The organism is Bradyrhizobium sp. CCBAU 51753 (genome assembly GCF_015291565.1).
In the GTDB taxonomy this organism is placed as follows: domain Bacteria; phylum Pseudomonadota; class Alphaproteobacteria; order Rhizobiales; family Xanthobacteraceae; genus Bradyrhizobium; species Bradyrhizobium ivorense.
This window is the reverse complement of the sequence record NZ_CP030037.1, coordinates 5,183,610-5,410,861: the sequence shown is the minus strand read 5'-3', so window position 1 is coordinate 5,410,861 and position 227,252 is coordinate 5,183,610. Positions and strand designations below refer to the sequence as shown.

Sequence of the window (227,252 nt, the reverse complement as noted above, 5' to 3'; positions counted from 1 at the left end):
CCTGGTGATGCTGCCGGCAACCGCTTGCGAGATCGAAATCACGACGAACGCGACAAACAGCACCGGCTGAAACACGGCGCGTTGCACGTCCTTGGGCCAGCCGCGCCATTGGCACGAGATGGTCGAGATCACGCCGCCGAGCCCCGTCAGCCCGCCGAGCATGCCGTTGGATATGCCGATCGCGATGTCGGCACCGGTTCCGATCTTCATTGGCGCGAAGACAGGCTTGGTGAGCCCGTAGATCGTATACAGCACGAGCAGGACGCCCACGCCGAACCGCAAGTAGGTCGGATCGAGATATGCGAGAACACTGACGCCGATCGGAATGCCGATGATGGTGCCGAGCGCGAGCGGCCAGGCTTTCCGCAAGTCGAGCGCATGTCGCAGCTTGAAGATGCCGTAGCCTTGGGTGAGCAGACCATAACCCGCAATCAGCGTCGCGGTTTGCATCGGCGTAATGATGTGGAGCCACACGCCCGACACGACGAGCCCCATGGCAAAGCCGGAAAAGCCGCTGACGAAGCCGCCGAGCAGGGCGGCAAGAGCAAAGAAGGTAAAGACAACTCCATCCATAGGTCGCACTCCCTCCGAACGAGATGACGAGCGCTTGGATGGACATCCATCTGATGGGGAGGCTGCAGATCCCCAAAGTTGGTCGAGCGGCGTGCTCCGGTCGAAACGAGAGTCTGGCGTTAGGCTACCTTTGCCGTGCGAGAGCAGGGATCATCGGGTCGGCGCGCGAGCTTGCTGTCCGGCGGTCTCGTCGGCCAGTGTTGGAATGAGTGCGTCGATCCGCCGGACGATCTGGTCGCGGGTCGCTTCGTAATCGTCGATGCCCAAGGGGATGCCGGACCAGTAGGCGACGCCGGCCGGGCCTCGGCGCTCCGCCGGGACTTGGTCGAACGCCACCACCAGGCTCGCCGCGGCCGCGTCGTCCACGGTCAGTTGTTGCGGCGTGTTGGCTGGCGCGAGACCATCGAGCGCAAGGCCATCCTGGATCCGGACCGGGACCGACCGGAACAGATCGATGCCGCGCGAGACGGCCGTATATGGCAGCCCGCGCTCCTGCGCGGCCCTGTTGAAATAGGCTGCGGCCATCTGGCTGTTCACCACGCCGTGCAGGCAGACAAAGACGATCGTCTTTCCCTCGTTCGCCGTTGCCGGGACAGACGTCATCAGGATCGCGAGGACGGCGGCGGCAAGCTGCGGCCATGTTCGAACGACCTTGCGCAGTATTCGGGTTGTCAGCATGTGCCTTCTGTCGATCACTGCTGCGCGTCCCCGTAGGTGATTTGGTCGAACAGCGTCACACTGTCGGCCTTGGTCCACAGCCCGATTTTGCCGGCGTCGGCAAAGGTGGAATCCTCGACCTCGAACAGTTGCTTGCCGTTGAACGACACGCGGAAGCGCGAGCCACTGAAATCGACGCGCAGGCTGTGCCAGACGTCGGACGGAACCTTGACGTCGGTGCCATAGCCTCCCTTGCGGCCGACAATGTCGAGCGGGCTGCGGACGCCGTTGACGGTCTTGTAGAGAACAACGTTGTCCTCGAGCGCGTTGGCCCGGGTGACATAATAGTTGTTGGCGTCCTTCGCCCGCCAGACGATGCCGGCGGCGCGATCCTGCGATCCCGCGATGGCCTTGAACTTGATCTCGACAAAACCGTCCTTGATGCTGCTGTCGCTCTTCAGCAGCAGCGGGTAGGTCGCTCGGCCGGATTGCTTGAGCACCTTGGATTTCGACGGCGCGGTCTCGTCGCTTTCGACCGTCCATTTTGGATCGCCCGAACCCGTGAGGGTGGAGGTCCAGCCCTCGGGCGCGGCGCCGGTCTGCGGGCTCTCGAAACTGATCGCATGGTTCGACATGGCACTTGCTCCGGTGAAGAAAAGCGCGGCTGCAATGATGGCCGCGCGCCGTTGTGGATGAGACATCGGCAGACTCCTGTTTACTCAAGGAGCCGCACTGGCCATCGCCTTCCGGGCATCGCCCGTGGCTTCGAGGGATTGCTTCGGCCAGGCTCCGGCGGCGGATCGATATCCGGGCGGCTTCCGCTCGGATGCGGACCTCAAGAGAAAAACGCTGAGAGGAGGTGGGGGATCGCTTTGGTCCATGTGTGCAAATTCCTCGACACGTCGAGCGATGCACAGTTCTTGGACCGAGGTCTCAAGGGGAGACTGCAGTTCCCCTACGGCCGTGATAATCCACGGGAGCGGTAAAAGCAATACGGCCACGACGCTGCGTTAGGTTTCGCATCGCCCGCCAAATAACCGGTGTCATCACCCGCGCATGCGGGTGATCCAGTATTCCAGAGACGGCAGTGATTGAACCGAGAGGCCGCAGCGTACTGGATCGCCCGGTCCCGTCTACGCCAAGGCTTCGACGAGGCTTGCGATCTTGGGCACGCCGTAGCTTTAGCGGAGGCGGCGAGCCGGGCAATGACGGCGGTGGTGGAGACAGTACCGCGCCGCGAGCTCTCGCATGCGGCACCAAAGCAAGGCTAGACTTCGAGCCACTCCTTGCGGATACGGCCGTTGTCGGCGAGTGCCGCCGGGGTGCCCTCGAACACGATGCGGCCGTGGCCCATGACGTAGAGACGTCGGGAAATCCGCAGCGCAATGGTGAGCTTCTGTTCCACCAGCAGGATCGCGGTGCCGCGGCGCGCGATTTCGTCGAGCAGCGTGCCGACCTGTTCGACCAGTTTTGGGGCGAGACCCTCGGTCGGCTCGTCGATGATGATGAGATCCGGGTCACCCATCAAGGTCCGGCACATCGTCAGCATCTGCTGCTCGCCGCCCGACAGCACGCCGGCCGGATTGTCCTGCCGCTCGGCCAGATTGGGAAACAGCGAAAATACGTCCTCGAAAGTCCAGCTTCCGGTCACGCCCGCGCGCTTCAGGCCGAGCTCGAGGTTTTGCTTCACGGTGAGGCCCGGAAACACCTGGCGGTCTTCCGGCACGTAGCCGATGCCGACATGGGCGATCTGATCGGGCCGGAGGCCTGCAATCGAGCGGCCCTTGAAGTCGATCCGGCCGACCGGCGGCACCAGCCCGATGATGGTCTTGCAAACCGTCGAGCGGCCGACGCCGTTGCGGCCGAGCAGGCTGACGATTTCGCCTTCGGCGACCGAGAGATCGACGCCTTGCAGGATATGACTCTTGCCATAGAAAGCGTGCAGATCGCGGACCTCGAGCATCATGCCGCCACCGTGCCGAGATAGGCTTCCTGGACCGCCGCGTTGCCGCGGATCGCGGCCGGTGCGTCCGAGGCGATCACCTCGCCATAGACCAGCACCGTGATGCGGTCGGCGAGGCCGAACACCACGCTCATGTCGTGCTCGACCATGATCAGCGTCTTGCCTTCGGATACGGCGCGGATCAGCGCCACCGCGCTCTCGGTCTCGCTGTGGCTCATGCCGGCGGTCGGCTCGTCGAGCAGGATGATCTCGGCACCGCCGGCAATCGTGATGCCGATCTCGAGTGCGCGCTGTTCGGCATAGGACAACAGCCCGGCCTGCACGTTGCGGCGGTCCGACAGCTTCAGCCGTTCCAGCAACCTGTCGGCCGCCTCGTTCAGTTGCTTCTGCTGCCCGAGCAGCCGCCAGAACGAATAGCGGTAGCCGTGCGACCACAACAGGCCGCAGCGGATGTTCTCGAACACGCTCATGCGGGGGAAGATCGACGTGATCTGAAAGCTGCGCGACAGGCCGAGCCGGTTGATTTCCTGCGGCGCCAGATCGGCGGTCGACTGCCCGTTGACCGTGATCGAGCCCGAGCTGATCGCAAAGCGGCCGGAGATCAGGTTGAACAGCGTGGTCTTGCCGGCGCCGTTGGGGCCGATGATGGCGTGACGCTCGCCGCGGGGAATGGCGAGGTTGACGCCGCGGATGATCTCGGTCGGGCCGAAATTCTTGCGCACCTCGCGCAGTTCGACGGCGGGCGTGGCGGCGACATCAGTGCTCACGACACCGCCTCCTGCGTCTTGACGATGGTGATGCCGGCGTCGATCTGCCGCTTGATGCTGTCGGCCTTGGCGCCTTCCATCAACGCGTCCCAGCGTTCGCGGAAACTGCGTGCCTCGCGCCGCAGCCACAGTCCGCCCAGCATGAGTGCGGCGAGCGCGATCACCCAGGGCATCGGCGCCATGGTGTCGATGGTGTTGCCCGCGATCGTGAACGTCTTGCCCTGGGCCGCGCCGATCGTGGTGAAGGAGGCCAGTTCGACCAGCAGCACGAAGCCGAGCAGGACCAAGAGGGCCGGTGGAAACGCGCGCGCATAGGGCAGCGCCAGCTCGCGCAGGCGTCCGGCGCGCCAGATCGGCGCGTGCATGAAGATCAGCCCGATCAATCCTCCCGGCGCGTACATCACCATGACGATGAAGAGCACGCCGACATAGAGCAGCCAGGCGTTGCTGAGCAGGCTGACCCCGCTTTGCAGCAGCACCACCACGACGGTGCCGAGGATCGGACCGAAGAAGCCGCCGGCGCCGCCGATATAGACCGCGAGCAGCGCGTTGGCCGACTTCGCCGCAGACACCGTGTCGAAGGTGACGATCTCGTAGATCAGCACGTACAGGCCGCCGGCGATGCCGGCGAAGAAGCCCGCCAGCGTGAACTGGTAGAGCCGCACCATGCGGGGATCGTAGCCGACGAACTGGGCGCGCTCGAAATTGTCGCGGGTGGCATTGGCCATGCTGCCGAGCGGCGTCTGGGTCTGCAACCGCATCAGCGCCGCGGCGATGAAGGCCCAGACCAGCACGAGGCAGTAGACCTGCCAGGGCGAGCTGTATCTGACGCCGAGCACGCTGGTATCCATCACACGGTCGATCGGGATGCCGCCTTCGCCGCCGAAGAAGCCCATGAACATCAGCGCCGCCGCCGAGACCAGTTCGCCAAGTCCCATCGTGATCATGGCAAACGCGGTGGCGCGCTGCTTGGTCACCAGCCAGCCGAACACATAGCCGAAGAACAGCCCGCCCAGTCCGCCCGCGAGCGGTACCAGTTCGGTCGGCAGCCAGAACGCGCCGGCCTTGACGAGCAGCACGACATGCGCCGCGCAATAGGCGCCCATGCCGAGCAGCACGGCATGCCCGAACGACAGCAGGCCGGACTGGCCCATCAGCATGTTGTAGGAGAGCGCGAAGATCGCCATCACGCCGATCTCGCTCATCAGCGTCAGCACGAACCCGGAATGACGGCCCTTGCTCCAGTCGTAGAACAGGAACGGTATCGCCAGCAGGACGACGAAGGCGAGCAACCACGGCCAATGGCGGCGCAGCATGTTCATGTGTCACGCGTCCCCATCAGCCCGCGCGGCCGGAACACCAGGATCAGCACCAGCAGCAGAAACGGCAGCAGGGCGCCGACCCGCGGCAGCGTCACGTTGAGAACTTCTGCAAACGGCGTGCTCGAGGTCACCACGAAGCCGAACTTGGCCAGCAGATCGGCCAGCGAAACGTCGAACACGACGGCGAAGGTCTGGATCAATCCCATCAGGATCGAGGCGATGAAGCAGCCGGTCAGCGATCCCAAACCGCCGAACACCACGACGACGAACACGATGGGTCCCATGGTGAACGCCATTGCCGGCTCGGTGACCTGGTAGTTGCCGCCGATCACGCCGGCCAGCCCCGCCAGCGCAGTGCCGGCGGCAAACACCAGCGTGAAGATCCGCGGCACGTTATGGCCGAGCGCCGAGGCCATATCGGGATGGGTCAGCGCGGCCTGGATCACGAGGCCGACGCGCGTCCGCGTCAGGCCGAGCCAGATCGCTCCGAACATCAGTGCCGAGATCGCCAGCATGAAGGCGCGATAGGCCGGAAATTGCGTGCCGTAGATCCGGAACAGCGGGAAATCCAGCAGCTCCGGCACCCGATAGGGCACCGGCAGCAGGCCCCAGGTCATCTGCACGACCTTCTCGATGATCAAAGCAAGGCCGAAGGTGAACAGCAGTTCGGCGATGTGACCGTTGCGATGAACCCGCCGCAATCCCCACATCTCGATGGCGGCGCCGATCAGCCCGCACAGCAGCGGTGCAATCACCAGCGCCGGCCAGAAGCCGATGTGAACGCTGATCGTATAGGCGAAATAGGCGCCCAACATGTAGGCGCTGGCATGGGCGAAATTCAGCACGCCCATCATGCTGAGGATCAGCGTGAGCCCGCTCGCCAGCATGAACAACAACATGCCGTAGACGAGGCCGTTCAGGAGCGAGACGACGAAGACTTCCATGGCACCGGCCCCACCGCAAGGTATGACGCCTGCTTTCCTGTCGACGGGAAGCAGGCGACTGTTGTGCCGGTCAGGCGCCCGGGCGCTTCATCTTGCAGGTGTTGGGTTGGTCGATGTCCTTGGCGAGGATCGTCGCCGAGGTGGCCCAGCCGAGGCCGGTGCCTTCGGCGTCATACTTGACGCCCTTCTTGAAGGTGCCGACGAAATATTCGCTGATGATCTGGTGGTCTTCCTTGCGCATCTTGGTGTCGAAGCCGAGGAAGTCCTTGACGGTGAGGTCCTCCATCGCGGTGGCGACCTTGGCCGGCTCGACCGAACCCGCCTTGTTCACCGCGGCCTGCAGATACTCGAAGATGGTGCGGAAGCCGGCAGCGGAGAAGTCGAACTTGTGCTTCTCGCGGAAGCCGTTGGTGAAGGCTTCGGCTTCCTTGTTGCCGATCTCCGGCGCGACGTTCTCGCCGTAAGACATCACGGCCAGCACGCGGTTGTCGCCGCCGGCGCCGATCGCGGTCGGTCCGCCGGCGAGATGAGCGTAGAAGGTGTAGTAGCGCAGATCGGCGCCGGCATCGATGCCTGCCTTGATCAGCAGGTTCATGTCCGGCCCCCAATTGCCGGTCAGCAGGGCCTGGGCGCCTGACGCCTTGATCTTGGTGATGTAGGGCGAGAAATCCTTGATCTTGCCGAGCGGAATCAACTCGTCGCCGACCACCTGAATGTCGGGCCGCAGCTTGCCGAGATAGTTCTTCACCTCGCGCTGCACCGACTGGCCGAACAGGTAATCCTGGTTGATCAGATAGACCTTTGTGGTTTCCTTCGGCAGCGCGCGCACCATCACCTCGGCCTTCATGCCGGCATGCAGGTCGAAGCGGAAGTGCCAGAAGCTGCACTGCTCGTTGGTCAGCTCCGGCGCCACCGCCCCGCAGTTGAGATAGATGATGCGGTTGTCCGGGTTGCGGTCGTTGTGCTTGTTGACGCCGTCGATCAGCGCGGCGGCGATGTTCGAGCCGCTGCACTGCATGATGAAGGGCATGTTCTGGTCAGTGGCGCTCTTGAGCGCGATCAGCGCGTCCGACGGCTGCGATTTGTTGTCGAACGGCACCAGTTCGAACTTCTTGCCGAGCGCGCCGCCCTTGGAATTGATGTAGTCGATGATGTACTGCATCTGCTTCAGGTTGGCGTCGCCGATCTGCGCGAATGGCCCTGAAAGCGGATCGGTGTAAGCAACCTTGATGGTGCCTTGTGCCAGCGCTTGACCGCCACCGGCGATCGCGAGCATGAGTCCGAAGAACGCCGTCAACCACTTGCCTCGCAGCATGGTGCAGTCCTCCCCTATGTGTCCGCTTTTTTGTTTTTGCGGCGCTGAAGCAAAATCGTAACACGGACCCGGCGCCCGCCGCCACTGGGAATATTCCGCGAGGTGCCTCGTCATTCAGCAGCGGATGTGCGGCGCATCCGCATCGTCCACATTCCACCATGCGGGATTCGAGGGCGCCGTTCTTGTACGGCTGGCCGCAGGATCAGCGCGCCCGGCCGCTCGTCGGCGCCGACGCCCATTGCCGGAACGCCTCGCGGGTCGCGTCGTTCATCGGGAAGAAGCTCTCGATGCGCAGCTCCTGCAAGGTGATGTCCTGCGGCGTGCCGAGAGTGGCGAGCGTCGTGAACAGCTCGAGCGTGACCGCGCCTTTGGCAAATCGCATCGGCAGCACGGGGCCGCTGGCGGTCTCGGCGGAAGGCGCGGCGAGGCTTGCTTGCACGCCGGCGTAGCCGCGCAAGCGGTCGCGCAGCGCCGCGGTCTCCGCCGTTCCGTCGGCGGCGGCATCGGCCTCGACGCTGCGCACGAAATAGGCGACGACCTCAGGCCAGTTGGTGAGGTGAGGCCGCAGCACGTCGGGCGCCACCAGCGCATCGGCGAGATTGACCGCTGCGCCCGGGTCGAGCGGGCCGACCAGAAATTCCACCATGGCAACGGCGCCGTTGTTGGCTTGCAGCAGATTCCAGCGGCGGTCGACCACTACGGCCGGATATGGCTCCTGCTGCGCCAGCATGAAGTCGAGCGCCTGTCTGATCGGCGCCAGCGCTTCGGCGCCATAGGGCGTCTCCGACCAGGTCGGCGCAAAGCCCGCGGCCAGCAGCAGATCGTTCGCCTGCCGCAGCGACAGCGCGAGCGCCACCGACAGCCGCTGCACCATCTCGCGGCTCGGCCGGGTGCGGCCGAGTTCGAGGAAGCTGATATGGCGCTGCGAGCAATCCGCAATCGACGCCAGCTGCAGCTGCGACAGGCCGCGCCGCTTGCGCGCGTCGACCAGCCGCGATGGAAAGCTCGATAGCATGGTCATGACTACCTGGCACGTAGTTGATTGCCGACAGACGCGCGGCGATAGTGCCGAGCAAGAAGTTGCACGACAAGTGCCGTCGACAAAGAGGATCGAACAGATGAAGGCTGTGTTCGCCGGATCGTTTGCGGTCCGTCTGGTCGAGCCGGTGCGGCGGCACCTGACCATGCCTTGCGAGATCGTCGCGGGCGACGAAGCTGCTGTCGTCGATCAGCTCGGCGATGCGGATGTTCTGGTTTCGATGGCGTTCACGAAACAATTTGCCTCTGCGGGCGCGAAGCTGCGCCTCGTGCAGGTGCCGGGCGCGGGCCTCGACCGCATCGACCGGTCGCAACTTCGCGCCGGACTGGCGCTCGCCAATGCCTACGGCCACGAGGCGGGGATCGCCGAATACGTCATCGGCGCCATGATCGCGCTGACGCGAAATTTTCAGCGCATCGACCAGAAGCTCAGGGCCGGCCAATGGGAGAGCCAGTGGTCGGTCGATACGCCGGCGCCGCCGCTGTGGCCGGAGCTTGCCGGCAAGACGCTCGGAATTTTGGGATTCGGCCATATCGGCGAAGCGCTGGCGCGGCGCGCGCATGCGTTCGACATGAAAGTCTGCGCCGTCAGACGGCAGGCGCAGGCCGATGTGCCGCGCGAGCTGATGTTCGTCGGCGGACCGGAACGGCTCGACGAGCTGCTCGGCCTCTCCGACTATCTCGCCATCACGCTGTCGCTCTCGCCGGAGACGCGCGATCTGCTCGACGCCGACAGGCTCGCCCTGATGAAGCCGCAAGCCTACCTCATCAACGTGGCGCGAGCGGAAATCGTCAACGAGCAGGCGCTGCATGACGCGCTTGCTGCACGGCGTTTGGCCGGCGCTGCGCTCGACGTCTGGTACCGCTACCCGACCGCTGCAGGCGTCACGCCGCCATCCACGGCGCCGTTCCATACCCTGGGCAATGTGATCATGACGCCGCATGTCTCGGGCTGGACCGAGGGCATGCTCGAATCGCGCGCCGGCCTCATCGCTGAAAATATCGAGCGGACGGCGCGCGGCGAACCGCCGCTCAACGCGGTCGCGGCGGCGAATTGATCATGCCGGCGGAGCAGGGTGCAAAGCATTGGCAGGCGCGGCTGCCGTTCTATTACGGCTGGCTGATCGTCGCGATCGCCTTCGTGACCATGGCGATCGGCGTGACCGGGCGCACCGCGTTCTCGCTGCTGCTGCCGCCGCTGATCGACGAGTTCAAATGGGACCGCGGCCTTGCGGCAGGCGCGTTCTCGTTCGGCTTCCTCGTCTCGGCCGTGCTGTCGCCGATCGTCGGCCGGGTGATGGATGCGCGCGGTCCCCGCATCGTCATCCTCAGCGGTGTCGCGCTGATGTCGGCCGGCCTGTTGCTGGCGCCATGGATCGCAAGCCCGTGGCAGCTCTATGCGACGCTCGGGGTCGCGGTCGGCGGCGGCGCCAACATGATGACCTATACCGCGCACTCGCAATTCCTGCCGAACTGGTTCGTGCGCCGGCGCGGGCTCGCGATCAGCATTGCGTTCGCGGGGGCAGGGGTCGGCGCCGTGCTGCTGCTGCCCTGGCTGCAAAGCATCATTCTGACCGAGGGCTGGCGCGCGTCCTGCGTTGCGATGGGATGGCTGGTGCTGTTCGGCATCGCGCCGCTGGCGCTGCTGGTGCGGAAGGGGCCGGCCGATGTCGGGCAAAACCCGGATGGCGACAAGACGCCGATCGACAAGGCAGCGGGCAGGGGCGCCGCCGCGATCGTCGATCCCGCGTGGGCGGCGACCGAATGGACGCTTCAGCGCGCGCTGCGCACGTTTCGATTCTGGTGCATCGCGCTCGGTTACTTCCTGGCGCTGATCGCCTGGTACGCGGTGCAGGTGCACCAGACCAAATATCTCGTCGAGATCGGCTTCTCGCCGCTGGTCGCGGCGTGGGCGCTCGGCGCGGTCAGCGTCATCGCCATTCCCGGCCAGATCTTGCTCGGCGGCTTGTCCGACCGGATCGGCCGCGAGTGGATCTGGACCGCGGGCTGCCTCGGCTTCGTGATCTCCTACGCGGCGCTGCTCGCGCTGGAGCTTTGGCCGTCGCACGCGCTGCTCTACGCCATGGTGTTCGCGCAGGGCTTCTTTGGCTACGCGCTGACCTCGGTGATGGGACCGATCGTTGCCGAGATCTTCGAGGGACCGCATTACGGCGCGATCTTCGGCACCATCACCATTGCGCTGATCGGCGGCGGCGCCGCCGGCCCCTGGATGGCCGGCGTCATCCATGATGCGACCGGAAGCTACCGGCTCGCCTTCGTGTTGATCATCGCCTTCTGTCTGATGTCCGCGGTGGCGATCTGGATTGTGGGGCCGCGACACGTCCGCCTCGTGCCGGGACGCGTGCCGCACTGACGGCGCAGGCCGGACTCTGCCTATCTGCTCACCAGCGATCTGCTCAAAGACAAGGCATTTACGTCGATAAATGTAGTAATATCAATATGTTGTCAAAAAGTGTATGCAGAATGCAAAATGTGCTTGTCGTTTCACCGTCATTCGAACAGACTTCACGGCGGGCAGGGCAAGGCGACATGACCGTCAATGGCGACGGTCACGCGACGGGGAAACATCAATCTGCCGACAGTGGAGGAAGCCATGAGCGAACAGGTGTCCACCATCGCGATGACGGACGCGGCGAAGCCAACCGGCGTGCGCTGGAAGATTTTTCTGCTGATGCTGTTCCTGATCTCGATCAACTACATCGACCGCGCCTCGCTGTCGGTCGCGATGCCGCTGATCGCCAAGGAGTTCAACATCGATCCGGCGATGCAGGGCCTGATCCTGAGCTCGTTCTTCTGGACCTACGCCTTCATGCAGGTGCCGGGCGGCATGCTCGCCGATCGCTACAAGCCGCGGATCGTGATCGCGGCGGCGACATTCTTCTGGGGTGCGTTCCAGGCGCTCGCCGCGCTCTCGACCAGCTGGTTCCTGCTACTCTTGACCCGGCTCGGCCTCGGCGCCTCGGAGGCGCCGATCTATCCGGCCGGCGGCAAGCTCAACGCGATCTGGATGACGCAGACCGAACGCGGCCGCGGCGCTACCCTGCTGGACGGCGGCGCGCCGCTCGGGGCAGCACTCGGCGCGATCGTGATCGCATGGCTGATCGCGGCCTTCGATTCCTGGCGCATGGCCTTCGTCATCGCCGGCGTCGGCACCATGCTGTGCGGCATCTGGGCCTGGCAGTACATCCGCAACGCGCCGCGCGAGCATCCCGGCGTCAACGAGGCGGAAGCGCGCTATCTCGAGGAGGCGCATGCGATCGAGGACGCGGCGACGCCGGCCGCGTCGGGTGCGGGCTGGGCAGCCTATTTCCGCTTCCGCTCGGTCTGGTGCATGTGCCTGGGGTGGATGTTCTTCAACACCACCTTCTACGGGCTTTTGACCTGGATGCCGAACTACCTGTTCAAGGTGCACGGCTTCGACATCAAGGCGCTCGGCGGCGCGTCCTTCATCATCTTCTTCGCCGGCTTCGTCGGCGAGCTGGTCGGCGGCTGGATCGGCGACAGCTGGCGGGAGCGGGGCGGCTCGCCGAACATGGTGTTCCGCACCCTGTTCGGCATCGCGGCGGTGATGGCGACGGTCTCGATCTTCCTGGTCGCCTACGTCACCAATCCGGTCGCGGTCGTGGTGCTGCTGTCGACCACGCTGTTCTTCCTGCGCTGGTGCGGCATGTACTGGGCGATCCCCTCGGCGCTGGCCGGCCGCGGCAAGTCGGGCTTCCTCGGCGGCTGCATGAATCTCGGCGGCAACATCGCCGGCATCACCACGCCGTTGATCGTCGGCTTCATCGTGCAGGCCACCGGCTCGTACTTCCTGGCGCTGATGTACTTTGCCGCCGCCGGCATCGCGCTGTTGATCTGCTCGACGCTGATCGATTACAGCCGCAAGCTGCCGGTGTAAGCATGCTAGGATTGGATCGAGCACCAACCGCGAAGAAGCTGCGCTCCCTCTCCCGCTTGCGGGGGAGGGTTGGGGTGGGGGTGTCGCCACGAGCGGCACCCTTTGTGTGGAGAGAGCCCCCACCCGTATCGCATCTAACGATGCGATACGACCTCCCCCGCAAGCGGGAGAGGTGCAACGAGTCCGCCGGCGCACCGATTGATGAGGCTCGCGAATGACACGTCCGGTCCGCCTCGGCATGCTGACGCCGTCCTCGAACACCGCGCTCGAGCCGATCACCTATGCGATGCTGGCCGGTATCGGCGACGTCTCGGTGCATTTCTCGCGCTTCAAGGTGACCGAGATCGCGCTCTCCGATTCGGCGCTGCGCCAGTTCGATGCCAGCGAGATCCTGCGCGCAGCCGAATTGCTTGCGCATGCCAAGGTCGACGTCATCGCCTGGAACGGCACCTCGGCGAGCTGGCTCGGCTTCGATCGCGACGAAAGGCTCTGCGAGCAGATCACGGCATCGACCGGGATCAAGGCGTGCACCACGGTGCTGGCCTATCGCGACCTGCTGCGGCGGATCGGCGCCAGGCGCATCGGGCTGGTGACGCCGTACCGCAAGGACGTGCAAGACCGGATCATCGCCAACTGGAATTCGGAAGGGCTCCATTGCTTTGCCGAGCGGCATCTGTCGCTGCAGGACAATTTCTCCTTTGCCGAGGTGCGCGAGGCCGAGGTCGCGACGCTGATCGAGGAGGTCGTGCGCGAGGGCTGCGATGCCGCCGTCGTGCTTTGCACCAACATGCGGGGCGCCGGCGCCGCCGCGCGGCTGGAGCGGGAATTTGGCCTTCCCGTACTGGATTCGATCGCCGTGACGCTGTGGGCGTGCCTGCGTGCCACCGGCCGCGATCCGTCGCGCATTTCGGGGTGGGGTAGCCTGTTCACGAATCCCGATTTGCGCGCCAATGTGGCGATCGAGGGCAATATCGAAATGAAGGCGAACCGTGACTGAAATCAGAACGAGCCGGCGCAACAAGGATCCCAAGCGGCCGCAGCCGGTGACGGCGCTGCAGCGGCGCCGCTTGCGGGTGCCGCGCGTCGGCCTGCACGAGCAGGCGGCGGCACGGCTGCGCACCATGATCGTCCGCGGCGAGCTGTCGCCCGGACAGTCGCTGGGCGAGGCCGACCTGTCCGACGCGCTCGGCATCTCGCGCACCCCGTTGCGCGAGGCGCTGAAGCAGCTCGCGAGCGAAGGCCTGGTCGAGCTGCGGCTCAACCACAGCGCGGTGGTGGCGCCGTTCCGCCGCGGCGAGCTGACCGAGCTGTTCGAGGCCGTCAGCGGCATCGAGCGCTGCGCCGCCGAGCTCGCCGCCGTGCGCATGGAGCCGTCCGATTTCGAGCGGCTCGACGCGCTGCAGGACAAGATCGAGTGGCATCACGGCCGCGGCGAGCTGCGCGAGTATTTTCAGACCAACCAGCAGATCCATTCCGCCATCGTCGGCTTTGCCCGCAACGCCGTGCTGAAGGCGACGCACGAGGCGCTGCTGGCGCGGGCGGAGCGCGCGCGCTTCTTCGCACTGTCGGTGCTCGGCCGCTGGGATGAATCGGTGCGCGAGCACCAGGAGATCCTGGCGGCGCTCAGGGATCGCGATGCCGCGCGCGCCGGGCAGGTGCTGGCCCACCATGTGCGCCGCACCGGCGAGATCGTCGCCGAAACGCTGGATGATAACGCGGCCGCCGCTGCGGTGTCCGAGCCGCTCGCCAAGCCGCCGATCAAGCCGCGCGGCCGCAAGACGAGGAAGACCGAACGATGAAGATCCTGCTGCTCAATCCCAATACGACGGCGGCGGTGACCGACTTGCTGCACGCCGCCGGCAGCAAGGTGGTCTCGGCAGGGACCGAGCTTGTGCCGGTCACCGCGTCGCGCGGCGTGCCCTATATTGCGACCCGCGCCGAGGCCCAGATCGGCGGGGCGATCGCGCTCGAAATGCTGGCCGAAGCTGGCCCTGACATCGACGCCGCCATCATCGCCGCGTTCGGCGATCCCGGCCTGTTCGGCGCGCGCGAGCTGTTTTCGTTTCCGGTCGTCGGGCTGGCGGAAGCCGCGATGCTTACCGCCTGCATGGTCGGGCGGCGGTTTGCCATCGTGACCTTCGCGGGCGTGCTGACGCCCTGGTACGAGGAATGCGTCGCCATGCACGGGCTCACCGCGCGCTGCGCCGGCGTCCGCGCGCTCGACGGCGCGTTCCAGTCGATCTCCGAGGTGCAGGCCGAGAAGGAAGAGCTGCTGGTGGCGCTGGCCAAGCAAGCCGTGGAGCAGGATCACGCCGACGTCGTCATTCTCTCCGGTGCGCCGCTCGCCGGGCTCGCGGCAAAAGTCCGCGATCGAATTCCCGTGCCGGTGATCGATCCGGTCGCCGCCGCGGTGCGCCAGGCGGAGACGCTCGCCGTGCTCAGGCCGCGCAAGGCGGTCGCCGGCACCTTCCGCCGGCCCGATCCCAAGCCGACGCGCGGGCTGGCGGAGCCGCTGGCCGCCGTCATCGAACACCGTTCACCGAAACAAGGAGCCCGCTGATGGCCTTCGACACCATCATTCGCGGTGGCACCGTGGTCACCGCCGCCGATACCTTTGGCTGCGACGTCGGCATCCGTGACGGCAAGATCGCGGCGCTCGGCCATGATCTCGGTGCGGCGGCTGAGATCATCGACGCGACGGATCGACTCGTGCTGCCCGGCGGCATCGACAGCCACGTCCACTTCGCGCAGCCGTCGGGTGACGGCATCGTGATGGCCGACGGCTTTGCCACCGGCACGCGCTCGGCGGCGTTCGGCGGCAACACCACCGTGCTGCCGTTCTGCCTGCAGGAGAAGGGCCAGACGCTGCGCGAGGCGCTCAAGAGCTATCACGCGCTGGCGGAAGGCGAATGCCATGTCGACGTCGCCTTCCATCTGATCGTCACCGATCCGACCGATCATGTGCTGGGGCAGGAGCTGCCGGCGCTGGTCGAGGACGGCTACACCTCGCTCAAGGTGTTCATGACCTATGAGGGGCTGGCGCTGTCGGATCGCGAATTGCTCGAGACCATGTCGGTGGCGCGCGAGACCGGTGCGATGCTGATGGTGCATGCGGAAAATTTTGACGCGATCCGCTTTCTCACCGACCGGCTGGAGCGCGCCGGCAATACCGCGCCGCGCTTTCACGCCACCTCGCGGCCGATCCCGGTCGAGCGCGAGGCCACCCATCGCGCGATCTCGCTGTCCGAATTGGTCGATGTCCCCATCATGATCGTGCATGTCTCGAACCGCGGGGCGATGGAGGAAATCCGCCGCGCGCAGCAGCGCGGTCTGCGGGTGATGGGTGAGACCTGTCCGCAATATCTCATGCTGACCGAGAAGGATCTCGATCAGTTCAACATGGAAGGCGCAAAATACGTCTGCTCGCCGCCGCCGCGCGATGTGGAGAGCCAGCAGGCGTGCTGGGAAGGCCTGCAGCAGAAGGTGTTCTCGGTGTTCTCGTCGGACCATTGCCCGTTCCGCTACGACGATCCGGAAGGCAAGCTGGCGCCGAAGGGGCGCACCAGCTTCCGCTGGGTGCCGAACGGCATCCCCGGCGTGGCGACGCGGCTGCCGATCCTGTTCTCGGAAGGCGTGGTCAAGGGCCGCATCGACCTCAACAGCTTTGTCGCCTTCAGCGCCACCAACCATGCCAAGATCTACGGCCTCTATCCGCGCAAGGGCACGATCGCGGTCGGCTCGGATGCCGACATCGCGCTGTGGGACCCGAAGCGCAAGACGACGATCCGTCACGAGCTGATCCATGACGGCTCGGACTACACACCCTATGAAGGACTCGAGATCACCGGCTGGCCGGTGCTGACCATGGTGCGCGGCAAGGTCGTGGTCGACGACGGCAAGCTGGTCGGCAGCAAGGGCCAGGGCGCTTACCTGCTGCGTGCCAAGCCGCCGGCCGCAGCAACCATTCGGTAACACGCGAAAAGAAGGCAGGAGAACACCATGCCCTACGCGACAGCAGATGACGGAGTTCGACTCTATTTCGAGGAGACCGGATCGGGCCATCCGGTGATCCTGGTCCATGAATTCGCCGGCGACCTGCGCAGCTACGAGCCGCAGATGCGGCATTTCGGCAAGCGCTATCGCATCATCGCCTACAATGCGCGCGGCTTTCCGCCGTCGGACGTGCCGGAGCAGGTCGCGTCCTATTCACAGGCGCGTGCCGCCGATGACATCCTGGCGGTGCTCGATCACATCGGCGCGGACAAGGCGCACATCGTCGGCCTGTCGATGGGCGGCTTTGCCACGCTGCATTTCGGGCTTCGTCACCATGCGCGTGCGCGCTCGCTGTGCATCGGCGGCTGCGGCTATGGCGCCGAGCTCGACAAGCGCGAGACGTTTCGCGCCGAGGCCGACGTGATCGCGAATACGATCCGCAAGGACGGCATGCCGGCCTTCGCCGAGCGCTACGCCTATGGCCCGACCCGCGTGCAGTACGAGAACAAGGATCCGCGCGGCCACGCCGAGTTCAAGGCGATGCTGGCCGAGCACTCGGCGGTCGGATCGGCCAACACCCAGCAGGGCGTGCAGAAGGAGCGCCCGTCGCTGTACACGCTGACCGAGGAGATGAAGCGCATCACGGTGCCGACGCTGATCATCACCGGCGACGAGGACTGGCCGTGCCTGTTGCCCGGCATCCTGATGAAGCAGAACATCCCGTCCGCCGCGCTCGCGGTGATGCCGAATTGCGGCCACGCCATCAACATCGAGGAGCCCGACGAATACAACCGGATCGTCGGCGACTTCCTCGCGCAGGTCGAGAGCGGCCGCTGGCCGATGCGCGATCCGAGGGCGATGAGCACGTCGATCACCGGGATGAAGGATTGATCGTCGGCTTCCCGCTCTTCGTCCCGTCACCCTGAGAGGGTGTGAAGCTTTGTCCTCACCCACCGCTGTCATCGCCCGGCTTGACCGGGCGATCCAGTACGCCGCGGCCTCTCGCTTCTATCACCGGCGTCTCTGGAATACTGGATCACCCGGTCAAGCCGGGCGATGACACCGAGCAAGCTGAGCAAACCAAACCGTCATCCTGAGGTGCGAGCCCTTGCGAGCCTCGAAGGGTCGACGGCCCGGCTGGTGGCCGATTCATCCTTCGAGGCTCGCTTAGCAGCGCAATTGCGCTGCTAAGCTCGCACCTCAGGATGACGGGGTTACGTAGCGGCGCAACTCAGTGTCGTCCCGGCGAAGGCCGGGACGACATTGAATGTTCGGTGCCACTCATGCGTCGTGCAACGGCGCATTGCATCACAGACAGTCGCTATCGTCGCGCATCGTGCAACCGATGCTAGAAGCTCGGCGCACCTAATCGTCTTCGCGCAACTTTTGTCGATTGCACAAGACTGACACGGACCTGTCATTCGCTGCGGCTAATGATCCGGGTGCTAATGTGTCGCAGGTCAAAGTCACAAATCTGTAAAGAACAGGGGCGCTACGGTGAAAACCAAGTTTCTCTCAACGGTCGGAATCTGTCTGGTTGCTGGCGCGGTCGCGTGCAGCACATGGGTGTTTGCCGCCCAGGATGATCAAGGCAATCAGGGTAACCGGAGCCAAGGCAACGGTCAGGGCAACGGTCATCATCCGCACGAGCTGCACACGGCGACGCCGATCAAGCATCTCGTGGTCATCTTCAATGAGAACCGCTCGTTCGATCATTATTTCGCGACTTACCCCAATGCGGCGAACCCGTCGGGCTCGATCGCCTTCGTTGCCAAGCCGCATACGCCGAAGGTCAACAACCTCGCCAACGCCGACCTGTTGACCAATAACCCGAACCTCAATCCGGCCAACGGCACCGGCGCGACCAATCCGTTCCGCCTCGACCGCACCCAGGCCAACACCAAATCGCAGAACCATGCCTATACGCCCGAACAGCAGGCGGTCGACAACGGCAAGGAAGATCTGTTTCCGAAATTCACTGGTCGCGGCACCGCCGGCGGCGTCGGCGCCTTCGGCACCAACGGGCAGGTGATGGGCTATTTCGACGGCAACACCGTCACCGCGTTCTGGAACTACGCCCAGAACTTCGCGATGAGCGACAATCACTGGACCGACACCTTTGGTCCGTCGACGCAAGGCGCGCTCGCGGTGATCTCCGGCCAGACCAATGGCGCGCAGAACATCGTCGGCAGCTCGTCCTCGATCGCCGACGGTCAGGGCGGCCTGACCCTGATCGGCGACACCGATCCCGGCTTCGACCAGTGCTCGAGCAAGACGAGCACGGTGCTGATGACCGGCAAGAACATCGGTGACCTGCTCAACGACGAGCGCATCAGCTGGGGCAGCTTCATGGGCGGTTTCGATCTCACGCTCAAGAACGCCAACGGCACCACCGGCTGCGCGCGCAGCACCTTCTCCAGCAACGTGGCCAGCACCGTCACGGACTACATCCCGCACCACGCCTGGTTCCAGTACTACACGTCGACCGCCAACCCGACCCATGCGCGGCCGAGCTCGGTGCAGGCGGTCGGCCACACCTACGCGGCTGACGGCAAGACGGTCGATCCGGCCAATCACGGCTACGATCTCGAGGATTTCTACGCCGCGGTGAAGGCCGGCAATTTCCCGGCCGTCTCCTACATCAAGATGCCGGCCTATCAGGACGGTCATCCCGGCAACTCCGATCCGCTCGACGAGCAGGCCGGCAATGTCGAGCTGATCAACTTCCTGCAGAAGCAGAAGGAGTGGGGCGAGACCGCTGTTATCATCACCTATGACGACTCCGACGGTTGGTACGACCACCAGTACCTTGCGCCAATCAGCGCCTCGTATGATCCGACCGCCGATCAGGTCAACGGTCCCGGCCAGTGCGGCCGCGGCGTCAACAAGCAGAAGCAGCCGAACGGTCTCAACGGCCGGCCGGTCAACGGCCGCTGCGGTCCCGGCACCCGCGTGCCGTTCATCGTGATCTCGCCCTTCGCCAAGCGGAATTTCGTCAGCCACACGCGCATCTCGCAGGCGTCGGTGGTGCGCTTCATCGAGGACAACTGGCTGCACGGCAAGCGCATTGGCGGCGGCTCGTTCGACGACGACGTCGGATCGATCAACGACCTGTTCGACTTCGATCGCGGCCACGGCCAGGATCACGAGTACCGGCAGGACACGCTGTTCCTCGATCCGACCGCCGGCACGGTCATCGTCAGCCCGCCTGACGATCACCACCATCACTAAAGCGTTGCCCGTCCGATGAACGGCCGCACGTCGTGGCTCCTTGGCGCCGGCCTGCTCTGCATGGCCGGCGCCGTCGCAGCCGTCGAGACGCAAACGCTGCCGGGGACCAACCCGAACCCGGTGCAGCTCAGGCGGGCGCCGGTCGCCCCGCTGTCCGCGATGGCGCAACTTGGCCAAAGGATCTTCTTCGACGCTTCGCTGTCCTCGTCGGGCGCGCGCTCATGCGCGTCCTGTCACAGCCCGGACCACGCCTACGGCCCGCCCAATGATGGGCCGGTCGTGCTCGGCGGGCCGGCGCTGAACCGGCAAGGCGCGCGCGCCGTGCCGGGACTGACCTATCTCTATCGCCTGCCGAGCTTCAGCATCGGGCCCGAGAAGGACGACGACGACAATGTCGTCAGCCTCGCGCAGATGGCCGCGATCGGCCAGCAGGCGGCGCGCGCCAGGAAGGTCGCCACTGCGACCGCGGCGTCGGCGGTCAACATCGTGCCGCAGGGCGGGCTGTTCTGGGACGGCCGCGCCGATACGCTGCAGGACCAGGCGATCTTCCCGCTGCTCGATCCCAACGAGATGGACGGCCGCAGCATCGATGTGGTGGCGGAGAAGCTGCAGCGGGCGCCCTATGCGCAGCGCTTCGCCGAGCTGTTCGGTGCCGGCATCTTCCAGAACCGGGGACTGCTGGTCGCGGAGGCGATGTTCGCCGTCGCGCGCTACCAGGTCGAGGAGCCGAGCTTCCATCCCTACACCAGCAAGTACGACTACTGGCTGGAAGGCAAGGCGCGGCTGAGCGAGGCCGAACTGCGCGGCCTGCAATTGTTCAACGATCCGGAGAAAGCCAATTGCGGCGGCTGCCATACTTCGGCGCCGAGCCGCGACGGCCTGCCGCCGCTGTTCACCGACCATCAATACGAAGCGCTCGGCGCGCCACGCAACGCCGCGCTCGAACGCAACCGCGATCGCGATTATTTCGATCTCGGGGTCTGCGGCCCGCATCGCACCGATATCGCCGAGCAGACGCAGTATTGCGGCATGTTCGCAACGCCGACCTTGCGCAACACCGCGACCCGCCACGCGTTCTTCCACAACGGCGTGTTTCACAGCCTCGAGCAGGTGCTGGATTTCTACAATTTCCGCGACACCAATCCGGACAAGGTTTTTCCGCGTGCCGCCGACGGAACGGTTCGGAAATACGACGACCTGCCGGAAAAGTACCACGCCAATATCGACGTCAGCGATCCGCCGTTCGAGCGCCACCTCGGCGACACCCCCGCGATGACGGCGCAGGACGAAGCCGACATCATCGCCTTCCTGAAGACGCTGACCGACGGCTACCAGGTGGAACCCTGAGGCGGGCAGGCGAACCCACATCCGCGTGAGTTGGCAGGTGCAATTCATGCGCGCATAATGGGTGCATGAACCTCGTCGAAGGCAACGGCGCCAGAATCCCCGCGATCGGGCTCGGCACCTGGGAATTGCGCGGGCGGACCTGTGCGCGGATCGTCGAGCAGGCGCTGCGGCTCGGCTACCGCCATCTCGACACCGCCCAGATGTACGACAATGAGCGCGAGGTGGGCGAGGGGCTGCGCGCCTCCGGCGTCAAGCGCGACGACGTCTTCATCACGACCAAGGTCTGGACCACGCATTTCTGGCCGAACGATCTCGAGCGCTCGGCCAAGGAGAGCCTGGTGAAGCTGCGGCTGACCGAGGTCGACCTGCTGCTGCTGCACTGGCCCAATCCGCAGGTGCCGCTCGCCGAGACGCTGGGCGCGCTGGCCAAGGTCAAGCAGGCCGGGCTGGCGCGCCATATCGGCGTCTCCAACTTTGGCGTGGCGCTGATCGAGGAGGCGGTGGCGGCCTGTCCCGAGCCGCTCGCCTGCGACCAGGTCGAGTACCATCCCTATCGCGACCAAAGCAGCGTGATCGAGGCCTGCGCCCGCCAGGAGATGGTGTTCGTCGCCTACAGCCCGATCGCCAAGGGCCGCGTCAAGAACGACCGCGCGCTGGCGCGGATCGGCGACCGCTATCGCAAGACCGCCGCCCAGGTCTGTCTGCGCTGGCTGGTGCAGCAAAATGTCTCGGCGATCCCGCGCACCTCGAAGCTCGAGCGGCTGCAGGAGAATATCAACATCTTTGATTTCGAGCTCTCCGACGAGGATATGCAGGAGATTTTCGCGATGGGCGGCGCCAAGGAGCATTGATTCGCAGCGTTGATTTCCGGCGCTGACCCGCCGCCGGCCGCTCCGTCTTCGCTCCACAGCTTTCCGGATCGTGCTAATGGCCGCCTGACCGGTTTCGGGTTTGGGCCGAAACGGGATTGAGGCAGGCAGGCCCCGACCGCTATTGTAGCCGGCGGGGAGACATCACGACGTGATCGAGTGGGATGAAGTTTCGGCCAAACGCGGACATGATGGCGTCGGTGCTCGTGCACCTGCTGCTGCTCGCGCTAATTTTCCTCTATTCGGAAGTCCATCAGTTCGACCCGGTCGCCGCTGACACGGTGCCGGTCGAGGTGGTGACGCCGCAGGAGGTCGCCGAGATCAAGCCCGATCCGACGCCGAGCCCGTCGCCGACCCCGGAATTCCAGCTGCCGTCGCTCGACAAGCAGGCCGAGGCCGCCAAGCCGGAGCCGGCCGCGCAGCCGACTGCGCCGCAACCCCAGCAGCCCGAGCAGAAGCAGGCGACGCCGCCTCCGGCACCAAAGCCCAGCCCGACGCCGCAGCGGTCAGCCGCGGCCGAGCCGCCTCCCGCGCCGCCACAACCCCAGACGCCGCCAGCAGCCCAGCCTCAGCAACCGCCGCCGCCGTCACCGCCGGCCTACAAGCCGCCGGAGCCGGACCTCTCGGTCAAATACCATGTCATGCTCGGCCTGCCGCCCGATCTCTCGGTGCCGAAACCTTCCGCCGCGGCGCCGTCGAACAATGACGGCGGCAAGGATAGTTTCGATGCGCCGGCCACCGAGAAGGCCGATATAGGCTCCAGCGTGGTCGCCGAATTCCGCCGCCATCTGAAGAGCTGCATGAAGCTGCCGCCGCAGCTCACGACCGGCGACGACGTCAGGGTCAAGCTCAGGGTGTTCATGAAGCCGGACGGCAAGCTCGCCGCCGCCCCGCAGTTGATCGAAGCCTCGGCGTCGGCCAAGGGCCCGTTGCTGCTGCAGAGCGCCACCAATGCGCTGCAGGCCTGCCAGCCCTATGCCATGCTGCCGAAGGATCGCTACGGCGAATGGAAGGTGCTCGACCTCGATTTCGCCCCGCGCGACTTTGCCTCGTAAGCAGAAGGCTCGGCTTCGCCTCTCCCCGCCTGCGGGGAGAGGCCGGATCGCATCGAAGATGCGATCCGGGTGAGGGGGAGTCTCCGCGTATCCGTCTGTCACCGCTGATGCCGAGGCAGCCCCTCACCCCAACCCTCTCCCCGTGAAGAACGGGGAGAGGGAGGTTTGGCGTCGTCTCGCTCGCATCGAAGGGAGATGGAGCCACTGCCGTCTGAGACTTAGACAAATTAGACAGTTGAGCTTTTCTGCGAGCGTTCTTGCCCGGAGCAAAAGATAGTGCTCGCATTCGGTCAAATCCGGGCGCACAGTCCCGGCATCACCGAGCGGCCCGTGGCGATCATCGGTGACCGAGAGACCAATTGCGCTCCCGCCAATGCGACAGGGAGAGCATCCATGATCCACCAGCCCTACCTCGAGCCCTATTCGGTCCCGGCGCGCATCTGTCTTGGCGTCGCCGTCCTTAGTGCGGCGGTCCTCGTCGCAGTGGTGAGCGCCTGCGTCTTGGCCTAAGCCCGCGTGAGGCCCCCCATCATGGCAGAACTGCTCTATCGGGCCAGTCTCGTGGCGCTCTGTCTGTCGCCTGTCGCAATCGCCGTCATTGTTTTTTTCATGTAGCTGGCGACGCCCCTCAACTGCCCATCGCCTGCCAGGCGTTCGAGGCAAACTGCCGCCGCCAGATCACGATCACGACCGCGGCTGTCGTGACGAACAGCACCCAGGGGCTGATGAACCAGCCGAGATAGCCGAGCGCGAAGAAGAACGCGCGCTGGCCGCGGTTGAAGTGCTGGCCGGCGCTCTCGAACAGCCGGCTGGTGCGGATCACATGCGCCTCCGCCGCCGCCGTGTCGCGCTCGGTCGCCGGCGGCATCGCGCCGAACAGGATTGCGACATAGTTGAACAGACGGTAGGCCCAGGCGAACTTGAAGAAGGTGTAGATGAAGATCAGCACCAGCCCGAGGCACTTGATCTCCCACAGCGCCGGCGAGGGGTTGAGGCTGATCGGCAGCGTGCCGAGCACCGCGATCGCGTCGTTGGTGGCGCGCAGCAACGTCAGCGCGCCGCCGATCGCGAGCAGGCTGGTGGAGGCGAAGAACGCGGTGCCGTTCTGCAGGCTCGCCATGATCTGCATGTCGACCATCCGTGCGTCACGGTTGAGCAGGTTGCGCACCCAGATCTCGCGATAGACATGCATGCGCGCCGACAGGCTGTCGCGTCCGTAGGCGGTGTGCTCCAGCGTGATGGCATAGACCAGCCATTCCAGCGCGAAGAAGCCGACTGCGGCGATATCGACCCAATAGCCAGTCATGGTGCTGAACCTCTCACGCGTGCTGCCGCGCCGTTTCGCGCCATGTACAAATTGGACGCGTGCGGTGCACTATGGCAAGCTGCAACTCACAACAGGATTCTTTCGGCATGCTCAAGCTCGTCATCGGCAACAAGAACTATTCGTCATGGTCGATGCGGCCCTGGCTCGCGCTGCGCGCCAACGACATCCCGTTCTCGGAAATCTTCATTCCGCTCTACACCAACGACCAGGCCGACAAGGACCGCATCCTGAGCGTCAGCGCGTCGGGCAAGGTGCCGGCGCTGATCGACGGCGACGTCACGGTGTGGGATTCGCTGGCGATCATCGAATATCTCGCCGAGAAATTTCCGGAAACCAAGCTCTGGCCGGCCGACCGCGCCGCGCGCGCCCATGCCCGATCGATCTCGGCCGAGATGCATTCCGGCTTCGTGCCGCTGCGCAGCGAGTGCGGCATGAACCTGCACCGGCCGATCCGCGCTGTGGCGCTGTCCGACGATGCCAAGGCCAATGTCGCGCGCATCCAGGAGATCTGGGCCGATTGCCATGCGCGTTACGGCAGGCAGGGGCCGTTCCTGTTCGGCGCGTTCTCCGGCGCCGACGCGATGTACGCGCCGGTGGTGCACCGCTTCCGCACCTATGCGATCCCGGTCGAGGGTGATGCACGGCACTATTACGATGCCATGCAGGCGCATCCGGCATTTCAGGAGTGGACCCGCGACGGGCTCGCCGAGACGCTGCTGATCGATAAGTTCGAGGACGCCTGAGACGGCGCGCTCATTCAGGATTGTGAACGGTGGCCGCGACAATCGCGGCTTGACGCCGTGACGGCAACGGGTCTGAATCCAGAACCAGTCTTTGCAATCAGTGCGAAAGGGTCTGCGCATGGGCATTCTGGATTCCTTGGAGAACTCGCCGGAGCTGAAGGGGATGCTTGGCCAGCTTGGCGCGGCGGTGATCCCGGCGGTGTTGGGCGAGGTGCTCGGCAATGGCGGGCAGGGCGGGCTGTCGGCGATCGTCGCCAGGCTCGAGCAGGCTGGCCTCGGCGAGCAGGTCAAATCCTGGATCGGTACCGGCCAGAACCTGCCGATCACCGCCGACCAGCTGCAGCAGGTGCTCGGCAGCGACACCGCCAAGCAGCTGGCGGCCAAGTTCGGCATCCCGATCGACCAGCTCTCCCAGGTGCTGGCCCAGCAGCTTCCCGCCGCCGTCGATCACGCCAGCCCGGACGGCAAACTGCCGCGCAGCGCCTGATTGGCGATGGAACCTGGCCCGGGCGACGCGCACCGGGCCGATTCCCGTCTGGCACGCAAATTGCTGCCTATCGCCCTGAAAAACCTGCAAAAACTGCACAATCGCCATGTCCCGATCTTGCTGGATTTTGGGCGTCGCGATGTGCTAGTTTGCCGCGGGGTTCTCAAGAAGCTGGCTTCCAGCCACCGGGACTGTGCGCTCGGCCAGCGATCTCTAAAAAAATGGAGAGGGCGTTGAAGCATAAGTACTCGATTGGCGAGACTGTCTATTTCACTGCCAGCAACGTGGCGCGCCCCGCCGCGAGCGGGACCTACCAGGTGATCCGCCTGTTGCCGACCGACGGCGATGACTGCCAGTATCGCATCAAGAGCTCGACCGAAGCTTTCGAACGGGTGGCCAAGGAGAGTCAGCTCGCGCTGTCCTGACGGACCTTTGCGCAAGCCTGAGGCTGGGGCTAATCCGCCCCGCCGCCGTGAAAAGGCCCTGTTCGCAGACATTCTGCTGAGGGTTGAGCGCCGGGGTGGCGGCGTTCGCCGTCACCGTTTGTGCTCACGCTGCGTTGAGGGACACCGCGCATGAATTGGTCTTGGGCTTCCTCGCTGGATCAGATCTGGCGCTCGCCGACCTTCCCGATGTGGCTGACGCTGGCCGCTGCAGGGTTTTTCGGAATTGTCGTTCTGGTCACGCTGTTGCGCGCGGAAAAGTCCGTCGCCAACGGCGCGCTGACCGTGATCACGCTGCTGTCGATCGCGGTCGCGGTCGCAGCCACGATCCGCGGCTTCGCGCCGGGCGGACCGGCGGCGCAGACCGAGGCGCGTAGCGGGCCGGCGACCGGTCAGACGGTGGCGGCGCTGGCTTGCGTCGACGACCTTGCCGGCGACGCCGTCCTCAATGCCTGCGAGAAGGTGCTGTTCGGCTCGGCCGATAACGCCGCGGCGGCGGTCAGCTATGCCGCCGCCCAGCTCTCGCGCCTGATCTCGTTCGGCGACCTCGCCGCGGCCGAGCGCAATGCGAATACCGAGGTGCAGGCGCTACGCCGCGCGATCGAGCACGACCGCTATGGCCTGATGGCCTACGTGCTGATGACGCGCGACCGCTGCACGCCGACCGCGTGCCCCGCGTTCCGTTCGCTCGGCGACAACCACCAGGTCATCGCCAACATGAACGAGCGGACCTACGAAAACCTGATCACCCGCTACACCGCATCATGGAACGCGCCGCCCGCCCAGGCGGCCGCCGCGGGCCTGGTCGCGGCGCTGCCGCCGTCAATGCCGACCGGCAGGCCGACCAATGCCGAGTTTCCGAGCGCGGCCTCGACGCCGCCGGTCAGCATCATGTCGCCCGAGCCGGGCAGCAAGCCGCCGGCCGCGGCGCCGCCACCGGCCGCGCGCGCACCTGCCGCACCCGCGCCGGTCGCCGCCGCGAAGCGGCCACCAGCGCCGAAGCGCCCGGTCCAGATCACGCCGCAGCAGGCTGCGCCGGCACCAGCCGCACCGGCGGCCGCCGCACCGGCCGCTGCGAGCGAGGAATAGCCGCGACGCCGGTCTGATCGCCTCGGCGCGCGATTTTCGCGCACAAGTCCCGATATCCACTGTTGTGGATTGCGCTCCCTTTTCAAAGCCGGCGCCGGTCGCTAAATCCGGCGCATGCCGCTTCATCTCATCAAGCTCGCCGTCGGTTGCGACTCGGTCAAGGAACTCAAGGGCTGGGTCGCCGAACGGATGGCGACCGCGAAGAAAAAGGGCCTGCCGCTCCGTCACGTCCACGTCACCCGCATGACGCCGAAGCGCGACGAGGAGCTCCTCGCCGGCGGCTCGCTCTATTGGGTGATCCGCGGCGAGATCGCCGCCCGCGAAAAGATCATCGCGATCGAGCCGTTCCGCGACAAGGACGGCATCGGACGCTGCCGCATCGTCATGCAGCCCAAGGTGATCGCGGTCTCGCCGCGGCCGATGCGGCCGTTCCAGGGCTGGCGCTATCTGACCGCAGACTCCGCGCCGGCCGATCTCACCAAGTCGAGCGCCGCCAGCGTCGCCTCGATGCCCGAGCCGATGCGCCGCGAGCTGCGCGACCTCGGATTGCTCTAGCGATCGATCACAGCGAGATGTCGGTGATGATCCGGAATCGAAGCCACTGGGACGACGGGATTCGGATCCATTGCCCCGAATTTCCCCCAAGGTCGAGCAACTGGGGATCGACACCCATGTCGCTCAGATACTTGTGATGTTTCTCGCTGAAGATGGTCCCCAGGCTCTTGCGCTGTTCCTCGGAGACGTTGGGCGCGAAGCGGTTGTAGATCCGCAGGCTGCCGTTCACGGCAACCTTGGTCTCGGGCGGCAGATTGCGATGAACGCCGCCGGCGAGGATGAAGATGCAGGCAAGATCGCACGTCGCGCGCGACGTTACGATCTTGGCTTCGAGTGACTCGCCCTTGCGCTTGAGGTCGAGACATTCTTCCCTGGATTTGCCATTGCAGGCTGCTGCTTCAGTCGGTCCTGCCGTCGTGTCGATGCCACGGTCGCGCAGAATTCGCCCAAGGCTGGCCGCGACGTTGACGTCGGCGAAACCCCAGGCGTTGATGACGAGCGGCAGCTTGCGGCGGCCCTGGCGGTCGAGGATCGCGATCAGCCGCTTGTAGGTATCCCATTGCACGCTGCCTTCGGCGGCAATCCATTCCGCGCAGGTTGGGCCGCACGCGCCCGTCGGACCGTGCGCGACATAAAAGATCATCGGGGCGGGGGCCGCGCTGGTGCCGTCTGCCGATTCCGCCTCACCCGGCGAACCGGGCCCGCCACCAACCGGCGGACGTTGCGGCGACTGCGCGTGTGCCAGACCCGCCATCGCCAAGATCAGATTGCCGAGAACAATTGCTCGCTTGAAACGCCCGCTCATCGCATCAACTCCACCCCGCGACGATTAATCACGGGCGGGTGGGACGATGCAAGCGCAACCGCAGGCTTCAGTTCTACACCGCGATATTGTCGATCAGGCGCGTCGAGCCGAGCCTTGCCGCCACCAGCATCCGCATCGGGCCATCCTTGAGTGAGCCGATCGGCGCCAGCGTGGCGGCGTGGCGGACCTCGAGGTAGTCGAGCACGAAACCGGCCTCGGTGATCGACGCGGCGCCGGCGGCCATCGCGGCAGCGGGGTCTTCCCCGGCGCGCAGCCGTGCCGCGGTGTCCTTCATCACCCGGTGCAGCGTGGGCGCCGCCTGCCGCTGCTCGGGCGAGAGGTAGACGTTGCGCGAAGACATCGCGAGCCCATCCCGCTCGCGCACCGTCTTCGACCCGATTACCTTGACGCCGAGGTCGAGATCGGCGGCCATCTGGGTCACGACGCGGAGCTGCTGAAAGTCCTTCTCGCCGAAGATCGCAACATCGGGCCGGCATTGCGTGAACAGCTTGCCGACCACGGTGGCGACGCCGCCGAAGAAATGCGGCCGGAAGCGATCCTCCAGCCCGGCGGTGGCCGGCCCTTCCGGCACGATCCGGGTCGCAAAGCCGTCCGGGTACATCGCCTTCACCTCGGGGTGCCAGATCAGGTCGACGTCCTCGGCGGCGAGCTTGGCGACGTCTTCCTTCCAGGTGCGTGGATACGAACCGAAGTCCTCGGTGGGCGCAAACTGCGTCGGGTTCACGAAGATCGAGACAATGACGCGCTTTGCGCGGCGCTTCGCCAGCCGCACCAGCGACACATGGCCGTCATGGAGGGCCCCCATGGTTGGCACAAGCGCGATGGTCGCCTTCCTGGCGCGCAAGGCGTCGACAGCGCGACGAAGGGCAGGGACGGTGCGGACGACGGTGGGGTTTCTCGGCATCGGATCTCGACTCGCGGGGCAAGGCTGGGTGGGGAGACTTGGTGAGGGACTTCTTGAGGCGCTTGGCGTTCGGCACGCCGGCGGAGTTTACCAAGACTGAAGCGCTGCCGGCAAACCGCCTTCGTCGCGACAGCAATACCCGATGTCGGAGCTGCAGGGATCGCCGCGTGATGCCGCCGATCGACGCACTGGCTTGCGCGATTCATCATTAAGCGCGACGGCGATTGATTTCGTGCTGCCGCGATGCATTTCACTTGACCGTAGCCGTGCGCGATTTGAAGATATTGCCGGGGATTGAATCATGTTAGTGCAGGCCAGTCAGGGTCGGTCCGGCTCCGCACATGTCGTGGTGCTGGGCAACGAGAAGGGTGGTTCAGGCAAGTCGACCACCGCCCTGCATATCGCTGTCGCACTGATGAAGGCCGGACAGCGCGTCGCCAGCATCGATCTCGACTGCCGCCAGCAAAGCTTTACCCGCTACATCGACAACCGCCGGGCATCGGCGCGGCGGACCGGGCTCGATCTCGAGCTTCCGGTCCACACCTGCATCAAATACGGCGAGACGATGCAGATCGAGGAGAACGAGCACGCCGAGTTCCAGCAATTCATGGAAGCGGTGAGCGCGGTGGAGCGGGTCTATGATTTCATCGTCATCGATACGCCGGGCTCGGACAGCTACCTGATGCGGCTGGCGCATTCGATGGCCGACACGCTGGTGACGCCGATCAACGACAGCTTTCTCGATTTCGACGTGCTCGGCACAATCGATCCCGCCACCTATGCGGTGACCGGCGAGAGCCACTATGCGGAGATGGTGCGCGACGTCAGGCGCAAGCGCCGCCAGCTCGACGGTTCGAGCACCGACTGGATCGTAGTCCGCAACCGCCTGTCGATGCTCGGCTCGCGCAACAAGCAACTGGTCGCCGATGGACTGAAGCAGCTGTCGCTGCGGCTCGGGTTCCGCTCGGTCGACGGCTTTGCCGAGCGCGTGGTCTATCGCGAGTTCTTTCCGCGCGGGCTGACCGCGCTCGACGACATCGACGAATTGACGCTCGGCACCCGCCCGAGCATGGGCCACGTCACCGCGCGCGAGGAGGTGATGAATCTGCTGCGCCAGCTCAAGCTGCCGCTCGACGAGCGCGGCCGCCGCCGCGCCGCCAACCGGGCCGAATGGTTCAGCCAGGTCGACAAGCCGCTCGATGTGCACGACATCTTCGGCAGCTAGGGCAGTGCAGCCTTTGTTGCGAGCGACGTAACCGCGGGCGCGCGCCCCACAAAAAAAGGCGGCCACTCGGGCCGCCTTTCCTCGTGCTGTCAGAGGAGACTACTGGCAGGGATGTTGCGCGCCGTCCGGACCCTTGAAAGTCGTGCCGGGCGTGCAGGCAAGGTTGTTGCGTTTGGCATAAGTCTGCCAGTCGCGGCCGCCATGGCCGTAGCCATAGTAGTTGTTATAGCTGTTGTCGGCCGCCTGGAACGGGGCAGTTGCGATCGCCCCGGCGGTGGCGACGGCACCGCCCACGACAGCGCCCGCCACCTCGCCGGGCCCCGCAGGCCTGCGATACATGGGCTCCCTCGGCAGTGCCGCGTTGGCACCACGGATCCGTTGGCTGCGGTAGCTCGCGTGACGCTGGCCTTTGGCGAGCGTTTGGGCCTGAGTGTGCTTCGCACCCTTGGCCATTGTACCCTTGGCCATTGTACCCTTGACCATTGTTTCCTTGGCCATTGTTCCCTTGGCCTTTGCACCCTCGGCCATCGCCGGGCTCGCGAGCACGGAGCCGACGATGGCTGCGGTGCCGAGGACGGCAAGACTTACGGTCTTCAGTCTCATCATTGAACGCTCCCTTTTTCGTGATTTGTGAACAAGGGCAAGAAGCATGGAAGACCGGCGGATGTTCCTCGCCGCTTCTCAAACCGATGTGATCGGGCGTTCGAGTTCCGCGTTCAAGTTCCTTGGGCCTGAGAAAATCCGCAACAACCGTTGCAACATCGGCGCGTGCACTTGCTGAGTTAGCGCCTCAGAGTCGCCAACGTCGCCGCCAGGGCAGACCCCATCGTCGTTGTGGAAATGCCCCGCTCAGCAGCCGGATGATCAGCAGGAGCACAACGGCGCCGATCGTGGCGACAATGATGGTGTTGACGAAGCCACTGCCGATGTGAATGCCCAAGCGGAGGAGCAGCCAACTGCCGATGAAGGCACCGACGATGCCGACGGCAATGTCACCGATCAAGCCAAAGCCTCCGCCCGCAACGATCTTTCCCGCCAACCAACCCGCGATCAGGCCAGCCAGCAGGATCACGACGAGACTTTCACCTGAAATGTACATCCTGGCCTCCTTCGGTCGAAAAGGGTCGGCCGACTGATGTGCAAAAACAAACCGCAAGAAGTCTTCGGAGTTCCTGGTGCCCGCCTTCCGTCAGCGCTGCCCAATTCCGTTTGGACGCACGGCGACAAGCCGTGCCCGCGTTCCGGGACTTGCTGGCTCGGCTTCCGGTAACGGCCCGAGTTTGGGAACTCACCGTGGGAGCCACATGCGATAGCCGTCGCAGGCGCGCACCGCCAAAATGCCGAAAAACAACCCCATGCAAAGTAGCCATCCGCAGCGGCGAACTCGGGCCGGAGGGTGTTATTTCACCTCCAAGCGCGGGCTGGCTGAGCTTCGCAGGTACGAGCTACCGATCCGGGAAACACACCATTTCCCCGGAAAACGCTTGAAAATCCGTGGTTTTGCGGTGATTTTGGCCACAGGGCGGTCGAAAAGCCGGAACAAAGCTGCCGATATCCGGTTTCCCTAGACTTCGATCCAAGGCTCGAACGGAACCTTTGGAACTGGCGTCTGATAAAGGAGAAGCACGAGCCGTCGTAGGTTGTCTTGTGCATGTGCACAAATTATAGGTGCGCCGCACAACGTTAGGGCTGCCAAGCCACAACTTTTAGACTTCCTGTCACGGCACTGTGACATATATTCTAAGAAGGAGGCCGAAGAGTCTCCGGTCAAAATCTGCCCCTGAAAAGGCGGGCGCGTCGAGGACGTCATGAAACGTGGAATTGCCGTTCTGCTTTCGCTCACCGTGGTGGTCACGGCGGCCTACTTCTCTGCGAGCAAGTGGGCCATCCGTCATGAAACCATCATGTTCAAGGATCCGACGCGCGACGACCGTCCAGTCGCGGTTGACGTTGCGGTGCGCTTCGACCGGGAGATGCAGGCCAATGCCGGCATGGTGAAGCTGCCGGTGGCGATCCTCAATCACGGCAACACCGTCAAGTTCACCGAATACTCGTTCCTCGCGAACGCGTTTGCGGCGCGCGGCTACCTCACGGTCAGCATTCAGAACGACCTGCCGTCGGACGGGCCGATGGTGACCAAGGTCGGCGAGCTCTATGTCGGCCGGCTGCCGCAGTATCAGCGCGGCATCACCAACATCAAATTCGCCATCGAGCAGATGAAGAAGCTGCACCCGAACGCGGACTACAGCAAGCTGACCATGGTCGGCCATTCCAACGGCGGCGACATCGCGATGTATTTCGCCAAGCAGTATCCCGACGAGATCAAGAAGGTCGTGACGCTCGACAATCTGCGCGTGCCGTTCCTCACCGACGGCAAGTTCAAGATCCTCTCGTTCCGTTCGCATGACTCGCAGTTCAAGCCCGACCCTGGCGTCGTGCCGGACGCGGATGAGTGCGAGAAGGCCGGCATCACGGTCGTGAACACCAACTTCCAGCACAACGACATGCGCGACACCGGTCCGGATGCCGCCAAGAACTCGATCCAGGCGATGCTCGATAAATTCCTGGCCGACAACGACAGCGCCGTCGCGCCGGTCGACACCCGGAGCGCGCCGCCGAAGATCCTGGAACCGGGACCGGTCTCGATGTACGTGCCGGTCGAAAAGCAGAGCCTGGCCGACAAGTTCAGGAAGGCCCTGACCCTGACGAAGACCGAGAAGAAGGATCCGTCGGTCGCCAATTGATTGCCGGCGGCCCGGCGCGAGATCCGGGCGGGCAGGCGCCTCACATTGACGGGGCAGACGTCGCCGCCCACATCATGCTAGCTGCAAGAGGCGAGCGTTGATGGCCGGCGAGCCCACCAAACCACCATCTGGACAGGACACACGTCCGGCGACTTCGCCTGACGCGCGCAAGTCCGGTTCCGTGCCCGATGCCCGGACATCGACCTCGGACGACATTGCCGCGTTCGTGGCGCAGGCGCGGGCGATGTCGCCGCATCGTGCCGGCGCGCGCGGCCGCCTGGTGTTCGCGCTCGACGCCACCATGAGCCGGCAACCGACCTGGGACATGGCGTGCGCGCTGCAGGCCGACATGTTCCGCGAGACGGCGGCGCTCGGCAGCCTCGACATCCGCCTGGTCTACTACCGCGGCTTCAATGAATGCCGCGCCACGGGCTGGATCTCCGACAGTGCGCAGCTGGCGCGGCTGATGAGCAAGATCGATTGCCGCGGCGGCGATACCCAGATCGGCCGGGTGCTGGCGGAGACGCGGCGCGAAGCGGTTGCCTCCGGGGTGCGCGCGCTGGTGTTCGTCGGCGATGCGATGGAGGAGCGGATCGACGCGCTCTGTGCGACGGCGGGTGAGCTCGGCCTGCTCAAGGTGCCCGCCTTCATGTTCCAGGAAGGCGAGGATGCCACGGCGGAGAAGGCGTTTCGCGAGATCGCGCGGCTGACCGGCGGCGCCTGGTGCCGGTTCGATCCGGGCGCGGCGGCCCAGCTCCGCGAGCTGCTGCGCGCCGCCGCGGCCTACGCCGCCGGCGGCCGCGATGCGCTGCTGCAGCTTGCCAAGACCACGAGCGGCGCGGCGAGGCTGATCGGCCAGATGAAATGAACGTCACGCCGTAGCCGACGTCACCGCCTTGGCCATCGCGCCCAGCGCCGCCGCGAGATTGGCGGACACCGTTCTGGTCTGCTCCGCAACGCCGTGCCGCTCCGCAAGCCACGCCGGATCGTTGTAGGACAGCCAGGTGTCGCCGGCGGCGTCCTGCCAGACCAGCGCCTTCAGCGGCAGGTCGATGCCAATCGTCTGCGCCGCCTGCATCAGCGGCGTACCGCCTTTGGCATGGCCGAAGATCAGCACGGCGGTGGGGCGGAGCGCGAGGCCGACATCCGCCGCGCCCGCCGCGTGATCGATCGCTGCGAACAGGGTCAGCCCGCGTGCCTGCAGTTCGGCCTTGAGCCGTTCCACGGTTTGCTCGGGTCCGAAATTGCTGCGAAAACTGACCAGTCCATCAACCGCCATCATGCTGCTCCGGCTGCAATCCCGGGGAGATCGCCGAAGCGGCCGCGCCGCAACGTCCCGGGTGAGGCGAAGCTTCGCATGCTTTTTGTCGGCGGGCCGCCTATATTCCGCGCATGCCTACTTTGATCGCCGGCATTATCGCCGTTGTCGTGCTCTATTCCGCGCTGCAGATGTTTCGCGCGGCCAATCCAGCTGTGCTTGCGCGCGCGATCAAGATCGGGGGCGGCGTGCTGGCGCTCGCGGTGGCGGCGTTCACCGGCGTCAGGGGCGAACTGGCGGTCGCGATTCCGCTCGGCATCTTCGGCGCCGGACTGCTCGGCTGGTCGCCGTTCGGCAACACCGGGTTTCCCGGTTTCGGCGGCAGGCAGACCGCGGGGCAAAGCTCGCGGGTGCGATCGCAATATCTCGACATGACGCTCGACCATAACAGCGGCGTGCTCAAGGGCCGGATCGTCGAGGGGCCGCATGCCGGCCGCATGCTCGACGAGTTCGACCTGTCGGAGCTGCTGGCGATGGTGCCGAGCTTCGACGCCGAGAGCGTCGCGCTACTTGAAAGCTATCTGGACCGCCGGTTTCCCGCCTGGCGTCAGGACGCACAGGGCCACCGGGCAGGGGGGCACGGCCGCACGGCGGCGACCGGCAAAATGACCGAGGAGGAGGCCTACCAGATCCTTGGCCTGCAGCCGGGAGCGACGCGCGACGACATCAGCCGGGCCCATCGCACCCTGATGAAGAAACTGCATCCCGACCAGGGGGGCTCGACGTATCTCGCTGCCCGTGTCAACGAGGCCAAGGATACTCTGCTTCGCACGCATCTCTAACTCCGGCAACGCAACTGACGCCACAAGCCGAGTGCTGCTTCCGTCGATCTGATTGATGCCCCGTGCCGCTTTGCGCGACCGTTCCTTCTTTGGTGAAAACTTAACCGTAAATTCTTGACGAGAAGTTTTCGCGAGAATTTTCCCGAGCCGCCGATGCGATCAGCCGTCTCGACTGTGCGCCAAAAGCAACAAGGCCGGCGCTTGCGGCGCCGGCCTTGTGAGTGTCCTTGCGAACTTCAGACGATGTGATCGATCAGTTGCGAACGGTGATGCAGGAGATATCGGCGCGCTTCAGAGTCCGGCACACCGCTTCGGCCTGGTCGCGCTCGAGGCCGGCGAAGCGGGCCCGATAGAGCTTGCGATTGTCCTTGGCGACCACCTCGGTGAACGGATCGGCCTTGCTGAGCATGCCGCGGGCCGAATTGCGGGCGAGGTCGATGCGCTGCTTGGCTTCGCTCTCGGACTCCAGCGCGCCGACCTGGATGATCCAGCCGGTATGCGCGACGGCCGCGACAGGCTTGACCGCGTTGTTCTGCGGGGCGGGCTGGCTGCGGGCGGGTTCGATCGCGGCCATGGTCTGCGGCGCGGCCGGTGCAGGCGCCTGCACGTGCGAGGCCGGCAGCACGCCGAGGATGCCGTTGCCGGTGCCGAAATTCGCCGGCTGCGGCGGCATCTCGGGCCGTGAGGTCTCGGCGGCCCGCGCCATCACCGCGGTCGAGGTTTCAGCGACTTCGGCGCGCGCCTGAACCGTGCTGGTGACCGGCGGCGCCGACTGTGCCGGGCCGGCGGCGGCGAGCTTGATCTGGCCGGCCTTGACCTGCACCGTCTTCACCTTCACCGGCTTCATCGGTTCAGCCGAACCCGGGATCGCGGCAATCGGCTGGGTCTGGATCACGCCTGAGGTCAGCGGCGCCGGCTCGGGCTTGGCTTCGTTCTTGGCTTCGAACTTGGCTTCGAATTTGGCCTGCGGCTCGGGCTTGGCAGGGAGCGGCGGCAGGGCTGCGGCCGCGGCGGCCATCAGCGACGGCTTGGCCGGGCGCTGCGGCTGCACGGCGGCGGCCGCTGCAGGCTCGGAGGCCGCGGTCACGCTCTCGGCCGCGCGCGGGCTATCGTCATCGGCGACCTCGACCTTGGCGTCGGCCGGATTGCGCTCGGTGATCGCGGCGACGGTGCGGGTGGTCGCGCCCTTGCCGACGTTCTCGGCGAGCAGGTTGCGCATGATGGCGTCGCGGGAGCCGCCGCTGCGGCCGCCCAGCACCACGCCGACCAGGAAGCGATTGCCCCGGTGCATCGAGGTCACGAGGTTGAAGCCGGAGGCGCGGGTGTAGCCGGTCTTGATGCCGTCGACGCCCTCGACGCTGCCGAGCAGGCGATTGTGACCGGTGATGGTGCGGCCGCGGAAATTGAACGCCGTGGTCGAGAAGTAGCGATAGTAGCGCGGGAAGCGATCCTGGATCGCGCGGCCGAGCACCGACTGGTCGCGCGCCGTCGTGATCTGCTCGTCGTTCGGCAGGCCGGAAGCGTTGCGATAGACCGTCCGGCTCATGCCGAGCGCGCGCGCCTTGCGGGTCATCATGCGGGCGAAGTCTTCCTCGCTGCCGCCGATCGCCTCGGCGATCACGACCGCGGCGTCGTTGGCCGAGCGCGTCACGAGGCCCTTGATGGCGTCCTCGACGCGGATGGTCTGGCCGGGCCGCAAGCCGAGCTTGGTCGGGTCCTGATCGGAGGCGTGCTCGGACACCGGCATCTCGGTGTCGAGCTTCATCTTGCCGGAGTCGAGACGCTCGAACAGCAGATAGAGCGTCATGATCTTGGTCAGGGAGGCGGGGTGGCGCAGGCCGTCGGGGCTCGTCGCCGTCAGCACCGAGCCGGAATTGCCGTCGACGATGATCGAGGCGAACCGCGGGTTCTCGGTTTCGCGCGCGACCTGGGTGTGATGGTGCCGGGCATAGTGACGGTGCCGGCGGCGCGCCTCGGCGCTGTCGCTGGTGATCAGGATCGCCGTCGTGATGGTCACGAGCCCCAGAACGCCAACTCGCAGCGCCCGCGAGGAAGCCAAGGTTGTACGAAGCATCTACTTCCCCGTCCCAATTTCTATCTAGATCACCGGTCCGTGAGGCGAAATTGTGCCCGGCGGCCGCCGATCCTTGCCTGCGCAACAATCCCTCTTGGGCGGAACCTTTGGCCCCGGTGGCAGCGCAGGTCGCCGTTCTAGCTAAGGTATTGTTCACAAACAGCTTTTCATGGCTGCCCGTCGGAAGGCGAACAAAGTCCGGGAATCAGGTTAGGCGGGCCGAGTTTCCAAAAGATTAAGCAACCGTTGCGTAGTCCCCCGGGGTTTATCGCAAATGCGAAGGATTCGGCCAACTGATTGTGCGTCGCACAATATTTCTTGACCTCATTGTGCGATGCGATATCTTGATTGTGTTTGGGGGGCCGGGAGCTTCCCGGCAATGGGAGTTGCATTTTCGAGTCTGGGAACAAGGAACCCCTAAACATGGTCAAAATCGAAGACATTCAGAACTACGGCAAAGAGCATCTGGAATCGGTTGCGGCGTCCACCAGCAACCTGCAGAGCGGCGTTCAGGCGATTGCCGCCGCCTATGGCGACTACGCCAAGAAGTCCTACGAGGACACCAAGTCGTTCGTCGAGAAGCTGTCGGGCGTGAAGTCGTTGGACAAGGCGGTCGAGGCGCAGACCGAGTACCTGCGCGCCGCCTACGAGACCTTCGTTGCGGAATCGCAGAAGATCGCCGGCCTCTACAGCGACTGCGCCAAGCAGACCTTCAAGCCCTATGAGGGCCTGGTCGCCAAGATCGTGCCGGCGACGACCTCGCACTAAATCATCGACGCCACACGCGCCGATCGCAAAACAAAAGCCCGGCCTGACGGCCGGGCTTTTTTCGTGCGCCGCTTGCGCGGGGCTTATTTCGAAACGCGTAGCTGGGTCAGCTGGGTGCCGATGGTGGTGAACACCGAGGCCACCTGGTTGGACGCCGTGACCAGGAAAAACTTGTCGGACGAACTCGCGCAGTATTGCAGCACTTCCGAGGTCGGGTCGCCCGGCGAGCCGGTGTTCACCTGGATGGTATAGATCGTATAGGCCGACTTGCCGGTCCTGGGGTCGATCACCGCCTTGATGTTGTCGCACAACAGCTTCTGCCGCGCATCGATCTGGCCGGCAAACTGGGTCTGGCCGTCGCCATAGGCCGGCCAGCGGTCCTGGGTGTTGAGGCCGTCGGACAGCAGAATAATGGCCCTCGTATAGGTGTAGTTGGAGTCCTCGGCCGGCGCGTTCAGCGGCGCACCAGTCTGTAGCGACTGCCAGGCCCAGGCGAGCCCGATCGGCTGGTTGGTGCCGCCGGTGGGCTGCATCGCATTGATCATGGTCTTGATCGACGTCCAGTCATTGCTCAGCGCCTTGATCGGCTGCAGCAGGGGAACGTTGCCGGGTTTGCAGTAGTATTCGCTGTTCGAATAGTACTCTTCGGCCGGGAACAGCGTCGCGACGTTGGTCGCCACCGGGGTCGTGCTCTGGGCGTCGTAGGGCTGGGTACGGTCGGTGACGCAACCGGTCCATTTCGAATGGTCGGGCGTCCAGGTCTTGCCGTTGCTCTCGCAGCGGCTCTTTTTCGTGTAGCTGGAATCGCTGCAGGTGCCATAGGTGTTGCCCGGGCTGGTGTTCTCCCAGTCGGTCCAGTCGATCCAGCTCTGACTGTAGTTGCTGGCGCCGACGTTGACGTCCTTGGCGAAGGGGACGACCGAGATGTAGACGTCGCCGGAGTTCTTGTTGAGCGCGCTGAGCTGATCGACCAGGTTCGAGGCTGCGGTCCGCAGCGCGGCGATCTTGCCGTCGGAAGCCATCGATCCGGTGTTGTCGAGCGCCATCGCGACCCGCATCTTGTTGATGCCCCAGGTCGAGGTCGAACTGGTGCCGAAATTGACGCTCGGGTAGCCCGCGAGCTTCAGGAAATCGGTGTTGACGTTGCCGGAACCGTTGACCTTAATCGTCGCCGCGTTGGGGCCGGTGGCTGCGGTATAGACCGCGTTGACGCTGACCGATTTGGCGTCGGTGTTGGTGTAGAGCGCGTTGAAATAGGCCTGCGCCTTGGTGTTGATGTCCGCGACCGCGATGACGCCGCTGCTGAGGTCCTTGGCGACCATCAGCGCGGTGGAATCCAGCGCCGCCTGCATCGAGGAGCGGGCGCTGTTGGCGCGGGAATAGTCGATCGCGACGCCGATGAAGCTGATCAGCGGCACGGCGGTCAGCGCGAAAATCACCGCGACATTTCCGTTACGGGCAGCGGAAAACCGGCGGGCGGCCCGGCGTGTCCGACTGAAAATGGCTGAACCAAGCATTGGTGTGCTCTCATCAAATTTTCGCTGGTGCGCCATATCGGCGCGAGCGGCTAAACAGATGATGAATCCGGTCGGGGAAACCCCGTCCGCGGGGTCCCGCATGTGTCGGAAAGCGTGCAAATGTCAGCATTATCCTCAACGCGGGTTAAACCCGGCGCCCCGACTCCTTTGTCAAACCGGCCAGAAATGATTAACCTTAGGCCGATTGCCGCGACGGAGTCGGCGGGCCGGAAGCCGGGGCGAGGGGTGCTTTCCCCGCTTGCGACGGGCCGCCGTCGCCTCCATATTGAGGAAGCCGACCCAGCCGCTGGGTCGGGACCGGGAGCGGCAATCTGGAAAGCGTTGCTGGAAGTTCCGTGATGGCCGGCTGACGGCAAATCGCGAAGCCGCCCGATACGCTATCCGGTTTCCCACTGGAATTCGAACGCTTGAGCCATGTTGCGATCCACGTCCATAGTCCCTTCGTCGTCGGCGCCGCCCGCGGCGTCCGCCGCCAGAATGAGCAATGACGAACCCCGCAATGGCGGGACCGGCGGTCCCTCGACCTCCGTCATCACCAAGGTCAAGCCGAAGACCAAGCGCCCGAACCTGTATCGCGTCCTGATCCTGAACGACGACTACACGCCGATGGAGTTCGTCGTTCACGTGCTGGAGAAATTCTTCAACAAGGACGCCGAGGCGGCGACCAAGATCATGCTCCATGTCCACCACCACGGCATCGGTGAGTGCGGGGTGTTCACCTACGAGATCGCCGAGACCAAGGTGACCCAGGTGATGGATTTTGCGCGCAAGCACCAGCATCCGCTGCAATGCGTGATGGAAAAGAAATAGTTCGCAGGTAGCTTTTACGGGTTACCTGGACGCGGGTAACCGTCGATCCGCCGCCGGGGAGGCGGAACGGGTCTTGCATCGTGATTTGTGACATCGCGAGCGGCGTTCCGTATCAGCACGGAGTGTGGTTGCACGACACCGTGGCGCCGGAATTTTAGAGGAAAACCAACGCGTCAGGACCGGGCTTTTGCCACGATCCATCGTAACTATATCACAGGGGATCACGAACGTTGCTGTTGCCTGACCCGGCAATGGCGATCATGATGGCCGGGGGCCATAGAGGACGCGAATGCCTACTTTTTCCCAAAGCCTGGAACAATCCCTGCATCGCGCATTGGCGATCGCAAACGAGCGTCATCATCAATACGCGACGCTCGAGCATCTTCTGCTCTCGCTGATCGATGACTCGGATGCGGCGGCGGTGATGCGGGCCTGCAGCGTCGATCTCGACAAGCTGAGAACCAGCCTCGTCAACTATCTCGAGACCGAATTCGAAAACCTGGTGACCGACGGCGCCGACGACGCCAAGCCGACCGCCGGGTTCCAGCGCGTGATCCAGCGCGCGGTGATCCATGTCCAGTCGTCCGGTCGCGAGGAAGTGACCGGCGCCAACGTGCTGATCGCGATCTTCGCCGAGCGCGAGAGCCATGCCGCGTATTTCCTGCAGGAGCAGGACATGACGCGCTACGACGCGGTCAACTACATCAGCCATGGCATCGCCAAGCGGCCCGGCGTCTCCGAGGCGCGGCCGGTGCGCGGCGTCGACGAGGAGACCGAGACCAAGGGCAACGAGGACGCCAAGAAGAAGGGCGAGGCGCTCGAGACCTATTGCGTCAACCTCAACAAGAAGGCGCGCGACGGCAAGATCGACCCGGTGATCGGCCGCAACGCCGAGATCAACCGCGCGATCCAGGTGCTGTGCCGCCGCCAGAAGAACAACCCGCTGTTCGTCGGCGAAGCTGGCGTCGGCAAGACCGCGATCGCCGAAGGCCTCGCCAAGCGCATCGTCGACAGCGACGTGCCGGAAGTGCTGGCGGCCGCCACCGTGTTCTCGCTCGACATGGGCACGCTGCTGGCGGGCACCCGCTACCGCGGCGATTTCGAGGAGCGGTTGAAGCAGGTGCTGAAGGAGCTGGAGGCGCATCCGAACGCCATCCTGTTCATCGACGAGATCCACACCGTCATCGGCGCCGGCGCCACCTCCGGCGGCGCGATGGACGCGTCCAATTTGCTGAAGCCGGCGCTGGCTTCGGGCACGATCCGCTGCATGGGCTCGACGACCTACAAGGAATACCGTCAGCACTTCGAGAAGGACCGCGCGCTGGTGCGGCGCTTCCAGAAGATCGACGTCAACGAGCCGACGGTGGAAGACGCCATCGCGATCCTCAAGGGCCTCAAGCCGTATTTCGAGGATTATCATCGGCTGAAATACACCAATGAGGCGATCGAGGCTGCGGTGCAGCTGTCCTCGCGCTACATCCACGACCGCAAGCTGCCCGACAAGGCGATCGACGTGATCGACGAATCCGGCGCGGCGCAGATGCTGGTCGCCGAGAACAAGCGCAAGAAGACGATCGGCATCAAGGAGATCGAGACCACGATCGCGACCATGGCGCGGATCCCGCCGAAGAGCGTGTCGAAGGACGACGCCGAGGTGCTCAAGCATCTCGAGCAGACCCTGAAGCGCACGGTGTTCGGTCAGGACAAGGCAATCGAGGCGCTGGCTGCGTCGATCAAGCTGTCGCGGGCCGGCCTGCGCGAGCCGGAAAAGCCGATCGGCTCGTATCTGTTCTCGGGCCCCACCGGCGTCGGCAAGACCGAGGTCGCAAAGCAGCTGGCAGCCTCGCTTGGCGTCGAGCTGTTGCGCTTCGACATGTCCGAATACATGGAGCGGCACACCGTGTCGCGTCTGATCGGCGCGCCTCCCGGCTATGTTGGCTTCGACCAGGGCGGCCTGCTCACCGATGGCGTGGACCAGCATCCGCATTGCGTGGTGCTGCTCGACGAAATCGAGAAGGCGCATCCGGATCTCTACAACGTGCTGCTGCAGATCATGGATCATGGCCGGCTCACCGACCACAATGGCAAGCAGGTCAACTTCCGCAACGTGATCCTGATCATGACCACGAATGCGGGCGCCGCCGACCTCGCGCGGCAGGCCTTCGGCTTCACCCGCGCGAAGCGGGAAGGCGACGATCACGAGGCGATCAACCGGCAGTTCGCGCCGGAATTCCGCAACCGGCTGGATGCGATCGTCTCCTTCGCGCACCTCAATGCCGACGTGATCGGCATGGTGGTCGAGAAGTTCGTGCTGCAGCTCGAGGCGCAACTCGCCGATCGCGACGTCACGATCGAGCTGTCCGAGCCGGCCAAGGCCTGGCTGATCGAGCACGGCTACGACGAGCAGATGGGCGCGCGTCCGATGGCGCGCATCATCCAGGAGCACATCAAGAAGCCGCTGGCGGACGAGGTGCTGTTTGGCCAGCTCAAGGGCGGCGGCCATGTCCGGGTCATCCTGGTCAAGGACGAGGCCACCGCGAGGGACAAGATCGGCTTCGAGTACGTCGAGGGGCCGGTCACGCCGAAGCAGGAAAGCCTGCCGCCGCGCAAGCGCAAGCCGCCGAAGTCGGGCGGCGGCGGTGGCGGCACCAAGGCGCCGCCGTCGCGCGGGCCGCTGGTCAAGGTCTGAGCGTTTAGCGAACCATCAAGTGAGAAGGCCGGCTCAACAGCCGGCCTTTTTGTTTGTGGCAGGAGGCCTGTGCGATGCGGATCGAGGTTCTCACTCGCCCTTCAGCCGCTGGCTCTCATGAACCCGGACCTGCTCGGCGCCGCGGCTGCCGGCCGATGACAGCCGCAGCATGCTGAGCATGGCGCCGGTGAGCGCGAAGCCGACGCCGACCATCAGCGAGACCCTTGTGCCGTCCGCCGGATAGCGGGCCAGCAGCAGGGCCACCAGCGCCGCGCCGAGGGTCTGGCCGAGCAGGCGTGCGGTGCCCAGCATGCCGCTGGCGCCGCCCGAGCGCTCGCGCGGGGCCGCGGCGATCATGGTGCGGTTGTTCGGGGTCTGGAACAGGCCGAAGCCGGCGCCGGCGAGCGCCATGCGCCAGATCACGTCGATCGGCGTGGCGTCGGCCGGCATCAATGCCAAGGTCCCCAATCCCATTGCGAACAGCAGCAGGCCGATGCCGCCGAGCAGGCCGGCCGGATAGCGCTCGACCAGCCAGCCCGCCAGCGGCGCGGCGCACGCCACCGCGATCGGCCAGGGCGTGATCAGGAGGCCGATCTGCACCGCCGAATAGCCAAAGTGGTTTTCGAGGTAGAACGGCATCGCGACAAAGGCCAGCATCTGGCCGCAGAACGAGGCGATCGAGGTGCCGATCGACAGCGCGAAGATCGGAATCGAGAGCAGGTCGACCGGCAGCAGCGGCGAGGGCAAATGCCGCTGCCGGCGGTACAGCAAATGCGATGCGACCGCGGCCACGGCAAACTCGAACGCGCACAGATACAGCGCCTCGCCATGGCCGGCGCTGTCGATCGCGCTGATGCCAAAACCGAATGCGATGGCGCTCAGGCCGGCGCTGCGCCAGTCGAAGGCGTGAACGGCGGGCCTGGTGTGCGGCAGATAGCGCCAGCCCAGCGCCAGCGTCACGATGCCGAGCGGGACGTTGATGGCGAACAGATACGGCCAGGTCCCGACCGCCAGGATGAACGAGGCGACGGTGGGACCGACCGCGGCCGAGATCGCGACCACCAGCGCGTTGATGCCGATGCCGCGGCCGAGCTGGGCACCCGGATAGATGAAGCGGATCAGCGCGGTGTTGACGCTCAAGATTCCGGCGGCGCCAAATCCCTGCAGCACGCGCGCCACTGTCAGCAGCGGCAGCGTATGCGCCAGCGCGCAGAACAGCGAGGCCAGCGTGAACAGCAGCAGCCCCGCCAGATAGACCCGGCGATAGCCGATGATCTCGCCGAGCGAGGCCAGCGGCAGCAGCGAGACGGTGATCGCCAGCTGATAGCCGTTGACGATCCAGATCGAAAACGCGGGACTGGCGTCAAGGCTGCGGGCAATCGTGGGCAGCGCGACGTTGGCGATCGAGCCGTCGATGACGGCCATCACGAGGCCAAGCGCAATGGTCAGAATGGCCCAGTTGCGTTGCGGCTGCGGCAGGCCGTCGGCGTGCTCGATCGGTGGCGGGGACATGATGAAGGCGAGGGGTGATTGGAGCGGTGATTGGTCCCCCGATTAGGAAATTGCAGGAACGACCGCAAGGCGGGTGGGGCGGAACACGTCGGCGGCGGCAGCAGGTCGTCCGGCAAAAGGCGCGCCGTGTCCCCGTCATCCTGAGGTGCGAGCCTCTTCGGCGAGCCTCGAAGGATGAATCGGCCCGCCTGGTGGCCGTGCATCCTTCGAGGCTCGCCCTGCAGCGCAATCGCGCTGCAAAGCTCGCACCTCAGGATGACGGAGATAGAGCTAGCTGCGCTGGGACGATGAGGATACGAGCGGGCAGCCGTCAGCCCTGGCCGAGCAGCTCCCTGATGCGCCGCTGCAGCTGGCGCTTCTTGATCTCGCTGCGGCGCAGCCGCTCGTCGAGGTCGCTGACCGGGGTGTCGGAGGTCATGATGCGGAAGGCGAGCCCGACCTTGTTGGCCTGGCGCCAAATCAGCCGCGCGAGATACGACCGGCCCTTGCGTGCGACCGTGAGCTTCATCTCCTCAGGCACGCGCTCCGCCGCGCCGAATTCCACGCAGGCGCCATGCTCGTTGATGTTGCGCACCACGCAATCCATCGTCGAGCCGCGTTCGTTAATCTCGGCGACGCCGCCATAGAGCACCTTGTCGCGCACGCCCTGGCGCCGGTCCTGCATCTCAAATCCTCCAAATGAACGACCGGACTGTAACGCCCTACCGAACGAAAAGAAGGTCGGCGGCGCTATCTGTTGCAGTTAACGTAAATTGTTCGCGGCCGTGATGGTCCGGATTCCCCGGCAGTTTTTGCATTGCAGGGGCGAATGCGGTCAGTTCGGCAGCCGGCTGTGCCGCCAGTCGCGCGGCGACAGGCCGTAATGTTCGCGGAACACGCGGCCGAAATGCGAGAGATCGTTAAAGCCCCAGGCGAAGGCGATCTCGCTGATATGGCGGTGGGCGTGCGCCGGCGAGGCGAGGTCGCGGTTGCAGCGCTCCAGCCGCTGCGCCAGCACGAAGCGCTGGAACGAGGTGCCTTCGTCGGCGAACAGGCTGCTGGCGTAGCGCGGCGAGATGCCGAGCGCGGCGGCGGTCTCGGTGAGGCCGAGATCGGGGTTTTGCAGATGCGCCAGCACATGCGCCTTCAGCCGGTAGAGCAGCGCCGAGCGGTGGGTCGAGGCCGGCAGCGCGGCGCTGCCGAGCCGCTCGCTCATCGCCATCGCCAGCAGGTCGGCCGCCTGGTCGGAGAGCCGGATCGCATCGTCGGGATCGAGCCTGTCGGCGACCTCGGCAAGCCCGCTGATGAACTGGTAGGCGAGCCGCTGCACCGGGCTGTCTGACGTGAACACGGTCGCGGTGAGGCCCTGCGTACCGGCAAAGCGCCGGTGCAGCATCTCGCGCGGCATCTGGAAGATGGTCTGCGCAAAATCGTCGTTGAAGCGGAGCTCATAGGGGCGGGTGGTGTCGTAGAACGCGAACTCGCCGGGCTGGATCACGGTCTCGCGGCCGTCCTGCAGCACAGCGCCGGCGCCGTGCTTGCCGAGCGCAATCAGGATGAAATCTTCGCTGGCGCGCGCGATCCGCGACGGCGTGCGCAGCACGCGCTGCTGGCCTGAGGACACCGTCGAACATTTGGCCGGGCCGAGCTGCGATGAGGTGATCGCGCCGTGAAAGGCGCTGCCGAGGTCGGACTTGCAGTCGAGCTGCACGAAGACATCGCAGACGATGTCCTGCCAGAGCGCGAGGCGCCGGTGCGTGGGCGCGTCTTGCGTGGTGAACAGGGCCGGCATGATTTCCTCCCTTCCTTCACGGGGTCAGCGCTGGCCACTCGAACAAAGCAAGCTCCGTACCGGGTGCGGATCATCGCCGCCGTAGTCGACTTTTCCTTCCGTCCTGGTCGAGCGGCGATCCCGGTTCCGGGGCAGCATGATGTCAGAGGCCGGCAGGGCCGATCAAGTGCGAACCGGCAGGAATGCCGCGGCGGGAGGACATCATGGGCATCGAACATCCGAAATATCGCGTTGCGGTGGTGCAGGCGGCGCCGGCCTTCCTCGACCTCGACGCCTCGATCGGCAAATGCATCGCCCTGATCGAGGAAGCCGCCGCCAAGGGCGCAAAGCTGATCGCATTCCCGGAGGCGTTCATCCCCGGCTATCCCTGGTATATCTGGCTGGACTCGCCGGCCTGGGCGATCGGGCGCGGTTTTGTGCAGCGCTATTTCGACAATTCGCTGGCCTATGACAGCCCCGAGGCGGAGCGGCTGCGGCTGGCGGTGAAGAAGGCCGGCATGACCGCCGTGCTCGGCCTGTCCGAGCGCGACGGCGGCAGCCTCTACCTCGCGCAATGGCTGATCGGGCCCGACGGCGAGACGATTGCAAAGCGGCGCAAGCTGCGCCCGACCCATGCCGAGCGCACCGTCTATGGCGAGGGCGACGGCAGCGACCTTGCGGTGCATGACCGCGCCGGCATCGGCCGGCTCGGCGCGCTGTGCTGCTGGGAGCACCTGCAGCCGTTGTCGAAATACGCGATGTACGCCCAGAACGAGCAGGTCCATGTCGCGGCCTGGCCGAGCTTTTCGCTGTACGATCCGTTCGCGCCGGCACTCGGCTGGGAGGTCAACAATGCGGCCTCGCGGGTCTACGCCGTCGAAGGCTCGTGCTTCGTGCTGGCGCCCTGCGCCACGGTCTCGCAGGCGATGGTCGACGAGTTGTGCGACCGCGACGACAAGCACGCGCTGCTGCATGTCGGCGGCGGCCATGCCGCGATCTACGGTCCGGACGGCAGCGCGATCGCCGAAAAGCTGCCGCCCGAGCAGGAGGGCCTGCTGCTCGCCGACATCGATCTCGGCGCGATTGGCGTCGCCAAGAACGCAGCCGATCCGGCCGGGCACTACTCGCGGCCCGACGTTACGCGGCTGCTGCTGAACAAGAAGCCGTCGAAGCGGGTCGAGCATTTTGCGCTGCCGCTCGACAATCTGCCGGGCGAAGAGATTCAGGCAGCTGCAAGCTGAGGGAGGCGTCTCATGGAATCCGCCATTCCCTCACATCTGCAGACGGCACGGTCCCGGCACCGGCGCGTGCCCGACGATTACGCGCCGCCATATCCATCCTTCGTGGCGCGGCACAAGCCCGCGGTGACGCGCGTGATCATGGCCTATTTCGGTGTGCAGTATCACGGCGAGCCGACGGCCGCTGTCGCCGAGGCGCTGGCGCAGATCGCCGCGCGCTTTGCCGGCGACAACGGCCCCTCGCATTGGGACCGCGCGCACTATGTCGATCAGGCCGGATTCACCAACGTGGTGTCGGTTTCCTATTGGGACGATGCCGCGCGCTTCGATGCCTGGTTCGACGGGGCGCGCGAGGCTTGGACCGGTGGCGCTCCGGCTGATGGCATCGGCCGCTTCATCGAGGTGCTGCGGCCAGACGTCGCGCGTTACGAGACGCTGTTCTCATCGCCCGACCGCGCGGAAGGCGTCGCGGTTCTGGCCGACGCCATGAGCGGCGAGGTGCAGGAGCACGCCTATTGGGGCGGCATGCGCGACCGCATCCCGCTGTCGCAGACCGATGCGATGGCACCTCGCGGCGAGCCACGAATTGTCCGTGATGGCGCGCGCGTCCGCGTGGTCGCGCATGACAATCTCTGCCTGATCCGTTCCGGCCAGGACTGGAGCGACACCGAGGCCGCGGAACGCAAGATGTATCTCGACGATGTCGAGCCGGTGCTGCGCGAGGGCATGGATTTTCTGCGCGACGACGGCGTCGCGATCGGCTGCTATGCCAATCGCTACATGCAGGTCGTCGACGGCGCGGGACGGCCGACCGAAAAATCCTACGGACAGAGCTGGTGGAAGAGTCTCGCGGCACTGGAACGCTGGGCGGAATCGCATCCGACCCATGTCAAAATCTTCGGCGCGGCGATGAAGTATCTGATGACGCTCGGGCCGAGCGCAAAGCTGCGACTCTACCACGAGGTCACGGTCGCCGCGGCCGACGAGCAGTTCTTCGAGTATCTCGGCTGCCACGACCGGACCGGGATGCTCAGCGCGGTCCCGCTCACCGTGGACAGTGCGTAGGGTGGGTTAGCGAAGCGTAACCCACCATTGCCATTGTCGTGGTGTGAGGCCGGCGGGTTACGCCTTCGGCTAACTCGCCCTACGATTCTGGCACTCTTGCCCCCGCTTGTCGTCCCCCGGCTTGACCGGGGGACCCAGTACGCCGCGGCTTCTCCGTCACTCACTGGTGCCTCTGGAATACTGGATCGCCCGGTCCATGTGCGCAATTGCGCACAGGCCGGGCGATGACACCGTGAGTTGGGCGACCGATGCTGTCTAACGCTCAGCTTTACGTCACGCGACGCGCAGGCCCTTGGCGATTTCCTTCTGCGCGTCGAACTCGCGGCGCAGCCGCGCCAGCTCGTCGGCGCTGAGCGCGTCGGCGTTGCTGTAGTCGCGCTTCCAGGCATGGTCCGCGCTCCAGCGCAGCGGCGACTGCACGGTGGTTTGCGGGCCGGGCGCCGTCTCCAGCACGCGCAGCGCCAGCTCGAGCGTGAGCGCCTGCGAGGCGACGTCGTGCGGCTTGCCGGCGGAGTTGCCGAGCGGGAAATCCGAGAACAGGAAGCGCGGCACCGCAGCGTGCTCGACGATGTCCTTGGCGCAGCCCATCACCACGGTCGGGATGCCGTTCGCCTCCAGATGCCGCGCCACCAGGCTGACGGTCTGGTGGCAGACCGGGCAGTTCGGCACCAGCACCGCGGCATCGACCGCATCAGCGCGGCAGCGTTTCAGGATCTCGGGCGCATCGGTCTCGATGGTGACGCGGTGGCTGCGGTTGGTCGGGGCGCCGAAGAAGCGCGGCGCGACCTCGCCGATCTTGCCTTCGGCAGCCAGGCGCTTGAGCTGTGCCAGCGGGAACCAGGTGCCGCTGTCGGTCGCCGAGGTGTGAATGCGGTCATAGGCGATATGGGAAATCCGCAAATCATGCGGCTGCGAGGTGTCGCCGTCATAGACCGCATAGAATTTGGCGCCGCCATTGTATTTCGCGCCGGGGCCCTGGTCGCCCTTGGCCGGATCGAACGGGGCCGCCGTCGTGATGATGGCGATGCGGGACTGGCTCAGCGGCTTGTTGAGGGGCTGGAACGGCGCGGACGCGTAATGCGCCCAGCGGTAGGGCGTGGTGTAGCCGATCGCCGCGTAATAATCGCGGGTCCGCTTCATATAGCCAACGGGAGCGTCATCGTCGGGGGCAAAGCCGAGGTGATCGTCCGAGGCTGCGGCCATGTTGCGCTCCCTTTTGCGCGCCATCTTTATCAGTCATAGCTAGACCAGGAGCGGGCGGTGTCAAGCCGCGCCTCGCGGGAACAGATTTGCGATGCGAACGGGTCTTTGCGCCGCACTGGGCATGTTTTTGATGCTGTCGTCGCCGGCCGGCGCCGAGGAGGCAAAGCCTGCTGCGCCCCCGTCGCCAGCCCCCGAGCAGCCCGTAGCGCCTCCCGCGGACAAGGCCGCGCCGCCGGTCGAGACGCCTGCGGCCACGCCGGCCGATCAGCCCGCGCCATCCGCCGAGAAGCCTGCGGCACCTCCAGAAGGGACACCTGCCGACAAGCCCGCTGATAAGCCGGCCGACAATGCGCGCGAGAGCGACACTCGCGAGGCGATGTGCCTGATGATCGAGTCGGCGGCGCGCTCCAACGATTTGCCGTTGGAATTTTTCGCCCGCGTGATCTGGCAGGAGAGCCGCTTTCAGGCCGACGCGGTCGGCCCCGTGACCCGCAATGGCCAGCGCGCGCAGGGCATTGCGCAGTTCATGCCGGGCACCGCCAGCGAGCGCGGGCTGCTCGATCCGTTCAATCCGGTGCAGGCGCTGCCGAAGTCGGCCGAGTTCTTGAGCGAGCTGCGCAGCCAGTTCGGCAATCTCGGGCTCGCGGCGGCCGCCTACAATGCCGGCCCGCGCCGGATCCAGGAATGGCTCGCCGGCACCGGCTACATGCCGCAGGAAACGCGTGCTTACGTCTACGCGATCACCGGCTCCAGCGTCGACGATTGGGCGAGCGCGGGGCGCGCCGGTAAGATGCCGGAGCGCAAGGCGACCTCGAGCTGCCGCGAGCTGATGGCGCTCTTGAAGCGCGCGCCGAACCCGTTCGTCGCCGGGCTCGAGCAGCACGTCACGCTCTCGGCGGCGAAGGTCTGGGGCGTGCAGCTCGCCGCCGGCTTCAGCCGCGACAAGGCGCTGGCGATGTATGCCCGCGCCATGAAGCGCCTCGCCAACGTGATCGGCGACCAGGACCCGAGCCTGCTGTCCTCGCGGCTGCGCACGCGCGGCAGCGCCACCTTCTACCAGGTGCGCATCGGCGCCGACACGCGGCCCGAGGCCGACGGCCTCTGCAACCGCATCCGCAAGGCCGGCGGGGCGTGCTTCGTGCTGAAGAACCGGGCGTGATGTCTCCACGTCATTGCGAGCGAAGCGAAGCAATCCATTGCCACCGAATGCGCGGAAGGATGGATTGCTTCGCTGCGCTCGCAATGACGGTTGGGGTGACGGTGTCGCATACCGGCCCTGTGCCGCCGCTTGCTTGACCCTGCACCCCGCGCGCCCTAAGCCGCCGCCATTGCAACACCATCCGGTTCACCGTGGCGCTTCCTCCGCTCGATTCCCCGCAATGGCACAGCTCGTTCCACGCTTTCCTGTGGGGCGCGCGGTCGATCGGCGCGACGGTGCTGACCCTGGTGCTGTTTGCGACCTATCTCGGCATCGGCGCGCTGGCGCATGATTCCGGCTTCTCTCTGGGCTGGACCCTGGCGAGCACGGCGTTCGTCTGGGCGGGTCCGGCGCAGATCATCGTGATCACGACGCTCGGCTCCGGCGCCACCGTGCTGCAGTCGGCGATCGCGGTCACCGTCAGCGCGATCAGGCTGTTTCCGATGGTGGTGTCGGTGCTGCCGATGATGCGCACCGAGAAGACCAAGCGCTGGCATCTGATCCTGGTGGCGCATCTCACCGCGGTGACGCTGTGGGTCGAATGCTTCCGCTTCCTGCCGCTTGTGCCGCGCAACCGGCGGATCGCCTTCGTGCACGGGCTCGGCTGCGGGCTGGTCTCGGTCTGCCTGATCGCGAACACGATCGGCTACACGCTCGCCGCCAATCTCTCGCCCTTGCTGGCCGCCGCAATCCTGATGTTGACGCCGCTGGCGTTCCTATTTTCGACGGCGCGCAACTGTCGCGAAGTCGCCGACGTCGTGGCGCTGCTGCTCGGGCTGCTGCTGTTCCCGGTGGCGGCGATGCTGAACAGCGGCGTCGACATTCTGGTCAGCGGCGTCGTCGCCGGAACCATCGCCTATGGCGTGCACCGCGCCAGGGCGGGGATGGTGAGGGCGCGCGCATGACGGGCTTCATCGGCGACTGGCATGCGCTGGCGATCCTGTTCGTCGCCGGCGTTATCCCCAACCAGATATGGCGCATGCTGGGCCTGTGGTTCGGCGGCGGCATCGACGAGAGTTCCGAGCTGCTGGTCTGGGTGCGGGCGGTCGCGACCGCGATCCTCGCCGGCATCATTGCGCAGATCGTGGTGCAGCCGCCCGGCGCGCTCGCCAGCGTGCCGGACTGGCTGCGCTACGGCGCGGTCGCCGCCGGTTTTGCCGTCTTCATGCTGACGAAGCGGTCGATCTTCGCCGGCGTGATCGCCGGCGAAATCGTCATGCTCGCGGGCAAAACCTGGCTCGGCTGATTGCGGCGAGCGCATTATCGGCTAGTCTCGCGCCCCAACAAACAACAATTGGGGAAACGGCATGAGATGGCGGGCAGCAGCAATCATTGTCGGTCTGATCGCAGCGCTTGCGACGCCGCCGTCCCGCGCCGCCGACTATCCGGCGCGCCCGATCAAGCTGATCGTGCCCTATGCCGCGGGCGGGCCGACCGACGTGCTCGGCCGCCTGGTCGGCGAATATCTCGGGCGCGACCTCAAGCAGGTCGTGGTGGTCGAGAACAAGGCCGGCGCGCAGGGCGCGATCGGTGCCGAGGCCGTGGCGCGCTCCGATCCCGACGGCTACACGCTGTTCGTGACGGCGGCCTCGATCTTCGTGCTCAACCCGCTGCTCTACAAGAAGCTGCCCTACGATCCGACGCGGGATTTCCGGCTGCTGGCCGTCATCACCGACGCGCCGATGATCATGGAGGTGCACCCTTCGGTGCCGGCCAAGACGATCGCGGAGTTCGTCGCCTACGCCAAGAAGAATCCCGGAAAGCTCAACTTCGGTTCGGCCGGCACCGGCGGCACCGTGCATCTTGCCGGTGAGATGTTCAAGCAGATGGCCGGTGTCGAGATGACCCATGTGCCCTACAAGGGCGCAGGCCCCGCGCTGACCGATTTATTGTCCGGCAACATCCAGCTGATGTTCGACACGCTCGGCACCGCGTTGCCGCCGGTCAAGTCGGGCATGCTGCGGCCGCTCGGCGTCAGCTCGACGCAGCGTATTGCCGATCTGCCTGATCTGCCGACCATTGCCGAGAGCGGCTATCCCGATTATGCGGTCAGCGTCTGGTATGGTATCGCAGCGCCGTTGAAAGTGCCGGACGAGATCGCCGGCAAGGTCAAGGCGAGCCTCGACCGGGCCTTGAACGACGAGGCGTTTCGCGCTTCGCTGCTCAAGATCGGCTTCCCGCCGCTGCAGCCGAAGAGCCAGGCCGAGATCGACAAATTCGTGGACACCGATCGCGCGCGGTGGGCAGGCGTGGTCAAGGCGCTGAACATATCGTTGGACTGACAGATGGTACGTGAAACGGAATTGCGTCAGGGCGAGGTCGCCGTCGACATGCCGTCGGCGCGCGATGCCGGCCTCGTCTTCATCGGCCGCATCCGCACGCCCTGGACCTCGCGGCTCGAGACGCCGCGGCAGGGCCGGCATGACGGCCCGGTATGCCGGCTCGAAATCTTCGAGCCATGGGTCGCCGCGATCAAGGGCGTCGATTTCTACTCGAACCTCGAAGTGCTGTACTGGCTGCACCAATCGCGCCGCGACATCGTGCTGCAAAGCCCGAAGAACAACGGCAACACCCGCGGCACCTTCTCGCTGCGCTCGCCGGTGCGGCCCAATCCGATCGGGACGGCGATCGTGAAGCTGGTCGGCGTCGAAGGCAACGTGATCCTGGTGCGCGGGCTCGACTGCCTCGACGAGACGCCGCTGATCGACGTCAAGCCCGACCGCTGCGAGTTCACCCCGCTGGCCCCGCCGCAGCCGGGCGATTTCGAGACGGAGTGAGCCCCGTAGCCCGGATGCAGCGAAGCGAAATCCGGGGCCGGTGTCGCCGCGAGGTGGGAATCCCGGATTACGCTTCGCTGCATCCGGGCCACGAAGCGGCGTGAGTGGAGGGCCTACTTCAACGCCGCGATCAGCTTCGCCGCCGTAGCCTCCAGCACCTTGGCCTCTTCCTTGCGGCTGGCGGGCGGCAGCAGCGGCTCGCCGTCCCTGCGCGGCATCACATGCATATGCAGGTGGAACACGACCTGGCCGCCGGCAGGCTCGTTGAACTGCTGCACGGTGATGCCGTCGGCTTCGAATGCCTTCATCGCGGCGGCGGCGATCTTGTGAGCGCCGCGCGCGACATGGGCGTAGTCATCGGGCTTGACGTCGAGGATGTTGCGGGCAGGGGCCTTCGGGATCACCAGGGTGTGCCCCGGCGAGCGCGGCATGATGTCGAGGAAGGCGAAGACGTGCCCGTCCTCATAGACCTTGTAGCAGGGCAGCTCGCCGCGCAGGATTTTTGCGAAGATGTTGTTGGCGTCGTAGGCGGCAGGCATCTTGATCGCTCCCTCAATTCTCTCTGTGTTCTGTGTAATGTCCAAGGCTCGGCAAAGACGTCAAGCGTCGTCGTCGACGGTCTTGCGGAACGGACCGGCCTCGGTGAGTTCGCGGCCGACCTCTTCGACATAGGCGCGCTCGCGCTTGAGGTAGTCGGCGATCGCGCGGCGCAGCGAGGGGTCGGCGATGAAATGCGCCGAATAGGTCGTCTGCGGCAGGTAGCCGCGCGCCAGCTTGTGCTCGCCCTGCGCGCCGGCTTCGACCACCTGGAGCCCGCGCTGGATGGCGAAATCGATCGCCTGGTAGTAGCAGACCTCGAAATGCAGGAACGGGTGGTGCTCGATCGCGCCCCAGTTGCGGCCGAACAGCGTGTCCGAGCCGATGAAGTTGATCGCGCCGGCGATCCAGCGGCCGTTGCGCTTGGCCATGACCAGCAGCACGTCGCGGCTCATGCTCTCGCCGATCAGCGAGAAGAATTTTCGGGTCAGATAGGGCCGGCCCCATTTGCGCGAGCCGGTCTCCATGTAGAATTCGAAGAACGCATCCCAGGCATCCTCGGTGATATCGACGCCGGTCAGATGGTGGATGGTGATCCCGGCAGCAACCGCTTCGCGGCGTTCGCGCTTGATCGCCTTGCGGTGGCGGGAATTCAGCGAGCCGAGAAAGTCGTCAAACGTCTTGTAGCCGTCATTGTGCCAGTGGAACTGCTGGTCGGTCCGCTGCAGGAAACCGTGCTCGCCGAGCAGCTTGGCTTCCTCCTCGCGGGCAAAGGTCACGTGCACGGAGGAAGCCTCGGTGGCGTTGCACAGCGCCCGCAGGCCGCGCGCCAGTGCTGATCCGATCAGCTCGCGGTCGACGCCGTCGCGGATCAACAGCCGTGGCCCGGTCGCCGGCGTGAAGGGAACGGAGACCTGCAGCTTCGGATAGTAGCTGCCGCCGGCGCGGTGATAGGCCTCGGCCCAGCCGCGGTCGAACACGTATTCGCCCTGCGAATGCGATTTCAGATAGCAGGGCACCACGCCGACGATTTGGCCGTCGAGCTTTGCGATCAGATGCCGCGGGCCCCAACCGGTGCGCGGGCAGGCCGAATTCGACGCTTCCGCAGCGGCGAAAAAGGCGTGAGAAACGAACGGGTTATAGCCGGGCTTTGAAATTGTCCGGCAACTGCCTGCAAGGTCGGGCGAGGCCAGCGTATCGAGGTTTTCCAGGCTGTTCGGATCGCCTGTCGGATTGGCGCAGGCATCCCACTCCGCGGCGGGAATGCCGCTGATCTCTGGAACCGCTTCGAGGGTGATTTCGGAAGACGCCATCGAGAATGAAAACCGGTGCCTCTTTTGCGCATGATCCCTTGTACGGTCCCTTGGGAAAACCGGCTTCCGCTTGTCCGGATCATGCCCTGCAATCAGCCGCCGCAGCTGGCGACCGACCCTTGCAAAGATCGTGCATCGCAGCGACGACTTCAAGGCTGCAAGGGACATGTCAGGTTCCCGGTACAAACCCCTCAAAAATCATCTGGTCGGCGTAGCGTGCCGCGCGTTCGCGCTGCTCCGCAGTGCGCACGGTCCAGGCCAGCAGCGGGCAGCCGAAGATGTTGCGGGCGATCCAGGGCGCCGGCGCGGGCAGCTGGTTGACCCAGAAGGCGACGAAATGCGGCTCGGTGCTGAAGCCGTGGCGCAGGTACAGCATGCTGTCGCGCTGCGCCTGCGTCAGCTTGGTCCAGGAGCTGTCGTCATAGGTCCGCTGGGCGGTGATGCCGCGCGGCAGGTTCGGCATGATCTCGCGCAGCGCCAGCACCTGGTCGGGATCGAACGACATGCCGACGACGGGCCCGGAATAGGACGACAGCACCTCGGCCATCCGCCGCACCAGCTTGCGGTCGCCGTCGAAATGGCTCTTCACCTCGACGACCAGCGGAACGCGGCCGGCCACCAGCGTGCAGAGATCGCCGAGCGTCATCATCTGCTCGGGCGTGTCCTTGAACTTGACGGCCTTCAGTTCCGCCGCGGTCTTGGTCAGCAACGGGCCGGAGCCCTCGGTGAGACGCCCGAGCTTGTCGTCGTGATGCACCATCGCCTCACCGTCGGCGGTGAGCTGGATGTCGCACTCGATGGCGAAGTTGCCTGCGACCGCGGCATGGGCCGCGGCCGGCATGTTCTCGATGATGCCGCGTGCGGCATCGTGCAGGCCGCGATGGGCGACCGGCCGCCTGGTCAGCCAATCCGGCGCGCGCATCGATCAGGAGACTTCGAAAATGCCTTCGACTTCAACCGCCGCATCGGCGGGCAGCGAGGCGACGCCGACGGTGGTGCGGGCATGACGGCCCTTGTCGCCGAATGCCGCGACCATCAGGTCGGAGGCGCCGTTCAGAACCTTCGGTCCGTCGACGAAGTCGGGCGCTGAATTGATGAAGCCGCCGAGCCGCACCACGCGCACCACCTTGTCGAGATCGCCGAGCGCGGCCTTGATCTGGGCGAGGAGGTTGATCGCGCAGCCGCGGGCCGCCGCCGCGCCCTGCTCGAGGGTGACGCCGGCGCCCAGCTTGCCCTTGGCGATCAGCTTGCCCTCGGCGTTGAAGCAGACCTGGCCGGACACGAACAGCAGGTTTCCGCTGCGGACGAACGGCACATAGTTGGCGACCGGGGAGGTGGGCTCGGGCAGCGTGATGCCCTGTTCCGCCAGCTTTTGTTCGACTGTACCCGCCATCTTGTTGGACCCCCGGTTGGTTTTTGCACGAAAGCCTGAACGCGGTCAGGCCGGGATTGTTTCGCGCATCGCGCCGCCGGTTGCAAGCGAGCGACAAGGCACGACCGACCCCGCGATCGTTGTGGGACGCGGCGCGGACGGGCTGCCGAAAAAGCCGGCATTGCCTTCTGCGGCCATTGCTTTTTTGTGAAACTTGCCCCAGTTGCGGCGTAATACAACCGTCACTATTGTGGCGACTCGTTGGCTCCTTGAGGAGAAATCATGATCCTGCCGTTCCGGACTGCGTCGCGTGCCCTGGTGCTGTCGATCGCCGTGGCCGCCGGATCCGGTCTGGCCCACACGCCGGCCGCGGCCGCCGCCGGCGGGCCGTTCCTGGCGCATCAGGCGCTGTACGATCTCAGCCTTTTGAAGTCGCGCGGCAGCAACGCGATCAATGACGCGCGCGGGCGCATCCTCTACAATTTCTCCGGCAACTCCTGCGAAGGCTACACCTCGGAATTCCGCCAGGTGTCCGAGCTCGACAGCGGCGAGGGCAAGGTGACGCTGTCGGACCTCCGCTCGTCGTCCTGGGAGGACGGCGCCGGCAAGAGCTACCGCTTCAAGATCGCCACCCGGATGAACGACAGCGAATCGTCGCCGGTGGATGGCATCGCCGAGCGGGTCGGCGATCATATCACCGTGAAGCTGACCCAGCCGGTCAAGAAGACCTTCAATCTCGAGGGCAAGGTCGTGTTCCCGACCGAGCAGATCCACCACATCATCGATGCGGCGCGCGAAGGCAAGTCGGTGCTCGAGCTGACCGTCTATGACGGCTCCGACAATGGCGAGAAGGTCTACAACACGCTGACCGTGATCGGCCGCCCGATCACCGGCGACCGCACGCCGGCGTCGCCCGATCCCTCGACAGCGAACGACGTCATGAAAACCATGACGCGCTGGCCGGTGACGGTGAGCTATTACGACCGCGACGCCCGCGCCAAGGATGGCGAGCAGTCGCCGGTCTATGCGATGTCGTTCGAGCTCTACGAGAACGGCGTCTCCCGCGCGCTGGTGCTGGATTACAACGATTTCGTGATCTCGGGCGCGCTGGACAAGTTCGACGTCCGGGATTCCAAGCCCTGCAAGTGACGGGCTGATTTTCTCCCCACACTCAACCGTCATCCCGGCCTTCGCCGGGACGACGGTGGAGCGAGGTCGCTCCGCTTCGCTCTGGTCGAACCCGCCGGACCCGGATACGCTTTCCCCAACAACGCGTGTCAGGGAGGCACCATCATGGCGAAGCTCGAACATCATCGTCCCAGCGGCCTGCATCACAATCCGGCCTATTCCCACGTCGTGGTCGCCTCGGGCGCGCGCACGATCTACATTTCAGGACAGGTGTCGGTGGACGAAGAGGGGCGGGTGGTCGGTCCCGGTGACCTCGCCGCGCAAACGACGCAGGTGATGACGAACCTCGGGCTGGCGCTGAAGGCCGCTGGTGCTAGCTATTCCAACATCGTCAAGATCACCACCTTCGTGGTCGGCTACAAGCCGGAGCTCCGTCCGATCATCGGCAAGGCGCGCGGCAAGTTCTTCGAGGGCATGGAGCCGCCGGCCTCGACGCTGGTCGGCGTCACCGCGCTGGCGGCGCCGGAATGGCTGATCGAGATCGAGGCGGTGGCGGTCGTGGATTGACGCTCTTTCCACGTCATTGCGAGGCGCGTAGCGACGAAGCAATCCATCTGTCCGCGCACGCTGAAGCATGGATTGCTTCGCTTCGCTCGCAATGACGGACCCTGCGGAGGCCGCGGAGTCTACTCCTCGACCTGCTTCTCCGGTCCCTCATAGGCAATGCCCCGGATCACCGCGGCGTTGCCGAATTTCTTGCGCAGATTGTCCATTGCGCGCTCGGCGTGGGCGGAGCGGCGGTCGAGCATGTCGGAATCGCCCGCCTGCGCGCCCGGGCGCAGCGCGCTGACGCCGGCGCCCATCAGGCGGAAGGCGGTGCCGTCGATCTCCTTGGCCAGCATCTCGCGCGACACCGCAAAGATCTTTGCCGCGAGCTGGGTCGGCGACTGGATCGACTGCGAGCGGGTGCGCTGGCGGAAATCCGCGGTCTTCAGCTTCAGCGTGATGGTGCAGCCGGAGAGCTCGCTGGTCTTCAGCCGCGCCGAGACTTTTTCCGACAGCTTCCAGAGCAGTCTTTCCAGCGTCGCGAAGTCGCGGATGTCGGTCTCGAACGTGGTCTCGGCCGAGATCGTCTTGGCGCCGCGATCGGCCACCACGCGGCGGTCGTCGATGCCGCGCGCCAGCCGCCAGAGACGGCGGCCTTCGCTCGCGAACTGCTTCATCAAATCGTTCTCGTCGGCGCGCTGCAGGTCGGCGATGGTGCGGAAGCCGCGCTGCACCAGCTTCTCCTGCGTCGCCGGGCCGACGCCGTAGATGAAGCCGACCGGCTTGTCGGCCAGCATCACGCGGGCCTCGTCCTGGTCGAGCGCGGCAAAGCCGCGCGGCTTGTCGAGGTCGGAGGCGATCTTGGCGAGGAATTTGTTGCAGGACAGGCCGACCGACACCGTGATGCCGACCTCGCGCTCGACGTCGTGGGCGAATTTGGCCAGCACCTTGGCCGGGATCATGCCGTGGACGCGCTGCGTGCCCGAAAGATCGAGAAAGGCCTCGTCGATCGACAGCGGCTCGACCAGCGGCGTCAGCGCCTGCATGGCGCGGCGTACCTCGCGCCCAACCCGGACATATTTCGCCATGTCAGGCGGGATCACGGTCGCATCGGGGCAGAGTTCCAGCGCCTTGAACATCGGCATCGCCGAGCGGACGCCGTAGGTGCGGGCGATGTAGCAGGCCGCCGAGACCACGCCGCGCTTGCCGCCGCCGATGATGACGGGCCGGTCGGCGATCTCAGGATTGTCGCGCTTCTCGACGGTGGCATAGAAGGCGTCGCAATCGATGTGCGCCAGCGCCAGCGCCGGCAGGGAGCGGTGACGCACCAGCCGCGGCGAGCCGCAATGGCTGCATCGCTTCGCCTTGATGTCGAGATCGCCGAGACAGTCTCGGCAGAAACTGAGGGGGCCGTCGAAAGCTGCGGCTGCCGTCGTCACGGCACGTCGCGCTCCCATTGCGGGTCGCCCAGCACCTGACGGGCGGCAGCGACGTTGGTCGGGTGCAGTTCCGAGGCCTTCGCGAAGGCCTGCACGGTGGCATCGTCGCGCATCACGAAATCGAGCACGCTCGCAAGAAATTGCGGGTCGGACGCCGCGTTCCGCAACGTCTCCGGACCGATTCCGGTCTCGGCCAGGAACAGACCCAGCCGTTCAGGATCGCCGGCAATGAAGCCTAGCGCCTGAATCGCAACGATTTCAGCGACTTCCCGGGGGTTGTGAACAGGCTTTTTCAACGCGCCGGTTTGCCTTTCCGTTAACTTATGGTCTCTAATGAGAGGCCCATCATGCCCGAGTCTTCCGCGCATGTTCAAGCAACGGAAACCACACTGCGGAAGTTGGACTTCGGGTTAACGGGTTGGAGCGATTCAGGCGCTAGTTTGAATTCACATTTTCGACGCGCCCCGAGCGCGGTGCGTGAGGTGCCGCAGCCGGGCCCGTTTCTTGAGGTTTGGGAGGGACGGGATGGCCAAAACCGTCCTGATCGTGGAGGACAACGAGCTCAACATGAAGCTCTTTCGCGATCTGTTGGAAGCGCATGGCTATCAGACCTCGGGCACCAGCAATGGCTTTGAGGCGCTCGATCTCGTCCGCAAGCTGCGCCCTGATCTCATCTTGATGGATATCCAGCTGCCTCAGGTCTCCGGCCTCGAGGTCACGCGCTGGATCAAGGACGACCCCGACCTGCGCACGATACCGGTGGTCGCTGTTACAGCCTTCGCCATGAAGGGCGACGAAGAGCGCATCCGCGAGGGCGGCTGCGAAGCCTATTTGTCCAAGCCGATCTCGGTCGGCAAATTCATTGAGACTGTCCGACGCTTTATCGGATAGGGGAGTACCAGTTCAATGTCCGCGCGTATCCTCGTCGTCGACGACGTTCCGGCGAACGTCAAGCTGTTGGAAGCCCGCCTGTCAGCCGAATATTTCGATGTGCTGACTGCATCCAACGGAACCGAGGCCCTGGAGATCTGCGCGCGTGCCGAATGCGACATCATCCTGCTCGATGTGATGATGCCTGATATGGACGGCTTCGAGGTCTGCCGCCGGCTGAAGTCCAATCCGGCGACCCATTTCATTCCGGTCGTGATCGTCACCGCGCTCGACAGCCCGGCCGACCGCGTGCGCGGGCTCGAGGCCGGCGCCGATGACTTCCTGACCAAGCCGGTGTCCGACGTCGTGCTGATCGCGCGCGTGCGCTCGCTCACCCGGCTGAAGATGATGACCGACGAGCTGCGCATGCGCGCCGTCACCTCGCTCGAGATCGGCATGCAGGCGCCGGAGCGCAGCGCGATTGCCGACAAGGGCATGGGCGGCCGCATCCTCCTGGTCGACGACCGTCCGTCGTCCTACGAGAAGCTGGCGCCGATCCTCGCCAGCGAGCACACCGTCGATGTCGAGACCAATCCGGCGGAAGCGCTGTTCCACGCCGCCGAGGGCAATTACGACTTGCTGATCGTCTCGCTCAGCCTCGACAATTATGACGGCCTGCGGCTGTGCAGCCAGGCCCGCTCGCTGGAGCGCACGCGCCAGGTTCCGATCCTCGCGATCTCCGATGCCGACAACAACACGCGGCTGATGCGCGGGCTCGAGATCGGCGTCAACGACTATCTGCTGCGCCCGGTCGACAAGAACGAGTTGATGGCGCGGGCGCGCACCCAGATCCGCCGTCGCCGCTACACCGACCATTTGCGCGACAATGTGCAGAACTCGATCGAGATGGCGATCACCGACGCGCTGACTGGCTTGCACAATCGCCGCTACATGGAGAGCCATCTCGCAACGCTGGCCGAGCAGGCCTCGATGCGCGGCAAGCCGCTGGCGCTGATGATCCTCGACATCGACTACTTCAAGGCGATCAACGACACCTACGGCCACGATGCCGGCGACGACGTGCTGCGCGAATTCGCGGTGCGGATCCGCAAGTCGATCCGCGGCATCGATCTCGCCTGCCGCTACGGCGGCGAGGAGTTCGTGATCGTGATGCCGGAAACCGACCTCCACGTCGCCGGCATGGTCGCCGAGCGGCTGCGCCGCTCGATCGCCGGCGAGCCGTTCTCGGTCGACAAGGGCGGCACCCGGATCGCGGTGACGATCTCGATCGGCCTCACCACGCTGGAGCGCAAGGGCGAGCCGGTCGGCGATGTGCTGAAGCGCGCCGACACCGCGCTCTACCGCGCCAAGCACGACGGCCGTAACCGGGTGGTTTCGGCCGCGGCGTAGTCGGCTCTCGTAGCCCGGATGGAGCGAAGCGCAATCCGGGAATCTTGCCAATTGCTCGAGGGACCCGGATTTCGCTGCACTCCATCCGGGCTACGAAGCGCTACGAAGTATCCTAACGCCCGCGTCTCACCGCCTCATAGGCCATCCGCTTGAACTCGAACGCAAAGGGATGGACGAACGCCATCTGGCGCTGCGCCATCATCACGCCTGCAACGCCGGTCTTCGGCGAGATCCACCACTGCGTGCCGGCGACGCCGCCCCAGTAGAGCTCACCGGCCGCATCGGGATGATCGATCGGCGAGGTCGGGTTGAGGATCAGTCCGCCGGCGAGGCCAAAGGCCTTGCCGGGCTGCTCGCCCATCATCGCAAAGCGGATCCATTGGCCCGGGACCAACTGATTGGTCATTACCTGCGCGATCGTCTCGGGCTTGAGCAGCGTCGGACCGCCGGGCAGCAGGCTGCGGATCAGCGCGACCATGTCGTGCATCGTTGAGACAAGGCCGCCGCCGCCGTTGAAGCGCGGCACCGGCCGCAGGTAAGCGCCGGGATAGGGCGAGTTGTCGGTCCGCGTCAGTCCTGGCTTCATCGGATCCATCAGATCGGCGCCGGCGTAATAGGCGACCAGCCGGTTGTGGTCCTTCTCCGGCACGAAGAAGCCGGTGTCGACCATGCCGAGCGGATCGAGAATCCGTGCCTTGATGAACGCGTCGAACGGCTGGCCGCTGATGACCTCGACAAGCCGCGCCACCACGTCGATGGCAACCGAATATTCCCATGACGTACCGGGATGGAAGACAAGCGGCAGATCGGAAAGGCCGTCGACCATGTCGGCGAGCGTCGACAGCGGATTGAGGATTCTGCGCTCGTTGTAGGCCTTGAAGATCGGCGTGCCCGGATCGAACAGGCCGTAGCTGAGTCCGGCGCTGTGGCTGAGCAAATGACGAACGGTGATCGACGATCGCGCCGGCTCGGTGTCGTCGATCGACGTCGCGCCAGGCCGCAGCACCTTGCGCTTGCCGAGCTGCGGGATGAATTTCTCGATCGGGTCGTCGAGCTCGAGGCGGCCTTCCTCGACCAGCAGCAGCGCGGCGCAGGAGGTGATCAGCTTGGTGTTGGAGAAGATGCGGAAGATGTGGTCGGTGTGCAGCGCCGTCTGCGCTTCCTTGTCGGCCCATCCGACGCAGCCCACGTCAACGATGTCGCGCCCAGTCAGAACCGTCCAGGAGATGCCGGACAACAGGTCGTTGTCGATGTAGCGCTGCATGGCCGCTCGCGCCGGCGCGAAATCGTAGCCGGCGGCGGTCACCTTCAAATCTTCCATGGTCGCTCCCCTGTTGCGCCGCAGGCCGTTGGCGCTGCTATCGGCAATCTCGCCTGACGGAATATCCAGCGAGAGATGCCGTCACGCGTGGACGCTAACAACCAAACGCGACACGGGGACGCAACCGTATTCAGCCGGCGCGCGGCTTCGCGGCGCCTGATGTGCCGAGCTTCACGCCGGCATTGGCCAGCAGCACTTTTGCGGCTTCCCTGGCCGCGCGCGCCATCGCGGGATCGTCGCGCACCAGGTCCTGCGCGATCGAGCCGTCGACCAGCAGCACGAGCTGGGTCGCAAGCCCTTCCGCATCGGCGACGCCGAGCTGTTGCAGCAGGTCGCGAAACCAGATGCGGCGGCTTTCCTTGAAGGCGACGGCGATGTTCCTGACGGTGCGGTGCTCGTCCTCCGGGCCGAGCTCGGCCACCGCGTTGACGAACGGACAGCCGCGAAAATCCTCCGCCGCGAAGCGTCGCTCCAGCGAATCGAAGGTGGCGAGAATCTGCTCGGCCGGTGGCTTGTCGGAGGGGCGGGGATCGACAAAGCGGCGCCGCAGATAGGCTTCGATCAGCGCCTCCTTGGACGGGAAGTGGTTGTAGAGCGTGCGCTTGCTGATGCCGATCTCGGCCGCGATCGTGTCGACGCCGATAGCGCGAATGCCCTGCAGATAGAACAGTTTGTCGGCGGTCTCGAGGATCCGCTCTTTCATGCTCTGTATGGGAGGCGGGGAAGCCATGCGCGGGCCGGGATCGTCTTCGCTTGACAGCACCACCCCTGTATAGCCTAATTACACAGGTCTGTGTAACTAAAACACATGGGAATCGCAGGACGCGGCCGTCGAGCTGTGCCCGCACGGGAGAATAAGAACAATGCCCCTGTTGCAGGTCCTGCGGCCCACGCTGCCCATCCTGATCGGCGCCTCCATCATGCTCACGCTGAGCATGGGGCTGCGGCAGAGCCTCGGCATCTTCCTGCAGCCGCTGACCCAGGACATCCACATCTCGGTGTCCGATTTCACGCTGGCGCTGGCCGTGCAGAACCTCGCCTGGGGCTTTTTGCAGCCTTTGGCCGGGGCGATGACGGTGCGTTACGGCTTTCGCCCGATCATGCTGGTCGGCGCGCTGCTCTACATCGCCGGCCTCGCGCTGATGACCGCCGCGCATGGGCTGGTCAGCGTCATGATCGGCGGCGGCGTTTTGATCGGCACCTCGCTCGCCTGCACCGCGGCGGCGATCGCGATGTCGGTCGCGGCGCGCGCGGTGCCGGAGACGGTGCGCTCGACGGTGCTCGGCATCGTGTCCGCCGCGGGCTCGCTCGGCGCGCTGCTGTCGGCGCCGATCGGCCAGATGCTCAATGAGGGTTTTGGCTGGCGCGTCGGGCTCGCCGGCTTCGTCATCCTGTCGGTCTTCATGATCCCGGCGGCGTGGTACGCCGGCCGCGTCGACAAGGTCCCGCTGCCGAAGCCTGCGGCCGACGACATCGGCAACGCCACCGCCGCGATGGCCACCAAAACCGCGTTCGGCAACGCGTCGTTCGTGGTGATGACCTGCGCCTACATGGTCTGCGGCATGCAGCTCGTCTTCCTCACCACGCATTTGCCGTCGTATCTGGCGATCTGCGGCCTCGATCCGATGCTGAGCGCGCAGACGCTCGGCATGATCGGCGGCTTCAACGTGCTGGGCTCGCTGTTCTTCGGCTGGGCCGGCCAGCGCTGGAACAAGCTGGCGCTGCTCGGCGGCATCTACATCTTCCGCTCGCTGGCGCTCGCCTGGTATTTCATGCTGCCGGCGACGCCGGCATCCACGCTGCTGTTCGGCGCCATCATGGGCTTCCTGTGGATGGGCGTCGGTCCCTTGGTCGCGGGCGCGGTCGCCGAGATGTTCGGCTTGCGCTGGCAGGCGATGATCCAGGGCCTCGCCTTCATGAGCCACCAGATCGGCAGCTTCCTCGGCGCCTATGGCGGCGGGGTGCTGTACGACGTGCTCGGCTCCTACACCATGGCCTGGCGCATCGGCGTCGCGCTGGGGCTTGCGGGCGGCATCATCCAGGTGGCGTTCGCGCTGATCCGGCCGTCGCAACCGCCTGTGCTCAAGACCGCTTAACCTTCAGATCCATGCGTGGTCGGTGACTGCTCCTTGTGAGAGCAGTCACCGCTTGCTGCCTATTTTTCGATCAAGCGCCTGCCGCAAGAGCGTGCAGTGGCGCGCGATTCCGTTCTGGCCGCGGATCGAAGTTGCAGCACTTTCAAAGCGTTACGCGGCGCGCATCGGTGGCACGAATCTTGTTTCGATTTGGCTAGAAATCGTACCGGAAGCCCTCGCCAAGGTTTCCGGCCTGGGGACTTATGGGAAGGGCTGGCCGCGATGAGGCTAGTCGCCGTCACTCTCCAGCCATCTGCGCGCGACGGCCTTGGCAGCGCCGCCGAGCAGGCCCTTGTGCCTTGCGTCCGGCCAGATGCCGCCACGCGTTCGGTGCTTCGCGCCACCCGCATCACGGCACGTCGAGACATTCCGAAAACCCAGCGCGCAGGTGTGCCTTTCGGCGCTCATGCCTCGAACGCGACGCGCCCATTCCGAACACCAACATGTCTTGTGATGGGAGGAAGATGATGGAGTATGCGACATACACGCGCCGGAAGCTCGCGAGAATCGTCGTTGCCCTGCTGGGAGTGGCGTTTCTTTGCCTGCTGTTCAGCGACCCGGCGCTAGCCGAGGACGCTGGGCCGCCGGCCTGCGGCGGCAAGATTCTCGAGAAGTGCACGCCGAATTCCGGCGACACCGCCTGGATGCTCACATCAGTCGCGCTCGTCCTGATGATGACGGTCCCGGGGCTCGGCTTGTTCTATGGCGGCATGGTGCGCAAGAAGAATGTCGGCGATACCGTGATGACCAGCTTCGCTGTCACTTGCCTTGTCACGATCCTGTTTGCCGTCCTCACCTACAGTCTGGCGTTTCGTGCCGGCACGCCGTTTATCGGCGGCCTCGATCGCCTGTTCCTCAAGGACATCCTGAGCGACATCGGCAAGGGCGGCATCGGCAATCCCAATCCACTCGCCGCGACCATCCCTGAGTCCGTTTACATCTGCTTCCAGATGACGTTCGCCATCATCACACCGGCTCTGATCGCCGGCGCGTTTGCCGAGCGGATGAAGTTCTCCGCGATGCTCTGGTTCATCGGGCTGTGGGCGATCTTCGTCTATGCGCCGATCGCACACTGGGTCTGGGGACCCGACGGCATATTCGCGGCCGGCAACGACGCCGCGTGGGTGAAAGTGCTCGACTTCGCCGGCGGCACCGTGGTGCACATCAACGCCGGCGTCGCGGGCCTGATGTGCGCCATCATGCTCGGAAAGCGCAGCGATACCGGGCCGGCACACAACATGGTGCTGACATTCATCGGCGCTTCGCTGCTGTGGGTCGGCTGGTTCGGCTTCAATGCCGGCTCCGCCGTCACGGCCGGAATGCAAGCGGGCATGGCAATGCTGGTGACCCAGATCGCAACGGCGATGGCAGGCTTCACCTGGATGCTGGTGGAATGGGCGTTGAAGGGCAAGCCGACCGTCGTCGGCATCTGCTCCGGCGCCGTCGCCGGCCTCGTCGCGATCACGCCGGCCTCCGGCTTCGTCGGCCCCGTCGGCGCGTTTGCCATCGGCATCGCTGCCGGCGTCTGCTGCTACTGGGGATGCACCGGCTTGAAGCGCATGTTCAGCTATGATGACGCGCTGGATTGCTTCGGCGTCCATGCCCTCGGCGGCATCGTCGGAGCGCTGCTGACGGGCGTGTTCGCGGTCGAGCAATATGGTGGTACCGCGGGCGTTCTGGAGGGAAATGCCGGACAGTTCGTCAATCAGTGCATCGGCGTCGTGACGGTCTTCGTGTATGATGCCGTGGTGAGTCTGATCATCCTGTTCGTGATCAATCTCTTCGTCGGGCTTCGTGTGACGCGGGATATCGAGCGCGAGGGATTGGATCTGGCACTGCACGGCGAGGTCGTGCAGTAGGCTTGGCGGCATTCCGCAAGGCCGGCGATGTCAGCCGGCCGGCGCGGGATAAAGCTGTTCGAGGTGATCCCATGAACTGGTTCTATTGGAACACAGCGTGGTCGTTGTTCTTCAGCCTCGTTTGGTTCATGACCATCACACACAATCCAGATGCGCAGATCGCAGATGCGCATCTGCGCGATGAGGCGTTCAAGGGTTAGCTCCGGTAGTAACGCCACATCCTGAGGAACGTCCGGTGGATCTCATCGGGCGGCCGGTCGAATGGCTCGAGATTGACGCGCACCACGCCACGATGGTCCATGCGCCACGGCAAGCGCATCAGGCGCCGATAGGTCGGCCGCTTGCGCCAATCGGCCACCAGCGCACTGCCGAGCGGTCCGTTGAGCGCGATCTGCAACTCGTGAACGGTCATCGCGCGCTCGGCGATCTCGACGAGGTCGATGCGCGCGACGGCGCGCCAGCGGATCAGTCCGAAGGCCTGGATGAAGATACCGTACTGGTTGGCGCCGATGGTCGGACGACCGGCCTCGAGCAGGGGGATGTTGTAGTAGGTGAAGGCGGCGGCCGCCGCCGCCGGCGCCAGCCAATAGATTGCGCCCGTGATCCAGGTCGCGGTCAGGAAGATCGCGGCCAGCGCGGCCGTGACATAGACCGGAAAGTAGATGTCCTCGCGGCCGTAGGCGACCGAGTAGCCGCCGACGTTTCCCTCGTCCAGGCTTGCGATCATGTGGGCCCCGCACCCGGGACTTGTCCGGAAAACATGAGGGACGACACCAAGCCATAAAGCAAAAACGGGGCCGCGAGGGCCCCGTTCGAAACGTCGGAAGCAGACCGGCTTACTTGATCTTGGCTTCCTTGAACTCGACGTGCTTGCGCGCCACCGGGTCGTACTTCTTCTTGACCAGCTTGTCGGTCATGGTGCGCGAATTCTTCTTGGCGACGTAATAGAAGCCGGTGTCCGCCGTCGACACGAGCTTGACCTTGATGGTGACCGCCTTGGCCATGTGCAAAACCTCGAAAATAGGGAGATATCGGGAGCCGGCCAAATCGGCCCGCGTTTGGCCGGGAAACTAGCCACAAACCGCCAGAAGTCAAGGATTTCCCGGCCGAAACAGTGCCGATTCCGGCCAATTAGCCCTCGAAGAAGCGGTTTTTCGGCCGCGGCAGACCCAAATTCTCGCGCAGCGTCCGCCCTTCATATTCCTTGCGGAAGATCCCGCGCCGCTGCAGTTCCGGGACCACCTTGTCGACGAAGTCGAACAGGCCCTGCGGCAGATAGGGGAACATGATGTTGAAGCCGTCGCTGCCGTGCCCCGTCAGCCATTCCTCCATCTGGTCGGCGATGGTCGAGGGCGTGCCGACGAAGGCGAGCCCGCCATAGCCGCCGACGCGCTGGGCGAGCTGGCGCACCGTAAGCTTGTCGCGCGCCGCGACGTCGACCAGGCGCTGCCGGCCGCTCTTGCTGGCGTTGGTTTCCGGGATCGGCGGCAACTGGCCGTCGGGATCGAAGCCGGAGGCATCGGTGCCGAGGATCACCGACAGCGAGGCGATCGCGCTGTCGTAATGCACGCGGCTGTCGAGCAGCGCGCGCTTCTCCTTGGCCTCCTCGACGCTGTCGCCGACCACGACGAACGCGCCGGGCAGAATCTTCAGATGCTCGGGATCGCGGCCGATCCTCTCCATCCGGCCCTTGATGTCGGCATAGAGCTTTTGTCCGTCGGCCAGGCTGCCGCCGCCGGTGAACACGGCTTCCGCGGTCTCGGCCGCGAGCTGCCTGCCGTCATCGGAGGCGCCGGCCTGCACGATCACCGGCCAGCCCTGCACCGGGCGGGCGATGTTCAGCGGGCCGCGCACCGAGAGATATTTGCCCTTGTGATTGAGCGTGTGCATCTTCGCGGGATCGAAGAACAGCCCGGACTCGACGTCGCGCACGAAGGCGTCGTCGGCGAAGGAATCCCAGAGGCCGGTGACGACGTCATAGAACTCGCGGGCGCGCTTGTAACGTTCGGCATGCTCCATGTGATCGTCGAGGCCGAAATTCAGCGCGGCGTCCGGATTGGACGTGGTGACGATATTCCACCCCGCGCGGCCGCCCGAGATGTGGTCGAGCGAAGCGAAGCGCCGCGCGACGTGATAGGGCTCGTCGAAGGTGGTCGAGCCGGTCGCGATCAGGCCGATATTCTCGGTGCTGGCCGCGAGCGCCGACAGCAGCGTGAACGGCTCGAACGAGGTCACGGTGTGGCTGCGCTTCAGCGCATTGATCGGCATGTTGAGCACGGCCAGATGGTCGGCCATGAAGAAGGCGTCGAACTTGCCGGCCTCGAGCTTTCGGATCAGCTGCTTGATCTGGTCGAAATTGAAATTGGCGTCGGGCCAGGCTCCGGGATAGCGCCAGGCGCCGGTGTGGATGCTGATCGGCCGCATGAACGCGCCGAGCTTGAGTTGACGCTTCGCCATTGCCCCGTTCCATTGTTGAGGTCGTTAGCGGAACAGATAGGGAGGCGGTCCACGGCGCGCCATCCCGGCGGCGGCAGAAGATTTTTGCAATTTGAACGGCGGCTGGAGGATAAGTCCGCAACCGCCGGCCACATCGTCATTGCGAAGCGAGGCAACCCATCGTCCCGCTTGTTGAAGCATGGATTGCTTCGTCGCTTCAGCGCAAAATTGCTTTGCAATTTTGTCGCGAGCTCCTCGCAATGACGGTTGGGTGTGCATCACGCCCCCAGCACGTCCTTATGCATCTTGCCGCCGTAGAAATGGAAGAACGGCACCGCGGCATCATGGCGGAGCGGGCCGGTGGCGAGGCGGCGGTCGAGCTCGGCGAGCACGTTCTTGGTCATGGCATGCGCATCCGCGAGCGGCTCGGAGCCGATCTCGACCCACACCAATTCGACCAGTTCCGCATCGGCATGCACGACGCCCTCGACCCGGTGCGCGATGGTCGAGGCATCGGCGGTGAAGAAGCGGGTGTCGAAACGGCGGACGCGGCCGGGCGGTGTGATCGCGCGTGCGATCAAAAACAGGCCGGACGGATCGGGCAGCAGGCCTGCGTCGGCGAATGGCTTCCACGGACCATCGAGCTTCGTCGTCTTCTCGACCTTGCGGCCGAGGCAGAGGCCGGTCTCCTCGCAGGCTTCGCGGATCGCGGCGTTGGCCAGCGCACGCGCGCGGCCGGGCGTGATCTTCGGGCTGCCCTTCAAGAGATTGGCTTCAAGCTCAGGCGTGATCTGTGCTGCGACCGGCACGCGGTTATCAGCCTTGTCGACGCGGCCGCCGGGGAAGACGTATTTGCCCGGCATGAACACCACCTTGTCGTGGCGCTTGCCGACCAGCACCTTCGGCTTGGCACCGGAGCGATCGATCAGGATCAGCGTCGCCGCATCCTTGGGCCGGAAATAGGGGTGATGATCGGCTTCTTTTTCCCCTTGGTGGACAGCGGCAGCTTCAGTCATTTCATCCCTTTCGGCTCTTGTTGGGTCCGGTTTAGCTAGACCGGCGGGATGTCGCTAGGGGGATTCTCGTCAAAGCCATGCATGCGCAGGGCCCATTGCAATCCGATCACGGCTCCTTTCACCGGCTGCAGCAGCGCCAGCGACGCAAACAGCGTGAGCGGCAGATAGATCGCAAGCTGCAGCCAGACCGGCGGTGAATAGTCGGTTTCGATCCACAGCACGGTCGGTACCACGATATGGCCGACGATGACGATGACGAGATAGGCCGGCAGATCGTCGGCGCGGTGCGGCGAGAAATCGAGATCGCAGACCGGGCAATGGCCGTCGCATTTGAGAAACTTGCGGAACAGCCTGCCTTTGCCGCAGCGCGGGCAGCGGCTGCAAAACCCGCGCATCATCGCGGTCCACACGTCGCGCTTCTCGGGATTGGTCGTGTCGCGGGTCCAGACGACCGTCTCCGGGGTCACCCCTTCCATGACTTGCCTCGCTTCGACTTGCCGGACTTCTTCGGCCTGGCCGGCTTGCGCTCCTTCTTGCTGCGCGCCATCCGCTCCTTGTGGGTGCCGGCGCGACGCTCCGCTCGTGCGCCGTCGCGTTTTCTGCCGCGCGGAATAGCCTGTCCCGCCGAGAGCAGCTCGAAGCGCAATGCGCCGGCAATCGGCGCGGCCTCCACCAGCCGCACGTCGACGACGTCGCCGAGCCGGTACATGGTGCCGCTGCGCGAGCCGATCAGCGCGTGGCGGGTTTCGTCGTAGTTGAAATATTCGCTGCCGATGGTGCGGATCGGGATCAGCCCGTCGGCGCCGGTGTCGTCGAGCTTCACGAACAGGCCCGAGCGCGTCACGCCCGAGATGCGGCCCTGGAACGAAGCGCCGACCTTATCGGCGAGGAAATGCGCGATCAGCCGGTCGGCGGTCTCGCGCTCCGCCTTCATGGCGCGGCGCTCGGTGACCGAAATCTGCGCCGCGATCTCGGCGAGCGTTTCCACCGTCTCGTCGGTCGGCAGCGCGCCGTCACCGAGGCCGAGCGCGCGGATCAGCGCGCGGTGCACGATCAGATCGGCGTAGCGGCGGATCGGCGAGGTGAAGTGGGCGTAGCGGCGCAGGTTCAAGCCGAAATGCCCGTAGTTCTCGGCGGAGTATTCGGCCTGCGCCTGCGAGCGCAGCACCACCTCGTTGACCAGCGGCTCGTAATCCTCGCCGGAAACCTGCGCCAGCACGCGGTTGAACTGCGAGGGCCGCAGCGCGCCCTGCTTGGTGAAGGGCAGGTCGAGCGTCTTCAGAAATTCCTGGAGGTTGTAGATCTTCTCCTGGGTCGGCTCGTCATGCACGCGATAGATCAGCGGGAGGTTCTTCTTCTCCAGCATTTCCGCCGCCGCGACGTTGGCGAGGATCATGAACTCCTCGATCAGCCGGTGCGCATCGAGCCGCTGCGGCACGATCACGCGGTCGACGGTGCCGTCAGGCTTCAGCAGGATCTTGCGCTCGGGCAGATCGAGATCGAGCGGGTCGCGCTCGTTGCGCGCGAGCTTGACCAGCTCATAGGCCGACCACAGCGGTTTTAGGATCGGATCGAGCAGGGGCCCGGTGGTGTCGTCCGGCTTGCCGTCGATCGCGGCCTGCGCCTGCGCGTAATTGAGCTTTGCCGCCGAGCGCATCAGTACGCGATGAAATGTGTGCGAACGCTTGCGGCCGTCGGCGCCGATCACCATGCGCACCGCTAGCGCGCCGCGCGGCTCGCCCGGCACCAGCGAGCAGAGATTGTTGGAGATGCGCTCCGGCAGCATCGGCACCACCCGATCGGGGAAATACACCGAGTTGCCGCGCTGCAGTGCGTCGCGGTCGAGCGCCGAGCCTGATCGTACATAGTAGGCGACGTCGGCGATCGCGACATGGACGATGTAGCCGCCCTTGTTGTTCGGATCAGGATCGACCTCCGCATGCACGGCGTCGTCGTGATCCTTGGCGTCCGGCGGATCGATGGTGACGAGCGGCACGTCGCGCCAGTCCTCGCGGCCCTGCAGCGCCGCGGGTTTTGCCTCCTCGGACTCGCGGATCGCGGCAGGCGAAAACACCTGCGGAATGTCGTGGGCGTTGATCGCGATCAGGCTGATCGCCTTCTCGCTGGCGATCGAGCCGAGCCGTTCCTTGACCCGGCCGGAGTTGAGGCCGTAGCCGCGGGTGCGCACGAGATCGACGCTGATCAGGTCGCCGTCCTCGGCGCCGCCGGTGTCTTGCTTGGCGATGTTGAGCTCGCGGCCGGCCTGCTTCTTGTCGACCGGGATCAGCCGCCCGCCGCCATCAGGATTTTTGCGGAAGATGCCGAGGATGCGGCTCCGCGCATGGTCGATGATCTTGATGACGCGGCCACGATACGGCGTGCCGTCGCGCTCGTCGGTCACCTCGACCCGCAGCAGCGCGCGGTCGCCGACGCCGGCGGTGGTGCCGGGTTTTGGCCGCCGCGGCGTGTCGATACGGATTTTCGGGGCGGTGCCGTTCTCTTCGGCATCCCACTCGGCGGGGGTGGCGATCAATTCGCCATCGCTGTCGCGGCCGGTGATGTCGGCGAGCACGGTCGGCGGCAGCGCCGCCGGCTCGTGCATCTTGCGTCCGCGCTTTGCAATCGTGCCGTCGTCGGCGAGCTCGCGCAGCATGCGCTTCAGCTCGACGCGGTCGGCGTTCTTCAGGCCGAAGGCGCGGGCGATCTCGCGGGTGCCGACCTTGCCTGGATTGGCGCGAATGAAGGCGACGATGGCGTCCCGGGCCGGAAAGCCATGGTCGGGTTTTTGTTTCACTTATCCTCTTGCCTTGCCGGCGCTCTTCTTCGCCGGCGATTTCGATCCCGCCGCCGGCTTTGCGGCCGAGGTCTTGGCGCCTGACGAGACCGGAGCGCGCGCCTTGCTGGCGGCCTCCGATTTTGGTTTCGCCGCGGCCTTCTTCGCCGCGGACTTCTTGGCGGGCTTGCCCTCGGCGTCATCCTTAGCGTCGGACTTCGCTTCGGTTTTGGCCTTGGCCGGCTTCGCCGCCTTGGCTTTCTTGCCCTTGGCCTTGCCGCCGCCCTTGGCTGCGCGCTCGTCGATCAGCGCGATCGCTTCCGCCAGCGTGACCTCGTCGGGCGTGCGGTCGCTCGGGATCGTCGCGTTGACGCCGCCGGCGGTGACGTAGGCGCCGTAGCGGCCGTTCTTCAGCGCGACTGCGCCGAGCGACGGATGATCGCCGAGCGGCTTGCCGGGATCGGCGCCGAAGCGGCGACCGCTCGGCCCCTTGGCGATCTTCTCGGCAATCAGCGTGACGGCGCGGTTGAGGCCGATGTTGAAGACCTCGTCGCCGGCCTCGAGGCTGGCATAGGTCTTGTCATGCTTCACGAACGGCCCGAAGCGGCCGAGGCCCGCGGTGATCGGCTGTCCGGTCTCCGGATGCTTGCCGATCTCGCGCGGCAGCGACAACAGCTTCAGCGCCAGCTCGAGGTCGACATCCGCGGGCGAGGTGCCCTTTGGAATGCCGGCGCGCTTCGGCTTCTCGCCTTCCTCATAATCCTTCTGCTCGCCGAGCTGGATATAGGGGCCGAACCGGCCGGCCTTCACCGTGACGTCGAACCCGGTGTCGGGATCGGTGCCGAGCACGCGGTCGGCGCTCTCCGCACTGTCGGCGGCGAGCGGGCGGGTGTAGCGGCAGTCCGGATAGTTCGAGCAGCCGACGAAGGCGCCGAACTTGCCGGCCTTCAGGTTCAGCTTGCCGGTGCCGCAGGTCGGGCACTGCCTGACATCGCCGCCATCCGCGCGCGGCGGATAGATGTGCGGGCCGAGCATCTCGTCGAGCGCATCGAGCACCTCGGCGACGCGCAGGTCCTTGATGTCGTTGACCGCGCCGATGAAGTCGCGCCAAAAGTCCTTCAGCACCTGCTGCCAGGCGATCTCGTTGTTGGAGATGCGGTCGAGCTGCTCCTCGAGATCGGCGGTGAAGTCGTATTCGACGTAGCGCTGGAAGAAGTTTTCCAGGAACGCGACCACGACGCGGCCCTTGTCCTCGCCGTGCAGGCGCTTCTTCTCGAGCTTGACGTAGCCGCGGTCCTTCAACACCTGCAGGATCGAGGCGTAGGTCGAGGGCCGGCCGATGCCGAGTTCTTCCATCCGCTTCACCAGCGACGCTTCGGAGAAGCGCGGCGGCGGCTCGGTGAAGTGCTGGGTGACGGCGAGGCTCTGCCGCTTCACCGCTTCGCCGGTGTTCATCGCGGGCAGGCGGCGCGAATCCTCGTCCTCCTCGTCGTCGTGACCTTCCTGATAGAGCGCGAGGAAGCCGTCGAACTTGATCACCTGGCCGGAAGCGCGCAGCTCCAGCACGCGGGCGCCGGCCTTGGCCTCGATGTCGACCGTGGTGCGCTCGAGCTCGGCGGATTCCATCTGGCTCGCGATGGTGCGCTTCCAGATCAGCTCATAAAGTTTGGCCTGGTCGGGATCGAGCCTGCGGCCGATCGAGGCCGGGCGGCGCGACAGGTCGGTCGGGCGGATCGCCTCGTGGGCCTCCTGCGCGTTCTTGGCCTTGGCCTGGTACTGGCGCGGGGCATCCGGCACATAGGCGTTGCCGTAATCCTCGCCGATCACCTTGCGCGCCTGCGTGATCGCCTCAGGCGCGATCTGCACGCCGTCGGTTCGCATATAGGTGATGAGGCCGGTGGTCTCGCCGCCGATGTCGATGCCCTCATAGAGCCGCTGCGCGATGCGCATGGTGTGCGCCGGGGCGAAGCCGAGCTTGCGGCTGGCCTCCTGCTGCAGGGTCGAGGTGGTGAAGGGGGCCTGCGGATTGCGCCGCGCCGGTTTTGCCTCGACGCTGGCGACGCGGAAGGTCGCGGCCTCGATCGCCTTCTTGAAATCCTCGGCTTCCGCCCCGGAGCCGATGTCGAGCCGCGCGATCTTCTTGCCGTCGGCGCCGACCAGCCGCGCCTCGAAGGTTTCGCCGCGGGTCGTGACCAGCGTCGCGACCAGCGACCAGTATTCCTTCGGCACGAACTTCTCGATCTCGAGCTCGCGGTCGCAGACCAGCCGTAGCGCGACCGACTGCACGCGGCCGGCCGAGCGGGCGCCGGGCAGCTTGCGCCACAGCACCGGGGAGAGCGTGAAGCCGACCAGATAGTCCAGCGCGCGGCGCGCCATATAGGCGTCGACCAGCGCGCCATCGATCTGGCGCGGCGCCTTCATCGCCTCGGAGACGGCCTGCTTGGTGATGGCGTTGAACACCACGCGCTCGACCTTCTGGTCCTTCAGCGCGCGCTTCTCCTTCATCACCTCCAGCACGTGCCAGGAGATTGCCTCGCCCTCGCGATCAGGGTCGGTTGCGAGAATCAGGCGGTCGGCACCCTTCAGCGCCTTGGCGATGTCGTTCAGACGGCTGGCGGCCTTGGCGTCAACCTCCCAGATCATCTGGAAATTGGCGTCCGGATCGACCGATCCGTTCTTGGCCGGGAGGTCGCGGACATGGCCGAACGACGCCAGGACCTCGTAGGAGGACCCCAGATATTTGTTGATCGTCTTGGCCTTGGCCGGCGACTCCACAATGACGATATTCATGTCATTCCAATAGCTTACGGGAAAACTTGAAGACGGATTCCGCTAGACTCGCGACCCGCCATGTCGGGGCGAACATGGGTGCTGGGGCCGTCGGTGTCAAATCGCCAGATATTGAGGGGGTGGTTCCAGATGGGGAAATCCTATCCCCAGGGTTGAAAAATACGTCCTAGAGTTGCGCTCGCAAAGGGCGTACCTCTCTTTATATAGGGCGGGAATCGGAAAGCGGACGTTTGACCAGGACAGGGGGCGGCCGGAAGCGCAAGGCGTCCGGCCGGCGGCGATCGGCGGGCGAGGAGACAGGAGAGGGCAGCCCGGACGATGCCCTGATCCTGATCGCGGCCGCCGTGACCGAACTGGCCAAGCTCGCCCAGCGCCACAATTTTGCGGTGCTCGACCGCCTGTTAGCCATGGCCCGTCTGGAAGCCGACGAGCAACTGCGCGCCCGCAGCCGGTGGAAGTTGTCGTGAGGGGAATGGCGCCACATACACAACTGTCGTCCCTGCTTTCGCATGCGAAAGCAGGGACGACGGCGAGTGGGTGGCACTAGTTAGTCCCGTCATCCCCGCGCAAAGGTTTCGCCTTTGCCCATGTCGCGAGAATGCGAAGCTGCGTCACCACCCGCAACTGTCATCGCCCGGCTCGACCGGGCGATCCAGTACGCCGCGGCCTCTCGGCCTAACAATGACTGCCTCTGGAATACTGGATCACCCGCATGCGCGGGTGATGACACCGAGTTAGCCGTTCGACACTTGAATCCGCGTCTATTGGCTCTCGCTGCGCGAGCCCCGGAATGACGGAGCTACGCCGACACCCGCCGCGCGCGCTTCGCTGCGGCCCGCGGTTTCAGCGTGGTGTCGGCCGCGCTCAGGAGCCGGCCGTCCTGGGAATACAGCGCGAGCTTCTGCACCGGCTTGCCGTTCTCGCGGTCGACCAGAAACGTGTCGATCTCGTTCGGATGCTCGTCGAATTCCTCGCTCCATTGCCGCAGCGCGACCAGGATCGGGAAGATGCCGCGGCCCTTCGGCGTCAGCACATATTCCTGATAGGCGCTGCCGTCGGAGGCCGGGATCATCTTCAGAATGCCGCGCTCGACCAGCGTGCGCAGCCGCGTCGCGAGGATGTTCTTGGCGAGCCCGAGGCTGGTCTGGAATTCGCCGAAGCGGCGGCGGCCGAGGCTGGCGTCGCGGATGATCAAAAGCGACCACCAGTCGCCGAACACATCGAGCGCGCGCGCGATCGGGCAGCTGTCGCCGGCAAGGCTGGTTCTCTTCACCACGCGGTCTCCCAAGGATTCCTTGTTTGAGCATGATCTCCGCGCAAACGCTTCGCGTTTGTCGCGAGGGAAAACCGCTTCGCATTTTTCCGGATCATGCTGCAATCACGGTCTTGTGTGGTTGCAATATTAAACTGGATACCCTAGTTAGGCCATCAGGTTTAATAATGCAACCAGACTGGAGGCGGACAATGAGACTGGCAAACAAAGTGGCGTTGATCACGGGCGGCAACAGCGGCATCGGGCTTGCGACGGCAAGGCTGTTCGTGGCCGAGGGCGCCAAGGTCGTGATTACCGGGCGCAACAAGGAGCGGCTGGCGGCGGCGGCCAAGGAACTCGGGCCGAACGCGCTGGCGGTGGAGGCCGACGCCACCGACGTCGCGGCGCTGGAAGCGGCCGTGAAGCAGGGCGCGGAGAAATTCGGCAAGTACGACGTGCTGTTCGCCAATGCCGGCATTCCCGGCCAGACGCCGGTCGGCGGCACCACGCTCGCGGCATTCGAGAGCGTGATCCGCACCAACCTCACCGGCGTGTTCTTCACCGTGCAGGCGGTCGCGCCCTATCTCAACGACGGCGCCTCCGTGATCCTCAACGGCTCGGTGATCTCGGTGCTCGGCAATCCCGGCTATTCGGCCTATGCCGCGAGCAAGGCCGGCGTGCGCGCGATGGCGCGGGTGATGGCCTCAGAGCTGTCGCCGCGCAACATTCGGGTCAACGTGGTGGCGCCGGGCGCGGTGCGCACCCCGATCTGGGGCGCCGCAACTGCAACGCCGGAGGCCGAGAAAATATTCGAGGCGCGGATCGGCAAGACCACGCCGCTCGGCCGCATCGGGGAGCCCGATCATATCTCGAAGACGGTGCTGTTCCTGGCGTCCGACGATGCTGCGCATGTGCAGGGGCAGGAGCTGTTCATCGACGGCGGCGCTACCGCTTCGCCCGCCGGCGCGCCGATCTATCGCGGCTAAAGCTCGACGCGTTTTCTGCACGCGAACCAGTGTCCGCTTCGCTGGAAAACGCTGCAAATTGTTTCTCATTGTAAAGAACGGCCGGTGTGAACGGGATCACACCGGCCGATGTCGTTCGTGACCTATTATCGTGTCACGAGACATTGAACCTTTGTCGCAGTCGAAGGACTTCTGAAAGGGCGAGGAATTTTTCACCACGGAATCATTTGGAGTGCAGTCATGCCGAAAGCAGCGCGCATCCCGTCATCGATTACCGTATCCTCCGCATCCGAAAATTCGGATACGTCGCAATTCGTCACCGTCGCATTGTTCTCCGGCATCGGTTTATTGATTTCGCTCCTGGTCGTCATTCTCGGCATTCAGGGCGTCTGGCTCTGAGCTGATTGACCTGAACGCACGCCTGCCGCCGCCAGCGCCGCGGCAGGCGCTTCATCGCATCAGGCTGCGTTCAGGCTGCCGGCGGCCTGTAGCGCGCCCGCGACCGCCTTTTCGCGATGCTCGGGGCCGACCTGGATGCCGTCGGCCGGGATGAATTCCAGGTTCGTGACGCCGATGAAGCCAAACACCCCGCGCAGATAGGTTTCGAGATGCTCGAGCGCGGCCATCGGCGTGCCGGCGCCGTAATAGCCGCCGCGCGAGATCGCGATGATGACACGCTTGCTGCCGGCCAATCCCTCGACCCCGGCGGGGCCGTATTTGAAGGTCTTGCCCGCCACCAGGATGCGATCGATCCAGACCTTGAGCTGGCTCGGAATCGTGAAATTGTACATCGGTGCGCCGATCACGACGGTGTCGGCGGCCAAAAACTCCTCCAGCACGAGTTGGCCGGCGGCGACGTCGTCGCGGACCGACGGGTCGGGCGCGGCACCCTGGCCGGCGGCGAGGTGCAGGCCGGTGAGGTGGCCGAGCGGGGTCTGGGTCAGGTCGCGGTAGGTCACGACCAGGCCGGGATTGGCTTGGCGCAGCCGCTCCACGGCGGCGGCCGAGACCTGGCGGCTGACCGAGTGCGGGCCGAGAACGGAGGAGTCGATGTGCAGAAGTTTCATGGCAGGGGATCCCCTTTGGTATAGGTTTGTAACTGGCGCTATATGAGTGACTGCCCTAAATCCCCGCAAGAACGCACATTTTTGAAACCCGAGCACAGCCATGAGACCCGAGCACATCCGTGTGCCTGACCCGCCGCCCCATCCGAGCCCCGACCATTCCGACTGCCGCGCGGTCGCCTCGGTGCTGGCGCGGGTCGGTGACAAATGGAGCGTGTTCGTGATCATGAACCTGATCGAGGGTCCGCGCCGCTTCAACGAGCTGAAGCGCATCATCAACGGCATCTCGCAGCGGATGCTGACGCTGACCTTGCGCGGGCTGGAGCGCGACGGGCTGGTGACGCGCACGATCTATCCGACCATCCCGCCGCGGGTCGACTACGAGCTGACCGATCTCGGCCGCGGTCTCGCCGAGCCGGTGAAGGCGCTCGGCCAATGGGCGTTTTCTCATCTGCCGGAGATCGAAGGCGCGCGGAGCAAGTTCGACGCGCGGAATGAGGAGTGAGCTTCGACTCGTCCGTCCTGTGATTGCAGATCCGTAGCAGATCCGTCACCCTGAGGTGGCCGCTTCTTCAGCGGCCCTCGAAGGGTCGACGGCCCGGCTAGTGGCCGATTCATCCTTCGAGGCTCGCAAGGGCTCGCACCTCCAGCGACAAAGGCGAAGCCTTTGCGCGGGGATGACGGGAAATGAATTGCGCAACCCGCTAAATCATCGACACCAGACCGCCGCCGTGGCGCTCGAGCTTGCCGGCGAGTTCGAGTTCGAGCAGCACGGCGCGTACGACCGCAGGCGATGCGTCGGCCATCCGGATCAGATCGTCGAGACTGATCGGGCTCGGGCCCAAGAGGCTCACGATGCGCTCGCGCTCGGGCGCGCCGGTGGCGAAATCCAGCGGTTCGTCGTCCTCACGTGCCGACAACATGATCGGCCGCTCCATGATCGGCGTCACCGCGGTGATGATATCCGTGGCCTCGGTCACCAGCGTTGCGCCCTGCTTGATCAGGTCGTTGGTGCCGGCGGCGCGCGGGTCGATCGGCGAGCCCGGCACCGCAAACACCTCGCGGCCCTGTTCGGCCGCCATCCGCGCCGTAATCAGCGAACCCGAGCGATGCGCGGCCTCGACGATGACGACGCCGAGCGCGGCGCCCGAGATCAGCCGGTTGCGGCGGGGAAAATCCCGCGCCCGCGGCACATGGCCGAGCGGCATCTCGGAGATCGCAGCGCCATGCGCGAGCAGCGCGGCCAGCAGATCCTCGTGCTCCGGCGGATAGATCTTGTCGTGGCCGCCGGCCAGCACGGCGACCGTGCCGCTCGCGACCGTGGCGCGATGCGCGGCCTGGTCGATGCCGCGGGCAAGGCCGGAGATCACGACAAAGCCGGCGTCGCCGAGGTCGCGCGCGAGGATGCCAGCAAATTTCAGCCCGGCGCCGGAAGCGTTGCGCGAGCCGACGATCGCGATCATCGGCCGCGTCAGCGCACCGAGCGCGCCGCGCACGCCGAGCAGCGGCGGGGCATCGTCGACGGTGGCAAGCCGCGGCGGGTAATGGGCTTCATCCGGCGCGACCAGGCTGACGCCGGCCTTCCGGCACGCCGCGAGCTCCGCGGCTGCGTCCTCCGCGCTGCAGATCCGGCCCGGCCCGGATGCGCCGCCGCGGCGCGCCAGCTCGGGCAGCCGCTCCAGCGCACTCGCCGCATTGCCGAAATGGCGGAGCAGCGATGCAAAGGTGCGCGGACCGACATTGTCGGAGCGGATCAGCCGCAGGCGGTTGAGCCGTTCCGTGTCGGTGAGTTTTGCCGTGCTGGGCGTCCGGTCGTGCATGCGCGCGCAGCTTCGCCCAACCGCAGATTGCAATCAACCGTGACATTGGCTTGCCCCTGCGCAACGCGCTACAAGCGGCCGACAGGAACAGGAACGCCGCCATGATCTCACTGACCGATCTTCGAGAGCGCATCGAACAGGGGGCGGTTTCGCCCGACGCAGCCATCGCGCAGTCGCTCGCGGCGATCCGCGCGCAGGACAAGGCGATCGGAGCCTTCGTCCATTACGACGAGGGCGCCCGCGCGCAAACTACCGGGCCGCTGCGCGGTATCGTGGTCGGCATCAAGGACAACATCGACACCGCCGATTTCCCGACCGAGATGGGCTCGCAGATCTACCGCGGCCACCGGCCGCGCGGCGATGCACCGGTGGTGATGGCGCTGAAGCGGGCGGGGGCGACCATCGTCGGCAAGACCACCACCACGGCGTTCGCGGCCAACGATCCGACCGCGACGCTCAATCCGCACAACCAGGCGCACACGCCGGGCGGATCGTCGTCGGGCTCGGCCGCGGCGGTCGGCGGTGGCATGATCCCGCTGGCGCTGGGCACGCAGACCGGCGGCTCGGTGATACGGCCGGCCTCGTTCTGCGGCACGGCTGCGATCAAGCCGAGCTACCGGCTGCTGCCGACCGTCGGCGTGAAATGCTTTTCCTGGTCGCTGGACACGGTCGGGCTGTTCGCGGCGAGCGTGCGCGACGTCGCCGCCGGGCTCGCGGCGATGACCAACCGGCCGGAACTGCTGGCGCCGTCGTCGGTCGCGGCGCCGCGCATCGGCGTGGTGACGCAGGCGTTTGCCGGCGCGCCGGAGGCATCTGGTGCCGAGGCGCTGCAAAAGGCGGCGCGTGCGGCCGCGCGGGCGGGCGCAACGGTGCGCGAGCTGGCGATGCCCGAGATCGTCGCCGAGGCCTGGCGCATCCATCCCGTGATCCAGGATTTCGAGGCGCATCAGTCGTTCGCTTGGGAGTACGGGCAGAATTACGACGCAATGCCGCCGCTGCTGCGCGGGCGGCTCGACGAGACCAAGGGCGTCACGCCGAAAGACTATGACGCGGCGGTCGACGTCGCGGCGCGGGCCCGGGCGGCGCTGGGTGCGGTGTTCGACGAGGTCGACGCGCTGGTCACGCTGTCGGCGCCCGGCGCGGCACCGCAGGGCTTATCGTCGACCGGCGATCCCCGCTACAACCGGCTGTGGACGCTGATGGGCGTGCCCTGCGTCAACGTGCCGACGCTGGTCGCGGACGGCGGGCTGCCGGTCGGCGTGACGGTGGTCGCACCGTTCGGCGCCGATGCGCGGGCGCTGGCGGCGGCGGCGTTCGTGGAGGCGGCGCTGAAGCGCGACTAGTACGCCGTCACTTCTTCTCGCCGATCTTGCCTTCGGTGCCGGCCTGCAGGCGCTTGATGTTCTCGCGGTGCATGTAGAACAGCAGGATCGTCAGCACCGCGAACAGCGAGGCGAGTGCGTTGTGGCCGAACCACCACAGGAACAGCGGCGTCACGAACGCCGCGATCAGGGCCGACAGCGAGGAGTAGCGGCTGGTGTAGGCGGTGCCGAGCCAGATCACCGCGAAGATCAGCGCCGCCGGCCAGAACAGGCCGAGCAGCACGCCGATATAGGTCGCAACCCCCTTGCCGCCGCGAAACTTCAGCCAGACCGGGAACAGGTGGCCGAGGAAGGCGCCGAGCGCGGCCAACATCGCCGCGTTGGGCCCGTCGATCGATCCGGCGATGACGACGGCAATCGTGCCCTTGAGCATATCGCCGAGCAGCGTCGCCGCGGCGAGGCCCTTGCGTCCGGTGCGCAGCACGTTGGTGGCGCCGATATTACCGGAGCCGATCGAGCGCAGATCCTGCGTGCCGGCGAGCCTGGTCAGGACCATGCCGAACGGGATCGAGCCGAAGAGGTAGCCGATCAGGAAGGCGGTGGGCAGCAACACGTCAGCAGACATCGCGGTAGGTCCCTTAGCGGCACGCCGCGGCCGCAGCGGACGGGCCGATCAACCGAATATTAACCATAAATCCCCATCATGGCCTACATATCGAGGGAGCTTACCATGGCTTCTGCACGCAAGCGGCTGGAGCAGATTCTGTTTGGTCTCTACATCATGGCCGGCGCCGTCGGCATGATGATGGAAGCGATTGCGCAGGTGGTGGGGCGCTAAAGCGCCGCGCCACGCTTTAAAGTTCCATTGCACCTCAGACGTGCTCGTACACGGTGCGTCCGCCGACAATCGTCCGCACCACGCGGCCCGAGAAGCGGGCGTCGTCGAACGGCGTGTTCTTGCACAGCGATTTCAGCTCGTCGCGGTCCAGCACCCAGGGGGTGTCGGCGTCGATCACGATCACGTCGGCCGGGGCGCCGGCGCGCAGCGTGCCGCCGGGCAGGCCGAGCAGCTCCGCCGGCCGCGTCGACATCGCGCGGATCAGCGTCTTGAACTCCATCTCGCCATTGTGGATCAGCCGCAATGCCGCCGGCAGCATGGTCTGCAGCCCGACCGCGCCGCTGGCGGCTTCCGCGAACGGCAGCCGCTTGACCTCGACGTCCTGCGGATTGTGGTCGCTCATCACGACGTCGACCAGCCCGGAGGCCAGCGCTGCCACCAGCGCCTTGCGGTCGTCCTCGGTGCGCAGCGGCGGCGCCAGCTTCAGGAAGGTGCGGTAGGGGCCGATGTCGTTCTCGTTCAGCGTCACGTGGTTGATCGAGACCGAGGCCGAGACGTCGAGCCCGCTGTCGCGAGCGCGCTTGAGGATTTCCAGCGACTCCATCGAGCTCAGCGACGCCGCGTGGTAGCGGCCGCCGGTCAGCGCCGCGAGCCGCATGTCGCGCTCGAGCATGATCGATTCGGCGGCGGTCGGAATTCCCATCAGCCCGAGCCTTGTGCCGAACTCGCCCTCGTTCATCACGCCTTCGCCGACCAGATGCGGGTCCTCGGTGTGATGCACGATCAGCGCGTCGAAATCGCGGGCGTAGGTCAGGGCGCGCCGCATCACCTGCGCATTGGTGACGCTCTTGTCGCCGTCGGTGAAGGCGACGGCGCCGGCGGCCTTCAAGAGGCCGATCTCGGTCATCTCCTGGCCTTGCAAGCCCTTGGTCAGCGCCGCCATCGGGTGGATGTTGACGATCGCCGTGTCGCGGGCGCGGCGCAGCACGAAGTCGACCGTCGCCGAGTTGTCGATGACCGGCGAGGTGTCGGGCTGGCAGATGATGGTGGTGATGCCGCCGGCGGCCGCGGCCTGGCTCGCCGAGGCAAAGGTCTCGCGGTGGCTGGCGCCGGGCTCGCCGACGAAGGCGCGCATGTCGATCAGGCCGGGGGCCACGATCTTGCCGGCGCAATTGACGATGTCGGTGCCTTCGGGGACGCCGGCGGCGCCGATGCCCCGCCTGGCGTCGCGGATCACGCCATCGGCGATCAGAACATCACCAGGGCCGTCGAAATCCCGCGCGGGATCGATGACGCGGGCGTTGGCGAGCAGGATGGGGCGGCGATCGGTCAGCATCGGTCTCACGCGTTCGGCAGGTTGCGGGCGAGCGCTTCCAGCACCGCCATGCGCACCGCCACTCCCATTTCCACTTGTTCACGGATCAGCGACTGCGCGCCGTCGGCCACGAAGGTGTCGATCTCGACGCCGCGGTTCATCGGGCCCGGATGCATCACCAGCGCGTCGGGCTTTGCGTAGGCGAGCTTCTTCTGGTCGAGGCCGAAATAGTGGAAATATTCGCCCGAAGACGGCACGAAGGAACCGTTCATGCGCTCGCGCTGCAGGCGGAGCATCATCACGATGTCGGCGCCGTTCAGCCCCTCGCGCATGTCGCGCGCGACCTCGACGCCCATCCGCTCGATCCCGGGCGGCAACAGGGTGGAGGGCCCGACCACGCGGACGCGGGCGCCCATGGTGTTGAGCAACAGGATGTTGGAGCGCGCGACGCGCGAATGCAGCACGTCGCCGCAGATCGCGATCACCAGCCCCTCGATCCGGCCCTTGTTGCGGCGGATGGTCAGGGCGTCGAGCAGCGCCTGGGTCGGGTGCTCGTGGCTGCCGTCGCCGGCATTGATCACGGAACCGTCAACCTTGCGCGCCAGCAGCTCCACCGCGCCGGAGGCGTGGTGGCGCACCACCAGGATGTCCGGATGCATCGCGTTCAGGGTCACCGCGGTGTCCATCAGCGTCTCGCCCTTGCGGGTCGACATCGAGGACACCGACATGTTCATGACGTCGGCGCCGAGCCGTTTTCCGGCGATCTCGAACGAGGACTGGGTCCGCGTCGAGGCCTCGAAGAACAGATTGACCTGGGTGCGGCCACGCAGGGAGGCGCGCTTCTTGTCGACCTGGCGGTTGAGCTCGACATACTCCTCGGAAAGATCGAGCAGGCCGGTGATGTCGTCGGCGGAAAGGCCCTCGATGCCCAGCAAATGCCGGTGGCCGAGGACAAAAGTCGATTTTAATGATGGGGTCATTAAAGCCAGAGCTATAGGCGCGGATCGCCGGTGGGGCAAGTGCGAAGAGGGGGTGGCGGAGTTTTCCCCCGGTCAGTGTCCGGCGCCGTCATGGCCGGGCTTCTCCCGGCCGTTTTTCCAGTAGGGTTCTCAGGACAAGGCAGGGAAGGTGTCGTGAAAACGGTCGCAGGCGCATTTCTGCTGGCAGTCCTGATTGCGCCCGTGCAGGCGCAGACCTTGCCCGGCGGCTTCGTGTTCCTCCGCGACATTGACCCCTCCATCATCCAGGACATCCGCTACGCCACCGCGAACAATTTCATGGGCCGGCCGCTCGCGGGCTATGGCGCCGGCGAATGCGTGGTGAAGCGGGAGGTCGGGCTGCGGCTGAAGGCCGTGCAGCAGGAACTCGCGCAGAAGAATCTGTCGCTGAAGATGTACGATTGCTACCGGCCGGCCCGCGCGGTCGCCGACATGGTGGCGTGGTCGCGGAACGGCAAGGAAACCGCGGCCGAGCGGCGCTACAACCCGGCGTTCGCCAAGGCCGATTTGTTCCGCCTCGGCTACATCGCCACCCATTCGCTGCATTCGACCGGGGCCGCGGTCGACCTGACGCTGGTCGACCTCACGGCCGACAATTCCGGCAAGTTCGATCCGGCGAAGGACTATGCCGACTGCACCGCGCCCGCGGCCGCGCGCGCCCCGGAGGGCAGCGTCGACATGGGCACCGGCTACGACTGCTCCGACGTGAAGGGCCATACCGCCACCGACAGGATCACGCCGGCGCAGCGGCGCTGGCGCAACATGCTGGTCGCGGCGATGGCCCGGCAGGGTTTTGTCAATTACGCCAAGGAATGGTGGCATTTTTCGCTGCCGGGGGCGGGCGGGCAGGCCTACGATTTTCCGATCACCCGAGCGCGCTAGCCCGCGGATTCCCTCAAATGCAAAGCATCTTCGCAATGTTGCGGTTGCCATCGCCGATATAGCCGCCCGCGCGTTCAACACTCCTTAATTGCCGCCCGCAATATCTGCGAGCATTGCGGGAGTACGAATGATGCGTTTGGCGGCCGTTGCAATCGTCGTTGTCGGCATCGTCGGGATCGTGGCCTACGACCATTACGACAAGAAAACCAATTTCCTGCGCGTCGATGCACGCATCGCCGCGATCAACGAGCAGTGCTACCTCGAGAAGGTCGAACGCGGCGTGATGACCAAAACCACGTCGACATCAGACATGGTGCGCTGCGAGGTCGCCGAGATGCTGAAGCGCGAGCATCCGAAGTGGCAGGGTTACGACGTCAAGCACAAGATCGAAGTGCGCGTCGTCTACGTCTCGCCGGTCGACAACGCCACGCACACGTCCAGCCTGCAGATGTCGGCGTTTCCCAACGGCAAGCCGCTGCGCCCGGGCGAGGTCTTTCCGGTGCTGGCGTCCAAATCCAAACCGGACAAGGCGCGGATGATTTGAGCCATGCGTCTCGGCTTCTACGGCATCATCTGCGTCGCGCTGGCGGGCTATTATGTCTACAGCGAGTTCGACAAGCGGGTGAATTTCCAACCGGTCCATGCGCGCGTCCGCAGCGTCCAGGAACAGTGCTACATGGACAAGACCGAGGGGCAGCGCAGCTCGAGCTCGGATCTGATGCCGTGCGAGCTTGCCGTACTGCTGACCCGTTCGCATCCGAAGTGGCAGGGCTACGACATCAAGCACAAGATCGAGATCGGCTTTGCCTACATCTCCCCGGCGGACGGCGCCGTGCATGAATCGAAGCTGCAGCTCGCGGCCTATCCCGACGATCGGCCGCTGCATGCAGGCGACCTTTTTCCGCTGCAGGCCTCGCGGAGCGCGGCGAGCAAGACCCGCACCAACGACTGGCTGGACATCAAGCTGGGCCGCCATGCGCCCAGGCAGGGAAGTATCTAGCAGTCAGCGCATTTTTCGCTGCCCGGGCCCGGCGGGCAGGCTTATGATCGCTCGATTCCGCCGCGCCGCTGCCGGAGCGTCCGGGAGTGTCGCTCGCAGTTCCCCGAGGAGACCATGACGCAGGCCCGGTTTGCCACCCACGAGGTCCTGAACCAGTCGCCGCCGTTCGAGGACGTCGATCTGTTCACCGCGGATGCGCCGCTGGTTGCGGCGGTCGCGGCCAATGGCGGCGCTCACGCTGCGGCCGAGCTGGCCGAGTTCGGCAAGCACTGGGGGTCCGCCGCGATGGCGGAGCGCGGCCGCATCGCCAACGAGAACACGCCAAAGCTGCGGCTGTTCGATGCCCGCGGCAATCGCCGCGACGAGGTCGAGTTTCATCCGGCCTATCACGAGCTGATGGCGCATTCGGCGCATGCCGGCGTGCACAATTCGACCTGGACCGCCGACGGCAAGCCGGCCGGCGGCGCCGCCGAGGTGGTGCGCGCGGCAAAGTTCTACATCGCCGCCCAGGTCGAGACCGGCCATCTCTGCCCGATCACGATGACGCGCGCCTCGGTCGCAGCACTGGCTTCGCAGCCGGAGATTCTGGCGAAGACGATGCCGGTGATCGCCACGCGATCCTACGACCCGAGCTTTGCGCCATGGTGGACCAAGCGCGGCATGACGCTCGGCATGGGCATGACCGAGAAGCAGGGCGGCACCGACGTGCGCGCCAACATGACGCGGGCCGAACGCGACAATGGTGCGTACCGGATCACCGGGCACAAATGGTTCATGTCGGCGCCGATGTGCGACGCCTTCCTGGTGCTGGCGCAGACCGATGGCGGGTTGAGCTGCTTCTTCATGCCGCGCTTTGCGCCAGATGGCTCGGTCAACGCGATCCACTTCCAGCGCCTGAAGGACAAGCTCGGCAACCGCTCCAACGCCTCGTCGGAGGTGGAATTTCACGGCGCCCATGCCGACCTGATCGGTGAGGAGGGCAAGGGCATCCGCACCATCATCCAGATGGTGCAGCTGACGCGGCAGGATTGCGCGATCGCCTCCGCCGGGCTGATGCGCTCGGGGCTGGCCCACGCGCTGCATCACGCCCGCCATCGCAGCGTGTTCCAAAAGCATCTCGCCGACCAGCCGCTGATGCAGGGCGTGCTCGCCGACATGGCGCTGCATGTCGAGGCGTCGATCGCGCTGGTGATGCGGCTGTGCGGCGCCTTCGACCGCGCGCCGGCCGAGGCAGGCGAAGCGGCCTATATGCGGCTGCTGACGCCCGCGATCAAATACTGGATCTGCAAGAGCGCGCCGCCCTTCCTCTACGAAGCGATGGAGTGCCTCGGCGGCAACGGCTATGTCGAGGAGGGCGTTTTGGCGCGGCATTACCGGGAATCGCCGGTCAACGCGATCTGGGAAGGCTCCGGCAATGTGATGTGCCTAGACGTGCTGCGTGCACTCGGCCGCGAGGCCGACGCGGCGCTCGCGGTGTTGCGCACTCTCGCCGAGGAGACCAAGGGCCTGCCGGGCGCCGCGGAGACGGTCGCGCTGATCGGAAAGTCGTTCCGCCGTCCCGACAGCGAGCGGGTGGCGCGGCTTGCGGTGGAAAAACTGGCGCTGCTGGCGGCAGCCGCCGCGCTCAACCGGGTCTCGCCCGCCAGCGCCGAGCTGTTCGCGGCGACCCGGCTTGCCGCCGGCCATGCCGGCATGTACGGCGCGGTGGAAATATCGGACAATGACCAGCGCGTCCTGCTTGAGCGGGCGCTGCCATGAAGGCCTGCTGATGGACGCACTCAATCCAACCATGCCGCCGGCGGCCGTCGAGCCGCCGCCGCTCCCGCCGCGAGTCTGGAAGTTCTGGGGCACCGCGCTCTGGGGCCTGTTCATTTTCGGCGCGATGTTTGTCGGCCAGGTCGCCGTCATCGTCTACTGCGTGCTGCTGCAGGGCGGGCCGCTGTCGGTCGAGGGCATCACCCACGTGGTCGCCGACGGTCTGACCATCTCGCTGTCGGTGCTGGCCGGCCTGCCGATGGTGCTGCTGGCGCTGTGGGTCGCGATCCGCACGACCCGAATTCCGTTCGCCGACTATCTCGGACTGCGCTGGACGTCCTGGAAGAACATCATCATCGGCATCGTTGCGATGGCGGTGCTGATCGGCGGCTGGGACATGGTGTCGCGCGCCGCCGGCCGCGAGGTATTGCCCGGCTTCATGGGTGATGTCTTGAAATCAGCCCAGGCCGATGGCGCCTTGTGGCTGCTGGTGATCGCCTTCGCCGGCGCCGCGCCGGTGTGGGAAGAGCTGTTCGCGCGTGGCTGGCTGTATCGCGGCTGGTCGGAATCCCGGCTCGGCCCTTACGGCGCGATCGTGCTGTCGGCGCTGGTCTGGACGCTGATGCACCTGCAATACGACTGGTTCTTCCTCTGCGAGGTGCTGTCGATCGGCTTGCTGTTCGGCTATCTGCGCTATCGCACCGGCTCGACCTGGCTGACCATCGTGCTGCACGGCCTCAACAATCTTGCGGCAACGATCCAGACCTGGTGGCTGACGGGGTGATGGTTCAAGATGGCAGAGGGGGGCTGCCGGTTTGGTGGGTGCGCATCTCGTCCGCCCACTCCGTCAAACATTGCTCAGCATAGCGCAGGCCTTTGGTGGTCCGCTCGAGGCAGTCCTGACCAACATCGCTGTCAGGACCACGGGAAATGGCCTCGGCGATGTATAGTCCAGCCATGGACACCCCCCTCGTTACCTCCTTCAGGGCCAGGATGCCGTCGCGCTGCCGAGCTTGGGCTTCTGCGGTTGTGGGCCGCGCTTCCTCTGCAAGGGTCAGTTGGGACAACGCTCGCAGGCCCAGCCAGCTGAAAATGCCGCATAGCTGTCTCACTTGTTCAGGCGCAGTGCGCGGATCGAAGCCCTTGACCGTGCCCATGAGCTTGGCTTTTCGGGCGACAAGCTCGGCAAGTGCTGCCGTCACGGCGCGCGCGCCCGCCTCGGTGAAAGCATAGGGGCTTGCGACGTGCGCCATGGGCAGATCGTCGAGCGCGATCCGTTGTGCCCAGCCTGCACGTTCCATTTGCGACCACAACGCATCGTTGGCGCTGCCCACCGTCGTGATCATCACGCTTCCGGGACGCGCCGCCGCGCTTTCATTGACGGACAGATCGCCGGAAGAAAGGGTCGCGAGCCAGAGGCAAAGCTGACGGGCGTCGAAGTCAGACGAATTGGAACCGGGGTTCACACGTGCAGCCCGCCGCTTGCTTGAAAAGGCACGTATGATGTTGGCGAAATAGGTTTGAAGCGATGATTTGGAATTGCTGTTCACGCGCGCAGCCGCCGGTTGCATGGAGAGGCACGTATAGCTTTAGCGAGACAGGCTTGAAGCGACCGTAAAGGCCAAAGGTCGACTTGTGTGTATTTTCCAAGAACGTCGGCTCGTGGCCCAAGGTCGACATGCTTCCACGCTCGCCCCGACATCGCCGTGAGGCCAGAGCGAACGTGACAATCTTTCGATCGCACGTGACGAGCTGCGCGAGCGGCGGCGCGTTGCCGCCCGCCGCGCATCCAAGCCAGTGCCTCAGATCAGCAAGAAGCTGTTTGCGCTGAGCTGGCTCAGGCTGAAATTGTCCACTACGATGTTGTTGGCCGCATTATGCGGATCGCTGATCACGACGTTGCCATGCCCGTCATTGACGGCGTAGTGCGCAAGGATGTCGGCGACGCTGCCGAACGTGGATGCCTGCAACACAATGGTGTCCGGCTTGCCGAAATCCCTGATTTCGTTGTGACCAAAATTGTCCTGGAATACGAACTGGTCTGGACCGTTGGCGCCGGCCAGCCGATCGTTGGGACCGCCCAGCAAGACATCGGCGCCGTTTCCGCCTGCCAGGATCTGGTGACCGAGTGTTCCATCGAGGATGTCCTGGCCATTGCCGGCCGACATCGTCTGACCCGGCGTGCCTGCCAAATAAGTCTGGCCGTGCGCAAAGGTGGTGATCGTCAAGCTCGCGGTTGCGGCGCCGCCCTGAGCGTCGGTGACCGCGTATGTGAACTTGTCCTGAGCAAAGCCTTGTGCCGGAGTACGCGCGGTTGCGTCCGATTGATAGGAGTAATGCCCATCGGAGGACAAGGTCAGCGACCCATACTTGCCTTGCAGTTGTTGGCCGACGGTACCACCGTTCAATGCCGCGACCGCGATCGTGTCGCCATCCGGATCGGAATCGTTGGCGAGCACGTTTCCGGAGACCAGGCCTCCCTTGCTGACACCGGCAATTTCGGCATTCGCAATCGGAGCGCGGTTGATCGTGATATCGAGTGCGGCGTCGTCGGTGCCGCCGTTCCCGTCGCTAGCCGTATAGTTGAAGCTGTCGTGCAGGTGGATGCCGGTCGGCGCCGAGGCGAGGGCAGCGCTGTTGTCGGCCGCGTAGCCATAGTGCCCGTCCGAAAACAGCGCCAGATGGCCGTAAGTGCCGGCCGTGGCGACGCCGACATTGGCCGCGAGCCCATTGACGGCGCTGACGACAAGCTGGTCTCCCTCCGGATCCGTATCGTTGCCGAGAACGCCGGGCGCCGCGACCGTCGTGCCGGCAGCTTGCGCATGGCCAACATCGTTCACCGCCACCGGCGCGTCGTTGTAGGTTCCGTTGAGGGTGATCGCGATGTCGCGCTGCGCGAGGCCGCCATTGGCGTCGGACAGCGTGACCTGAAAGTGCTCGACACGGGTTTCGCCGGGAGCGAGGAACGCAACGGCCGCGTTGTCGACGGTGAATTGCCAGTTGACCGAACCGCCGGTGCCGTCGCCGGTGGTATCGGTGTGCAACGAGGCCGTGAATGTTCCGACCGCGCTCGGCGTCAGCGGGGTCACGGTGACGGTGTGGGTGTCGGCGATATCCGAATCCGAGAAGCCGAACGATCCGGCGGTCGCGAGCAGCCCGGTGACGCCGCCCTGCAACTCGGCAACCTGCCCGGGGGCCGTCCAATGCGCATTGAGCGAGAAGCCGAGCGTCGCCGCTGCAACGCCTTGCAGCGCTGCGGCCACCTCCGGTGTGATGCCGAGATCGGCCGCGGCGTGCTCGGTGGCACCGAGCGAGCGGGGGTCGAGGCCCGTCAGCGTTCCGAACAGCGTGAGCGCGCTGAGATAGGAGCCGTATTTGGAGGCATGCAGATTGTCGTCCCACCACAGGTCGACCTTGCCGTCGGCGCCGGCATCGGGCGCGTAGGGATTGCGGATCGCGGTGCCGTTCTGAACCGCGGCGAGGAAGGCGGCGCCGACCGGAGCCACGCCGGCGAAGATCGGATTGGATGCGGCAAGGCCCTCATAGGCGGCGCGCAGATCCGCCGTCATCGCCTCGAGCGAGACGTAATACTCGGGCGCCGTCGTCGTGGTGTTGGTGACGGCCCCGGTCTGGTCGTCGGTGTTGGCGACGATCGCGCCCGTCACCATGTTCGGCCGCGCCCAAGTCTCGTACAAATAGACGTCGGTTGCGGCATTGGCGTGCGGGTTGGCCGGAACGGCGCCGTCGGCCGCGCCTGACGTCGCGTACTGCGCGAGCTTCACGGCATAGGTGTTGAAGGACGCAAGGTTCGGATCGGCGGCCCCCGCCGTCGCGAAGCTGTTCGCGCCCGTGACGGTGAAGTCGTTTCCCGGCAACGTTGCCGTTCCCGAGACGCTGAATTTGACGGTCAACGGCGCGGCGTTCGAGCCCGTCCGCGTAAACTGGTAGACCAGATTTCCGGAGCCATCCTCGAAGACCGCCGACGCGGCCAGGCTGAGCGAGATGTTCGGCAGCGAAGTATCGGTGCCGGGCGCGAAGTCGTCGTTCAGGATGGTGGCGGAGATTGCGCCCTGCGTGCCGACATTGTAGGCGGCGTTCGCGCTGAGCGTCAGGCGGATCGATTCATCGGCCTCTACAGTGGTGTCCGGCTTCGGATCGAGCGTAAGGGTCGCACTGCTGGCGCCCGCCGGAATGACGACCGAGCCGCTGTTGCTCGTGAAGCTCATGCTGCCGGTGGTCTGCTGGCCGTTGGCCTGGAAGCTGGTCGTAAACAGATTGACGAAGTTCTCGAAGTCGCCGGTCGAGGTGTTGACCGAGGGCGCCGTGCTGCCGTCACGGGCCGCGCCGAATTGAATGGTGAGCGGTGTGTCGGTCGGTCCGGTGCGCGTGAAGGTGTAGACCAGCTTCTGTGCGCCGTCCTCCAGCACCGCGCTCGGAGAGGCGACAAGCGTGACCGTCGGGAGCGCGGGATTGACGACCGGGCCGCTCGGATCGTCGTTCAGGATGGTGCCGGTGACGACGCCCGCGCTTGTCCGATAAGATGGGTCGGCGGTGACCTGGAGGCCGATCGTCTCGTCGGTTTCGATCTTGGTGTCGGCTGTCGGATGGATGACCAGCGTCGCGGTCGAGGACCCTGCAGCGAAGGTGATGGAGCCGGACCCCGAGGGCAGGGCCTGGGTGCTGTTGTCCTGCAGCACGACGACATCCCAGGGCTGGCTCGCGACGTTGCCGCGCAAGTCCCAACCGGCAGGATTGCTGTTGAGGTACTGGCCCTGCAGCGTCGCGGCGTTGCGGGCCGAGATGGCGACGTCGAGCTGCAGGCCTGACTGCTCGGCGAACGCCTCGAAGATGCCGGGAACGCCACCCCAGGGATGCGGCTCGTACGGATTGGACCCGGTCGTGTTCGCGAATGTGGTGCCGGGCACCGGCGCGGTCAGATCCCGTACGTTGTCGATATTGTAGCTCATCACCGGATCGACGCGGCCGAACGTGAAGCTGTTGCCCACGAAGAGAATCGAGCCGCCGGAATCGAGCTGGATCGAGCTGTCAGTCATGATGTTCCTTCCCTAACGCCACGAATTGAAAATCGGGCGGAATCTTTCTCGTTGGACCGGGCCACCAAAAACCACGCCTGTCGTGATGTCAAATATATGAAAGTGCGGTATGTCATATCCTATGGATATGGAGCTTCGACATTTGCGCTACTTCCTGGCGGTGGCCGAGGCCGGGCATCTGACCCGCGCTGCCGCCCGGCTCAACATCCAGCAGCCGCCGCTCAGTCAGCAGATCAAGGCGCTGGAGAACCATCTCGGCATGGTGCTGTTTCGCCGCCATGCCAAGGGCATGGCGCTGACCGAGAGCGGCGAGCTCTTCCTCGAAGAGGCCCGGCGCATCCTCGACGGCGTTGCCGTCATGGAGCAGCGCATGGCACGGGTTGCCAAGGGCGTGCGCGGCCGTCTCGCGATTGCCTTCACGACCTCGGCTGCCGCCCATTTGTTGACGCCGCGCGTGCTGCGGCTATTCCGCGGCCGCTATCCCGAGATCGAGCTCTCGCTGTCCGAGAACAACGCCGGCGAGATCACCGAACGAATTGCCGCGGGCGACCTGCATTGCGGCTTTCTGCGCGTGCCGGTCGCACGGCCGCCCGGCCTGGTGTTCCGGACCCTGTTGAGAGAGCCGGTGCTGGTCGCGGCGCCGCTCGACCACCGCCTCGCGCAGAAGCCGCGGGCCGGCAAGAATGCCGCCGTCGCGCTCAAGGAATTCCACGGCGAAAATCTGATCCTGGTGCGACGCGCCGGAGCGCCCGGGCTCTATGCCGACCTGCTGGCGCTGTGTGCGGAACGCGGCATCTACCCGAACGTCGTGGCCGAAGTCGAACGCATGATGACGAACCTCAATCTGGTGGCCGCGGGTGCGGGGATCTCCGTCGTGCCGGCTTCGATGCAGCAGGTGCACGCGAAGACGGTGGCCTATCGCCCGCTCGCGAGCAGCGTTCGCCTGAATGCGCCGCTGACGCTGGTCTATCGCGCCGCCGACCACACCGCCGCGACGGCGTTTTTCGTGGAGCTGGTGACGACAACCACCGCCGGCAGCGACAGCGCGCGTTCGTGAGGACGGGCAGGGCTATCGCATAGGGCTATCGGCCACGCCCCATAGCTCGTCATGCCCGGGCTTTGGGCGAGCGGCGTCAGCACGGTTTCGGAATTTTGGAAAAATACCCCTGAGTTGCCCGACGTGTCAAGGCGCCATGTCGAACGCCATGTCGAACGCCGGCACCCGCCGCCGGCTACTTTGCATGGGGTTGTTTTTCGGCATTCTTGCGGGAGGGGGCCGCAAGACTGAATTAAGCTGATTTCGTCGCGCGTTAGGGGCCGACCACGGCAATCGCGATCGGCATCGTGATCGCCGCCAAAATCGTCTGCAGGGTGATGATCTGGGCGAGCAGCGGCGCGTCGCCGCCCATCTGGCGCGCCAGTACATAGGCCGACGGCGAGGTCGGCACCGCGGCGCAGGCCGCGACGATGGCAAGGTTCGAGCCGGTGACGCCGAACCACACCGCGAGCCCGACCGTGAGCACGGGCATCGCGACCAGCTTCAGGGCCAGCGCCACGCTCGCGGCGAGGCTGGGACGGAAGATGCCTTTCAACTGCAATCCGGCGCCGGTCACGAGCAGGCCGATCGCCAGCGACGAGCCGCCGAGCGCATCCGCAACGTCATGCCAGAGTTTCGGCAACGGGATGTGCAGCACGTTGATGGCGAGCCCGATGACGCAGGCCCAGATCAGCGGGTTCTTCACCACAGTCATTACGATCGCACCGGCCGACCGCTTCTCGGATGAGGCATACTTCGCCAGCACGGCGACGCTGAACACGTTGACCAGCGGGATGATCGCGACCATCGCGACGGAGGCCAGCGCAAGCCCAACCTTGCCGTAGAGATTGCCCGACACCGAGAGCGCGACATAGGTCTGCCAGCGCGTCGCGCCCTGGAAGATCGAGGTGAAGGCCGGGCCGTCGACCCCGGCGCCGGCGAGCGGGGCCCGCAAGGCGAGGCAGAGCAGCGACATCACCAGCGCCGCGAGCAGCAGCGCGCCGCCGACGCCGGCGATCGGCACCGCGGTCAGATCCGCCTTCACCAGGGTCTGCACCAGCAGCACCGGGAACAGCACGTAATAGGTGAGCTGCTCCAGCCCGTGCCATTGCGTATCGAGCCGCATCAGCGTCTGCCTCAGCACGATACCGAGCACGATCAGCAGAAACACCGGCAGCAGCGCCCCGATCACCACCGCCATCGTCAGCGGTCCCCGCGCAGCTTCGCCAGCCGGTCCAGCGCGCCCTGCAGGATGAAGATCGCGGCGTGCTCGTCGATCACCTCGGCGCGCTTGGCGCGGCTGACGTCCATCCCGATCAGCTCGCGCTCGACCGCAGCGGTCGAAAGCCGCTCGTCCCACAGGGCGATCGCGAGCGGAGTGAGGCCGGCAAGATTGCGGGCGAAGGCCCGGGTCGATTGCGCCCGTGGGCCCTCGCTGCCGTCCATGTTGATCGGCAGGCCGAGCACGAAGCCGACCACGTTGCGCTCGGCGGCGATCGCCAGCAGCCGCGCCGCGTCGGCCTTGAATTGCTTGCGCTGGATGGTCTCGACGCCGGTCGCGAGCCGCCGGTCCGGATCGGAGACGGCGACGCCGATGGTCTTGGTGCCGAGATCGAGGCCGACCAGCGCGCCGCGCTCGGGCCAGTGCGGCGCGGCTTCGATCAGGGGGAGAATGGGGGCAGGCATGACCCAGCGCTTAGCATGCGCCATGGCGAGCGCGCAAAGCTCTTGCTTCACCTCTCCCCGTCGGGGAGAGGTCGGAGCCGTCATTCGCGGATACCGTTACCGGATCGCGATCGGGTTGATCATGCTCTGCACGCCGCCACGCCAGCGCGGCTGGCCGAGCACGAACAGGAACTCGTAGCCCTTGTCCTTGGCAAGCTCGGCGGTGTCCATGTTCTCGAGGATGTAGGTGCCGTTCATCGCGAGCAGGATCTGGTGCACCTCGAACACGGTCTTGCCCTCGAACGGCAGCACCTCCAGCGCCCAGGTATCGGCGCCGACGGCGACGACGCCCTTGCTGGTGAGGTATTTTGCGCCTTCGACGCCGAGCCCCGGCTCGCCGGCGGAATAACGCTTGTCATCCTTGCCGATCAGGCTGAGCCAGCCGGTGTGGAAGATCACGACGTCGCCCTGGCGGATCTCGACGCCCTGCTTCTTGGCGGCTTCGTCGATCTCCTTGACGTTGAACGCGGTGCCTTCCTTGACGATGTCGGTGTTGTAGTAGGCCGCCATGTCGAGCAGCACGCCGCGGGTCACCATCGGCGGCACCTTCTCGATGCCGAGCTTCTTCAGGCCGTTGGGATCGGCGAAATCGGCCAGCTTGTTGCCGTTGTAGTAGACGTGCGCGACCCCGAGATGGCCGAGGCCGTCGAGCTGGCTGCCGATGCCGACCCAGGTGTCGATGATATCGTCGTTGTAGGTGGCCTTGTTCGGACCGAGACCATCGATGCCGGCCTGTCCGGGCTGCACGATGGTGATCTTGAAGGTGCGCGGCGGGTAGGCCGGGGTCTTGGTGTCGACGGGGATGCCGAGCGCGTAGGTCTTGCCGGTCTTCACCAGCGACGCCGCCTTCACCACGAGGTCGGGCGTCATGTAGTTGGCGGCACCGATCTCGTCGTCCGGTCCCCATTTCGATTTGGTCCAATCCTGAGCGCCGGCTGTTCCTGGCATCCCCAACAAGGCAATCGAGCAGCACAAGACGAATGCTTTCCGCATCGCAGTTCCTCCCAGAGCTTTGACGTTTTGGTTATGGGTTAGCGTCTCATACTAACGTAGTAGAATGACACGCTTCAAAAGATTTCCGGGAAGGCTGCGCTTAAATCCGCGGCAAGCCCGCATTCGCAATTGCGATATTGCCGGATTCACTTGTTGCAAGGGCAGGCCGGGCCGGCATCACGCGGCAGCGGAGGCTTCCTGCTGGTCGAGGCAGGCCAAGAATCCCTGCAGCGCGCTGTACTGATGCGCGGTGCGGCGCTGGATGAACAGTGTCTCGACATGCGCATGCGGCGCCTTCAGCTTGTGGATGTTGACGTCGCGATGAACGTGATCGCGTTCGACCACCGCGCGCGGCAGCATGGTCACACCCATGTCGGCGGCGACGCAGCCGATCATGCCGTCGAGCGTGCCGAACTCGAAGCGCACGGCCGAGGGCCAGCCGAACTCGGTGAACACCTGCTCGAGGCGCTGGCGATAGGTGCAGCCGGTACGGAACACCAGCGCGGTCGGGCCGGACTCCGGCGTGCCGGCGCGCAGCGCGGCGAGCGAGGTCCAGCGCTGTGCGGTGACCAGCACCAGTTCTTCGGTGAATGCAACGGTCGTGGCGAGCTCGGCATGCTCGATCGGGCCGGCGACAAATGCGCCGTCGAGCGATCCGTCGAGCACGGCGGCGACCAGATCGGCAGTCGGTGCGGTGCGCAGCGTCAGCCGCACGGCGGGATAGCGGCGGTGGAATTCGGCCAGCAGCGTTGGCAGCCGCACCGCCGCCGTCGTCTCCATCGAGCCGATCGACAGCGGACCCTTCGGCTCGCCATCGTCGCGCGCAGCGAGCACGGCCTCGCGCGACAGCGCCGCCATTCGTTGCGCGTAAGGCAGCAGGCGGCGGCCGGCGCCGGTCAAGGTCATGCCGCGGCTGTGGCGCTCGAACAGCGTGGTGCCGATCTCGGCCTCCAGCGCCTTGATGCGCTGGGTGACGTTGGATTGCACGGTGTTGAGCTCTTCGGCGGCGCGGGTGATGCCGCCGAGCCGGGCGACGGTGGAAAAGGTGAGGAGGTCGGTCATTTCCATCGCGAGCTCCGTTTCATTTCAGAGATGGTAGCGTTCTCTAGTATTCATTTTCCGAGAATGTTAGGCCTGCTTACGCTTCGAGTCCAGAACAGGGAGCAAACGCATGCCGATCAGTACCGAATTGACGGCGCGGCTGGGTATCCAGCATCCGATCCTGCTGGCGCCGATGGACACGATCTCGGGCAGCCGGCTGGTCCGCGCCGTCAGTGAGGCCGGCGGCTTCGGGATTCTCGGTGGCGGCTACGGCGACAGAACGCGGCTCGAGATTGAAACTGCGAAGCTGAAGGGTTTTGCAAAACCGTTCGGCATCGGCTTCATCACTTGGAGCCTGGCCAAGCAGCCCGAATTGCTCGACATCGCGCTTCAAGCGCAGCCGCGCGCGGTGATGCTGTCATTCGGCGATCCCGCGCCGTTCGCGCCCAGGATCAAGGCGGCGGGTGCGCTGCTGATCTGCCAGGTGCAGAGCGAGGAACTGGCAAAACAGGCGCTCGATTGCGGCGCCGACATTTTGATCGCGCAGGGCACGGAAGCGGGCGGTCACGGCGCGTCGCGCACCACGATCGACATCGTGCATGCGGTCATCGATTTCGCGGCCGGCCGCGTGCCGGTCGTTGCCGCCGGCGGGCTCGCGGACGGACGCGGCCTTGCCGCGATGCTGATGCTCGGCGCCTCCGGCGTGCTGATGGGAACGCGGTTCTATGCCAGCGTCGAGGCCGATGCGGCCGAGCAGGCAAAGCAATTGATCTGCGCGGCGCGGAGCGGGGAGACGGTGCGCAGCGTGGTGTTCGACTGGTCGCGCAAGCTGATGTGGCCGGCGCCGTTCACCGCACGCTCGCTCGTCAACGATCATTTGCGGCGCTGGAGCGGCCGCGAGATCGAGCTGATGCAGCGCGCGGACGAAATCGCGGTGGAATATGCTGCCGCGAAAGCCGCCGGAAACTTTGACGTCGCCGCAGTGTTTGCCGGAGAGTCCGCCGGCCTGATCCATGATATTGCTCCAGCGGCCGAGATCGTCGGCCGCATCATCGCCGAGGCGGAACAATCGCTGCTCGGACGGCGCAACTTCTTCCCTTCTCCCCTTGTGGGAGAAGGTGGCGCGCATCGATAGATGCGAGCCGGATGAGGGGTCTTTCTCCGCGGAGACAACCCCCTCACCCGGTTTCGATGCTTCCGCGTCGAACCCACCCTCTCCCACAAGGGGAGAGGGTAGTTCTGAGCAAGCCTGGAGAGACACACCATGTGGCCTGACCGTCGTTTGATCGATCGCTTCAACATCGAATTTCCGATCGTGCTGGCGCCGATGGCGGGCGCGATCGATGCCGAGATGGCGATCGCCGTGGCGCAAGGCGGCGGCCTCGCGTCGCTGCCGTGTGCGATGCTGTCGGCGGAGAAGGCACGCGAGCAGGTCAACATCGTCCGCCAGCGGGTGTCCGCGCCGGTCAACCTGAACTTCTTCTGTCACAAGGCGGTCGACGCCGACCCGGCGCGCGAGGCGACATGGCGGCAGCGGCTGGCGCCTTACTATCGTGAGCACGGCCTCGACCCGAACGCGCCGGTCAATGCCGCCAACCGCGCGCCGTTCGACGACGCGTTCTGCGCCGTGGTCGAGGAGCTGAAGCCGGAGGTCGTCAGCTTCCATTTCGGCCTGCCGGAGCCGAAGCTGCTGCAGCGGGTGAAGGCCACCGGAGCCGTCGTGCTGTCGTCGGCGACCACCGTGAAGGAGGCGATCTGGCTGGAGGAGAACGGCGCTGATGTCATCATCGCACAGGGTGCGGAGGCGGGCGGTCATCGCGGCATGTTCCTGACCGAAAACATCGCCGAGCAGCCCGGCACCTTCGCGCTGGTGCCGCAGGTGGTCGATGCGGTGAAGGTGCCGGTGATCGCGGCCGGCGGCATTGCCGACGGGCGCGGGATTGCCGCGGCGTTCGCGCTCGGCGCCGCCGGCGTGCAGATCGGCACCGCCTATCTGCGCTGTCCGGAATCCAAGGTGAGTGCGCCAGCCCGCATCGCGCTGGCGCAGGCCAGCGACGAATCCACTGTCATCACCAATGTGATGACCGGGCGCCCGGCGCGCGGCGTCGCCAACCGCGTGATGCGCGAGGTCGGCCCGATTTCGCCGGATGCCCCGGCGTTCCCGCATGCCGCAACCGGCCTCGGACCGCTGAAGGCAGCTGCCGAAAAGCAGGGCAGGGTGGATTTCACCAACCTCTGGGCCGGGCAAGCGGTGCGGATGGGCAAGGAAATGCCCGCCGCCGAACTGACCCGGGCGCTGGCGGGCGCTGCTTTGGCGCGGATGAGCCAGCTAGCGGGCTGACTGTTTTCACCTCTCCCACAGGGAGAGGTCGGCGCGCCAGCGCCGGGTGAGGGGTTGAGGTCTCTCGATAGACCGTAATCCCTCACCCGATTTGCTGCGCAAATCGACCTCTCCCGGAGGGAGAGGTGGCCCAGTGCTCATGTTCGGCGGCGGTTGCGGCGCAAAACCGGCCTCTGCTATACGGCAGGCTGAGCTTTCAGCCCTGAGGCCATATATAATGTCCGTAGACGCCACGACCGTCCGCCGCATCGCGCATCTGGCGCGGATTGCGGTCAGCGACGCCGAAGTTCCCCATCTCCAGGGGGAACTGAACGCGATCCTGGCCTTTGTCGAGCAGTTGTCGGAAGTGAACGTCGAGGGCGTCGAGCCGATGACCTCGGTGACGCCGATGGAGATGAAGAAGCGCGCCGACCTGGTCAATGACGGCGAGATCGTCGACGCCATCGTCCGGAATGCGCCCGACACCACCGATCACTTCTTTCTGGTGCCGAAAGTGGTCGAGTAACCCTGTATCTGGGAACGTCAGTCCGATGTGTCTGCTCTGCGACGACGAGAAGGCCTACAAGGCCTATATGGACTTCCTCGATGCGATGGAGCGCAAGGGCAAGGTTGCCGATCCCAATGAGGCGATCGATGCCGTGCTCGACCAGCTCGAAGCACTCGACGCAGCCCGCGCCAAGGAAAACAAGGCACGGCTGGACGATCCTGCCAACGACAAGACCCTGTCTCCCTTCTTCTGCAGCCCGATCAATAAATGACTGATTTGACATCGCTGACGATCGCGGAGGCCCGCGCGGGCCTCGCGAGCAAGTCCTTCACCGCGCGCGAGCTCACCGACGCGCATCTTGCGGCCATCGAAGCTGCGCGCGTGCTCAATGCCTATGTGCTGGAGACGCCGGACCGCGCGCGGGAGATGGCGAAAGCCGTCGATGAAAAGATCGCGAAGGGCGAGGGCGGGCCGCTGGCCGGCATCCCGCTCGGCATCAAGGATCTGTTCGCGACCCGCGACATCAGGACCACGGCGTGCTCGAAAATCCTCGGCAATTTCGTTCCGCCTTACGAGTCGACCATCACCTCGCAGCTGTGGCGCGACGGTGCCGTGCTGCTCGGCAAGCTCAACAATGACGAGTTCGCGATGGGCTCGTCGAACGAGACTTCGTGCTTCGGCCCGGTCACCAACCCGTGGCGGCGCGAGGGCTCAAACACCACGCTGGTGCCGGGCGGCTCGTCCGGCGGCTCGGCCTCGGCGGTGGCCGCTTCGCTTTGCATGGGCGCGACCGCGACCGACACCGGCGGCTCGATCCGCCAGCCGGCGGCGTTCACCGCGACCGTCGGCATCAAGCCGACCTATGGCCGCTGCTCGCGCTGGGGCATCGTGGCATTCGCGTCCTCGCTCGACCAGGCCGGACCGATCGCGCGCAGCGTGCGCGACGCCGCCATCCTGATGCGCTCGATGGCCGGGCACGATCCGAAGGACACCACCTCGGTCGATATCGCCGTGCCGGAATACGAGGCCGCGATCGGCAAGTCCGTGAAGGGCATGAAGATCGGCATTCCCAAGGAGTATCGCCTCGACGGCATGCCGGCCGAGATCGAAAAGCTCTGGAGCGAGGGCGCCGCGTGGCTGAAAGCGGCGGGTGCCGAGCTGGTCGAGGTGTCGCTGCCGCACACCAAATACGCGCTGCCGGCCTACTACATCGTCGCTCCCGCGGAGGCCTCCTCGAACCTCGCGCGCTATGACGGCGTGCGCTATGGCTTGCGCGAGGGCGCTAAGAACATCATCGAGATGTACGAGAACACCCGCGCCGAAGGCTTTGGCGCCGAGGTGCGCCGCCGCGTCCTGATCGGCACCTACGTGCTGTCGGCCGGTTACTACGATGCCTATTATCTGCGCGCGCAGAAGGTGCGCACGTTGATCAAGAAGGATTTTGAGGACTGCTTTGCCAAGGGCGTGAACGCGATCCTGACCCCGGCGACGCCGTCGGCCGCGTTCGGCATCGGCGAGAAGGGCGCCGATCCCGTCGAGATGTATCTCAACGACATCTTCACGGTGACGGTGAACATGGCGGGGCTGCCCGGCATTGCGGTGCCCGCCGGCAAGGACGCGCAGGGCCTGCCGCTCGGTCTGCAGCTGATCGGCCGCGCCTTCGACGAGGAGACGCTGTTCTCGCTCGGCGAGGTGATCGAGCAGGCCGCCGGCCGCTTCACGCCGCAAAAATGGTGGTGAGCGATGGCGGATTTCCGCGCCAGTCTCGCTGAGGCCGCGCCGGATCCGACGCTGGCGCCGCCGCTCGCCGCGCTGTGGTGGGCGGCGAAGGGCGATTGGGACCGGGCGCACCGCATCGTGCAGGACGAGGATGACGCCAATTCGGCCTGGGTGCACGCCTATCTGCACCGCGTCGAGGGCGATCTCGGCAATGCCGGCTATTGGTATCGCCGCGCCGGCCAGCCGGTCGCAAAGGACACGCTCGAGGCCGAATGGGAGCGGATCGTCGCCGCGCTGCTGGCCTGAAACCACCGCGACAATTAACCCTGTTTGGTCCGCCATGCCGCCGCCCAGATTGGCCATGATAGGCTTGTGGAACCGGGGGCGGGGGCCAGCGGCAAGAGAGTAGTCGTGCGTGGGTCGGGTAAAGGGGGATGGCTGTCGGCGCTGCTGGCGGCCGTGATGGCGGCGGGCCTGGCGGGCTGCGCGTCCGTTTACAATCTTCCGGGCAACGTGCCGCTCGGCGCGGCGTTCGCCGACAGCAACGGCGTCACCGACCTTCCGAGCTATGAAGACGATCTGCTGCTGGCGTTGTCGTTTTCCGGCGGCGGCACCCGCGCGGCGGCGTTTTCCTTCGGCGTGCTGGAGGAGCTCGATCACGCGCGCTCCGGGTTGGCCGGCACCAAGACGCTGCTCGACCGCGTCGACTTCGTCTCGGGCGTCTCAGGCGGATCGATCACCGCGGCCTATTTCGGATTGAAGCGGCGCGCGGCGCTCGAGGATTTCCGCCAACGCTTCCTGCTGCGCAACGCCGAAGAGGACCTGAAGACCAGGATCTCGCTCGGTAATATCGGGCGTGCGCTGGGCGGCGGCGTCAACGACAGCCAGTTCACCGACTGGCTCGACCGCAACCTGTTCAACGGCGCACGGTTCGAAGCGTTGCCCGACGATCACCGGCCGCGGGTCTGGATCAACGCGTCCGACATCTACAACCGCACGCCGTTCGTGTTCGGCAAGACCGCCTTCGACGCAATGTGCAGCGATATCCGCTCCTACCGCGTCGCCGAGGCGGTAGCGGCATCGGCGGCGGTGCCGCTGGCGTTCGCGCCGATCGTGCTGGAAACCTTTCCCGGCGGCTGCGCGGCGCCGCTGCCGCCCTGGCTCGAGCGGGTGCGCAAGGATCCGAATGCGCAGCCGCTGCTGCGCTCCTACGCCGAAGCTCAGGCGCGCTACCGCGACGGTTCGATGCGCTACGTCAAGCTGCTCGACGGCGGCCTGGTCGACAATTACGGCCTGTCGGGGCTCAGCATCGGGCTGCTCGCGGCGCAACGGCCCTATGAGCCGCTCAGCGAGCGGCAGGCCGCAAAGCTGCGCCGCATCCTGTTTCTCGTCGTCGACGCCGGCCGCGGCATCTCCGGCGATTTCGTGCAGACGCTGGAAGGACCAAACGGCGTCGAGCTGGTGTCGGCCGCGGCCGACACCGCCATCGATGCCAGCGTGCGCTCGAGCTACGCGGCGTTCACCGCGCTTGCCGACGACTGGTCGGGCAAGCTGAAGCGCTGGCGCTGCTCGCTGTCGGCGGCGGATCGCTCGCGGCTCGGCGTCGGCGCCAACTGGAAATGCGGCGACGTCGCGATCTATGTCGAGCGGCTCGGCTTCGACCGGCTCGGGCCGGAGCGCGCCGGCATCCTCAACGCGATCCCGACCCGGCTCTCGCTGCCGCCGGAGCAGGTCGACCAGCTGATCACGGGCGGCGCGGACGCGCTGCGCACCAGCAAGGCCTATCAGCAGTTCCGGCGCGGGCTGTAAGGCCGCTTGACTGCCGCGATCGGTTGCGCGAAGCCCAATTGACCCCAGATATCGTCCTATCCGGAAAACCAGACCCATGACTGCATCTGCCGCTCCTCACAAGCTGATCAAAGGCGCTACCGGCGACTGGGAGGTCGTGATCGGCATGGAGGTCCATGCCCAGGTCACCTCGAACGCAAAGCTGTTCTCCGGCGCCTCCACCGCGTTCGGCGGCGACCCCAACAGCCATGTCTCGCTGGTCGATGCCGCGATGCCGGGCATGTTGCCCGTGATCAACGAGGAGTGCGTCCGCCAGGCGGTGCGCACCGGTCTCGGGCTCAATGCCAAGATCAATTTGCGCTCGGTGTTCGACCGCAAGAACTATTTCTATCCGGACTCGCCGCAGGGCTACCAGATCAGCCAGTACAAGTCGCCGATCGTGGGCGAGGGCGAGGTGGTGCTCGAGCTCGACGGCGGCCGCACCGCCACCGTCGGCATCGAGCGGCTGCATCTGGAGCAGGATGCCGGCAAGTTGCTGCACGATCAGTCACCGACGATGACCTATGTCGACCTCAACCGGTGCGGCGTCGCGCTGATGGAGATCGTCTCCAAGCCCGACATCCGCGACGCCGAGCAGGCCAAGGCCTACGTCACCAAGCTGCGCTCGATCCTGCGCTACCTCGGCACCTGCGACGGCGACATGGAGAAGGGCAGCCTGCGCGCCGACGTCAACGTCTCGGTGCGCAAGCCCGGCGGTCCGCTCGGCACCCGCTGCGAGATCAAGAACATGAACTCGGTCAACTTCATCGGCCAGGCGATCGAGTACGAGGCGCGGCGCCAGATCGAGATCATCGAGGAGGGCGGCGCGATCGAGCAGGAGACCCGGCTGTTCGATCCGAACAAGGGCGAGACGCGTTCGATGCGCACCAAGGAAGAGGCGCACGACTACCGTTACTTCCCGGATCCCGATCTGCTGCCGCTCGAGTTCAGCCAGGCATTCGTCGACGACCTCAAGGCGCAGCTGCCGGAACTGCCGGACCAGAAGAAGTCCCGGTTTATTACGGGCCTCGGTCTATCCGCTTACGATGCGAGTGTGCTGGTCGCCGAGCGCGAGAGCGCCGAGTTCTACGAGACGGTGCTCGCCGGCCTCGCCGACAAGGCGCGCGACGGCAAGCTCGCCGCCAACTGGGTGATCAACGAACTGTTCGGCCGGCTGAACAAGGAAGGCGTCGCGATTGCGGCGTCGCCGGTGTCGGCCGCGCAGCTTGCCGCGATCGTCGACCTGATCGGCGAGGGAACGATTTCCGGCAAGATCGCCAAGGACTTGTTCGAGATCGTCTGGCAGGAAGGCGGCGATCCGCGCGCGCTCGTCGAGAGCCGCGGCATGAAGCAGGTCACCGACCTCGGCGCGATCGAGAAGGTGGTCGACGACATCATCGCGGCCAATCCCGACAAGGTGGCGCAGGCCAAGGCGAAGCCGCAGATGGTCGGCTGGTTCGTCGGTCAGGTGATGAAGTCGTCCGGCGGTAAGGCGAATCCGCAGACGGTCAACGACCTCCTGAAGTCCAAGCTCGGTATCTGAACGAACGAGACAACGACGTTGTCCTTCGTTCTCCTTGGCGCATGATCCGTCCGGATCATGCGCTCACGCCGTCTCCTCAGCGTCGTCGCGCGCGCGTGAATGGCGCGTGATCCTGCCTCACCCCGTCCCTTGATCGGCGCAACGTCGCGGTCGGCGCCGAATCGCCGGGAGCCGTGACTCGACCGGGAATCGGGTTCGGATGACCTCCGACGAGGCAAAAGCGAGCTTACCCACGAAATTTTTTTTCATTGCCAAAAGTTGCGACTCGGAGGCCCCGGCGCCCCGTCTCGCGTCGTTGCGTCCGACTCATTGCCGCGACGCCGTCGCTTCAATTGCTCGAATGCAAATTCAGGAAACACCTTTAATTCAAGCGTTTCGCGCAACGTTGACAAATGCCGATGTCGGCAGCGTCTGCATTTCTTGCATCGTTGCGCCAACGCGCCGTCGATTTTTTCGGCGACGCGCGCTGCACGCAGACGCACCGCTGCGTCAACACTTCCTTAAGCGGGACACTGTTTTTTTTGCCCTGTTGGTGTATTCGGGAAGTAGTGCATATCGATTCCCGAGTGCACGCAGCGAAGTAAGAGCCATCTCACACACTGGAGGGCAACATGGCTAAGAAGGCAAAGAAGGCGAAGAAGGCGAAGAGCGCAGTGAAGAAGACTGCGAAGAAGACCCGCAAGGTCGCCAAGAAGAAGAAGTAAGCCTCTCGCCTCGAGAGGTTCGCCGGCGGCTTGACGCCGGCACGTCGCGAGGGCCAGCGGACGGACTGCTGAGAGGCACATCCCCGCAAGGCCCTGGTCGACGAAAGAGGGTGTCGGCGAGACATCAGGTCAAACGGCTGGATCGAATTTCGGAGAGGGCCCCTTTCCCAAACCGATCCGGCAGAAGAAACCAGAGATTTCTTCGTTCGGTGCGGAGCCCATTTGGTTCCGCAGTTTCACCGGCGGCAATGCCGAGCTGAAATCTGGTCCTGACGTGTTCGCCGACCCCCTCGATCCGGCGGCCCGCGCAGTCCGCGCCCCGCCAGCCATTTCCCCAAAACTCATTCTGGAACGTCACTTGGCCCGTCGGCCTTGTGCGCCGTGCTGCGTCCAAGCCCGATCGGCTTGCGGCCGGTCACCGCGACCGGACCTTCTATCCCTCCTTGCGATCCTTCCGCCCATTGCGTGACTGCTGCACGCCAGCGACCGCGACCGGCCGAGCTGCGCGGCCAATCTCCGCCATGGTTATCGTAGTCCGAAACGCAAGGGTAAACCGGCGTTCACGAATGCAGAGAAGTGCCTGCGGCACAGCGACTTCTTCGATTCCCTAAACCGCTACGCGCGCCGCCCATTTACATCCCGTTCATCGCGATACTTAAACCGCTCTTCAAATTTGCTGGGCCATGATCATCCCAACAAGCCGGCCAACGGCGAGCGCATGATTCAAAGGATCAGCGCGGCGCATAATCCAAGGGATTAGCGCGGGGAGACAGAAGGCGTTTTGACAGTGGACGGGGGCCGCGCTCGGGGGAGGGCGGCAACAAGAAAAGGGGAGCTACCATGTTTCAGGGTTTCATCGATCAGGACGCGGCCATCCCGGTTGCCGCGACCGCGATCCAGGATGTGCTGTTCGAGCGCGGGATGTACTGGGCGAGCGGCCGCTCCGGCGTGGTCAACCTCGTCGCGGCGCACAAATGGTTCAATCTGGCGGCGCTCAAGGGCCGCACCGACGCAATCGCGCACCGCCGCGAAGTCGCCGAGCAGATGTCCGACGTCGAGATCGCCGCAGCCCAGCGCGAAGCCCGCGCCTGGATGACCACCAACTGAAACGCCTGCCGGCGGCCCGCACGCCACCGGGAAACCGTCTCAGTCCTTTCGCTGTGCGCGGTCGGCGCGCAGCGCCTGCCAGACGGTGATGTCGCGGTCGTCCGCAAGCAGTTTTGGCAATGCCTCGTGCCACGCCCGCCGATAGGGCCGGTGCAACTGCACATTCAGGACGTCGTCGTGATCCTCCCAGGTCTCGTAGAGCATGAAACGGCAGTCTGATGCCGGGTCGCGATGCAGAATTGCTTCGTGGAACATGGGCTCGGATCGCATGGCGTCGAGCACGCCTTCCAGCAGTCCGAGAAAGCGGGCGCGCTGATCCGGGATCACGTTGAACTTGATCAGGTAGGTGACGGCCATTGCGATGGTTCCGATCTCCATGGGCTGTTCGATCACAATGGGCAGTGCGGGGAACGAGGTCGATTACCCCAGGGGTAGGGCTGATGTCGTTGGGCTCGACGCGATCGGCGAGTTGGTTCGGGTCGTCGCCACAGCGATGAGCGCCGCGACGACGTTGGCGGCGGCGCTGATCGCCACCGGAATGACGTAGCTGTGGCTGACGTCGAACACGAAGCCCGCGACGCTGGGGCCGAGCAGCGTGCCGAAGGCGACGCTGGTGTAGAGGATGCCGATGATGCCGCCGACATAGCGGCCGCCGAAATGATCGGTGACCACGGCGGGCAGAATCGCGACCCAGCCGCCATAGAACACGCCGAACAGCAGCGCGAAGGCCGCGAGCGACCGGAAGTCACCGGCGACCGCCCAGATCGCCAGCGAGACCGCCATCCCGGCATACATTGCGATCAGGAACGCATCGCGGCCGAGCCGGTCGGCGATGCCGCCGAGGAAGAAGCGGCCGGCGGTAGAGCCGACGCCGATCATGCCGAGCAGCAACACGGCGAGGGCGGGCGTCACCTGATGGTCGACGGCGAACGGCACGAGGTGCACGAACGGGACGAACACGCCGAACGCGCTGATCAGGCAGGCAGCATAGAGCCCGGCGAAGCGTGGCGTGCGCACCGCATCGCGGATCGATACGCCGGTGCGGATCGGCGTGCTCGCCGCTGCGCCGAGCGGATCGCCGTCCGGTCCGGTGCCGTGACGGCGCGGATCGTCTGCGATCAGCAGCGCTGCGCTGATGCCGGTGACGACGGCGACGATGCCCAGCACGAGATAGGCCTCGCGCCAGCCGAGAGTAGCGATCAGCCAGGTCGCGAGCGGCGGCATCACCAGCGTCCCGACACCGATGCCGCTGACCGCGAGGCCCGACGCAAAGCCGCGCCGCCGCACGAACCAGCGCTGCACCGCGCCGAGCGTCGGCACATAGGCGCAGCCGACGCCGGCGCCAATGCCGATGCTGTAGGCGGCATAGACCTGAACGATCGTCTGCGCGCGGCCCGCCAGCAGCAGGCCGAGACCGACCAGCGCCATGCCGAGCGCCGCAAGGCGGCGCGCGCCCCAGCGGTCGGCAAGCGGACCCGAGATCACGCCGAGGCCGAAATACAGGAAGCCTGCAAAGGAGAACACCAGCGACACCGAGCCGCGCGAAGCGCCGAACTCGCGTTGCATGGAGTCCACGAAGGAGGAGAATGTATAGGCGCTGCCGAAGCCGATAAACGTCACGACGAATGCGGCGCCGACCACGAACCAGCCGTGGAACAGTTTTGCCTTTGCATGATCGGCGATCACAGCGGTGTTCCTCATGATTGCTCCGTTGATGTTTGGCGGCCGCCGGCGCTGGCCGCGGGATAGAGCAGCATCTGCGTGCAGCGAAACAGCGCGATGGTCCTCCCGCTCGCCTCGCTGCGGATCTCGGCATCCCACACCTGCGTGGTGCGCCCGGCATGAACCAGGCGCGCTTCGCAGCTCACGCGTCCTTCGCGCGCGGTGCCGATGAAGTTGGTCTTCAGCTCGCTGGTGGCAAAGCCGCGTGCACCTTCCGGCAGGGAGGCGAGGCAGCCGAACCCGCACGCGCTATCGGCCAGCGCGACGATCGCAGCACCGTGCAGAAGTCCGTGCGGCGAGAAGTGCTTTGCGGCGACCTCGAATCCGCCGCGGACCAGGCCCTTGCTGGCCTCGGTCCATCGGAACTCCAGCACACCGGGCAGGCTATCCACCTGCGATGTATTAAAGTGATCGACCAGGTTGTTCATGTCCTTTGGCATCACCTAGAAAATCTAACGTGTAGAGGGGCCCGCTGCTTGCCTATGGGGCAGTTTTTGGATGTTGTTTCTTGATAAAGCAGCGTAATTTGCCGTCCGGCAAACGAGAATAACTTCGTCTCTGAGATTAGAAATTATAAATCATGGAGCAGAGGCTTCCACCGCTGAATGCACTCAAGGCATTCGAGTCCGCCGCCCGCCATCTCTCGGTGAAACTGGCGGCTGAGGAGCTTTGCGTGACGCCCGGCGCGGTCAGCCAGATGCTGAAGACGCTCGAAGCGCATCTCGGCACAAAACTGTTCGAGCGCGTGCCGCGCGGCATCTATCTCACCGACGCCGGCCGCGATTATCTGCCGTCGATCCGCAACGCGTTTCGCCAGATCGCGGAAGCCTCGCGCCGTGTCGCTGCGTCGAACGACGTCGGCACGCTGACCGTCAGCGTCACGCCGTTCTTTGCATCGGCCTGGCTGGTGCCGCGCATGGCGTCGTTTCAACGCGCGCATCCCGAGATCGATCTGCAGATCGTCACCAGCAATGTGCTGGTCGATTTTTCGCGCAACGGCGTCGACGTCGCCGTGCGTCACGGCCTTGGCCGCTATCCGGGACTGCGCAGCGACCGCGTGGTCACGGTCGAGATGGTGGCGATCGCGGCGCCGCCGCTGGTCGAGCGGCTGGGACGGCCGACATCCGCCGCCGATCTCGCACGCTGGCCGCAGGTGCATGATGCCGAGCGCAAGGGATGGAGCCTGTGGTTTCAGGCCAACGGCATCACCGAGGTGCGCGCGCCGCGCGGGCCCTCGTTCGACGATTCAGGTCTGCTGCTGAAGGCCGTGCTGGCCGGGCAGGGCGCCGGCCTGCTGCCGGCTGCGATGGTCGCGAGCGAGATTGCAACGGGCGAGCTGATCCAGCTGCTGGACCTGCGCAGATCGAGGAGTTTGCCTACTATCTCGTCTGTCCTGACAACAGGCAGGCGCTCCCGAAAATCGTGGCGTTCAGGGAATGGATCCTGGGACCGGCTGCCCACGCCGTCCCTGCCGGAGCTTAGCTAAGGCGGGCGCGCAGGTGACGCGTCGATCATGGTCGCCGCGATCGTCCACGCGCTGCACGATGTGATGCGAATTGCCTCCATGATCCCGGCAATGTGACTGCGCATGAGTGGTGGCGTTGAAGCTCGCACATCACATAAAGGGCGAAGGAGCCCGATGATGCGTGTTGCTTTGGCGTTGGGTGTGGTGGCGATGCTGTGGAGTGCGGCTGCCGACGCCGCAACGGTTCATCACCGGCGCATGCGCCACCACGTCATCGTCCGTCCAAGCGAACCGGTCGCAGCCCCAGCCTGGTACGGATTTCCCGGCTACAAGCCGATCCCGCCGGAGGAGAACCGAAATCTCGATCCGTCCAACTTCGGTAGCGGTTGAGCTTTCGACGGTGCCCGATTCGCAACAGGTGCCCGGCGCCGAACCGCCGGGGCCGGCGACACCTTGCTAAGCACCAACCGATTTGGCACTCTCAGCGCGGACACGTCATCCGACCGAGGGCGTTATGCAAAAGTCATTTTCTGCGATCATTGCCACGGCCGCTGCAGTCGTCGTTCTTTCATCGACTGCGGCGCAAAGCGGGGATTATCCGTTCGGTGATCCGCCGTACCGGCTCGACTACGGGTGGAACGAGCCACAAATCGAATCGGGCTGCTGGAAATGGAATTGGCAGCTGTATCAGTGGAACGACTACTGTCCGACCTACATCCGTCCCAAGGCCTATATGTACCCGCGAGCCGCTCGCGCGGTGCTTCGCACAAAGGGGTGAGGGTACTTTCGGGATGATGAGGCCGCGTCATGCCAATCGGGCTGACGCGGAGCGCGCTAATCCGCGATAGCCTTCGGTAAAGCCATCATCGCATTCCGGAAAACCGCTTCGCGCTGTTCCGGATCATGAATGCGCGATGGTGCACGCCACCCGGCTGTGCTTGCCGAAATTGAGCAAGGCGTTGTCCCTGAAGCCGTCCAGCCAGATGCCGCGACCGGCGTAGCGATAGCCGACGCCCATCGGCACGTGTCGTACGTGCACGCCGCCGTGATGACCGGTGCGGAGCGAGGCTGTCACCACTTCGCCCGCGACCGATACGGCAATCGGGCAGAGTGGATACTGACGACCGTTCTCGCAGGAGAAGACGATCTCGCAGCTGCCGACCGGTGCCTTCGTGATCAGGCCGAGGTCCGCGGCCGCCGCCGGCCGGGCATTGCCCGACAGCGTCACACCCAAGGCCAGAATGCCCGCGACCGTGTAGCAAAACCGAGTACGCATCAGGGCCCCCTCGTCAGCCATAAGCAAAGAAATTCAGCAAAAATGTCTTGTGCTAAATGAGCAAAAAAACCTGCCAAGGTCAAACCGGTCCCGTGCGACCTCCGATCACGCCGGATGCCGTCATTCGACGGCTCCCGGTTCGCGATCCGATCGTGCAGGGCAACTGGAATTGCGGCGACATGGGCCCGTAAAGCACCGGTCTGGCGTCGGGGCGCAAGTGTTGCAACTTTGCTGCACTGGATCGGAATTACGCGAGAGGCCGCTTTGCGGGGTCGCGGTGCCTTTACTGGCCACAATTGGCCTGCAACTGGTGGGGCATTACCGAGTCGCTTGGTTGGAATGCTTCAACGACCTGTTCGGACCGCAGCAAATGCGGCCTGAAGAACATTGGGAGTGGCAATGATCTTCCGTGACCGCATTGCAAGTTCGCTGCTCGCCTTGGCGATTGTCTCGGCGCCCGCACTAGCGGCCGCGCAGACGCCGTCGCCTCAACCGGTCAACGCGGCGGCTCAGCCCGGTCACGACGCTCCGTCGTTCTCCGGCCCCAGCTTTCGCAAAGGTCTGTGGCGCTTTGTGCGAACGCTCGATGTAGTCAGGGACGCCAACAAGAACTTCAAGTATCGGGTCGTCAACGCGGAGACGACACGCTGCGTCGATCCCACCCACGCGATGAAGGCGACCTTTTCCACTGCGCCCGTCGGTACATGCGTTTCGGACAAGCCCGAGAAGGTCGGCAACAAATACACGTTCGGACGTCGCTGCGACTACATGGGCGCGGTCAGCACCGTCATCACCGTGCGCAGCGACGAGGCCTACACAGAGCTGAACGAGGTCAGCGTCGGCGAACATCCCAGGACCGACCTCGTGGTCGCAACGCGGATTGGCGATTGCGAGGACAGCGCGGCGCGCAATTCCGACATCTCGGCCGCGGCGCAGCTGCGCAACTAGCCCACAATCTGCCCGCTATCGGCCTGACCGCGTGAGCCCCCGTCGCCGGTCCGCGTCTTCCCCCACAGCCTGCGAGGCGAGCGTTTACCGGAACTTAACGCGAGTGCCTTGGAATGATTCGATGCCGCGCCGGGCGCGTGCCGCAAGCCGAAACGATGCAGCCCAAGTGGCGCAGCCGACAGGAAATCGACAAATGAGCTCAGGTGGGGACTTCGGGCCGTCGAAGATCGCCATGCGCACGCTCTGTGCGGCGATAGCCTTGTCCGCCTCCGTGCTCGCTTCGCATGCTTCGGCGGCCGAGCAGGAGTTTGGCGGACCGACGTTTCGGAAAGGCATGTGGCGGTTCGTGCGAACGCTCGAGGTGCTCACCGCCACAAACGGCCGGCACAAATTGTTTGAGCGGGAGATGACGCGTTGTGTCGATCCAACTCAGGCGATGAAGGGCACGTTTTCGTCCGCTTCAATCGGGAATTGTCATTCCTCGAAGCCGGAGAAGGTCAGCAACAAATACGTCTTCTCCAACCGGTGCGACTATATGGGACCGGTCAGCACGGTGATCACGGTGCTCAGCGAGGAAGCCTATACCGAGGTCAACGAGGTCAAGGGCGTGGCGCCGCGGACCGACCGGGTGGTTGCCCGGCGGATCAGCGATTGCCACGAGGACCGGGCCTCGCTTGGCCAGCCCGCCGGACCGCACGAGGACATCCCGCAGGAGCGGGAGCACGATGAGAGTGAGCCGCTCTAAAGCGAGCGATCAACGCGCGCCTTCCTCATAAAGCTTGTCCCATCAGATCTTTTGCTGGGCTCCCGGGCCGCTGACCGTGACGGTGATCTTCTGGATCTCAGTGCGTCCGCCCGGATACTTGACTTCGATCGTCAGCGAATCGGCGCCGAGGAATTCGGGCGGCGCCTTGTACAAGGCAACGTAAGCAGGCACCTCGAGCGCCAGGCACGCCTTGTAGTTGGTGGCCTTTGCCTTTCCGGATCGCACCACCACTTTGCCCGCGGCCGGCGGGCTGACCAGCCGGATGGTCGGCAGGGGCCCTGACGTGCAGTCAGGTAACACGTTGAGATAGATGCCGATTTGGGTGTCCCGGTTGGGCTGGGCCCGAACCGAGCGCTCGACCGTAGTCTCTGACGGGACCGCTTTCGGGTCTTGCGCGGACGCGGTGCCGACCGAGCAGCAAAGCAAGGCCAAGGCGCACATCTGAATGATCACCCGCATCGGCCACTCCAACTTGCCCTGGCAATAAGAACTAAAGTCTTCAGCCCACCGCCATCCGTGTTCGCCCGGGCTTGAATGCCTAAGCCTTTGTTCTTGAAGCCCCGGCATGGTTAATTTTTACCACACTCGTACCGAAAGTATTGATTAACCAAATACATTTCTTGACCGGCGCGAGGGTTAACAATAGCCTAAAGCTAAATTTTTCAGCAAGTTTTTCGCGAATTCTTTGATCGGAGTCGATAATGCAGGGTCAGTTCCAGATCGCGCAAGCAGCCACTGGCGCGGGAAATTCCAGCAATTCAGGTCCGGTACGAATTTACAAATTGACGAAGCCGCTCACCGATCAGGCCGTTGTCGTCAATCTCGGATACGACCAGAAGGTGAAGGTCGATTTTACGTCGATCGCCAACGAAAAGATCACGCTGGTTCATGTCGGCGAAAAGCTGATCATTCTGTTCGACAACCAGTCGACCGTCACGGTCGAGCCGTTCTTCGACTCCCGCGCAGATTCGCAAGGCCAGTCGCAAGGCGGTAGCCCACGGGCCAACATCACGGTTGAGATGGCGCCCGGTCGCGACATCTCGGTGCAGGAATTCGCGAGCCTGTTTCCGATCGGCACCGACACCTCCGTGTTGCCGGCCGCCGACGCTGGCGGCACCTCGAACGCCAACGCGCAGGCGAGCGGTGCGAACTTCAGTCCGTTCGTGGTGGATCCGCTCGGCCCCGTGCCCACCAATCAACTGGCTCCCCAGGAAGAGCTACCCGGCTTCACTCCGATATTTCCAACCGGCCCTGCACCTTCACAAAACGTCGCTCCGCTTCCCACCATTTCCGCCGGTGTCGTGCCGCAAATGGTTGTGGACGAGAGCTTTCTGACAGCTGCTACCAACGGCGGCGTTGCCGGCTCGGGACTGGGCCCCGCAGGGGCGACGGTGTCGTCGGTGCTGGTGCCGTTCGCGATCAACGCGCCCGGCGGCCAGCAGTCGCTGACCTTTGCGCTGTCCGTCAGCGCACCGAACGCCGATTCCGGCTTGATCGATTCGGCCACCGGTCAGCACGTCCTGCTGTCGGTCAACGCCGGCGGTGTCGTTGAAGGTCGTACCGCCGTCGGCGGCGATCTGGTGTTCACGGTCTCGGTCGATGCTTCGGGCCGCGTGACGCTGACCGATCTGCGCGCCGTGCACGAAGGCACCCCGGGTGATTTCAACGAAGGAATTTCGCTGCCGTCCGGCCTGATCACGCTGACGGGCACGGTCACCGATAGCAGCAACCAGACGGCAAGTGCGAGCACCGATGTCGGGTCGCATCTGACCTTCCTGGACGATGGTCCGAGCGCGACGGTCACGGCGACGGCGGCGGCGGATGCGCTGGTGGTCGATGAGACCAACCTGGCGATCAACGCGTCGGCGAACTTTGCCGACAATTTCACGGTGGTCAGCAACTTCGGCGCCGACGGTGCGGGCACGACCACGTCGGCCTTTGTGCTCGGTATCAAGAGTGCAGGGGTGGACTCCGGGCTGATCGACGTTGCGACCGGCCAGCACGTCTTCCTGTTCATGGACGGCGCTGATGTCGTGGGCCGGGTCGGCGCCGGCGGTGCTTCCGACCCTGCCGGCACGATCGACTTCCGGGTGAGCGTGAGCGCGGCCGGCGTGGTGACGCTGGATCAGGTGCGCGCGCTGCAGCACCCCGACGCGACCAATCCGGACGACGTGGTGACGCTGTCGTCGGCCGACTTGATCACGCTGACGCGGACCGACACGATCACCGACCACGACCTGGATTCGGCCTCGAGTTCGGCCAGCATCAACATTGCGACGGCGCTGTCGTTCCACGACGACGGTCCGAGCATTACGGTAACGGCGACGGCGCCGGCGGATGCACTGGTGGTCGACGAGACCAACCTGGCGATCAACGCGTCGGCGAACTTTGCCGACAATTTTTCGGTGACGAGCAACTTCGGCGCCGACGGTGCGGGCACGATCAATTCGGCCTTTGCGCTGGGCATCAAGAACGCAGGGGTTGACTCCGGGCTGATCGACGTTGCGACCGGCCAGCACGTCTTCCTGTTCATGGATGGCGCTGATGTGGTGGGCCGGGTCGGCGCCGGCGGCGCCGCCGATCCTGCGGGAACGATCGACTTCCGGGTCAGCGTGAGCGCGGCCGGCGTGGTGACGCTGGACCAGGTGCGCGCGCTGCAGCACCCGGACGCGACCAATCCGGACGACGTGGTGACGCTGTCGTCGGCTGACCTGATCACGCTGACGCGGACCGACACGATCACGGACCACGATCTGGATACGGCCTCGAGCTCGGCCAGCATCAACATCGCGACGGCCCTGTCGTTCCATGACGACGGACCGGTCAACAACACGGTGACGCTCGCACCGCAGACGGTGTTCGAGGACGGGCTGACGCTTGCGAACTCGAACGGCCATTCGGTGGGCAACCCGGAGGCGGGTCATACCGCTGTGACGGCGACCTACACGGCGGCCCAGATTCTCTCGCTGGTGACCATCGGCGCGGACCAGCCGGGCACGGTGAAGCTCTCGGGTGCGGCGATCGACGGCACGGCGACCGGCATCTTCTCGCAGGGCGCGTCGGTGACTTGGCACGTGGTGAGTGCGACCGAGATCGACGGCGTGGTCGGTGCGCGCGTGGTGTTCACACTGGTCGATGACGGGCTGGGCAACTTCACCTTCACGCTGAAGGACCAGGTCGATCATCTGCCGGTCAACGCGGCGAGCGACGACAACGACCAGAGCGTGACGATCGACATCGCCAAGGCGTTCGTCGTGACGGACGCGGACAACGACCCCGTGCAGCTGGACAACGGCGCCGTGGTTGCGATCGAGAACGACGTTCCGGTCAACAACGCGAACAAGCTGGAAACCCGGGAGGTATTCGAGGACGGCCTGACGCTGGCGAACTCCAACAACCAGTCGGTGGGCAACCCTGAGGCCGGTCACACTGCTGTGACCACGACCTATACGGCTGCCCAGATTCTGTCGCTGGTCAATATCGGCGCGGACGAGCCCGGCACGGTGAAGCTGGCCGGTGCGGCTGGTATCGAGGGCACGGCGACGGGCATCTTCTCGAAGGGTGCCTCGGTGACGTGGCATGTGGTGAGCGCCACCGAGATCGACGGCGTGGCCGGCGGGCGCGTGGTGTTCACCCTGGTCGATGACGGCGCGGGCAACTTCACCTTCTCGCTGAAGGATCAGGTCGATCACCTGCCGGTCAACGCGGCGAGCAGCGACAATGATGCCAGCGTGACCATCGACATCGCCAAGGCATTCGTGGTGACGGATTTCGACGGTGACTTCGTGCAGCTCGACAACGGCGCCGTGGTTGCGATCGAGAACGATGTTCCGGTCAACAACGCGACGACGCTGCAGCAGCAGACAGTGTTTGAGGACGGGCTCACGCTTGCGAACTCGAACGGCCAGTCGGTTGGCAACCCGGAGGCGGGTCATACCGCTGTTACGGCGACCTATACGGCCGCGCAGATCCTGTCGCTGGTCAACATCGGTGCGGACGAGCCTGGCACGGTGGCGCTTGCAGGTGCAGCGCAGGCGATCGAGGGCACGGCGACGGGCATCTTCTCGCAGGGCACGTCCGTGACCTGGCATGTGGTGAGCGCGACCGAGATCGACGGCGTCGCCGGCGGCCGTATTGTGTTCACGCTGGTTGATGACGGTGCGGGTAACTTCACCTTCTCGCTGAAGGACCAGGTCGATCACCTGCCGGTCAATGCGGCCAGCGACGACAACGACCAGAGCGTGACCATCGACATCGCCAAAGCGTTCGTGGTGACCGACGCGGACGGCGACTTCGTGCAGCTCGACAACGGCGCCGTGGTTGCGATCGAGAACGACGTTCCGATCAACAACACGACGACGCTGGCGCAGCAGGTCGTCTACGAGGACGGGCTGACGCTGGCGAACTCGAACAACCAGTCGGTCGGCAATCCCGAAGCTGGCCATACCGCGGTCACCGCGACCTACACGACGGCGCAGATCCTGTCGCTGGTGAACATCGGTGCGGACGAACCTGGCACGGTGAAGCTCGGTCTTGCACCGGGCGTCGACGGCACGGCGACGGGCATCTTCTCGCAGGGCACGTCGGTGACCTGGCATGTGGTGAGCGCGACCGAGATCGACGGCGTCGCCGGCGGCCGTGTTGTGTTCACCCTGGTTGATGACGGTGCGGGTAACTTCACCTTCTCGCTGAAGGACCAGGTTGACCATCTGCCGGTTAACGCTGCCAGCGACGACAACGACCAGAGCGTGACGCTGGATATCGCCAAGGCGTTCGTGGTGACCGATGCCGACGGCGACTTCGTGCAGCTCGACAACGGCGCGGTGGTCGCGATCGAGAACGACGTTCCGGTCAACAACACGACGGCGCTGACGCAGCAGGTCGTCTACGAGGACGGGCTGACGCTGGCGAACTCGAACGGCCAGTCGGTGGGCAATCCGGAGGCGGGTCATACCGCTGTGACGGCGACCTACACGACGGCGCAGATCCTGTCGCTGGTCAACATCGGCGCGGACGAACCCGGCACGGTGAAGCTCTCCGGCGCGGCGATCGACGGCACGGCGACGGGCATCTTCTCGCAGGGCGCGTCGGTGACCTGGCACGTGGTGAGTGCGACCGAGATCGACGGCGTGGTCGGCGCGCGTGTGGTGTTCACGCTGGTCGATGACGGTCTGGGCAACTTCACCTTCTCGCTGAAGGACCAGGTCGACCATCTGCCGGTGAACGCGGCGAGCGACGACAATGACCAGAGCGTGACCATCGACATCGCCAAGGCGTTCGTGGTGACCGATGCGGACGGCGACTTCGTGCAGCTCGACGATGGCGCGGTGGTTGCGATCGAGAACGACGTCCCGGAGAACAACAGGGCGACGCTCGGGCAACAGGTGGTGTACGAGGACGGGCTGACGCTCGCGAATTCGAACGGCCAGTCGGTGGGTAACCCGGAGGCGGGCCACACCGCTATCACGGCGACCTATACCGCAGCGCAGATCCTGTCGCTGGTGAACATCGGCGCGGACGAGCCGGGCACGGTGAAGCTCGGTCTTGCGCCCGGCGTCGAAGGGACGGCGACGGGCATTTTCTCGCAGGGCGCGTCGGTGACCTGGCATGTGGTGAGCGCGACCGAGATCGACGGCGTGGTCGGCGCTCGCGTGGTGTTCGCGCTGGTCGACGATGGTGCCGGCAACTTCACCTTCTCGCTGAAGGATCAGGTCGACCATCTGCCGGTGAACGCGGCGAGCGACGACAATGACCAGAGCGTGACGCTCGACATTGCCAAGGCGTTCGTGGTGACGGATGCGGACGGCGACTTCGTGCAGCTCGACAATGGCGCGGTGGTTGCGATCGAGAACGACGTTCCGATCAACAACACGACGGCGCTGACGCAGCAGGTCGTCTACGAGGACGGGCTGACGCTGGCGAACTCGAACAACCAGTCGGTGGGCAACCCTGAGGCGGGCCATACCGCCGTGACCGTGACCTACACGGCGGCGCAGATCCTGTCGCTGGTGAACATCGGTGCGGACGAACCGGGCACGGTGAAGCTGGGTCTCGCGGCGGGCGTTGACGGCACGGCGACCGGCATCTTCTCGAAGGGTGCCTCGGTGACCTGGCACGTGGTGAGCGGGACCGAGATCGACGGCGTGGTCGGCGCTCGCGTGGTGTTCACCCTGGTGGACGACGGCGCCGGCAACTTCACCTTCTCGCTGAAGGATCAGGTCGATCACCTGCCGGTCAATGCGGCGAGCGATGACAATGACCAGAGCGTGACCATCGACATCGCCAAGGCGTTCGTGGTGACGGATGCGGACGGCGACTTCGTGCAGCTCGACAACGGCGCGGTGGTTGCGATCGAGAATGACGTTCCGGTCAACAACACGACGGCGCTGACGCAGCAGGTGGTGTACGAGGACGGGCTGACGCTGGCGAACTCGAACAACCAGTCGGTGGGGAACCCCGAAGCTGGCCATACCGCTGTTACGGCGACCTACACGACGGCGCAGATCCTGTCGCTGGTCAACATCGGCGCGGACGAGCCGGGCACCGTGAAGCTTGGTCTTGCGGCCGGCGTCGACGGCACGGCGACCGGCATCTTCTCCAAGGGTGCCTCGGTGACTTGGCACGTGGTGAGCGCGACTGAGATCGACGGCGTGGTCGGCGCTCGCGTGGTGTTCACTCTGGTCGACGACGGTGCGGGCAACTTCACGTTCTCGCTGAAGGACCAGGTCGATCACCTGCCGGTCAATGCGGCGAGCGATGACAATGACCAGAGCGTGACGCTCGATATCGCCAAGGCGTTCGTGGTGACCGATGCCGACGGCGACTTCGTGCAGCTCGACAATGGTGCCGTAGTTGCAATCGAGAACGACGTCCCGATCAACAACACGGCGGCGCTGCAGCAGCAGGTCGTCTACGAGGACGGGCTGACGCTCGCGAACTCGAACAACCAGTCGGTCGGCAACCCGGAGGCGGGCCATACCGCCGTGACGGCGACCTACACGACGGCGCAGATCCTGTCGCTGGTCAACATCGGCGCGGACGAGCCGGGCACGGTGAAGCTTGGTCTTGCGGCCGGCGTCGACGGCACGGCCACGGGCATCTTCTCGAAGGGTGCGTCGGTGACCTGGCACGTGGTGAGTGCGACCGAGATCGACGGCGTGGTCGGCGCCCGCGTGGTGTTCACCCTGGTCGACGACGGCGCGGGCAACTTCACCTTCTCGCTGAAGGACCAGGTCGACCATCTGCCGGTGAACGCGGCGAGCGACGACAATGACCAGAGCGTGACGCTCGACATTGCCAAGGCGTTCGTGGTGACGGATGCGGACGGCGACTTCGTGCAGCTCGACAACGGCGCCGTGGTTGCGATCGAGAACGATGTTCCGGTCAACAACACGACGGCGCTGACGCAACAGGTGGTGTACGAGGACGGGCTGACGCTCGCGAACTCGAACAACCAGTCGGTTGGTAACCCGGAGGCGGGCCATACCGCTGTTACGGCGACCTATACCGCAGCGCAGATCCTGTCGCTGGTGAGCATCGGCGCGGACGAGCCGGGCACGGTGAAGCTCGGTCTTGCGGCCGGCGTTGACGGCACGGCGACCGGCATCTTCTCCAAGGGTGCCTCGGTGACCTGGCACGTTGTGAGCGCGACCGAGATCGACGGCGTGGTCGGCGCCCGCGTGGTGTTTACGCTGGTGGACGACGGCGCCGGCAACTTCACCTTCTCGCTGAAGGACCAGGTTGACCATCTGCCGGTCAACGCGGCCAGCGACGACAACGACCAGAGCGTGACGCTGGATATCGCCAAGGCGTTCGTGGTGACCGATGCCGACGGCGACTTCGTGCAGCTCGACAACGGCGCGGTGGTCGCGATCGAGAACGACGTTCCGGTCAACAACACGACGGCGCTGACGCAGCAGGTCGTCTACGAGGACGGGCTGACGCTGGCGAACTCGAACGGCCAGTCGGTGGGCAATCCGGAGGCGGGTCATACCGCTGTGACGGCGACCTACACGACGGCGCAGATCCTGTCGCTGGTCAACATCGGCGCGGACGAACCCGGCACGGTGAAGCTCTCCGGCGCGGCGATCGACGGCACGGCGACGGGCATCTTCTCGCAGGGCGCGTCGGTGACCTGGCACGTGGTGAGTGCGACCGAGATCGACGGCGTGGTCGGCGCTCGTGTGGTGTTTACCCTGGTGGACGACGGCGCGGGCAACTTCACCTTCTCGCTGAAGGACCAGGTCGACCATCTGCCGGTCAACGCTGCGAGCGACGACAACGACCAGAGCGTGACCATCGACATCGCCAAAGCGTTTGTGGTGACGGACGCGGACGGCGACTTCGTGCAGCTCGACAACGGCGCGGTGGTTGCGATCGAGAACGACGTTCCGGTCAACAACACGACGGCGCTGACGCAGCAGGTCGTCTACGAGGACGGGCTGACGCTGGCGAACTCGAACAACCAGTCGGTCGGCAACCCTGAGGCGGGTCATACCGCCGTCACGGCGACCTATACGACGGCGCAGATCCTGTCGCTGGTGAACATCGGTGCGGACGATCCGGGCACGGTGAAGCTCTCTGGCGCCGGGATCGACGGCACGGCAACGGGCATCTTCTCGAAGGGCGCGTCGGTGACTTGGCACGTGGTGAGCGGGACCGAGATCGACGGCGTGGTCGGTGCCCGCGTGGTGTTCACGCTGGTCGACGACGGCGCGGGCAACTTCACCTTCTCGCTGAAGGACCAGGTCGACCATCTGCCGGTCAACGCGGCCAGCGACGACAACGACCAGAGCGTGACGCTCGACATCGCCAAGGCGTTCGTGGTGACGGACGCCGACGGCGACTTCGTGCAGCTCGACAATGGTGCCACTGTTGCGATCGAGAACGACGTTCCCGTCAGAAACACGACTGCGCTGACGACGCAGATCGTGTATGAGGACGGGCTGACGCTCGCCAACTCGAACAACCAGTCGGTGGGCAACCCCGAGGCGGGCCATACCGCTGTCACGGCGACCTACACGGCGGCGCAGATCCTGTCGCTGGTGAACATCGGCGCGGACGAGCCCGGCTCGGTGAAGCTCGGTCTTGCACCGGGCGTCGACGGCACGGCGGTTGGCATCTTCTCCAAGGGTGCCTCCGTGACCTGGCACGTGGTGAGTGCGACCGAGATCGACGGCGTGGTCGGTGCGCGCGTGGTGTTCACCCTGGTCGACGACGGCGCGGGTAACTTCACCTTCTCGCTGAAGGACCAGGTCGACCATCTGCCGGTCAATGCGGCGAGCGATGACAACGACCTGAGCGTGGTGGTTGACATTGCCAGGGCGTTCGTAGTGACGGACGCGGACGGCGACTTCGTGCAGCTCAACGGCGGCGCGGTGGTTGCGATCGAGAACGACGTTCCGGTCAACAACACGACAACGCTGGCGCAGCAGGTCGTCTACGAGGACGGCCTGACGCTGGCGAACTCGAACAACCAGTCGGTCGGCAACCCGGAGGCGGGCCATACCGCTGTCACGGCGACCTACACGACGGCGCAGATCCTGTCGCTGGTGAACATCGGTGCGGACGAGCCGGGGACGGTAAAGCTTGGTCTCCCGCCGGGCATTGACGGCACGCCGACGGGCATCTTCTCGAAGGGTGCATCGGTGACCTGGCACGTGGTGAGTGCGACCGAGATCGACGGCGTGGTCGGTGCACGCGTGGTGTTCACCCTGGTGGACGACGGCGCGGGCAACTTCACCTTCTCGCTGAAGGACCAGGTCGATCATCTGCCGGTCAACGCTGCCAGCGACGACAACGACCAGAGCGTGACGCTCGACATCGCCAAGGCGTTCGTGGTGACGGACGCGGACGGCGACTTCGTGCAGCTCGACAATGGTGCCGTGGTCGCGATCGAGAACGACGTTCCGGTCAACAACACGACGACGCTGACGCAGCAGGTGGTGTACGAGGACGGGCTGACGCTGGCGAACTCGAACAACCAGTCGGTGGGGAACCCCGAAGCTGGCCATACGGCTGTCACCGCGACCTATACGACGGCGCAGATCCTGTCGCTGGTCAACATCGGCGCGGACGAGCCCGGCACGGTGAAGCTCGGTCTTGCGGCCGGCGTCGAGGGCACGGCGACGGGCATCTTCTCGCAGGGAACCTCGGTGACCTGGCACGTGGTGAGCGCGACCGAGATCGACGGCGTCGCCGGCGGTCGCGTCGTATTCACGCTCGTCGACAATGGGCTCGGCAGCTTCGTCTTCTCGCTGAAGGACCAGGTCGATCATCTGCCGCTGAACGTGGCAAGTGGCGACAACGACCAGAGCGTGACGCTCGACATCGCCAAGGCGTTCGTAGTGACCGACGCGGACGGTGACTTCGTGCAGCTCGACAACGGCGCCGTGGTTGCGATCGAGAACGACGTTCCGACCAACTACACTCCGAACGCGCAAACCACCACCGACATCGGCGGCAGCGTCATTACCGGTCTGATGAACGCGGTGGGGCATATCGGCGCCGACGAGCCCGGGACCCTGACGATCAACAGCTTCACGGTCGGAGCCACGACCGTGACGACGAACGGGGCGGACTCGACCCTCAACTATCAGGGCCACGACATCCTTCTGTCCGGGTTCAACACCGGCACCCTGACCGGCTTCGTCGACGGCGCCGGCGGGACGGCCGGCGTGCTGGACGCCAGCGACACCGTCGTCTTCACGGCATCGCTCAACGCGGCGACGGACCTCTACACGTTCAGTCTCCTGCATCCGATCGACAACGGATCAGGTGTCTCGTTGACTGACCTCGGCTTTGCGACGGCCGGAAACAAGGCCTTCAACTACATCGACGTCCCCGCATCCACCCAGGATATTCTATTCTCGGGCTTCCATCTCAATGCCGACGGCAACCAGTTTGGCTTGAACGACACATTCGATGCCATCGGCACCGTCAACACCAACAGCACGTCGATCGGCGTCAACAACCAGTCGATGAATGATGGCGATGTGCTCGGAATCGACTTCGTCACCGGCCCGTCGGTATCCGGCAGTGCAAACAACGACTACAACTATACCGCGCACTACGACATCAACGACTTCTCGTTCAGCATCGTGCAAAAGGGAGGCGGCACCGGTACGGACGCGATTGAGGTCTGGCTGCGCGCCTATGATGTGGACAATGATCCCGGCGCGGCAGGAACGACCGCGGATTTCAATAACCTGACGCCGCGGTTCGACGCGACGCCGGCCAATCAGCAAGACCAGATCACCGGAATCACGGTGAACGGCGTCGACCTGAACCTGGCGACCTTGCAGTCTGATGGAAAGGGCGGCTATCTCGTCACCGGCCTCGATCTCAACGATGTCGTCCAGGTTCATACGGACACGGGCTACAGCCGGCTCGAGATCGAGAACGCATCGGCCGCAAGTCCCGACCCGCAGCATCTCAATGGCGACAGCTTCGACATCGGCAAGTTCGCCTACCAGGTCGTCAACTCCGGTTCTCCGTTGAGCCTGTCAATGGGAACCACGCTGACCGACTTCGACGGCGATACGTCGACCGGTTCGATCGGGTTGACGCTCGACCCGGCGGCCTCCGCCAGCACGCTGACGGGAGGTCCCGGTAACGATACGCTGATCGGCGGTGGCGGAAACGACTCGCTTACCGGCGGCAACGGCAACGACATCTTCGTCCTGCAGTCGACCGCTACGGGTAACGGTCACGATCTCATCAACGATTTCGCTGCCGGTGATTCGATCGTGGTTGACGTTGCGAGCCTGAACCTGACCATCAACACGGCTGCGGTGGCGGCGTTCAATCAGGGGTCGACCGGCCCGGCCGACGAGACCCACGACAGCGCGTTCACGGGTGCGAACTTCTTCTTCAACACGTCGACGAACGAGCTGTGGTACTCGGCCGACAACACGGCGGCGCATGCCGTCGATCTCGCCAAGATCAGCACGGGCGTGCCCGCCGCCAACGCGGTCCACGTCATGTAATCGAGTAATCAGCCCAGCAAAAAGCCCTCCGGCGAGGCCATCGCCGGAGGGCTTTTTCATGACCGTTTACATCAGTAGCGGCAGAGAGCCCGGCAGGGCACCACTGCCACTGACGGCGTCGGATCCGGTCCAGTCGGCATCGCTGGCATCGGCGGCCGCCGGGGCCGCCTCAAGCTCGCTGCCGGGAAGCCCGGCGTAGGGTGCTGCAAACAGCTGCACGCCGCGCTGGTCGAGCGCAAACATCGGCGTGAAGGTTGCGGAGTTGGAATCGTCGGCGACGTCCGATTTCCGGCTGTCCAGGATCAGCCAGCGGCCCTCGAAGCGCGCCGCCAGCACGGCATGATCCTGGCGGATGGCGCGGTCGCGGCCCAGCACCAGGCGCAGGTCCTCGCGCGGGAAGCCGGCTTCGCTGAGCGCGACGTATTTTGCGATCGCATAGTCCTCGCAATCGCCCTTGCCGGTTGCGAAGGTGGCGAGCGGGGCGGTCCAGCGGTCGGCCTCGCCGTGCTGGGCGAAGTCGCTCATATAGCGGATCGCCTGGTTGACGGCGCGATTGGCCTCATCCAGCCGATCGCGTCCCGACTTCAGCTTGACCGTGCCGATCAGGCGGAGGAATTGCGCGGCGTGGGACGGGCAAGTGTCGGCGTTGGCCCGGCATTGCGTGAGCACGGCCTGCTCCCTGGCAAGGTCGGACTCAAGATTCCGCCATTTCCGCCAGAGGCCGTTTTCGGGCGCGCGGAAGGTGAACAGGCCGAACGGCTCGGGGCCGGCCGGCGGCAGCGGTTTCGACGCGGGCAGGGCGTCGGTCGCGGTATTGGTTGGCGCGATGGCGGCGGTGCGAATGGCGCCCGGGCCGCGGCCGCGCTGGCGGTCGAGCTTGGCCAGCACGTCATTGATGGTGAAGAAGGTTGCCGGCGGGCGGTTCGCTGCGGCGTCCGCAGCCGGCGCGAGCTCGCCAAGCAAGGAGGTTTCCGCGGCCAATGCCGGAGGTGCCGTGCAAAGGGCAATAGGCAGCGCAGCCATGGCCACGACCGCCAACGAAGCAAATGTCCGCGACTTCATCTGACGTCCCCGATGTCGGGGACCGTCAACGTCTGTGCGTCGATCTGTTATCCCCGGCCTGTTATCGGGGCGTAGACTGCTGCGTTGGCTGCTTAAGCGGGGTTAAGTGCTGCGGGCGGCCGGGGGAATGTCGCAAAGGCGGTCAACTCGACGTTTGCCCGTTCGCTCAAATGCGATCGATCGACAGTCACCATTGGTTAACCAAGCGCGGGCGCCTCAGCGCTCGCGCAGGGCCTCGTCGCGCAGCAGGCGGGCAGGCTTTGCGATGTAGTCCAGCACGGACTTCTCGCCGGTCAGGATTTCGACCGTGGTCACCATTCCCGGGATGATCGGAAGCGGATGCTGCTCGGTGCCGAGATGGTTCTTCTCGGTTCGCACCATGACCCGATAGAAGGTCTCCTGCCGCTCGGTCTTTTCCGCCTTGTCGTCGACGATGGTGTCGGCGCTGATGCGCTCGACCTTGCCCTTCAGCGATCCGTAGACCGATGAATCATAGGCGGTGATCTTCACCACGGCATCCTGGTTGGGGCGAATGAAGGCGATGTCCTGGGGGCGAATGCGGCCTTCGACCAGCAGGGTATCGTCCAGCGGCACGATGTCCATGAGGTTGGCGCCCGGCGCCACGACCGCACCGATGGTGCTGACATTCAACTTGTTGATGATGCCATGGACCGGTGATTTCAGGTCGGTGCGGCGCACCCGGTCCTGGGCAGACTTGATGTTCTCGTCGAGCACGGCGAGATCGCCGCGCGATTTCGCCAGATCTTCGTCGGCCTGCGAGCGGAACGAGGCCGTGATATTGGCGATCTTCGACTGCGCTTCGGCGAGCTGCCCCTTCATCTCGGTTGCCTGCCGATCAAGCCGCAGCATCTCGATCTCGGGGACGACTTTCTGCTCGTAAAGCCTGCGGGTCAGGGTCTGCTCCCGCTCGAGCAGTTTGAGGGTGCCGGTGAGGCGGGTGACCTGCTGATTCAGGACGTCGATGTCCTGCGCGACCTTCTGGGCCCGCATCTTGAACACGCTGGACTCGGTCGCAACGGCGGCCGGAACCATCTTGTCGAGATCATCCGGAAAGGTGATCTCGCTTCGCCCGCGGGCCTCGGCGTCGAGGCGGGCCACCCGCGCCGCCATCGACGCGCGGCGCTCCCGGATCTCACCGAACTCGGAGGCGAATTTCGTGTCGTCGATGCGCATCAGGGACTGCCCCTGCTGCACGATGTCGCCTTCGCGTATCAGGATGTCGCCGACGATGCCGCCTTCGAGCGATTGGACGACCTGCATCTGCCGCGACGGCACCACGCGGCCGCTGCCGCGCTTGACTTCGTCCAGCACGGCGAAATGAGCCCAGACCAGGAACGTCGCGAACAGCGCGCACGAGGTCCACAGCAGCATGCGCGAGGTGCGCGGCGTGCGCAGCAGCGCCGCGGAGCGGATATCATTTGCAAACGCAAAATCGGAAGACGCCATAATATTAGCTCGTTATGCAGATTTCGGCTGAATCGTATTTTCCGGCGAGGGGGCGGTGGCTGCGGGCCGTCCCTGCAGGACCGCCAGCACCTTGTCGCGCGGGCCGTCGGCAATCAGGCGGCCGTTGTCGAACAGCAGCAGCCGATCGACCATGTTCAGCAATGACAGGCGGTGGGTCGAAATGACGATGGTCATGCGATCGCCCAAGCCCTTGAGCCGCTCGAGGAACTCCTGCTCGCTGCGGACGTCGAAGTGCGCCGTCGGCTCGTCGAGAAACAGCACGCGGGGCTTTCGGATCAGGACGCGGGCAAGCCCGATGGCCTGCTTCTGACCGCCGGACAGGCTGCGGCCGCCTTCGGAGATCGGCATGTCGTAGCCCATCGGATGGCTGGCGATGAAGCTCTCGACGCCGGACAGCCGTGCTGCGAGCAGGATCTCCTCATCCGTCGCCTCGGGTTTCCCGATCGCGATATTGTCGCGCAGCTTGCCGTAGAACAGATCGGTATCCTGCATCGCGAAGCCGATGCCGGCGCGCAGGTCCGAAGGATCGTATTGGCGGGAGTCCACGCCGTCGACCAGGATGCGGCCTTGCTGGGGCTCGTAGAAGCCGAGCAGCAGCCTGCCGACCGTGGTCTTGCCGGATCCGACGCGGCCGATGATGCCGACCCGTTCGCCGCCCTCGATCTTGAAGCTGACCTTATCGAGCGCGTTGCCCGGCGCATTCGGATAGGCAAACGACACGTCCTCGAAGGCGATCCGGCCTTGCTCGATCCGCCTTGCGACATAGGACCGGTGCGGTGACCGCTCCCGGTCAAGCGACATGATGCGGTCGATCGCCTTGAGCGCGGATATGGTCTGCGTTCCCTTGGTGATCACGGAGGCGATGCCGGCAATCGGCGCAAGAACGCGGCCCGCGAGCATGTTCGCGGCGACCAGCGCGCCGACGCTCAGCTTGCCGTCGAGGATCAGGAAAATGCCGACGATGACAAGCAGCAGGCTGGTGATCTGCTGGGCGGTGCTCGCGCTCGTCAGCGAGAGCGATGACCAGAAGTGAACGTCCTCGCTGGATCGGGCCGTTGCTGCGACCGAGCGCTCCCACAAGGTCTGCATCCGGGCCTCGGCGCCGGTGGCGCGGACCGTTTCGAGGCCGGACAGCGACTCGACCAGCACGCCGTGGCGTGCGGCGGACTCGGCCTGCAGCCGCCGCATCGCGCGGTCGAGCGGGCGTTGCAGCAGGAAGCCGATCAGCATCACAAGCGGGAGCATGATCAGCGGGATCCAGGCGAGCGGTCCGGCGATGATGAACAACACGCCGACGAAGAGAATGGCAAACAGCAGGTCGGTCGCCGAAACCACGCTGCCCGAGGTGAAGAATTCGCGAACCGAGTCGAAGTCACGCAGCTGATTGGCGATGATGCCGACCGAGGTCGGGCGCTGCGCCATCTTCACCGCCATGACGTGCTCGAAGATGTTGGCGGCCAGCACGACGTCGATGGTCTTGCCGGTGACGTCGATCATGCGACTGCGCACCATGCGGAAGACGAAGTCGAAGACGATGGCAAGGCCCATGCCGATCGAGAGGGCGATCAGGGACGGGATCGCACCGTTGGGGATGACGCGGTCGTAGACGCTCATCGTAAACAGCGGCGTCGCCAGCGCGAGGATATTGGTAAGAAAGGCGGCGATCGCGATGTGTCCGTAGCTGCGCCAATGCCCCTTCACGACCGACCAGAACCAGTGACTGTTGGGGAGATCGCCTGCTGCGACGGCGCGCGCGTCGGCCTGCGGAGCGACCTTCACCAGGAACGCGTAGCCGGTATAGTCCGCGGCGATGCTGGCGATATCGGCGATGCGCGGCGCGCCGGGCGTCACCGTGGGGTCTACGACCTGTATCGCCTTCTTTGCAGCGTCCACCCCGAGAAGGATCAGCGCAGTGCCGTTCTTCATGATGAGAACGGCAGGCAGCACCAGCGCAGGGATCTCCGAAATGTCGCGCTTGATCGCCTCGGTCTCGAGACCTGCGCGCCTTGCGGCACGATCGTAGAGCGAAACGGACAACCGTCCGTCCGTGATCGGAAGTCCGCCGAGGAGGGCCTCGCGGCTCACGGCGCGGCCATGATGCGCAGCGAGATAGGTCAGTGAAGCGGTGAGGGCATCATCGCCTAGCACGCTTGGCCGCGCTTGTGCCATCGACTTCAAATCATGTTCATCCGACGACGGTCGGCCGGCGGCAGCCGCCGGACTAAGATTTCCAAACAATCTAAAAACCCTTGATTCAAAAGGGACGCGCAAAAAATGCGTTCGATCAGTTCAGGCGGATTCTATAACAGAAGGCGAACAAAATCACCGAATCTTGCTTCGAGAGTTAATTCGGGAATCAAAAAGGGCCCCGTTTGGGGCCCTTTTGCGATCTTCGATCCTGATCCCGTAGTACTACCGGGCGGGCGGGAAAGCCGACAGCAGCCAGTGCGGCTTCGTCGAGGCATAAGAACTTGCGTTCGCCGTAACGGAGGGATCCGCGTAGATGACAGTCGGGCCGTCGCTCGCACTCTTTTGCTGCTGCATCCATTCAGATGAGCCGGGCACGGAAGCGGTTGCCGTCGAGCCGGTCCAGCGGTCCGCGAAACCGACGTCGTTCGCCTGAGCAGCGGCATAGCCCCTGGCGGCACGGCCCCCGGCGACCGGAGCCTGAACAGCGGCGGGCGCCGGAACGGCAACCTTCACCGGCTCAGACCCCGTTTGCGGCAGGTTCACGCGCAGCGTCGGGAAGGAGTAGCGGGGCAGGCCGATGTCGAGCATGTCCACCGGGGCGGCGTCGACCGCGGGCGGCGCCTTCAAATACTCGATCAAGGTTCCCATCGCCGCCAGCAGCTGATAGTCGGCGAACACGACGACGCCGCGAGCGGACGTCAGCGAGACCGAGGCGTTGAAGAACTGGTTCTGCGCGTTCAGCAGGTCGATCAGGGATCGCTGCCCGAGCTCGTATTCCTTCTGGAACGCCGCAATGGTCTTCCGGTCTGCATCGAGCTGACGCTTGAGCGCCGCGATGCGCGTTGCCGTAATCGTGCGGGCATTCCACGCCTTGTCGATCGATTCATAGGCGTCGCGCTGCAGCCGGGCGTGGCGCATGGTTGCTTCGGTGTATCGCTCGGCTTTCTCCGAGCGATTCCAGGCATCCTGGCCGCCGCGGAAGATGTCCCAGGACATCACCACCTTGCCGCTGTAGTCCTCGTGCGTCACGCTCGGGTTTCCGGGGCTCGTGACGTACGGGAACGAGTTGTCGTAATGCGTTGCCCGTCCCTCGAGATAGAACTTCGGGCCGAACAAGCCGTCGGTTGCCCGGAACGCGTGCTTGGCCGCGTCGGCGTCGGACTGTGCCGCCGCGATTGTCGAATTGAAGCGCAGGGTGGTCGCCAAGGCTTCGTCGCGGCTGCCCGGCAGCCCTGCGAGCGGAGCGGGGAAGCGCACATTGATCGGCTCCAGGCCGACCACCTTGCGATACTTCGCCCTGGCGTCGTCGAGGCTGCGCTGGAATTCCGCGAGTGCCGCGCGGGCGTTCTCGACGCGCTCGCGCGATTGCTCCAGGTCGCCTTCGCCGGCCCGGCCGCCCGAGAAGCGGGAGTTCACGTTCGAGAAGATCTTCTCGTGGTTGGCGACGTTCTGCTGGGCGAGGCTGACCAGCCGCATATAGCGCACGACATCGACATAGGCTTCGGCCGCGTCGAGCGCCAGCAACTCGGTTCGTTCCTTGACGCGGGAGGCGGCAGCATTGACGCGCGCCGTCTGACGCCAGGTGTCATGGATCGTGGCAAAGCCGTCCCACAGCAGCTGCCGCACCACCACCGATTCCTGGCTGCCATTCCGCCACGGTCCTGAACCTGCGGTCGGGACCTGCAGCGACGGGCTGATGACCCCCGGCGATTGATCGAATTTTTCCGGTCCGTAACTGGCGTCGATGCGCACCTGCGGCAGCATGGTGCTTTGAGTTTGCCGCAGCTCGCTTTCGGTGGCCCGCCGGTTTGCCGAGGCCTCACCAACGCCCGGGTTGGTCTGCATGGCCTGACGCAACGCGTCATTGATCGAAAAGACTTCGGCCCTTGACGGGCTCGCCGCCAAGCACAGTCCCGCGATCACGAGGTACGCCGTCTTCATCGATCCCGCCCCTAGTCCAAAAAATTTACAAAGGAATCCGTGGGAAAGCGTAACAAAGGAGGGGTTTGTAACCTATGACATTTCGGTCACACCGCGGCGCCAAATGAGACACGCCCCAGTCGCCGCCGGGCTCCGCGTCAACTAGAAATATCGAGATAATTCAGGCGGTTGTAGGAAGATTGATATTGATTCAAAAGGCGCTGGACTCGGCGCGGCGGCAACCAAAAGCCCGCGGTAGGTTAAGCCTGTGCTAATGAACGGCGAGCTCGCCCGCCCGCCTACTGTTCCCGACAAATCGCAAAATGGGTGGCGATGAAGGGAGGCGCCACCTTGCCGTCGAGAGAGGCGCCTCCCGAACGCGTCGTCAGCTTGTAGAGCACCTTGCTGCCGAAATAGAACCTGAAGATCTCGGCCGTGGTGTCGTCTACCCGGGTTGCCAGAATGGACGACGCGTCGCGACGGGCCGCCGCAAAGACGTAGGTCGTGAGCTTGGCTCCCGCGCCCTCCTGCGCAACCGACGTTCCCCATGTCACCGAGAGGGTTTGGCCATCGATCACGACCGCGGGCCGGACGGTATCGAGATTGTCGTCGATCCATTGGGCGTCACCCGACCTGTTCGAAGGGCCAAGCTCGACCCGCTTGCCCTGTGGCGGGTCGCAGGCAAACCGCGTCGGGTTGGCCATCACTGCAGGTGTCGATGCCAGGAGCAACAGCAGACAACCGACTGACTTTCGCATTGGGGATCCCCGTGCAGGTGCGCTCGCTGCGGCCATACTGAGGTTTCCGCGCAGGCCGCGCAACTTGATGTCCAGCGGCCGCACGCGCCAGGCGAACGGGCCTGAGAGGTGGGGAGGGCGCGCGGCGCGCCGGGTGGAGCCCGCGCGGCGGCGGGGCAGGCATCATTCTGGCGCGATCGGGTGCGGCGGACGCTCGATCGATGTCCTCAACGTGTCGAGCTCGAGGAAGACATCGGCCTCACGCCGAAGCTCGTCGGCGACCATCGGCGGCTTGGTTCGAATACTGGAAACGACGGTGACGCGGACCCCCATTCGCCTGACGGCTTCGACGACGGATCGCAGATCACCATCGCCGGAAAACAAGAATGCGTGGTCGATCCGGCGTGCGATCTCCAGCGCGTCGACGGCGATCTCGACACCGACGCTGCGCTTTACCCTTCGCCGCCCTTCGCCGTCACTGTGCTCCTTGGCCGGCTTTCGCCGGACCGCATACCCGTTGTAATCGAGCCAATCCACCAGTGGCCTGATGCTGCTGAACTCGTCCTCGTCTCTCACCACGGTGTAGAAATAGGCACGGACGATCAGTCCGTGCTTGCCGAACTCCGCGAGCAATCGCCGGAAATCGACTTCGAAGCCGAGGCTCTTGACGGTGGTATGAAGATTCGCGCCATCGATAAAAAGCGCAATGCGGTCGGTCATCTCAAATCCCCATGACGCCGGATATTCGCAGCGCTTGGTTCTTGACGTTGCTTGAGCCTCGCCGGCGAGCATTCCGACTGAAATGTCTGATCCTAGAGCAAGCAGTTAGCGGAAAAGAAGCGGAAAATTCGTTCAACGCCGCCAATGCCGTTGCTCACGGGTGACTGCTGATTGCTGGGATACCCTGTGGATAGGCCAGCGGGATTGTCCGTCCAGCTTTGCTTTCGGCCGTGGCGAGTATGGCCACGCTCAGTTCGTGCAGCAGCACGCAGGGAAAAATAGCGACGGAGCAAACGAAGGGCGCGATGCGATCCAGCCTGGCGTTTACCACGTCACAAAGGTTTTTATTGCGTTAACGGCAACAATACATCTAGAGTTGATTCAAGTGTATTGGCGCCGTTTTTGCGCCGATACCCGTATTTTTGCGGATGTGGCTTTTTGCCGGTTGCAGTTTTTTCATGGGAAGAAAGGCGGTTTCGCCTCATTGCATGGACAGGTTTGGCCGCCGGCAGGTGCGACGCCCGGCTGCAGCCTATAGCGCCATCTCAACACACCTTCTCGCTCTCACTGATCGACGAGCCGGCTGCCGCCGGCCGTTGCGGAATTTCGTGGTGTTCATTTTGGAAGGATTTCAGTCGTGGCAGTTTACACGTTCGATGCAAGCACCAACTCGTTTGTTCTCGTCAATGATTCACTTCTCAGCGCCGATCCATCACTAGCCAGCTTCTCCCTCGCCACCGATCTCGCCGACTATGCGCCAGGTTCGACCGCCAATATCGCGGCAACCGTCGGCGTCGGCGACACCGTGACCTTCAATGTCGCCGACGTGGCGGGGACCGCCGTGTCCGGCACCGACCAGCCCTGGACGGTCACCGATGGTGGCGCCGGAGATCTCGATGGCGTTGCCAACGGTGTGATCCGGACCACCTGGGCGGTCGGGATGGACGCGGCCGGCGAGGCGTTCTCGTTGAGCGCGATCGACCAGACCGCCGGCGTCATGATGACAACGGGCTTCACCGATAGCCCGCATACGCCTGTGCAGGCCGTCGTTCCCGCAAGCCTGACCAACGGCATCAAGTTTCTGACCGGTGATACCAACACTGCGACGGGCACCGGCATCTTCCCGTCATTCGTTACGATCCAGAACACAGGTGTCGAGCAGGGCTTCAACACCGATGCCGCGCCTGTTCAGAACACCGGAAGCTCGCCAGCGCATAATCACAGCCTCCTGCTCGGCGCGGTGCCGATCGTCACCATCGACGGCGTGGACTACCGGGAATTCCGTCTCGATCTGAACGAGCAAAGCGACCCGATCAGTCTGGACAAGCTGCAGATCTATGCGGCGTCGGCGGGCAATCTCACCTCGCTGGCCGGGCTCACTCAGCTCTACGATATGGATGGCGGAGCGGACGGAAAAACCGGCGGCGGCGCCGACGTCGATGTCTCCGTCGGCTTGACGGCCTGGTCATCGGGCAGCGGCCACAGCGACTACAAAGTCCTGATCCCGAACTCCTATTTCGTCGGCACCGATCCCGGGGCATTCATTTACCTCTATTCCCAGTTCTCGAATGCGGACGCGGGATTTGAGGAGTGGTCGGTCGGGCCGGCCAGCCCGGCGGGCAAGACGCCGGACGCGGTGGTCGGCATCGACAAGCAGATCTCGGTCGACGGGACCAACTGGCAGGATGTCGGCCTGTACGGCATCGCTGCGGGCAGCGACGATGCGCCGACGCTGCTGGCCGGCTCGACCGTCTATTACAAGGTCATCATCACCAACGAGACGATGCCGAACGCATCCAACGTCGACCCCAAGCTGCTGTTGGCGCCGTTGATCGACGATCCGGCACTTGCCTTCACCTACCAGGGCGGCGATGCGAACAACAACGGTCTGATCGATCTTGGCGAGTCGTGGACCTACACCGCGTCGACGACCGCGGTCGATGGCTTGCAGCCGGGCGGCAACGGTCAGCTCCTGCAGATCGATACGGTCACGGCGGTCGGCACGGTGACGGATGCGAACGGCACGACCACCGGGACGAACAGCGACCGCGCCAACTACATCGGCGTCACCCCCAAGATCGCGATCGACAAGGTGACCGTCGACGGTACGCTGGATGCGAATGGCAATCTCGTCCTGGTCGATGGCAAGGGAGCGGCAGGCGACAACCTGACGATCATCGCCGGCGAGAACATCATCTGGGAGTACAAGGTCAGCAATGCCGGCGATGTCGCGCTGTCCGACGTGACCGTCGCCGACGACCAGCCGGGCGTGATGCCGACCAGTCTGACGAGCGGCGGCTTCAACGTCGGCGACGCCAACCAGAACGGCCTGCTCGACACCACCGAGACCTGGATCTTCACGGCGACCGGCACGGCGATCGACGGCGCCTACACCAACAAGGGCACGGCGAGCGGCAGCTTTACCGACGATGCCGGGCACACAGCGAATCCGACGGCGAGCGATACGTCCGGTTACACCGGCGTCACGCCTGCCATCCATCTTGAAAAGGTGACGACGGGCGTCGACTCCGTAACCATCGTGAACAATGTCGTGACCCCGCATCTGGCGACCGGCGACGGTCTCAGCTTCCTCGCGGGTTATGGCGTTACCTGGACCTACACGGTCACGAATGCGGGGGACGTCCCGCTGTCGAACATCGCCGTTACGGACAATCAGCCCGGTGTTTCGCCCACTGCCGTGCTGCAGGCCGATCACGTGCACAATGTCGGCGACGCTAACAACAACGGGCTCCTCGATCTCGGCGAAAGCTGGACCTTCACAGCCTCCGGCACGGCCATTCTCGGCGACTACAGCAATACGGGGACGGCGAGCGGCTCGTTCACCGACACGGCCCTGCACACGGCGCTGCCGACCGATGACGACGTCTCGAGCTACACCGGCACCTTCACCGAGCAGGGCGGCACGCTGACCCAGGGCTTCTGGGGGAGCCATACCGACGCATGGGACGGCTCGAGCGCCAAGGTCAGCAATCCGACCAACAGCGCCTTCAAGAGCGGCGTGCTCTCGGCCCTGGACATCAATCCGCGGCACGACGGCAATCTTCTGCTCGGCGATTCCAACGGCGACGGCATCGCTAACGACGCGCACAATCTGCTGATCTCGAATACGCTGGCGGCCTCGATCCTGTCGTCGAGCACGACCGGCGATGCGCGCATTATCATGCTGCAGCAGGCCGTCGCGGCGCAGCTGAACATCGACAACGGCAAGGTGCAGCCGAACGATCTGATCGACGAAGCCGTGATGTGGCTGACCGGCAAGGGCGCATGGAGCGGCAACGGCTTCACCGTCGATGCCAACAATGACGGCATCATCGACAGCTCGGGCGGCAAGCTCGCCGGCTCGGCGGTCGCCACCAGCGGCAACGCCTGGCAGAAATATGTCGACGTGACCAATCCGGCCTCGATCGCCGACTGGAACAACGGCAAGGAGGCCGACGGCGAGGGGCTCAAGAACGCGCTGATGTGGTGGAACGACGGTCACCTGGTGACGAGCACCTCGGGGCAGGTCGCCTACGACAGCAACGGCACCTCCGCAGGCGGCATCAATCCGGCAACCGTCAACTTGAATACCATGGACGAGTTCTGGGTGAGCCTGCACCAGCAGACGTCACTGACCGGGATCGCGTGATCGGGGGCGGGGCTGGACGAGCGGGGACGGCAACGCGCGCCTGCCGGGGGCGACGCGGAGGCGCCTCTGCGGCCTCGCTCTTGGACGGGGGATTTTGGAAATCGCCGGGTTGCGCGCCAGGTCAAAGTTGACAATGATCGCATCCTGAGACGGACAGCACGCCCTTGAGCAGTCATTCGCTTCAGGTGGATACGGAGACCGGGCTGAGCGCAGCCACTGCGCGCAGCGATCACCTTCGACCCTGGTTGCCGCTGATATTCGCGGCCACGACCTACCTGGCACTCATCATCAAAGGCGACCTGTTAGTCGATTCCGATATCTATTGGCATATTGTGGTGGGGCAGTGGATCATCGATCATCGTGCCGTACCGCACGCTGATCCATTCTCTTTCACGATGCCCGGCGCGCCCTGGATAACCAGCGCGTGGTTGGCGGAGGTCATTTACTTCGCTGCGTTCAAATTGGCCGGATGGCCGGGACCTGCAATGCTTGCCGCGCTGTCGGCGTCCTCGGCGATTTTCCTGCTCACGCGCCTGCTACTCAAAAAATTGCCGAACGTGCCGGTCATGATTATGGTGGCCGCGGCAATCGCCATGGCGGCGATCCACACGATGGCCCGGCCGCATGTCCTGACCTTCCCGTTGATGGTGCTGTGGGCGAACGCCCTGATAGAGGCGAGTGAACAGCGTCGCGCGCCCTCGCTCTGGTACATCCCGCTCATGACGCTCTGGGCGAACCTCCACGGCAGCTTTACGATGGGCCTGGCGTTGATCGGGCCGTTCGCACTGGAGGCGATTTGGACTGCGGACAAATCCGCGCGGGTGACGGTCGCGGTGCAATGGCTTCGGTTTGGGGGATTTGCGCTCGCGGCCGCCTGCATCACCCCGTATGGACCGGAATCGATCCTGGTGACGCTGCGCCTTTTCCAACTGGGACCGATTCTTTCAAAGATCAGCGAGTGGCAGCCGCTGGACTTCAGCGAAACCAATGCTGTGACGGTGTGCTTGATCGCCGGCGCCGGCTACGCCCTGTACAGCGGGCTCAAGCTGCCTCCGATCAGGGTTGCGGCGCTGCTCGCTGTCGTTTGGCAGACCCTGGCCCATGTCCGCTATGTCGACGTTTTCGCACTCGTTGCGCCGTTCTTCATTGCCGGTCCGTTGGGCCAGCAGCTTTCGTGGCCCGAGCTGCAGCACCGCCGGAAAATCGTCCAACCCACCAGAACGGCGATCGTCGCGGCGATCGCCGCCCTCGTTGTCGCGACCGGGGTGGTGCTGGCGACGGTGGAGCACTCGCTACCGCGCGTTCCGCGCGTTGCGGTGGAGAAGCTCAGGGAGCTGAAGGCCAGCCGGATCCTGAATGAGTACTATTTCTGCGGATATCTGATCTTCGAGGGCATTCCGACGTTCATCGATTCACGTGCCGAACTCTATGGGTCGGCCTTTCTCACCCGCTATTACCTGGCCCTTTCGCTTCGCGATGTGCCGGACTTCGTCAAATTGCTCGACGAATACAAGATCGACGCAACGTTGCTCGCCCCGTCGACGCGAGCCGCAGGTCTGCTCGATCTGCTGCCGGACTGGGAGCGGGCCTACGCCGATGATGTGGCCGTCGTCCACGTTCGCCGCGCGCGTCCCTGAAGTAATCCCTGAACAGCCGTGGCGTGGATTGCCGGCGCGCTGCGATGGCGAGGGGATACGTCAATGTTTCTGTCTATGTCCGAACGAGCACGCGCGTCGGCGTTTGCCTGTCTGAACGGCGGGAACGGCACCCAAAGCACGGCGTCCTCCGTGCAAACACGGAGGATCCGGCTGGAGTAAGGTTAACGAAGATTTAACGGTGCAACTTTAGGCGAAATACTATAAAACTAAATGGTTGGCACCCGGATTGCTTGCCGACGGCTTTTGTAAAATTCATCTCAGTCAAAGGGTTTTCCCATGTCGAAATTTTACGTCAGCACCATGGAATCATTGAAGCGTCTGCGCGCCGACAAGGACGGCGTGGTTTCATTCGAGTACATCATCGTCGCGGCTTGCATCGTCGCCGTCGTGATCGCGGTGTTCAAGACCGACAAGAGCATCTCGTCCGCTCTGGCCGATGGAATTACCAAGATCTCCAGCTCCTTCGCGGGCCTCTGATCGACCGCCGGAGAGGGGCAGGACAGGTTCTGCCCCGTCGAGCGATAGGTTTGGGTATGAGCGAGTGGAGGCCGCTGGATTTCGGCGAGCCAGATCCCGGTACAGTCTGCGTTCCGGCTGGCGCTGCCGCTATCCTTAACGGCCGGCTCAAGCTGCCTCCACTCAGGATTGCTGCGCTGCTGGCCGTCCTTTGGCAGACTTAGCCAAAATCCCGAAAAACAACCCCATGCAAAGTAGCCGGCGGCGGCCACGGCGGTTCGACGACGCCACTCGCTCGGCCAGGCAACTCGGCCAGGCGACTTGACACGTCGGGCAACTCACCCGTACTCTTCCAATATTCCGAAATCGTGCGGATGCCCGCTTTTCGGGCATTTTGTCGCAATATTTCCGTTGCCTTCACGCCCGTGGAACCCACGCCCCGTATTCGCACGGACCGGCTGCGCCGGACTCACCGCGCGCGGGGGAAAGTCTGAGTTATCTCAAGGGATTCCGGTGATCGGCGCAGGCAGCAACCTGCGCGGGTGCGGCGCTCGCGGCCGTGTCGGTAGGGTTAACAAACGATTACCGGATGACAGTCAACTGGCGAAAGATTATAAACAAATTCCAGTTGGCACCGGATTTGCTGGCCAACGGTAATTGCGTAAATTCATCTCAAAAGGGATTTTTTCCTATGTTGAATTACTACATCAAGACCACCGAAGCCTTGAAGCGTCTGGCCACCGACAAGGACGGTGTCGTGTCGTTCGAATACATCATCGTCGCGGCTTGTATCGTCGCCGTCGTGATCGCCGTGTTCAAGACCGACAAGAGCATCTCGTCTGCTCTGGCCAGCGGAATCACGAAAATCTCGAGCTCTATGGCTGGCCTCTGATCGATCTCGCGAGAGAGGGGCGGGCTCGCCGCCTTCCCCTTTTTCACCTCCGTCCTTGCACTGCACTTTGTTTTTAGAAGTCGGATTGGACGTACGTCTGTTTTTTTTAGACGCCCCTCAAGCCAACGAAGGATTTTTCCGGTGTTGGGGTATTGCGATACGATTATTGATGCGTTGAGGCCTCTGCGCGCCGACAGAGCCGAAGCAGTTTCGTTCGAATACTTGATGCTCGCTGTCTGCGTCGTGCTCGGAGTGATCGCGGTGTTCGGTCCCGGCAACGACGTCAAGGCGCTGCCAACGACCGCGGTGAACGCGACCGCCATCGCCAATCAAGCTGGAGTTTGATGTCGCGTCCGGCGGAGACGTTTGAACCCACACCACCCATTTCGAGAAGTGCATTTCTTTTTTCTTTCCTGAGGCCTGCTTTTGATGAGTTGGATTATTCCCATAGCCTCAATCCTGGAAATCCTGTTGTTGCTGTATGTGGCGACGATCGATGTCGCGACACGGCTGATCCGAAACGAGATTTGCCTGGCGCTGGCGCTGCTTGGGATTGCCGGCCAATTGGCCAGCCCGATGCAAATTGCGGAATCGCTGATCGTCGCTGCGATCCTGTTTCTGGTGCTGCTGGCCGTCTACACACGGGGAGCGATCGGCGGCGGCGACGTCAAGTTGCTGGTTGCCCTGGCGGTCGGCCTGCCGCTGACGGGCGTGGTCCAGTTGCTGGCCGTCACTGCATTGGCCGGCGGCGTGCTTGCCCTCGCGCATCTGGTGATGCGCAACCTGCCATATCCGAAACTCGCTCCCGCCGGATCGTCGCTCGCGCGGCGGGTCTATGCGGTCGAGCGCTGGCGCCATCTGCGGCACGCACCGCTGCCGTATGGCGTTGCCATAGCCTGCGGTGGCATCTGGACGATTTTGAGCAAAGGAATTTGAGATGTCATCCGCTCTGCGACTTTCGATCATCGTCGTGCTGTTGCTCGCAACCACCGCGTTCGGGCTGATTGCCTTCAACATGAACCAGCCGAAACCGGTTCCTGTGGTGGTCGCGGAGGGCGCGCCGCCGCCGCCGGTGGCTGCGCCTACGACGGTCGGCTATTTCGTCGCGGCGCGTGCGCTGCCGAAGGGCACGCTGGCCCGTGACGAGGACTTCGCGGTGCGTACGGCGGCGCCGGAGCGGGTGCCCGCCGGTGCGATCCTCGAGACACCGGACGCCAAGGCCGGCCTTCCCGGTTCGCTGGTTCGCAAGTTCGTCGAAGCCGGCAGTCCGGTGACGCTGCAGGACATCCTGCGGCCGAAGGACCGCGGTTTCCTCGCCAGCGTGCTGGCGCCGGACAGCCGTGCCATTAGCATCAAGGTCGACGAGGAGTCCGGCGTTTCCGGCCTGATCAGGCCCGGCGATTACGTCGATGTCCTGTTGACCCAGGTGTTCGAGAAAAACAATCCGGCGCGCCGTGCGCTGAGCGAAACCGTTTTGCGCAATGTTCGGGTCATCGCCATCGACCAGGAGATCGTGCAGGGCGGGCGAAGCATCGCCGCCGTAGCGGGCAAGCAGGCGCAGACCGTGTCGCTGGAGCTTGGGCCGGAGCAGGTCAAGAAGATCACGGTCGCAAAGCAACTCGGAACGCTCTCTCTCTCTGTGCGCGCGGCCGTCGAGCAATGGGACAAGGCGGACGGCGGCGCGATGTCGAGCTGCGATGTGTCGCCTGAACTTGCCCGTCAGAATGCACTCGCGGGCCAGACCACGGAGGTGGTTGTTCATTCCGGCGGCGAGCGCAAGGAGTACGCCGTCAGGAGAGAAAGTGCCGGCGCCGACATCGCTAGCGTGAGCTGCGATGGGTCGCCGCCGGAGGTTACCCGCCAGACGACAACGGCGGCGGCCGGCAAGTTGGAGAAAAGTAGATGAACATGGCAATGGTAGGTACGCCTGAACCCGTATCGGTCGTCGCGCGCGACCGGATCGTCTGCTTCGTCGACGACGACCTCAGTGCCGCGGCGCTGCGCAAGGGCCTCGAGGGCAGCAACCTGTCGATCAAGCGCGGCACGATCCACACTGCGATCCGGATGCTCGAAACCGACACCGAACTGTTCGCGCTGGTGGCCGACATCAGCGGCATCGCTGATCCCTTCACCGAGCTCGAAAGGCTGGCGAGCGTTTGCCCGCCCGATGTCCGGGTGGCCTTGATCGGTGAGAACAGGGAGATCCAGTTCTACCGCGAGCTGATGGAAATCGGCGTGACTGAGTACCTGCCGCGGCCGCTCACGCGCGACATAGTGATGGACCTGCTGCGCCCGAAGCTGATGATCGGCGACGCGCCGGCGGGGCATATCGATCGCGGCGGGCATGTCGTCTCGATCTGCGGGGCGCAGGGAGGTGCCGGAGCAACCAGCATCGCCATCAATCTCGCACTGCAGCTCGCGGAGACCACCAAGGCCAAGGTCGCATTGCTCGATCTGCATCTGCAAAACGGTGAAACCGCGGTCATGCTCGGCGTTCAGCCGGGGCCGGGGCTGCGGATCGCCCTGGAAAATCCGATGCGCGCAGACACGTTGTTCCTCGAGCGTGCGGGGATCGAGGTCAACGGCAAGGTTTGCCTGATTTCCGCCGACGAGGATCTGGATGCACAGCTCGACATCACCGAAGCGGGCGTGCGGCACGTGCTGGGTCTGCTCCGTCAACGCTTCAATTACATCGTCGTCGACGTGCCGGTGCCGTTTGGGGCGGCGATGCATCCCGTCCTCACGCTCTCGCGCCACGTTCTGGTGCTGCTGGAAGCCGAAGTGACGGGGCTGCGCAATGCCCATGCGCTGCGCACCGCCGTCACCAACATCGCCGGCAAGGATCGGGTCTTTACCTTGCTCAACCGCGCCAACCGGCCCGGCGGCCTTCCCAGGGCGACGATCGTCAAGGCCCTGGGCGCAGAGCCGGACATGGTGATCCCCGATCTCGGAAAGGGGATGACCCAGGCCGTCAACCTCGGAATTCCGGCGCTCAAGCACGTCAAGGGATTGCGACGTCACCTTGCCCCGATCGTGCGGGAGATCGCGGGCGTCGCGGGCGACAAGCGGAAGGGACGCTGGCGGAGGCTGCTGAGGCTATGAAAAAGTTTGGAAGGCGCGCAGACGACCTGGCGGCTCGGTTGCCTTCATTGACGCCAAACCTGCCCGAATCGCAGCCGAGATGGGCCGCACCGGCGGCAAGCCCGCCGCCGTCGCCTCCGACCTTGCCCGCAGCGGCGCCGAACCCGGTGCCCAAGCATGACGAGCCCGCGCATCATCATCCCGTGATGTCGGCGTCACTGCGCGAGCGGGTCATCGAGCAGATCGAGCCATCGGCGGCGGCGACCGTTCCGCGCGATGTTCTGCGGCGGCAGATCGAGGAAATCATCCACGGCATCGCCAATCAGGAGCGGCTCGAACTGTCGGGCCGCGAGCAGCTGCTGCTCGCGGACGAGATCGCGGACGACATGACCGGTTACGGGCCGCTGCGTCCGCTGCTGCTCGATGAGACGATCAACGACGTGATGGTCAACGGGCCGAACAGCATCTATGTCGAGCGAAGCGGCAAGCTGGAGCGGGTCGCGGTCCGCTTCCGCGACAACGACCACATCGCCTCGGTGGCGCAGAAGATCGCGGCGCAAGTCGGCCGCCGCGTCGACGAATCCAGCCCGATGTGCGACTGCCGCCTGCCGGACGGCAGCCGCGTCAACATCATCCTGCCGCCACTGGCGATCCACAGTCCCTGCATCTCGATCCGAAAATTCCCGGCCCGGCGGCTGAACATCGCCGGATTGATCGCCAACGGCTCGATGAGCGCGGGCATCGGCCAGGTGCTCGAGCTCGCGTCCCGTTGCCGGCTCAATGTGCTGGTCTCCGGCGGCACCGGCTCCGGCAAGACGACGTTGCTCAACGCCATGAGCCAGTTCATCGACCACGGCGAGCGCATCGTCACCATCGAGGATGCGGCGGAGTTGCAGCTGCAGCAGCCGCACGTGATCAGCCTGGAGACACGGCCTCCGAGCCTCGAAGGCACCGGGCAGGTGACCCAGCGCGATCTCTTGTGGAACGCGCTGCGCATGCGTCCCGACCGGATCGTGGTCGGCGAGGTACGCAGCATCGAAGCCTTCGACATGCTGCAGGCGATGAACACCGGCCATGACGGCTCGATTTCCACGGTGCATGCCAACAGCACCCGCGACGCCCTGACCCGCATCGAAAACATGGTGCAGATGGGGCAGGCCAATCTGCCGCCGCGGGCGATCCGAACCCAGATCGTCGCGGCACTGGACCTCATCGTTCAGGTCGAGCGCATGCGCGACGGCCAGCGCCGCATCGTCCAGATCAGCGAGGTGGTCGGCCTGGAAGGCGAGGTGATCACCACCAACGACATCGCCGCGTTCGAGTACAAGGAGGAAGACGTTCACGGCCGGATCCAGGGCATTTACAAGTCCACCAACGCGGTCCCGAAGTTCAAGAGCCGTCTTGCCTATTACGGCCTTGAGCGGGCTTGGGCCGAGGCCATGGCGCAAATATGATACCGATTTCCGTAATCGTCGTCGTGCTCGGGCTGCTGATGTGCGCAGCCTGTACGACGTTGTGGCTCGACGCCCGGCAGCGCCGCATCGACCGCCAGCTTGCGATCGCTCTGCCTGCGTCGCGGTCGGCCGACCTGATCTCGATTCGTCGTGCGGAGACCGGATCCCGCTCGGAGCTCTTGCACCGCCTGGCCAGTTACAGGCCCGGTATCCCTTACGTCGTGCACCCGGCCTATGTGCTGATGGCCGGCATGATCGGGGCGGCGGCGACCTTCTGTGGTGCCAGCCTGTTGGGGATCTCCACCACCAAGGCGTCGATTGCGGCGGCATTTGCCGCCGTGATGCTTGTGCGAGGTCTGTTCAAATGGCAGCAGCGCCGTTTTTCCGACCGGCTGTTCCGGCAACTGCCTGACACGGTCCAACTGGTCACGAGCACCGTGCGATCGGGTCTGCCGGTCCACGAAGCCTTTCGAACCATTGCGAGGGAAATGCCGCAACCGACCGCCGGGCAGTTTGCGATCGCGTGCAGCGAATTGAATCTGGGCAGGCCTCCGGAGGAGGTGGTGGAGGGCATCTATCGCCGAACGGGAGTCACGGAGTATGGCATCTTTGCTGTGACGCTCGCTGTGCAGTTGAAGTCGGGCGGCAGTCTCGCCGAAACCCTGCAGATCCTGGCGGAGACCGTGCGGCAGCGCGTGGCGATGGCCGCGCGCGCCAAGGCGCTGGCGGGCGAGGTGATCTTTTCGTCACGCGCGCTTATTGCCGCGCCGTTCATCGTCGGCGCGGTGATCTACTCGCTCAACGCGGAAATGATCGATGTGCTGTTCTATGATCCATTCGGGAACTCGATGCTGGCCTACGCGGTGACCTCGGTGATCATCGGGCACTTCGTGATCCGTTGGATGATCAGAAGGGATACCGCGCTATGACCACAGATCTCGGCCTGGTCGCGCTCGCCATCGCTACTGCGACTGCGACTCTCCTGTTGCTCATCCGCGAAATGCACATTCGCGCGCTGGACACACGGGTGTCGAACGCGGTGCTGGGTATCCCCGACCAACAGGCACGCTCCAAGGACGTGGTCGGCTGGTTTTCATCGCTGGGCGCCCGTTACCGGCGCTTCTACGCCGAGGAGAACATCGAAGAACTGCGAACGGTCCTTCAATCGGCGGGTTTCAATCATCATCGAGTGTTGCCGATCTGGATCGGGGTCAAGATCTTCAGCATGTTCGCATTCCCGATCGTTGCCTTCGTGGTGGCGCAGCTGATCGACGCAAATATGATCGTCTTCACGCTGGTCGGCGTGGTGCTGGGGATCCTGGTGCCGCGGTTGATCATGCTGGTGCTGAAGCGGCGTTTCGATGCCGCGATCCGGCTGGGCATGCCGGATGCCATCGATCTGCTGGTGGTATGCAGCGAGGCGGGAATGGGCCTGGAGAGTGCGCTGCAACGCGTGGCCGCCGAAATCGTCCAGACCAATCCGCCGATGGCCGGCGTCCTGACCGACCTTCTCGATGATCTCCGGATCCTGCCCAATCGCTTCGACGCATTCGAGAAACTGGGCTCGAGGTCGGAGGGGCTTCGCCGCTTCGGCACCATGATCAGCCAGAGCCTGCAATACGGCACGCCGTTGAGCCAGGCCCTGCGCAGCATCGCCGCCGACCTCCGCCGCGAACGGATTACCAAGCTGGAAGAAAAGGCCCACAAGCTGGGCGCCAAGCTGACCGTTCCGATGGTGCTGTTCCTGCTTCCGGCGATGTTCGTCATCCTCGGCGGCGGGCCGATGCTGAACCTCATCAAGGCGTTCAAGTGAAGTGAAATGCGGACGGGAGCCGGGAGGTCATGAGCCGCAAAATTTCGCTGATGGCAGATCAACGCGGCGCCGTCGCGTTGGAGGTGCCGGCTGTTTGGCTGTTTCTGATGCTGCTGGTGATTCTGCCGCTGGCCGATATTGCGATCGTCGGCTTCCGCTACATATCCGCGTACCAGGCCTTGCGCACCTTCGGACAATCCATCCTGTATTCTCCGCCACCGGATGTCACGAACGCGTCTACCTGGTCGGCAACGGTGACGGCCAAGGCGGACAGCCGTTATCCTATACCCAGCGTCAAGCTCGTTTGCGGCGAGAGCAATGCTGTCTGCGATTCGACCAATTCCGCTGCCACTCAGCCGAAATACTATGTCTATACGACAACGATCACAGTAACGCCGCTCGTTTTGAGGTCGGTGCTCTGTACGAGCAGCAATTCCAATCCCTGTTCGTTCACGCTAACTTACTCAGAGCGATTTCAATAGGTGCCCCATGCGTAACATGCTCCGTTGCAGTCGAGGGTCAGTCGCGTTCGCAACCGTGATTGCATTGGTGCCGTTGGTCGGAGCGTTGGCGATCGGCGGAGAGGCCGGGGTCTGGTATGTCACCAAGCAACGCGTCCAGGGTGCGGCCGATGCGGCAGCCTATGCGGGCGCCTTGAAGGTGGCGTGCGACAACGCTCCGCAGCCCGGCGTAACGTGCAACAATTCGCAGCCATACGATTACCGCGGCAAGCAGGCGGCAGCTCAGAACTCGTTCTGCAATACGGGCGATACGTCCTATCCCGGCTCCAAATGTTCGACGAGCCTTCCGAGCGGAATTTCACAGAGCGTGCAGGTCGCTTCGCTGACCACGTGGAACGGGGTCTCAGGTCAATACGTCCAGGCCACCATCACTCAGACGCAGCCGGCATACATCGCCAAGGTGCTTGGGCTCACGACGGTCAGTGTGGCCGCAACGGCGGTCGCCGGTATTTCCGGTCTATCGAAACCTCCCTGCGTGTTATCGCTGAAGGACCCTATCACGTTCCAGGGCAGCCCTACTCTAACGTCGCCAACCTGCGGTGTCGCCTCGAACAGTGCGGCCGATAATGCAATCGGCTTCAAGGGCAATTCCGGCATCTCGGTGGATGCGCCGAGCTACACCGTCGGTGGCTGCTCCCAGACGGGAGGAAGCCAATGCACGAATGTGAAAACCTATCAGCAATCGGTCCCCGATCCGTTGAGTGGATTGAGCGCCGCGATCGGAGCCTTGAAGGTGCCGAACGATTTTCCCAGCAAATCGTGCAGCGGCTCGACAATCATCTCTTATGAAGCCGGCGCGTGCGTCAATACCAACGGCAACCCTTCTTTGCCTTCCACAGCGCTGAACGGCACGTACTACATTACGGGGAACCTCAAGATCAACGGCAGCCCGACCATAACGGGAACCGCTACCTTGATATTTTTTGGAGGAGGATCACTCACCATCACCGGAAATCCGACGATCCAACTGACGGCGGTGAAGTCGCCTGCGGGGCCGTCCGCATTGTCCGCATCGGCGAAGGCTCTGATGAAAGATCTTCTGATCTACGATGATGAGGCCTCGAGTCTTGTCAAGGTCACCGGCAGCTCCACCAGCTATTTCAATGGCACGGTCTATATACCGAATTCCCCTGTCACATACAGCGGCAACAGTTCGGGTGCGCCGAGCACCGGGTGCTACCAGGTCATAGCCTACTCCGTGCAATTCGTGGGCAACACAAGGCTGGACAACACTGGTTGTATATCAGACGGAGCAGCGAAGCCGAACGTTCAAACGGTGCGTTTGGTGCAGTGATGAGAAGACTCGATCAGCGCGGTGCGGCGGCGTTTGAGTTTTGCATCGTCGCCATGGCGATTTTCACCTTGATATTCGCCTTGGCCGACCTGGGGCGTTACGCAATCACGATGCAGTCGTTGCGGTCGATCGCGGGCGCCGGTGCGCGGGCCGCCATGATCAACACATGCTATACAGACGCCGCAATGAAGATCACCACAACCGTCACCTGCAGCGGTGACTACACGACCGACACCCAGAAGAGAGCGCTTGCTCCATTCCTTTATGATCGCGGCTTCACGCTGACAGTGAATACGGTGACCGGAACCTCCTTCGTCACCGTGACGGCATCGGTGACGGGCTTCACCATGTTGTTTCCGACGGTGTGGGGCACGTCGTTCAATAACCCGAGCGTCACCACCCAAATCCCGTTGCCAAACTGAAAGAGCTGCTGCCCGGCGGTTGCGGGCGCACGGTGAAGCAAGAATCGCCGAAGCACTGACCCAAGCCGGCCGCCGCTCAAGCCTGATCTGGCCGCCCGCACGCTGGCAGCCGGCAGCCCGGCAACCCGGAAGTGGTGCGCGCTGGCAACATCGCGGAGTTTTCTCTGGCGCTGCGGCAACCCGGCGACGGTCTTTCCTTGCAAACGATGTTCGGCGGGGGATTATCTGAAGGTCGCGCTTTGCGGCTGGCGGGTGCCCCCAGATGGGCCTCGAGCGAGAGGGGAAGTCTCGGCTCAGTGCGCCAGGACCGGGAATTTGTAGGTAACTATTTGTAATCGGACGCATTGTAAGCTCCACGGCGTAATGTGCATGGGAGAGTGATCCGGACGCCGGGGGAGCCGTAAAATTACGGATGCCGCGATATCGCGGTGGAGGGGATTGGAAATGAGTAGCGGTCGCGTGTGGGGTAGCGCGGAACGTGGTCTCTTCGCCTTGAGCCTGGTGGCTCTTGGCGGCGCGCTGGCCTTTTTCCCGTCCGCCGATCGCGCGCGGGCGGCAGAGCGGGGGAGCTCTTCCAGCGGCGTCTTTGTCAGCGAGATGAACGACGTCCAGCGCGTCAGGGTGACGGTTAACAAGTCACGCACCTTCCGGGTCGATACGGCATTTTCGTCGATCGTCGCGGGCTCGCCCGACATCGTGGATGTGAAGTCGCTGACCGACCACCTGATCTACGTCCAGGGCAAGAAGACCGGCACTACCAATGTCATCCTGTTCGACAGCTCGATGAAGCAGATCGGCATTCTCGACGTCGAGGTGACCCTCGACATCGGCAGCCTGCAGCAGAACATCCAGTCCGGGCCGGGTACGCGCGGCATTCGCGTTTCTGCATCCCAGGGCCAGGTGGTGCTGAGCGGAACGGCCGCCGATGCGGTCGCGGCTGAGCGGGCGCTGACGATTGCCAAGGGCAGCGTTCCCGAGGGCGGCATCGTCGTCAACGCCATGTCCGTCGCCGCGCCGCAGCAGGTGATGCTCGAGGTGCGTTTCCTCGAGGTCAACCGGCAGGCCGGTCGCAACCTCGGTGTGAACCTCTATGCGGCGAACGCCAATGGCACCAACGTCGGGAATACGGGGCTTGGCTCGCTGAACACAGCGGCAGGCAGAGTCCCTGTTGGTGGCGTTAATGGCGATGTTGGTGCTCCTCCCACGGGAAGCCTTCCTCTGCTCTCAACCATAGGAACGCTCGTGGGCACTGCCGGCGTATCTCCGGCTCCGTTCGGAAGTCTGTTGACCAGCATTGTAAGAACCAGCAACGGCGGCTCGGTCGATCTGCTGATTACGGCGTTGGAGCAGAAGGGATTGGCTCGCCGGCTGGCAGAACCGAACTTGACCACGCTGTCCGGGGACGCCGCGCGCTTCCTGGCCGGCGGCGAGTTTCCGGTGCCGGTACCGACCACGACATCGGGCAGCAACTTTCCCACCATCGGAATCGAATACAAGCAGTTCGGCGTCCAGCTGGCCTTCGTTCCCACCGTGCTCTCGCGCGGCGTAATTAATCTTCGCGTCGAGCCGTCGGTCAGCGAGCTTGATTTTGCGAACGCGGTGACAATTCAGGGAACCCAGGTTCCTGCACTGACCCGCCGCGACGCGCGCACCACCGTCGAATTGCGCGACGGCCAGAGCTTTGCCATCGCCGGCCTCTTGCAGACCCGCAACCGCCAGGACGTCTCGCAACTGCCGTGGATCGGCTCGGTGCCGGTGATCGGGACGTTGTTCAGCAGCAAGTCCTACCAGCAGGAAGAGACCGACCTCGTCATCATCGTGACGCCGCGCCTCGTGGCGCCGGCGGTGCCCGGCCAGCAGCTGGCATCGCCGCTCGACTCGCGCCTGCCGGCCAACGACGTCGACTTCTTCCTCAACGGCCAGATGGAAGTCCGCAAGCGCTACGACGACTACGTCAATTCCGGCGGCGAGGTGAAGGGGCCGTACGGCCACATCATCGCGCCCAATGCGATCGTGCCCGTTCCGCCACCGGCCGTTGGTGCAAACCAGCCGGTCGTGAAGACCCTGAACTAGAGGAGGCGAGGGATGACCATCAGGTACCTGGCACTGCTCGCACCCGTCCTGCTCGGCGGCTGCTACGGGGTTGCCGGTCATGACGAGATGGACCGTTACATCCAGCGTTCCGACACGCTCACGATGAGCGCCGGCGACGCCAAGGAAGTCAACGCCGCGACCCACACGATCCATCCATGGCCGCGCAATGTCAGTGATCGCCGCATCGCGTACGACGCGCGGCGCACCAGCGGAGGCATCACACGCTACGGCAATCAGCAACGCCCGCTGGATCAACTCCCCAATATGGGCGTTCCGACCGAAGCGATGGGCCAGCCGCCGCCCGTCACCACAATTCAGAATGTCAACGCGACCGGATTGGGCGCGGGGACCGGAGGATCGGTGGCCGTCGGGGTCGGAGGCGGCAGATAAGGAGCCGAAGGCCTCAGCCCCTCGAGCGCCGCCGCCCGCGTTGGATCGGGCCTGAGCGAGCAAGGGGCGGAGACTTGGGAGAAGGCTTGGGAATTGAGACGTGAGGGTCTGGCGCTGAGCTGTTCGGCAGGCCGCCTGTTACTCGTAGGTTGTTTCGAGATGGTTTTTGGGATGATGCAGGTGGTTCGCCGGGGCTGGAGCATGGGACGCGGATTGCGTCGTCTCATTCTACCGCTCGCCTGTTGCTGGCTGGCCGTCGGCCTTGCCGCCTGCGATTACACGACGCGGGAGGCGGCCATCGTCGCGCCCGTGGACCCGCCGGGCGGCGACCCCGTGCAGGAGCCGACCGACGTCAAATACTATCCCTCCGACGAGCCGGTGCGGGTCGGGCTGGAGCATTTCAACCGCGGCAATTACGGAATGGCGCAGCGCTATTTCAAGGACGCCGTCGAGAAATCGCCGAAGGACGTCACCGCCTGGGTCGGGCTCGCGGCGAGCTATGACCGGATCCGCCGCTTCGACCTTGCCGATCAGGCCTATGCGCAGGCGATCCGCCTCGGCGGCAAGACCGTGCAGGTGCTGAACGACCAGGGCTACTCCTACATGCTGCGCGGCAATCTGAGCGGCGCGCGGAAGAAGTTCGAGGAGGCCTATTCGCTCGATCCGGGCAACCCGGTGATCGCCAACAATCTCGAACTGCTCAACGGCAGCAGGAAGTTCATCGAGCGGCCGCCGAACAACCAGCCGTAGCCCGATCATTCGGGCCGATAACGGGCCGTCAACGCTATCCGGCCGGGGCCGGCCGGTGCCGGCAACCGTTAAGACTAGTTAAAAGGTTTTGGGCCTAAGACAAGCCAGTCATTTTCTGACCATGGCTTGTTTCATGAATCGCCTTTTCAAGCTGCAATTCCTGGGACCCTGCGTGCTGTTCGCGGCGACGCTTGCCGCCGAACTTGCGGCGCTGGCCCTGCAATATGCGCCGAGCTCCGAGCTACTCTGGTTCGTCAATCTCCGGATCTTCGGCATCTTCCAGCGCAGCCACGCATTGCTCGGCTCGCTCGTCGGGATCGACGGCTTGCAGTTTTTCGGCGTTGCGCTGCCGCTGTTCCTGCTGGCCTGCCTCGGACTTGTCGTCAGGGCAAGGCCTGCGTTCACCGTCGCAACTCACCTCAGCGCCGGCTATGCGGGCTTTCTGGTCTACGCCTGGCAGTACGGCGTGCCCACCTCGGCGCATGCGTCGCTTGGGCCAGTCGCGGTGCCGACCGGCGCCGGCCTGTACGTGATGGCGACCATTCTCGGGGCTTGCCTGCTGTCCTTTGCGATCACGCACCTGCTTTATTTCCAGGCAGTGGGCCAGGAAATCAGCGCGTTGGCCAGGTGGCTGCGACCGCGCCGGACGATTGCGTCGACAGCTGCCTGATCAGCGTCGGCGTCAACGCGCGCCGCGCTTCCAGATGATGTGGATTCACAGTTTGATTTGACTGCTGCGATGAAGCCTGCGGGCTTCTGCATCATCGCGCGCGAGCCAAATACGAATGCTACGTTAGATAGATTTCATCATAGATTCACGCGAACGTAGTGTTCGGCCAGCCGCTGGCATCCGGAAGGCCGCCGGCCTATCGTTAAAAAGTGGTTTACAATTCGAAATGCAGGTGTTTAGCTATTGACTTAATGCAGTGAATTGTTGCGTGCCCACGTCGACGGGGCTGTGGTTGAGGTCAAAGGTTGCGTAATGCGACGTAGGGACGAGCAATCGTCGTAGCGGCTGGAACGTGCCTGATCGGCGCCTCCGGCTATTTTTATTTCGAGTGCAGGTAATTTTGGGTGGATGCGGTCGCTGTCGCTGGAAGCACGTTGGGTGCGTCCACGACGTCAAGTGCGATCCGCAGGTGATTATTGCGGTGCACCCGGGAGGGTAGCCTGATGATTGATTTGGAATGACGTTGGCAATGCCTGGCCCGTTCGGGCCGACGAACTTCTGAGAAACCGCCTCTGTTGAGTTGGCCGCCGTCCGTGGAGCACCCGCTTCCGCGGAGCGTGCGATTGCGCGTCAACATCGAGCCGGTCGGAATTTTCTGGAAATGGAGCGTGCCCGTACTGCCGTGAAAAAATGTGAGCAGGGAGATTTGCTATGGCGACGTACAAATTCGACTCCGCGACCGGTACCTATGTCCTCAGCGACGACCTGCTCCTGGTCAGCACCGATCTCTCCGACTACGCACCCGGATCAACGGCGACCTTCACCGCGACGAAAGTCGCGCCAGGCGGCGCCGTCCAGTTCACGGTCTGGCATTCGATCGGCCCAGGCCCGGATGGCATCTGGGGCACGCTCGACGATCAACTGGGCGCGCCGCTGAGCGGCGGCGATCCCTGGATCGTCACCGACGGCGGCGCCGGAGATCTCGACGGCGTCGTCAACGGCACCATCACGACCTCATGGTACGTCAACGCCGACGCGGCCAACCAATCCTTCCTGCTGACGGCGGACGAGCCGGCGCTCGGCCTGAAAGCGACCACGAGCTTCACCGATTCGACGCTGGTCGACCTGACGTTCCAGACCACCAGAACGATCACCAGCGGAACCGTGACGGCAATCTTCTCGAGCGATCAGGTCACGGTCGGTGCCGGTACGGGTCTGCTTGACCCATTCTCTCAGATCGGCGGCAACACCGATCAGGTGCAGGGTTACAACACCGACTTCAACGACTTCCTGCTCGACAACGCGGGCAAGGGCGGCACCAACTTCATCCATTCGCTGAAGCTTTCCGACCTGCCGATCGAATTCGTCAATGGCGTCGGCTACTATCGCTTCGAGCTCGACATCAATCAGCTCAACGCTGCCGACAAGTCCCTGCTGTCGCTCAATGCGCTGCAAATCTGGCAGGCCAACTCCGCCACCTTGAACGACTACGCTCCCGGGGCCACTCCGGCCGCCGGCACCGGCGCGTTTCCGGCCGCCGACAACGCCACGTTGATCTACAATCTCGACGCGGGCGGCGACAAGTTCATCGGGCTCAACGGCAGCCTGCAGTCGGGCAGCGGCAACACCACCGACATGACCATGCTGGTCCCGATCAGCGCGTTCGATACCAGCAAGACCTTCGTCTACCTGTATTCGGCATTCGGCTATGAGCCCGGCACGTTCGACTATACCTATATCGACAAGCAGGGGGAGCACTCGGCCACCAGCCAGTGGACCAACAATGACGGTTTCGAGGAATGGAACCGGCAGATCGGGCAGGTCATCGACGGCCACAAGTTCAATGATCTCAACGGCGATCACGTCTGGCAGACGGCGACCGAGCCGGCGCTCAATGGCTGGACCGTTTATCTGGACTTCAACAACAACAACGTTCTTGATCCGGGTGAACCGTCGGTCGTCACCGGCAGCATCGACCTCGATAACGACGGCGATACCACCGACGCCAACGAGATCGGCTATTACCGCTTCTTCGTCACGCCAGGCACCTATACGGTGCGCGAGATTCCGCAAGCGGGATGGATCCAGTCGGCCCCCAACAACGCGGAAGGTGAGTTCAGCGTAACGTTGACCGATGGGCAAGACGCCCACAATCTCGATTTCGGCAATTTGCAGACCGGCTCGATCAACGGCATCAAGCTGCTCGACGCCAATGCCGACGGCGTAAAGCAGGCCGGTGAGAACACCCCGATCTCCGGGATCACCATCAACCTGTACAAGGATCTGAACGGCGACGGTGTGCTGCAGGCCGATGAGCGCGACGGTGTGCTCGATAACGACACCCAGGACTCCCCGTTCAAGACCACGACCACCGCGGCCGACGGCACCTGGTCGTTCAATAATCTCCCTCCCGGCAAGTACATTGTCGAGGAAGTGCTGAGCGGTGGCTATGTCACGAAGGACAATGTCGACGTCGCGATCACGCTGGCGTCAGGCCAGACCCACGGGGTCGATGCCGGCACCACCTTCATGAACTACAAGCCGGCCTCGGTGAACGGCATCAAGCTGCTCGATGCGGACGCCGACGGCGTTCACGACGCCGGCGAGAATACGCCGATCTCCGGGATCACCATCAACCTGTACAAGGACCTCAACGGCGACGGCGTTCTGCAGGCCGACGAGCGCGACGGCGTGCTCGACAACGACACCCAGGACTCGCCGTTCAAGACCACGACAACGGCGGCGGACGGCACCTGGTCGTTCAGCAACCTCGATCCCGGCAAGTACATTGTCGAGGAGGTGCTGAGTGGCGGCTATGTCACCAAGGACAACGTCGACGTCGCCATCACGCTGGCGTCCGGCGAGACCCACGGGGTCGATGAAGGCACCACCTTCATGAACTACAAGCCGGCGTCGGTGAACGGCATCAAGCTGCTCGACGCTGACGCCGACGGCGTCAAGGATGCCGGCGAGAATACCCCGATCTCCGGGATCACCATCAACCTGTACAAGGATTTGAACGGCGACGGCGTGCTGCAAGCCGACGAGCGCGACGGCGTGCTCGACAACGACACTCAGGACTCACCGTTCAAGACCACGACGACGGCGGCGGACGGCACCTGGTCGTTCAGCAACCTCGATCCCGGCAAGTACATTGTCGAGGAGGTGCTGAGCGGTGGCTATGTGACCAAGGACAATGTCGACGTCGCCATCACGCTGGCCTCGGGCGAGGCCCACGGAGTCGATGAAGGCACCACCTTTATGAACTACAAGCCGGCCTCGGTGAACGGCATCAAGTTGCTCGATGCGGACGCCGACGGCGTTCACGACGCCGGCGAGAACACGCCGATCTCCGGGATTACCATCAACCTGTACAAGGACCTCAACGGCGACGGCGTGTTGCAGGCCGACGAGCGCGACGGCGTGCTCGACAACGACAGCCAGGACTCGCCGTTCAAGACCACGACGACGGCCGCCGACGGCACCTGGTCGTTCAGCAACCTCGATCCCGGCAAGTACATTGTCGAGGAAGTGCTGAGTGGTGGCTATGTCACGAAGGACAATGTCGACGTCGCCATCACCCTGGCCTCCGGCGAGACCCACGGGGTCGATGAAGGCACCACCTTCATGAACTACAAGGCGGCTTCGATCAACGGCATCAAGCTGCTCGACGCTGACGCCGACGGCGTTCACGACGCCGGCGAGAACACGCCGATCTCAGGAATCACGATCAACCTATACAAGGATTTGAACGGTGACGGCGTGCTGCAGGCCGATGAGCGCGACGGCGTCCTTGACAGCGATACGGAAGATTCCCCGTTCAAGACCACGACGACGGCGGCCGACGGCACCTGGTCGTTCAACGGCCTCGATCCCGGCAAGTACATTGTCGAGGAAGTGCTGAGCGGCGGCTATGTGACCAAGGACAACGTCGACGTCGCCGTCACGCTGGCGTCCGGCGAGACCCACGGGGTCGATGAAGGCACCACCTTCATGAACTACAAGCAGGCGTCGGTGAACGGCATCAAGCTGCTCGATGCCGATGCGGACGGTGTCAAGGATGCCGGCGAAAACACGCCGATCTCCGGGATCACCATCAACCTGTACAAGGACCTGAACGGCGACGGCGTGCTGCAGGCCGATGAGCGCGACGGCGTCCTTGACAGCGATACGGAAGATTCCCCGTTCAAGACCACGACGACCGCGGCCGACGGCACCTGGTCGTTCAGCAACCTCGACCCCGGCAAGTACATTGTCGAGGAGGTGCTGAGTGGCGGCTACGTCACCAAGGACAACGTCGACGTCGCCATCACGCTGGCCTCCGGCGAGACCCACGGGGTCGATGAAGGCACCACCTTCATGAACTACAAGCCGGCGTCGGTGAACGGCATCAAGCTGCTCGACGCCGATGCGGACGGTGTCAAGGATGCCGGCGAGAACACGCCGATCTCCGGGATCACCATCAACCTGTACAAGGACCTCAACGGCGACGGCGTGCTGCAGGCCGATGAGCGCGACGGCGTGATCGACAACGACACCCAGGACTCCCCGTTCAAGACCACGACGACGGCGGCCGACGGCACCTGGTCGTTCAGCAACCTCGACCCCGGCAAGTACATTGTCGAGGAGGTGCTGAGCGGTGGCTATGTCACCAAGGACAACGTCGACGTCGCCATCACGCTGGCCTCCGGCGAGACCCACGGGGTCGATGAAGGCACCACCTTCATGAACTACAAGACGGCGTCGGTGAACGGCATCAAGCTGCTGGACCTCGATGCGGACGGCGTCAAGGATGCCGGTGAGAACACCCCGATCGCGGGGATCACGATCAACCTGTACAAGGACCTCAACGGCGACGGCATTCTGCAGGACGACGAGCGCGACGGCGTGATCGACAACGACACCGAGGACTCGCCGTTCAAGACCACGACGACGGCAGCCAACGGCACCTGGTCGTTCAGCGGCTTGGACCCGGGTAAATACCTCGTCCAGGAGGTGCTGAGCGGCGGCTATCTGTCGGCGGACAAGACGACGATCGCCCTGACCCTCGCGTCCGGGGAATCCCACGGCGTCGACGCCGACACCACCTTCATGAACTACCTCAACGGCTCGATCCACGGCTTTAAGTTCGAGGACGTGAACGCAGATGGTGTGTACGACGCGGATGGCGCCGACAACATCGCGAACACCGCCGACGATGAGAAGCCGATGGCCGGTGTTACTATCCAGTTGCAGGGTGATATTGACGGTAACGGGACCCAGGACACTATTACCACCACGACCGATGCGAACGGCAAGTTCTCATTTCTGAACCTCCATCCGGGCGCCTACACGGTCACCGAGCTGTTCACCGACGGCGGCCAGACCTGGGCGGCAACCGTCGATCACAACAATGACGGGATCGGCGACAATACGACGACGGTCACCATCCAGAGCGGCGAAGAACTGGTGGCCTTCGCGGGCGATGCCGGCCTCGGGGCCAACGATCCGCAACACGAGGTCGTGGTCGGCGATGACCTGTTCTTCGGCAACCATGCGGTCGGGGCAGTCGGGCTTACGCCCGGCTTCTGGTGCAACCATCTCTACGTCTGGGACGGCGTTGCCAACAACGGACCCTCGGACGGGCAGGGCCGCTTCCTTGCCGACAAGCTTGCCGACGGCGGCGTGATCGAGCAGCCAGACATACTCAACCTGCTGCCCAATCATTCCGACGCGAACAGCAACTTCGTCGACGTCGACAATGACGGCAAGAAGGACCTGGTATTCGAGGGTTCGAATGGAAAGTGCCTCGTCATCGAGTGGGATGACGCGCAGGAGATCGTTTGTGGTTCCAATGGCACCGGCGGCGACAAGCTCGGTGATTTCGCCCGATACGCGATAACGACGTTGCTGAACGATGTCGGTGTGCCGGACTTCAACGCACCGGCCGGCCTCCTGACCGATATCGCCGATTGGCTGATCAAGTACGGCGGCACCAAGACGGACACTCTGAATACCGGTGGGACGACGTGCGAGGTGTTGCAGTACAACAACTCGAGCGAGCCCGGGAAGGACGGCTTCACCAAGACGGTCAAGGCCAGCAGCGCTGCCTGGCAGGTTGGTGAATCCGACGACGGTATCCCGTCCGGCAGCGACATCTTTGCCGCGATGAACGCGCTCACCGATTCAGCTGGCAGTAAGCAGCTCGCGGTGTCGCAGAATCAGTCGATGGTTCTGCTCGGCGTCAACAATGGAGACTATCTCGGTGTCATCGACGCCTGGATCAACAAGGACAGCAGCTACGTGAATCTCGTCTAGTTGACGCTGGCTTTCTGCGGACCAGGCCCGGCCAGGCTAGATAGAAAACCTGGCCGGGTGCCGCGGGCGCCGAGGTAGAGTTTTTGGTTGGAGGGGCAGGTATCCTGCCGGATTGCGTGAGCGTACCGTTCAAGAGGCCGGACGAGCTCCGGCAGTTGGTGCAGACCTGCCAAGGATATTTCCTGACCGCCGGGACCTTTAGCCTCGCGATCAACCTGCTGTACCTGGCCGGCCCTCTCTATATGTTGCAGGTCTACGACCGCGTGATCTCGAGCGCCAGCGAGATCACGCTGTTGATGCTCACCATCGCGCTGCTGCTGGCCTTCATGGCGCTCGCCGGGCTCGATGCGGTTCGCGCGCGGGTGCTGACCCGCGCCAGCATCCGCCTCGATCGTAAGATCGCCGCGCGGGTGATGACGGCGATCATCGATCGCTCGGCCGCTGCAGGCGGCGCCCGCAGCCAGGCGCTGCGGGACTTCGATACATTCCGCCAGTTCGTGACCGGCACCGGAATCCACGCAATCTTCGATCTGCCGTGGGCCCCGATCTACATCGCCGTGATCTTCGTGCTGCATCCCGCGCTGGGCGCCTTTGCGCTCGGCGGCTCGATCATCCTGGTGCTGATGGCGCTGCTCAGCGAATGGCTGGTGCGGCTGCCGCTGACGGAATCGAACGAGGCGGCCGCGCGCAGCTACAGCTTCACCGAAATGAGCCTGCGCAACACGGAAGTCGTGCGCGCGATGGGCATGACCAGGGGCTTGCTGCGGCGCTGGCGTCGCGATCGCGACCGGATGCTGGAGCGGCAGGTGGCTGCGAGCGACCGCGCCGCGACCGTCCAGAGCCTGATCCGGTTCCTGCGGCTCGCCATGCAATCGTTGATCCTGGGCCTCGGCGCCTATCTCGTCATCGAGCGGCTCACGACCGTCGGCTCGATGTTTGCCGCCAGCATCCTGCTGGGCCGTGCCTTGCAGCCGGTCGAGCAGATCGTTGGCTCGTGGCGCAGCCTCGTGTCGGCGCGGACTGCATTCCTGCGCATTCAGGAGCTTCTCACCGCCGATCCCGTCCGCGAGACCGGGCTTACCCTGCCGAGACCCAAGGGCCGGCTGTCGGTCGAGGCACTCACCTTTGTGCCGTATGGCAGCTCCAAGCCGATCCTGCGCGGTGTGACCTTCGCGATCGAGGCGGGAGAGGTGCTCGGCGTCATCGGCCCCTCCGGCGCGGGCAAGTCGACGCTGGCGCGTCACCTCGTTGGCGTGTTGACGCCGTCGGCCGGGGCGGTGCGCCTCGACGGCGCCGACGTGTCGACCTGGGTCAGGAAGGCGGTCGGCGACCATGTCGGCTATCTGCCTCAGGACATCGAGCTGTTCGCAGACACCGTTGCCGCCAATATCAGCCGCTTTGATGAGAGCTGCGACACTGAGGTGATCCACGCTGCCCAGCTCGCCGGTGTCCACGAGATGATCGTGCGGCTTCAGAGCGGCTACGACACCCAGGTCGGAGAGGGCGGGGCGATCCTGTCGGGGGGCTTCCGACAGCGCATCGGCCTGGCTCGCGCCGTCTACGGCAATCCGAGCTTCGTCGTCCTCGATGAGCCCAGCTCAAATCTCGATGCTGAAGGCGACAACGCGCTGGCCGATTGCATCGTGCAACTGAAGAAGCGCGGCACCACCGTCGTCATCATCTCGCACCGGCCGGCAACCATCAGCGTCGTCGACAAGATCCTCGTCCTCCGGGAGGGGACCGCCGAGATGTTCGGACCACGTCTTGAGATCATGTCGCGTCTGACCCGCCCCGTGCCTGTGCACGCGGTGCAAAGCGCTGGCAGTTAGGCGGATCCCATGGACTTGGCCATTCTCGAAGGGAATCTCAGGAAGCTCCTCTCACTTGCCGCGCCCGCGCCGGCCCCCGCACGCGGAGCACTCAGCGATTCGATCGAGCACGTGGCGCTCGCCGGCTGGATCATGATCGCGGTCTTCTTCGGCGGCATCGGCACCTGGGCGGCAACCGCTCCGCTCAATGGCGCCGTGGTGGCGAATGCCGTCGTCAAGGTCGACGGCAACCGCAAGAGCGTCCAGCATCTGGATGGCGGCATCGTCAAGGAGCTGCACGTCAAGGAAGGCGACCAGGTTGGCGCCGGCGACCTGCTCATCGTGCTCGACGAGACCCAGGCGCGTGCGGAATTCGAGGTTCTCACCCAGCAACACGTCGTGCTCCGCGCGACGGAAGTTCGCCTTCTGACCGAGCTCGATCGCGGATCCAGGCTGACGATGCCTCTCGACCTCAAGGCCCGTTCCGAGGATCCGTATTTCAAGAGCGTGTGGAACGGGCAGGTCAGCCAGCTTGAGAGCCGTCTGGCGGCAATCGCGGGACAACGAAGCGTCATTCGCGAAAAGATCAACCAGCTTGGCTCGCAGATCGTCGGAGCCGAGGCGCAGGTCAAGGCATTCACCGATCAGGTCACGTCCGTTCACCGCGAGGCAAAGGATATCGCGCCGCTGGTTGAGCGGGGCCTGATCGCGCGCCCCCGCATCCTGCAGCTGGAGCGCACCGCGTATGGCCTCGAAGGCCAGATCGCCGACGCCAACGCCGGCATCGCAAAGGCGCGTCAGGCCATCGCCGAGCAGGAGCAGCAGATGGCCCAGCTCGACAACGACCGCATGACCGAGGTCACGCGGGATCTGCGCGACACCCAGGCCAAGATCCTGGAGGTGATCCCGAAGGCGATGAATGCCAAGGCGGTGCTGGGCCGGATGGAGATTCGTGCGCCCTACAGCGGGCGCGTGGTCGGACTCAACGTATTCTCGGTTGGCGGCGTCATCCAGCGCGGCGACAAGATCCTGGATATCGTGCCGCTCCAGGACGGATTGACGATCGAGGCCCAGGTCGCGGTGGAGGATATCAGCGACGTGCACCCAAACACCCGCGCGGAGGTGCATCTCACCGCCTACAAGCAGCGCATCGTGCCGATCATCCACGGCGACGTCACCCAGGTCTCGGCGGACCGGCTGACGGATCCCAAGACCAACAATCCCTACTACACCGCCTTCGTGCGGGTCGATCAGGATGAACTCGCGGCGATGCCGAACATTCGCCTCTACCCGGGCATGCCGGCAACGGTGATGATCCCAACCGTGCAGCGCACCGCGCTCGAATACATCGCCGGCCCGCTGATCATGTCGTTCAACCATTCGTTCCGGCAGAGATAGCGCACGGTACGTGGTACCGGTGCTAGAGCATGATGGGATTAGATTGAGCTGTAGCGGCATCGGAAGTTTACCTCTCCCTTGGGAGAGGTCGGCGCGCAGCGCCGGGTGAGGGGTTACGGTCTCTCGTGAGAGCTGCGGCCCCTCACCCGATTTGCTAACGCAAATCGACCTCTCCCCGTCGGGGAGAGGTGGACCGAAGTCGCGGCCATACCGATCAACCTACATCAGCGCGCTAGCTAGTGGCCGATGCGCAAGATCACGTCATTGACGGCAAAAAAAGGCGACGCCGCAGAAGCGTCGCAACTGCCGCTGCGTGCATAGATGCAGGCATCGGCGTCGCCGACGGGGGCGCAACTGTGCTTTGAAAAGTTCGCCGGAAGATCACCCGCCGCCGCCGGCCGTGCGATGATGCGGTTGAACGCCGGACTGGTCGCCTCTGTCAGCGCCGTCAGACGTCCTTCCGTCAACGGGTCTCTCGGATGCAGCAAATAGAGCGGCGCTGAACCGGCCAGTCGCTGTTGTCCGGGGAATGCCTGGAAGCGAATGGCGTACAATGCAAGACCGCAGCGCTGCGGATCGTCGCGCAACTCTGCCGCAAGACGCGCCGCGCCGATACCGCGCGTCCAGTATTCGCGGATGTCCGGGGCGGCGACGGCAACCCCCAGCGAGAGCAGGAGCCACCCGCCGGCGATCACCGGGAACGCCCAGGGCCGCCAACCGCGCCGCGCCCGCAGCGTCTGCAGCCAATCAGCCGATCCCAGCGCTGCCAGGATGATGAACAGCGCCGTCGACAGGAAGATGAAGCGGTCTTCCTTGTGGGCAATCAGGCTGTGAAAGACGAGGTTGACCAATGCCACGTCCAGCAGCAATGGTGCACGGCGCCGGCCGCGCCAGATCGCCGCCAGCGGAAGCACGATCGCCCACGACCAGAACATCAAAAAATTTTCGAAGTAAGCGAGCGGCGGCGTCGCGCCGAATTCCGCTGCGCGATGTTGCACCAGGTTCTGTTCGATGTTTGCGACCAGCCAGCCAAACGGCACGGCGCCATGCGCAGCATCGATCGCAGCCCCGATCAGCAGTGCGACGAGCCCGCCGGCAACAAGCGGAATCAGATTTCGCCAGTACGTCCTGCATGCGCCGACAGCGAGGATGGCGATGGCCGGCGCATATTGGAAGCGGCAGACAAAGGCGAGGCCAAGCAGGGCGCCGGCGATGACAAGGCGGTTTCGCGAGGGACGATCGGTCAGCAGCAACGCCGCGGGCATGATCAGGGCGGTCGCCAAGGGTTCGCCCAAGGTGCGCGGCGCGAATACGATGAACTCGAACCAGATCGCGGCAACATAGGCCGCGATGACAGCATGGATTCGCGATACACGCGCACCAAAGCACCAGGCGCTGATCACGATCGACAGCGACGCACACACGGCAACCAGACGCGGCACCACGAAGGCACCTTCGCCGCCGGGGGCGATCCAGTCGCCAAAGGCGACCGGTCCGGCCAACAGGGTCGGCAAAAACCAGCCGCGAATCCCTTCGCGCCACTCCCACGTGACGATGCTGTCGTGGCCGAGCATCCGCCAGGCCGGCTCCAGATACTGGAAGGTCTCGTCGGGGTAGACGACGTTGGGCCAGAACGCTGCCGGAATCCGTATCGCCAGTGCGAGCACAACAAGAGCGATCAGCGGATGCAATCGTCCGGCCGAAACACCGGCCGCGCGTGCACGGCCGGGCGCGGCACTGGCGCGCGTTCCGGTCACTGTGCCGTCGATCGTGTCGTGCAGCAGCATACCGCGAACATAGCGCCCAGGCCCTTAAGATACCATAAGAGGACAGCGCCTGCGGATGGTCGCTCCCCGGCTACAGGGAAATCAGCTTCGCTGCCGCGCAACAGAATCGGCTTCGGCCGTCTAGTTCGGCAGCAGCACGGCATCGACGCGGCGGCTGTTGCGCGTGCTGATGATGATCGCGCCGTTGCGGGTCGCAAATCTTGCACCGACCAGTCGCGGCACCTTTTCCGTCAGCGAGGAGGGCAGCGGAATCATTCCGCCGGTGACGGGATCGCCGACCTTGGTTGTCACCGCAGCGGCACCCGCTGACGGGGCGGCCTTGATGTACTCCCTGATCAGCTGGATCTCGTCGCGCGACAGGCCGAGCATCGCCTGCTCGCCGCCGCTCTCGGACGCCTTCCTTTCAGCCTCGGCCTTGGCTTGTTGCGCTTCTTCCTGTTGGGCGGCCTCGCGTCGCGCGGCCTCGCTCTGCTCAAGCTTTGCCAGACGCTCCCGCAGCGGCGCCTGCTCGCGGCGCAGCGCGGCGAGATCGGCCTTCAGCGAGGAGATCTGACCAAAGGCAATCGCCGCACCGACGCAGGCAATGATCGAAAGCGCGCTGAGGAAGGCCAGAGCCAGGCCGGTTTTTCCGGCCCTGCCTTCGACGTTCCGATCCGGAATATCGGCGATGGCGCGCCGCCGCCGCGCGCGGGCTGTTCCGGGCATCACCTTGCCGAACAGTCCGGCGAGGGCGGATAGCCGGGACTCGTTCCGGTGATCCGGCTGCACGGAGCCGAACGCCGGCGGGAGGACGATCGGGGCATCCCGCGCCGGTGGATCGGGCGCAGGCGGTGAAGGGCCCGCGTGCGACGTGACGCGATTGCCGTGGTCGTGGTCTGTGATCGGGGGGAGCTCAAGATCGATGGTCTCGGGCTGTTCAACGATGGCCGCACGGCGCGTGCTGGTGGCAGCTATGTCCAACGGTCCGGATCGGCGCTCGTCGCGTTGCCTTTCGATGCCGGCGGCTTCGAGCGAGCGCAACAGCGAGAGGCCGGTGTCGGTAATCTGTAGGCCGGCAGGATTGATCGAGGCCCAGCCGGACTGGAAGACATCGGCATTGCCGAGCTGCTCGGCTGATCGATCTAGTTGCGTGGCGGCATCGCCCGCCGCGATCATGCGCTTGACTTCGCGGCTGACCTCTTCAACCGGGATCCGTTGCTCGGGCCTTGCGGCAAGCACAGTCAGGATCGCCAAATTGAATCTCATGCGGCGTTCTCTTGATGCCCCGTCGGCGTGCTGCGGGCCGTGCCGGGCAGGGCGCAGCAGATACGCGATGCCGGAGTAGGCGCGTCAACCGGAGAGTCGGCCGATTGTAGCTGCTCGTGTACGGGCAAACAATCCAGCGGCCCGGGCGAGGCCGACGAGGGAAATCGTTCGCGAACCGCGGGCGTGCTCAAAGGAAATCCCGCAGCCTCGACAGCTCGACGATGTGTTCCGGCGACAGGATATCGCCGACCAGCGGTGCCTGCGGCGTGGTGCGGATTTCGTAGAGGTGTCGAGACCGCTCCGGCTTGGCCATGAAGTCGCGGATGCATTCATCCAGCGTTCCCTCGGCAACCATGTATGGCGCACGATCCTCGCGCCGCAGATTGCCGAGCGAGGGCCATTTGTAGAGACGTGCGGCAGCCTCGAAGTTGAGCTGTGATAAGTCGTCAGACATGGGACATCGCAAGCTGGCGATCATCGCGCGAAGCGGCGGCGGGTCGCAGATGCGCCGGCCGGCATCCGATCGCGGGCAACCAGTTGGAGACGGCGAGCCGTCCCATCACGAGGATGAAGGTGGCCACAAGCCTGGCCAGGCGATCATCTGCCAAATTGCAACTCCAATAAGCATTCGCAAACGCAATGAATGAATCGAGCACCGGGGCAATTCGGCGCGGCATCGCGTGAACGCCGACGGCGCCTGCGGCCGGGCCGCCGGACCGACCTGCAATCGGCCGGGCCGGCCACCATGATGAACGCATCTTATTACCAAAGCCCACACCTGTATTACGTTGCGCAGCAGCCGGAGCGCTGCCCGACCTGCGGCAACGCCGGTCATTCAAAAGACTAGCTAAGCTATTGAAAATACAGAATGGCGGAGAGGGAGGGATTCGAACCCTCGATACAGCTTGAGACCGTATGACGCTTTAGCAAAGCGTTGCCTTCAGCCACTCGGCCACCTCTCCGGTGCGAGCCTTATGCATCGATTTTGTCGGCACGGTCAATTTGGAAGGGCGTGTTTGTGCTCGATTATTCTCAGCGATGTTGCAGTGGCGGGGCCCTCAGATCGGTTTGCGCCTGGACCGAGAACGGATCGTCAGAAGAACGGACGCGGAACAACGGCCTTTGGCCCGTTCTAAAAGGAGGGTTCCGCGCATGCAATTGCCGTCGGCTCGCTCAACCTATTGATTTAACTTAAAGAAATAAGACCGTCGCCGGCTCATTCCACGCTGGCGCCGCGGCGGAGGTCGGCCTCGATCTGCAGCTTAGTGCCGCCGCCGAAGCGGGCGCGATAGACCTGCAGGTTCTCCATGATGCGCTGGACGTAGTTCCGCGTCTCCGAGAAGGGAATCAGCTCGACCCAGTCGACCGCGTCGACCTTGGGATCGCGCGGATCGCCGTAGCGGTCGATCCACTTCTTTACGCTGCCGCGGCCGGCATTGTAGGCGGCGAAGGTCAGGATGTAGGAGCCGCGATAATCCTCGAGCAGGCCGCCGAGCTCGGCGGCGCCGAGCATCGCGTTGTAGACCGGATCGGTCTTCATCCGGTTGAGGTCGAAGCCGATGCCGGCGCGCTTGCAGACGTAGCGGCCGGCTTCCGGCGTCACCTGCATCAGGCCGTAGGCCTGAGCCGGCGACACCACGGCCGGATTGAACGCGCTCTCCTGGCGCGCGATCGCATAGACGATGCTGCGCTCGACCTCCGGCCCGACCTGGGTGAAGGACGGAATGCCGTTGATCGGATAGGCGTAGTGGTCGAACGGCAGCCCGCGATTGAGCGCGGCTTTGCCCATCAGCAGCATGCCGCGGGCATCGCCGTGGCGCGCAGTCAGCTCGCCGAGGCCGGCCAGCGCCTCCGGATCGCCATTGTCGCCGAGATCGCCGAAGATCGGGATCGCAAGCTCGCGCGCGCCGATCTCATAGAGCAGCCCCACCGCGCGCACGATCTCGAGCCGCTCGGCGCCGCGGCCGCGCGGCACGCCGTTGAGCTCGATCTGCGGCAGGCCGAGCTTGGCACGCGCCAGTTGGCCGTAATAGCTGGTCGATTGCTCGGCGGCGCGGGAGTAGGCGGCGCGGGCCTCCTGGGCGCGGCCAGCGGCCTCGGCGGCACGGCCCTGCCAGTAGCCGGCACGCGCCAGCGCGGTCGGGTTGGCGCTGCCGACGCCGATCCGGGCGAAGTGCTGCGAGGCCAGCGCGGGATCGTTGAGGAAGCGCAGCGCGATCCAGCCCGAGGTGAATTCCTGCTCGGTCTTGTAGATGTCGCGGGCCGGCAGCGCTGCGTCGCGCGCGATCAGATAGGCGGTGCGGTACTCGCCGGTGTCGATCATCTTGCGGGCGAGCAGCCGCCGCTCGATCCACCACTCGTCGACATTGAAGAGGCGGGCGGCTTCCTTCGGCGCGCTCAGCATCAGCTGCGCGGCCTCGGTGAATTTCTCCTCGCGGCGGAGCAGCTGGATCTTGGCGAAGATATAGCCGGTGTCGCTCGAGAGCTCGTGCGGCACGGCTTCCAGCAGCGCACGTAAATTGCCGCCCTTGCGGTTGGCGGCGGCGCGCGCCTTCGCCAGCGCCACGTATCCCGAGCCGAGGCGCTTGGCAGCGCGCATGCCGGCGGCTTCGTTGTCGGTGCCGTAGAGCATGGTGTCCATGCGCGCCTTGTGGTCGCCGCCGGTCAGGAACGAGCCGAACAAATCGAGCGCAGTGGTCTCGGTGTCCTCGCTCATCGGGTCGTTGCGCCAGGCCTCGCGCACCAGGCGCTCGGCATTGGCGCGGTCGCCGCGGCCGATCATCGCCTTGGCCAGCGCCAGCCGGCCCTTGGCCGAGACCGGGGATTCACTCTGGAACCAGGTCCAGACTGCGGAATCGTCGCGGCGGTCATCCCACAGCGCGGCCTCGATGCGGCGGCGAAGGAAGGTCTGCGACGGCCAGCTCGGGTTGGCGTCCAGGAAACTCTTGTAGCGCTCGACCGAGGCGCCATTGTCCTCGCTGCGCAGGATCAGCCACTCGGCAAGCTTGCGCGCGACCGGATCGGACATCGAGGCTTCCACCTCGGTGGCATCGGCGGCCTTGCGCTTGCGCAACAGCTCGACGACGTTCTCGAGCGCATCCTTGTCCGCCTGTGGCGTCGACGAGGTCGCGGCGACTGCCGCGGGCGTGACCGGCTTGCGCACGGCCGGTGCGGCGTGCTGGCGGGTGGCGGGCACCAAGGCGGGCGCGATGGCGGTCGCTGGGGCCGGCTTGTGCGACACCGTTCCGGTGGTCTTGGGAGCTGTGGCCTTGGCGCCGTCGGTTTTGACGGCGCCGGCCTTGGGAGCGCCAACCTTGGGAGCGCCAGCCTTGTCGCTCGTCTTGGCGTCGCCAAGCTTGGGAGCGCCAGTCTTGGCAGCGCTGGACTTGGTGTCGCCAGGCTTGGCATCGCCTGGCTTGGCAGCCGTCGTCTTTGCGGCGCCGAGCTTGGAAGCCTCGTTCTTGGAAGCGTCGGTCTTGGGGGCGGTCGTCTTTGCAGCGGTTGTCTTGGCTGGCGTAGTCTTGGCTGCCGTATCCTTGGCAGGCGCGTCCTTGCCCTTCGCATTCTTGGCCGGAGTACCTTTGGCTGCGGCGTCCTTGGCGGCCGCGCCGTGCGCAGCCGGCTTCGCTGCTGGAACCTCCTCGGCGGCCCAGGCGCCGGCCGCCATCACGGCAACACCGAGCACGAGCGCCAGGCTCGTTGCCAGCGCCGTCGATCGCAATGTGCCTGCGCGGGCGGAGTGGATCACGAAGGTTCCCTGCGGCGCCGAATCATCCGGTCGTTCGCGCCATCCGTTCTTATTTGAATGAATGTGTGCACAAAATACTAAAGCGTCGGTGGTGCGGCTGTTTGCGCCAGCACCACGGCAAAATCGCGGCTGCCCAATTTCGGCCCGCAGCGGATCGCGGCCCGTGTCGAGAAAGCGCGTGAAAACAAGGCTCTAGGAGCCTGTGTTGTGACCCGGCCGGAACCGCTTCAGGTGCTGAAATGAGGTCGCTGGGAATAGGTACGGTGCGGCCCTTTCACAGCTCGGCCAGACCCGGTATGAATTGCCTTTCATGGCGATTTCGCGCGGGCCGGCCGTCGGTTACGCGGACGAGGAGCACGCCGAAGCGAAGGTCCATCGACCTAGCCTGAAGCCCGAAGCGTTTGGAGGAAGTCCATGGCAGCCAAAACAAAATTCCGGGGGTCATTCACCGCATTGGTGACGCCCTTCAAGAACGGCGCGGTGGATGAGGCGGCTTTTCGCAGCCTCGTGAACTGGCAGATCGCCGAGGGCACGCATGGCCTCGTCCCGGTCGGCACCACCGGCGAGAGCCCGACGCTGAGCCATGACGAGCACAAGCGGGTGGTCGAGTGGTGCATCGCGGAGGCCAAGGGCCGGGTGCCCGTGATCGCCGGCGCCGGCTCGAATTCGACCAAGGAAGCCATCGAGCTCGCCGAGCACGCCGAGAAGGCGGGCGCGACCGCAGTGCTGGTGGTGACGCCGTACTACAATAAGCCGACCCAGGAAGGCCTGTACCAGCACTTCAAGGCGATCAACGACGCGATCGGCATTCCGATCATCATCTACAACATCCCGCCGCGCTCGGTGATCGACATGTCGGTCGACACCATGAAGCGGCTGTTCGAGCTGAAGAACATCGCCGGCGTCAAGGACGCCACCGCGAGCATGGTGCGGGTCTCGCAGCAGCGCGCGGCGATGGGCGAGGACTTCAACCAGCTGTCGGGCGAGGATGCGACCATCATCGGCTACATGGCGCATGGCGGCCATGGCTGCATCTCGGTGACCTCGAACGTCGCGCCACGGCTGTGCTCGGAGTTCCAAATCGCCTGGCAGAAGGGCGACGTCACCACCGCGCTGAAGATCCACGACAAGCTGATGCCGCTGCACACCAACCTGTTCATCGAGAGCAATCCGGCACCGGTCAAATACGCGATGTCGCTGCTCGGCAAGCTCGACGAGAAGCTGCGCCTGCCCATGGTGCCGGTTGCCGAATCGACCCGCGCTGCGGTGCGCAGCGCCATGGTGCATGCCGGCCTGATCAACTGAGGCCGGCCGGCGCCGCCGCCGGCGCGACAGCGCGTAACGTCGAACAGTAGGGGATGGGCATGCTGAAGGAATTCCGCGAATTCGCCATGAAGGGCAATGTCGTCGACCTCGCCGTCGGCGTCATCATCGGCGCAGCCTTCGGCGCGATCGTCACCTCGCTGGTCGGCGACATCATCATGCCGATCATCGGTGCGATCACCGGCGGCCTCGACTTCTCCAACTATTTCACCGGACTTTCCAAGGCCGTGACCGCGACCAATCTGGCCGACGCCAAGAAGCAGGGCGCCGTGCTGGCCTGGGGCAACTTCCTGACCCTGACGCTCAACTTCCTGATCGTCGCCTTCGTGCTGTTCATGGTCATTCGCGCCATGAACCAGTTCAAGCGCAGGGAAGCGGTTGCGCCCGCCGAGCCGCCGAAGCCGACCGCCGAGGTCGCGCTGCTGACGGAAATCCGCGACCTCCTCAAGAAGAGCTAAAGTGGCTGAGAAGAACGAACGCCCGATCAAGGTTGTCGCCGAAAATCGAAAGGCCCGCTTCAATTACGCGATCGAGGACACGATCGAGGCGGGCATCTCGCTGACCGGCACCGAGGTGAAGTCGATCCGCAGCGGCAAGAGCACGATCGCGGAATCCTATGCGGATTCCAAGAACGGCGAGCTGTGGCTGATCAACGCCAACATTCCGGAATATCTGCAGGCCAACCGCTTCAACCACGAGCCGAAGCGGCCGCGAAAGCTGCTGCTGCATCGCAAGCAGATCAACAAGCTGCTCGGCGCGGTCGACCGCGAGGGCATGACCCTCATTCCGCTAAAACTGTACTTCAACGAGCGCGGCCGTGCCAAACTGCTGCTCGCGGTCGCCAAGGGCAAGAAGCTGCACGACAAGCGCGAGACGGTGAAGAAGCGCGACTGGAGCCGCGAGAAGGGCCGTTTGATGCGGGCGCGGGGATGAACCGGAGCGAGTAGGGAATGGCGAATGGCGAACAGGGCAATTGAGGTTGCCCGCTCTTCCATTCGCTATTGGCCCAGGGGAATTCGACATGACTCAACCCAGCCTCACCGACGTGGACTGGAGCAAGATTCCGGCACCATCGGACGATGGCGGCGCAGCGCATCTGACCGGAATGACAATTCCGCCGGTCCGCCTGCGCGCCACCAACGACACCTCGGTGACGCTGTCCGCGCTCGCGGGCCGCACGGTCGTGTTCGGCTATCCCAGAACCGGCGAGCCGGGCAAGATCGGGCTGGTCGACGATTGGGACATGATCCCGGGCGCCCGCGGCTGCACGCCGCAGACCTGCGCGTTCCGCGACCTGTTCGCCGAATTGAAGGCGGCCGGCGCGTCGCACGTGTTCGGGCTGTCGACCCAGAGCAATCAATACCAGACCGAGATGGCGTCGCGGCTGCATCTGCCGTTCCCGGTGCTGTCGGACGAGGCGCTGGAATTGACCGGCGCATTGAAGCTGCCGACGATGTCGGTCGCGGGGCTGACGCTGATCAAGCGGCTCGCGCTCGTGATCGACGATGCGCGCATCACCCGCGTGTTCTATCCGGTGTTTCCGCCGGACCGGAATGCGAGCGACGTTCTGGCGTGGCTGAAGGACAATCCGCGGTAGGAGCTAGCCGAGATCCTTCCGCACGTTGGCAAACACCTTGCGGAACATGTCGGTGGTGAGCACGCCCGTGTTCGTGTTGTAGCGCGAGCAATGGTAGCTGTCGTAGAGCTTGATCTGTCCCGACGTGTGCACGGCACCATGCGCAAACGGCGCGGCGGCCAGCCGAATCCCCAGCGCCTTCAACGTCGATTCGTGCGCGATGCGCCCGAGCAGCACGATCGCGCGCACCGTCGGCATGGTGGTGATGGTGGCGCGCAAGAATTGCCGGCAGGTGTTGATCTCGGCGGGCAGCGGCTTGTTCTGCGGCGGCACGCAGCGCACCGCGTTGCTGATCCGGCAATCGACCAGCTTGAGGCCGTCGTCCGGCCGCGCCTGATAGACGCCGCTGGCAAAGCCGTACTCGAGCAAAGTCGCGTACAGCAGGTCGCCGGCGTAATCGCCGGTGAACGGACGGCCGGTGCGGTTGGCGCCCTGAAGCCCCGGTGCGAGCCCGACAATGAGCAGCCGTGCATTGGGATCGCCGAACGAATCAACCGGCGAGTTGAACCAACCGGGTTCGCGCAAGCGGGCCTGTGCGCGGAAGTCGGCCAGCCGAGGACAAAGCGGGCAGTTGCTGTCGGGTCGGGTCGGGGCGGTGACGAGGTTACTCGTCGAAATCGTCATCGGCTCCCCGGGGCGCCACCGTCGTGGTCGTGCGCTGCAGGAACTGCGGCGAGTGGTGGCGCGGTTCGCGCGGTTCACGTGGCGCCGGACGTTCGGACGGATCGCGGCCGAGCTTGGATTGCAACTCGACGAGGTCGGTGAAGACATCGGCCTGGCGACGCAACTCGTCGGCGATCATCGGCGGCTGGCTGGCGATGGTCGAGATCACGGTGACGCGGACGCCGCGGCGCTGCACGGCCTCGACCAGGGAACGGAAGTCGCCGTCGCCGGAGAACAGGATCATCTGGTCGATGTGCTCGGCGAGTTCCATGGCATCGACGGCGAGCTCGATGTCCATATTGCCCTTCACCTTGCGGCGGCCGCTGGCGTCGATGAATTCCTTGGTGGCCTTGGTGACGACGGTGTAGCCGTTGTAGTCGAGCCAGTCGATCAAGGGACGTATCGACGAATACTCCTGATCCTCGATGATCGCCGTGTAGTAGAACGCCCGCAGCAGCGTACCCCGGCCCTGAAATTCCTTGAGAAGGCGCTTGTAATCGATGTCGAAGCCCAGGGTCTTTGCGGTGGCGTAAAGATTGGCGCCGTCAATGAAGAGCGCGATCTTGTTGGAAACAGGTGACGACATCAAAGTGTTCTCGCGTGGTTGTTAGTGTTCTTAGCGCAGCGGCAACCTACCGCGCGCAATTTTTCTGCGTTGCAGCCTAAAGTTCGGTGAATCTTCCCCACGACAGTCACCAACGCAATTATGGTGAGGCGAGGGCAGAAAGCCTAGTCTTTTGACGTTGCAATGAAGAGATTTACTTGTCTGGGACAGCAACATAGCCATGTCGTCAGACGCGCTCCGGCCATTCTAGCCCCAGCACACCGGGTTATCAGAGCCTGTTCGGAAGGCAAATCACAAATTTTGCCTTGCGAAACCATGGCTGGGCCTATAACTAACCCTCATAATCAACATGTTCGGTCCATTTTACCACGGAGCGCCTCGACATGGCTCGCGTCACCGTTGAAGACTGCATTGACAAGGTCGACAATCGCTTCGACCTGGTCCTGTTGGCGGCGCATCGCGCCCGTATGATTTCGTCGGGCTCGCAACTCACGGTTGATCGCGACAACGACAAAAACCCGGTCGTATCGTTGCGGGAAATTGCCGATTCCACGATCTCGCCGGAAGACCTGAAAGAGGAACTGGTGCACTCCCTGCAGAAGTTCGTCGAGGTCGACGAGCCCGAGCCCGACACCGTGCCGCTGATCGGTTCCGCCGGCGCCAGCGTCGATGCCGACGACACCGAGGTCGCCGTGGAGCGGATGACCGAGGAAGAGCTGCTGAAGGGCCTCGAGGGCCTCGCTCCCCCGGAGGAGCAGCCCGAGGAAGACGAGTAAGCTCCGCTTCCAGTTTCGGATAAAATCGCCAAAGGCCCGGACATCGCTCCGGGCCTTTGCTTTTGTTGACAATTTCGCGGTTACGATGCGTCCTATGGGGGCGCGGGAAATTGAACGGTTCTGCTCCCGCCGGGGTGCTGCTTCATTCGAAAGCGGACTAGATTGAGTAGGAAGGGCCCATCCGGCCCCGTAAGAGGCATCGAATACATGGCGTACCGACGCCGCAGTTCCAGCCAGATGCAGGCTGCGACCGAGACGGTCGCGGTGGCGCCGGCTTCGTCCCGGGCCGAGAAGCCGGCCAGGCCGCGGGCGCGGATGATGCGGCAATATGACCTTGTCGAGCGCGTCCGCTCCTATAACCCCGACACCAACGAGGACCTGCTCAACCGCGCCTATGTCTACGCCATGAAGGCGCACGGCACCCAGACGCGCGCCTCCGGCGATCCCTATTTCTCCCATCCGCTCGAGGTTGCGGCGATCCTGACCAACCTCAAGCTCGACGACGCCACGATCGTCGCGGCCCTGCTGCACGACACCATCGAGGACACCGAGGCGACGCGGGCCGAGATCGACCACGTGTTCGGCCACGAGATCGGCGCGCTGGTCGAGGGCCTGACCAAGCTGAAGCGGCTCGAGCTGGTGTCGCGCGAGGCCAAGCAGGCAGAGAACCTGCGCAAGTTGCTTTTGGCGATCGCCGACGACGTCCGCGTGCTGCTGATCAAGTTCGCCGACCGCCTGCACAACATGCGCACGCTGGAGTTCGTGCCGCCGGCCTCGCGCCGCCGCATCGCCGAGGAGACGCTGGACATCTATGCGCCGCTTGCCGGCCGCATGGGTATGCATGAAATGCGCGAGGAACTGGAGGACCTGTCGTTCTTCGTGCTCGACCCCGAGGCCTATGCGGTGGTCAAGCAGCGCCTCGATGCGCTGGCCGACCGCAACCGCAATCTGATCGGCGAGATCGAAACCCAGCTTTCCAAGAACCTGCAGAAGAACGGCATCACCGCCCGGGTGTTCGGCCGCCGCAAGCAGCCGTTTTCGATCTGGACCAAGATGGAACGCAAGTCGGTCGGCTTCGAGCAGTTGTCCGACATCTACGGCTTCCGCATCATCCTCGACGACGTCGGCGCCTGCTACCGCGCGCTCGGCATCGTCCACACCACCTGGCCGGTGGTGCCGGGCCGCTTCAAGGACTACATCTCGACACCGAAGCAGAACGACTACCGCTCCATCCACACCACCGTGATCGGGCCGGGCAAGCAACGCGTCGAGCTGCAGATCCGCACCGAGGGGATGAACCAGATCGCCGAGTTCGGCATCGCGGCGCACGCCTTCTACAAGGAGGGCATGGGCTCGCCGAACGAGCGGCTGAAGCACGAATCCAATGCCTTCGCCTGGCTGCGCCATACCATCGGCATCCTCTCGGAAAGCGCCAACCCGGAGGAATTCCTCGAGCACACCAAGCTCGAGCTGTTCCACGACCAGGTGTTCTGCTTCACCCCGAAGGGCAAGCTGATCGCGCTGCCGCGCAACGCCAACGTGATCGATTTCGCCTATGCCGTGCACACCGCGGTTGGCAACAGCGCGGTCGGCTGCAAGATCAACGGCAAGTTCGCGCCGCTGTCCTCCGAATTGCAGAATGGCGACGAGGTCGAGGTGCTGACCTCGAAGGCGCAATCGGCGCCGCCGTCGGCCTGGGAGGCGCTCGCCCGCACCGGCAAGGCGCGTGCCGCGATCCGCCGCGCCACCCGCGATGCGGTGCGCGACCAGTATGCCGGGCTCGGCCGCCGCATCGTCGATCGCCTGTTCGCCCGCGCCAAGATCGAATATGCCGACGACAAGCTGAAGGGCGCGCTGCCGCGGCTGGCCCGGACCTCGATCGAGGACGTGATGGCGTCGGTCGGGCGCGGCGAGATCAAGGCCTCAGACGTCGCGCGGGCGATGTACCCCGACTACAAGGAAGAGCGGATGGTGCGCTACGGCGCCAGGAAGGGGCTCGCCACCAAGCTGAAGACCCAGACCCCGCCGCATCCGGCGCGTGCCGCCTCGGTGATCCCGGTGCGCGGCATCAATTCCGACCTGCCGGTGAAGTTCGCGCCGAACGGCGGCGCGGTGCCGGGCGATCGCATCGTCGGCATCGTCACGCCGGGCGAGGGGATCACGATCTATCCGATCCAGTCGCCGGCGCTGAAGGATTTCGAGGAGGAGCCGGAGCGCTGGCTCGACGTGCGCTGGGACATCGACGACACCATGCCGCAGCGTTTCCCGGCGCGGATCCTGGTCCACAATGTCAACGAGCCCGGCAGCCTCGCCCAGATCGCGACCGTGATCGCCGAGCACGACGGCAATATCGACAACATCCACATGTCGCGCCGCTCGCCCGATTTCACGGAGCTGACCATCGATCTCGAGGTCTATGACCTCAAGCATCTCAGCGCTATCATCGCGCAGTTGCGCGCCAAGGCCGTCGTCGCGCGGGTCGAGCGCGTCAACGGGTGAATTGCTGTCGTTGCCGGGCTTGACCCGGCAACCCATCTCTCGAAGATGGATGCGCGGGCATAGGCAAGCGGAAGCGACGCCGTCCTTCGGACGGCTACGCCCGCGCATGACGAGCTAGATTGTAGGTCAAAGAGATGTCCAAAACTCCTCCGCTGCGCCTCGGCGTCAATGTCGATCACGTCGCGACCCTGCGTAACGCGCGGGGCGGGGCGCGGCCCGATCCGGTGCGGCTGGCGCTGGCGGCGATCGCAGCAGGCGCCGACGGCATCACCGCGCATCTGCGCGAGGATCGCCGCCACATCCGCGACGAGGACATGGCGCGGCTGAAGGCCGAAATCTCCAGGCCGCTGAACTTCGAGATGGCGGCGACCGACGACATGCTGCGGATCTCGCTCGCCACCAAGCCGCACGCGGTCTGCCTGGTGCCGGAGCGGCGTCAGGAGCTCACCACCGAAGGCGGGCTCGACGTGGTCGGCCAGCACAAGGCGCTGGCGCCGTTCATCGCGCGGCTGAGCGACGCCGGCATCCGGGTCTCGCTGTTCATCGCTGCCGATCCGCGGCAGATCGAGATGGCGGCCAAGCTGAAGGCGCCGGTGATCGAGATCCATACCGGCGGCTGGTGCGATGCCGTGGTCGACGGCCACAAGGACAAGGCCGAGGCCGAATGGAAGCGCATCGTCGAGGGGGCGAGGCTCGCCCATGCGGCAGGGCTCGAGGTCCATGCCGGCCACGGCCTCGACTATGACACCGCGGAGACGATTTCGGCGCTGCCGGAGATCCGCGAGCTCAACATCGGCTATTTCATGATGGGCGAGGCGCTGTTCGTCGGCATCGCCGAGACGGTGCACACGATGCGCGCGGCAATGGAGCGCGGCCGCACCCGGGCCGAAGCCGCAGGCCGCGCATGATCATCGGGATCGGCTCCGACCTGATCGACATCACCCGGGTCGCCAAGGTGATCGACCGCCATGGCGAGCGGTTCCTCGAGCGCATCTTCACCGATGCCGAGCGCGCCAAGGCGGCGCGCCGCGCCAACAGCGAGAAGATGGTGGTCGCGACCTACGCCAAGCGCTTTGCGGCCAAGGAGGCGTGTTCCAAGGCGCTCGGCACCGGTATCCGGCGCGGGGTGTGGTGGAAGGATATGGGCGTGGTGAACCTGCCGGGCGGCCGCCCGACCATGCAGCTCACCGGCGGGGCGCTGGCGCGGCTGAAGGAACTGACGCCTGAGGGCATGGAGGCGCGGATCGATCTCTCGATCACCGACGACTGGCCGCTGGCGCAGGCCTTCGTCATAATTTCGGCGGTTGCCCCGGCCAAATGAGCGGGCGGACGCACCGGTCGCCGCAAAACTTTGGAAAACTAAAAAATCATTGATATTTCAATGAATTGCGAAGTTTTGACACGGCGATTGATTGCGCCCCCGCGAACAACCGTCTAAAACGCCGCAGGGTTAACATCGAGCGAGACGCGGATTCGGGTTTGCGCCGGAATTTGCCCTCAAGATCAGAATCAAGGCCATTTTCCTCACGCGGGGACCAAGCGCTTCGCGCGAAGAGAACGTTCTGCCACCGCGCGGGCGCCAGAGCCCGCGGGAATTGGGAAAGCAATGAGCGCGACCACCGGCACCAAATCTGAAAGCGGCTTTGGCGAGACCATCCGCGTCGTCATTCACGCTCTTCTGATCGCGCTCGTCATCCGCACCTTCCTGTTCCAGCCGTTCAACATCCCCTCGGGATCGATGAAGGCGACGCTGCTGGTCGGCGACTATTTGTTCGTCTCGAAATATTCCTACGGATATAGCCACTATTCGATCCCGTTCTCGCCGAACCTGTTTTCGGGGCGCATTTTCGGCTCGGAGCCGAACCGCGGCGATATCGTGGTGTTCCGGCTGCCGCGGGACGACTCTACCGACTACATCAAGCGCGTGGTTGGGCTGCCCGGCGACCGCATCGAGGTCAGGCACGGACTGCTCTACATCAACGACGAGCCGGTCAAGCGCGAGCGGTTGAGCGACTATATCGGCGAGGATCCCTGCGGCTCGGCGGACGCCACCTCGCGGGTCAAGCGCTGGAAGGAGACGCTGCCGAACGGCGTCAGCTATGACACGCTCGACTGCACCGACAACAGCTATATGGACAACACCAACGTCTACACCGTGCCGCCCGGCAATTTCTTCATGATGGGCGATAACCGCGACAACTCAACCGACAGCCGCTTTCTCTCGCAGGTCGGCTATGTGCCGTTCGAAAACATCATAGGCCGCGCCCAGATGATCTTCTTCTCGGTCGCCGAGGGCGAGCAGGCCTGGATGTTCTGGCGCTGGCCGTTCACGGTGCGGTGGCATCGTCTATTCTCAATCGTGCGATGAACGACGAGACGCCAGCCATCACGGATCAACCGCCGCCGGGCGAGCCGAGCCAGACGCCTGCCGCGACGACCAGCACGGCCGCGCCGAAGAAGCGGCGCAGCAAGGCTGCCAAGGCCGCGGTTGAGAAGGCCGCGATCGCGGGCACCGAGGCGCGCATCGGCTACGCGTTCTCCAACCCGGCGCTGCTCACCACCGCGTTCACCCATGTCTCGGCGCTCAAGCCGGCCAGCCGCAACCGCGCCGACAGCTACCAGCGGCTGGAATTTCTCGGCGATCACGTGCTCGGGCTGATCGTCTCCGACATGCTGTTCCGGGCATTCCCGAAGGCGGACGAGGGCGAATTGTCGAAGCGGCTCGCCGACCTCGTGCGCAAGGAGAGCTGCGCCGACGTCGCCAAGTCGCTCGGGCTGGTCGACGACATCAAGCTCGGCATGGTGAAGGCGGTCGAGGGCGCGCGGCTGCGCAAATCCGTGCTCGGCGACATCTGCGAGGCGGTGATCGGCGCGATTTATCTCGACGGCGGCGTCGAGGCCGCGCGCCAATTCGTCGAGCGCAACTGGACCGAGCGGATGAACAAGCCGCGCCGGCCGCTGCGTGATCCCAAGACCGTGCTGCAGGAATGGGCGCAGGGCAAGGGATTGCCGACACCGGTCTATCGCGAGGTCGAGCGCACCGGTCCGCACCACGATCCGCAATTCCGCGTCGCCGTCGATTTGCCGGGACTGGCCTCCGCCGAAGGCCTCGGCGGCAACAAGCGCGCCGCCGAGAAGGCCGCGGCATCGGCGATGATCGAGCGGGAAGGCGTCGGCACCCATGACTGACGAGGCCAACGCGCAGCCTGCCGCGACCCGCTGCGGCTTCGTCGCGCTGATCGGCGCCCCCAATGTCGGCAAGTCGACGCTGGTCAACGCGCTGGTCGGCTCCAAGGTCACGATCGTCTCGCGCAAGGTGCAGACCACCCGCGCGCTGATCCGCGGCATCGTGATCGAGGGCAATGCCCAGATCATCCTGGTCGATACGCCCGGCATCTTCGCGCCGCGGCGGCGGCTCGACCGCGCCATGGTGTCGACCGCCTGGAGCGGCGCCCACGATGCCGATCTCGTCTGCGTGCTGCTCGATGCCAAGGCCGGGATCGACGAGGAGGCACAGGCGATCCTGGCCAAGCTAGAATCGGTCGCGCATCCGAAGATCCTGGTACTGAACAAGGTCGACCTGGTTCAGCGGGAAAAACTGCTGGCGCTGGCGCAGGCGGCCAATGAGCGGATGCGCTTCGAGCACACATTCATGATCTCGGCGCTGTCGGGCGACGGCGTCGACGATTTGCGCCAGACGCTGGCGCAGATGGTGCCGGAGGGGCCGTTCCTCTATCCCGAGGACCAGATGTCGGATGCGCCGATGCGGCATCTGGCGGCCGAGATCACCCGCGAGAAGATCTACAGCCATCTGCATCAGGAACTGCCGTATCAGTCGACGGTTGAGACCGACAGCTGGACCGACCGGAAGGACAAGTCGATCCGGATCGAGCAGACGATCTATGTCGAGCGCGAGAGCCAGCGCAAGATCGTGCTCGGCAAGGGCGGCGCCACCATCAAGTCGATCGGCGCGCAGGCGCGCACCGAACTCGCCGAGATCATGGGCGTGCCGGTGCATCTGTTCCTGTTCGTCAAGGTGCGCGAGAACTGGGGCGACGACCCCGACCGCTACCGGGAAATGGGCCTGGAATTCCCCAAGGAATGAGAGCTGGCGTTTGCAATGAGCGTGCCCAGAAACGTGCTGTGGTTTGAAGTGCTGCTCTACGCCTCGCTGACGCTGGACGCGCTGTCGGTGGCGTTCACGGATCGCACCGCACGCAGCGAGATGACCGAGCAGATGATCATGGTGGCGACGCTGATGGCGGGCTGCATGATCGTGCTGCTGATGTATTTCGTCTATTTGGCCGCGCAGCATCGCAAGAACTGGCCGCGCTGGGCGCTGGTTGCCGCGCTGGTGCTGTCGGCGATCTCGCTGGTGCAGGTGATCGGGGATCGCGGCGTCGAGCTCGACAGCGGCATCGAGGTGGTCTCCTGCATCCTGACCACGGCCGGGCTGTACTACTCCTTCACCGGCGACGCGCAGGGCTGGTTCAACGCGTGACGAAGCCGCCGTCATTCCGGGATGGTCCGAAGGACCAGACCCGGAATCTCGAGATTCCGGGTTCGATGCTAACGCATCGCCCCGGAATGACGACTGCGGAGGCAACTGAAATCCTGTAATCTCTCTTTCATGGAATGGACCGACGAAGGCATCGTGCTGGGCGTACGGCGGCATGGCGAATCCTCCGCCATCGTCGAGCTGATGACGCGCGAGCACGGCCGCCATCTCGGCCTGGTGCGCGGCGGCGCCAGCTCGCGGATGCGGCCACTGCTGCAGCCCGGCAACAGCGTCACCGCGGTGTGGCGGGCGCGGCTCGATGAGCATCTCGGCATGTACACCGTGGAGGGCACAAAACTGCGCGCAGCGACGCTGCTCGCTTCGTCGCATGCGGTCTACGGCGTGACCCATCTGGCGGCGCTGGCGCGGCTATTGCCGGAGCGCGATCCGCATGAAGAGATCTACCAGATGGTGCAGTGGATTCTCGACGATTTCGAGGACGCCGGCACCGCGGCGGTGCATCTGATCCGGTTCGAGCTGGCGATGCTGGCCGAGCTCGGCTTCGGCCTCGACCTGGAAAACTGCGCGGCGACGGGGGCGACCACCGACCTCGTCTACGTCTCGCCGAAATCCGGCGGCGCGGTGTCGCGCGCGGCCGGCGAACCGTGGGCCGACCGCCTGCTGCCGCTGCCGGCCTTCCTGCGCGAAGGCGAGGGCGGCAGCAACAGCTGGTCGGACCAGGACCTGCTCGACGGTTTTGAGATCACCGGCCTGTTCCTGCTCCGCCACGTGCTGGAGCCGCGCGGGCAGGGCCATTCCGACGCCCGCGACGGATTTATCAACGCTGTCACCAGGCGGCGGACCCGCGCGGCCATTCCGCAGGGCTGATTCGCGGCCTAAATTGCCTGTGATTCGCGGCTTGCCCGATTCACCGCGACGGTTTAACGCCTCCCCATGGGAAAACGACAGAAACCGCCGGAAGAGCCGGCCGAAATTCACGAGGTGCCGCTGCGTGATGCGCTCGAGGAGCGCTATCTCGCCTATGCGCTCTCGACCATCATGCATCGTGCGCTGCCGGATGCCCGCGACGGGCTGAAGCCGGTGCACCGGCGCATCCTCTACGGCATGCGGCTGCTGCGGCTCGACCCCGGCACCGCCTTCAAGAAATCCGCCAAGATCGTCGGCGACGTGATGGGCTCGTTCCATCCGCATGGCGACCAGGCGATCTATGACGCGATGGTGCGCCTGGCGCAGGACTTCTCCTCGCGCTATCCGCTGGTCGACGGCCAGGGCAATTTCGGCAATATCGACGGCGATAACCCGGCCGCCTACCGCTACACCGAAGCGCGCATGACCGAGGTCGCGCGGCTGCTGCTCGACGGCATCGATGAGGACGGTGTCGAGTTTCGTCTGAACTATGACGGCCAGTCGAAAGAGCCGGTGGTGCTGCCCGGCGGCTTCCCGAACCTGCTCGCCAACGGCGCCCAGGGCATCGCGGTCGGCATGGCGACCTCGATCCCGCCGCACAACGTGGCCGAACTCTGCGACGCCGCGCTGCATCTGATCGAGAAGCCCGACGCCAAGTCGAAGACGCTGCTGCGCTGGGTCAAGGGTCCGGACTTTCCGACCGGCGGCATCATCGTCGATTCCAAGCAAGCGATCATCGAGGCCTACACCACGGGCCGTGGTTCGTTCCGCACCCGCGCGCGCTGGTCGGTGGAAGAGGGCGCCCGCGGCACCTGGGTGGTCGTCGTCACCGAGATCCCGTGGCTGGTGCAAAAGTCGCGGCTGGTCGAGAAGATCGCCGAGTTGATCGAGCAGAAGAAGCTGCCGCTGGTCGGCGATGTCCGCGATGAATCGGCGGGCGACATCCGCCTCGTCATCGAGCCGAAATCGCGCGCCGTCGATCCGGCACTGATGATGGAGTCGCTGTTCCGGCTGACCGAGCTGGAAAGCAAGATCTCGCTGAACCTCAACGTGCTGGTCGGAGGCCGCATCCCCAAGGTGATCGGCCTCGCCGAGTGCCTGCGCGAATGGCTCGACCATCTGCGCGACGTGCTGATCCGCCGTACCAACTTCCGCAAGGGCGAGATCGAGCACCGGCTGGAAATCCTCGGCGGCCAGCTGATCGCCTATCTGAACGTCGACAAGGTGATCAAGATCATCCGCACCGAGGACGAGCCGAAGCCGGTCCTCATGAAGACCTTCAAGCTCTCGGATATCCAGGCGGAAGCCATCCTCAATATGCGGCTGCGCAATTTGCGCCGGCTGGATGAGATGCAGATCAAGAACGAGGACAAGGAGCTACGCAAGGAGCTGAAGGGAATCGAGGACCTGCTCGGATCGGAGACGCAGCAATGGGCCAAGGTCGGCGAGCAGGTCACCAAGGTCCGCGACATCTTCGGGCCGAAGACCCCGCTCGGCAAGCGCCGCACCACCTTCGCCGACGCGCCCGAGCATGATCTCGCCGCGATCGAGGAGGCGTTCGTCGAGCGCGAGCCGTGCACCGTCGTGGTGTCCGAGAAGGGCTGGGTGCGGACGCTCAAGGGCCATGTCGAGGATCTCTCGGGGCTCGCCTTCAAGACCGACGACAAGCTCGAGCATTGGTTCTTCGCCGAGACCACCTCGAAGCTGCTGCTGTTCGCCACCAACGGCAAGTTCTACTCGCTCGACGTCGCCAAACTGCCGGGCGGCCGCGGCCACGGCGAGCCGATCCGCATGTTCATCGACCTCGAGCAGGACGCCGCGATCGTCTCGCTGTTCGTCAACAAGGGCGAGCGCAAGTTCCTGATCGCGAGCAGTGAAGGCCAGGGCTTTGTCGTCAAGGAAGAGGACTGCGTCAGCAACACCCGCAAGGGCAAGCAGGTGCTCAATGTCGAGATGCCGAACGAAGCCCGCGCGATCGCGACCGTATCGGGCGACACCATCGCCGTGATCGGCAGCAATCACAAGATGGTGCTGTTCGGCCTCGACCAGGTGCCGGAGATGGCCCGCGGTCGCGGCGTGCGCCTGCAGAAATACACCAGCGCCACGCTGTCCGACGTCGCGGTGTTCGACTCCAAGACCGGCCTGACCTGGAAGGATTCCGCCGGCCGCGAGCGCAGCATGACCATGAAGGAATTGGCCGACTGGCGCGGCAGTCGCGCCGACGCCGGCCGGCTCGCCCATGGCCTGCCGACCTCGAACAAGTTCAACCGCGGCGTGGAGTAGTCGCTTGTAGCCCGGATGAAGCGTAGCGAAATCCGGGACACTTTCTCCGTAGAGCAAAGCCCCCGGATTGCGCTTCGCTCCATCCGGGCTACGCGTTCTTCAAGCGCGGTGTGATAGTATCCACATCTCACCGCGCTATAATTGTCGCCGACGACATCGGGCGACAGTTGCCATGGCGCACAATCACGACCACGACCATCACGGTCATTCCCATGATCATTCCCAAGCCGGGCACAGCCACGCGCCCGACAGCTTCGGCATGGCGTTTGCGATCGGCGCGTCGCTGAACACGGCGTTCGTGATCGCTGAACTGATCTTCGGCTACGCCGCCAACTCGCTGGCGCTGGTCTCCGATGCCGTCCACAATTTCTCCGACGTGATCGCGCTGCTATTGGCCTGGGGCGGGGCGTGGCTGGCGGGCAAGCGGCCGACCGACACCCACACCTACGGCTATCGCCGCGCCTCGATCCTGGCCGCGCTGTTCAATGCCGGGCTGCTCCTGATCGCTGTCGGCGGCATCGCGGTCGAGGCGATCAACCGCTTGCGCGAGCCGGCCGAGGTCGCGAGCTGGACCGTGGTCTGGGTCGCCGCGCTCGGCATTCTGATCAATGGCGGCACGGCATTGTTGTTCATGCGCGGCCGCGATACCGACCTCAACGTCCGCGGCGCCTATCTGCATATGGCGGCGGATGCCGGCGTCTCGCTCGGCGTGGTCGTCGCCGCGCTCCTGATCATGGCGACCGGCTGGCAATGGCTCGATCCTGCGATCAGCCTCGTCATCGCCGTGGTCGTGCTGCTGAGCGGCTGGGAACTGGCCCGCGACAGCGTCAATCTCGCCCTCGATGCGGTGCCGAAGGGCATTGATCTCAAGCAGGTGAGAGACTACCTCGTGACCGTCGAGGGCGTCACCGAGGTTCACGATCTGCACATCTGGGCGATGAGCACGAGCGAAACCGCGCTGACCGCGCATCTGGTGCGCCCCGGCGGCCATGACGATGTCTTCCTGCATCAGGTCTGCGCCGAGCTTTCCGCGCGGTTCAGCATCCATCATGCTACGCTGCAGGTCGAGATCAGCAGCGAAACCTGCCGGCTGGCGCCGGCCGAAATGGTCTAGTATGCGCGCTACGCGGCGCCCTTGAGTGACGTTCCGGAGACTTGTCATGCACTCGCATTCGATCGACCAATGGACTCATGATCACGTCTTCCTCGGCGGCGCGCATGCCCGTAACGAGCGCCGCACCTGGATCGTGGTCGGCCTGACAGCCGCGATGATGGTCGGCGAGATCGTCGCGGGATGGCTGTCCGGATCGATGGCGCTGCTGGCCGACGGCTGGCACATGGCGACCCACGCGGCCGCGCTCGGGATCGCAGGGCTTGCCTACCTGCTGGCGCGGCGGCAGGCGCGCAACGCGCGCTTTTCGTTCGGCACCGGCAAGTTCGGCGATCTCGCCGCCTTCTCGAGCGCAATCATTCTGGCCATGATCGCGATCCAGGTTGCTTGGGAAAGCATCGACCGGCTGATGCACCCGGTGCCGATCGCCTACAGCGAGGCGATCGCGGTGGCGGCGCTCGGCCTTATCGTCAACCTCGGCAGCGCCTGGCTGCTGCGTGACGACCATGATCACCATCATCACGGTCACGGGCACGGTCATGATCATGCGCACGATCATCACCACCATCACCACGACAACAACCTGCGGGCCGCCTACGTCCACGTGCTGGCCGACGCCGCCACCTCGATCCTGGCGATTGCTGCGCTTGTGGTCGGGATGTCCGCCAACTGGGCTTGGGCCGACCCGCTGGTCGGCATCGTCGGCAGCCTTGTGATCGCGAGTTGGGCCTACGGCCTGATCCGCGCCGCCGGCGCCGTGCTGCTCGACGTCAACGCCGACAAGGCGCTGGAGACCACCATTCGCGAGCGCATCGAGACCAAGGGCGACCGCATCACCGACCTGCATCTGTGGCAGGTCGGCCCCGGCCATCGCGCCGCCGTCATCTCGGTGGTGTCGGATCATCCGCTGCCGCCGGCGACCTACAAGCGGCGGCTCGGCGGCCTGCGCGGTCTCAGCCACATCACCGTCGAGGTCGAGCTTTGCCCCGATCATGAACAAGCGCATGCGCATTGATGCACGATGGAGGGCGGCATGAAGAAGATCGTCGGTCTTGCGATGTTGCTCGGGCTCATCGGCGCGATGCCGCGCGCAGATGCGCAGCCGGCCGGCCCAGGCATCCAGCGGCTTTATATCCTCAACTGCGGCGAGGGTGTTGCGGGGGACATTTCGCGCTGGTCGCCCGGCGTCAATGAAGGCAAGTCGATGGACTTCGTCGACAACTGCTATCTGATCAAGCATGCGCAGGGCTGGTTCCTGTGGGATACCGGCATCCCCGATGCGGTGGCGGCGATGCCGAACGGACTTGCGCCGGCCGACCCGAAGGCGGTCACCTGGCGGCGGCCAAAAACGCTTGCGGCGCAGCTTGACCAACTCGGCGTGAAGCCGTCGGACATCAAGGCGATCGCGGTCTCGCATACCCATCCCGATCACATCGGCAATGTCGAGCTGTTCCCGACGGCGATGCTGTATGTGCAGAAGGCGGAGTATGAGTGGCCCGGCGCCGACAACGCGCCGCGGTTCAAGCCCGAGCATCCCGTTACCAAGCTCGAGGGCGACCGCGACGTTTTCGGCGACGGCAGCGTCACCATTCTCTCGACGGCGGGCCACACGCCCGGCCATCAATCGCTGCTGGTGAAGCTGCCGCACACCGGCGCGATCGTGCTGACCGGCGATGCCGTTCACTTCAAGGACAATTGGGACAATCGGCGCGTGCCGAGCATGAACGCCAGCAAGGATCAATCCCTGAGCTCAATGCAGAAGATCGCCGACACCCTGGCGAAGGAGAAAGCGCAGCTCTGGATCAACCACGACAAGGCGCAACGCGACGGTCTGAAACTGTCGCCGGACTTCTATGATTGAGCTGTTTTAGTCAGGCGTCCAGTCAACTGCGCGGCGCTGACGGTGTGGCGGCCGGCGCCGGGGCTGGCGCATGCTTGGGCTTCTGCGTGCCGGCGTAGAACGACAGGGTGAAGACCAGGATCAGGGCGACGAGGTAGACCGCATAGGATTGCGGTGGGGTGATTGCCCATTGCACGGCGCGTCGGATCGGGTTGTCGGGGCCGGGATCGTTGTCCATGCCGTTTTGTGCGCGAAGGCCGGGCCAAAGGAAAGCAGAATCGCCGCCATTCGGCGGGCCTGTGCTGCGCGAAAGGGCGGCAATGGCCGGTCTTGCAATGCCATATGCGCGTCCGCATCTGTTAGGGACCGTCGCCAAGGCATGCCATGGTAATCTCTTGGCAGTTCCTTGGCAGACGGACCCAGCCCTTCCTCCCGCACCAATTGCCCGGCATACTCCGCTCATGGAACTGACGCCCCGTTTGCGCCTCTCGAATTGGCTGGTCCGTCAGGGTCTGATGGGCCTGCCGGAAAACGACCTGTTGCGCGGCTTCTGCGAGCGCTGCCGGGCCGCCGGCATGCCGCTGTCGCGCGCCATCGTGTTCATCGACACCCTGCATCCGATCTTCGAGGGCCGTGGCTTCCGCTGGAACGACGGCGAGAGCAATGAGTCCGATGCCTTCGAATACGGCTCGACCAGCACCGGCGAGGCCAACCAGACCTGGCGGCGGTCGGCCTTCTATCACATGCTCGAAAACGGGCATGAGGAGATGGTGATCGATCTCGCCGACCCCTCGCACGATTTCTCGATGATCGGCGAGCTTGCCGAGAAGGGCCACAAGCATTTTGCCGCTTTCGTGCATCGCTTCGGCGAGGCCGGCACGATCGGGGAGATGGACTGCTTCTATTCCTATTACACCACCCGCCGTTCGGATGGCTTCGACGAGCACCATATGGCGGCGCTGCGCGACCTCGTGCCGGTGCTCGGGCTCGCGATCAAATCGGCGGCGCAGGTCGAGATCGCCCGCACGCTGGGCCGGGTCTATCTCGGCCGCGACACTGCCGAGCAGGTACTGCGCGGGCGCATGCAGCGCGGCGTCACCGAGAAGATCAAGGCCGTGCTGTGGTACTCCGACGTGCGCGGCTCGACCGCGATCAGCGCGCGCATCGGGCCGGACGAGATCATCCCGTTCCTCAACGACTATGCGCAGGCCTCGATCGACGCGATCCACGACGCCGGCGGCGAGGTGCTGAAGCTGATCGGCGACGGCGTGCTGGCGATGTTCACCAACGAGAACATGGCCGTCGCCAAGCGGGCGGCGCTGCGCGCCGAGCACCGCTTCCGCCACAACATCCGGGTGCTGAACGATCGCCGCGAGAATGAGGGGCGGCCGACCACGACGGCCTATGTCGGCCTCCACATCGGCGAGGTGTTTTACGGCAATATCGGCAGCGAGGACCGGCTGGATTTTACGGTGGTCGGCCCCGCGGTCAACGAGGTCAGTCGGATCGCCTCGATGTGCAACTCGGTCGACCGGGAGTTTCTGGTGTCGACCGCCTTCCGCACCGGGCTCGATAACGCCGGCCGCAACTACCTGGTCTCCACCGGCCGCTTCGTGCTGCGCGGCATCGGCCATGCGCAGGACCTCTACACCCTCGATCCGGCGGTGGCCGCCGACGAGGTCATCGGCGGCAAGTACGAGCGGTACTTGGCGGGTTAGGCTCTCACCCCGTCATTGCGAGCGAAGCGAAGCAATCCATCTCGCCGCTTGTGGAGAGATGGATTGCTTCGTCGCTTTCGCGCCTCGCAATGACGATCAGCACCGCGCCGGTTCGCCGACCATGTCGGGCTGCCGGGTCAGCGACACCGCTGGAGAGATCAGGATCACCAGCGCCTGGGCGGCGAAGATCGCGGCGGCCAAATAGAGGCAGGCCTCGGCGCTGTAGAGGCCGCCGACGATGGCGCCGAGCGCGGAGCCGAGCGGGCGGGCGCCGTAGCTCATGATGTTGATCGCCGACACGCGGCCGAGCAGCGAGGGCGGCGTCACCGACTGCCGCAGCGTGGTGGTCGAGATCACCCACAGGATCGGGCCGACGCCGAGCAGGAAGAAGCTGAGGCCCGCGAGCAGCGGCGTCGGGATCCAGGTGGTCAGGGCCATCACGGCCGCGGCGACGAAACCGGTCACCGGGCCGAGCCCGATCACGGTGCCGAATGCCAGCCGCTGCATCACCCGGGTCGCAAACAGCGCGCCGACCACCATGCCGACACCGTACATCGCGAGCACCGTGCCGACGCCGGTCGCGCTGAGGCCGAGATGGCGCACGGCATAGGGCACGAACACGGCGAGCAGCAGGAACGACGCGGTGTTGAAGATGAACTGGGTGATGAACACCGGGCGCAGCAGCGCGTGATGGAACACGAACGCGGCGCCTTCCTTGATGTCCTGCAGCGGGTGCCGCTGCGGCGCCGGCTGCCGTGCGGGCTCATAGATGCCTGCGAGCAGCACCACCGCGATCGCCGACAGCGCCGCCGCGAAGCCGAACGCCGGCGCGGCACCGACCCAGCCGACCAGCACGCCGCCGAGCGCGGGGCCGCTGGCGAATGCGACGGTGCGTGCGAGCTCGATCCGCGCATTCGCGGCCGGCAGCTGTTGCGCGTTCACCAGCGACGGCACCAGCGCGGGTGCGGCGACGCTGTAGGCCACCGTGCCGCAGACCGCGACGAAGCCGAGCAGCGCAAGCAGCGGCAGGGTCATCAGGCCGAGCCAGAGCAGCAGCAGGATCGCGGCCAGCGCCGCCGCGCGCAGTGCCTCGGCACCGGCCATCACCCAGCGCCGCGACACGCGGTCGGCGAGCAGGCCCGCGGGAATCGCGAACAGGATGAAGGGCAGCGTCAGCGCGGTCTGCAAGAGGCCGGTCTGGCCTTCGCCGACCCCCAGCAGCAGCACGGCGACGATGGGAGCTGCCGCCAGCGCGATCTGCTCGGCCGATTGCGCGGCGAGGTTCGACCAGGCCAGGCGATTGAAGGTGGCGGGCAGGCGAGGCGTCTCGGACGACATGGCAGATTCCCTGGAAATTTCGATCTGGCCATAGTGTGTGATTGGAAGGCGTCCGATCCCACCCGTTTTCCGACAAGGCATAGGGATAAGCCGTCGGGAATTCGGCAGCCTTTCCAGCCAATGCTGTCGTCATGGCCGGGGCTGATCTCGGCCTAACCAAAATGCCGAAAAACAACCCCATGCAAAGTAGCCGACGGCTGCCCGTTCGAAACGGCGACGTTCGAAACGGCGACTTGACACGTCGGGCAACTCAGTGGTAATCTTCTATCATTCCGAAATCGTGCGGCGTCCTTTGCCCAAAGCCCGGGTATGACGGACTATCGGGCGTGGCCGATAGCCCCATGCGATAGCCTTGCGCTTGCGGCGGAGGCCGGCCGCTTCATGTCGCGAGAATGCGCAATTGTATCCCCACTCACAACTGTCATCGCCCGGCCTGTGCGCAATTGCGCACATGGACCGGGCGATCCAGTACGCCGCGGCCGCTCGGCTCAAGCACTGCCGTCTCTGGAATTCTGGATCATCCGCTTTCGCGGGTGATGACACCGAGTTAGCTGTTTAACAGTTGAACTAGAAGCGGCCGCCGGAGGCGGCCCACGCTCCCTCCGCTCGCGGGAGGGGTGAAGCGCATCTGCCGTCAGACCGGGACCGCCTTACACCGATCAGTCGGTCACTGCGGTTTCGGACCCGGCGCGAGTTGCCCGGTGATCGTGCCGATCAGCGCCGTCGGCTGGCTGCCGTCGCCGCTTGCTGGCGTCTCGGCAACCTCGGCTTTCCGTTGCGCCAGCGCGCTGGTCAGGCTGGTGAGCGCGTCGGGCCCGGTCGGGAAACCGGCCTCGGAGAGGATCTTGTCGATCATCGGCTTGAACGCCGAGACCGACAGCAATTGCGCGGCGAGGCCGTCGCCGAGCCCGAGGCCGCCATTGCCGTTGGCATGACCATTGGCGCCGCCGCGGCCGAGCATGCTGCCGGTGTCGAAGATCCTGATGTCGGAGATCTTCTCGATCGGCTTCACCGCCTCGGCGAGCGCATTCGGGATCACGTTGATGCGGGCGAGGTTGAGATCGTAGGCGATCATCTCCGCGCTGAGTTTGTTGCGCGCCTCCGCCTTCATGGTCGCGACCTCGGCCTCGGCCTGGCCGAGCGCCTTGACGCCGGCGGCGCGGGTGGTGGCGGCGGCCGCATCGGCCTTGGCGAGCACGCTGGTGGCTTCCGCCTTGTTGGCGGCGGCCTGGCGCTCGGCCTCGGCCATCACGGTGACCGGCATCGCGTCGGTTTCGGCGACCTTGCGCGCCGCGATCACGTTGATGATCCTGTCGCGCTCGGCGACCTCGGTGGCGCGGGCGGTGGTGACCTTTTCCTCGGCCGCGATCGCAACGGCGCGCGCGGTCTCGGCGATGGTCTGGGCCTCCGACTGCTCCTTGTTCTTGTTGGCGACGACGATCGCGGCTTCCTGCGCCACGATCTGCAGGTCGCGCTCCATCTCGGTGGTGCGGCGCTTCACCGCGAGATCGGCCTCGATCTTGCGGGTGTCGCGGGCCTGGTTGGCCTCGGTCTGCTTGTTGGCGACGGCGAGCTCCTGCTGGATGCGGTACTCGGCCTCGTTCTGCAGCGCGGTCTGCTCGACCTGCGCGGTCTGCGCCCGCATCGCCGCGGTCTTGTTGGCGATGTCGCGCTGCTGCGCCAGTTCGGCCTCGCGCTTGGTGCTTTCGATCTGCAGCGTGGTCTGGCGCGCCACCAGGTCCTGCTGGGCGATGTTGACCTCGGTGGTGCGGACGATCTGGTTGCGCTCCTGCTCGCGCTGCTTCGTGATCTGGGTCAGCGTGGTCAGGCCGTGGGCGTCGAAGAAATTGCTCGGATTGAAATGCTTGATGTCGCTCTGATCGAGCCGCGTCAGCGACACCGATTCGAGCTCGAGGCCGTTGTTCTGGATGTCGGCGCCGACGGCGTCCTGCACCGCCTTGACGAAGGTCGCGCGCTGTTCCTGCAACTCCTCGAGGTTCATGGTCGCGGCGACCGAGCGCAGGCCGTCGACGAATTTTGCTTCCACCAGCTCGCGCAGCTCGGCCGCGTCATTGGTGCGGTTGCCGAGCGTCTGCGCCGCCAGCGCGATCGACGACGAGTCGGGTTTGACACGGAGATAGAACTCGGCGCCGATATCGACGCGCATGCGGTCCTTGGTGATCAGCGAGTCCGGGCCGCCGCGCGCGACCTCGAGCCGCAGCGTCTTCAGGTTCACCGCGGCGGTCGAATGGAAGATCGGCAGCACCACCGAGCCGCCGTCGAGCACGACCTTCTGGCCACCGAGGCCGGTGCGGACATAGGCCTCATCGCGCGTCGAGCGCTTGTAGAGCCTTGCGAACAAGAGGCCGATGACGAGGGTGGCGATGACGGCAATGAGGACGGGTACAGCAAGTTCCCACATGTGTTATGCCCTGTTGGTAGATCGTCGTTGTTCTCTGAGATCGGCGGGAGCGGCAATCGCGACAAAACTTTTGGCGTCGCGATCGACCAGCTGCACGCTGGCGCCGACCGGCAACGCCTCGGAGTCCGGACCGGCGCGCGCCGGTACGGTGTGCCAGTTGCCGAAGACGTCCTTGAGACGGACCCGGCCGGGCAACCCGTGATCGAGCGGACCGACCGTGACTTCGCCGATATGACCGACGAAATCGGTTTCCTCGACCGCATAGCTCTCGTCTCGCAGGATGATCCGCGCGATCTTGCGGCTGGTGACACGGGTCAGCGGCAGGCTCCAGACCAGCGCAACCAGCGCGGCGACCCAGGCCGGCACCGGCAGGCCGATGCCGTGGGCGAACGCCTGGGTGACGAAGCCGATGATCGAGAAGTAGCCGAGCACCAGGATGAGCAGGATCAGCAGCGGCAGATGCCCGGCATTGACCCAGAGGAACAGCCCCTCGAGGGTTCCGTGGTTGTCGCCCTCGGCGGCGACCTCCTTGCCGAACAATTCGCTGATCGAGAAACCGACCAGCATCGATACCAGCTCGATACCGCCGAGCGTTACCATGATCGCAGCCGCAATCGCGAACGGCCGTACGTCGGGGGCGAGCAGAAGATCGCCAATGACACTCATTGTTGTGACTTGATCCTTTCAAGCCGCGCCGCGATGTCGCGGTGCAGGCGATCCAGTTCGTCAAGCTCCTTGTCGTCGAGCACGCCGGAGGCGGGAACACCGGTGATGGGAATCGCCGTGGCGCGCAAAGCACTCGCTGTATTTGTCGCCGATGGGCGTCGACTGGTTTCGTTGTTGAGCCTCATATCCCGGCATCTTGAACGACACCAAGATGTGTCGGGCGACAGTGCTAATGGTCCATGAAGTTGGATCGTCGATCGCGAACAACTTGTCGTCGAGCGGTATCCGGCGGATGGAAGCCGCTGCGGTAGGCGCTGACCGGGGAGCTCGGCGCGGACAACCAGCCGGTTCCAGGCCGGTGCGGCGGACCCCTCGGTCGCGGGGACGTCGGGCGAGGGCGGTCGGGCAGGGGTTCCGCGATAGCGGCATCGTGAGCCTAGATGCAGTTGCAAATGAGTTGCATTAACGGGATGGATCAGCCATCTTGTCCGTATGGACGCTCGTACGCCTGAAATGCCCACCGTTGCCCTCTCCACGGCCCTGCCGGCAGCCTCCGGCTGGCGCGGCGACGCCGGGCATGTCCAGAGCCTGCCCGAGGTCAATTCGACCGTCGCGGTACCCACCGGCGGGCTGTGGTGGCGTCGGCTGCTGGCCTTCGCCGGGCCGGGCTACCTGGTCTCCGTCGGCTACATGGACCCTGGCAACTGGGCCACCGACCTCGCGGGCGGCTCGAAGTTCGGCTACACGCTGCTGTCGGTCATCCTGCTTTCCAACCTGATGGCGATCCTGCTGCAGGCGCTGGCCGCCCGGCTCGGCATCGCCACCGACCGCGACCTGGCGCAGGCCTGCCGCGCGACCTATTCGCGCCCGGTCAACTTCATGCTGTGGCTGGCCTGCGAGGCGGCGATCATCGCCTGCGACCTCGCGGAAGTGATCGGCACCGCGATCGCGCTCAAGCTGCTGTTCGGCATTCCCTTGGTCGGCGGCGCGCTGCTCGCGGCGCTCGATGCGTTCCTGCTGCTCTTGTTGATGAACCGCGGCTTCCGCTTCCTCGAAGCCTTCGTGATCGCGCTCCTGATCGTGATCGCGGTCTGCTTCGTGGTGCAGATCGCGGCGGCGGCGCCGCCGGTGGCCGCCGTGCTCGGCGGCTTCGTGCCGTCGCGCCAGATCGTCACCAATCCGGAGATGCTGTACATCGCGATCGGCATCATCGGCGCCACCGTGATGCCGCATAACCTTTATCTGCACTCATCGATCGTGCAGACCCGCGCCTATCCGCGCACCGAGGAGGGCCGTCGCGACGCCATCAAATGGGCGACCACCGACTCCACCATCGCGCTGATGCTGGCGCTGTTCATCAACGCCGCGATCCTGGTCGTCGCCGCCGCGACCTTCCACAAGAGCGGGCATGCCGATGTCGCCGAGATCGACCGCGCCTTCGAGCTGCTGTCGCCGCTGCTTGGGCTCGGCATCGCCTCGACGCTGTTCGCGGTGGCGCTGCTGGCCTCCGGCCTCAACTCGACGGTGACTGCGACACTCGCGGGCCAGATCGTGATGCAGGGTTTTCTGGACCTGCGGATGCCCAACTGGGCGCAGCGGCTGTTGACCCGCGGCATCGCGATCGTCCCGGTGGTGGTGGTCGCCGCGATCTATGGCGAGAGCGGCACGGCGCAGCTCCTCGTATTCAGCCAGGTCGTGCTGTCGATGCAGCTGCCGTTCGCGGTGATCCCGCTGGTGCGGTTCGTCTCCGACAAGCGCAAGATGGGCGCGTTCGCGATCCCGATGCCGGTCGCCGCGTCGGCGTGGATCGTCGCCGGCGTGATCGTGGTGCTGAACGTGAAGCTCTTGATCGATACGTTCTTTGGCTGAAAAGGCGAATGGCGAATAGTGAGTAGCGAATAGGGGTCGTGACTATTCGCTATTGGCTACTCGCCATTCGCCCCTTTAGTCCTGCGGCTCCGCAAGCGCCTCGCTGGAGGCGTCGACGCGCAGCCAGCCGCTGGGGGCGAGCCGCTGCTGCGGCAGGAAGCGGCCCTTGTAGTCCATCTTCTTGGAGCCCTCGATCCAGTAGCCGAGATAGACGTAGGGCAGGCCCTGCCGGCGGGCGCGGGCGATGTGGTCGAGGATCATGAAGGTGCCGAGCGAGCGGGCCTCCTGCGACGGCTCGAAGAACGAGTAGACCATCGACAGCCCGTCGCTGAGCACGTCGGTCAGCGCCACCGCCAGCAGCTCGTCACCGCGGCCGGTGATGGCGCTGTCGACGTTGCGCTTGCGGTACTCGATGATCCTCGTCTCGACATGGCTGTCCTCGACCATCATTGCGTAGTCGAGCACGGTCATGTCGGCCATGCCGCCGTTGCGGTGGCGGCGGTCGAGATAGGCCCGGAACACCGAATATTGCTCCGAGGTCGGCACCGCGCTGCGCTGCTCGCCGATGATGTCGGCGTTGCGGGCCTGGACCTTGCGGAAGTTGCGGGAGGGGCGGAATTCGTTGGCGATCACCCGGACCGAGACGCAGGCCCGGCACTGGTCGCAGGCCGGGCGGTAGGCGATCGACTGGCTGCGGCGGAAGCCGCCATGGGTCAATAAGTCGTTGAGATCGCCCGCTTTGTCGCCGACCAGATGCGTGAACACCTTGCGCTCATGCCGGCCCGGCAGATAGGGGCAGGGGGAGGGCGCGGTCAGATAGAACTGGGGAGTATCACGCGAGTGCTGGGTCACGTCTGATCGTCAGGCTCCGCAACAAAACAGTACAGGCAGCCGGGTGAGCATCGCCCTCCCGAGGGTAATGGTCAATTGGTTTAGGCGGGCCTAATAGGCCCGCGCGGCCGGCGCCACCGGAGCCCGGACCGAGCTGTTGATAACCACGGTTCCGAGCACGAGGTCGTGCAGCAGCTGGCGGCGGCGGGTGATCAGGCCGACCAGGAGCACCAGCGGCGTCAGGAACGAGATCGTCACCCAGAACAGCACCGCGTGCACGGCGCCGAGCACGAAATAGCCGCGGGCGCCGTACCAGGTCCGCAGTTCCAGATCCATCATCCGCATGCCGATGGTCGCCGAGTGCTGCCCGCCGATCGAGGCGCCGTAATAGACGATGGCCCAGATGATCGAGAGCGGGGAGATCAGGCCGAACAAGGTCCAGCCCAGGAAGAAGGTGACGAAGCCGAGCAGGAAGATGAAGACCACAGCGAGGATCACCGGTATCGCAAGCACCACGAGGTCGATCAGGAAGGCGAACAGGCGCCGGGTCAGCACGCCGCGGAACAGATCCGGCTGCGTCATCGGATCGAACGCATGCGGGGGAACGCCGCCGTCGTTGCGCCAGGTGCTGCCGCCGTCATTGCCGTAAGACATCGCCAACCTCCGAATTGGGTCCCGCGCAGGACATGGGAACAGGAGGCTCGCCTGCCAAGCCGGGGCGAACATCAACTTGCCGAAATATTCCGGCGATTCGGCGGCTGGATTGGCCCGGGATGCCGCCATCTCGTCAATGCGAGCCAACCGGTCGGCGCGAAGCGCCGCCGGATGACAGGCTCCGCGAAGCAATCCAGGCTTCCCCGAGCCGAGAAATGGATTGCTTCGCTGCGCTCGCAATGACGAGGAGAGACCGTCAGCTCTCGGCCCTGATCTTCTCGGCGGCCTGCGGCGCAAAATAGGTCAAGATGCCGTCGGCGCCGGCGCGCTTGAAGCCGACCAGGCTTTCCATCATGGCGCGCTCGCCGTCGATCCAGCCGTTGGCCGCGGCGCCCGCGATCATCGCGTATTCGCCGGACACCTGGTAGACGAAGGTCGGCATCGCAAAGGTGTCCTTCACGCGGCGGACGATGTCGAGATAGGGCATGCCCGGCTTCACCATCACCATGTCGGCACCTTCGGCGATGTCGAGCTCGACCTCGCGCAGCGCCTCGTCGGAATTGGCGCTGTCCATCTGATAGGTGCGCTTGTCGCCGGTCAGCGTCTTGGCCGAGCCGATCGCGTCGCGGAACGGGCCGTAGAACGCGGAGGCGTATTTCGCCGCATACGACATGATCTGCACGTCGCCAAAACCGTTGTCGTCGAGCGCATCGCGGATCGCGCCGATCCGGCCATCCATCATGTCGGACGGCGCGATCACGTCGCACCCGGCCTCGGCCTGGGTCAGCGCCTGCTTCACCAGCACCGCGACCGTCTCGTCGTTGAGGATCTTGCCGTCTTCGAGCAGCCCGTCATGGCCGTGGCTGGTGAAGGGATCGAGCGCGACGTCGCAGAGCACGCCGATGTCGGGAAACTCCTTCTTGATCGCCCGCACCGACTGGCAAACCAGATTGTCGGGGTTGAGCGCCTCCGAGCCTTCGGCGTCGCGCAGCGCCGGCTCGGTGAACGGGAACAGCGCGATGCAGGGAATGTTGAGTTTTGCGGCGCGCTCGGCGTCGCGCACGATCTGGTCGACGGTGAGCCGTTCGACGCCGGGCATCGAGGCGACCGGCGTGCGGGCGTTGTGGCCGTCGACCACGAACATCGGCCAGATCAGGTCGTTCGTGGTCAAGACGTTCTCGCGCACCAGGCGGCGGGCCCACTCCGTCTTGCGGTTGCGGCGCAGGCGGATCGTGAGGTCGAGCGACGGGGCGGCGAGGGTTTCGGCCTGGCGGCGCGGCGCATCGCGCAACTCGATCGGGCGCCCGAATTTGATCGCCATGTCTCTATCTCCCCGGAAACGGCTGGTCTGGACCTGATATAAGTCCAGTTCTAGCACCTGTCAGGGGTGCCGTCATGGCACCCCTGGTGGCCCCTGATTTGCCCTCACGGCAATTGATTTTGCCGGCTCCGCGGGCCAAGACTGGCCACCATGAAGACCTCTCTGCAGCCGCTATCCGGCGATTCGCATGTCTGACACCTCGGCACGCGAGGCTGCGCGGGACAATGGCATCACGCCCGGCGCGATCTCGTCCGACCGCATCGAGCCGGATGAGAATGCGTGGACGCGGCGCCTCGTCATCTTCCTGCGCATCATGGCCGTCGTCTCGATCGCCAAGGGCCTCTATCACTGGGCCCAGGTCACCGGCTTCGTCGGCGGCGAGGAGGAGGCGTTTGAGAACCAGTCGATGGCCTGGCAGACCGCGACGATCTATTTCGCCGTCATCGAGCTCGTCGCCGCGGTCGGCCTTTGGCTCGCGACGCCGTGGGGCGCCGTGGTGTGGCTCACCACCGTGGTGTCGATGGCGGTCATCGAGCTGATGTTTCCGGGCATCTATGGCGGCAGCCTCACCGTGGTCGCGCTCGAGGCGGTGATGCTCGCCGCCTATCTGGCGCTGGCGTGGATGGCGGCGCGCGAACGCCCGCCATAGCCAGGCAACGCGGTGTGGCCTCGCGGCGACAGCGCGGCGAAACCGCCGGCATCTTCATGTCCGTGCGCGCAGTGAGAAGACAGGACCGGCCGGTCTGGCTAGGTCGGTGGCACAGACCGCGCACCCTGCGACACTCCATCCCGGGAACACGCGCTTCTGCGGGAATCGCCGTCGGGACCGATTTTCTCGATCTCGGCGCGCAAGTGCCAGCCGGCTTTGCGCTGGTCGACGGCGTGACCCGGTCTTTCCTCAGGCAGCGGGGAGGCCAGTTCCGGACGCCGCCCGCGCGCAGGGCGCCACGGCACGACCCGAAAAAATTTTCGAAGAATTTTCCGGTAACCCGCCGGTCACCGTAAAGGGTTCCCTCACACCCGTTACCCCAGCGTTTCGAATTCAAACGATGCTGTATCCGAATGTGACATGAGGGCAGACGAAGCGTGAACAAAGGGCCTGCCACCGTCAATGAAATGTTGCGAGAAGCCCTTGATCCATGGGCTTAATCCGCGATTCACTGTCTTAAATTCATGATCTCTTTATTGTCTTATTTAAGCGGATCTTCAAACGGCCCCCTTAAGTTGCAGCTATCAGGCGGGACACAAGTTTCGTCGAATAAAGTCGATAAAAACGACAAACAGGGGAAGTGTCATGATGAAAGCCGTTGCGACAACGGCGGTGGATGCCGCTGATCGCGCTGCCGGTCAATCGCCGGTGCAGCCGCTCTATCTGGAAGCACTGACTTTGGTGGAGCGGCTGCATCGCCGGCTGCTCGACGTCATCAAGGACGAATTCGACCGCCGCGGCCGCGCCGACATCAACTCGGTGCAGGCACTGCTGCTGTACAACATCGGCGACAAGGAGCTGACCGCCGGCGAGCTGCGCACCCGCGGCTACTATCTCGGCTCCAACGTCTCCTACAATCTGAAGAAGCTCGTCGAGCTCGGCTTCCTCGATCACCAGCGCTCGCGCGTCGATCGCCGCTCGGTCCGCATCCGTTTGACCGCGCAGGGCCAGGAAGTCCGCCGCATCGTCGACGCGCTCTATCAGAAGCACGTCAAGACGGTCGAGCAGGTCGGCGGCATCTCGAACGAGGAGTTCGCCAGCCTCAACAAGTCGCTGCACCGCCTCGAGCGGTTCTGGACCGACCAGATCCTGTATCGCCTCTGAAACCCGACTTTCTTCGCCTGATGGCCCAAGCCGGCCGACCAGAAGACCGGCAGCCAATCTCCAGACAGCGCATCGGCCATGCCCGGCCGGTGCGCTTTGTCATGCTGCGCCTGCGAAAAAAATACTCTCGCGCAGGAACCAAGGGGCTCCCGGCGGCTTATCTCCCGGTCGAGCATGATGGGTTCGCATCATGCTCTTCTGTTCTTGTTTGGACGCGTTTTCTTCACGCGAATCAATTCGCTGGAAAACGCTCTGATGGAGACGCAGGATATGTTGCTGGAGCGCGGGATCGAGGTGGTGAATGTCGAGGTGGTGGGCGATGCCTACGCGATCGCCTCGAATTACCTCCGCAAATCCGGTGCGATACCCGACACCTTCGCCACCAACGAGCGCCTGCTCGGCATCATCGTCAAGATGTTCCAGCACGGCGAGATGAACCGGCTCCGCCTCGCCAACAAGGCGATCGCGAAGTTCGAGGCCGAGACGCTGGTCGTCGCCTGAGCGTCAGTTCCCCCGGAGACGTCATGGAAGCCGCTATCGATCGCATCATGCAGACGTATGATCTGCTGCTCAACCGCACGGCTGCCGCCAGCGACGAGGCGCGCGCCAAGGTGACGGAATATGTGCGGACGCTGGTCGAGGCCGGCGAGACCGACACGCACCGGCTGACCGTGTGCGGCCTGACCTATCTGCGCCAACTCGACGGCAGCACCGACCATGTGAAGGCCGGGTATACCGGGCTGTAGGGCGCCGCACCGCTGCTTCCCCGTCATTGCGAGGCGCGAAAGCGACGAAGCAATCCATCGTTCGGCATATGCGACGCGATGGATTGCTTCGCTTCGCTCGCGATGACGGAGAATTCGATTCACTTTTCAAACAGAGCCTTTGAGACCCGTCATCCTGAGGTGCGAGCCTCTTGGCGAGCCTCGAAGGATGGACGGCCACCAGCGGGGCCGATTCATCCTTCGAGGCTCGCCTTACGGGCGCAATTGCGCCGCAAGGCTCGCACCTCAGGATGACGGTGTGAGGATAGGCGTTCGTATTCTCGCAACATCGGGCGGCCCGGCGATCCCCCGGGACCATTCCAGGTGGCGAAATCGTGATTTCGGGCGGCTTTGCGCCAGGCCACATGACGTGCGACAAGGAACCATGCACCTCAGGCGGCTGGCCAATCTCTGGATTTTGCTGTTCGTCGCGGCCGGGCTCTTGCTCGCGCCCGTGGCGCCGGCGTTTGCCAGGATGGCGCCGGATGCCGCAATGGGGGCGATGCCGGCGATGTCTGACGACATGCAGGCGATGTCCGACGACATGCCGTGCTGTCCGGACCAGAGCAAGAACAAGGCCTGCGACGACTGTCCGTTCGTCGCGCTGTGCATGCTGAGCGTCCCGCTGTCGGTCCCTGCGGGGGTAGCCTCACTGATCGAGCGCCATCCGCTGAAGAGCCGGTTCGCCGCGCATGATGATCACCGGCGCGACGGCCTCGGCGCCAAACCTCCCGACCATCCGCCTCGAACCGAGGTCTGAGGGGCGCGCAAGCGCCTGATCGCTGACGCGTGCGCCGGACGGCGTGCGCGCCGTTGCAAGCCGCTGACGCGGCCAATCAGACCTATCGAGGATAGCAATGAAGACGTCCAACCTGGCGCGCGCCACCGTGGCCGCGCTGCTCGGCGTTGCCCTGGCGAGCCTGCCGGCACGTGCCGAGATCAAGAACTACGAATTCCAGCTGACGCAGCCGACTGTCCAGGTCGGGGCCGACCGCATCGTCACGGTGCGGCTGGTCGACAAGACCACCGGAAAGCCGGTCCCGGACGCCGTGATCTTCGCGACACGGCTCGATATGGCGCCCGACGGCATGCAGGAGATGGTGACCAAGGTGACGCCGATGCCGGGCACCGAGCCGGGGACCTACCGCTTCAAGGCCACCTTCAGCATGGCGGGCCGCTGGCAGCTCTCGCTTGGCGCCAAGGTGCAGGGCGAGACCGGCACGGTCGACAACAAGCTCGTCGTCACGGCCGGGAAATGAACCGTCTCGGCCAGGCCGGCGCCGCCGCTGCGATTGTCGCAGCGGCGGGCGTCGCAATTGTCGGCCGCGGCCTGCCGACGCGTTCGATTGCAAATGTCGCAGCCTCCACCGCGCAGGCGGCGGAGACCGGCGCGCCGATCTATTTCCGCGATCCGGACGGCAAGCCGCTCTATTCGCTGACGCCGAAGCAGACGCCCGACGGCCGCGACTATCGGCCGGTGCCCGCCGGCGCCGATGTCAGCTTCGACGCGCCCGAGCCGGCTGTGGAGATGCAGGCGGCGGCTCCCAAAGCCGATCGCAAGATCAAATACTACCGCAACCCGATGGGGCTTCCTGACACTTCGCCGGTGCCGAAGAAGGACTCCATGGGGATGGACTACATCGCGGTCTATGACGGCGATGACAGTGACGACGGCTCGATCACGCTGTCGCCCGGCAAGGTCCAGCGCACCGGCGTGACATCGGAGCCGGCGGAGCGTCGTCGCATCCGGACGCTGGTCCGCGCGCCCGGCACGATCCAGCTCGACGAACGGCGGGTGTCGGTGATCGCGATGCGCGCCGAAAGCTATGTGCAGAAGGTGGCCGACGTCACCACCGGCAGCCGGGTGAGCAAAGGCCAGCCGCTGATGGAGATCTACAGCCCGGCGGTGTCGTCCGCCGCGGCCGAATATCTGGCGACCATCACGTCGAAAGCCACCGCCGGGCTGGAGCCTTACGGACGCGGCTCGCGGCAGCGCCTGATGAACCTCGACGTGCCCGAGCCGGTGATCGCCGAAATGGAGAAGAGCCGAACCGTGCCGATCGCGATCCAGTGGTCGTCGCCGCGGGACGGCATAGTGCTTCAGCGCAACGCGATCGAGGGCATGCGCGCGCAGTCCGGCGACGTGCTGTTCCGCGTTGCCGACGTCTCGCTGGTGTGGGCCGTGATCGACGTCGCCGAGCGCGATCTGGGGACGATTGCGGTCGGGCAGCCGGTCACGGTGCGTGCGCGCAGCTATCCCGGCCGCGCGTTCGAAGGCCGCATCGGCGTGATCTATCCGCAGCTGAACCGGGAGACCCGCACCGCGCGGATCAGGATCGAACTCGCGAACGCCGATCTCGCGCTGCTCCCCGACATGTATGTCGATGCCGAAATCGACACCGGCAGCCGCGAGCCGGTGGTTGCGGTCGCAGAAAGCGCGGTGCTCGACACCGGCAGCCGGCAGACCGTGCTGATCGACAAGGGCCGTGGCCGGTTCGAGCCGCGCGAGGTCAAGCTCGGGCGGCGCGGCGAGGGCTATGTCGAAATCCGCGATGGCCTCGCCGGCGGCGAAGCGGTCGTGACATCGGCCAACTTCCTGATCGACGCCGAAAGCAACCTCAAGGCGGCGCTGAAGGGATTTGCCGAGCCTGCCGGCGCCCGCGGTGCCGACCTCTCCGGCGACGCGACCATGGAGGCCAAGCCATGATCGCCCGGATCATCGCCTGGTCGGCGCGCAACCTGCTGCTGGTGCTGTTCGGCACCGGCTTTGCGGCGGCGGCCGGCTTCTACGCGCTGCTCCGTCTGCCGCTGGACGCGATTCCCGATCTCTCCGACACCCAGGTGATCGTCTACACCGAGTACGCCGGCCAGGCGCCGCAGGTGATCGAGGATCAGGTCACCTATCCCCTGACCACGGCGATGCTGACGGTGCCGCGATCGAAGGTGGTGCGCGGCTTCTCGTTCTTCGGCGTCTCCTTCGTCTATGTGATCTTCGAGGACGGCACCGACATCTACTGGGCGCGTTCGCGCGTGCTGGAATTCCTCAACGGCGCGGCGTCGCGATTGCCGGCCGGCGTGACGCCGACCATCGGTCCGGACGCGACCGGCGTCGGCTGGGTCTACCAATACGCGGTGATGTCGAAGCAATTGAACCTCGCCGACACCCGAACCATCCAGGACTGGAATTTGAAGTTTGCGCTCGCCAAGGCCGAGGGCGTCGCCGAGGTCGCCAGCGTCGGCGGCTTCGTCAAGCAGTACAATGTCATCCTCGATCCGCAGCGGATGCGCGATCGCGGCATCACCATGCAGAAGATGCGCGAGGCGATCCGCGCCAGCAACGCCGATGTCGGCGGCCGCACCGTCGAACTGTCCGAGTTCGAATATGTGATCCGCGGCAAGGGCTACCTGAAGAGCATCAACGATCTCGGCAATATCGTGCTGAAGACCGACAACGGCACGCCGGTGCTGCTGCGCGACGTCGCGCGCGTCGAGCTCGGGCCGGACGAGCGGCGCGGCATCGCCGAGCTGAACGGCGAAGGCGAGGTGGCCAGCGGCATCGTGCTGCAGCGCTTCGGCATGAACGCCCTCGACGTGATCGACAACGTCAAGAAGCGGTTCAAGGAGATCGCGAGCAGCCTGCCGCAGTCGGTCGAGATCGTGCCGGTCTACGACCGCTCGAACCTGATCCACGCGGCGATCGATACGCTGAAGCGCACCCTGACCGAGGAAAGCATCGTCGTCGCGCTGGTGTGCATCGTGTTCCTGCTGCACGTCCGCAGCGCGCTGGTTGCGATCCTGATGCTGCCGGTCGGCGTCTTGATGGCGTTCGGCGCCATGAAGTTTTTCGGGATCGGCTCCAACATCATGAGTCTCGGCGGCATCGCGATCGCGATCGGCGCCATGATCGACGCCGCGATCGTGATGATCGAGAATGCGCACAAGCATCTGGAGCGCGCCGAGCCCGGCCGGCCGCGGGTCGCGATCCTGATCGAGGCGGCGGCCGAGGTCGGCCCGGCGCTGTTCTTCAGCCTCTTGATCATCACCGTGTCGTTCATGCCGATCTTCACGCTGGAATCCCAGGAGGGGCGGCTGTTCTCGCCGCTCGCGTTCACAAAAACCTTTGCGATGGCGGCAGCGGCGCTGCTGTCGGTGACGCTGGTGCCGGCGCTGATGGTGATCTTCGTCCGCGGCAAGATCGTCCCCGAGCACAAGAATCCGATCAACCGCTTCCTGATCTGGGTCTACCGCCCAGTGATCAAGGGCGTGTTGCGCGCCAAGGCGCTGGTGATCGTGCTGGCGCTCGCAGTCCTCGCAGTCTCGATCTGGCCGGCGCGCCAGCTCGGAACCGAGTTCATGCCGAACCTGAATGAAGGCACGCTGCTCTACATGCCGACGACATTGCCGGGAATTTCGGTGACGAAGGCCGCCGAATTGATGCAGACCCAGGACCGCATCATCATGAGCTTTCCGGAGGTCGCCTCGGTCTACGGCAAGGCCGGCCGCGCCGCGACCGCGACCGATCCGGCGCCCTCGGAGATGTTCGAGACGGTCGTCAACCTCAAGCCGAAGCCGCAGTGGCGGACCGGCGTGACCATCGACAGCCTGATCGCCGAAATGGACAAGGCACTGCAGTTTCCCGGCGTGTCCAACGCCTGGACAATGCCGATCAGGGCGCGCATCGACATGCTGTCGACCGGCATCCGCACCCCCGTCGGCGTCAAGGTGATCGGGCCGGACCTCGCCGGGATCGACAAGCTCGCGAAGCAGATCGAGCAGGTCCTGAAAGCGGTGCCCGGGACCTCGTCGGCCTACGCCGAACGCGGCCTAGGCGGCTACTACCTCGAGATCACGCCGAACCGCGCGGCGCTGTCGCGCTACGGCATCATGGTGCAGGACGTGCAGGACACCATCGCATCGGCGCTCGGCGGCCAGAGCGTCACCACGACCGTGGAGGGACGGCGGCGCTTCACGGTCAACATGCGCTACCCGCGCGATCTCCGCGACAATCCGCAGGCGATCGCGAGCGACATCCTGGTGCCGATGCCGGCGGGCGGCGCGGTACCGCTCGGCGAGGTCGCCGACGTCGTGCCGGCGCGCGGGCCGACCTCGATCCGGACCGAGAACGGGCAGCTCGCAACCTACATCTATGTCGACATCCGCGACCGCGATCTCGGCGGCTATGTCGCGGACGCGCAGCGCGCCGTGCAAGCGAGCGTCCAGTTTCCGCCGGGCAGCTACGTGGTCTGGAGCGGGCAGTACGAATATCTGGAACGTGCCGCGGCGCGGCTCAAGATCGTGGTGCCGGTGACGCTGGCGATCATCTTCGTGCTGCTCTACCTGAACTTCCGCTCGGTCGCCGAGACCATGATCGTGATGCTGTCGCTGCCGTTCGCGCTGGTCGGCGGCCTCTGGCTGATGTGGGCGCTCGGCTTCAACATGTCGGTCGCGGTCGCCGTCGGCTTCATCGCGCTCGCCGGCGTCGCCGCCGAGACCGGCGTGGTGATGCTGATCTATCTCAACCAGGCGCTGGCGGAGGCGGTCAAGCGCCGCGCCGCGGCGGGAGGTGCGCTGGATCGCGACGATCTCCATGGCGCGATCATCGAGGGCGCGGTCGAGCGCGTCCGGCCGAAGATGATGACGGTGGTCGCCATCATGGCCGGGCTGCTGCCGATCATGTGGAGCACCGGCACCGGGTCCGAGATCATGCAACGGATCGCGGTGCCGATGATCGGCGGCATGATCTCCTCGACCTTGCTGACCCTGATCGTGATCCCCGCGATCTTCGCCATCGTGAAGGGCTTTGGGCTGCCGCCCACCGCCAGCAGCGGCAATCAACAGCCGACGACCGGCGTCGAGGATACGCAGACACGCGCTCGCGTGCTCGAGCGTACGGCGTAGGCGTGCCGGACTGCGATGGCCAGCCAACATGACCACCAATGAAAACGAGCTCAAGACGCTGATGCTGGCGAGCCAGCGTGGCGAAGCGGAAAGCCACGGCGTGCTGCTTGCGAGGCTCGCGCCGCGTCTTCGCGGCTACTACAAGCGCAGACTGATGGGATTCGGACGCAGCGCGGAAGAGGCGGAAGACCTGGTCCAGGAAGCCTTGCTGGCGATCCATCTGAAGCGCCACACCTACGATCCCGAGGCGCTGTTCACGCCCTGGCTCCACGCGATCGCACGCTACAAGCTGATCGATTACCTCCGCACCAACAGGGAAGCGCTGATGAACGTGCCGATCGACGACCATCACGAACTGATGGCGGCGGACGATCACGCCTCGACAGAGAGCACGCATGACATGGCAAAGCTGCTCGGTCGGCTACCGCGAAAGACGCGCCGGGCGATCGAGGCGGTCAAGCTGGATGGAAAGAGCGTTGCGGAGACTGCGGTACGCTATGGCATGTCGGAGTCCAATGTGAAAATCAGCGTTCATCGCGGCCTGAAGGCGCTGGCATCTCTCATTCGCGCGGACGGCGACGCCTGATGGTAAACCCACCTTTCAACTCCGCGCGTGCATCTTCACCTCAGCGTGAGCGTGTAACCCAGTGGAGAAAAGCTCCGAATTCCCTTGCAGGAGCGCGCATGGAGCGCCCTTCAACGAAAAACGGAGCAGACGATGCTGACGAAGTTCACCAAACCCATTTTCGCGCTCTCACTTCTGACATCGCTGGTGGTAGCGACGTCCGCAAGCGCGAATGCCGGAGCGACGAACTCCGCCAAGCGCAATTGGTCGAACGAAGTGGATCCCGCTTACCGCTCGATCGCTGCGCGACATACAGGGCGTGACGCGTTCGCCGCGATTGGCCGGGCGGCCGAGCCTGTCGCCGCGCTTGCCGAGGATGGCAATGCCTGGCGCTATTCCGGCGGCCCGAAATCGCCTGTTCCGCCGTCGCGAGACTTCTAATGCAGGCCTTTGGCCTGTGCTCGGTCCGCGGCTGTTGCGTTGGTGATGCTACTTTTTGAAGGTCTTGATCTACTCTGGCCGCGGGTCGATATTGCGGGTGGAAGAGAGACTCATGAGCGACCGTTGCTGCCAGCAAGAAGCGACCGAGTGCTGCGCTCCTCCCGCACTTGTGCTGCCCCCGAAAGCCAAGGCAGGGTCTCCGGCTTGTCTCGCCGACGTTTCGTGCTGCTGCGAAGGTGGCGTTCCGGCTTTCGACGGTCTTGATGCCAGCTACAAGCGCGTGCTGTGGACGGTCATCGGCATCAACGGCGCAATGTTTCTGGTGGAGATGATCGCGGGGCAGTTGGTCGGCTCGCAGGCGCTCAAAGCCGACGCGCTCGACTTCCTCGCCGATACCGTCACCTATGGACTGAGCCTTGCGGTGATCGGCGCCAGCCTGCGGACGCGCGCGTCCGCGGCGCTCCTGAAGGGCGTGTCGCTCAGCCTGATGGCGTTGTGGGTGTTCGGCTCGACCGTCTACCAGACGCTCGTTCTTGGCGTTCCCAAGGCCGAGGTGATGGGGGCGGTCGGCATGCTGGCGCTGGCGGCCAACCTGACCTCGGTGCTGCTTCTGCTGTCCTACAAGGACGGCGACGCCAATGTCCGCTCGGTCTGGCTCTGTTCGCGCAACGACGCGATCGGAAACATCATCGTGATGATTGCCGCCCTCGGCGTCTGGGGAACGGCCACGGCGTGGCCTGATCTCGCGGTGGCCGCGGTGATGGCGGGCATCTTCCTCACCTCATCGATCCAGATCCTGCGGCAGGCGTGGGCCGAGTATCGCGGGGGCACGACGGGCGTGCCGACGGCGGCGTCTCGCTGACCGAGCCGCGCGCGTGATGCTGACGCGAGTGGGTCTGGCCAGCCGGGGCGCCCCGGACGAATGCAAGCGGAAAGCCCTCGTGGTGGGTGCGACGATTTGCAGCACCACCTTGTCGGGCCGCTGACTTGCCGAAGGCTGTGGCGAATGGTCGCTAGGAGACTCCAACGCGACCTCGGCAAGCGATTCCTCCAGCAGGGTGCCGCTTCCGGTTGACGCTGCGACCACGCAAGAAGGCTGCGGCCAATGATCCACCGGCCGCTTCGTAAATCAGGAGGAAGCCCCATGATCTCGTCCCACATGCGCCTGTTCGGCGCGGTCGTCGCGCTGTTGCTCGGGGCGAGCGGTCCGGCGCCGGCCCAGCAGCTCGAACTGAAGATCATGGCGCCGGCAGCGCCCGGCGGCGGATGGGATCAGACCGCGCGTGCGATGCAGCAGGCGCTGGTCGCCTCCGGCGTCGCGCGCAGCGTCCAGGTCACCAATGTCGCCGGCGCCGGCGGCAGCGTCGGCATCGCGCAGTTCGTCAATGGTGCCAAGGGCGACGGTAACCAGATGATGGTGAACGGCTTCGTCATGGTCGGCGCGCTCGCCATGAACAAGTCGCCGGTGACGCTCGAGCAGGTGACGCCGATCGCGCGCCTCACCGAGGAGATCCAGGTCATCGTGGTGCCGGCGAATTCGCCGCTCAAGACCGCGCAGGATCTCGCCGCCGCGCTCAAGGCCGACATCGCCAAGGTGACCTTTGCCGGCGGCTCCGCCGGCGGTGTCGACCACGTGATGGCGGCGCTGTTCGCCGGCACGGTCGGCGCCGACGCCAAGAAGATCAACTACATTCCGTTCTCGGGCGGCGGCGAGTCATTGGCCGCGATTCTCGGCGGCAAGGTCACCGCGGGCATCTCGGGCCTCAGCGAATACGAGGGCCAGATCAAGGCCGGCAAGCTGCGCGCGCTCGGCGTGACCTCGGAGAAGCGCCTGCCGGGCTCCGACATTCCGACCTTTAAGGAGCAGGGCATCGATCTCGTGCTGGCGAACTGGCGCTCGGTGGTCGCACCGCCCGGCATCACGCCGGAGCAGCGCAAGACGCTGAGCGATGCCGTGGAGAAAATGGCCAAATCCGACGCCTGGAAGGAGATCCTCAAGCAGAAGGGCTGGGATGATGCCTATCTCGGCGGCGATGCGTTCGCCGATTTCCTGAAGAAGGAGATCGTTCGCGTCACCGACGTGCTGAAGTCGGTCGGCCTCGTCAAGTCATGAGCGCGGAGGGGGCTCCCGGCGATCATCCGGGCGGGGCGGGGCGGCGGGTCGATCGCGCCGGCCTCGTCATCGCGGCGGCGCTCGCCGCGCTCGCCGCGGTGCTGGTGTGGGACGCGAACAAGCTGCCGGCCACCTCGATGTACGGGATGGGGCCAGAGGCGATGCCGGTCGTCGTCGCCAGCGGCCTCGTGCTGCTCGCGATCGGCAATCTGATCGACGCGCTGCGCGGCAACCTGCCGCCGCGCGAGAGCATGGACCCCAAACCGGTGTGGCTGATCATCGTTGGCCTGGCGCTCTTGATCGGCATCATCGGCTTCGGCGGCGGCTTCATCCTCGCCACCTCGGCGCTGTTCGTCACCACATCGGCGGCGTTCGGCCGCCGCGCCGTCGTGGCCGACAGCGCGATTGCGCTCGTGCTGACCACCCTGATCTATCTCGCGTTCGACAAGCTGTTGACGCTGAGCCTTCCCGCCGGGCCCCTGGAGCGACTGCTGTGATCGATACTTTTGCCGCGTTGGCGCATGGCATGGCGGTCGCCCTCCAGCCGATGAATCTGCTGTATGCCCTGATCGGCGTGTTCCTCGGCACCGCGGTCGGCGTGCTGCCCGGCATCGGCCCGGCGCTGACCGTCGCGCTGCTGCTGCCGGTGACCTACAAGCTCGATCCCGGCGGCTCGCTGATCATGTTCGCCGGCATCTATTACGGCGGCATGTATGGCGGATCGACCACCGCGATCCTGATCAACACGCCGGGCGAGAGCGCCTCGATGGCGACCGCGCTCGAGGGCAACAAGATGGCCAAGGCCGGCCGCGGCGGGCCGGCGCTGGCGACCTCGGCGATCGGCTCGTTCGTCGCCGGCACCATCGCCACCATCGGGCTCGCGTTCCTCGCGCCATGGCTGGTGGATTTTGCGGTGCGCTTTGGCCCCGAAGACTATTTTGCGCTGATGTGCGTTGCCTTCATCACGGTGTCCGCCACCTTCGGCGACTCGCCGGTCCGCGGCCTGACCAGCCTGTTCATCGGGCTGACGCTCGGGCTGATCGGCATCGACAAGCTGACGGGGCAGGCGCGGCTGGCGTTCGGCATTCCCGAGCTGCTCGACGGCGTCGAGGTGACCACGCTCGCGGTCGGCCTGTTTGCGGTCGGGGAGGCGCTCTATGTCGCCTCGCGCCGCCATCACGCCGAGGAGAAGCTCGAGCCGGTGCGCGGCTCGCTATGGATGACGAGGGAGGACTGGAAGCGGTCCTGGAAGCCGTGGTTGCGCGGCACGCTGTTCGGCTTCCCGATCGGCGCGCTGCCCGCAGGCGGCGCCGAGATCCCGACTTTCCTTTCGTATTCGACCGAGCGGCGATTGACAAAACATCCCGAGGAATTCGGCAAGGGCGCGATCGAAGGCGTCGCGGGGCCTGAGGCCGCCAACAACGCGTCGGCCGCCGGCACGCTGGTGCCGCTCTTGACGCTCGGGCTGCCGACCTCGGCGACCGCCGCGATGATGCTGGCAGGCTTCCAGCAATACGGCCTTAACCCCGGGCCGCTGCTGTTCGCCGAGCGGCCCGACCTGGTGTGGGGCCTGATCGCCAGCCTGTTCATCGCCAACGGCATGCTGCTGGTGCTCAATTTGCCGCTGGTCGGATTGTGGGTGCGGCTGCTCGCGATCCCGCAGCCCTGGCTCTATGCCGGCATTCTGGTGTTCGCGACCATGGGCACCATCGCCGCAAAGCCGTCGGTGGTCGAGCTGTCGATGCTGGCCGGCTTCGGCGTGATGGGTTTTCTGATGCGCCGGTTCGATTTCCCGATCGCCCCCGTGGTCATCGGACTGATCCTCGGCCCGATCGCCGAAAGCCAACTTCGCCGCGCGCTGGCGATCAGCCTCGGCGATCCGATGGTGCTGCTGCAAAGCCCGATGTCGGCGACATTGCTCGGCATCGCGCTGATCGCGCTCGTGGCACCGTTCGTGCTGAAGGGGCTGGGGCGGTTCAAGGCGAACGAGGATTAAGGGCGCCCGCAATCCCGTGACGTCGTGCCGATCAAAAAAGGCGGTCTCTGAGGCCGCCTTACCGCTTCCTTGTGTCGAGGCTTGCGGGTGGTCGCTATTCAGCCGAGCATCCGGAGCCTAGCCAGAGTATACGCAGGATCCTATCATCGGGCGACCGCCAGCAAATCGGCGGAATCCAGGGAGGAGTCGATCATGCCAATGCTGCTGCAGCGTTCATTGCTATGTGCTCTTGTCCTCGTCGCCTCGGGTTTCGCCGTGCTGCCGCAGACCAAAGCCGAGGAGGCGGGCTGGATCACGCTGTTCGACGGCAAAAACCTCGAACAATGGGATCAGGTCGGCAAATCCAATTGGCATCTGGCGGACGAGGTGGTGATTGCCGACAAGATGGACGGCAAGGACGCCGGCTATCTCGTCAGCAAGAAGCCGTACAAGGACTTCGTGCTGCGCGTCGAATTCTGGCCGAGTGACGATGCAAACAGCGGCATTTACTTCCGCTGCCTCGATGCCACGAAGATCACCGACCGTACCTGCTATGAAGCCAATATCTTCGACCAGCGCCCCGATCCGAGTTACGGCACTGGCGCCATCACCCGCTACGTCGAGATCAAAACAATGCCGAAGGCCGGCGGCAAGTGGAATACGTTCGAGATCACGGCGAAGGGGCGCGACATCACGGTGGTGCTCAACGGAGAGAAGACGGCTGAACTGAAGAACGGCATGTTCGATGAAGGCGCGATCGCCCTGCAACACGGCGCGGGAACGATCAAGTTCCGCAAGGTTCAGATCAGGCCATTGTAAGGGGCGCCATCCGGCGTCCGATTTCAGCTCGTTAATAGGCGAAGGCTATTCGGGAAGACCAGCCTTGCGAAGTCCCTCGCGCAAACGAGCCTCGTCATCTGGCTGCGCAAGCGCGATCGACGCAAGAAATCGCGAGATCGTAAAGTTGGGCCGAAGCCTCAAGGTCGCGGAGGCAGCCGCCTTCGCCTCGTCCTCAAGGTCAAGCCGCGCTGCCGCTGCGGCGTGCCACACACGTGCCTGATAGACTGCCGGCAGGCGATCCACGGCGGTGCGGCTTGCCTCCAGCGACTCCTGGTAGCGGCCGGCGAGATAATAGGAATTGGCGAGATAACTGTAGTAGATCGGTCGATGCAGCGGATCGAGACGAAATATCTGCCCTAGCATCGCGATGCTCTCCTCCGAGCGGCCGGCGTGAGCAAGCGCGAGCGCGTAGCGACCATCCGCCATATTGGGGTTAAGGTCAGCCGCGCGCCGAAAGGCGCTCAGTGCGTCAAGCCGCCGCTGTCTCCAGTGGAGAACCCAGGCGAGCTGCGAATGCGCCTCCGGAAGCGTCGGGTCGGCCGTGATCGCACGCTCCGCCAGGGCCAGAGCCTCGTCGCTCGCGACCGGACTTTGAAACTCATCGGCAAGCTCCGCCTCATTGTTGGAGACAAGCCATGCGCGGTTGTAGGTTTCGGAAAGCGCCGTGAGAGTTGGCGCGTAGCCTGGGTCGAGCCGCACAGCCTCGTTGAGGGCTCGTCTGGCGCTCAGCACGCGTCGGCCGTACTCTGCTGCCGTCGGGCTGGAATCAACGCTGGCGAGCAGGGCGCGGCCGCGCAGAAAGAAATCGTAGGCTCCGAGAGACCGCGGTCCCTTCCGTTCGGCGCGTTCAAGTTCAACCTGCGTGATCCGGGAGAGCAGAACACCGACAATGCGGCGGGCCAGGTCATCCTGCAGGGCTACGACGTCAGCAGGCGGGCGTTCATAAAGGTCGGCCCACCGTTGCACACCGGTCTCGGCTTCCACCAAACGAGCCGACACCCGCAATTGTCCCTGGTCGCGCCGCACCGCCCCAAGGAGAAGGTAGCGCACGCCCAACCGCCGCGCTGTCCCACGCAGATCCGTCGTGCCCTTGAAAGAGGACGCAGATTCGTTCGCGATGACAAAGAGTTCGGAAAACTTGGATAAGCGAACCGCAATGTCTTCGGTAAGCCCGTCGCTGAAATAGTCTTGCTCCTTGTCGCCTGCGACGTTGGTAAAGGGCAGAACCGCGATCGACGGACGTTCCTGCTGTGCGTCCCCGCTTGCCATCTTCTGCCAAACGCCAATACCAACGAGCAGCAGGCATGCCAGCACTCCGCCAACCAGTGCCAGCAGGGCAGGGCGTCCGCGCCCAATGATCCATGGAGGCCTCTTCTCCGCCGCGACCTTGGCGACGATCGTCTCGGCAGCTTCACTTACAGGCACGGCAAGCACATAGCCGCGGCGGGGCAGCGTCTTGATAATGTCCTGAGCCTCATCGTCGAGTGCCTGGCGGATGTCGCTGACGCATCGGCTCAGCGATTCGTCGGTAACTGTGATGCCCTGCCAGACAGCCTGCGCAAATTCGTCTCTGGACACAGGCTCACCGGCGGCAGCAATCAGCTGGCACAGGACGTCAAAGCTCTTCGGACGAAGGGCGATCCGCCGCCCATCGCGTGTCAACGTCCGGCGTCCGGCGTCGAGGATGAATGGCCCAAAGCGCATCGGCCGCAGAACACCAGGCGCGGGCCGCGCCCGTTCATCTCGGCTTTCAGACCTTTTCATGGTTTTTCAGCATGCCTTTCAGGACTTTAGCTCAGGCACCTGCTCTTTGTTCCCAGCCTACCCTTGCAACGCAACCTTTGAAAGACCAATCGAAAAGGGAGAGCCTCATGCTGCTACATCGTGCCTGTTGCCTCGGTTTTTCCGGGGCGATGCTCTTGTTGACCGCGCAAGCTTTCAGCGCCGACAACCCGGATGTCGCCAAGCTCATGACCGCCAACTCGGCCTTCGACGCTGCCCTGTCGAAACGCGACCTTGCTGCGCTCGACGTCATCTGGGCTCAAGATGACCGCGTCAGCGCTTTTCACCCGTCGAGCAAGGCCACCATCGTCGGCTGGAGCGCCGTCCGTCGGAGCTGGGAAGGCGCCTTCGGAAATTTCCCTGAGATATCGGTTGAGATGAAAAACCCGCACATTCGCATTACCGGAAACATGGCGCTGGTCACCGGCACCGAGACATTTCGCGGCAAGCGTTCGAGCGGAGAAGTCGTCGAGTTCCTCGCGCCCACGACCAACGTCTATGAAAAGCGCGGTGAACAATGGGTTCTGGTGCATCATCACGCTGGACGCGCGCCACAATAGGTCTCCGTGAACCTGCGTGCGAACCCACCCGCACCGGCGGGCGACGCGCTTCATCCCTGACCCGCCGGCGGGACGACATACAGCGTCAGTGCAAACACCGCGTAGATGAAGATCAGCAGCGCGCCGACGAACCAGGCCGAGCGTCCGCTGCCGGTGACGAAACTCGCCGTCACGGTTGCGATCATCACCATGGTGACGGCGCCTGGCCAGAACTGCAGGTCCATCGGCGTCGGCCCCACGAGGTAGCTGAGCAGCACCAGCGCCGGCGCCACGAACAGCGCGATCTGCGAGGCGCTGCCGAGCGCAATGCTGACGCTCATGTCGAGCCGGTCCTTGCGCGCCGCGGCAAAGGCGACCGCGAATTCGGCGGCGGCGCCGACCAGCGAGACGATGATGAAGCCGACGAAGGCCGGGCTCATCCCGAAGGTTTCCGCGGCCTTCTGCACGGATTCCACAAAAATCTCGCTGACCAGCGCGACCAGCACGGTCACGACCAGGAGCGTGCCGACCGCCAGCCCGATCGGCCAGTGCGCCTCCTTTTCGTCGCCATGCTCTACGCCCGCAAACAATTCCTTGTGGGTCTTGAGCGAGAACAGCAGGCCGAGCGCGTAGGCGGCGATCAGCAGCACCGAGATGCCGATGCTGAGCGTGTGAATGACCCCGCTGTCCTTCGGCAGGTGATCGAGGTCGGCGACTGCCGACGGTGCGAGCAGGGCGACGGTTGCCATCAGCAGCAAGCCGGAGGAAAGCCGCGCGCCGGCGCGGTTATACTCCTGCACGTGGTAGCGCAGGCCGCCGAGCAGCAAGCAGGCGCCGAGCATGAACATGGCGTTGGTGACGATCGCGCCGGCGATCGAGGCCTTCACCAGCATGTACTGGCCCGCGCGCAGCGCCGTGATGGCGATGATCAGCTCCGTCAGGTTGCCGAGCGTCGCGTTGAGCAGTCCGCCCACGGCATCGCCGGTCCTGGCGGCAACCGCCTCGGTGGCGTGGCTGAGCAGGGCCGCCAGCGGCACGATCGCCAGCACGGCCAGCACGAACAGCAAGGTGTGGGAGTGCGGGGCGGCTGTCTCGGCCACCAGCACGACGGGCACGAAGACCAGCATCCAGAGCAGGGGGGTGTCGCGGATTTCCCTGAGCAGAGTTTGCATGCTGGCCGCCCTTCCCATCGATGCGCGGATGGAAGGTCCGGCCGGACCGCAGGGCCGGCATTGATCTAGCTCAACGCGGATCTAGCCGCGTGGACCGGGCTGCGGTGACGGCGACGCGCCGGGTTGCGGCTGCGGCGAACTGGTCGACGAGGGCGGACTGGAAATCGGCTGCTGATCTCCGGCGCCGTGCGGAATGCACGTTCCGGCGTTGGCGAGGAGCCGTCTCGCCTGCAGGTCACGGGCCTTGGAATAGTCGCGCCGCTTGGGGATGTTCTCCGCCGCCCAGCGATCCCACGCCTCGAATGCATCGGTGTAGTGCTTGCGCATCTGTTCTTCGGCCGACATGCAATCGGCGAACTTCTCGAACACCAAATCCGTGTTCACGGGCGTCATGCCGCCGACCAGGACCACAAGCATCCATTTCATGGCGATAATGCCTTCGGTATCGCCCCAATGATCCCGGACGGCGATAGCCTCCCGGACGGCGGCAGTCCATCAAGAAAGGCCGCCAATTCGATTGGCAGCCTTCCCGTTCGTTGCCGGATCGTCAGCGCCAGTACCGGTGATGATGCCGCCAGCCATAGTGGTGGCCGCGGTACCAGCCGTAGTGGCGACCGCGGCCCCAGCCGTAGTGATGGCCGCGTCCGCGATGGCCCCAGCCGTGCCCATGTCCATGTCCATGACCGCCGCGAACCTGGATGACGGCGTCATCCTGGGCTGCCGAGGGGGCTGTCAGGGGCGCCATTCCCAACCTCGCGGAAGCAGGGCCGACAAGCGCCAAGATCAGCAACGACACCGCTGCCGTCATCCACCCGATGTATCTCACCGACGAATTCCTCCCGCGCGGGATTGCGCGGGATGCAAAGCCAGCAGCGCGTCATTTGTTCCAATTGGGGCGACAGATAGCTCCGGATATGGCTCCGGCTCGCGAACGGCGCCATCGGCGGCCGGATCAACGCCCCCCTAGCTGGTTGTCACCTTCCGTACGGGGGGCGGCTTCCAGGTCCCGTTGATGATCGACGGCGACCTCTCATTCGGCCAGTACATGCGCAACATCAAGATGAACTTGCCCGCAGGGGCGGGCAGCCAGTTGCTCTCCTTGTCAGGACCTGGGCTGTCCTTCTGGATGTAGAGATCAACCGAGCCGTCCGGATTGGATTTGAGGTTCTGGCGCGCACTGATCGACTGGCGGTTGATTGGATTGGGCACGAAGAAGTAGTTCTCGTCATACATTGTGAGCGACCAGAAGCCGCCGACCGGAGGAAGCTGCCCCTTTGGAAAACGCATGACGTACTTGTTGCTGCCGAAGTAATCCTTGTCGTCGGCGTCCTTCTGCGATGACGGGTAGCACGCATCCTGAATTCGATTGGCGCCGAGACCGATTGCCGTGATGAGCGCACGGTTGAGATAGTTGGTGCTATAGATGCCGGCTTCGCTATCGAAAGCCCAGCCGTTCACGTTCCGGATCGCCTTGTTGACCTTGAATTGCAACATGATCCGGTCGAACGCCACTTGCGGGACCCGCTTGGCGAACGCGACGTCGAATTTGCTCGCATCGAAATCCCTGCCGGGGACCAGCCCGATCTTCGCGAATTTGGCGACCTCGGCCGCGTCGGCGGACGCCGGCGGATTCTGCTTCATGAGTTGCGCAAGAAGGGTGAAGTAGGCCACGGCGTCCAGACGGTTGACTTGATCGCGAACCGCCGTCTTCATGTCGATTGAAGCATCGACCTTGCCTGCTGGGGGCGTATACGACTTACCGTATGCGCTGAGCGGCACGAGCTTGAACGCGTCCTGCGCGGCGTGCACGGCGGCATAGTCCTCCGGCGTACCGGTGCAGTAGATGCGGCCCAATATCCAGACGATGCTGGTGGGGGATTTGTACTCCTTGACACCTGCGGGAAGCGTTCCCTTCCAGTTCGGTCCGGTAATGGCGTAGGTCTGCGCCTTGGTGCCGGTGGTGCGCTTGCCGGGCACCTGGAAGACGTTGGTCCAGCCATCCAGCATCGGAAAAAGGAAGTAACGGTCCTTCATGTCCGGCATGCTCAAGACCCAGGGCTCGTTCCCCACGTCGATCCAGGCTATCGTGTAGAGGGTATCGGCATTGGGCGCCGTGACATCCCTGAAGCTGGCGTCCGGGTACTTGCGGGCCTTGACGAATTGTCCCATCGGCGCGCGTGTGCCTTCCGGGCTCGCGACGTTCGTCATGATCCGACGCGTCATCTCCATCGTCACGAGTGGATATCCGTAGATATACGCATCTTGGGCGAGCCAAAAATCTTCGCCGCCCTCCAACGCCCGAACAACCGGACCGTCAAAATCGGCGCGTGCGGATCGAGACATCCCGAGTGACGAAACCGTGGCACTCAGCACCGCAAGCGCTTGACGACGATCGATCGACATGAAGAGCCCTCCTGACCTCATTCGGACGATAACGCGACGAGTTTAACCTTGGCTTGATTTACATCAATGCCATGTTGCGTCGCTGCAGACGCGCGCCGGCCGTCTGGGTGGGATGGGCCAGAAGGGAGACAGCAACAGTCAATGACCCGGCGGAGACCGCCCGAAGGCCGTCTCTCGCTTGGGACATGAAAAGCTTCTTCTCAGATCTCGACCTGGACGGAAAGATTGGAGCGTACCCAATCCGCTTGCCCGGCCTTCAACCGCTTGGCCTGAAATTCAGTGAAAGCCGGATCGTTACCAATTGATGCCAGGCTGCGCCCGTAAGCCTCGACGCTGTCGAAGCGAGCCACGAACGCGTAGTTGCCGACCTCGCCACCGATCACTGACCAGTAGCTGACGTCGGCCCCGTGTTTTCGCCAAAGCACCGCCGCTTCCTTTGCGAGCCCCAACACGGTCGCAAGATCGCTGCCGGGCCTTGGATGCGAAACGAACTGCATAACGACTGCAGGCATCTTCCCCTCCATAAAAAATTAGGTGTCAAAATTGCCCGTATTCAACACCGGGGAGGGTTTCAAACGGGGCAGCTCCAGGCTTGATCTGGATCAATCCTTTTCCGGCTTCGCGGCGGCGCGTTCCTGGTAGCAGGCGCGCTCGGGGGACGGGGCGCAGCGCGGCTTCTTTGCCGCCGGTTGGGCAGGACCGGGGCTGCGCGGGTCGGCTTTCTTCTTTGCGGGCTTCGTGACGCCCGGGCCCTGATCCTGGGCCAGCGCCGGCGGTGAAAAACAGGGGATAGTCAGGGCCAGACGGAGCGCGATGAGGATAACTCCCATCGGTAATCTCCCGGATGAAATATAAAGGTGCAGTCGGCAATCACTGGTTACCCTGCCCAAGCCGACCGCCACCGGCAATTGGAAAGTCCTCGGCGCCGGCGGCCGAGATGGTTTGATCATGAGCGCACCAACCTGCGTCCGACCACCCGGCCCGGTGAGGCCATCGGACCGCATCGACAGCATCGACGTGCTCCGCGGCGTCGCGCTGCTTGGCGTGCTCGCCATCAATCTCGTCATGGAATTCCGGGTGTCGATCTTCGAGCAGTTTCTGCCTGCGTGGCAGCAGCACGCAGGGAATCCACTCGACCGCGCCGTTGTGGCCATCCTGATGCGGGCCGTCGATTTGAAGGCGTTTGCACTGTTCTCGCTGTTGTTCGGCGCCGGGCTTGCCATTCAATTCGAGCATCTCGTGGCGAACCCGCGCCGCGCGCGTCTGCTGTTTCGCCGGCTGATCGTGCTGCTGGTGTTCGGGTTGCTGCATCTGTGCCTGATCTGGAACGGCGACATTCTCACTGAATACGCGCTCGCGGGACTGATCGTCCTGCCGTTTCTGTTCGGTCCGCGCTGGCTCGTGGCAGGCGGCGCGCTGACGTTTCTCGGCGTCTATCTCGCGATGCAGCTATGGCCGCCGCCTGGACTATTCCCCAGCCACGGTTCGATCGGACTCGATGTGCAGCAGGCGAACCGGATTTATGCAACGGGCGGTTTCGGCGAGGTCCTGAAATTCCGGCTTCGTGAGATCCCCCTGATCATCCCGCTGCACGTCTACATGTTCCCGCGTACGATCGGGCTGTTTCTGCTCGGCGCGTTCGCCTGGCGCAGCGGCGTCCTGCGCAAGCCGCATCAGCGGCTGCTGGTCTCGACCGGGGCTGTCTGCGTCGGCCTCGGCGCGCTGCTCGTGCTTGATGGCGCAGGCGACATTCTGGCCGCTGCCGGCAGCAGCAGGCTCGCAACGCCCCTTGGCACAATCGTGCTTGCGCTCGGCTACGGCGCAACCATCATCGCGGCCGCCAACACGGCGCGTGGAAAGGCGTGGCTCGGATGGGCCGCGCCGCTGGGCCGCATGGCCTTCACCAACTACCTCGCCCAATCCGTGATCTTCGGCTGGATTTTCTACGGTTACGGCCTCGGCCTGTTCGGCCGCCTCGGCGCCGCCGCAGCGCTGGCGATCGGTCTCGCCGTGTATGCCGCCCAGGTGATGTTCAGCGCATGGTGGCTGCGCCGCTACCGATACGGTCCGATCGAATGGTTGTGGCGAACGTTGATGTATGGCGCGCGGCAGCCGATGTCGCTGGCGCCGCTCAAGCCCACCGCGTAGCGCGTGGGCATCACCCCTTCCGCAGAATCTTGTCCATGGCCTTGCCGCGCGCCAGCTCGTCGATCAGTTTGTCGAGGTAGCGAATTTCGCGCATCGTCGGCTCCTCGATCTCCTCCACCTTGACGCCGCAGACCACGCCCTTGATCAGGGCGCGCGACGGATTGAGGCCAGGGGCTTTTGCGAAGAAGGTCTCGAAATCGGTTTTCTGGTCCAGCTGCGTCTTCAATTCCTTCGGACCGTAGCCGGTCAGCCAGGCGATCACCTGATCGACCTCCGCCTTTGTGCGCCCCTTCTTCTCGGCCTTTGCCACATAGAGCGGATAGACGCTCGCGAAGCTCGTCGTATAGATCCGATGTTTCGCCATGAACTGCTCCAGGTCGTTCCACTCAGCCGTCGCCTCGGGTCTCCAGGCATCGGCATTCCGCGCCCGGCGAAATATGCGCTGCCGAGCGCCGCCGAGGCAACTTGCTTGAGCAGAGGCCCTACGGGGAACGCGAAGTCTGAACGTGACCGATGGCCACGTTCCGCGTTCCCATCGCAGGGGACCGGAGGCTACAAGGCGAGCTTAGCTCACCATTTGTAGGCGAGGCTCGCCGTGATGCGACGGCGGTCGCCGTAGTAGCAGGAGCTGATTACCGCGCAGCTCGCGACGTAGATCTTGTCGGTGACGTTGACGACGTTGAGCGCGGCGCGCCAGTGATTGTCCCATTCGTAGTGCAGAGCGAGGTCGCCGAGCACGAAGGAGGGGACCAGCGCGGTATTGGCCTGATCCGCAAAGGACGAGCCGACATAGCGCACGCCGCCGCCGAGCCCGAAGCCGCGCAGCGGGCCCTCGCTGAACGTGTAGTCGGTCCAGACCGAGGCGAACTCGCGGGGCGTATTGGTCGGCACGGTGCCGATCAGCGCGGGGTTGAGGTCCTGGCTGACGAACAAATCGTAGTTGGTGTAGCTCGCGACCAGCTTGAAGTCCCGGGTGATGTTGGCGACCGCCTCGAGCTCGATGCCGCGCGAGGTGACTTCGCCGTTCTGGACCTGGAACAGCGGGTTGTTCGGATCGGTGGTCAGTGCGTTCTTTCGCTTGAGGTCGAAATAGGCGACGCTGAAGCGGGCATTGAGCCCGATCGGCTCGTACTTGATGCCGACCTCGGTCTGCTCCGACGTCTCCGGCAATTGTAGCTGGCCGGCCGCATTGAGGCCGATGATCGGATTGTAGCCGGTCATGTAGGAGACGTAGGGCGCAACGCCGAAGTCGAAATTGTAAATCGCGCCGACGCGGCCGGAGAATTTGCGGTCCTCGCGGCTCTGGTCGGCGCCGATCCGGTTCTGGTTGACGAGATCGACGAAGTCCTGGCGGCCGGACAGTACCACCGTCAGGCGGTCGAGCTTGACCTGATCCTGCAGATAGACCGCGGCCATGCCCTGGGTGAGATAGGCGTTCTGATACAGCGCGCCGCTGAACGGCGCGTTGACGCCGTAGACCGGGTTGAAAACGTTGAGATTGGTGCCCATGCCAAATCCCTGCCGGTCGTCGATGGCGTAATGCTTGAGATCGACGCCGAACAGCGCGGTGTGCTGCAATGGCCCGGTGTTGAAGCGGTACTCCAGCTGGTTGTCGAGGTTGAACTGGTTGGCGACGCCGCGGGCATAGAAATTGCCGCGTGCGATATCGCCCGCCGCCGGCGTCGTGGCCCAGCCGAGGCCATAGAGGCCGGTGTAGTAGACGTCGACATGGCCGAAGCGCGCGTTCTGGCGGAAGTCGAGATTATCGGTGATGTTCTTCTCGAACTGATAGCCGAGCGTCTCCTGCTCGCGGCGGAACTGGTCGGCGCTGGGGTCGCCGATGAAGAGGCTGGTCGGAATCCGGCCGAACGGCGCGTTGGTGACGGTGCCGACATAGGGCAGGAAGTTCTCCGCCCGCGTGTTGTTGTGCGCCGCCGTGGCGTAGACGGTGAGCTTGGTGTCGGCGTCCGGCCGCCAGGTCACTGATGGGGCGAAGAAGAAGTTGTTGTCATAGGTGTAGTCGGTCTGGGTGCCGCCGCCCTGCACCTGGCCGACGAACCGGTACAGCAGTTGCGCGTTGCCGGGCTGCGGGACCGCGCCGCCGATGTCGAACGCGGTATAGGCATTGCCGAAATTGTTGACGCCGGCCTCGATGTAGCGCACCGGCTCGGCCTGCGGCAGCTTGCTCACCGCGTTGACGAGACCGCCGGGCGCCGAGCCGCCGTACAGGATGCCGGACGGACCGCGCAGCACCTCGACGCGCTCGAGGTTGAACGGCTGCAGCTTCCAGCTCGCATAGGAGGTGTAGAACAGCTGCAGGCCGTCTAGGAACAGCGACTCGTTCTGCGCCGGGAAGCCGCGGATCAAGAACCAGTCGTTGCGGAAATCGCTGCCATAGGTGCCGCCGATCACGCCTGGCGTGTAGCGCAGCACCTCGTCGAACTTGCTGACGATCTTCTGGTCGCGGATCTGCTCGGCGCCGATCACGGTGATCGATTGCGGGGTCTGGATGATCGGCGTGCTGGTCTTGGTGCCGCTGGCGCTGACGCGCGCCAGATAGCCGTTCACCGGACCGGTCGCGGTCTCGCGCGCGCCGCGGCCGCCGGGGCTCGCGGCCGGCGGCTGCGCGGCGGTCTGGGTCTGGGTTTGCCGCGGGGTGGCGGCGCGGCGCGAAGCACTCCCGGCGCGCGCGGCCCGTTGCGACGATTGCGCCGGTCGCGCCGATTGCCGGCTCGGCGCCTCGACCGTGACGGGTGGCAGTTGCGATTGGGCGAACACCTCGTCGGCACTGATTACGCAAAGAGTTACCGTCGCCGAAACGGCAAACCGCTTCGGCCCCATCCACCTGCACGACATTTATTCCACGCTCCACGAAAAATATTGAGCGAGTCGTTAGCACGGTGATTTCTGGAAACCGGCGCCGCGCGCTTAGAACCTCTTCAAGCTGCGCGCAAAGCTCGCGAGTGTGACCGAGCAACAACGAAATGCCGCTTGCGTGCGCGGCATTGTCGCACGCATCGCGTGAGAGTTTTGAATCGATCCAGTCTTGAATGATTCAAATCACGCGCAGCTTCTTGCTGGAGCGACTCAGCCCTCAGGCACGCCGGCCAGACGCAATCCGGTAATCAACCGGTCGAGCCCGGTGAGATAGACCGGATTGTTGCTGAAGTTGCTGGCTTGCAAGCGCCGGATCGTGAAGCCCGGGTTGATCGAAAGGCCTTCCTGCGCAGCGCGTGTTGCTTCGTCCTCGATCCCGAGCAGGCCGAGCGCCGCCGCCAGCGCAAAGTGGGCTCGCGGCAGGTTGCGATTGGTCTCGATGCTTCGTCGCAGCCAATCGGCGGCCCTGGCATCCTCGGCCAGATAGATCAGCGCTTCGCCCATGAAGTACTTCATGTAGTACGCGTCGACATGATGCGGGCAGAGACGAAGTGCCTCCAGGATGTGGGCTTCGGCCTCGGCCGTCCGGCCGATGAAACACTTGGCGAAGCCGATACAGCCAAGGGCCGACGTCCTGCTGTGATCGAGCGCGATGGCTGTTTCGTAGGCGGCAATGGCCTGGTCGACCCGGTGCGTTAACGCATAGACGCCGCCCAGCACGAAGTGAGCGTGCGCGTTGTTCGGTGTCAAGGACAGCGCCTTGACGACGTTTGCCTCCGCCCGCGACAAGGTCGCGGCCGTGTCATCAGTCAGGAGAGAGAAGCACGCATTGACGTCGACGTTGGCCAGACCGGCCAGCGCGACCGTGTAACGATTGTCGATCGCGAGCGCGCGTTCGAAGAAGCCTCGCGCCACCACCGCGGACCGCGGGGTCAGCCCGTCACACAGGCTGGCCATGCCCTGTACGATCAGGTCGCCGGGGCCAGGAAACATCAGGCGCTCGGCGCGCCGTGCTTCATTGAGGACAACCTGGGTGGCGACGAGAGGGGCGAGCCGCCAAGCGATCTCGTCCTGCAGGTCGAAGGGATCAACGACTTGCTTCTCAAAGCGATCGGCCCACACGTGTCTTCCGGTCTCAACATAGGTCAGCTGCACATTCACGCGGAGCCGGTCTCCGCTGCGCTGAAGCGAACCTTCGAGCACGTAGCGGGCGTTCGCATCACGGCCAGCCTGCCTGATGTCGATGGCCTCGCCGGTGTGCGAATGCGGCTTGCGACGTGCCACGATGAACGTCAAGCCCGTGCGCGACAAATCCGTGATCAGGTTCTCGGTGACGCCGGCCGCAAACGCGGCCTGCTCGGGACCGCCGCCAATGCTGGTCAGCGGCAGCACCAGGATGGATAGGCGCGGCGCGGGTTTGCCGTCGGCTCGCGCCGCCCCCGCAGCGACGTCCTGGTCCGATTCGCTGTCGATCGTCGCGGGC

The 227,252-nt window shown here is 64.8% G+C and carries 208 protein-coding genes and 1 tRNA gene (2 of these 209 cut by a window edge); 124 read left to right on the top strand and 85 right to left on the bottom strand.

What is annotated here, in order from left to right; translation table 11 throughout:
- The 9 genes from XH93_RS24620 to XH93_RS24580 all read right to left on the bottom strand — a co-directional run.
- A protein-coding gene (locus XH93_RS24620; RefSeq protein ID WP_194469473.1) for a sulfite exporter TauE/SafE family protein crosses the window boundary here: on the bottom strand, positions 1 to 573 show its 5' portion. 174 nt of this gene lie to the left of the window's left edge; the window shows 573 of its 747 coding nt (coding positions 1-573); the start codon lies at positions 571 to 573; its stop codon lies beyond the left edge, outside the window.
- 150 nt (positions 574 to 723) lie between these two features.
- Positions 724 to 1,251 (bottom strand): low molecular weight phosphatase family protein, encoded by a 528-nt coding sequence (locus XH93_RS24615; RefSeq protein WP_194469472.1) that lies wholly within the window; start codon positions 1,249 to 1,251, stop codon positions 724 to 726.
- A gap of 14 nt (positions 1,252 to 1,265) precedes the next feature.
- The gene (locus XH93_RS24610) at positions 1,266 to 1,865 is read right to left on the bottom strand and encodes a family 16 glycoside hydrolase (protein ID WP_194469471.1); all 600 of its coding nucleotides are present in this window, start codon (positions 1,863 to 1,865) and stop codon (positions 1,266 to 1,268) included.
- Positions 1,866 to 2,497: 632 nt separating this feature from the next.
- Positions 2,498 to 3,193, bottom strand: coding sequence for an ABC transporter ATP-binding protein (locus XH93_RS24605; RefSeq protein WP_139484251.1), 696 nt, complete (start codon positions 3,191 to 3,193; stop codon positions 2,498 to 2,500).
- Positions 3,193 to 3,960 (bottom strand): ABC transporter ATP-binding protein, encoded by a 768-nt coding sequence (locus tag XH93_RS24600; protein WP_194469470.1) that lies wholly within the window; start codon positions 3,958 to 3,960, stop codon positions 3,193 to 3,195. Before XH93_RS24600 ends, XH93_RS24605 begins: the two co-directional genes overlap by 1 nt.
- Positions 3,957 to 5,282 carry a branched-chain amino acid ABC transporter permease gene (locus tag XH93_RS24595; RefSeq protein ID WP_194469469.1) on the bottom strand — a complete coding sequence of 442 codons (1,326 nt, stop codon included), beginning with the start codon at positions 5,280 to 5,282 and terminating at the stop codon, positions 3,957 to 3,959. Before XH93_RS24595 ends, XH93_RS24600 begins: the two co-directional genes overlap by 4 nt.
- On the bottom strand, positions 5,279 to 6,226 hold the full coding sequence (locus XH93_RS24590; RefSeq protein ID WP_194469468.1) for a branched-chain amino acid ABC transporter permease: 948 nt from the start codon (positions 6,224 to 6,226) through the stop codon (positions 5,279 to 5,281). Before XH93_RS24590 ends, XH93_RS24595 begins: the two co-directional genes overlap by 4 nt.
- Before the next feature lie 70 nt (positions 6,227 to 6,296).
- Positions 6,297 to 7,541, bottom strand: a complete 1,245-nt coding sequence (locus XH93_RS24585) for a branched-chain amino acid ABC transporter substrate-binding protein (RefSeq protein ID WP_194469467.1) — start codon at positions 7,539 to 7,541, stop codon at positions 6,297 to 6,299.
- Between the two features lie 202 nt (positions 7,542 to 7,743).
- Positions 7,744 to 8,562 carry a helix-turn-helix domain-containing protein gene (locus tag XH93_RS24580; RefSeq protein WP_194469466.1) on the bottom strand — a complete coding sequence of 273 codons (819 nt, stop codon included), beginning with the start codon at positions 8,560 to 8,562 and terminating at the stop codon, positions 7,744 to 7,746.
- Positions 8,563 to 8,659: 97 nt separating this feature from the next.
- Between XH93_RS24580 and XH93_RS24575 the strand changes: the two genes are divergently transcribed.
- The 12 genes from XH93_RS24575 to XH93_RS24520 all read left to right on the top strand — a co-directional run bounded on the left by XH93_RS24575 (position 8,660) and on the right by XH93_RS24520 (position 22,993).
- On the top strand, positions 8,660 to 9,637 hold the full coding sequence (locus tag XH93_RS24575) for a 2-hydroxyacid dehydrogenase (protein ID WP_194469465.1): 978 nt from the start codon (positions 8,660 to 8,662) through the stop codon (positions 9,635 to 9,637).
- A gap of 2 nt (positions 9,638 to 9,639) precedes the next feature.
- Positions 9,640 to 10,953, top strand: a complete 1,314-nt coding sequence (locus tag XH93_RS24570) for an MFS transporter (protein ID WP_194469464.1) — start codon at positions 9,640 to 9,642, stop codon at positions 10,951 to 10,953.
- A gap of 240 nt (positions 10,954 to 11,193) precedes the next feature.
- Entirely contained in the window at positions 11,194 to 12,498 is a 1,305-nt protein-coding gene (locus XH93_RS24565) for an MFS transporter (RefSeq protein ID WP_194469463.1), read from the top strand.
- Positions 12,499 to 12,712: 214 nt separating this feature from the next.
- The gene (locus tag XH93_RS24560) at positions 12,713 to 13,495 is read left to right on the top strand and encodes an aspartate/glutamate racemase family protein (protein ID WP_194469462.1); all 783 of its coding nucleotides are present in this window, start codon (positions 12,713 to 12,715) and stop codon (positions 13,493 to 13,495) included.
- Positions 13,488 to 14,297, top strand: coding sequence for a GntR family transcriptional regulator (locus XH93_RS24555; protein ID WP_194469461.1), 810 nt, complete (start codon positions 13,488 to 13,490; stop codon positions 14,295 to 14,297). Before XH93_RS24560 ends, XH93_RS24555 begins: the two co-directional genes overlap by 8 nt.
- On the top strand, positions 14,294 to 15,058 hold the full coding sequence (locus XH93_RS24550; protein ID WP_194469460.1) for an aspartate/glutamate racemase family protein: 765 nt from the start codon (positions 14,294 to 14,296) through the stop codon (positions 15,056 to 15,058). Before XH93_RS24555 ends, XH93_RS24550 begins: the two co-directional genes overlap by 4 nt.
- On the top strand, positions 15,058 to 16,470 hold the full coding sequence (gene hydA / locus XH93_RS24545) for a dihydropyrimidinase (protein WP_210340400.1): 1,413 nt from the start codon (positions 15,058 to 15,060) through the stop codon (positions 16,468 to 16,470). The genes XH93_RS24550 and hydA overlap by 1 nt, the downstream gene beginning before the upstream one ends.
- Positions 16,471 to 16,497: 27 nt before the next feature.
- A complete protein-coding gene (locus XH93_RS24540) occupies positions 16,498 to 17,382 on the top strand; it encodes an alpha/beta fold hydrolase (protein WP_194469459.1) in 885 nt (294 codons plus the stop codon).
- 606 nt (positions 17,383 to 17,988) lie between these two features.
- The gene (locus XH93_RS24535; RefSeq protein ID WP_194469458.1) at positions 17,989 to 19,722 is read left to right on the top strand and encodes a phospholipase C; all 1,734 of its coding nucleotides are present in this window, start codon (positions 17,989 to 17,991) and stop codon (positions 19,720 to 19,722) included.
- A gap of 15 nt (positions 19,723 to 19,737) precedes the next feature.
- Positions 19,738 to 21,069: a cytochrome-c peroxidase gene (locus XH93_RS24530; RefSeq protein ID WP_194469457.1), complete on the top strand. Its 1,332-nt coding sequence runs from the start codon at positions 19,738 to 19,740 to the stop codon at positions 21,067 to 21,069.
- Between the two features lie 65 nt (positions 21,070 to 21,134).
- On the top strand, positions 21,135 to 21,920 hold the full coding sequence (locus tag XH93_RS24525) for an aldo/keto reductase (RefSeq protein ID WP_194469456.1): 786 nt from the start codon (positions 21,135 to 21,137) through the stop codon (positions 21,918 to 21,920).
- A gap of 182 nt (positions 21,921 to 22,102) precedes the next feature.
- The gene (locus tag XH93_RS24520; RefSeq protein ID WP_194469455.1) at positions 22,103 to 22,993 is read left to right on the top strand and encodes a hypothetical protein; all 891 of its coding nucleotides are present in this window, start codon (positions 22,103 to 22,105) and stop codon (positions 22,991 to 22,993) included.
- Between the two features lie 628 nt (positions 22,994 to 23,621).
- Here XH93_RS24520 and XH93_RS24515 read toward each other — a convergent pair.
- Positions 23,622 to 24,299 (bottom strand): DUF599 domain-containing protein, encoded by a 678-nt coding sequence (locus tag XH93_RS24515; protein WP_139484164.1) that lies wholly within the window; start codon positions 24,297 to 24,299, stop codon positions 23,622 to 23,624.
- Positions 24,300 to 24,406: 107 nt separating this feature from the next.
- Here XH93_RS24515 and XH93_RS24510 point away from each other — a divergent pair, with 107 nt between their 5' ends.
- The 5 genes from XH93_RS24510 to XH93_RS24490 all read left to right on the top strand — a co-directional run bounded on the left by XH93_RS24510 (position 24,407) and on the right by XH93_RS24490 (position 27,637).
- On the top strand, positions 24,407 to 25,063 hold the full coding sequence (locus XH93_RS24510; RefSeq protein WP_194469454.1) for a glutathione S-transferase family protein: 657 nt from the start codon (positions 24,407 to 24,409) through the stop codon (positions 25,061 to 25,063).
- A 118-nt stretch (positions 25,064 to 25,181) separates the two neighbouring features.
- The gene (locus XH93_RS24505; protein ID WP_194469453.1) at positions 25,182 to 25,550 is read left to right on the top strand and encodes a YidB family protein; all 369 of its coding nucleotides are present in this window, start codon (positions 25,182 to 25,184) and stop codon (positions 25,548 to 25,550) included.
- A 221-nt stretch (positions 25,551 to 25,771) separates the two neighbouring features.
- Positions 25,772 to 25,975, top strand: coding sequence for a hypothetical protein (locus tag XH93_RS24500; RefSeq protein ID WP_018272021.1), 204 nt, complete (start codon positions 25,772 to 25,774; stop codon positions 25,973 to 25,975).
- A gap of 150 nt (positions 25,976 to 26,125) precedes the next feature.
- A complete protein-coding gene (locus XH93_RS24495) occupies positions 26,126 to 27,082 on the top strand; it encodes a hypothetical protein (protein ID WP_194469452.1) in 957 nt (318 codons plus the stop codon).
- 114 nt (positions 27,083 to 27,196) lie between these two features.
- A complete protein-coding gene (locus tag XH93_RS24490) occupies positions 27,197 to 27,637 on the top strand; it encodes a DUF1489 family protein (RefSeq protein WP_139484168.1) in 441 nt (146 codons plus the stop codon).
- 7 nt (positions 27,638 to 27,644) lie between these two features.
- On the opposite strand, the gene XH93_RS24485 is transcribed toward XH93_RS24490, so the two are convergent.
- Together XH93_RS24485 and panC are read right to left on the bottom strand one after the other, a co-directional pair.
- A complete protein-coding gene (locus tag XH93_RS24485; protein WP_246799291.1) occupies positions 27,645 to 28,442 on the bottom strand; it encodes a hypothetical protein in 798 nt (265 codons plus the stop codon).
- Between the two features lie 73 nt (positions 28,443 to 28,515).
- Complete coding sequence (gene panC, locus XH93_RS24480) at positions 28,516 to 29,367, bottom strand: pantoate--beta-alanine ligase (protein ID WP_139484170.1); 852 nt, start codon at positions 29,365 to 29,367, stop codon at positions 28,516 to 28,518.
- A gap of 142 nt (positions 29,368 to 29,509) precedes the next feature.
- Here panC and XH93_RS24475 point away from each other — a divergent pair, with 142 nt between their 5' ends.
- Together XH93_RS24475 and XH93_RS24470 are read left to right on the top strand one after the other, a co-directional pair.
- Positions 29,510 to 29,665 carry a hypothetical protein gene (locus XH93_RS24475; protein WP_172626965.1) on the top strand — a complete coding sequence of 52 codons (156 nt, stop codon included), beginning with the start codon at positions 29,510 to 29,512 and terminating at the stop codon, positions 29,663 to 29,665.
- Between the two features lie 3 nt (positions 29,666 to 29,668).
- The gene (locus tag XH93_RS24470; RefSeq protein ID WP_194469451.1) at positions 29,669 to 30,592 is read left to right on the top strand and encodes a division plane positioning ATPase MipZ; all 924 of its coding nucleotides are present in this window, start codon (positions 29,669 to 29,671) and stop codon (positions 30,590 to 30,592) included.
- Between the two features lie 99 nt (positions 30,593 to 30,691).
- Here XH93_RS24470 and XH93_RS24465 read toward each other — a convergent pair whose 3' ends face one another.
- Both XH93_RS24465 and XH93_RS24460 read right to left on the bottom strand, forming a co-directional pair.
- Positions 30,692 to 31,195: a hypothetical protein gene (locus tag XH93_RS24465; RefSeq protein WP_194469450.1), complete on the bottom strand. Its 504-nt coding sequence runs from the start codon at positions 31,193 to 31,195 to the stop codon at positions 30,692 to 30,694.
- Between the two features lie 187 nt (positions 31,196 to 31,382).
- On the bottom strand, positions 31,383 to 31,691 hold the full coding sequence (locus XH93_RS24460) for a GlsB/YeaQ/YmgE family stress response membrane protein (protein ID WP_194469449.1): 309 nt from the start codon (positions 31,689 to 31,691) through the stop codon (positions 31,383 to 31,385).
- A 709-nt stretch (positions 31,692 to 32,400) separates the two neighbouring features.
- On the opposite strand from XH93_RS24460, the gene XH93_RS24455 reads away from it, so the two are divergent.
- Together XH93_RS24455 and XH93_RS24450 are read left to right on the top strand one after the other, a co-directional pair.
- On the top strand, positions 32,401 to 33,336 hold the full coding sequence (locus XH93_RS24455) for an alpha/beta fold hydrolase (RefSeq protein ID WP_139484174.1): 936 nt from the start codon (positions 32,401 to 32,403) through the stop codon (positions 33,334 to 33,336).
- A gap of 100 nt (positions 33,337 to 33,436) precedes the next feature.
- A complete protein-coding gene (locus XH93_RS24450; RefSeq protein WP_139484175.1) occupies positions 33,437 to 34,204 on the top strand; it encodes a VWA domain-containing protein in 768 nt (255 codons plus the stop codon).
- A gap of 3 nt (positions 34,205 to 34,207) precedes the next feature.
- On the opposite strand, the gene XH93_RS24445 is transcribed toward XH93_RS24450, so the two are convergent.
- Positions 34,208 to 34,615 carry a DUF302 domain-containing protein gene (locus tag XH93_RS24445; RefSeq protein ID WP_194469448.1) on the bottom strand — a complete coding sequence of 136 codons (408 nt, stop codon included), beginning with the start codon at positions 34,613 to 34,615 and terminating at the stop codon, positions 34,208 to 34,210.
- Positions 34,616 to 34,728: 113 nt separating this feature from the next.
- On the opposite strand from XH93_RS24445, the gene XH93_RS24440 reads away from it, so the two are divergent.
- Positions 34,729 to 35,436 (top strand): DnaJ domain-containing protein, encoded by a 708-nt coding sequence (locus XH93_RS24440; RefSeq protein WP_194469447.1) that lies wholly within the window; start codon positions 34,729 to 34,731, stop codon positions 35,434 to 35,436.
- Positions 35,437 to 35,689: 253 nt separating this feature from the next.
- Here the strand turns inward: XH93_RS24440 and XH93_RS24435 are convergent, their stop codons facing one another.
- Positions 35,690 to 37,510 carry a serine hydrolase gene (locus XH93_RS24435; RefSeq protein ID WP_194469446.1) on the bottom strand — a complete coding sequence of 607 codons (1,821 nt, stop codon included), beginning with the start codon at positions 37,508 to 37,510 and terminating at the stop codon, positions 35,690 to 35,692.
- 423 nt (positions 37,511 to 37,933) lie between these two features.
- On the opposite strand from XH93_RS24435, the gene XH93_RS24430 reads away from it, so the two are divergent.
- Positions 37,934 to 38,278 carry a phasin family protein gene (locus tag XH93_RS24430; protein ID WP_139484179.1) on the top strand — a complete coding sequence of 115 codons (345 nt, stop codon included), beginning with the start codon at positions 37,934 to 37,936 and terminating at the stop codon, positions 38,276 to 38,278.
- A gap of 83 nt (positions 38,279 to 38,361) precedes the next feature.
- Here the strand turns inward: XH93_RS24430 and XH93_RS24425 are convergent, their stop codons facing one another.
- Positions 38,362 to 39,717, bottom strand: coding sequence for a pilus assembly protein TadG-related protein (locus XH93_RS24425; protein ID WP_371814785.1), 1,356 nt, complete (start codon positions 39,715 to 39,717; stop codon positions 38,362 to 38,364).
- Between the two features lie 576 nt (positions 39,718 to 40,293).
- On the opposite strand from XH93_RS24425, the gene clpS reads away from it, so the two are divergent.
- A complete protein-coding gene (clpS, locus tag XH93_RS24420) occupies positions 40,294 to 40,626 on the top strand; it encodes an ATP-dependent Clp protease adapter ClpS (RefSeq protein WP_172626966.1) in 333 nt (110 codons plus the stop codon).
- A gap of 289 nt (positions 40,627 to 40,915) precedes the next feature.
- Positions 40,916 to 43,315, top strand: coding sequence for an ATP-dependent Clp protease ATP-binding subunit ClpA (gene clpA / locus XH93_RS24415; RefSeq protein ID WP_194469444.1), 2,400 nt, complete (start codon positions 40,916 to 40,918; stop codon positions 43,313 to 43,315).
- 90 nt (positions 43,316 to 43,405) lie between these two features.
- Here clpA and XH93_RS24410 read toward each other — a convergent pair whose 3' ends face one another.
- From XH93_RS24410 to XH93_RS24400, 3 genes are all read right to left on the bottom strand, one after another.
- A complete protein-coding gene (locus XH93_RS24410; RefSeq protein WP_194469443.1) occupies positions 43,406 to 44,827 on the bottom strand; it encodes an MFS transporter in 1,422 nt (473 codons plus the stop codon).
- Positions 44,828 to 45,137: 310 nt separating this feature from the next.
- Positions 45,138 to 45,491, bottom strand: a complete 354-nt coding sequence (locus tag XH93_RS24405) for a PilZ domain-containing protein (RefSeq protein WP_139484184.1) — start codon at positions 45,489 to 45,491, stop codon at positions 45,138 to 45,140.
- Positions 45,492 to 45,641: 150 nt separating this feature from the next.
- Positions 45,642 to 46,598 carry a helix-turn-helix domain-containing protein gene (locus XH93_RS24400; protein ID WP_194469442.1) on the bottom strand — a complete coding sequence of 319 codons (957 nt, stop codon included), beginning with the start codon at positions 46,596 to 46,598 and terminating at the stop codon, positions 45,642 to 45,644.
- 203 nt (positions 46,599 to 46,801) lie between these two features.
- Between XH93_RS24400 and XH93_RS24395 the strand changes: the two genes are divergently transcribed.
- Together XH93_RS24395 and XH93_RS24390 are read left to right on the top strand one after the other, a co-directional pair.
- Complete coding sequence (locus XH93_RS24395) at positions 46,802 to 47,818, top strand: carbon-nitrogen hydrolase family protein (protein WP_194469441.1); 1,017 nt, start codon at positions 46,802 to 46,804, stop codon at positions 47,816 to 47,818.
- 12 nt (positions 47,819 to 47,830) lie between these two features.
- A complete protein-coding gene (locus tag XH93_RS24390) occupies positions 47,831 to 48,880 on the top strand; it encodes a phenylacetaldoxime dehydratase family protein (RefSeq protein ID WP_194469440.1) in 1,050 nt (349 codons plus the stop codon).
- A 273-nt stretch (positions 48,881 to 49,153) separates the two neighbouring features.
- Here XH93_RS24390 and XH93_RS24385 read toward each other — a convergent pair whose 3' ends face one another.
- Entirely contained in the window at positions 49,154 to 50,083 is a 930-nt protein-coding gene (locus tag XH93_RS24385) for a glycine/sarcosine/betaine reductase selenoprotein B family protein (protein ID WP_194469439.1), read from the bottom strand.
- 91 nt (positions 50,084 to 50,174) lie between these two features.
- Between XH93_RS24385 and XH93_RS24380 the strand changes: the two genes are divergently transcribed.
- The 5 genes from XH93_RS24380 (at position 50,175) to tsaA (ending at position 54,058) form a co-directional block, all read left to right on the top strand.
- Positions 50,175 to 51,242: a lytic transglycosylase domain-containing protein gene (locus XH93_RS24380; RefSeq protein ID WP_246799290.1), complete on the top strand. Its 1,068-nt coding sequence runs from the start codon at positions 50,175 to 50,177 to the stop codon at positions 51,240 to 51,242.
- 191 nt (positions 51,243 to 51,433) lie between these two features.
- Positions 51,434 to 52,186, top strand: a complete 753-nt coding sequence (locus XH93_RS24375) for an AzlC family ABC transporter permease (protein WP_194469438.1) — start codon at positions 51,434 to 51,436, stop codon at positions 52,184 to 52,186.
- The gene (locus XH93_RS24370; protein ID WP_139484191.1) at positions 52,183 to 52,527 is read left to right on the top strand and encodes an AzlD domain-containing protein; all 345 of its coding nucleotides are present in this window, start codon (positions 52,183 to 52,185) and stop codon (positions 52,525 to 52,527) included. Before XH93_RS24375 ends, XH93_RS24370 begins: the two co-directional genes overlap by 4 nt.
- 61 nt (positions 52,528 to 52,588) lie before the next feature.
- Positions 52,589 to 53,563 carry a tripartite tricarboxylate transporter substrate binding protein gene (locus XH93_RS24365; protein ID WP_194469437.1) on the top strand — a complete coding sequence of 325 codons (975 nt, stop codon included), beginning with the start codon at positions 52,589 to 52,591 and terminating at the stop codon, positions 53,561 to 53,563.
- A 3-nt stretch (positions 53,564 to 53,566) separates the two neighbouring features.
- Complete coding sequence (gene tsaA, locus XH93_RS24360; RefSeq protein WP_194469436.1) at positions 53,567 to 54,058, top strand: tRNA (N6-threonylcarbamoyladenosine(37)-N6)-methyltransferase TrmO; 492 nt, start codon at positions 53,567 to 53,569, stop codon at positions 54,056 to 54,058.
- A gap of 113 nt (positions 54,059 to 54,171) precedes the next feature.
- On the opposite strand, the gene XH93_RS24355 is transcribed toward tsaA, so the two are convergent.
- The 4 genes from XH93_RS24355 to XH93_RS24340 form a co-directional block, all read right to left on the bottom strand.
- The gene (locus XH93_RS24355) at positions 54,172 to 54,597 is read right to left on the bottom strand and encodes an HIT family protein (RefSeq protein WP_194469435.1); all 426 of its coding nucleotides are present in this window, start codon (positions 54,595 to 54,597) and stop codon (positions 54,172 to 54,174) included.
- 60 nt (positions 54,598 to 54,657) lie between these two features.
- On the bottom strand, positions 54,658 to 55,908 hold the full coding sequence (locus tag XH93_RS24350; RefSeq protein ID WP_194469434.1) for a GNAT family N-acetyltransferase: 1,251 nt from the start codon (positions 55,906 to 55,908) through the stop codon (positions 54,658 to 54,660).
- A 169-nt stretch (positions 55,909 to 56,077) separates the two neighbouring features.
- A complete protein-coding gene (locus tag XH93_RS24345) occupies positions 56,078 to 56,830 on the bottom strand; it encodes a glycerophosphodiester phosphodiesterase (RefSeq protein ID WP_194469433.1) in 753 nt (250 codons plus the stop codon).
- Positions 56,831 to 56,833: 3 nt separating this feature from the next.
- The gene (locus tag XH93_RS24340) at positions 56,834 to 57,301 is read right to left on the bottom strand and encodes a RidA family protein (protein WP_139484197.1); all 468 of its coding nucleotides are present in this window, start codon (positions 57,299 to 57,301) and stop codon (positions 56,834 to 56,836) included.
- 16 nt (positions 57,302 to 57,317) lie between these two features.
- Between XH93_RS24340 and XH93_RS41920 the strand changes: the two genes are divergently transcribed.
- From XH93_RS41920 to XH93_RS24330, 3 genes are all read left to right on the top strand, one after another.
- Positions 57,318 to 57,491, top strand: coding sequence for a hypothetical protein (locus tag XH93_RS41920; protein WP_210340399.1), 174 nt, complete (start codon positions 57,318 to 57,320; stop codon positions 57,489 to 57,491).
- Between the two features lie 71 nt (positions 57,492 to 57,562).
- Positions 57,563 to 58,429, top strand: a complete 867-nt coding sequence (locus XH93_RS24335) for a cell envelope integrity EipB family protein (RefSeq protein ID WP_139484198.1) — start codon at positions 57,563 to 57,565, stop codon at positions 58,427 to 58,429.
- A 144-nt stretch (positions 58,430 to 58,573) separates the two neighbouring features.
- Positions 58,574 to 58,975, top strand: coding sequence for a RidA family protein (locus XH93_RS24330; protein WP_194469432.1), 402 nt, complete (start codon positions 58,574 to 58,576; stop codon positions 58,973 to 58,975).
- Positions 58,976 to 59,094: 119 nt separating this feature from the next.
- Here the strand turns inward: XH93_RS24330 and XH93_RS24325 are convergent, their stop codons facing one another.
- Positions 59,095 to 60,411: a DNA polymerase IV gene (locus XH93_RS24325; protein ID WP_194469431.1), complete on the bottom strand. Its 1,317-nt coding sequence runs from the start codon at positions 60,409 to 60,411 to the stop codon at positions 59,095 to 59,097.
- Positions 60,390 to 60,689 (bottom strand): DUF3572 domain-containing protein, encoded by a 300-nt coding sequence (locus XH93_RS24320; protein WP_194469430.1) that lies wholly within the window; start codon positions 60,687 to 60,689, stop codon positions 60,390 to 60,392. Before XH93_RS24320 ends, XH93_RS24325 begins: the two co-directional genes overlap by 22 nt.
- 229 nt (positions 60,690 to 60,918) lie before the next feature.
- Here XH93_RS24320 and XH93_RS24315 point away from each other — a divergent pair, with 229 nt between their 5' ends.
- Together XH93_RS24315 and XH93_RS24310 are read left to right on the top strand one after the other, a co-directional pair.
- Positions 60,919 to 61,284, top strand: a complete 366-nt coding sequence (locus XH93_RS24315; protein WP_016845968.1) for a response regulator — start codon at positions 60,919 to 60,921, stop codon at positions 61,282 to 61,284.
- A 15-nt stretch (positions 61,285 to 61,299) separates the two neighbouring features.
- Positions 61,300 to 62,673, top strand: a complete 1,374-nt coding sequence (locus XH93_RS24310; RefSeq protein WP_194469429.1) for a PleD family two-component system response regulator — start codon at positions 61,300 to 61,302, stop codon at positions 62,671 to 62,673.
- A 112-nt stretch (positions 62,674 to 62,785) separates the two neighbouring features.
- Here XH93_RS24310 and XH93_RS24305 read toward each other — a convergent pair whose 3' ends face one another.
- Together XH93_RS24305 and XH93_RS24300 are read right to left on the bottom strand one after the other, a co-directional pair.
- On the bottom strand, positions 62,786 to 63,994 hold the full coding sequence (locus tag XH93_RS24305; protein ID WP_246799289.1) for a serine hydrolase: 1,209 nt from the start codon (positions 63,992 to 63,994) through the stop codon (positions 62,786 to 62,788).
- 130 nt (positions 63,995 to 64,124) lie between these two features.
- Positions 64,125 to 64,724, bottom strand: coding sequence for a TetR/AcrR family transcriptional regulator (locus tag XH93_RS24300; protein WP_194469428.1), 600 nt, complete (start codon positions 64,722 to 64,724; stop codon positions 64,125 to 64,127).
- A 133-nt stretch (positions 64,725 to 64,857) separates the two neighbouring features.
- On the opposite strand from XH93_RS24300, the gene XH93_RS24295 reads away from it, so the two are divergent.
- The 4 genes from XH93_RS24295 to XH93_RS24280 all read left to right on the top strand — a co-directional run bounded on the left by XH93_RS24295 (position 64,858) and on the right by XH93_RS24280 (position 68,188).
- A complete protein-coding gene (locus tag XH93_RS24295) occupies positions 64,858 to 66,090 on the top strand; it encodes an MFS transporter (protein ID WP_194469427.1) in 1,233 nt (410 codons plus the stop codon).
- A gap of 52 nt (positions 66,091 to 66,142) precedes the next feature.
- Complete coding sequence (locus XH93_RS24290; RefSeq protein ID WP_194469426.1) at positions 66,143 to 66,355, top strand: hypothetical protein; 213 nt, start codon at positions 66,143 to 66,145, stop codon at positions 66,353 to 66,355.
- Positions 66,356 to 66,593: 238 nt separating this feature from the next.
- On the top strand, positions 66,594 to 67,988 hold the full coding sequence (locus XH93_RS24285; RefSeq protein ID WP_194469425.1) for an ammonium transporter: 1,395 nt from the start codon (positions 66,594 to 66,596) through the stop codon (positions 67,986 to 67,988).
- A gap of 2 nt (positions 67,989 to 67,990) precedes the next feature.
- A complete protein-coding gene (locus XH93_RS24280; protein ID WP_194469424.1) occupies positions 67,991 to 68,188 on the top strand; it encodes a hypothetical protein in 198 nt (65 codons plus the stop codon).
- On the opposite strand, the gene XH93_RS24275 is transcribed toward XH93_RS24280, so the two are convergent.
- The 7 genes from XH93_RS24275 to topA all read right to left on the bottom strand — a co-directional run bounded on the left by XH93_RS24275 (position 68,185) and on the right by topA (position 77,003).
- Positions 68,185 to 68,715, bottom strand: a complete 531-nt coding sequence (locus tag XH93_RS24275) for a hypothetical protein (protein ID WP_194469423.1) — start codon at positions 68,713 to 68,715, stop codon at positions 68,185 to 68,187. The genes XH93_RS24280 and XH93_RS24275 overlap by 4 nt on opposite strands.
- A 109-nt stretch (positions 68,716 to 68,824) precedes the next feature.
- Positions 68,825 to 68,992, bottom strand: coding sequence for a 50S ribosomal protein L33 (gene rpmG / locus XH93_RS24270; RefSeq protein WP_018271988.1), 168 nt, complete (start codon positions 68,990 to 68,992; stop codon positions 68,825 to 68,827).
- 127 nt (positions 68,993 to 69,119) lie between these two features.
- A complete protein-coding gene (locus XH93_RS24265) occupies positions 69,120 to 70,445 on the bottom strand; it encodes an LLM class flavin-dependent oxidoreductase (RefSeq protein WP_194469422.1) in 1,326 nt (441 codons plus the stop codon).
- A gap of 257 nt (positions 70,446 to 70,702) precedes the next feature.
- Positions 70,703 to 71,440, bottom strand: a complete 738-nt coding sequence (locus tag XH93_RS24260; RefSeq protein ID WP_194469421.1) for an NUDIX domain-containing protein — start codon at positions 71,438 to 71,440, stop codon at positions 70,703 to 70,705.
- Between the two features lie 35 nt (positions 71,441 to 71,475).
- The gene (locus XH93_RS24255) at positions 71,476 to 71,916 is read right to left on the bottom strand and encodes a DUF983 domain-containing protein (protein ID WP_139862808.1); all 441 of its coding nucleotides are present in this window, start codon (positions 71,914 to 71,916) and stop codon (positions 71,476 to 71,478) included.
- Positions 71,904 to 74,234, bottom strand: a complete 2,331-nt coding sequence (gene rnr / locus XH93_RS24250) for a ribonuclease R (protein ID WP_194469420.1) — start codon at positions 74,232 to 74,234, stop codon at positions 71,904 to 71,906. The genes XH93_RS24255 and rnr overlap by 13 nt, the downstream gene beginning before the upstream one ends.
- On the bottom strand, positions 74,235 to 77,003 hold the full coding sequence (topA, locus tag XH93_RS24245; protein ID WP_194469419.1) for a type I DNA topoisomerase: 2,769 nt from the start codon (positions 77,001 to 77,003) through the stop codon (positions 74,235 to 74,237).
- A gap of 230 nt (positions 77,004 to 77,233) precedes the next feature.
- Here topA and XH93_RS24240 point away from each other — a divergent pair, with 230 nt between their 5' ends.
- Entirely contained in the window at positions 77,234 to 77,470 is a 237-nt protein-coding gene (locus tag XH93_RS24240; RefSeq protein ID WP_194469418.1) for a hypothetical protein, read from the top strand.
- A gap of 332 nt (positions 77,471 to 77,802) precedes the next feature.
- On the opposite strand, the gene XH93_RS24235 is transcribed toward XH93_RS24240, so the two are convergent.
- Positions 77,803 to 78,279, bottom strand: coding sequence for a helix-turn-helix domain-containing protein (locus XH93_RS24235; protein ID WP_194469417.1), 477 nt, complete (start codon positions 78,277 to 78,279; stop codon positions 77,803 to 77,805).
- A 188-nt stretch (positions 78,280 to 78,467) separates the two neighbouring features.
- Between XH93_RS24235 and XH93_RS24230 the strand changes: the two genes are divergently transcribed.
- Both XH93_RS24230 and XH93_RS24225 read left to right on the top strand, forming a co-directional pair.
- A complete protein-coding gene (locus tag XH93_RS24230) occupies positions 78,468 to 79,241 on the top strand; it encodes an SDR family NAD(P)-dependent oxidoreductase (protein WP_139862813.1) in 774 nt (257 codons plus the stop codon).
- A gap of 219 nt (positions 79,242 to 79,460) precedes the next feature.
- On the top strand, positions 79,461 to 79,619 hold the full coding sequence (locus XH93_RS24225; protein WP_172626968.1) for a hypothetical protein: 159 nt from the start codon (positions 79,461 to 79,463) through the stop codon (positions 79,617 to 79,619).
- 59 nt (positions 79,620 to 79,678) lie between these two features.
- Here XH93_RS24225 and XH93_RS24220 read toward each other — a convergent pair whose 3' ends face one another.
- Complete coding sequence (locus XH93_RS24220) at positions 79,679 to 80,287, bottom strand: FMN-dependent NADH-azoreductase (RefSeq protein ID WP_139484217.1); 609 nt, start codon at positions 80,285 to 80,287, stop codon at positions 79,679 to 79,681.
- A 100-nt stretch (positions 80,288 to 80,387) separates the two neighbouring features.
- Here XH93_RS24220 and XH93_RS24215 point away from each other — a divergent pair, with 100 nt between their 5' ends.
- Positions 80,388 to 80,789, top strand: a complete 402-nt coding sequence (locus XH93_RS24215) for a helix-turn-helix domain-containing protein (protein WP_194469416.1) — start codon at positions 80,388 to 80,390, stop codon at positions 80,787 to 80,789.
- A 199-nt stretch (positions 80,790 to 80,988) separates the two neighbouring features.
- Here XH93_RS24215 and dprA read toward each other — a convergent pair whose 3' ends face one another.
- A complete protein-coding gene (dprA, locus tag XH93_RS24210; RefSeq protein WP_194469415.1) occupies positions 80,989 to 82,104 on the bottom strand; it encodes a DNA-processing protein DprA in 1,116 nt (371 codons plus the stop codon).
- A 101-nt stretch (positions 82,105 to 82,205) separates the two neighbouring features.
- Here dprA and XH93_RS24205 point away from each other — a divergent pair, with 101 nt between their 5' ends.
- On the top strand, positions 82,206 to 83,447 hold the full coding sequence (locus XH93_RS24205) for an amidase (RefSeq protein ID WP_194469414.1): 1,242 nt from the start codon (positions 82,206 to 82,208) through the stop codon (positions 83,445 to 83,447).
- Between the two features lie 7 nt (positions 83,448 to 83,454).
- On the opposite strand, the gene plsY is transcribed toward XH93_RS24205, so the two are convergent.
- The 3 genes from plsY to XH93_RS24190 all read right to left on the bottom strand — a co-directional run bounded on the left by plsY (position 83,455) and on the right by XH93_RS24190 (position 86,559).
- The gene (plsY, locus tag XH93_RS24200) at positions 83,455 to 84,051 is read right to left on the bottom strand and encodes a glycerol-3-phosphate 1-O-acyltransferase PlsY (RefSeq protein WP_194469413.1); all 597 of its coding nucleotides are present in this window, start codon (positions 84,049 to 84,051) and stop codon (positions 83,455 to 83,457) included.
- Between the two features lie 247 nt (positions 84,052 to 84,298).
- Positions 84,299 to 85,600, bottom strand: a complete 1,302-nt coding sequence (locus XH93_RS24195) for a dihydroorotase (RefSeq protein ID WP_139862818.1) — start codon at positions 85,598 to 85,600, stop codon at positions 84,299 to 84,301.
- Between the two features lie 5 nt (positions 85,601 to 85,605).
- On the bottom strand, positions 85,606 to 86,559 hold the full coding sequence (locus XH93_RS24190) for an aspartate carbamoyltransferase catalytic subunit (protein WP_139484223.1): 954 nt from the start codon (positions 86,557 to 86,559) through the stop codon (positions 85,606 to 85,608).
- Positions 86,560 to 86,712: 153 nt separating this feature from the next.
- Here XH93_RS24190 and XH93_RS24185 point away from each other — a divergent pair, with 153 nt between their 5' ends.
- The 5 genes from XH93_RS24185 (at position 86,713) to XH93_RS24165 (ending at position 90,998) form a co-directional block, all read left to right on the top strand.
- Positions 86,713 to 87,459 carry a M15 family metallopeptidase gene (locus tag XH93_RS24185; protein ID WP_246799288.1) on the top strand — a complete coding sequence of 249 codons (747 nt, stop codon included), beginning with the start codon at positions 86,713 to 86,715 and terminating at the stop codon, positions 87,457 to 87,459.
- 130 nt (positions 87,460 to 87,589) lie between these two features.
- Positions 87,590 to 88,003 (top strand): hypothetical protein, encoded by a 414-nt coding sequence (locus XH93_RS24180; RefSeq protein ID WP_194475320.1) that lies wholly within the window; start codon positions 87,590 to 87,592, stop codon positions 88,001 to 88,003.
- Positions 88,004 to 88,006: 3 nt separating this feature from the next.
- On the top strand, positions 88,007 to 88,459 hold the full coding sequence (locus XH93_RS24175) for a hypothetical protein (RefSeq protein ID WP_194469411.1): 453 nt from the start codon (positions 88,007 to 88,009) through the stop codon (positions 88,457 to 88,459).
- A gap of 114 nt (positions 88,460 to 88,573) precedes the next feature.
- The gene (locus tag XH93_RS24170) at positions 88,574 to 90,217 is read left to right on the top strand and encodes an acyl-CoA dehydrogenase family protein (RefSeq protein ID WP_194469410.1); all 1,644 of its coding nucleotides are present in this window, start codon (positions 88,574 to 88,576) and stop codon (positions 90,215 to 90,217) included.
- A gap of 10 nt (positions 90,218 to 90,227) precedes the next feature.
- A complete protein-coding gene (locus tag XH93_RS24165; protein WP_194469409.1) occupies positions 90,228 to 90,998 on the top strand; it encodes a CPBP family intramembrane glutamic endopeptidase in 771 nt (256 codons plus the stop codon).
- Between the two features lie 4 nt (positions 90,999 to 91,002).
- Here XH93_RS24165 and XH93_RS24160 read toward each other — a convergent pair whose 3' ends face one another.
- Both XH93_RS24160 and XH93_RS24155 read right to left on the bottom strand, forming a co-directional pair.
- Positions 91,003 to 91,764 carry a hypothetical protein gene (locus XH93_RS24160; protein ID WP_194469408.1) on the bottom strand — a complete coding sequence of 254 codons (762 nt, stop codon included), beginning with the start codon at positions 91,762 to 91,764 and terminating at the stop codon, positions 91,003 to 91,005.
- A gap of 252 nt (positions 91,765 to 92,016) precedes the next feature.
- Complete coding sequence (locus XH93_RS24155) at positions 92,017 to 95,268, bottom strand: Ig-like domain-containing protein (protein WP_194469407.1); 3,252 nt, start codon at positions 95,266 to 95,268, stop codon at positions 92,017 to 92,019.
- A 109-nt stretch (positions 95,269 to 95,377) separates the two neighbouring features.
- Between XH93_RS24155 and XH93_RS24150 the strand changes: the two genes are divergently transcribed.
- Positions 95,378 to 96,325: a LysR substrate-binding domain-containing protein gene (locus XH93_RS24150; RefSeq protein ID WP_210340398.1), complete on the top strand. Its 948-nt coding sequence runs from the start codon at positions 95,378 to 95,380 to the stop codon at positions 96,323 to 96,325.
- A 253-nt stretch (positions 96,326 to 96,578) separates the two neighbouring features.
- Here XH93_RS24150 and XH93_RS24145 read toward each other — a convergent pair whose 3' ends face one another.
- The 4 genes from XH93_RS24145 to XH93_RS24130 all read right to left on the bottom strand — a co-directional run bounded on the left by XH93_RS24145 (position 96,579) and on the right by XH93_RS24130 (position 100,090).
- On the bottom strand, positions 96,579 to 97,505 hold the full coding sequence (locus XH93_RS24145; RefSeq protein ID WP_194469406.1) for an AEC family transporter: 927 nt from the start codon (positions 97,503 to 97,505) through the stop codon (positions 96,579 to 96,581).
- Positions 97,506 to 97,507: 2 nt separating this feature from the next.
- Entirely contained in the window at positions 97,508 to 97,990 is a 483-nt protein-coding gene (gene ruvX, locus XH93_RS24140) for a Holliday junction resolvase RuvX (protein WP_139862825.1), read from the bottom strand.
- A 96-nt stretch (positions 97,991 to 98,086) separates the two neighbouring features.
- A complete protein-coding gene (locus XH93_RS24135) occupies positions 98,087 to 99,022 on the bottom strand; it encodes a cyclase family protein (RefSeq protein WP_194469405.1) in 936 nt (311 codons plus the stop codon).
- Positions 99,023 to 99,199: 177 nt separating this feature from the next.
- Positions 99,200 to 100,090, bottom strand: a complete 891-nt coding sequence (locus tag XH93_RS24130) for a LysR family transcriptional regulator (RefSeq protein WP_194469404.1) — start codon at positions 100,088 to 100,090, stop codon at positions 99,200 to 99,202.
- Positions 100,091 to 100,193: 103 nt separating this feature from the next.
- Between XH93_RS24130 and XH93_RS24125 the strand changes: the two genes are divergently transcribed.
- The 9 genes from XH93_RS24125 to XH93_RS24085 all read left to right on the top strand — a co-directional run bounded on the left by XH93_RS24125 (position 100,194) and on the right by XH93_RS24085 (position 109,791).
- The gene (locus tag XH93_RS24125; RefSeq protein WP_194469403.1) at positions 100,194 to 101,198 is read left to right on the top strand and encodes a nitronate monooxygenase family protein; all 1,005 of its coding nucleotides are present in this window, start codon (positions 100,194 to 100,196) and stop codon (positions 101,196 to 101,198) included.
- 129 nt (positions 101,199 to 101,327) lie between these two features.
- Positions 101,328 to 102,404, top strand: coding sequence for a nitronate monooxygenase family protein (locus XH93_RS24120; RefSeq protein ID WP_194469402.1), 1,077 nt, complete (start codon positions 101,328 to 101,330; stop codon positions 102,402 to 102,404).
- A gap of 217 nt (positions 102,405 to 102,621) precedes the next feature.
- Positions 102,622 to 102,909, top strand: a complete 288-nt coding sequence (gene gatC / locus XH93_RS24115; RefSeq protein ID WP_139484236.1) for an Asp-tRNA(Asn)/Glu-tRNA(Gln) amidotransferase subunit GatC — start codon at positions 102,622 to 102,624, stop codon at positions 102,907 to 102,909.
- A gap of 25 nt (positions 102,910 to 102,934) precedes the next feature.
- Complete coding sequence (locus XH93_RS24110; protein ID WP_139862830.1) at positions 102,935 to 103,162, top strand: hypothetical protein; 228 nt, start codon at positions 102,935 to 102,937, stop codon at positions 103,160 to 103,162.
- The gene (gene gatA / locus XH93_RS24105; protein WP_194469401.1) at positions 103,159 to 104,631 is read left to right on the top strand and encodes an Asp-tRNA(Asn)/Glu-tRNA(Gln) amidotransferase subunit GatA; all 1,473 of its coding nucleotides are present in this window, start codon (positions 103,159 to 103,161) and stop codon (positions 104,629 to 104,631) included. The genes XH93_RS24110 and gatA overlap by 4 nt, the downstream gene beginning before the upstream one ends.
- A gap of 3 nt (positions 104,632 to 104,634) precedes the next feature.
- Positions 104,635 to 104,916 (top strand): hypothetical protein, encoded by a 282-nt coding sequence (locus tag XH93_RS24100; protein WP_194469400.1) that lies wholly within the window; start codon positions 104,635 to 104,637, stop codon positions 104,914 to 104,916.
- 141 nt (positions 104,917 to 105,057) lie between these two features.
- Positions 105,058 to 106,419, top strand: coding sequence for a patatin-like phospholipase family protein (locus XH93_RS24095; RefSeq protein WP_194475318.1), 1,362 nt, complete (start codon positions 105,058 to 105,060; stop codon positions 106,417 to 106,419).
- Between the two features lie 76 nt (positions 106,420 to 106,495).
- Entirely contained in the window at positions 106,496 to 107,980 is a 1,485-nt protein-coding gene (gene gatB, locus XH93_RS24090; RefSeq protein WP_194469399.1) for an Asp-tRNA(Asn)/Glu-tRNA(Gln) amidotransferase subunit GatB, read from the top strand.
- A 1,544-nt stretch (positions 107,981 to 109,524) separates the two neighbouring features.
- Positions 109,525 to 109,791, top strand: coding sequence for a hypothetical protein (locus tag XH93_RS24085; RefSeq protein ID WP_139484241.1), 267 nt, complete (start codon positions 109,525 to 109,527; stop codon positions 109,789 to 109,791).
- A 39-nt stretch (positions 109,792 to 109,830) separates the two neighbouring features.
- Here the strand turns inward: XH93_RS24085 and XH93_RS24080 are convergent, their stop codons facing one another.
- The 3 genes from XH93_RS24080 to XH93_RS24070 form a co-directional block, all read right to left on the bottom strand.
- Complete coding sequence (locus tag XH93_RS24080) at positions 109,831 to 110,148, bottom strand: putative quinol monooxygenase (protein WP_194469398.1); 318 nt, start codon at positions 110,146 to 110,148, stop codon at positions 109,831 to 109,833.
- 63 nt (positions 110,149 to 110,211) lie between these two features.
- Positions 110,212 to 111,492 carry an MFS transporter gene (locus tag XH93_RS24075; protein WP_194469397.1) on the bottom strand — a complete coding sequence of 427 codons (1,281 nt, stop codon included), beginning with the start codon at positions 111,490 to 111,492 and terminating at the stop codon, positions 110,212 to 110,214.
- Positions 111,489 to 111,941: a PaaI family thioesterase gene (locus tag XH93_RS24070; protein WP_194469396.1), complete on the bottom strand. Its 453-nt coding sequence runs from the start codon at positions 111,939 to 111,941 to the stop codon at positions 111,489 to 111,491. Before XH93_RS24070 ends, XH93_RS24075 begins: the two co-directional genes overlap by 4 nt.
- Before the next feature lie 152 nt (positions 111,942 to 112,093).
- On the opposite strand from XH93_RS24070, the gene XH93_RS24065 reads away from it, so the two are divergent.
- The 3 genes from XH93_RS24065 (at position 112,094) to XH93_RS24055 (ending at position 113,756) form a co-directional block, all read left to right on the top strand.
- Entirely contained in the window at positions 112,094 to 112,999 is a 906-nt protein-coding gene (locus XH93_RS24065) for a LysR substrate-binding domain-containing protein (protein WP_246799287.1), read from the top strand.
- A 156-nt stretch (positions 113,000 to 113,155) separates the two neighbouring features.
- Entirely contained in the window at positions 113,156 to 113,368 is a 213-nt protein-coding gene (locus XH93_RS24060; RefSeq protein WP_194469395.1) for a hypothetical protein, read from the top strand.
- 124 nt (positions 113,369 to 113,492) lie between these two features.
- Positions 113,493 to 113,756: a hypothetical protein gene (locus tag XH93_RS24055; protein ID WP_139484247.1), complete on the top strand. Its 264-nt coding sequence runs from the start codon at positions 113,493 to 113,495 to the stop codon at positions 113,754 to 113,756.
- A gap of 123 nt (positions 113,757 to 113,879) precedes the next feature.
- On the opposite strand, the gene XH93_RS24050 is transcribed toward XH93_RS24055, so the two are convergent.
- Positions 113,880 to 114,254 carry a hypothetical protein gene (locus tag XH93_RS24050; protein WP_139862837.1) on the bottom strand — a complete coding sequence of 125 codons (375 nt, stop codon included), beginning with the start codon at positions 114,252 to 114,254 and terminating at the stop codon, positions 113,880 to 113,882.
- A 399-nt stretch (positions 114,255 to 114,653) separates the two neighbouring features.
- Here XH93_RS24050 and XH93_RS24045 point away from each other — a divergent pair, with 399 nt between their 5' ends.
- Together XH93_RS24045 and XH93_RS24040 are read left to right on the top strand one after the other, a co-directional pair.
- Entirely contained in the window at positions 114,654 to 115,202 is a 549-nt protein-coding gene (locus tag XH93_RS24045) for a hypothetical protein (protein ID WP_194469394.1), read from the top strand.
- A 121-nt stretch (positions 115,203 to 115,323) separates the two neighbouring features.
- Positions 115,324 to 115,947, top strand: coding sequence for a hypothetical protein (locus XH93_RS24040; RefSeq protein ID WP_246799286.1), 624 nt, complete (start codon positions 115,324 to 115,326; stop codon positions 115,945 to 115,947).
- Positions 115,948 to 115,989: 42 nt separating this feature from the next.
- Here XH93_RS24040 and XH93_RS24035 read toward each other — a convergent pair whose 3' ends face one another.
- The gene (locus XH93_RS24035) at positions 115,990 to 116,427 is read right to left on the bottom strand and encodes a hypothetical protein (protein ID WP_229179342.1); all 438 of its coding nucleotides are present in this window, start codon (positions 116,425 to 116,427) and stop codon (positions 115,990 to 115,992) included.
- 323 nt (positions 116,428 to 116,750) lie between these two features.
- Here XH93_RS24035 and XH93_RS24030 point away from each other — a divergent pair, with 323 nt between their 5' ends.
- On the top strand, positions 116,751 to 127,955 hold the full coding sequence (locus XH93_RS24030; RefSeq protein ID WP_194469393.1) for a DUF5801 repeats-in-toxin domain-containing protein: 11,205 nt from the start codon (positions 116,751 to 116,753) through the stop codon (positions 127,953 to 127,955).
- 66 nt (positions 127,956 to 128,021) lie between these two features.
- On the opposite strand, the gene XH93_RS24025 is transcribed toward XH93_RS24030, so the two are convergent.
- The 6 genes from XH93_RS24025 to XH93_RS24000 all read right to left on the bottom strand — a co-directional run bounded on the left by XH93_RS24025 (position 128,022) and on the right by XH93_RS24000 (position 136,072).
- Positions 128,022 to 128,918, bottom strand: coding sequence for a transglutaminase-like cysteine peptidase (locus XH93_RS24025; protein ID WP_246799285.1), 897 nt, complete (start codon positions 128,916 to 128,918; stop codon positions 128,022 to 128,024).
- A gap of 315 nt (positions 128,919 to 129,233) precedes the next feature.
- The gene (locus tag XH93_RS24020; RefSeq protein WP_139483078.1) at positions 129,234 to 130,484 is read right to left on the bottom strand and encodes an HlyD family type I secretion periplasmic adaptor subunit; all 1,251 of its coding nucleotides are present in this window, start codon (positions 130,482 to 130,484) and stop codon (positions 129,234 to 129,236) included.
- 12 nt (positions 130,485 to 130,496) lie between these two features.
- The gene (locus tag XH93_RS24015; protein ID WP_194469391.1) at positions 130,497 to 132,674 is read right to left on the bottom strand and encodes a type I secretion system permease/ATPase; all 2,178 of its coding nucleotides are present in this window, start codon (positions 132,672 to 132,674) and stop codon (positions 130,497 to 130,499) included.
- Between the two features lie 243 nt (positions 132,675 to 132,917).
- A complete protein-coding gene (locus XH93_RS24010) occupies positions 132,918 to 134,636 on the bottom strand; it encodes a TolC family outer membrane protein (RefSeq protein WP_194469390.1) in 1,719 nt (572 codons plus the stop codon).
- A gap of 278 nt (positions 134,637 to 134,914) precedes the next feature.
- Positions 134,915 to 135,319, bottom strand: a complete 405-nt coding sequence (locus XH93_RS24005; protein ID WP_194469389.1) for a hypothetical protein — start codon at positions 135,317 to 135,319, stop codon at positions 134,915 to 134,917.
- A 216-nt stretch (positions 135,320 to 135,535) separates the two neighbouring features.
- Positions 135,536 to 136,072, bottom strand: coding sequence for an NYN domain-containing protein (locus XH93_RS24000; protein WP_139483082.1), 537 nt, complete (start codon positions 136,070 to 136,072; stop codon positions 135,536 to 135,538).
- Between the two features lie 637 nt (positions 136,073 to 136,709).
- Here XH93_RS24000 and XH93_RS23995 point away from each other — a divergent pair.
- The 21 genes from XH93_RS23995 to XH93_RS23895 all read left to right on the top strand — a co-directional run bounded on the left by XH93_RS23995 (position 136,710) and on the right by XH93_RS23895 (position 164,719).
- Positions 136,710 to 139,721 carry a hypothetical protein gene (locus XH93_RS23995; RefSeq protein WP_194469388.1) on the top strand — a complete coding sequence of 1,004 codons (3,012 nt, stop codon included), beginning with the start codon at positions 136,710 to 136,712 and terminating at the stop codon, positions 139,719 to 139,721.
- Between the two features lie 164 nt (positions 139,722 to 139,885).
- Positions 139,886 to 141,358: a hypothetical protein gene (locus XH93_RS23990; protein WP_246799283.1), complete on the top strand. Its 1,473-nt coding sequence runs from the start codon at positions 139,886 to 139,888 to the stop codon at positions 141,356 to 141,358.
- Positions 141,359 to 141,655: 297 nt separating this feature from the next.
- Positions 141,656 to 141,856, top strand: a complete 201-nt coding sequence (locus XH93_RS23985) for a Flp family type IVb pilin (protein ID WP_194469387.1) — start codon at positions 141,656 to 141,658, stop codon at positions 141,854 to 141,856.
- Between the two features lie 568 nt (positions 141,857 to 142,424).
- Positions 142,425 to 142,727 (top strand): Flp family type IVb pilin, encoded by a 303-nt coding sequence (locus tag XH93_RS23980; protein ID WP_371814781.1) that lies wholly within the window; start codon positions 142,425 to 142,427, stop codon positions 142,725 to 142,727.
- Positions 142,728 to 142,868: 141 nt separating this feature from the next.
- Positions 142,869 to 143,072 carry a hypothetical protein gene (locus XH93_RS23975; protein WP_194469386.1) on the top strand — a complete coding sequence of 68 codons (204 nt, stop codon included), beginning with the start codon at positions 142,869 to 142,871 and terminating at the stop codon, positions 143,070 to 143,072.
- 84 nt (positions 143,073 to 143,156) lie between these two features.
- Entirely contained in the window at positions 143,157 to 143,663 is a 507-nt protein-coding gene (locus XH93_RS23970; RefSeq protein ID WP_194469385.1) for a prepilin peptidase, read from the top strand.
- Position 143,664: 1 nt separating this feature from the next.
- Positions 143,665 to 144,633 (top strand): Flp pilus assembly protein CpaB, encoded by a 969-nt coding sequence (cpaB, locus tag XH93_RS23965; RefSeq protein WP_194469384.1) that lies wholly within the window; start codon positions 143,665 to 143,667, stop codon positions 144,631 to 144,633.
- Positions 144,630 to 145,829 carry an AAA family ATPase gene (locus tag XH93_RS23960; RefSeq protein ID WP_194469383.1) on the top strand — a complete coding sequence of 400 codons (1,200 nt, stop codon included), beginning with the start codon at positions 144,630 to 144,632 and terminating at the stop codon, positions 145,827 to 145,829. Before cpaB ends, XH93_RS23960 begins: the two co-directional genes overlap by 4 nt.
- Complete coding sequence (locus XH93_RS23955; protein ID WP_194469382.1) at positions 145,826 to 147,262, top strand: CpaF family protein; 1,437 nt, start codon at positions 145,826 to 145,828, stop codon at positions 147,260 to 147,262. Before XH93_RS23960 ends, XH93_RS23955 begins: the two co-directional genes overlap by 4 nt.
- Positions 147,259 to 148,191: a type II secretion system F family protein gene (locus XH93_RS23950; RefSeq protein ID WP_194469381.1), complete on the top strand. Its 933-nt coding sequence runs from the start codon at positions 147,259 to 147,261 to the stop codon at positions 148,189 to 148,191. The genes XH93_RS23955 and XH93_RS23950 overlap by 4 nt, the downstream gene beginning before the upstream one ends.
- Positions 148,188 to 149,075, top strand: a complete 888-nt coding sequence (locus XH93_RS23945; protein WP_194469380.1) for a type II secretion system F family protein — start codon at positions 148,188 to 148,190, stop codon at positions 149,073 to 149,075. The genes XH93_RS23950 and XH93_RS23945 overlap by 4 nt, the downstream gene beginning before the upstream one ends.
- A gap of 29 nt (positions 149,076 to 149,104) precedes the next feature.
- Complete coding sequence (locus tag XH93_RS23940; RefSeq protein ID WP_194469379.1) at positions 149,105 to 149,557, top strand: hypothetical protein; 453 nt, start codon at positions 149,105 to 149,107, stop codon at positions 149,555 to 149,557.
- A 55-nt stretch (positions 149,558 to 149,612) separates the two neighbouring features.
- Complete coding sequence (locus tag XH93_RS23935; RefSeq protein ID WP_194469378.1) at positions 149,613 to 150,890, top strand: pilus assembly protein TadG-related protein; 1,278 nt, start codon at positions 149,613 to 149,615, stop codon at positions 150,888 to 150,890.
- Entirely contained in the window at positions 150,890 to 151,312 is a 423-nt protein-coding gene (locus XH93_RS23930) for a TadE/TadG family type IV pilus assembly protein (protein WP_246799282.1), read from the top strand. The genes XH93_RS23935 and XH93_RS23930 overlap by 1 nt, the downstream gene beginning before the upstream one ends.
- Positions 151,313 to 151,756: 444 nt before the next feature.
- Positions 151,757 to 153,385, top strand: a complete 1,629-nt coding sequence (locus XH93_RS23925; protein WP_194469377.1) for a type II and III secretion system protein family protein — start codon at positions 151,757 to 151,759, stop codon at positions 153,383 to 153,385.
- Between the two features lie 12 nt (positions 153,386 to 153,397).
- Positions 153,398 to 153,796, top strand: coding sequence for a hypothetical protein (locus XH93_RS23920; protein WP_194469376.1), 399 nt, complete (start codon positions 153,398 to 153,400; stop codon positions 153,794 to 153,796).
- A 213-nt stretch (positions 153,797 to 154,009) separates the two neighbouring features.
- Positions 154,010 to 154,546, top strand: coding sequence for a tetratricopeptide repeat protein (locus tag XH93_RS23915; protein WP_194475313.1), 537 nt, complete (start codon positions 154,010 to 154,012; stop codon positions 154,544 to 154,546).
- Between the two features lie 172 nt (positions 154,547 to 154,718).
- Positions 154,719 to 155,216 (top strand): hypothetical protein, encoded by a 498-nt coding sequence (locus XH93_RS23910; protein ID WP_246799280.1) that lies wholly within the window; start codon positions 154,719 to 154,721, stop codon positions 155,214 to 155,216.
- Between the two features lie 711 nt (positions 155,217 to 155,927).
- Entirely contained in the window at positions 155,928 to 161,513 is a 5,586-nt protein-coding gene (locus tag XH93_RS23905; RefSeq protein WP_194469374.1) for an SdrD B-like domain-containing protein, read from the top strand.
- 116 nt (positions 161,514 to 161,629) lie between these two features.
- On the top strand, positions 161,630 to 163,342 hold the full coding sequence (locus XH93_RS23900) for a type I secretion system permease/ATPase (RefSeq protein ID WP_194469373.1): 1,713 nt from the start codon (positions 161,630 to 161,632) through the stop codon (positions 163,340 to 163,342).
- A gap of 9 nt (positions 163,343 to 163,351) precedes the next feature.
- Positions 163,352 to 164,719: an HlyD family type I secretion periplasmic adaptor subunit gene (locus tag XH93_RS23895; protein WP_139862630.1), complete on the top strand. Its 1,368-nt coding sequence runs from the start codon at positions 163,352 to 163,354 to the stop codon at positions 164,717 to 164,719.
- 236 nt (positions 164,720 to 164,955) lie between these two features.
- Here the strand turns inward: XH93_RS23895 and XH93_RS23890 are convergent, their stop codons facing one another.
- The 6 genes from XH93_RS23890 to XH93_RS23865 form a co-directional block, all read right to left on the bottom strand.
- A complete protein-coding gene (locus XH93_RS23890) occupies positions 164,956 to 166,506 on the bottom strand; it encodes a 4-amino-4-deoxy-L-arabinose transferase (RefSeq protein ID WP_194469372.1) in 1,551 nt (516 codons plus the stop codon).
- Between the two features lie 120 nt (positions 166,507 to 166,626).
- Positions 166,627 to 167,739 (bottom strand): hypothetical protein, encoded by a 1,113-nt coding sequence (locus XH93_RS23885; RefSeq protein ID WP_194469371.1) that lies wholly within the window; start codon positions 167,737 to 167,739, stop codon positions 166,627 to 166,629.
- 199 nt (positions 167,740 to 167,938) lie between these two features.
- Entirely contained in the window at positions 167,939 to 168,205 is a 267-nt protein-coding gene (locus XH93_RS23880; RefSeq protein WP_139483107.1) for a hypothetical protein, read from the bottom strand.
- On the bottom strand, positions 168,198 to 168,428 hold the full coding sequence (locus tag XH93_RS23875; protein ID WP_210340396.1) for a hypothetical protein: 231 nt from the start codon (positions 168,426 to 168,428) through the stop codon (positions 168,198 to 168,200). The genes XH93_RS23880 and XH93_RS23875 overlap by 8 nt, the downstream gene beginning before the upstream one ends.
- Before the next feature lie 192 nt (positions 168,429 to 168,620).
- A tRNA-Ser gene (locus tag XH93_RS23870) sits at positions 168,621 to 168,713 on the bottom strand.
- 254 nt (positions 168,714 to 168,967) lie between these two features.
- Positions 168,968 to 171,418 (bottom strand): lytic transglycosylase domain-containing protein, encoded by a 2,451-nt coding sequence (locus XH93_RS23865; protein ID WP_194475312.1) that lies wholly within the window; start codon positions 171,416 to 171,418, stop codon positions 168,968 to 168,970.
- 495 nt (positions 171,419 to 171,913) lie between these two features.
- On the opposite strand from XH93_RS23865, the gene dapA reads away from it, so the two are divergent.
- From dapA to XH93_RS23845, 4 genes are all read left to right on the top strand, one after another.
- Positions 171,914 to 172,804, top strand: coding sequence for a 4-hydroxy-tetrahydrodipicolinate synthase (gene dapA / locus XH93_RS23860; protein WP_139483108.1), 891 nt, complete (start codon positions 171,914 to 171,916; stop codon positions 172,802 to 172,804).
- 59 nt (positions 172,805 to 172,863) lie between these two features.
- Positions 172,864 to 173,280 carry a large conductance mechanosensitive channel protein MscL gene (mscL, locus tag XH93_RS23855; protein ID WP_194469369.1) on the top strand — a complete coding sequence of 139 codons (417 nt, stop codon included), beginning with the start codon at positions 172,864 to 172,866 and terminating at the stop codon, positions 173,278 to 173,280.
- Between the two features lies 1 nt (position 173,281).
- Complete coding sequence (smpB, locus tag XH93_RS23850) at positions 173,282 to 173,755, top strand: SsrA-binding protein SmpB (protein WP_194469368.1); 474 nt, start codon at positions 173,282 to 173,284, stop codon at positions 173,753 to 173,755.
- Between the two features lie 88 nt (positions 173,756 to 173,843).
- Positions 173,844 to 174,419 carry a peroxiredoxin gene (locus tag XH93_RS23845; protein ID WP_139862637.1) on the top strand — a complete coding sequence of 192 codons (576 nt, stop codon included), beginning with the start codon at positions 173,844 to 173,846 and terminating at the stop codon, positions 174,417 to 174,419.
- Between the two features lie 3 nt (positions 174,420 to 174,422).
- Here XH93_RS23845 and XH93_RS23840 read toward each other — a convergent pair whose 3' ends face one another.
- Positions 174,423 to 175,082, bottom strand: a complete 660-nt coding sequence (locus tag XH93_RS23840; protein ID WP_194469367.1) for a uracil-DNA glycosylase — start codon at positions 175,080 to 175,082, stop codon at positions 174,423 to 174,425.
- Complete coding sequence (locus XH93_RS23835; RefSeq protein WP_139483112.1) at positions 175,063 to 175,707, bottom strand: NYN domain-containing protein; 645 nt, start codon at positions 175,705 to 175,707, stop codon at positions 175,063 to 175,065. Before XH93_RS23835 ends, XH93_RS23840 begins: the two co-directional genes overlap by 20 nt.
- A gap of 362 nt (positions 175,708 to 176,069) precedes the next feature.
- Here XH93_RS23835 and rpoZ point away from each other — a divergent pair, with 362 nt between their 5' ends.
- From rpoZ to XH93_RS23770, 13 genes are all read left to right on the top strand, one after another.
- Positions 176,070 to 176,462 carry a DNA-directed RNA polymerase subunit omega gene (gene rpoZ / locus XH93_RS23830; RefSeq protein ID WP_016844003.1) on the top strand — a complete coding sequence of 131 codons (393 nt, stop codon included), beginning with the start codon at positions 176,070 to 176,072 and terminating at the stop codon, positions 176,460 to 176,462.
- 207 nt (positions 176,463 to 176,669) lie between these two features.
- The gene (locus XH93_RS23825; protein ID WP_139483113.1) at positions 176,670 to 178,961 is read left to right on the top strand and encodes a bifunctional (p)ppGpp synthetase/guanosine-3',5'-bis(diphosphate) 3'-pyrophosphohydrolase; all 2,292 of its coding nucleotides are present in this window, start codon (positions 176,670 to 176,672) and stop codon (positions 178,959 to 178,961) included.
- A 134-nt stretch (positions 178,962 to 179,095) separates the two neighbouring features.
- Entirely contained in the window at positions 179,096 to 179,869 is a 774-nt protein-coding gene (locus XH93_RS23820; protein ID WP_194469366.1) for a pyridoxine 5'-phosphate synthase, read from the top strand.
- Complete coding sequence (gene acpS, locus XH93_RS23815) at positions 179,866 to 180,282, top strand: holo-ACP synthase (protein ID WP_139483115.1); 417 nt, start codon at positions 179,866 to 179,868, stop codon at positions 180,280 to 180,282. The genes XH93_RS23820 and acpS overlap by 4 nt, the downstream gene beginning before the upstream one ends.
- A gap of 285 nt (positions 180,283 to 180,567) precedes the next feature.
- Positions 180,568 to 181,329: a signal peptidase I gene (lepB, locus tag XH93_RS23810; protein WP_194469365.1), complete on the top strand. Its 762-nt coding sequence runs from the start codon at positions 180,568 to 180,570 to the stop codon at positions 181,327 to 181,329.
- Positions 181,326 to 182,150, top strand: coding sequence for a ribonuclease III (rnc, locus tag XH93_RS23805; protein WP_194469364.1), 825 nt, complete (start codon positions 181,326 to 181,328; stop codon positions 182,148 to 182,150). Before lepB ends, rnc begins: the two co-directional genes overlap by 4 nt.
- Positions 182,143 to 183,066 (top strand): GTPase Era, encoded by a 924-nt coding sequence (gene era, locus XH93_RS23800; protein WP_194469363.1) that lies wholly within the window; start codon positions 182,143 to 182,145, stop codon positions 183,064 to 183,066. The genes rnc and era overlap by 8 nt, the downstream gene beginning before the upstream one ends.
- A 15-nt stretch (positions 183,067 to 183,081) precedes the next feature.
- Positions 183,082 to 183,462 (top strand): hypothetical protein, encoded by a 381-nt coding sequence (locus tag XH93_RS23795; RefSeq protein WP_139483119.1) that lies wholly within the window; start codon positions 183,082 to 183,084, stop codon positions 183,460 to 183,462.
- Positions 183,463 to 183,591: 129 nt separating this feature from the next.
- Entirely contained in the window at positions 183,592 to 184,347 is a 756-nt protein-coding gene (gene recO / locus XH93_RS23790) for a DNA repair protein RecO (RefSeq protein ID WP_194469362.1), read from the top strand.
- Between the two features lie 66 nt (positions 184,348 to 184,413).
- Positions 184,414 to 186,669, top strand: a complete 2,256-nt coding sequence (gene parC / locus XH93_RS23785; protein ID WP_194469361.1) for a DNA topoisomerase IV subunit A — start codon at positions 184,414 to 184,416, stop codon at positions 186,667 to 186,669.
- A gap of 172 nt (positions 186,670 to 186,841) precedes the next feature.
- Positions 186,842 to 187,783, top strand: coding sequence for a cation diffusion facilitator family transporter (locus XH93_RS23780; RefSeq protein WP_194469360.1), 942 nt, complete (start codon positions 186,842 to 186,844; stop codon positions 187,781 to 187,783).
- 46 nt (positions 187,784 to 187,829) lie between these two features.
- On the top strand, positions 187,830 to 188,795 hold the full coding sequence (gene dmeF, locus XH93_RS23775; RefSeq protein ID WP_194469359.1) for a CDF family Co(II)/Ni(II) efflux transporter DmeF: 966 nt from the start codon (positions 187,830 to 187,832) through the stop codon (positions 188,793 to 188,795).
- 66 nt (positions 188,796 to 188,861) lie between these two features.
- Positions 188,862 to 189,641, top strand: a complete 780-nt coding sequence (locus tag XH93_RS23770; protein ID WP_371815122.1) for an N-acyl homoserine lactonase family protein — start codon at positions 188,862 to 188,864, stop codon at positions 189,639 to 189,641.
- Positions 189,642 to 189,663: 22 nt separating this feature from the next.
- On the opposite strand, the gene XH93_RS23765 is transcribed toward XH93_RS23770, so the two are convergent.
- Positions 189,664 to 189,858, bottom strand: coding sequence for a hypothetical protein (locus XH93_RS23765; protein WP_194469357.1), 195 nt, complete (start codon positions 189,856 to 189,858; stop codon positions 189,664 to 189,666).
- Between the two features lie 223 nt (positions 189,859 to 190,081).
- Here XH93_RS23765 and XH93_RS23760 point away from each other — a divergent pair, with 223 nt between their 5' ends.
- Positions 190,082 to 191,338 carry an adenylate/guanylate cyclase domain-containing protein gene (locus tag XH93_RS23760; RefSeq protein WP_194469356.1) on the top strand — a complete coding sequence of 419 codons (1,257 nt, stop codon included), beginning with the start codon at positions 190,082 to 190,084 and terminating at the stop codon, positions 191,336 to 191,338.
- A 96-nt stretch (positions 191,339 to 191,434) separates the two neighbouring features.
- Here XH93_RS23760 and XH93_RS23755 read toward each other — a convergent pair whose 3' ends face one another.
- The 4 genes from XH93_RS23755 to XH93_RS23740 all read right to left on the bottom strand — a co-directional run bounded on the left by XH93_RS23755 (position 191,435) and on the right by XH93_RS23740 (position 195,949).
- Positions 191,435 to 192,676 carry an MFS transporter gene (locus XH93_RS23755; protein ID WP_194469355.1) on the bottom strand — a complete coding sequence of 414 codons (1,242 nt, stop codon included), beginning with the start codon at positions 192,674 to 192,676 and terminating at the stop codon, positions 191,435 to 191,437.
- A gap of 667 nt (positions 192,677 to 193,343) precedes the next feature.
- The gene (locus XH93_RS23750; protein WP_194469354.1) at positions 193,344 to 195,098 is read right to left on the bottom strand and encodes a flotillin family protein; all 1,755 of its coding nucleotides are present in this window, start codon (positions 195,096 to 195,098) and stop codon (positions 193,344 to 193,346) included.
- Positions 195,099 to 195,101: 3 nt separating this feature from the next.
- Complete coding sequence (locus XH93_RS23745; RefSeq protein ID WP_194469353.1) at positions 195,102 to 195,764, bottom strand: OB-fold-containig protein; 663 nt, start codon at positions 195,762 to 195,764, stop codon at positions 195,102 to 195,104.
- A complete protein-coding gene (locus XH93_RS23740; protein WP_175607165.1) occupies positions 195,761 to 195,949 on the bottom strand; it encodes a hypothetical protein in 189 nt (62 codons plus the stop codon). The genes XH93_RS23745 and XH93_RS23740 overlap by 4 nt, the downstream gene beginning before the upstream one ends.
- 307 nt (positions 195,950 to 196,256) lie before the next feature.
- Between XH93_RS23740 and XH93_RS23735 the strand changes: the two genes are divergently transcribed.
- On the top strand, positions 196,257 to 197,633 hold the full coding sequence (locus tag XH93_RS23735) for an Nramp family divalent metal transporter (protein ID WP_194469352.1): 1,377 nt from the start codon (positions 196,257 to 196,259) through the stop codon (positions 197,631 to 197,633).
- 75 nt (positions 197,634 to 197,708) lie between these two features.
- Here XH93_RS23735 and XH93_RS23730 read toward each other — a convergent pair whose 3' ends face one another.
- The 3 genes from XH93_RS23730 to hemB all read right to left on the bottom strand — a co-directional run bounded on the left by XH93_RS23730 (position 197,709) and on the right by hemB (position 200,439).
- On the bottom strand, positions 197,709 to 198,485 hold the full coding sequence (locus tag XH93_RS23730; RefSeq protein ID WP_139483131.1) for an arginyltransferase: 777 nt from the start codon (positions 198,483 to 198,485) through the stop codon (positions 197,709 to 197,711).
- Between the two features lie 90 nt (positions 198,486 to 198,575).
- Entirely contained in the window at positions 198,576 to 199,118 is a 543-nt protein-coding gene (locus tag XH93_RS23725; protein WP_194469351.1) for an RDD family protein, read from the bottom strand.
- A 256-nt stretch (positions 199,119 to 199,374) separates the two neighbouring features.
- Positions 199,375 to 200,439 carry a porphobilinogen synthase gene (hemB, locus tag XH93_RS23720; RefSeq protein ID WP_194469350.1) on the bottom strand — a complete coding sequence of 355 codons (1,065 nt, stop codon included), beginning with the start codon at positions 200,437 to 200,439 and terminating at the stop codon, positions 199,375 to 199,377.
- A 187-nt stretch (positions 200,440 to 200,626) separates the two neighbouring features.
- Between hemB and XH93_RS23715 the strand changes: the two genes are divergently transcribed.
- From XH93_RS23715 to XH93_RS23645, 15 genes are all read left to right on the top strand, one after another.
- Positions 200,627 to 201,088, top strand: coding sequence for a DUF6163 family protein (locus tag XH93_RS23715; RefSeq protein WP_194469349.1), 462 nt, complete (start codon positions 200,627 to 200,629; stop codon positions 201,086 to 201,088).
- A 645-nt stretch (positions 201,089 to 201,733) separates the two neighbouring features.
- The gene (gene ldtR, locus XH93_RS23710) at positions 201,734 to 202,252 is read left to right on the top strand and encodes a transcriptional regulator LdtR (protein WP_139483135.1); all 519 of its coding nucleotides are present in this window, start codon (positions 201,734 to 201,736) and stop codon (positions 202,250 to 202,252) included.
- Between the two features lie 270 nt (positions 202,253 to 202,522).
- Entirely contained in the window at positions 202,523 to 202,753 is a 231-nt protein-coding gene (locus XH93_RS23705) for a hypothetical protein (protein ID WP_139483387.1), read from the top strand.
- Between the two features lie 23 nt (positions 202,754 to 202,776).
- A complete protein-coding gene (locus XH93_RS23700) occupies positions 202,777 to 202,998 on the top strand; it encodes a hypothetical protein (RefSeq protein ID WP_139483136.1) in 222 nt (73 codons plus the stop codon).
- A gap of 403 nt (positions 202,999 to 203,401) precedes the next feature.
- Complete coding sequence (locus XH93_RS23695) at positions 203,402 to 203,776, top strand: hypothetical protein (protein ID WP_194469348.1); 375 nt, start codon at positions 203,402 to 203,404, stop codon at positions 203,774 to 203,776.
- Positions 203,777 to 203,873: 97 nt separating this feature from the next.
- Positions 203,874 to 204,275: a FixH family protein gene (locus XH93_RS23690; protein WP_194469347.1), complete on the top strand. Its 402-nt coding sequence runs from the start codon at positions 203,874 to 203,876 to the stop codon at positions 204,273 to 204,275.
- Complete coding sequence (locus XH93_RS23685; RefSeq protein ID WP_194469346.1) at positions 204,272 to 205,723, top strand: efflux RND transporter periplasmic adaptor subunit; 1,452 nt, start codon at positions 204,272 to 204,274, stop codon at positions 205,721 to 205,723. The genes XH93_RS23690 and XH93_RS23685 overlap by 4 nt, the downstream gene beginning before the upstream one ends.
- A complete protein-coding gene (locus XH93_RS23680) occupies positions 205,720 to 208,914 on the top strand; it encodes an efflux RND transporter permease subunit (protein ID WP_246799279.1) in 3,195 nt (1,064 codons plus the stop codon). Before XH93_RS23685 ends, XH93_RS23680 begins: the two co-directional genes overlap by 4 nt.
- Before the next feature lie 28 nt (positions 208,915 to 208,942).
- Positions 208,943 to 209,500 carry a sigma-70 family RNA polymerase sigma factor gene (locus tag XH93_RS23675; RefSeq protein WP_194469345.1) on the top strand — a complete coding sequence of 186 codons (558 nt, stop codon included), beginning with the start codon at positions 208,943 to 208,945 and terminating at the stop codon, positions 209,498 to 209,500.
- A 132-nt stretch (positions 209,501 to 209,632) separates the two neighbouring features.
- Entirely contained in the window at positions 209,633 to 209,920 is a 288-nt protein-coding gene (locus tag XH93_RS23670; RefSeq protein WP_194469344.1) for a hypothetical protein, read from the top strand.
- 112 nt (positions 209,921 to 210,032) lie between these two features.
- A complete protein-coding gene (locus tag XH93_RS23665; RefSeq protein WP_194475311.1) occupies positions 210,033 to 210,782 on the top strand; it encodes a cation transporter in 750 nt (249 codons plus the stop codon).
- Between the two features lie 282 nt (positions 210,783 to 211,064).
- Entirely contained in the window at positions 211,065 to 212,033 is a 969-nt protein-coding gene (locus XH93_RS23660) for a Bug family tripartite tricarboxylate transporter substrate binding protein (protein ID WP_371814777.1), read from the top strand.
- On the top strand, positions 212,030 to 212,530 hold the full coding sequence (locus XH93_RS23655; protein ID WP_194469343.1) for a tripartite tricarboxylate transporter TctB family protein: 501 nt from the start codon (positions 212,030 to 212,032) through the stop codon (positions 212,528 to 212,530). Before XH93_RS23660 ends, XH93_RS23655 begins: the two co-directional genes overlap by 4 nt.
- A 29-nt stretch (positions 212,531 to 212,559) precedes the next feature.
- Positions 212,560 to 214,029, top strand: coding sequence for a tripartite tricarboxylate transporter permease (locus tag XH93_RS23650; RefSeq protein WP_194475309.1), 1,470 nt, complete (start codon positions 212,560 to 212,562; stop codon positions 214,027 to 214,029).
- A gap of 87 nt (positions 214,030 to 214,116) precedes the next feature.
- Positions 214,117 to 214,827: a DUF1080 domain-containing protein gene (locus tag XH93_RS23645; RefSeq protein ID WP_246799732.1), complete on the top strand. Its 711-nt coding sequence runs from the start codon at positions 214,117 to 214,119 to the stop codon at positions 214,825 to 214,827.
- Positions 214,828 to 214,872: 45 nt separating this feature from the next.
- Here the strand turns inward: XH93_RS23645 and XH93_RS23640 are convergent, their stop codons facing one another.
- Entirely contained in the window at positions 214,873 to 216,612 is a 1,740-nt protein-coding gene (locus XH93_RS23640; protein WP_194469342.1) for a winged helix-turn-helix domain-containing protein, read from the bottom strand.
- A gap of 107 nt (positions 216,613 to 216,719) precedes the next feature.
- Between XH93_RS23640 and XH93_RS23635 the strand changes: the two genes are divergently transcribed.
- Positions 216,720 to 217,190 carry a nuclear transport factor 2 family protein gene (locus tag XH93_RS23635; protein WP_194469341.1) on the top strand — a complete coding sequence of 157 codons (471 nt, stop codon included), beginning with the start codon at positions 216,720 to 216,722 and terminating at the stop codon, positions 217,188 to 217,190.
- 50 nt (positions 217,191 to 217,240) lie between these two features.
- On the opposite strand, the gene cax is transcribed toward XH93_RS23635, so the two are convergent.
- The 6 genes from cax to XH93_RS23605 all read right to left on the bottom strand — a co-directional run bounded on the left by cax (position 217,241) and on the right by XH93_RS23605 (position 221,574).
- Complete coding sequence (gene cax, locus XH93_RS23630; protein WP_194469340.1) at positions 217,241 to 218,341, bottom strand: calcium/proton exchanger; 1,101 nt, start codon at positions 218,339 to 218,341, stop codon at positions 217,241 to 217,243.
- Between the two features lie 81 nt (positions 218,342 to 218,422).
- Positions 218,423 to 218,758: a hypothetical protein gene (locus tag XH93_RS23625; RefSeq protein WP_246799278.1), complete on the bottom strand. Its 336-nt coding sequence runs from the start codon at positions 218,756 to 218,758 to the stop codon at positions 218,423 to 218,425.
- A 130-nt stretch (positions 218,759 to 218,888) separates the two neighbouring features.
- Positions 218,889 to 219,086, bottom strand: a complete 198-nt coding sequence (locus XH93_RS23620) for a hypothetical protein (protein ID WP_194469338.1) — start codon at positions 219,084 to 219,086, stop codon at positions 218,889 to 218,891.
- Positions 219,087 to 219,304: 218 nt separating this feature from the next.
- Complete coding sequence (locus tag XH93_RS23615) at positions 219,305 to 220,744, bottom strand: DUF1254 domain-containing protein (protein WP_194469337.1); 1,440 nt, start codon at positions 220,742 to 220,744, stop codon at positions 219,305 to 219,307.
- Positions 220,745 to 220,944: 200 nt separating this feature from the next.
- A complete protein-coding gene (locus XH93_RS23610; protein WP_229175813.1) occupies positions 220,945 to 221,256 on the bottom strand; it encodes a hypothetical protein in 312 nt (103 codons plus the stop codon).
- Between the two features lie 90 nt (positions 221,257 to 221,346).
- Positions 221,347 to 221,574, bottom strand: coding sequence for a hypothetical protein (locus XH93_RS23605; protein WP_194469336.1), 228 nt, complete (start codon positions 221,572 to 221,574; stop codon positions 221,347 to 221,349).
- A 118-nt stretch (positions 221,575 to 221,692) separates the two neighbouring features.
- Here XH93_RS23605 and XH93_RS23600 point away from each other — a divergent pair, with 118 nt between their 5' ends.
- Positions 221,693 to 222,892, top strand: coding sequence for a DUF418 domain-containing protein (locus tag XH93_RS23600; protein ID WP_194469335.1), 1,200 nt, complete (start codon positions 221,693 to 221,695; stop codon positions 222,890 to 222,892).
- A 10-nt stretch (positions 222,893 to 222,902) separates the two neighbouring features.
- On the opposite strand, the gene XH93_RS23595 is transcribed toward XH93_RS23600, so the two are convergent.
- The 3 genes from XH93_RS23595 to XH93_RS23585 form a co-directional block, all read right to left on the bottom strand.
- The gene (locus XH93_RS23595) at positions 222,903 to 223,256 is read right to left on the bottom strand and encodes a DUF2200 domain-containing protein (protein WP_194469334.1); all 354 of its coding nucleotides are present in this window, start codon (positions 223,254 to 223,256) and stop codon (positions 222,903 to 222,905) included.
- A 206-nt stretch (positions 223,257 to 223,462) separates the two neighbouring features.
- Positions 223,463 to 225,748 carry a TonB-dependent siderophore receptor gene (locus tag XH93_RS23590; protein WP_194469333.1) on the bottom strand — a complete coding sequence of 762 codons (2,286 nt, stop codon included), beginning with the start codon at positions 225,746 to 225,748 and terminating at the stop codon, positions 223,463 to 223,465.
- A 231-nt stretch (positions 225,749 to 225,979) separates the two neighbouring features.
- On the bottom strand, positions 225,980 to 227,252 hold the 3' portion of the coding sequence (locus tag XH93_RS23585; protein ID WP_194469332.1) for a winged helix-turn-helix domain-containing tetratricopeptide repeat protein. Its footprint extends 365 nt past the window's final position; the window shows 1,273 of its 1,638 coding nt (coding positions 366-1,638); its start codon lies beyond the right edge, outside the window; its stop codon occupies positions 225,980 to 225,982.

What these genes read in the sequence shown, in the direction of transcription:
- XH93_RS24615 (WP_194469472.1), bottom strand. Translation starts at nt 1,251, where the DNA reads ATGCTGACAACCCGAATACTGCGCAAGGTCGTTCGAACATGGCCGCAG.
- XH93_RS24610 (WP_194469471.1), bottom strand. Translation starts at nt 1,865, where the DNA reads ATGTCGAACCATGCGATCAGTTTCGAGAGCCCGCAGACCGGCGCCGCG.
- XH93_RS24605 (WP_139484251.1), bottom strand. Translation starts at nt 3,193, where the DNA reads ATGCTCGAGGTCCGCGATCTGCACGCTTTCTATGGCAAGAGTCATATC.
- XH93_RS24595 (WP_194469469.1), bottom strand. Translation starts at nt 5,282, where the DNA reads ATGAACATGCTGCGCCGCCATTGGCCGTGGTTGCTCGCCTTCGTCGTC.
- XH93_RS24590 (WP_194469468.1), bottom strand. Translation starts at nt 6,226, where the DNA reads ATGGAAGTCTTCGTCGTCTCGCTCCTGAACGGCCTCGTCTACGGCATG.
- XH93_RS24585 (WP_194469467.1), bottom strand. Translation starts at nt 7,541, where the DNA reads ATGCTGCGAGGCAAGTGGTTGACGGCGTTCTTCGGACTCATGCTCGCG.
- XH93_RS24580 (WP_194469466.1), bottom strand. Translation starts at nt 8,562, where the DNA reads ATGACCATGCTATCGAGCTTTCCATCGCGGCTGGTCGACGCGCGCAAG.
- XH93_RS24575 (WP_194469465.1), top strand. Translation starts at nt 8,660, where the DNA reads ATGAAGGCTGTGTTCGCCGGATCGTTTGCGGTCCGTCTGGTCGAGCCG.
- XH93_RS24570 (WP_194469464.1), top strand. Translation starts at nt 9,640, where the DNA reads ATGCCGGCGGAGCAGGGTGCAAAGCATTGGCAGGCGCGGCTGCCGTTC.
- XH93_RS24565 (WP_194469463.1), top strand. Translation starts at nt 11,194, where the DNA reads ATGAGCGAACAGGTGTCCACCATCGCGATGACGGACGCGGCGAAGCCA.
- XH93_RS24560 (WP_194469462.1), top strand. Translation starts at nt 12,713, where the DNA reads ATGACACGTCCGGTCCGCCTCGGCATGCTGACGCCGTCCTCGAACACC.
- XH93_RS24550 (WP_194469460.1), top strand. Translation starts at nt 14,294, where the DNA reads ATGAAGATCCTGCTGCTCAATCCCAATACGACGGCGGCGGTGACCGAC.
- hydA (WP_210340400.1), top strand. Translation starts at nt 15,058, where the DNA reads ATGGCCTTCGACACCATCATTCGCGGTGGCACCGTGGTCACCGCCGCC.
- XH93_RS24540 (WP_194469459.1), top strand. Translation starts at nt 16,498, where the DNA reads ATGCCCTACGCGACAGCAGATGACGGAGTTCGACTCTATTTCGAGGAG.
- XH93_RS24530 (WP_194469457.1), top strand. Translation starts at nt 19,738, where the DNA reads ATGAACGGCCGCACGTCGTGGCTCCTTGGCGCCGGCCTGCTCTGCATG.
- XH93_RS24525 (WP_194469456.1), top strand. Translation starts at nt 21,135, where the DNA reads ATGAACCTCGTCGAAGGCAACGGCGCCAGAATCCCCGCGATCGGGCTC.
- XH93_RS24520 (WP_194469455.1), top strand. Translation starts at nt 22,103, where the DNA reads ATGAAGTTTCGGCCAAACGCGGACATGATGGCGTCGGTGCTCGTGCAC.
- XH93_RS24515 (WP_139484164.1), bottom strand. Translation starts at nt 24,299, where the DNA reads ATGACTGGCTATTGGGTCGATATCGCCGCAGTCGGCTTCTTCGCGCTG.
- XH93_RS24510 (WP_194469454.1), top strand. Translation starts at nt 24,407, where the DNA reads ATGCTCAAGCTCGTCATCGGCAACAAGAACTATTCGTCATGGTCGATG.
- XH93_RS24505 (WP_194469453.1), top strand. Translation starts at nt 25,182, where the DNA reads ATGGGCATTCTGGATTCCTTGGAGAACTCGCCGGAGCTGAAGGGGATG.
- XH93_RS24500 (WP_018272021.1), top strand. Translation starts at nt 25,772, where the DNA reads ATGGAGAGGGCGTTGAAGCATAAGTACTCGATTGGCGAGACTGTCTAT.
- XH93_RS24495 (WP_194469452.1), top strand. Translation starts at nt 26,126, where the DNA reads ATGAATTGGTCTTGGGCTTCCTCGCTGGATCAGATCTGGCGCTCGCCG.
- XH93_RS24490 (WP_139484168.1), top strand. Translation starts at nt 27,197, where the DNA reads ATGCCGCTTCATCTCATCAAGCTCGCCGTCGGTTGCGACTCGGTCAAG.
- XH93_RS24485 (WP_246799291.1), bottom strand. Translation starts at nt 28,442, where the DNA reads ATGAGCGGGCGTTTCAAGCGAGCAATTGTTCTCGGCAATCTGATCTTG.
- panC (WP_139484170.1), bottom strand. Translation starts at nt 29,367, where the DNA reads ATGCCGAGAAACCCCACCGTCGTCCGCACCGTCCCTGCCCTTCGTCGC.
- XH93_RS24475 (WP_172626965.1), top strand. Translation starts at nt 29,510, where the DNA reads ATGTCGGAGCTGCAGGGATCGCCGCGTGATGCCGCCGATCGACGCACT.
- XH93_RS24470 (WP_194469451.1), top strand. Translation starts at nt 29,669, where the DNA reads ATGTTAGTGCAGGCCAGTCAGGGTCGGTCCGGCTCCGCACATGTCGTG.
- XH93_RS24465 (WP_194469450.1), bottom strand. Translation starts at nt 31,195, where the DNA reads ATGAGACTGAAGACCGTAAGTCTTGCCGTCCTCGGCACCGCAGCCATC.
- XH93_RS24460 (WP_194469449.1), bottom strand. Translation starts at nt 31,691, where the DNA reads ATGTACATTTCAGGTGAAAGTCTCGTCGTGATCCTGCTGGCTGGCCTG.
- XH93_RS24455 (WP_139484174.1), top strand. Translation starts at nt 32,401, where the DNA reads ATGAAACGTGGAATTGCCGTTCTGCTTTCGCTCACCGTGGTGGTCACG.
- XH93_RS24450 (WP_139484175.1), top strand. Translation starts at nt 33,437, where the DNA reads ATGGCCGGCGAGCCCACCAAACCACCATCTGGACAGGACACACGTCCG.
- XH93_RS24445 (WP_194469448.1), bottom strand. Translation starts at nt 34,615, where the DNA reads ATGGCGGTTGATGGACTGGTCAGTTTTCGCAGCAATTTCGGACCCGAG.
- XH93_RS24440 (WP_194469447.1), top strand. Translation starts at nt 34,729, where the DNA reads ATGCCTACTTTGATCGCCGGCATTATCGCCGTTGTCGTGCTCTATTCC.
- XH93_RS24435 (WP_194469446.1), bottom strand. Translation starts at nt 37,510, where the DNA reads ATGCTTCGTACAACCTTGGCTTCCTCGCGGGCGCTGCGAGTTGGCGTT.
- XH93_RS24430 (WP_139484179.1), top strand. Translation starts at nt 37,934, where the DNA reads ATGGTCAAAATCGAAGACATTCAGAACTACGGCAAAGAGCATCTGGAA.
- clpS (WP_172626966.1), top strand. Translation starts at nt 40,294, where the DNA reads ATGAGCAATGACGAACCCCGCAATGGCGGGACCGGCGGTCCCTCGACC.
- clpA (WP_194469444.1), top strand. Translation starts at nt 40,916, where the DNA reads ATGCCTACTTTTTCCCAAAGCCTGGAACAATCCCTGCATCGCGCATTG.
- XH93_RS24410 (WP_194469443.1), bottom strand. Translation starts at nt 44,827, where the DNA reads ATGTCCCCGCCACCGATCGAGCACGCCGACGGCCTGCCGCAGCCGCAA.
- XH93_RS24405 (WP_139484184.1), bottom strand. Translation starts at nt 45,491, where the DNA reads ATGCAGGACCGGCGCCAGGGCGTGCGCGACAAGGTGCTCTATGGCGGC.
- XH93_RS24400 (WP_194469442.1), bottom strand. Translation starts at nt 46,598, where the DNA reads ATGCCGGCCCTGTTCACCACGCAAGACGCGCCCACGCACCGGCGCCTC.
- XH93_RS24395 (WP_194469441.1), top strand. Translation starts at nt 46,802, where the DNA reads ATGGGCATCGAACATCCGAAATATCGCGTTGCGGTGGTGCAGGCGGCG.
- XH93_RS24390 (WP_194469440.1), top strand. Translation starts at nt 47,831, where the DNA reads ATGGAATCCGCCATTCCCTCACATCTGCAGACGGCACGGTCCCGGCAC.
- XH93_RS24385 (WP_194469439.1), bottom strand. Translation starts at nt 50,083, where the DNA reads ATGGCCGCAGCCTCGGACGATCACCTCGGCTTTGCCCCCGACGATGAC.
- XH93_RS24380 (WP_246799290.1), top strand. Translation starts at nt 50,175, where the DNA reads ATGCGAACGGGTCTTTGCGCCGCACTGGGCATGTTTTTGATGCTGTCG.
- XH93_RS24370 (WP_139484191.1), top strand. Translation starts at nt 52,183, where the DNA reads ATGACGGGCTTCATCGGCGACTGGCATGCGCTGGCGATCCTGTTCGTC.
- XH93_RS24365 (WP_194469437.1), top strand. Translation starts at nt 52,589, where the DNA reads ATGAGATGGCGGGCAGCAGCAATCATTGTCGGTCTGATCGCAGCGCTT.
- tsaA (WP_194469436.1), top strand. Translation starts at nt 53,567, where the DNA reads ATGGTACGTGAAACGGAATTGCGTCAGGGCGAGGTCGCCGTCGACATG.
- XH93_RS24355 (WP_194469435.1), bottom strand. Translation starts at nt 54,597, where the DNA reads ATGCCTGCCGCCTACGACGCCAACAACATCTTCGCAAAAATCCTGCGC.
- XH93_RS24350 (WP_194469434.1), bottom strand. Translation starts at nt 55,908, where the DNA reads ATGGCGTCTTCCGAAATCACCCTCGAAGCGGTTCCAGAGATCAGCGGC.
- XH93_RS24345 (WP_194469433.1), bottom strand. Translation starts at nt 56,830, where the DNA reads ATGCGCGCGCCGGATTGGCTGACCAGGCGGCCGGTCGCCCATCGCGGC.
- XH93_RS24340 (WP_139484197.1), bottom strand. Translation starts at nt 57,301, where the DNA reads ATGGCGGGTACAGTCGAACAAAAGCTGGCGGAACAGGGCATCACGCTG.
- XH93_RS24335 (WP_139484198.1), top strand. Translation starts at nt 57,563, where the DNA reads ATGATCCTGCCGTTCCGGACTGCGTCGCGTGCCCTGGTGCTGTCGATC.
- XH93_RS24330 (WP_194469432.1), top strand. Translation starts at nt 58,574, where the DNA reads ATGGCGAAGCTCGAACATCATCGTCCCAGCGGCCTGCATCACAATCCG.
- XH93_RS24325 (WP_194469431.1), bottom strand. Translation starts at nt 60,411, where the DNA reads ATGGGAGCGCGACGTGCCGTGACGACGGCAGCCGCAGCTTTCGACGGC.
- XH93_RS24315 (WP_016845968.1), top strand. Translation starts at nt 60,919, where the DNA reads ATGGCCAAAACCGTCCTGATCGTGGAGGACAACGAGCTCAACATGAAG.
- XH93_RS24310 (WP_194469429.1), top strand. Translation starts at nt 61,300, where the DNA reads ATGTCCGCGCGTATCCTCGTCGTCGACGACGTTCCGGCGAACGTCAAG.
- XH93_RS24305 (WP_246799289.1), bottom strand. Translation starts at nt 63,994, where the DNA reads ATGGAAGATTTGAAGGTGACCGCCGCCGGCTACGATTTCGCGCCGGCG.
- XH93_RS24300 (WP_194469428.1), bottom strand. Translation starts at nt 64,724, where the DNA reads ATGGCTTCCCCGCCTCCCATACAGAGCATGAAAGAGCGGATCCTCGAG.
- XH93_RS24295 (WP_194469427.1), top strand. Translation starts at nt 64,858, where the DNA reads ATGCCCCTGTTGCAGGTCCTGCGGCCCACGCTGCCCATCCTGATCGGC.
- XH93_RS24285 (WP_194469425.1), top strand. Translation starts at nt 66,594, where the DNA reads ATGATGGAGTATGCGACATACACGCGCCGGAAGCTCGCGAGAATCGTC.
- XH93_RS24275 (WP_194469423.1), bottom strand. Translation starts at nt 68,715, where the DNA reads ATGATCGCAAGCCTGGACGAGGGAAACGTCGGCGGCTACTCGGTCGCC.
- rpmG (WP_018271988.1), bottom strand. Translation starts at nt 68,992, where the DNA reads ATGGCCAAGGCGGTCACCATCAAGGTCAAGCTCGTGTCGACGGCGGAC.
- XH93_RS24265 (WP_194469422.1), bottom strand. Translation starts at nt 70,445, where the DNA reads ATGGCGAAGCGTCAACTCAAGCTCGGCGCGTTCATGCGGCCGATCAGC.
- XH93_RS24260 (WP_194469421.1), bottom strand. Translation starts at nt 71,440, where the DNA reads ATGACTGAAGCTGCCGCTGTCCACCAAGGGGAAAAAGAAGCCGATCAT.
- XH93_RS24255 (WP_139862808.1), bottom strand. Translation starts at nt 71,916, where the DNA reads ATGGAAGGGGTGACCCCGGAGACGGTCGTCTGGACCCGCGACACGACC.
- topA (WP_194469419.1), bottom strand. Translation starts at nt 77,003, where the DNA reads ATGAATATCGTCATTGTGGAGTCGCCGGCCAAGGCCAAGACGATCAAC.
- XH93_RS24230 (WP_139862813.1), top strand. Translation starts at nt 78,468, where the DNA reads ATGAGACTGGCAAACAAAGTGGCGTTGATCACGGGCGGCAACAGCGGC.
- XH93_RS24225 (WP_172626968.1), top strand. Translation starts at nt 79,461, where the DNA reads ATGCCGAAAGCAGCGCGCATCCCGTCATCGATTACCGTATCCTCCGCA.
- XH93_RS24220 (WP_139484217.1), bottom strand. Translation starts at nt 80,287, where the DNA reads ATGAAACTTCTGCACATCGACTCCTCCGTTCTCGGCCCGCACTCGGTC.
- XH93_RS24215 (WP_194469416.1), top strand. Translation starts at nt 80,388, where the DNA reads ATGAGACCCGAGCACATCCGTGTGCCTGACCCGCCGCCCCATCCGAGC.
- dprA (WP_194469415.1), bottom strand. Translation starts at nt 82,104, where the DNA reads ATGCACGACCGGACGCCCAGCACGGCAAAACTCACCGACACGGAACGG.
- XH93_RS24205 (WP_194469414.1), top strand. Translation starts at nt 82,206, where the DNA reads ATGATCTCACTGACCGATCTTCGAGAGCGCATCGAACAGGGGGCGGTT.
- plsY (WP_194469413.1), bottom strand. Translation starts at nt 84,051, where the DNA reads ATGTCTGCTGACGTGTTGCTGCCCACCGCCTTCCTGATCGGCTACCTC.
- XH93_RS24195 (WP_139862818.1), bottom strand. Translation starts at nt 85,600, where the DNA reads ATGCTGACCGATCGCCGCCCCATCCTGCTCGCCAACGCCCGCGTCATC.
- XH93_RS24190 (WP_139484223.1), bottom strand. Translation starts at nt 86,559, where the DNA reads ATGACCCCATCATTAAAATCGACTTTTGTCCTCGGCCACCGGCATTTG.
- XH93_RS24180 (WP_194475320.1), top strand. Translation starts at nt 87,590, where the DNA reads ATGCGTTTGGCGGCCGTTGCAATCGTCGTTGTCGGCATCGTCGGGATC.
- XH93_RS24175 (WP_194469411.1), top strand. Translation starts at nt 88,007, where the DNA reads ATGCGTCTCGGCTTCTACGGCATCATCTGCGTCGCGCTGGCGGGCTAT.
- XH93_RS24170 (WP_194469410.1), top strand. Translation starts at nt 88,574, where the DNA reads ATGACGCAGGCCCGGTTTGCCACCCACGAGGTCCTGAACCAGTCGCCG.
- XH93_RS24165 (WP_194469409.1), top strand. Translation starts at nt 90,228, where the DNA reads ATGGACGCACTCAATCCAACCATGCCGCCGGCGGCCGTCGAGCCGCCG.
- XH93_RS24155 (WP_194469407.1), bottom strand. Translation starts at nt 95,268, where the DNA reads ATGACTGACAGCTCGATCCAGCTCGATTCCGGCGGCTCGATTCTCTTC.
- XH93_RS24150 (WP_210340398.1), top strand. Translation starts at nt 95,378, where the DNA reads ATGTCATATCCTATGGATATGGAGCTTCGACATTTGCGCTACTTCCTG.
- XH93_RS24145 (WP_194469406.1), bottom strand. Translation starts at nt 97,505, where the DNA reads ATGGCGGTGGTGATCGGGGCGCTGCTGCCGGTGTTTCTGCTGATCGTG.
- ruvX (WP_139862825.1), bottom strand. Translation starts at nt 97,990, where the DNA reads ATGCCTGCCCCCATTCTCCCCCTGATCGAAGCCGCGCCGCACTGGCCC.
- XH93_RS24135 (WP_194469405.1), bottom strand. Translation starts at nt 99,022, where the DNA reads ATGCGGAAAGCATTCGTCTTGTGCTGCTCGATTGCCTTGTTGGGGATG.
- XH93_RS24130 (WP_194469404.1), bottom strand. Translation starts at nt 100,090, where the DNA reads ATGGAAATGACCGACCTCCTCACCTTTTCCACCGTCGCCCGGCTCGGC.
- XH93_RS24125 (WP_194469403.1), top strand. Translation starts at nt 100,194, where the DNA reads ATGCCGATCAGTACCGAATTGACGGCGCGGCTGGGTATCCAGCATCCG.
- XH93_RS24120 (WP_194469402.1), top strand. Translation starts at nt 101,328, where the DNA reads ATGTGGCCTGACCGTCGTTTGATCGATCGCTTCAACATCGAATTTCCG.
- gatC (WP_139484236.1), top strand. Translation starts at nt 102,622, where the DNA reads ATGTCCGTAGACGCCACGACCGTCCGCCGCATCGCGCATCTGGCGCGG.
- XH93_RS24110 (WP_139862830.1), top strand. Translation starts at nt 102,935, where the DNA reads ATGTGTCTGCTCTGCGACGACGAGAAGGCCTACAAGGCCTATATGGAC.
- gatA (WP_194469401.1), top strand. Translation starts at nt 103,159, where the DNA reads ATGACTGATTTGACATCGCTGACGATCGCGGAGGCCCGCGCGGGCCTC.
- XH93_RS24100 (WP_194469400.1), top strand. Translation starts at nt 104,635, where the DNA reads ATGGCGGATTTCCGCGCCAGTCTCGCTGAGGCCGCGCCGGATCCGACG.
- gatB (WP_194469399.1), top strand. Translation starts at nt 106,496, where the DNA reads ATGACTGCATCTGCCGCTCCTCACAAGCTGATCAAAGGCGCTACCGGC.
- XH93_RS24085 (WP_139484241.1), top strand. Translation starts at nt 109,525, where the DNA reads ATGTTTCAGGGTTTCATCGATCAGGACGCGGCCATCCCGGTTGCCGCG.
- XH93_RS24080 (WP_194469398.1), bottom strand. Translation starts at nt 110,148, where the DNA reads ATGGCCGTCACCTACCTGATCAAGTTCAACGTGATCCCGGATCAGCGC.
- XH93_RS24075 (WP_194469397.1), bottom strand. Translation starts at nt 111,492, where the DNA reads ATGAGGAACACCGCTGTGATCGCCGATCATGCAAAGGCAAAACTGTTC.
- XH93_RS24070 (WP_194469396.1), bottom strand. Translation starts at nt 111,941, where the DNA reads ATGAACAACCTGGTCGATCACTTTAATACATCGCAGGTGGATAGCCTG.
- XH93_RS24065 (WP_246799287.1), top strand. Translation starts at nt 112,094, where the DNA reads ATGGAGCAGAGGCTTCCACCGCTGAATGCACTCAAGGCATTCGAGTCC.
- XH93_RS24060 (WP_194469395.1), top strand. Translation starts at nt 113,156, where the DNA reads ATGCGTGTTGCTTTGGCGTTGGGTGTGGTGGCGATGCTGTGGAGTGCG.
- XH93_RS24055 (WP_139484247.1), top strand. Translation starts at nt 113,493, where the DNA reads ATGCAAAAGTCATTTTCTGCGATCATTGCCACGGCCGCTGCAGTCGTC.
- XH93_RS24050 (WP_139862837.1), bottom strand. Translation starts at nt 114,254, where the DNA reads ATGCGTACTCGGTTTTGCTACACGGTCGCGGGCATTCTGGCCTTGGGT.
- XH93_RS24045 (WP_194469394.1), top strand. Translation starts at nt 114,654, where the DNA reads ATGATCTTCCGTGACCGCATTGCAAGTTCGCTGCTCGCCTTGGCGATT.
- XH93_RS24040 (WP_246799286.1), top strand. Translation starts at nt 115,324, where the DNA reads ATGCCGCGCCGGGCGCGTGCCGCAAGCCGAAACGATGCAGCCCAAGTG.
- XH93_RS24035 (WP_229179342.1), bottom strand. Translation starts at nt 116,427, where the DNA reads ATGCGGGTGATCATTCAGATGTGCGCCTTGGCCTTGCTTTGCTGCTCG.
- XH93_RS24020 (WP_139483078.1), bottom strand. Translation starts at nt 130,484, where the DNA reads ATGGCGTCTTCCGATTTTGCGTTTGCAAATGATATCCGCTCCGCGGCG.
- XH93_RS24015 (WP_194469391.1), bottom strand. Translation starts at nt 132,674, where the DNA reads ATGGCACAAGCGCGGCCAAGCGTGCTAGGCGATGATGCCCTCACCGCT.
- XH93_RS24010 (WP_194469390.1), bottom strand. Translation starts at nt 134,636, where the DNA reads ATGAAGACGGCGTACCTCGTGATCGCGGGACTGTGCTTGGCGGCGAGC.
- XH93_RS24005 (WP_194469389.1), bottom strand. Translation starts at nt 135,319, where the DNA reads ATGGCCAACCCGACGCGGTTTGCCTGCGACCCGCCACAGGGCAAGCGG.
- XH93_RS24000 (WP_139483082.1), bottom strand. Translation starts at nt 136,072, where the DNA reads ATGACCGACCGCATTGCGCTTTTTATCGATGGCGCGAATCTTCATACC.
- XH93_RS23985 (WP_194469387.1), top strand. Translation starts at nt 141,656, where the DNA reads ATGTCGAAATTTTACGTCAGCACCATGGAATCATTGAAGCGTCTGCGC.
- XH93_RS23980 (WP_371814781.1), top strand. Translation starts at nt 142,425, where the DNA reads ATGACAGTCAACTGGCGAAAGATTATAAACAAATTCCAGTTGGCACCG.
- XH93_RS23970 (WP_194469385.1), top strand. Translation starts at nt 143,157, where the DNA reads ATGAGTTGGATTATTCCCATAGCCTCAATCCTGGAAATCCTGTTGTTG.
- cpaB (WP_194469384.1), top strand. Translation starts at nt 143,665, where the DNA reads ATGTCATCCGCTCTGCGACTTTCGATCATCGTCGTGCTGTTGCTCGCA.
- XH93_RS23960 (WP_194469383.1), top strand. Translation starts at nt 144,630, where the DNA reads ATGAACATGGCAATGGTAGGTACGCCTGAACCCGTATCGGTCGTCGCG.
- XH93_RS23955 (WP_194469382.1), top strand. Translation starts at nt 145,826, where the DNA reads ATGAAAAAGTTTGGAAGGCGCGCAGACGACCTGGCGGCTCGGTTGCCT.
- XH93_RS23950 (WP_194469381.1), top strand. Translation starts at nt 147,259, where the DNA reads ATGATACCGATTTCCGTAATCGTCGTCGTGCTCGGGCTGCTGATGTGC.
- XH93_RS23945 (WP_194469380.1), top strand. Translation starts at nt 148,188, where the DNA reads ATGACCACAGATCTCGGCCTGGTCGCGCTCGCCATCGCTACTGCGACT.
- XH93_RS23940 (WP_194469379.1), top strand. Translation starts at nt 149,105, where the DNA reads ATGAGCCGCAAAATTTCGCTGATGGCAGATCAACGCGGCGCCGTCGCG.
- XH93_RS23930 (WP_246799282.1), top strand. Translation starts at nt 150,890, where the DNA reads ATGAGAAGACTCGATCAGCGCGGTGCGGCGGCGTTTGAGTTTTGCATC.
- XH93_RS23925 (WP_194469377.1), top strand. Translation starts at nt 151,757, where the DNA reads ATGAGTAGCGGTCGCGTGTGGGGTAGCGCGGAACGTGGTCTCTTCGCC.
- XH93_RS23920 (WP_194469376.1), top strand. Translation starts at nt 153,398, where the DNA reads ATGACCATCAGGTACCTGGCACTGCTCGCACCCGTCCTGCTCGGCGGC.
- XH93_RS23905 (WP_194469374.1), top strand. Translation starts at nt 155,928, where the DNA reads ATGGCGACGTACAAATTCGACTCCGCGACCGGTACCTATGTCCTCAGC.
- XH93_RS23895 (WP_139862630.1), top strand. Translation starts at nt 163,352, where the DNA reads ATGGACTTGGCCATTCTCGAAGGGAATCTCAGGAAGCTCCTCTCACTT.
- XH93_RS23890 (WP_194469372.1), bottom strand. Translation starts at nt 166,506, where the DNA reads ATGCTGCTGCACGACACGATCGACGGCACAGTGACCGGAACGCGCGCC.
- XH93_RS23880 (WP_139483107.1), bottom strand. Translation starts at nt 168,205, where the DNA reads ATGTCTGACGACTTATCACAGCTCAACTTCGAGGCTGCCGCACGTCTC.
- XH93_RS23875 (WP_210340396.1), bottom strand. Translation starts at nt 168,428, where the DNA reads ATGCCGCGCCGAATTGCCCCGGTGCTCGATTCATTCATTGCGTTTGCG.
- XH93_RS23865 (WP_194475312.1), bottom strand. Translation starts at nt 171,418, where the DNA reads ATGGCGGCCGGCGCCTGGGCCGCCGAGGAGGTTCCAGCAGCGAAGCCG.
- dapA (WP_139483108.1), top strand. Translation starts at nt 171,914, where the DNA reads ATGGCAGCCAAAACAAAATTCCGGGGGTCATTCACCGCATTGGTGACG.
- mscL (WP_194469369.1), top strand. Translation starts at nt 172,864, where the DNA reads ATGCTGAAGGAATTCCGCGAATTCGCCATGAAGGGCAATGTCGTCGAC.
- XH93_RS23845 (WP_139862637.1), top strand. Translation starts at nt 173,844, where the DNA reads ATGACTCAACCCAGCCTCACCGACGTGGACTGGAGCAAGATTCCGGCA.
- XH93_RS23840 (WP_194469367.1), bottom strand. Translation starts at nt 175,082, where the DNA reads ATGACGATTTCGACGAGTAACCTCGTCACCGCCCCGACCCGACCCGAC.
- XH93_RS23835 (WP_139483112.1), bottom strand. Translation starts at nt 175,707, where the DNA reads ATGTCGTCACCTGTTTCCAACAAGATCGCGCTCTTCATTGACGGCGCC.
- rpoZ (WP_016844003.1), top strand. Translation starts at nt 176,070, where the DNA reads ATGGCTCGCGTCACCGTTGAAGACTGCATTGACAAGGTCGACAATCGC.
- XH93_RS23825 (WP_139483113.1), top strand. Translation starts at nt 176,670, where the DNA reads ATGGCGTACCGACGCCGCAGTTCCAGCCAGATGCAGGCTGCGACCGAG.
- XH93_RS23820 (WP_194469366.1), top strand. Translation starts at nt 179,096, where the DNA reads ATGTCCAAAACTCCTCCGCTGCGCCTCGGCGTCAATGTCGATCACGTC.
- acpS (WP_139483115.1), top strand. Translation starts at nt 179,866, where the DNA reads ATGATCATCGGGATCGGCTCCGACCTGATCGACATCACCCGGGTCGCC.
- lepB (WP_194469365.1), top strand. Translation starts at nt 180,568, where the DNA reads ATGAGCGCGACCACCGGCACCAAATCTGAAAGCGGCTTTGGCGAGACC.
- rnc (WP_194469364.1), top strand. Translation starts at nt 181,326, where the DNA reads ATGAACGACGAGACGCCAGCCATCACGGATCAACCGCCGCCGGGCGAG.
- era (WP_194469363.1), top strand. Translation starts at nt 182,143, where the DNA reads ATGACTGACGAGGCCAACGCGCAGCCTGCCGCGACCCGCTGCGGCTTC.
- XH93_RS23795 (WP_139483119.1), top strand. Translation starts at nt 183,082, where the DNA reads ATGAGCGTGCCCAGAAACGTGCTGTGGTTTGAAGTGCTGCTCTACGCC.
- recO (WP_194469362.1), top strand. Translation starts at nt 183,592, where the DNA reads ATGGAATGGACCGACGAAGGCATCGTGCTGGGCGTACGGCGGCATGGC.
- parC (WP_194469361.1), top strand. Translation starts at nt 184,414, where the DNA reads ATGGGAAAACGACAGAAACCGCCGGAAGAGCCGGCCGAAATTCACGAG.
- XH93_RS23780 (WP_194469360.1), top strand. Translation starts at nt 186,842, where the DNA reads ATGGCGCACAATCACGACCACGACCATCACGGTCATTCCCATGATCAT.
- dmeF (WP_194469359.1), top strand. Translation starts at nt 187,830, where the DNA reads ATGCACTCGCATTCGATCGACCAATGGACTCATGATCACGTCTTCCTC.
- XH93_RS23770 (WP_371815122.1), top strand. Translation starts at nt 188,862, where the DNA reads ATGCCGCGCGCAGATGCGCAGCCGGCCGGCCCAGGCATCCAGCGGCTT.
- XH93_RS23765 (WP_194469357.1), bottom strand. Translation starts at nt 189,858, where the DNA reads ATGGACAACGATCCCGGCCCCGACAACCCGATCCGACGCGCCGTGCAA.
- XH93_RS23760 (WP_194469356.1), top strand. Translation starts at nt 190,082, where the DNA reads ATGGAACTGACGCCCCGTTTGCGCCTCTCGAATTGGCTGGTCCGTCAG.
- XH93_RS23755 (WP_194469355.1), bottom strand. Translation starts at nt 192,676, where the DNA reads ATGTCGTCCGAGACGCCTCGCCTGCCCGCCACCTTCAATCGCCTGGCC.
- XH93_RS23750 (WP_194469354.1), bottom strand. Translation starts at nt 195,098, where the DNA reads ATGTGGGAACTTGCTGTACCCGTCCTCATTGCCGTCATCGCCACCCTC.
- XH93_RS23745 (WP_194469353.1), bottom strand. Translation starts at nt 195,764, where the DNA reads ATGAGTGTCATTGGCGATCTTCTGCTCGCCCCCGACGTACGGCCGTTC.
- XH93_RS23740 (WP_175607165.1), bottom strand. Translation starts at nt 195,949, where the DNA reads ATGAGGCTCAACAACGAAACCAGTCGACGCCCATCGGCGACAAATACA.
- XH93_RS23735 (WP_194469352.1), top strand. Translation starts at nt 196,257, where the DNA reads ATGGACGCTCGTACGCCTGAAATGCCCACCGTTGCCCTCTCCACGGCC.
- XH93_RS23725 (WP_194469351.1), bottom strand. Translation starts at nt 199,118, where the DNA reads ATGTCTTACGGCAATGACGGCGGCAGCACCTGGCGCAACGACGGCGGC.
- hemB (WP_194469350.1), bottom strand. Translation starts at nt 200,439, where the DNA reads ATGGCGATCAAATTCGGGCGCCCGATCGAGTTGCGCGATGCGCCGCGC.
- XH93_RS23715 (WP_194469349.1), top strand. Translation starts at nt 200,627, where the DNA reads ATGTCTGACACCTCGGCACGCGAGGCTGCGCGGGACAATGGCATCACG.
- ldtR (WP_139483135.1), top strand. Translation starts at nt 201,734, where the DNA reads ATGATGAAAGCCGTTGCGACAACGGCGGTGGATGCCGCTGATCGCGCT.
- XH93_RS23705 (WP_139483387.1), top strand. Translation starts at nt 202,523, where the DNA reads ATGTTGCTGGAGCGCGGGATCGAGGTGGTGAATGTCGAGGTGGTGGGC.
- XH93_RS23700 (WP_139483136.1), top strand. Translation starts at nt 202,777, where the DNA reads ATGGAAGCCGCTATCGATCGCATCATGCAGACGTATGATCTGCTGCTC.
- XH93_RS23695 (WP_194469348.1), top strand. Translation starts at nt 203,402, where the DNA reads ATGCACCTCAGGCGGCTGGCCAATCTCTGGATTTTGCTGTTCGTCGCG.
- XH93_RS23690 (WP_194469347.1), top strand. Translation starts at nt 203,874, where the DNA reads ATGAAGACGTCCAACCTGGCGCGCGCCACCGTGGCCGCGCTGCTCGGC.
- XH93_RS23685 (WP_194469346.1), top strand. Translation starts at nt 204,272, where the DNA reads ATGAACCGTCTCGGCCAGGCCGGCGCCGCCGCTGCGATTGTCGCAGCG.
- XH93_RS23680 (WP_246799279.1), top strand. Translation starts at nt 205,720, where the DNA reads ATGATCGCCCGGATCATCGCCTGGTCGGCGCGCAACCTGCTGCTGGTG.
- XH93_RS23675 (WP_194469345.1), top strand. Translation starts at nt 208,943, where the DNA reads ATGACCACCAATGAAAACGAGCTCAAGACGCTGATGCTGGCGAGCCAG.
- XH93_RS23670 (WP_194469344.1), top strand. Translation starts at nt 209,633, where the DNA reads ATGCTGACGAAGTTCACCAAACCCATTTTCGCGCTCTCACTTCTGACA.
- XH93_RS23665 (WP_194475311.1), top strand. Translation starts at nt 210,033, where the DNA reads ATGAGCGACCGTTGCTGCCAGCAAGAAGCGACCGAGTGCTGCGCTCCT.
- XH93_RS23660 (WP_371814777.1), top strand. Translation starts at nt 211,065, where the DNA reads ATGATCTCGTCCCACATGCGCCTGTTCGGCGCGGTCGTCGCGCTGTTG.
- XH93_RS23655 (WP_194469343.1), top strand. Translation starts at nt 212,030, where the DNA reads ATGAGCGCGGAGGGGGCTCCCGGCGATCATCCGGGCGGGGCGGGGCGG.
- XH93_RS23650 (WP_194475309.1), top strand. Translation starts at nt 212,560, where the DNA reads ATGGCGGTCGCCCTCCAGCCGATGAATCTGCTGTATGCCCTGATCGGC.
- XH93_RS23640 (WP_194469342.1), bottom strand. Translation starts at nt 216,612, where the DNA reads ATGAAAAGGTCTGAAAGCCGAGATGAACGGGCGCGGCCCGCGCCTGGT.
- XH93_RS23635 (WP_194469341.1), top strand. Translation starts at nt 216,720, where the DNA reads ATGCTGCTACATCGTGCCTGTTGCCTCGGTTTTTCCGGGGCGATGCTC.
- cax (WP_194469340.1), bottom strand. Translation starts at nt 218,341, where the DNA reads ATGCAAACTCTGCTCAGGGAAATCCGCGACACCCCCCTGCTCTGGATG.
- XH93_RS23625 (WP_246799278.1), bottom strand. Translation starts at nt 218,758, where the DNA reads ATGCTTGTGGTCCTGGTCGGCGGCATGACGCCCGTGAACACGGATTTG.
- XH93_RS23620 (WP_194469338.1), bottom strand. Translation starts at nt 219,086, where the DNA reads ATGGCGCCCCTGACAGCCCCCTCGGCAGCCCAGGATGACGCCGTCATC.
- XH93_RS23615 (WP_194469337.1), bottom strand. Translation starts at nt 220,744, where the DNA reads ATGTCGATCGATCGTCGTCAAGCGCTTGCGGTGCTGAGTGCCACGGTT.
- XH93_RS23610 (WP_229175813.1), bottom strand. Translation starts at nt 221,256, where the DNA reads ATGCCTGCAGTCGTTATGCAGTTCGTTTCGCATCCAAGGCCCGGCAGC.
- XH93_RS23605 (WP_194469336.1), bottom strand. Translation starts at nt 221,574, where the DNA reads ATGGGAGTTATCCTCATCGCGCTCCGTCTGGCCCTGACTATCCCCTGT.
- XH93_RS23600 (WP_194469335.1), top strand. Translation starts at nt 221,693, where the DNA reads ATGAGCGCACCAACCTGCGTCCGACCACCCGGCCCGGTGAGGCCATCG.
- XH93_RS23595 (WP_194469334.1), bottom strand. Translation starts at nt 223,256, where the DNA reads ATGGCGAAACATCGGATCTATACGACGAGCTTCGCGAGCGTCTATCCG.
- XH93_RS23590 (WP_194469333.1), bottom strand. Translation starts at nt 225,748, where the DNA reads ATGTCGTGCAGGTGGATGGGGCCGAAGCGGTTTGCCGTTTCGGCGACG.